164 protein-coding genes and 1 tRNA gene (1 of these 165 cut by a window edge) are annotated in these 167,756 nt (G+C 66.7%); 86 read left to right on the top strand and 79 right to left on the bottom strand.

Going from position 1 to position 167,756, the window contains the following annotated elements:
* Nucleotides 1-114: 114 nt before the first annotated feature.
* The 8 genes from AWC18_RS21080 to AWC18_RS10520 all read left to right on the top strand — a co-directional run bounded on the left by AWC18_RS21080 (nt 115) and on the right by AWC18_RS10520 (nt 7,729).
* Nucleotides 115-219: a hypothetical protein gene (locus AWC18_RS21080; protein ID WP_420093325.1), complete on the top strand. Its 105-nt coding sequence runs from the start codon at nt 115-117 to the stop codon at nt 217-219.
* Nucleotides 216-1,826, top strand: a complete 1,611-nt coding sequence (locus AWC18_RS10550; protein WP_234806488.1) for a carotenoid oxygenase family protein — start codon at nt 216-218, stop codon at nt 1,824-1,826. The genes AWC18_RS21080 and AWC18_RS10550 overlap by 4 nt, the downstream gene beginning before the upstream one ends.
* Nucleotides 1,827-1,940: 114 nt before the next feature.
* A complete protein-coding gene (locus AWC18_RS10545; RefSeq protein ID WP_234806493.1) occupies nt 1,941-2,432 on the top strand; it encodes a sigma-70 family RNA polymerase sigma factor in 492 nt (163 codons plus the stop codon).
* On the top strand, nt 2,429-3,142 hold the full coding sequence (locus tag AWC18_RS10540) for an anti-sigma factor family protein (RefSeq protein ID WP_085138664.1): 714 nt from the start codon (nt 2,429-2,431) through the stop codon (nt 3,140-3,142). The genes AWC18_RS10545 and AWC18_RS10540 overlap by 4 nt, the downstream gene beginning before the upstream one ends.
* Before the next feature lie 92 nt (nt 3,143-3,234).
* A complete protein-coding gene (locus AWC18_RS10535) occupies nt 3,235-4,983 on the top strand; it encodes a thiamine pyrophosphate-binding protein (protein WP_085138663.1) in 1,749 nt (582 codons plus the stop codon).
* Nucleotides 4,961-5,626 (top strand): DUF8713 domain-containing protein, encoded by a 666-nt coding sequence (locus tag AWC18_RS10530; protein ID WP_085138662.1) that lies wholly within the window; start codon nt 4,961-4,963, stop codon nt 5,624-5,626. Before AWC18_RS10535 ends, AWC18_RS10530 begins: the two co-directional genes overlap by 23 nt.
* Before the next feature lie 7 nt (nt 5,627-5,633).
* Nucleotides 5,634-6,656 carry a 3-oxoacyl-ACP synthase III family protein gene (locus AWC18_RS10525; protein ID WP_085138661.1) on the top strand — a complete coding sequence of 341 codons (1,023 nt, stop codon included), beginning with the start codon at nt 5,634-5,636 and terminating at the stop codon, nt 6,654-6,656.
* A complete protein-coding gene (locus AWC18_RS10520; RefSeq protein WP_085138660.1) occupies nt 6,653-7,729 on the top strand; it encodes a pyridoxal phosphate-dependent aminotransferase in 1,077 nt (358 codons plus the stop codon). Before AWC18_RS10525 ends, AWC18_RS10520 begins: the two co-directional genes overlap by 4 nt.
* Here the strand turns inward: AWC18_RS10520 and AWC18_RS10515 are convergent.
* From AWC18_RS10515 to AWC18_RS10505, 3 genes are read right to left on the bottom strand one after another with little or no spacing between them, the layout of a single operon-like run.
* The gene (locus tag AWC18_RS10515) at nt 7,689-8,705 is read right to left on the bottom strand and encodes an NAD(P)/FAD-dependent oxidoreductase (RefSeq protein ID WP_085138659.1); all 1,017 of its coding nucleotides are present in this window, start codon (nt 8,703-8,705) and stop codon (nt 7,689-7,691) included. The genes AWC18_RS10520 and AWC18_RS10515 overlap by 41 nt on opposite strands.
* A complete protein-coding gene (locus AWC18_RS10510) occupies nt 8,702-9,202 on the bottom strand; it encodes an isoprenylcysteine carboxyl methyltransferase family protein (protein ID WP_085138658.1) in 501 nt (166 codons plus the stop codon). Before AWC18_RS10510 ends, AWC18_RS10515 begins: the two co-directional genes overlap by 4 nt.
* Before the next feature lie 2 nt (nt 9,203-9,204).
* Nucleotides 9,205-10,245, bottom strand: coding sequence for a type III polyketide synthase (locus tag AWC18_RS10505; RefSeq protein ID WP_085138657.1), 1,041 nt, complete (start codon nt 10,243-10,245; stop codon nt 9,205-9,207).
* Between the two features lie 166 nt (nt 10,246-10,411).
* Here AWC18_RS10505 and AWC18_RS10500 point away from each other — a divergent pair, with 166 nt between their 5' ends.
* Nucleotides 10,412-12,748, top strand: coding sequence for an MMPL family transporter (locus AWC18_RS10500; RefSeq protein WP_085138656.1), 2,337 nt, complete (start codon nt 10,412-10,414; stop codon nt 12,746-12,748).
* 61 nt (nt 12,749-12,809) lie between these two features.
* Here AWC18_RS10500 and AWC18_RS10495 read toward each other — a convergent pair whose 3' ends face one another.
* The 3 genes from AWC18_RS10495 to AWC18_RS10485 all read right to left on the bottom strand — a co-directional run bounded on the left by AWC18_RS10495 (nt 12,810) and on the right by AWC18_RS10485 (nt 15,203).
* A complete protein-coding gene (locus AWC18_RS10495; RefSeq protein WP_165757991.1) occupies nt 12,810-13,244 on the bottom strand; it encodes a type II toxin-antitoxin system VapC family toxin in 435 nt (144 codons plus the stop codon).
* On the bottom strand, nt 13,241-13,537 hold the full coding sequence (locus AWC18_RS10490) for a FitA-like ribbon-helix-helix domain-containing protein (protein ID WP_208858346.1): 297 nt from the start codon (nt 13,535-13,537) through the stop codon (nt 13,241-13,243). Before AWC18_RS10490 ends, AWC18_RS10495 begins: the two co-directional genes overlap by 4 nt.
* Before the next feature lie 238 nt (nt 13,538-13,775).
* Nucleotides 13,776-15,203 carry a protein adenylyltransferase SelO gene (locus tag AWC18_RS10485; RefSeq protein WP_085138653.1) on the bottom strand — a complete coding sequence of 476 codons (1,428 nt, stop codon included), beginning with the start codon at nt 15,201-15,203 and terminating at the stop codon, nt 13,776-13,778.
* A gap of 587 nt (nt 15,204-15,790) precedes the next feature.
* Here AWC18_RS10485 and AWC18_RS21990 point away from each other — a divergent pair.
* Together AWC18_RS21990 and AWC18_RS21650 are read left to right on the top strand one after the other, a co-directional pair.
* Nucleotides 15,791-16,336, top strand: a complete 546-nt coding sequence (locus tag AWC18_RS21990) for a ribonuclease HI (protein WP_234806487.1) — start codon at nt 15,791-15,793, stop codon at nt 16,334-16,336.
* On the top strand, nt 16,333-17,118 hold the full coding sequence (locus AWC18_RS21650) for a chymotrypsin family serine protease (protein WP_234806486.1): 786 nt from the start codon (nt 16,333-16,335) through the stop codon (nt 17,116-17,118). The genes AWC18_RS21990 and AWC18_RS21650 overlap by 4 nt, the downstream gene beginning before the upstream one ends.
* A gap of 143 nt (nt 17,119-17,261) precedes the next feature.
* Here AWC18_RS21650 and AWC18_RS10470 read toward each other — a convergent pair whose 3' ends face one another.
* Entirely contained in the window at nt 17,262-17,672 is a 411-nt protein-coding gene (locus AWC18_RS10470; protein WP_085138652.1) for a hypothetical protein, read from the bottom strand.
* 171 nt (nt 17,673-17,843) lie between these two features.
* Between AWC18_RS10470 and AWC18_RS10465 the strand changes: the two genes are divergently transcribed.
* Nucleotides 17,844-18,206, top strand: coding sequence for a DoxX family protein (locus AWC18_RS10465; RefSeq protein ID WP_064999070.1), 363 nt, complete (start codon nt 17,844-17,846; stop codon nt 18,204-18,206).
* A gap of 14 nt (nt 18,207-18,220) precedes the next feature.
* On the opposite strand, the gene AWC18_RS10460 is transcribed toward AWC18_RS10465, so the two are convergent.
* On the bottom strand, nt 18,221-19,789 hold the full coding sequence (locus tag AWC18_RS10460) for an acyl-CoA carboxylase subunit beta (protein WP_085138651.1): 1,569 nt from the start codon (nt 19,787-19,789) through the stop codon (nt 18,221-18,223).
* Between the two features lie 82 nt (nt 19,790-19,871).
* Here AWC18_RS10460 and AWC18_RS10455 point away from each other — a divergent pair, with 82 nt between their 5' ends.
* From AWC18_RS10455 to AWC18_RS10435, 5 genes are all read left to right on the top strand, one after another.
* Nucleotides 19,872-20,723, top strand: coding sequence for a class I SAM-dependent methyltransferase (locus AWC18_RS10455; RefSeq protein ID WP_085138650.1), 852 nt, complete (start codon nt 19,872-19,874; stop codon nt 20,721-20,723).
* A gap of 99 nt (nt 20,724-20,822) precedes the next feature.
* Nucleotides 20,823-21,602, top strand: a complete 780-nt coding sequence (locus AWC18_RS10450) for an acyl-CoA thioesterase (RefSeq protein ID WP_208858350.1) — start codon at nt 20,823-20,825, stop codon at nt 21,600-21,602.
* A 58-nt stretch (nt 21,603-21,660) separates the two neighbouring features.
* Nucleotides 21,661-22,932, top strand: coding sequence for a DUF4226 domain-containing protein (locus tag AWC18_RS10445; protein ID WP_085138648.1), 1,272 nt, complete (start codon nt 21,661-21,663; stop codon nt 22,930-22,932).
* A gap of 20 nt (nt 22,933-22,952) precedes the next feature.
* Entirely contained in the window at nt 22,953-23,300 is a 348-nt protein-coding gene (locus AWC18_RS10440; protein ID WP_085138647.1) for a hypothetical protein, read from the top strand.
* Nucleotides 23,297-23,599: a hypothetical protein gene (locus tag AWC18_RS10435; RefSeq protein ID WP_085138646.1), complete on the top strand. Its 303-nt coding sequence runs from the start codon at nt 23,297-23,299 to the stop codon at nt 23,597-23,599. The genes AWC18_RS10440 and AWC18_RS10435 overlap by 4 nt, the downstream gene beginning before the upstream one ends.
* Here the strand turns inward: AWC18_RS10435 and AWC18_RS10430 are convergent.
* Complete coding sequence (locus tag AWC18_RS10430; protein ID WP_234806485.1) at nt 23,574-24,257, bottom strand: hypothetical protein; 684 nt, start codon at nt 24,255-24,257, stop codon at nt 23,574-23,576. The two genes, AWC18_RS10435 and AWC18_RS10430, sit on opposite strands and share 26 nt — an antisense overlap.
* A 276-nt stretch (nt 24,258-24,533) precedes the next feature.
* Between AWC18_RS10430 and AWC18_RS10425 the strand changes: the two genes are divergently transcribed.
* From AWC18_RS10425 to AWC18_RS10410, 4 genes are all read left to right on the top strand, one after another.
* A complete protein-coding gene (locus AWC18_RS10425; RefSeq protein ID WP_109560039.1) occupies nt 24,534-25,166 on the top strand; it encodes an ankyrin repeat domain-containing protein in 633 nt (210 codons plus the stop codon).
* 40 nt (nt 25,167-25,206) lie between these two features.
* Entirely contained in the window at nt 25,207-26,082 is an 876-nt protein-coding gene (locus tag AWC18_RS10420; protein WP_064999079.1) for an oxidoreductase, read from the top strand.
* Between the two features lie 208 nt (nt 26,083-26,290).
* Entirely contained in the window at nt 26,291-28,654 is a 2,364-nt protein-coding gene (locus AWC18_RS10415) for a lysylphosphatidylglycerol synthase transmembrane domain-containing protein (RefSeq protein ID WP_085138643.1), read from the top strand.
* Between the two features lie 5 nt (nt 28,655-28,659).
* Nucleotides 28,660-29,835 (top strand): FAD-binding domain, encoded by a 1,176-nt coding sequence (locus AWC18_RS10410; protein WP_085138642.1) that lies wholly within the window; start codon nt 28,660-28,662, stop codon nt 29,833-29,835.
* A 3-nt stretch (nt 29,836-29,838) separates the two neighbouring features.
* Here the strand turns inward: AWC18_RS10410 and AWC18_RS10405 are convergent, their stop codons facing one another.
* From AWC18_RS10405 to AWC18_RS10385, 5 genes are all read right to left on the bottom strand, one after another.
* Entirely contained in the window at nt 29,839-30,912 is a 1,074-nt protein-coding gene (locus tag AWC18_RS10405; protein WP_085138641.1) for a galactokinase, read from the bottom strand.
* Nucleotides 30,909-31,988, bottom strand: a complete 1,080-nt coding sequence (gene galT / locus AWC18_RS10400) for a galactose-1-phosphate uridylyltransferase (RefSeq protein WP_085138640.1) — start codon at nt 31,986-31,988, stop codon at nt 30,909-30,911. Before galT ends, AWC18_RS10405 begins: the two co-directional genes overlap by 4 nt.
* Entirely contained in the window at nt 31,985-32,461 is a 477-nt protein-coding gene (locus AWC18_RS10395) for a DUF309 domain-containing protein (protein WP_064999084.1), read from the bottom strand. Before AWC18_RS10395 ends, galT begins: the two co-directional genes overlap by 4 nt.
* 90 nt (nt 32,462-32,551) lie before the next feature.
* Nucleotides 32,552-33,337: a class I SAM-dependent methyltransferase gene (locus AWC18_RS10390; RefSeq protein WP_085138639.1), complete on the bottom strand. Its 786-nt coding sequence runs from the start codon at nt 33,335-33,337 to the stop codon at nt 32,552-32,554.
* A gap of 86 nt (nt 33,338-33,423) precedes the next feature.
* Nucleotides 33,424-35,022, bottom strand: a complete 1,599-nt coding sequence (locus AWC18_RS10385; protein WP_085138690.1) for an amidohydrolase — start codon at nt 35,020-35,022, stop codon at nt 33,424-33,426.
* 116 nt (nt 35,023-35,138) lie between these two features.
* Here AWC18_RS10385 and AWC18_RS10380 point away from each other — a divergent pair, with 116 nt between their 5' ends.
* A complete protein-coding gene (locus AWC18_RS10380; protein WP_064999140.1) occupies nt 35,139-35,570 on the top strand; it encodes a pyridoxamine 5'-phosphate oxidase family protein in 432 nt (143 codons plus the stop codon).
* 36 nt (nt 35,571-35,606) lie between these two features.
* Here AWC18_RS10380 and fadD4 read toward each other — a convergent pair whose 3' ends face one another.
* Entirely contained in the window at nt 35,607-37,139 is a 1,533-nt protein-coding gene (gene fadD4, locus AWC18_RS10375) for a fatty-acid--CoA ligase FadD4 (protein ID WP_064999086.1), read from the bottom strand.
* 222 nt (nt 37,140-37,361) lie between these two features.
* Here fadD4 and AWC18_RS10370 point away from each other — a divergent pair, with 222 nt between their 5' ends.
* Nucleotides 37,362-38,357 (top strand): alpha/beta hydrolase, encoded by a 996-nt coding sequence (locus AWC18_RS10370; protein ID WP_131810680.1) that lies wholly within the window; start codon nt 37,362-37,364, stop codon nt 38,355-38,357.
* A gap of 19 nt (nt 38,358-38,376) precedes the next feature.
* Nucleotides 38,377-39,282 (top strand): SDR family NAD(P)-dependent oxidoreductase, encoded by a 906-nt coding sequence (locus tag AWC18_RS10365; protein ID WP_082961213.1) that lies wholly within the window; start codon nt 38,377-38,379, stop codon nt 39,280-39,282.
* A gap of 25 nt (nt 39,283-39,307) precedes the next feature.
* On the opposite strand, the gene AWC18_RS10360 is transcribed toward AWC18_RS10365, so the two are convergent.
* The 5 genes from AWC18_RS10360 to AWC18_RS10340 are packed head-to-tail and all read right to left on the bottom strand — an operon-like array spanning nt 39,308 to nt 44,916.
* On the bottom strand, nt 39,308-40,330 hold the full coding sequence (locus AWC18_RS10360; RefSeq protein ID WP_085138638.1) for a spirocyclase AveC family protein: 1,023 nt from the start codon (nt 40,328-40,330) through the stop codon (nt 39,308-39,310).
* Nucleotides 40,327-41,334: an LLM class flavin-dependent oxidoreductase gene (locus tag AWC18_RS10355; RefSeq protein WP_085138637.1), complete on the bottom strand. Its 1,008-nt coding sequence runs from the start codon at nt 41,332-41,334 to the stop codon at nt 40,327-40,329. The genes AWC18_RS10360 and AWC18_RS10355 overlap by 4 nt, the downstream gene beginning before the upstream one ends.
* A 10-nt stretch (nt 41,335-41,344) precedes the next feature.
* Entirely contained in the window at nt 41,345-42,199 is an 855-nt protein-coding gene (locus AWC18_RS10350) for a mycofactocin-coupled SDR family oxidoreductase (RefSeq protein WP_085138636.1), read from the bottom strand.
* A 21-nt stretch (nt 42,200-42,220) separates the two neighbouring features.
* Nucleotides 42,221-43,792, bottom strand: coding sequence for a class I adenylate-forming enzyme family protein (locus AWC18_RS10345; RefSeq protein ID WP_234806484.1), 1,572 nt, complete (start codon nt 43,790-43,792; stop codon nt 42,221-42,223).
* Nucleotides 43,771-44,916: a thiolase family protein gene (locus tag AWC18_RS10340; protein ID WP_064999090.1), complete on the bottom strand. Its 1,146-nt coding sequence runs from the start codon at nt 44,914-44,916 to the stop codon at nt 43,771-43,773. Before AWC18_RS10340 ends, AWC18_RS10345 begins: the two co-directional genes overlap by 22 nt.
* A gap of 46 nt (nt 44,917-44,962) precedes the next feature.
* Between AWC18_RS10340 and AWC18_RS10335 the strand changes: the two genes are divergently transcribed.
* Nucleotides 44,963-45,376 carry a Zn-ribbon domain-containing OB-fold protein gene (locus AWC18_RS10335; RefSeq protein WP_064999091.1) on the top strand — a complete coding sequence of 138 codons (414 nt, stop codon included), beginning with the start codon at nt 44,963-44,965 and terminating at the stop codon, nt 45,374-45,376.
* A 17-nt stretch (nt 45,377-45,393) separates the two neighbouring features.
* Here AWC18_RS10335 and AWC18_RS10330 read toward each other — a convergent pair whose 3' ends face one another.
* The 5 genes from AWC18_RS10330 to AWC18_RS10310 are packed head-to-tail and all read right to left on the bottom strand — an operon-like array spanning nt 45,394 to nt 52,276.
* A complete protein-coding gene (locus AWC18_RS10330; protein ID WP_064999092.1) occupies nt 45,394-47,553 on the bottom strand; it encodes an acyl-CoA dehydrogenase family protein in 2,160 nt (719 codons plus the stop codon).
* A 17-nt stretch (nt 47,554-47,570) separates the two neighbouring features.
* Entirely contained in the window at nt 47,571-48,965 is a 1,395-nt protein-coding gene (locus tag AWC18_RS10325) for a phosphotransferase family protein (protein ID WP_085138634.1), read from the bottom strand.
* Entirely contained in the window at nt 48,962-49,783 is an 822-nt protein-coding gene (locus AWC18_RS10320; RefSeq protein ID WP_085138633.1) for an enoyl-CoA hydratase/isomerase family protein, read from the bottom strand. The genes AWC18_RS10325 and AWC18_RS10320 overlap by 4 nt, the downstream gene beginning before the upstream one ends.
* Nucleotides 49,780-51,051 carry an FAS1-like dehydratase domain-containing protein gene (locus AWC18_RS10315; RefSeq protein ID WP_085138632.1) on the bottom strand — a complete coding sequence of 424 codons (1,272 nt, stop codon included), beginning with the start codon at nt 51,049-51,051 and terminating at the stop codon, nt 49,780-49,782. Before AWC18_RS10315 ends, AWC18_RS10320 begins: the two co-directional genes overlap by 4 nt.
* Nucleotide 51,052: 1 nt before the next feature.
* Nucleotides 51,053-52,276 (bottom strand): cytochrome P450 family protein, encoded by a 1,224-nt coding sequence (locus tag AWC18_RS10310; protein ID WP_085138631.1) that lies wholly within the window; start codon nt 52,274-52,276, stop codon nt 51,053-51,055.
* 190 nt (nt 52,277-52,466) lie between these two features.
* Between AWC18_RS10310 and AWC18_RS10305 the strand changes: the two genes are divergently transcribed.
* The 8 genes from AWC18_RS10305 to AWC18_RS10270 all read left to right on the top strand — a co-directional run bounded on the left by AWC18_RS10305 (nt 52,467) and on the right by AWC18_RS10270 (nt 61,312).
* A complete protein-coding gene (locus tag AWC18_RS10305) occupies nt 52,467-53,300 on the top strand; it encodes an enoyl-CoA hydratase/isomerase family protein (RefSeq protein ID WP_085138630.1) in 834 nt (277 codons plus the stop codon).
* Nucleotides 53,301-53,304: 4 nt separating this feature from the next.
* On the top strand, nt 53,305-54,738 hold the full coding sequence (locus AWC18_RS10300) for a FadR/GntR family transcriptional regulator (RefSeq protein ID WP_085138689.1): 1,434 nt from the start codon (nt 53,305-53,307) through the stop codon (nt 54,736-54,738).
* 88 nt (nt 54,739-54,826) lie between these two features.
* On the top strand, nt 54,827-56,392 hold the full coding sequence (locus tag AWC18_RS10295; RefSeq protein ID WP_085138629.1) for an AMP-binding protein: 1,566 nt from the start codon (nt 54,827-54,829) through the stop codon (nt 56,390-56,392).
* 28 nt (nt 56,393-56,420) lie between these two features.
* The gene (locus tag AWC18_RS10290) at nt 56,421-56,849 is read left to right on the top strand and encodes a Zn-ribbon domain-containing OB-fold protein (RefSeq protein WP_085138628.1); all 429 of its coding nucleotides are present in this window, start codon (nt 56,421-56,423) and stop codon (nt 56,847-56,849) included.
* Nucleotides 56,846-58,051, top strand: coding sequence for a thiolase family protein (locus AWC18_RS10285; RefSeq protein ID WP_085138627.1), 1,206 nt, complete (start codon nt 56,846-56,848; stop codon nt 58,049-58,051). The genes AWC18_RS10290 and AWC18_RS10285 overlap by 4 nt, the downstream gene beginning before the upstream one ends.
* 49 nt (nt 58,052-58,100) lie before the next feature.
* Nucleotides 58,101-58,955, top strand: a complete 855-nt coding sequence (locus AWC18_RS10280; RefSeq protein WP_085138626.1) for an acyl-CoA thioesterase — start codon at nt 58,101-58,103, stop codon at nt 58,953-58,955.
* Between the two features lie 38 nt (nt 58,956-58,993).
* Nucleotides 58,994-60,088: a DUF7064 domain-containing protein gene (locus AWC18_RS10275; protein ID WP_085138625.1), complete on the top strand. Its 1,095-nt coding sequence runs from the start codon at nt 58,994-58,996 to the stop codon at nt 60,086-60,088.
* Nucleotides 60,089-60,103: 15 nt separating this feature from the next.
* Complete coding sequence (locus AWC18_RS10270; protein ID WP_085138624.1) at nt 60,104-61,312, top strand: CaiB/BaiF CoA transferase family protein; 1,209 nt, start codon at nt 60,104-60,106, stop codon at nt 61,310-61,312.
* A gap of 2 nt (nt 61,313-61,314) precedes the next feature.
* Here the strand turns inward: AWC18_RS10270 and AWC18_RS10265 are convergent, their stop codons facing one another.
* Nucleotides 61,315-62,112 carry a FadR/GntR family transcriptional regulator gene (locus AWC18_RS10265; RefSeq protein ID WP_085138688.1) on the bottom strand — a complete coding sequence of 266 codons (798 nt, stop codon included), beginning with the start codon at nt 62,110-62,112 and terminating at the stop codon, nt 61,315-61,317.
* 95 nt (nt 62,113-62,207) lie between these two features.
* On the opposite strand from AWC18_RS10265, the gene AWC18_RS10260 reads away from it, so the two are divergent.
* From AWC18_RS10260 to AWC18_RS10250, 3 genes are read left to right on the top strand one after another with little or no spacing between them, the layout of a single operon-like run.
* A complete protein-coding gene (locus AWC18_RS10260) occupies nt 62,208-63,680 on the top strand; it encodes an aldehyde dehydrogenase family protein (RefSeq protein ID WP_085138623.1) in 1,473 nt (490 codons plus the stop codon).
* 9 nt (nt 63,681-63,689) lie between these two features.
* Nucleotides 63,690-63,881 carry a ferredoxin gene (locus tag AWC18_RS10255; RefSeq protein ID WP_085138622.1) on the top strand — a complete coding sequence of 64 codons (192 nt, stop codon included), beginning with the start codon at nt 63,690-63,692 and terminating at the stop codon, nt 63,879-63,881.
* Between the two features lie 32 nt (nt 63,882-63,913).
* Nucleotides 63,914-64,327 (top strand): DUF2599 domain-containing protein, encoded by a 414-nt coding sequence (locus AWC18_RS10250; protein ID WP_234806483.1) that lies wholly within the window; start codon nt 63,914-63,916, stop codon nt 64,325-64,327.
* Here the strand turns inward: AWC18_RS10250 and AWC18_RS10245 are convergent.
* The 12 genes from AWC18_RS10245 to AWC18_RS10190 are packed head-to-tail and all read right to left on the bottom strand — an operon-like array spanning nt 64,317 to nt 76,476.
* Nucleotides 64,317-65,060: a DUF3298 domain-containing protein gene (locus tag AWC18_RS10245; protein WP_234784536.1), complete on the bottom strand. Its 744-nt coding sequence runs from the start codon at nt 65,058-65,060 to the stop codon at nt 64,317-64,319. The genes AWC18_RS10250 and AWC18_RS10245 overlap by 11 nt on opposite strands.
* A gap of 26 nt (nt 65,061-65,086) precedes the next feature.
* Nucleotides 65,087-66,340, bottom strand: coding sequence for an MlaD family protein (locus tag AWC18_RS10240; RefSeq protein WP_064999147.1), 1,254 nt, complete (start codon nt 66,338-66,340; stop codon nt 65,087-65,089).
* A 5-nt stretch (nt 66,341-66,345) separates the two neighbouring features.
* On the bottom strand, nt 66,346-67,575 hold the full coding sequence (locus AWC18_RS10235; RefSeq protein WP_085138620.1) for an MlaD family protein: 1,230 nt from the start codon (nt 67,573-67,575) through the stop codon (nt 66,346-66,348).
* Complete coding sequence (locus tag AWC18_RS10230) at nt 67,572-68,675, bottom strand: MCE family protein (RefSeq protein ID WP_064999108.1); 1,104 nt, start codon at nt 68,673-68,675, stop codon at nt 67,572-67,574. Before AWC18_RS10230 ends, AWC18_RS10235 begins: the two co-directional genes overlap by 4 nt.
* A complete protein-coding gene (locus AWC18_RS10225; protein ID WP_085138619.1) occupies nt 68,672-69,712 on the bottom strand; it encodes an MCE family protein in 1,041 nt (346 codons plus the stop codon). The genes AWC18_RS10230 and AWC18_RS10225 overlap by 4 nt, the downstream gene beginning before the upstream one ends.
* Nucleotides 69,713-69,716: 4 nt before the next feature.
* Nucleotides 69,717-70,757 carry an MCE family protein gene (locus tag AWC18_RS10220; protein ID WP_064999110.1) on the bottom strand — a complete coding sequence of 347 codons (1,041 nt, stop codon included), beginning with the start codon at nt 70,755-70,757 and terminating at the stop codon, nt 69,717-69,719.
* Nucleotides 70,754-72,097, bottom strand: a complete 1,344-nt coding sequence (locus AWC18_RS10215) for an MlaD family protein (RefSeq protein WP_085138618.1) — start codon at nt 72,095-72,097, stop codon at nt 70,754-70,756. Before AWC18_RS10215 ends, AWC18_RS10220 begins: the two co-directional genes overlap by 4 nt.
* Nucleotides 72,098-72,099: 2 nt before the next feature.
* Nucleotides 72,100-72,954: an ABC transporter permease gene (locus tag AWC18_RS10210; protein ID WP_064999112.1), complete on the bottom strand. Its 855-nt coding sequence runs from the start codon at nt 72,952-72,954 to the stop codon at nt 72,100-72,102.
* Nucleotides 72,954-73,838 (bottom strand): MlaE family ABC transporter permease, encoded by an 885-nt coding sequence (locus AWC18_RS10205; RefSeq protein ID WP_064999113.1) that lies wholly within the window; start codon nt 73,836-73,838, stop codon nt 72,954-72,956. The genes AWC18_RS10210 and AWC18_RS10205 overlap by 1 nt, the downstream gene beginning before the upstream one ends.
* Nucleotides 73,829-74,116 carry a hypothetical protein gene (locus tag AWC18_RS10200; RefSeq protein WP_064999114.1) on the bottom strand — a complete coding sequence of 96 codons (288 nt, stop codon included), beginning with the start codon at nt 74,114-74,116 and terminating at the stop codon, nt 73,829-73,831. The genes AWC18_RS10205 and AWC18_RS10200 overlap by 10 nt, the downstream gene beginning before the upstream one ends.
* Nucleotides 74,113-75,273 (bottom strand): amidohydrolase family protein, encoded by a 1,161-nt coding sequence (locus tag AWC18_RS10195; protein ID WP_064999115.1) that lies wholly within the window; start codon nt 75,271-75,273, stop codon nt 74,113-74,115. The genes AWC18_RS10200 and AWC18_RS10195 overlap by 4 nt, the downstream gene beginning before the upstream one ends.
* A 27-nt stretch (nt 75,274-75,300) precedes the next feature.
* Complete coding sequence (locus tag AWC18_RS10190) at nt 75,301-76,476, bottom strand: acyl-CoA dehydrogenase family protein (RefSeq protein ID WP_064999116.1); 1,176 nt, start codon at nt 76,474-76,476, stop codon at nt 75,301-75,303.
* A 106-nt stretch (nt 76,477-76,582) separates the two neighbouring features.
* Here AWC18_RS10190 and AWC18_RS10185 point away from each other — a divergent pair, with 106 nt between their 5' ends.
* On the top strand, nt 76,583-77,719 hold the full coding sequence (locus AWC18_RS10185) for an acyl-CoA dehydrogenase family protein (RefSeq protein WP_064999148.1): 1,137 nt from the start codon (nt 76,583-76,585) through the stop codon (nt 77,717-77,719).
* 57 nt (nt 77,720-77,776) lie between these two features.
* Here AWC18_RS10185 and AWC18_RS10180 read toward each other — a convergent pair.
* A tRNA-Tyr gene (locus AWC18_RS10180) sits at nt 77,777-77,859 on the bottom strand.
* Between the two features lie 81 nt (nt 77,860-77,940).
* Between AWC18_RS10180 and AWC18_RS10175 the strand changes: the two genes are divergently transcribed.
* The 4 genes from AWC18_RS10175 to AWC18_RS10160 all read left to right on the top strand — a co-directional run bounded on the left by AWC18_RS10175 (nt 77,941) and on the right by AWC18_RS10160 (nt 82,746).
* Nucleotides 77,941-78,432, top strand: coding sequence for a YajQ family cyclic di-GMP-binding protein (locus AWC18_RS10175; protein WP_064999117.1), 492 nt, complete (start codon nt 77,941-77,943; stop codon nt 78,430-78,432).
* Nucleotides 78,433-78,468: 36 nt separating this feature from the next.
* Nucleotides 78,469-79,953: a flavin-containing monooxygenase gene (locus AWC18_RS10170; protein ID WP_076048150.1), complete on the top strand. Its 1,485-nt coding sequence runs from the start codon at nt 78,469-78,471 to the stop codon at nt 79,951-79,953.
* Between the two features lie 112 nt (nt 79,954-80,065).
* A complete protein-coding gene (locus AWC18_RS10165) occupies nt 80,066-81,091 on the top strand; it encodes an NAD(P)H-dependent glycerol-3-phosphate dehydrogenase (protein WP_085138617.1) in 1,026 nt (341 codons plus the stop codon).
* A 140-nt stretch (nt 81,092-81,231) separates the two neighbouring features.
* Complete coding sequence (locus AWC18_RS10160; RefSeq protein WP_085138616.1) at nt 81,232-82,746, top strand: SulP family inorganic anion transporter; 1,515 nt, start codon at nt 81,232-81,234, stop codon at nt 82,744-82,746.
* A gap of 44 nt (nt 82,747-82,790) precedes the next feature.
* Here AWC18_RS10160 and htpX read toward each other — a convergent pair whose 3' ends face one another.
* Nucleotides 82,791-83,639 carry a zinc metalloprotease HtpX gene (htpX, locus tag AWC18_RS10155; protein ID WP_064999121.1) on the bottom strand — a complete coding sequence of 283 codons (849 nt, stop codon included), beginning with the start codon at nt 83,637-83,639 and terminating at the stop codon, nt 82,791-82,793.
* Between the two features lie 73 nt (nt 83,640-83,712).
* Nucleotides 83,713-84,729, bottom strand: coding sequence for a nonaprenyl/(2E,6E)-farnesyl/geranylgeranyl diphosphat synthase (gene grcC1, locus AWC18_RS10150; RefSeq protein WP_165757990.1), 1,017 nt, complete (start codon nt 84,727-84,729; stop codon nt 83,713-83,715).
* A gap of 12 nt (nt 84,730-84,741) precedes the next feature.
* Here grcC1 and menJ point away from each other — a divergent pair, with 12 nt between their 5' ends.
* Both menJ and AWC18_RS10140 read left to right on the top strand, forming a co-directional pair.
* Nucleotides 84,742-85,980, top strand: a complete 1,239-nt coding sequence (gene menJ / locus AWC18_RS10145; protein WP_208858349.1) for a menaquinone reductase MenJ — start codon at nt 84,742-84,744, stop codon at nt 85,978-85,980.
* A gap of 87 nt (nt 85,981-86,067) precedes the next feature.
* Nucleotides 86,068-86,754 carry a class I SAM-dependent methyltransferase gene (locus AWC18_RS10140; protein ID WP_085138614.1) on the top strand — a complete coding sequence of 229 codons (687 nt, stop codon included), beginning with the start codon at nt 86,068-86,070 and terminating at the stop codon, nt 86,752-86,754.
* 119 nt (nt 86,755-86,873) lie between these two features.
* On the opposite strand, the gene AWC18_RS10135 is transcribed toward AWC18_RS10140, so the two are convergent.
* Entirely contained in the window at nt 86,874-87,563 is a 690-nt protein-coding gene (locus AWC18_RS10135; RefSeq protein WP_085138613.1) for a demethylmenaquinone methyltransferase, read from the bottom strand.
* A gap of 37 nt (nt 87,564-87,600) precedes the next feature.
* Here AWC18_RS10135 and AWC18_RS10130 point away from each other — a divergent pair, with 37 nt between their 5' ends.
* A complete protein-coding gene (locus tag AWC18_RS10130) occupies nt 87,601-88,245 on the top strand; it encodes a DsbA family protein (RefSeq protein ID WP_085138612.1) in 645 nt (214 codons plus the stop codon).
* A gap of 6 nt (nt 88,246-88,251) precedes the next feature.
* On the opposite strand, the gene AWC18_RS10125 is transcribed toward AWC18_RS10130, so the two are convergent.
* The 4 genes from AWC18_RS10125 to AWC18_RS10110 form a co-directional block, all read right to left on the bottom strand.
* Nucleotides 88,252-88,449 carry an excalibur calcium-binding domain-containing protein gene (locus AWC18_RS10125; RefSeq protein ID WP_085138611.1) on the bottom strand — a complete coding sequence of 66 codons (198 nt, stop codon included), beginning with the start codon at nt 88,447-88,449 and terminating at the stop codon, nt 88,252-88,254.
* A gap of 131 nt (nt 88,450-88,580) precedes the next feature.
* On the bottom strand, nt 88,581-89,111 hold the full coding sequence (locus tag AWC18_RS10120) for a DUF3592 domain-containing protein (RefSeq protein WP_420093324.1): 531 nt from the start codon (nt 89,109-89,111) through the stop codon (nt 88,581-88,583).
* The gene (menD, locus tag AWC18_RS10115; protein ID WP_085138610.1) at nt 89,108-90,760 is read right to left on the bottom strand and encodes a 2-succinyl-5-enolpyruvyl-6-hydroxy-3-cyclohexene-1-carboxylic-acid synthase; all 1,653 of its coding nucleotides are present in this window, start codon (nt 90,758-90,760) and stop codon (nt 89,108-89,110) included. Before menD ends, AWC18_RS10120 begins: the two co-directional genes overlap by 4 nt.
* A 10-nt stretch (nt 90,761-90,770) precedes the next feature.
* Nucleotides 90,771-91,601, bottom strand: coding sequence for an alpha/beta fold hydrolase (locus AWC18_RS10110; protein ID WP_085138609.1), 831 nt, complete (start codon nt 91,599-91,601; stop codon nt 90,771-90,773).
* A 72-nt stretch (nt 91,602-91,673) separates the two neighbouring features.
* Here AWC18_RS10110 and AWC18_RS10105 point away from each other — a divergent pair, with 72 nt between their 5' ends.
* The gene (locus AWC18_RS10105; RefSeq protein ID WP_234806482.1) at nt 91,674-92,363 is read left to right on the top strand and encodes a sensor domain-containing protein; all 690 of its coding nucleotides are present in this window, start codon (nt 91,674-91,676) and stop codon (nt 92,361-92,363) included.
* 91 nt (nt 92,364-92,454) lie between these two features.
* Here the strand turns inward: AWC18_RS10105 and AWC18_RS10100 are convergent, their stop codons facing one another.
* Both AWC18_RS10100 and AWC18_RS10095 read right to left on the bottom strand, forming a co-directional pair.
* Nucleotides 92,455-93,411 carry an o-succinylbenzoate synthase gene (locus AWC18_RS10100; RefSeq protein ID WP_085138607.1) on the bottom strand — a complete coding sequence of 319 codons (957 nt, stop codon included), beginning with the start codon at nt 93,409-93,411 and terminating at the stop codon, nt 92,455-92,457.
* On the bottom strand, nt 93,408-94,238 hold the full coding sequence (locus AWC18_RS10095; protein ID WP_085138606.1) for an amidohydrolase family protein: 831 nt from the start codon (nt 94,236-94,238) through the stop codon (nt 93,408-93,410). The genes AWC18_RS10100 and AWC18_RS10095 overlap by 4 nt, the downstream gene beginning before the upstream one ends.
* Nucleotides 94,239-94,401: 163 nt before the next feature.
* On the opposite strand from AWC18_RS10095, the gene AWC18_RS10090 reads away from it, so the two are divergent.
* The 9 genes from AWC18_RS10090 (at nt 94,402) to menE (ending at nt 101,411) form a co-directional block, all read left to right on the top strand.
* Entirely contained in the window at nt 94,402-95,304 is a 903-nt protein-coding gene (locus tag AWC18_RS10090) for a 1,4-dihydroxy-2-naphthoyl-CoA synthase (protein ID WP_085138605.1), read from the top strand.
* Between the two features lie 50 nt (nt 95,305-95,354).
* Nucleotides 95,355-96,224, top strand: a complete 870-nt coding sequence (locus AWC18_RS10085) for an SDR family oxidoreductase (protein WP_085138604.1) — start codon at nt 95,355-95,357, stop codon at nt 96,222-96,224.
* Between the two features lie 34 nt (nt 96,225-96,258).
* Nucleotides 96,259-96,663 (top strand): VOC family protein, encoded by a 405-nt coding sequence (locus tag AWC18_RS10080; RefSeq protein WP_085138603.1) that lies wholly within the window; start codon nt 96,259-96,261, stop codon nt 96,661-96,663.
* Nucleotides 96,664-96,776: 113 nt separating this feature from the next.
* Nucleotides 96,777-98,054: an inorganic phosphate transporter gene (locus tag AWC18_RS10075; RefSeq protein WP_085138602.1), complete on the top strand. Its 1,278-nt coding sequence runs from the start codon at nt 96,777-96,779 to the stop codon at nt 98,052-98,054.
* A complete protein-coding gene (locus tag AWC18_RS10070) occupies nt 98,051-98,338 on the top strand; it encodes a hypothetical protein (RefSeq protein WP_085138601.1) in 288 nt (95 codons plus the stop codon). The genes AWC18_RS10075 and AWC18_RS10070 overlap by 4 nt, the downstream gene beginning before the upstream one ends.
* A gap of 42 nt (nt 98,339-98,380) precedes the next feature.
* Entirely contained in the window at nt 98,381-99,586 is a 1,206-nt protein-coding gene (locus AWC18_RS10065) for an inorganic phosphate transporter (protein WP_085138600.1), read from the top strand.
* A 5-nt stretch (nt 99,587-99,591) separates the two neighbouring features.
* Entirely contained in the window at nt 99,592-99,882 is a 291-nt protein-coding gene (locus tag AWC18_RS10060) for a hypothetical protein (RefSeq protein ID WP_085138685.1), read from the top strand.
* Between the two features lie 57 nt (nt 99,883-99,939).
* Complete coding sequence (locus tag AWC18_RS10055; RefSeq protein ID WP_085138684.1) at nt 99,940-100,257, top strand: DUF3349 domain-containing protein; 318 nt, start codon at nt 99,940-99,942, stop codon at nt 100,255-100,257.
* Nucleotides 100,258-100,277: 20 nt separating this feature from the next.
* Nucleotides 100,278-101,411 carry an o-succinylbenzoate--CoA ligase gene (gene menE, locus AWC18_RS10050; RefSeq protein ID WP_109560043.1) on the top strand — a complete coding sequence of 378 codons (1,134 nt, stop codon included), beginning with the start codon at nt 100,278-100,280 and terminating at the stop codon, nt 101,409-101,411.
* Nucleotides 101,412-101,440: 29 nt separating this feature from the next.
* On the opposite strand, the gene AWC18_RS10045 is transcribed toward menE, so the two are convergent.
* Nucleotides 101,441-103,078 (bottom strand): DUF7159 family protein, encoded by a 1,638-nt coding sequence (locus tag AWC18_RS10045; protein ID WP_085138599.1) that lies wholly within the window; start codon nt 103,076-103,078, stop codon nt 101,441-101,443.
* Nucleotides 103,079-103,195: 117 nt separating this feature from the next.
* Here AWC18_RS10045 and AWC18_RS10040 point away from each other — a divergent pair, with 117 nt between their 5' ends.
* On the top strand, nt 103,196-104,659 hold the full coding sequence (locus AWC18_RS10040; RefSeq protein WP_085138598.1) for a DUF7937 domain-containing protein: 1,464 nt from the start codon (nt 103,196-103,198) through the stop codon (nt 104,657-104,659).
* A 121-nt stretch (nt 104,660-104,780) separates the two neighbouring features.
* Nucleotides 104,781-105,515 (top strand): cutinase family protein, encoded by a 735-nt coding sequence (locus AWC18_RS10035; RefSeq protein ID WP_109560042.1) that lies wholly within the window; start codon nt 104,781-104,783, stop codon nt 105,513-105,515.
* 13 nt (nt 105,516-105,528) lie between these two features.
* Here the strand turns inward: AWC18_RS10035 and AWC18_RS10030 are convergent, their stop codons facing one another.
* Nucleotides 105,529-106,305: an S-methyl-5'-thioadenosine phosphorylase gene (locus AWC18_RS10030; protein WP_085138596.1), complete on the bottom strand. Its 777-nt coding sequence runs from the start codon at nt 106,303-106,305 to the stop codon at nt 105,529-105,531.
* A gap of 74 nt (nt 106,306-106,379) precedes the next feature.
* Between AWC18_RS10030 and AWC18_RS10025 the strand changes: the two genes are divergently transcribed.
* On the top strand, nt 106,380-107,249 hold the full coding sequence (locus tag AWC18_RS10025; protein ID WP_076047591.1) for a 1,4-dihydroxy-2-naphthoate polyprenyltransferase: 870 nt from the start codon (nt 106,380-106,382) through the stop codon (nt 107,247-107,249).
* Here the strand turns inward: AWC18_RS10025 and AWC18_RS10020 are convergent.
* Genes AWC18_RS10020 through AWC18_RS10010 form a run of 3 tightly spaced genes read right to left on the bottom strand, consistent with a single transcriptional unit; the run spans nt 107,235 to nt 110,209 of the window.
* Nucleotides 107,235-107,930: a nitroreductase family protein gene (locus AWC18_RS10020; protein WP_234806481.1), complete on the bottom strand. Its 696-nt coding sequence runs from the start codon at nt 107,928-107,930 to the stop codon at nt 107,235-107,237. The two genes, AWC18_RS10025 and AWC18_RS10020, sit on opposite strands and share 15 nt — an antisense overlap.
* Entirely contained in the window at nt 107,911-109,008 is a 1,098-nt protein-coding gene (locus AWC18_RS10015; RefSeq protein WP_085138681.1) for an NAD(P)H-dependent amine dehydrogenase family protein, read from the bottom strand. Before AWC18_RS10015 ends, AWC18_RS10020 begins: the two co-directional genes overlap by 20 nt.
* Nucleotides 109,009-109,015: 7 nt before the next feature.
* Nucleotides 109,016-110,209 (bottom strand): amidohydrolase family protein, encoded by a 1,194-nt coding sequence (locus tag AWC18_RS10010; protein WP_085138595.1) that lies wholly within the window; start codon nt 110,207-110,209, stop codon nt 109,016-109,018.
* An 80-nt stretch (nt 110,210-110,289) separates the two neighbouring features.
* On the opposite strand from AWC18_RS10010, the gene AWC18_RS10005 reads away from it, so the two are divergent.
* A complete protein-coding gene (locus tag AWC18_RS10005) occupies nt 110,290-111,198 on the top strand; it encodes an enoyl-CoA hydratase (protein ID WP_085138594.1) in 909 nt (302 codons plus the stop codon).
* Between the two features lie 7 nt (nt 111,199-111,205).
* Here the strand turns inward: AWC18_RS10005 and AWC18_RS10000 are convergent, their stop codons facing one another.
* Nucleotides 111,206-112,219 carry an acyl-CoA dehydrogenase family protein gene (locus AWC18_RS10000; RefSeq protein ID WP_085138593.1) on the bottom strand — a complete coding sequence of 338 codons (1,014 nt, stop codon included), beginning with the start codon at nt 112,217-112,219 and terminating at the stop codon, nt 111,206-111,208.
* A 91-nt stretch (nt 112,220-112,310) separates the two neighbouring features.
* Between AWC18_RS10000 and AWC18_RS09995 the strand changes: the two genes are divergently transcribed.
* Nucleotides 112,311-113,471, top strand: a complete 1,161-nt coding sequence (locus tag AWC18_RS09995; protein WP_085138592.1) for an acyl-CoA dehydrogenase family protein — start codon at nt 112,311-112,313, stop codon at nt 113,469-113,471.
* 8 nt (nt 113,472-113,479) lie between these two features.
* Here AWC18_RS09995 and AWC18_RS09990 read toward each other — a convergent pair whose 3' ends face one another.
* Complete coding sequence (locus AWC18_RS09990) at nt 113,480-114,253, bottom strand: TetR/AcrR family transcriptional regulator (RefSeq protein ID WP_085138591.1); 774 nt, start codon at nt 114,251-114,253, stop codon at nt 113,480-113,482.
* Between the two features lie 184 nt (nt 114,254-114,437).
* Between AWC18_RS09990 and AWC18_RS09985 the strand changes: the two genes are divergently transcribed.
* Nucleotides 114,438-115,637 carry an amidohydrolase family protein gene (locus tag AWC18_RS09985; protein ID WP_085138590.1) on the top strand — a complete coding sequence of 400 codons (1,200 nt, stop codon included), beginning with the start codon at nt 114,438-114,440 and terminating at the stop codon, nt 115,635-115,637.
* Nucleotides 115,638-115,673: 36 nt separating this feature from the next.
* Here the strand turns inward: AWC18_RS09985 and AWC18_RS09980 are convergent, their stop codons facing one another.
* From AWC18_RS09980 to AWC18_RS09965, 4 genes are read right to left on the bottom strand one after another with little or no spacing between them, the layout of a single operon-like run.
* The gene (locus AWC18_RS09980; RefSeq protein WP_208858345.1) at nt 115,674-116,504 is read right to left on the bottom strand and encodes an enoyl-CoA hydratase/isomerase family protein; all 831 of its coding nucleotides are present in this window, start codon (nt 116,502-116,504) and stop codon (nt 115,674-115,676) included.
* Entirely contained in the window at nt 116,501-117,592 is a 1,092-nt protein-coding gene (locus AWC18_RS09975; RefSeq protein ID WP_234806480.1) for a hydroxyacid dehydrogenase, read from the bottom strand. Before AWC18_RS09975 ends, AWC18_RS09980 begins: the two co-directional genes overlap by 4 nt.
* On the bottom strand, nt 117,589-118,701 hold the full coding sequence (locus AWC18_RS09970) for a TauD/TfdA family dioxygenase (RefSeq protein WP_085138589.1): 1,113 nt from the start codon (nt 118,699-118,701) through the stop codon (nt 117,589-117,591). The genes AWC18_RS09975 and AWC18_RS09970 overlap by 4 nt, the downstream gene beginning before the upstream one ends.
* 33 nt (nt 118,702-118,734) lie before the next feature.
* Entirely contained in the window at nt 118,735-119,517 is a 783-nt protein-coding gene (locus AWC18_RS09965) for an HpcH/HpaI aldolase family protein (RefSeq protein WP_085138588.1), read from the bottom strand.
* A 78-nt stretch (nt 119,518-119,595) separates the two neighbouring features.
* On the opposite strand from AWC18_RS09965, the gene AWC18_RS09960 reads away from it, so the two are divergent.
* From AWC18_RS09960 to AWC18_RS09950, 3 genes are read left to right on the top strand one after another with little or no spacing between them, the layout of a single operon-like run.
* Nucleotides 119,596-120,741 carry an acetyl-CoA acetyltransferase gene (locus AWC18_RS09960; RefSeq protein WP_085138587.1) on the top strand — a complete coding sequence of 382 codons (1,146 nt, stop codon included), beginning with the start codon at nt 119,596-119,598 and terminating at the stop codon, nt 120,739-120,741.
* Complete coding sequence (locus AWC18_RS09955) at nt 120,741-121,157, top strand: Zn-ribbon domain-containing OB-fold protein (protein WP_085138586.1); 417 nt, start codon at nt 120,741-120,743, stop codon at nt 121,155-121,157. Before AWC18_RS09960 ends, AWC18_RS09955 begins: the two co-directional genes overlap by 1 nt.
* Complete coding sequence (locus AWC18_RS09950) at nt 121,154-122,452, top strand: amidohydrolase family protein (protein WP_064997829.1); 1,299 nt, start codon at nt 121,154-121,156, stop codon at nt 122,450-122,452. Before AWC18_RS09955 ends, AWC18_RS09950 begins: the two co-directional genes overlap by 4 nt.
* A 10-nt stretch (nt 122,453-122,462) precedes the next feature.
* Here the strand turns inward: AWC18_RS09950 and AWC18_RS09945 are convergent, their stop codons facing one another.
* Entirely contained in the window at nt 122,463-124,031 is a 1,569-nt protein-coding gene (locus AWC18_RS09945) for a class I adenylate-forming enzyme family protein (RefSeq protein WP_085138585.1), read from the bottom strand.
* A gap of 55 nt (nt 124,032-124,086) precedes the next feature.
* Between AWC18_RS09945 and AWC18_RS09940 the strand changes: the two genes are divergently transcribed.
* Nucleotides 124,087-124,950 carry an SDR family oxidoreductase gene (locus tag AWC18_RS09940; protein ID WP_085138584.1) on the top strand — a complete coding sequence of 288 codons (864 nt, stop codon included), beginning with the start codon at nt 124,087-124,089 and terminating at the stop codon, nt 124,948-124,950.
* A gap of 7 nt (nt 124,951-124,957) precedes the next feature.
* On the opposite strand, the gene AWC18_RS09935 is transcribed toward AWC18_RS09940, so the two are convergent.
* Nucleotides 124,958-125,779 (bottom strand): enoyl-CoA hydratase/isomerase family protein, encoded by an 822-nt coding sequence (locus tag AWC18_RS09935; RefSeq protein WP_085138583.1) that lies wholly within the window; start codon nt 125,777-125,779, stop codon nt 124,958-124,960.
* Between the two features lie 97 nt (nt 125,780-125,876).
* Here AWC18_RS09935 and AWC18_RS09930 point away from each other — a divergent pair, with 97 nt between their 5' ends.
* From AWC18_RS09930 to AWC18_RS09905, 6 genes are read left to right on the top strand one after another with little or no spacing between them, the layout of a single operon-like run.
* Nucleotides 125,877-127,127 (top strand): hotdog family protein, encoded by a 1,251-nt coding sequence (locus AWC18_RS09930; RefSeq protein WP_085138582.1) that lies wholly within the window; start codon nt 125,877-125,879, stop codon nt 127,125-127,127.
* A gap of 2 nt (nt 127,128-127,129) precedes the next feature.
* Nucleotides 127,130-127,936, top strand: coding sequence for an enoyl-CoA hydratase/isomerase family protein (locus AWC18_RS09925; RefSeq protein WP_064997834.1), 807 nt, complete (start codon nt 127,130-127,132; stop codon nt 127,934-127,936).
* Nucleotides 127,933-129,177 carry an acyl-CoA dehydrogenase family protein gene (locus AWC18_RS09920; RefSeq protein ID WP_064997835.1) on the top strand — a complete coding sequence of 415 codons (1,245 nt, stop codon included), beginning with the start codon at nt 127,933-127,935 and terminating at the stop codon, nt 129,175-129,177. Before AWC18_RS09925 ends, AWC18_RS09920 begins: the two co-directional genes overlap by 4 nt.
* Nucleotides 129,174-129,920, top strand: coding sequence for an enoyl-CoA hydratase/isomerase family protein (locus tag AWC18_RS09915; RefSeq protein WP_064997836.1), 747 nt, complete (start codon nt 129,174-129,176; stop codon nt 129,918-129,920). The genes AWC18_RS09920 and AWC18_RS09915 overlap by 4 nt, the downstream gene beginning before the upstream one ends.
* A complete protein-coding gene (locus tag AWC18_RS09910) occupies nt 129,917-130,717 on the top strand; it encodes an enoyl-CoA hydratase/isomerase family protein (protein WP_085138581.1) in 801 nt (266 codons plus the stop codon). The genes AWC18_RS09915 and AWC18_RS09910 overlap by 4 nt, the downstream gene beginning before the upstream one ends.
* The gene (locus tag AWC18_RS09905; RefSeq protein WP_085138580.1) at nt 130,714-132,183 is read left to right on the top strand and encodes a class I adenylate-forming enzyme family protein; all 1,470 of its coding nucleotides are present in this window, start codon (nt 130,714-130,716) and stop codon (nt 132,181-132,183) included. The genes AWC18_RS09910 and AWC18_RS09905 overlap by 4 nt, the downstream gene beginning before the upstream one ends.
* Here AWC18_RS09905 and AWC18_RS09900 read toward each other — a convergent pair.
* From AWC18_RS09900 to AWC18_RS09880, 5 genes are read right to left on the bottom strand one after another with little or no spacing between them, the layout of a single operon-like run.
* Nucleotides 132,134-133,006: a hotdog family protein gene (locus AWC18_RS09900; RefSeq protein WP_085138579.1), complete on the bottom strand. Its 873-nt coding sequence runs from the start codon at nt 133,004-133,006 to the stop codon at nt 132,134-132,136. The genes AWC18_RS09905 and AWC18_RS09900 overlap by 50 nt on opposite strands.
* On the bottom strand, nt 133,003-134,547 hold the full coding sequence (locus AWC18_RS09895) for a class I adenylate-forming enzyme family protein (protein ID WP_234806479.1): 1,545 nt from the start codon (nt 134,545-134,547) through the stop codon (nt 133,003-133,005). Before AWC18_RS09895 ends, AWC18_RS09900 begins: the two co-directional genes overlap by 4 nt.
* Nucleotides 134,544-135,746 (bottom strand): acyl-CoA dehydrogenase family protein, encoded by a 1,203-nt coding sequence (locus AWC18_RS09890; protein WP_085138678.1) that lies wholly within the window; start codon nt 135,744-135,746, stop codon nt 134,544-134,546. Before AWC18_RS09890 ends, AWC18_RS09895 begins: the two co-directional genes overlap by 4 nt.
* The gene (locus tag AWC18_RS09885; protein WP_085138577.1) at nt 135,743-136,711 is read right to left on the bottom strand and encodes an acyl-CoA dehydrogenase family protein; all 969 of its coding nucleotides are present in this window, start codon (nt 136,709-136,711) and stop codon (nt 135,743-135,745) included. Before AWC18_RS09885 ends, AWC18_RS09890 begins: the two co-directional genes overlap by 4 nt.
* Before the next feature lie 6 nt (nt 136,712-136,717).
* On the bottom strand, nt 136,718-137,914 hold the full coding sequence (locus AWC18_RS09880; RefSeq protein WP_085138677.1) for an amidohydrolase family protein: 1,197 nt from the start codon (nt 137,912-137,914) through the stop codon (nt 136,718-136,720).
* Between the two features lie 103 nt (nt 137,915-138,017).
* Between AWC18_RS09880 and AWC18_RS09875 the strand changes: the two genes are divergently transcribed.
* Both AWC18_RS09875 and AWC18_RS09870 read left to right on the top strand, forming a co-directional pair.
* Nucleotides 138,018-139,127 (top strand): acyl-CoA dehydrogenase family protein, encoded by a 1,110-nt coding sequence (locus tag AWC18_RS09875; RefSeq protein WP_085138576.1) that lies wholly within the window; start codon nt 138,018-138,020, stop codon nt 139,125-139,127.
* A gap of 13 nt (nt 139,128-139,140) precedes the next feature.
* Nucleotides 139,141-140,040 carry a TIGR03619 family F420-dependent LLM class oxidoreductase gene (locus tag AWC18_RS09870; RefSeq protein WP_085138575.1) on the top strand — a complete coding sequence of 300 codons (900 nt, stop codon included), beginning with the start codon at nt 139,141-139,143 and terminating at the stop codon, nt 140,038-140,040.
* A gap of 8 nt (nt 140,041-140,048) precedes the next feature.
* Here the strand turns inward: AWC18_RS09870 and AWC18_RS09865 are convergent, their stop codons facing one another.
* Nucleotides 140,049-140,486, bottom strand: a complete 438-nt coding sequence (locus tag AWC18_RS09865) for a nuclear transport factor 2 family protein (RefSeq protein WP_085138676.1) — start codon at nt 140,484-140,486, stop codon at nt 140,049-140,051.
* A gap of 49 nt (nt 140,487-140,535) precedes the next feature.
* Here AWC18_RS09865 and AWC18_RS09860 point away from each other — a divergent pair, with 49 nt between their 5' ends.
* The 3 genes from AWC18_RS09860 (at nt 140,536) to AWC18_RS09850 (ending at nt 142,926) form a co-directional block, all read left to right on the top strand.
* Nucleotides 140,536-141,162 carry a cysteine hydrolase family protein gene (locus AWC18_RS09860; protein WP_085138574.1) on the top strand — a complete coding sequence of 209 codons (627 nt, stop codon included), beginning with the start codon at nt 140,536-140,538 and terminating at the stop codon, nt 141,160-141,162.
* Nucleotides 141,163-141,259: 97 nt separating this feature from the next.
* Entirely contained in the window at nt 141,260-142,456 is a 1,197-nt protein-coding gene (locus tag AWC18_RS09855; protein ID WP_085138573.1) for an amidohydrolase family protein, read from the top strand.
* Nucleotides 142,453-142,926: a MaoC family dehydratase gene (locus tag AWC18_RS09850; protein ID WP_085138572.1), complete on the top strand. Its 474-nt coding sequence runs from the start codon at nt 142,453-142,455 to the stop codon at nt 142,924-142,926. The genes AWC18_RS09855 and AWC18_RS09850 overlap by 4 nt, the downstream gene beginning before the upstream one ends.
* On the opposite strand, the gene AWC18_RS09845 is transcribed toward AWC18_RS09850, so the two are convergent.
* The 9 genes from AWC18_RS09845 to AWC18_RS09805 form a co-directional block, all read right to left on the bottom strand.
* Nucleotides 142,923-143,402, bottom strand: coding sequence for an Rv2253/PknI dimerization domain-containing protein (locus tag AWC18_RS09845; protein WP_064997249.1), 480 nt, complete (start codon nt 143,400-143,402; stop codon nt 142,923-142,925). The two genes, AWC18_RS09850 and AWC18_RS09845, sit on opposite strands and share 4 nt — an antisense overlap.
* Nucleotides 143,403-143,405: 3 nt before the next feature.
* Nucleotides 143,406-144,896, bottom strand: coding sequence for an MCE family protein (locus AWC18_RS09840; protein ID WP_085138571.1), 1,491 nt, complete (start codon nt 144,894-144,896; stop codon nt 143,406-143,408).
* Nucleotides 144,896-146,074 carry an MCE family protein gene (locus AWC18_RS09835; protein WP_085138570.1) on the bottom strand — a complete coding sequence of 393 codons (1,179 nt, stop codon included), beginning with the start codon at nt 146,072-146,074 and terminating at the stop codon, nt 144,896-144,898. The genes AWC18_RS09840 and AWC18_RS09835 overlap by 1 nt, the downstream gene beginning before the upstream one ends.
* Nucleotides 146,071-147,417 (bottom strand): MCE family protein, encoded by a 1,347-nt coding sequence (locus tag AWC18_RS09830; protein ID WP_085138569.1) that lies wholly within the window; start codon nt 147,415-147,417, stop codon nt 146,071-146,073. Before AWC18_RS09830 ends, AWC18_RS09835 begins: the two co-directional genes overlap by 4 nt.
* Nucleotides 147,417-148,496 (bottom strand): MCE family protein, encoded by a 1,080-nt coding sequence (locus AWC18_RS09825; RefSeq protein WP_085138568.1) that lies wholly within the window; start codon nt 148,494-148,496, stop codon nt 147,417-147,419. The genes AWC18_RS09830 and AWC18_RS09825 overlap by 1 nt, the downstream gene beginning before the upstream one ends.
* Nucleotides 148,493-149,521 carry an MCE family protein gene (locus tag AWC18_RS09820; RefSeq protein WP_085138567.1) on the bottom strand — a complete coding sequence of 343 codons (1,029 nt, stop codon included), beginning with the start codon at nt 149,519-149,521 and terminating at the stop codon, nt 148,493-148,495. Before AWC18_RS09820 ends, AWC18_RS09825 begins: the two co-directional genes overlap by 4 nt.
* Complete coding sequence (locus AWC18_RS09815; RefSeq protein WP_085138566.1) at nt 149,518-150,720, bottom strand: MCE family protein; 1,203 nt, start codon at nt 150,718-150,720, stop codon at nt 149,518-149,520. Before AWC18_RS09815 ends, AWC18_RS09820 begins: the two co-directional genes overlap by 4 nt.
* Before the next feature lie 112 nt (nt 150,721-150,832).
* Nucleotides 150,833-153,187: a CaiB/BaiF CoA transferase family protein gene (locus AWC18_RS09810; RefSeq protein WP_085138565.1), complete on the bottom strand. Its 2,355-nt coding sequence runs from the start codon at nt 153,185-153,187 to the stop codon at nt 150,833-150,835.
* Complete coding sequence (locus tag AWC18_RS09805) at nt 153,184-154,644, bottom strand: aldehyde dehydrogenase family protein (RefSeq protein WP_085138675.1); 1,461 nt, start codon at nt 154,642-154,644, stop codon at nt 153,184-153,186. Before AWC18_RS09805 ends, AWC18_RS09810 begins: the two co-directional genes overlap by 4 nt.
* 267 nt (nt 154,645-154,911) lie before the next feature.
* On the opposite strand from AWC18_RS09805, the gene AWC18_RS09800 reads away from it, so the two are divergent.
* Genes AWC18_RS09800 through AWC18_RS09765 form a run of 8 tightly spaced genes read left to right on the top strand, consistent with a single transcriptional unit; the run spans nt 154,912 to nt 161,590 of the window.
* On the top strand, nt 154,912-156,081 hold the full coding sequence (locus AWC18_RS09800; protein ID WP_085138674.1) for a cytochrome P450: 1,170 nt from the start codon (nt 154,912-154,914) through the stop codon (nt 156,079-156,081).
* Nucleotides 156,081-157,262, top strand: coding sequence for an acyl-CoA dehydrogenase family protein (locus AWC18_RS09795; protein ID WP_085138564.1), 1,182 nt, complete (start codon nt 156,081-156,083; stop codon nt 157,260-157,262). Before AWC18_RS09800 ends, AWC18_RS09795 begins: the two co-directional genes overlap by 1 nt.
* 14 nt (nt 157,263-157,276) lie before the next feature.
* A complete protein-coding gene (locus AWC18_RS09790; protein ID WP_085138563.1) occupies nt 157,277-157,825 on the top strand; it encodes a MaoC family dehydratase in 549 nt (182 codons plus the stop codon).
* 2 nt (nt 157,826-157,827) lie between these two features.
* Complete coding sequence (locus AWC18_RS09785) at nt 157,828-158,241, top strand: Zn-ribbon domain-containing OB-fold protein (protein WP_085138562.1); 414 nt, start codon at nt 157,828-157,830, stop codon at nt 158,239-158,241.
* A gap of 17 nt (nt 158,242-158,258) precedes the next feature.
* Nucleotides 158,259-159,365, top strand: coding sequence for an acyl-CoA dehydrogenase family protein (locus AWC18_RS09780; RefSeq protein ID WP_085138561.1), 1,107 nt, complete (start codon nt 158,259-158,261; stop codon nt 159,363-159,365).
* A complete protein-coding gene (locus tag AWC18_RS09775) occupies nt 159,365-159,817 on the top strand; it encodes a MaoC family dehydratase (RefSeq protein ID WP_085138559.1) in 453 nt (150 codons plus the stop codon). The genes AWC18_RS09780 and AWC18_RS09775 overlap by 1 nt, the downstream gene beginning before the upstream one ends.
* Complete coding sequence (locus AWC18_RS09770; protein ID WP_085138558.1) at nt 159,814-160,980, top strand: lipid-transfer protein; 1,167 nt, start codon at nt 159,814-159,816, stop codon at nt 160,978-160,980. Before AWC18_RS09775 ends, AWC18_RS09770 begins: the two co-directional genes overlap by 4 nt.
* Before the next feature lie 10 nt (nt 160,981-160,990).
* Nucleotides 160,991-161,590, top strand: a complete 600-nt coding sequence (locus AWC18_RS09765; RefSeq protein ID WP_085138556.1) for a TetR/AcrR family transcriptional regulator — start codon at nt 160,991-160,993, stop codon at nt 161,588-161,590.
* A gap of 86 nt (nt 161,591-161,676) precedes the next feature.
* On the opposite strand, the gene AWC18_RS09760 is transcribed toward AWC18_RS09765, so the two are convergent.
* Nucleotides 161,677-162,882, bottom strand: a complete 1,206-nt coding sequence (locus tag AWC18_RS09760; protein WP_085138555.1) for a cytochrome P450 — start codon at nt 162,880-162,882, stop codon at nt 161,677-161,679.
* Complete coding sequence (locus AWC18_RS09755; protein ID WP_085138553.1) at nt 162,879-164,099, bottom strand: CaiB/BaiF CoA transferase family protein; 1,221 nt, start codon at nt 164,097-164,099, stop codon at nt 162,879-162,881. The genes AWC18_RS09760 and AWC18_RS09755 overlap by 4 nt, the downstream gene beginning before the upstream one ends.
* Nucleotides 164,100-164,418: 319 nt before the next feature.
* On the opposite strand from AWC18_RS09755, the gene AWC18_RS09750 reads away from it, so the two are divergent.
* The 3 genes from AWC18_RS09750 to AWC18_RS09740 all read left to right on the top strand — a co-directional run bounded on the left by AWC18_RS09750 (nt 164,419) and on the right by AWC18_RS09740 (nt 167,697).
* Nucleotides 164,419-166,044, top strand: coding sequence for a class I adenylate-forming enzyme family protein (locus AWC18_RS09750; RefSeq protein ID WP_085138551.1), 1,626 nt, complete (start codon nt 164,419-164,421; stop codon nt 166,042-166,044).
* A gap of 79 nt (nt 166,045-166,123) precedes the next feature.
* A complete protein-coding gene (locus tag AWC18_RS09745) occupies nt 166,124-166,882 on the top strand; it encodes an SDR family oxidoreductase (protein ID WP_085138550.1) in 759 nt (252 codons plus the stop codon).
* An 11-nt stretch (nt 166,883-166,893) separates the two neighbouring features.
* Nucleotides 166,894-167,697: an SDR family NAD(P)-dependent oxidoreductase gene (locus AWC18_RS09740; RefSeq protein ID WP_085138548.1), complete on the top strand. Its 804-nt coding sequence runs from the start codon at nt 166,894-166,896 to the stop codon at nt 167,695-167,697.
* Between the two features lie 9 nt (nt 167,698-167,706).
* Here the strand turns inward: AWC18_RS09740 and AWC18_RS09735 are convergent, their stop codons facing one another.
* Nucleotides 167,707-167,756: the 3' portion of an SDR family oxidoreductase gene (locus AWC18_RS09735; protein ID WP_234806478.1), read on the bottom strand. 802 nt of this gene lie beyond the right edge of the window; only the last 50 of its 852 coding nucleotides appear in the window; its start codon lies beyond the right edge, outside the window; it ends in the stop codon at nt 167,707-167,709.

Below are 167,756 nucleotides of genomic sequence, written 5' to 3'. Positions count from 1 at the left end.
AGCCGACCTAAGAATCACCGCACGGGGTGGGTACTTTTATCTGGCCACCAGCGGGGACTTCCACTTGGCCATTGACAGCATCGTGCCTACTACTACGGCTGGAGTACCGAACAGATCGCGCTCGATCTGGACATCGCGGAACGCAGCGTGAAGATCCAGCTTCACTACGCGCTACGGACACTGCAACAGACGTTGCGAGATATGGGAACGGTGCTATGACGACGTCTCACCACGAGTACGGCATGTGGGATGCCGCCTACGTGCTGGGGTCACTCTCGGAATCCGACTATCGCGAGTTCGAGACGCACCTGGACGAATGCTCACTGTGCCAGGACGCCGTCGCTGAGCTGTCCGAGATGCCGGCTGCGCTCTCGCTGCTGGATCAAGCGGACTTCGGGCTGGACTTCAACGACGTGACGACCGCCGGCAACGCTGAGCTGAACACTCTCCGCCAGCTCAACGGCCAGGAGTCCGGTGGGGCGGTGGCGGTCCTGCAGCCACCGGAGACCGTGTTCCCGGTCTTTCGGCCCGGCAACTACGGCCCGGTCGCCGACGAGCTCACGGCGTTCGATCTGCCCGTGGAAGGCGCTATCCCGCCAGAGTTGAACGGCTGGTATCTGCGCAACGGCCCCAACCCCCGCGAGGCGGGCGGCCACTGGTGCACGGGCGAGGGCATGGTGCACGGGGTTCGGCTGGAGAACGGCCGGGCCGCCTGGTACCGCAACCGGTGGGTGCGCACCGAGAACTTCGACCAACCCCTGCCCCTGTTCAATGCCGACGGCACCCGAAACCTGCACTCCAGCGCGGCCAACACGCACGTCATCCGCCACGCCGGCAAGACCCTGGCCCTGATGGACACCGCACTGCCCTACGAACTCACCCCCGACCTGGACACCCTGGGCGCCTACGACTTCGCGGGCAAGCTGACCGACTCTATGGCGCCGCACCCCAAGATCTGTCCGGTCACCGGCGAGCTGCACTTCTTCGGTTACGGCGACCTCAGCTACCCGCACATCAACTACTACCGGGCCGATGCCGACGGCACCGTGAAAATTCGCCGCCCGATCGACGTCCCCGGCCTGACGCTGATGCACGACTTCGCGCTGACCGCGCAGCACGTGGTGTTCCTGGACCTGCCGCTGGTGTTCAATCCGCAGATCGCGCTCACCCGGCGCATCGAACGCGACCCGCCCTACCGGTGGGACGACTCCTACGGCGCCCGCCTCGGGGTGCTGCGCCGCGACGACCCCTTCGGCCCGGTTCGCTGGTTCGACATCAACCCGTGCTACGTCTTCCACGTCGCCAACGCATTCGACGTGTCGTCGGCTCAGGGTGACGCGATCGTGCTGCAGGTGGTTCGCTACCCGGAAATCTGGCGCAACAACAGTGATTTCGAAACTGAGGCCTCGCTGTGGCGCTGGACGATCGATCTGGACGCGGGCGTCGTGCGGGAGGTTCAACTCGACGACCGCGACATCGAGTTCCCCCGCGTCGATGACCGGCGGGTGGGCGCTTCGGCCCGCTACACCGTCGCCGTCGGCAAGGACGGTCTGATCCGCTACGACGTGGAGCGCGACAGCTGCGAGGTCCACCGGTTCGGCGTCAACGGCCTGGCCGGCGCACCCGACGAGGCGGTGTTCGCACCGGCGCCGGGTCAGACCGATGAATCGGCCGGCTGGTACATGAGCTACGTCTACAGCCCGGTCCGCGGGTGCAGCGAACTGGTGATCCTCAACGCGTCGGAGTTCAACGCCGAGCCCGTCGCCCGGGTGCGGCTGCCGCGGCGCGTTCCGCACGGCTTTCACGGAAGCTGGATCCCTGACTGAGGCGCGCACCCACCGGCGTGCCTCGCTGAACCCCATAGGCGCCCACGTCGTGTCATTAGGCAGGAGGTGGTCAGCTTGCCTCGCATCGGCATACCCGATCACGAAGCCGCGTTGATGAAAGCGCTCTACGACGAGCACGCCGCGGTGTTGTGGCGCTATGCGCTGCGCCTGACCGGTGACGCCAGTCGCGCCGAAGACGTGGTGCAGGAGACGCTGCTGCGTGCCTGGCAGCACCCGGAAGTCATCGGCGACACCGAGCGCTCACCACGAGCCTGGATGTGCACGGTGGCGCGCAACATGATCATCGACGAACGCCGCAGCGCCCACTTCCGCCATGTCGTGGCCACCCTCGACGAGTCCACCGAACCCGAGCAGCCCACCCGCGACGAGGTGGACACCGCCCTGGACCGGATGTTGATCGGCGACGCCATGGCTCATCTGTCGGCGGAACATCGGGCGGTCATCGAACGGTCCTATTACCGTGGCTGGAGCACGGGGCAGATCGCTCACGACTTGGGGATTGCCGAGGGAACGGTGAAATCACGCCTGCACTACGCGGTGCGGGCTCTGCGACTCGCCCTGCAGGAGATGGGGGTGACACGATGACGTGGCCACGTGACATCGGCGCGTTCGGCGGTCCGATCGACGGCGAGCATCCGTACGCCATGTGGGATGCCGCCTACGTGCTCGGTTCGCTCTCGGCGGCCGACCGCCGGGAATACGAGGGACACCTGGCCGGCTGCCCGCAGTGCCGCGAGGCCGTCGCCGAGATCAGCGGCGTGCCCGCTCTGCTGTCGCAACTCGACGCCACCAGTGTGGCCGCCATCAACGAGTCCGACACCCCGCCCCCGCCGGCCAATATGTTGCCGAGCCTGCTGACGCAGGTGCACCGGCGCCGCCGGCGTACCCGGCTGGTGACATGGACGGCCTCGGCCGCGGCAGCCGCCGTCCTGGGCATCGGAGTCCTGATCGGCATCAACTCGTCCACCACGCCCGCCCCGCATCACGACGGGGTGGCGATGGCCCAGGTCGGCACCACAGAGCTCGCCTCGACGGTTGCGATCCGAGATGAATCCTGGGGCAGCTACATCGATTTGAGCTGCGTCTGCCTCGCGCCGGTGACCGCGCATCACGACACCCTGGCGCTGGTGGTGGTCGGCCGCGACGGCAGACAGACCCGGCTGGCGACCTGGGTTGCCGAACCCGGGCACACCGCGAAGCCGGCCGGCAGCATCTCAACGCCGAAGGACCAAATCGCCTCGGTCCAAGTCGTTTCAGCCGATGACGGCGAAGTCTTGCTGGAGCACACCCTGTAGATCGCGCGCGGGCGTCGCCATCGCAGACGCCGCCCTGAACCAATCCTGCTGCCAAACCGTGTCAATGACATCGTCACGAGTTAGGTGGGCAGATGTCCAGGAGCGCATCCGTGGCCGATTTCATTGTCGCCCAACTGGCGGCCATGGGAATCGGACATATCTTCGGCGTCGACGGCGCAAACATCGAAGATCTCTATGACGCAGCGTATTTCCGTCCCGACATCACGGCGGTGCTGGCCAAGCACGAGTTCTCGGCCGCCACCATGGCCGACGGTTACAGCCGCAGCGGCGCCGGGTTGGGCGTGGTCGCCGCCACCTCGGGCGGGGGCGCCCTGAACCTGGTTGCCGGATTGGGCGAATCGTTGGCCAGCCGGGTTCCGGTGCTGGCTTTGGTGGGCCAGGCGCCGCGCAGCCTGGATGGTCGCGGCAGCTTCCAAGACACCAGCGGCCGCAACGGTTCGCTCGACGCGCAGGCGTTGTTCTCGGCGGTGTCGGTCTTCTGCGAGCGGGTGACCGATCCCGAACAGATCGTGGCCGCCCTGCCCCGGGCCATCGCCGCGGCACGCAGCGGCGGGCCCGCGGTGCTGTTGCTGCCCAAGGATGTTCAGCGGGGGTTCGTCACCGCCAGCCCCTACCGCAACGGTCACGACACCAGCGGTGGTTCTGGGGTGATCAGCGACCCGCATCCGATCGTCCACGCGCTGCGCAACGCCCGGGGACCGGTCACGATCATCGCCGGTGAACAGGTGGCCCGTGACGACGCCCGCGGCGACCTCGAGAATCTGCGGGCACTGCTGCGCGCCCGGGTGGTCTGCGTCCCCGACGCCAAAGACGTCTCGGGCACCTCGGGGTTGGGCGCGTCGTCGGCGCTGGGCGTGTCCGGCATCATGGGCCACCCGTCGGCCGCCGAGGCCGTGTCTGCCAGCGCGGTATGCCTGGTGGTGGGCACCCGGTTGTCGCTGACCGCCCGCGCCGGCCTCGAGGCGGCGCTGGGCTCCACCCGCACGGTATCGATCGGATCGGCGCCGCCCTACATCCCGTGCACGCACGTGCAGACCGCTGACCTGCAGACGTCCCTGCGGTCGATCTGCCGGGAACTCTCGGGATCCGTTCGCCCCCGGGGGCTGCGGGTACCCGAGACCGTGCCGCGCACCGAATTGACTCCGCCGCCCTATTCCGGCCCCGGGGTGCGTTATCGCGACGCGATGGCGGTGCTGGACCGCGCCCTGCCTGCTGGGACCGACATCGTCGTCGATGCGGGCAACACCGGCGCTGCGGCCATTCACTATCTGCCGCCGCGACGCGACGGCCGCTTCCTGGTCGCGCTGGGCATGGGTGGGATGGGCTACAGCTTCGGCGCCGGGATCGGGATGGCCTTCGGCCGCGGTCGGCGCACCGTGGTGATCGCCGGGGACGGTGCGTTCTTCATGCACGGCATGGAGATCCACACCGCCGTCCAGTACCAACTGCCGGTGCTGTTCGTGCTGTTGAACAACAACGCGCATGCCATGTGCGTCACCCGCGAGCAGCTGTTCTACGACGGCTTCTACAGCTACAACCGCTTCACCCCCAGCCAGCTCGGTGACGGCCTGGCGACCATGTTCCCCGGGCTCAGCGCGATCGATGTCGACGACGCCGGAACCTTCGACGCGGTGCTGGCGTCGGCATTGGACCGTGAGGGGCCCACCGTGATCAGCGTCGAGTGCTCCGCCGACGAGATGCCTCCCTTCGCGCCGTTCCTCGCCGCCAAGTCAACGAAAACCACTCACCCAGTACGTCGTAACGGCAAGGTTCCCACCCACCAGGAGGTTAAATTCGATGTCTCTGCCAGCCCTCGCTGATATCAGCGTCCACACCGGCGCACCCGGCCCCATCGACGGACTGGTCCGGGTCGAGACCAGTCCCCGCGAGGTTGCCACGCCGATCATCATGGAGATGATGCGCTCGGTCTACCCCCACGATGTGGTGTTCGGCGACTACTGCACCGTCAACGACTACATCGACTGCCCGCCAGAGGAATTGTTCGACTACCTCTCCGACACGCGATGCCTGGAAGAGTGGACCTACAGTCTGCGCGGCTTCACCCCCGTCGACGAATCCGGCCTCTGGCTCGCCTATGACCGACTGGGTTCGGAGACGAGGATCTACACCCGCACCGTCGCCAACCGGGAAGCCCTCACCGTCGACTACCACTGCGCCTGGGATCAGCCGGATCACCTGTGGATGATCTACCTGATCCGGATCGTCGATGCCCAGGTCGTGCTGAACAAGCCCGGGTCGGTGGTGCTGTGGACCAACTGCCACCACCCGTTCTATGACGACAACCCCTATCCGGAGACCGCGCCGCCCCAGCGGCCGGTGTGGGTCGGCGACTTCTGGGACATGTTCGGTGCCGGTCATCTCCTGGAACTGAAAAACCTCAAGGCAATTGCCGAGTACCGGCATCACAACGGCCTGCCGGTCACCCCGTTCTGGATGCGGTGAGGCGATCATGAACCCACCCACGGTCAGCCTGATCGACGTCTCCAGCTATCTGCCCGGCGAACCCATCCCCGCCGACTACTACAGCAGGTACGCCGAGTCGGACTCGTTGCGCGACAACCTGATGTTCCGCGCTCCCCGATTCCGCCATCACATCGACGACGACGAAACCGCGGTCGACATGGTCGAGCGGGCCGCGCAGGGCATCATCGAGCGCCACGGCCGCGACGTCATCGAGACCGTCGACATCTTGATCACCCACACCCAGTTGCCGGATATCCCGTTCTGCGGTTCCGGCGGGGGAATCGCCCACCGGCTGGGGATGCAGCCGTCCACCGTGCTGGATCTGCACAACGGCGGATGCGCCGCTTTCATCCTGGGAATCAACATGGCCCGCCAGCTGCTGGCGGCCGGCGCGGGACGCAGCGCGCTGATCGCGATCGCGCAGAATGCCGCCGGGCAGATCTTCGACCAGCCCGAGGTGCGCAGCAAGTCGCAGGCATCGGTTCCCGGTGACGGCGCCGCGGTCGGACTGCTCGCACTGTCGGAGCAGTCACCGATCCTCGACGTCGAGTGCCGCACCTATGGCCAGTACGCCGGCGACATGACCTACACCATCGACCCGCCACGCAAATGGTGGCAGCCCGGTCCCGGGGCGCCCTATATCGGCTTCACCGAGGACAAGATCACCAAGGTGCTCGCGCGCGGAAACCGGCAGGTTCCCGAGGTCGCGCTCGCGGTCTGCCACCGCAATGGCCTGTCCCCCTCCGATATCGGGCTGCTGGTCACCAATCAACCCAACCGGGTCTTTCTGCGCAATTGGCGCGAAGCACTCGAAGTGCCCGAAGAACGCCACGTCGACACCTTTGACGAGTGCGGCAACCTGTTCGGCGCCGGCATCCCGATCAATCTGGACCGCGCGATCACGCAGAACCGGGTACAGCCGGGTGAAGTGGTGGTGATGGCCGGCTTCGCACACGCCGGTGACTTCGCCGCCGCGGCGGCCATCCGGTGGGGCGGACGAGCCCGATGACCTCGGCGGCGCAAGAGCATTCAGCTGCCTCCTACCTGCGCAACGCAGTTCGGCCGGCCCTCGATCTCGGTGCGTTGTCGCTCAACGAGAACCCGCTGCCGCCGCTGCCGGCGGTGCGCACGGCGCTGATGGAGTGCATGGCGGCGGCCAACCGCTACCCGGAATTCCTGCCCACCGGACTACGCCGCCTGGTGGCCGAGCACGCACACGTGGGCGAGGAGAACGTGGCGGTCGGCTCGGGCGCATCCGGGCTGGCCATGCGTCTCTTTCAAGCGCTGACCACTCCTGGGCAGCGGGTCGTGTTGAGCGCACCCACTTTTGAGGGATTTCCCGCGTTCGCCCAGATGACCGGCCTGGCGGTGACCGACATCCCGCTCGACAGGTTCGGCCATCAGGACCTGGCCGCGATGGCCCGGGCCGCCGCGGATGCCCGGATGGTGGTGGTGTGCCGGCCCCACAACCCGACGGGGACCCTGGAGCCGGTCGCCGATGTCGAGCAGCTGATCGCCGACGTACCCGCCGACACCCTGGTGCTGCTCGACGAGGCCTACATCGAGTTCGTCGCCCCGGGCCAGCGCCTCGACGTCGCGGGTCTCATCGCACGCTTCCCGCATGTGATCGTGCTGCGGACCTTTTCCAAAGCCTATGGTCTGGCCGGGCTCCGCATCGGCTACGCACTGATGGCACCGGCGCTGGCCGAGCGGCTGTGGTCCATGCAGCTGCCCTTCGGCATCGGCGCCGGCTGCACAGTCGCGGTGGCGGCCTCCTACGCCGCCGAGGACCAGCTACAGCAGCGCATCGCCCACATCGTCGCCGAACGCAGCTATCTGCGGGCCCGGCTGCGGGCAACCGGGGTGTACACCACCGATTCCCACGCGAATTTTGTGTATCTGCCGGCCACGGGCCGGCCATGGAGCGAGATCTTCGCCGACAACGGCCTGCGCGTCCGCGGCTATCCCGATGGCGGCGTGCGCATCACGGTCGGGTCCCGCGGCTCCACCCAGATGGTGCTGTCTGCCGTCGAGCAGACACTCAATGCGCCAGCAGGTGCACCGCGCCGCCGAACACGCTAGGCAGCGCGCACGAAGCGGGAACCAGAGCCCGCCGGGCTGGTTGCCAGGCGCTGGTCAGCACCAGGCCGCGGGTGAGCAGCCGGTACCGGCGGGTGATCGAGTGCCAGGCGCGCTCGTAAGACATCGGGTTGCCGTCGACGATCGCCGCGACTGCGGCAGCCGCCTGCTTGACGGCCAGGCTGACGCCCTCGCCGGTCAGCGCGTCTTCGTAGCCGGCGGCATCGCCGACCAGCAGCACCCGCCCCGCGACACGACGCGAAACCACCTGCCGCATGGGCCCACAGCCGCGGACGGGGCCGCGTTGAGCGTCGGCGAGGTGGGCGGCCAGGGACGGAAACCAGTCGAGCTGCGGGCGATGCGGCGACAAGATGGCCACCCCCACCAGGCCCGGCTCTACCGGCGTCACGTAGGCCTCCCCCCACCGTGACCAGTGCACCTCGACGAACTCCGACCACACCGGAACCTGGTAGTGCCAGCGCAGCCCAAAGCGCCGCGGAGAGCCTGCCACACAGGAGATCCCGACACAACGGCGAACCACCGAGTGCAGCCCGTCGGCGCCGATCAGCCATCTGGCCCGTACGCCACCCGCCGTGACGCCCCCCGCGTCTTGGATCACGTCGTCCACCTTGGTCGCAATCCAGTCGACGTCGTTCTGTTTGGCCTGATCGGTCATAGCGGCATGCAACGTCGTGCGCCGCACGCCGCGTCCCGGGCCGTCGCGAAAGCTTGCCTGGGCCCGGCGCTGCTCGTCGAGATAGGCGATGCCGCGCAGCGGCATGCCGACGGGGTCCACGCCGAGCGACTTCAAGACGGCCAGTCCGCCCGGCATCAAACCCTCTCCGCAGGCCTTGTCGATCGGGCTGGTCCGGGGATCGGCAATGATCACCGAAAGCCCTTGCTGCCGAGCGCATAACGCGGTGGCGAGCCCCCCGGGCCCGCCACCGACGATAAGCAGGTCGGCATCGAAGCCGGTCACCGGTACCCCAGCGCGACGTTCTCCACCCGAAGCCTTTCCCGCAACACCGCCGCATTGGCCAGGCTGAACCACAACGCGGTCAGCCACGCGGTGTGAATCAGCGGCAGCGCGAACCCCTCGAACACCACCGCCACATAGTTGGGATGGTGGATCCACCGGTAGGGGCCGCCGTGCACCAGCGAGCGTTCCGGCAGCACGATCACCAGGGTGTTCCAGCGTCGGCCCAGCGTGCCGATGCACCACCAGCGCAGTCCCTGACTCAACATCGCGACCGCGACCATGGGCCAGCCCAGCAACGGGATGAAAGGCCGGTGCAACAGCCATACCTCGGCGACGCAGCTGAGCAGCAGCGCGAAGTGGATGCTAACCATGGCCGGATAATGCCGGTGCCCGAATTCGGTGCCGCCGTTGGCAAACGCCCATCGCGCGTTGCGCTTGGCCACCACCAACTCTGCGAGCCGTTCAATTCCCACCGCCAACACCAAGAGGTAGTACATGTCTACCACTCCATCAGCACGAGTTCGGCGGAAAATCCCGGTCCCATCGCGATCATCAGGCCCAGGGATCCCGGCGCCGGCGGAGCACCTTCGATGCCGTCAAGGATGTCCAGCACAGACACCGAGGACAGGTTCCCGTGGTCGCGCAGCGAGTTTCGGGTCGGCGTCAGGGCCTCCGGCGGCAGATGCAGCAGGTCCTCGATCGCATCGATCACCTTCGGACCGGCGGCATGCACGATCCAGGTCGAGATGTCGTCGCTGACCAGGCCGTGCTCGGCCAGAAACTCGCGGATGTTGTCGCCGAGGTACTTCTGCACGAGCCTGGTGATCTCCACCGACAAGACGATGCTGAAGCCCTCGCTGCCGATCTTCCAACCCAGGACGTCATCGGTGTCGGCGTAAGTCTGACTGCGGGTGGCCAACAACTTCGGTCCCGTCGCGGACCGCTCGGCACCGGTCGCGATGACCGCGGCGGCGCCATCACCGAATAGGCTGGAGGCAACCAGGTTTGCCACCGAGTGGTCTTGGCGCTGCATCGTCAAAGAGCACAGTTCGACGGCGATGAAGGCCGCCACATGGTCGGGGAAGGCGCGCAGATAGTCGTGGACCCGGGCCAGACCCGCTGCCCCGGCGACACAGCCCAACCCGAACAACGGGATGCGTTTGACGTCGGAGCGCAGCCCGATCCGGCTGACCAGTCGCCCCTCCAGCGAGGGAACCGCCAGACCGGTGACTGTCGTGGAGAACACGACATCGACATCGGCGGGGGCGATTCCGGCGCGTTCCAGCGCCGCCAGCAGCGCCCGCTCGCTCAGATCCAGAGCGATGTCGAGGTATTCATCGTTGGCCTCACTGAAGCCACTGAGCGTGGAGTAGCGAGACAACGGCAGGGCCAGTTGGCGGGTGGCGACGCCGCTGTGGCTGGCGAATCGCTGAAAGTCGGGACTGGCGAAGTCCGACAGGGCGGCCATCACCTCGGCTTGACCGTGTTGGTGCGAAGGGAATTCGACCGCTACCGCGGCCACGGAGGGTGTGTTGTTCATGTCGGGGTCACGGCACCGCCGCAGCCGTGGTTCAACGGCGGGGAGAGTCTGACCGAGATTGTGCGTTGACTAACAAATATTGAACGCGCGGGCCGCCGACTACGTATGTTGTCGAAAGGGGGGCCGCCGGTATCTCCGGCGGACCATTTCGGCGGAAGGTCACTACGTGCTGCACCGGATAGCCCTGCTGGCCCTCGCTGCTCCACGCCGCGTCCTGGCCCTGGCCGGGCTGGTGATGGTCGCGGCCGCGGTGTTCGGGATTCCCGTGGCGGACAATCTGTCTGCAGGCGGCTTCCAGGATCCGGGTTCGGAGTCGGCGCAGGCCACCGCGTTGCTGACCGAGAAGTTCGGCCAAAGTGATCAGCAACTGCTGATTCTGGTGAGCTCGCCCGAGGGCGCCAACAGTGAGCGGGCGCGGGCGGTCGGCACCGACATCGCCGAACAGCTGCGCCAGTCACCGCATGTCTTCAATGTCAGCTCGCCGTGGACCGATCCACCGTCGGCGGCCGCCCGACTGACCAGTACCGACGGTTCCGCCGGTCTGATCGTGGCCAACCTCAAGGGCGGCGAGAACGACGCACAGAAATATGCCCGCACGCTGGCCGACCAGCTGGCCCACGACCGCGACGGGGTCAGCGTTCGCGCCGGCGGTGGGGCGATGGTCTATGCGCAGATCAATCACCAGAATCAACATGACCTGCTGCTGATGGAGTCGATCGCGATCCCGCTGAGCTTCGCGGTGCTGGTCTGGGTTTTCGGCGGTCTGTTGGCGGCCGCGTTGCCGGTCGCGCTGGGCGGAATCGCGATCGTCGGCTCGATGGCGGTGCTGCGGCTGATCGCGCTGGGCACCGACGTGTCGATTTTCGCGATGAACCTCACCACCGCGTTGGGCTTGGCGCTGGCGATCGACTACACCCTGCTGATCATCAGCCGCTACCGCGACGAACTGGCCGAGGGTGTGGCCCCCGATCGCGCGCTGATCCGAACGATGACCACCGCGGGGCGCACCGTGCTGTTCTCGGCGATCACCGTCGCACTGTCGATGGCGGCCATGGCCTTGTTCCCGATGTACTTCCTCAAGTCGTTCGCCTACGCCGGGGTGGCGACGGTGGCGTTCGTGGCGATCGCGTCGATCGTGGTCACTCCCGCGGCGATCGCCCTGCTGGGGCCGCGGCTGGACGCACTGAACCTGCGTCGGCCGATCCGGCGGCTGCTGCGGCGGCCTGAGCCGGTCCCCAAGCCGATCGAGCAGGGATTCTGGTACCGGTCAACGAAGTTCGTCGCCCGCCATGCGTTGCCGATCGGCTTGGCGGTGGTCACGCTGCTGGTGGCGGTCGGGGTGCCGTTTCTCGGGGTCAGGTGGGGCTACCCCGACGACCGGGTGCTCCCCCGATCCGCGTCGGCGCATCAGGTGGGCGACGCGCTGCGCGAGCAGTTCGCCAATGACTCCGACCGCGCGGTGCCGATCGTGGTGCGCAACGCGCACGCCATCGCACCGCAGGAGCTGGATCGCTATGCCGCCGAGTTGTCCCAGGTGCCCGACGTGTCGTCGGTGTCGGCACCCACCGGCACCTTCGTCGCCGGCAAGCGGGTGGGTGATCCCTCGGCGGCCACCGGGATCAACGACGACGCCGTGCTGTTCACCGTCTCCGGCACCGCCCCACTGTTCTCCGATGCCTCCGAAGCTCAGCTCGATCGGCTACACCAGGTGCTGGGACCAAGTGGCCAGCGGCCACAGATGGGTGGGCTGGCGCAGATCAACCGCGACAGCGTCGCTGCCATCACCGACCGGCTGCCGCACGTGCTGGGGCTGATCGCCGCCATCACGTTCGGGTTGTTGTTCCTGCTGACCGGAAGCGTGGTGCTGCCGATCAAGGCGCTGATCCTCAACATCTTGTCGCTGGCGGCTGCATTCGGGGCGCTGGTCTGGATATTCCAGGACGGCAATCTCGGTGCGCTGGGCACGACGCCCACCGGGATGCTGGTCGCCAACGTGCCGGTGATGCTGTTCTGTGTCTCGTTCGGGCTGTCGATGGACTACGAGGTTTTCCTGGTGTCCCGGATCCGGGAGTACTGGCTGGCCTCGGGCCGCACCCGCGAGGACAACGACGAGAGTGTGGCGCAGGGGGTGGCGCACACCGCTCGGGTGATCACCGCCGCGGCCCTGATCATGTCGATCTCGTTCGCGGCGTTGATCGCCGCCCAGGTGTCGTTCATGCGCATGCTCGGGCTGGGTATGACGTTGGCGGTTCTGGCGGATGCCACGCTGATCCGGATGGTGTTGGTGCCGGCGTTCATGCACCTGATGGGCAGGTGGAACTGGTGGGCGCCCGGACCGCTGGCGCGTCTGGCGCAGCGTTTCGAGATCAGCGAGAACGGCGGTCCGAAGAACCGCCATACCGCTGTGCCGGGACCTCAGGCTCCGCAATCACACCCCTATCAGGGCACACACCGGGCAGCCCGGGACACACCCGAGGCCACGCTGATTCCCGCGCCGGACTGAGGGGCAGATATCCGGGGCATGGGATGCGTTTGCAGCGGATTGCGCCTGCGACAGCACCCGGTTAGATCGCAATGAAGCCCAGGTGTTCAGCGACCTGTCGCTGCGCAGCGTCCCGGGAAGCGAATCCCCGCTGTTCACCGGGTTCGAGCAGCGGTGGCACGACCAGCGCGGCGACCGCCAGGTGCCAGGCGTCCATCGCACGCAGTGCGTACCGACGAACGAGCTTGAGGGCGTCTTCTTCCACCTGCTCCTGCGGCGCACCCAGAACGATGACCGGCCCGGCAAGGTCGACGTCCAGCGCTGCCAGGAGTCCCTTTTCGTCGGCGCGGCCGGCGCGGGCCGCACGCACAAGAGCACCGGAAACCTCGATCCGGGTCCAGGTACCGGTCACGGTGGCAACGTCGGGATCTGCAAGCAGGGCGGTTGCCTGCTGATGACCGTCCTCGTCCGCCAGATAGGCCCGCGCCAAGACTGACGAGTCCAAGTAGGCGATCACGTCCGGTCGCGCTCGTCGGCGAGCAGACGGTCTAGCTGCGCCCCCAGGCCCCGGGTCGATGCGATGGCGCGCTGTCGGCGAGCCGTGCGTACCGGATCTGCGGTCACGGTTCGCAGGGCGCCGGATGCGGTCGCCGCCGCACGCAGCTTCGCCCGCCTGTCACCCGAGTCCGCCTCGGCTGCCGCGTCGAGAATCTCGGTGGCCACCGCGTTCAGGCTGCGGCCCTCGCGCGCGGCGCGGGCCACCAGTCGTCGGTGCAGTTCCTCGGGGACCCGCAGGAGGAGCTGTTTCACACCCTCGATGATAGCTATTTCCATCCGGTGATATCACTCTGGAATTCATGCCGAGCAGGCGCGGCTTGCACGCAGGCCCTCGGGGCGGCGTTAACCCGGCTCCATTCCACGTCCAATTTCGGTGCCCCCCTTCGGTTGGCGCCAAGTCTGGTACAGGTAGCCGAGTCCAGCTAGCCACGTGCAGACCCCGGATAGCCCCGCCTGCCGGCGACAGTGCCACATACAGCTCTGCTGGCCGTCAGGTCCCGCAGTAGGTGCGGTAGGTCCCGAATTCCGGCGGCGCGGGCTCGGCGTATGCGGCCCAGCCATCGCGCTCCCGGTAGGGCTCGGTGATCACGTCCAACAGCTTCTCCACCGGAGTCAGGTCGCCGCGCATCGCGGCCGCCAAGGCCTGCTCCACCAGGTGATTGCGCGCGATGTAGACCGGGTTGATGCGGTCCATCGCGTCGACGTCGGGCTGCAGCACCCGCCAGCGCCCCAGCCAGTCACCGAACGCCGCGGGCAGTGCCTCGGTGTCCCCGCGCCCCGCCGCGGACAGGCGCCGGAAGAACGAGGTGTAGTCCACCTGGTGCTCGGTCATGAGCGCCAACGCCTGGTCGATCAGTGCGGCAGCCTCCGCGTCGGCCGACAGCCCGAACTTCGCCAGCATCCCCGCCGACCACAGGCCGTGATAGCGCGGCATGAACCCTTCGAGGGTTTCCACGGCCACCGACAGCGCCTGCTCCTCGGTGGCGGCGAGCAACGGCAGGATGCTCTCGGCGAACCGGGCCAGGTTCCACTGCGCGACCAGCGGCTGGTTGCCGTAGGCGTAACGGCCGGCGTGGTCGATGGAGCTGAACACCGTCGCCGGGTCGTAGGCCTCCATGAATGCGCACGGCCCGTAGTCGATGGTCTCCCCGGAGATGGTCATGTTGTCGGTGTTCATCACGCCGTGCACGAATCCGACCAGCATCCACTGTGCGATCAGCGACGCCTGGGCTTCCACGACAGCCTGAAACAGTGCGAGGTAAGGGTTTTCGGTGTGCGCGGCATCGGGGTAGTGCCGGGCGATCGCGTAATCGGCCAGCCGGCGCAGCAGCCCCAGGTCGCCGGTGGCGCGGGCCTGCTGGGCGACCAGCTGGAAGCTGCCGACCCGCAGGTGGCTGGCGGCGACGCGGGTCAGTACCGCCCCGGGTACCGGTGTCTCCCGTTGCACCGGCGCTCCGGTGGCCACCACCGCCAGCGACCGGGTGGTGGGGATCCCCAGCGCGTGCATCGCTTCGCTGATGACGTATTCGCGCAGCATCGGACCGACCACGGCTAACCCGTCGCCGCCACGGGCGAACGGAGTCGGCCCGGAGCCCTTGAGGTGGATGTCGCGGCGGTGCTGGCCGTCGAGTTCACCGAGCAGCAGGGCGCGACCGTCACCGAGCAGTGGCACGTAATTGCCGAACTGGTGCCCGGCATAGGCCTGGGCCACCGGGGTGGCGCCGTCGGGAACATCGGTACCGGTCAGCAGTTTGAGGCCCTCGGCGCTTTTCAGCCAGGACGGATCCAACCCCAGTTCAGCGGCCAACTTCTCGTTGAGCACCAGCAACTTCGGTTCCGGGGGTATGGCGGCCTGCCAGGGCTGGGCGAGCTCGGGGAACTCGCGAGCAAAGTCGGCGGTCAGTGTCGGAGACGCCATCTGGCCAGCCTACGCAACCCCGTCATCATCGACCGGGATCATGGCGCGCCTTGGCAATCACTCCCGCCTCGCCCCCGCCTGTGCTTGAGGTCCGTACGGACTGTCAGCCCCCGCATCTACGGTGCAGCCATGCCCGAACCCCCGCTACGGCCGGTGCCGGTGCCCACCCCGCGGCCGCCACGCACCGACATCGTCTTCGCGCAGCACCAGCCCCTCACATCGGTTGCCATTGCGTTCGCCGGCAAGACCGGGCCGATCTTTCGTTTCCACCGCCTGCTCCACGACAGCCGACTGGTCCGGTCACGTCACCGCCGACTCCCTCGAAGTGGCCGTGCTGGACGTGATCAGGCAGATTCACGTCGAAAATCCGACCATGGGCAGGACACGCTTCTTAGTGAACCTGACTGCATCCAACATGCTTTGGCGCCATGCTCCGGAGATCAGCGTGCTCCTGCCGGGCGTGACGGTGGAGATGCCCAGACATGCCGATCTGCCTCTGATGCGCGCAGCCAAGGCCGCATTGGCAGCCGAAGCGCCGCCGCCTAGCCCCACCAGCCTGCCGATCAGGTCCGATTCCATCGATCTGGGTGGCTACCGATGGCTCGGTCCGCGGCGAGTTCACAGGTTATGGCTGGCTGGCGTCCACCGGCGAATACGGGATGTGCGGATTCCGCCATTCCACGAGGCAGATCGGCCGCAAGGTCGTCCTTATTGCTGAACTGCGCGCAGTGCATGCAGCGGTCAGCAAACTGCGCAGACGACATCTCACGGTGCTCAGCGACAGCTGCCAGGCCATCGCGATGCTCCAGCGCTGGACGGCCGGTTCCCCCATCCTGCCTGCCGAGTACACCACGCAACGCGCGGACGGCCGCACAGCGGGCCTGGTACTGGCCCAGCGGAGGATTCACACGCAACGCAACCGGCTCAGCTTTTCCTGGGTGAAGTCGCATCAGGGCCACCCCCTCAACGAGGGGGCCGATGCTCTCGCCCGCCTCGCCAGCCGATATGCCGCCGGTGCACAGGATTTGACCGCCGCGGAGTACCGTCGACGAGCTGCTGGACTCGCGACGGCATTCGCCGAGGAGTTCCGGCGCACGCAGCGCGCAGGGGTGGAACTACCCTTGCCACGGTGACGGAAGGGCACCGCGGGGAGACGCTGAAGACGGCGGCGTGGCGGATCGGGACCGCCGTCGTCGTCATCGCGATATTCGTCGGCCTCTACCAGGTGAATCGCACCCACCCGATGCACTCACACATGCCCGTCCCAATCGCGCACGCCATCGGGCCCGGCATCGGCATCAACGTCTCCCCCGGCGGCGATCACGCGGGTATCAGTTGCACCACCGGATTCCTGGTGCGCACCCACGACGGCCAGCCCGGCCTGCTGGTGGCCGGGCACTGCAACCCGGGAGGCGGGCCCGGTCAGGTGGTGATCCGTTACGGCGGCGCCTACGCGTATCGCACCATCGGTACGTTCACCGAGACCGTCAGCGACGGCAGTGACTGGGACGACTATGACATCGGGCTGATCACCCTCGACGACCCGGGGAAGATTCCCCTGACGTCGGTCGTCGATGGGCACCCGGTGGTCGGGGTGGCCGAACATGTCTTGGAGGGCGATGTGTTGTGTCACTACGGGATCCGCAGCGGCAAGCCGTTGTGCGGCCCGGTGGTGGCCAGCGAAACCAACAAGGTCCGGTTTGAAGCCGGCGGTACCTGCGGCGACTCCGGCGGGCCGGTGTACCGGGTGCGCGATGACGGCGCCGCCGAGGCGGTGGGCATCTATGTTGCGGTATCCGACGGCACCTATTCCGAGCCGAAGTGCGAAGACCCGCATCCCTTTTCGATTGCCCAGACCATCACACCGTGGCTGTCGGCGTGGGAGCTGACGCTGGACACCACCACCGGCCGCTGACACGGCCCCGAGGGTGCTGGTGGCAGCAGATGCCGACCTCGGGCGGGCAACCGGAACCCCGAACCGCCAGCCTCCTGCGAGCGATGCTGGCTACACTTTCACCGAGGACTGGGCGTCGGCGCAGTGATCGCCGAACGCACCTGCTAGCCGGTTGCCACCGCGGCGCGAATCTGCCGCAACAGATAGTTCGTCGCGACGATATGCATCCGGGTCCCGATCACCAGAGCGCGGTAGACACTGCCGTGAAGGCCGGGAAAAGCCGCATAGCTGTGCGCGTGCACCCGTGTGGCACCCGCCCGCTCGTCGGTGAGCTCGAACACCAACCGGTAGCGCGAGAAGCGATGCTGACCGGCTAGGACGATCCGTTGCGGTTCAACACTTTCAGCCACCGCGAAACCGGCACGGGGACGTAGGCCGAGCGGCACGAGAAGCGGATTGCGTTCGTTGGCGCGCAACATGGCATCGACATAGCGCTGCAGGGCCTTCCACACCCGGTCGCGCGGGGCGTCGACCCGCAGCGTGTGCTCGTCGATGTAGGGCAGGTCGACCGTCATGACAATCACCTCGTCTGGTTGGGGACGGCGCGGCGGAAGCCGTCGCTCACCGTTTCTGCTCATGTCATGTAGACGATTGCGCGCGGGCAAGTGTGACACCAGCGAACTGTCACATTCACCGACCACCTTCCGTCCTAGCAGAGGTACACCCACGACAGGAAGGACAAAACGATGAACATCGCACTGTGGACGGCTCAATTCGCTCTGGCCGCCATATTCGCCGCCTCCGGTGGCGCCAAACTCACCATGGCGCGCCAGCGTCTGCTGGACACCGGCCAGACCGGGGTGGCGATGTTTCCCATGCCGGTGGTGCGCTTCACCGCGGCGATGGAACTGCTGGCGGCCCTCGGACTCGTCGCGCCGGGACTCACCGGGATCGGGCAGGTGCTGACGCCGCTGGCCGCCGCAGGTCTGTGCGTGGTCATGATCGGGGCGGCGTGGGCGCACTCCCGCCTGCAGGAGCCCAAGAGCGTGGCCTTGAACGCCGTGCTGTTCGCGGTGGCGGCATTCGTGGTGGTTGGTCGGCTGCTCTGATCAACCCCGGTGCGCTAGAACGTGTCGACGAAACGCCGGGGCGGCAGGTCGCGTCCGTATTCGGCGCACGCCGCCAACGTTGCGAGAATCAGACCGCGCGTCTCGGCGGGGTCGATGACGTCGTCGATTTCGAACAGCGTTGCGGCGTTGAGCGCCTTGGCGTTCTCCTGCGCGGCGGCGGTGGCCTGCCGGACGCGTTCCTCCCGCTCGTCGGGATCGGCGATGGCGTCCAGCTCCTTGCGCAGTCCCAACCGGACCGCACCTTCGAGCCCCATCGGGCCCAGATGCGCGCTCGGCCAGGCCACGGTCAGCACCGGCTCATGCAGGCTGCCGCCCATCATGGCCTGGGCACCCAAGCCGTAGCCGCGCCGCAGGATCACCGCGATCAGCGGCACTCGCAGCGCCGCGCCCGCTACCAGCAGCCGAGAAGCCCGCCGTACCAGTGCTTCTGCCTCTGCAGCAGGGCCGACCATGTAGCCGGGGCAGTCGACCAGCGACACGATGGGCAGCCCGAAGGCATCGCAGAGCTGCAGGAAGCGCGCGGCCTTGTCGGAGGCGGCGGCGGTGATGGCTCCGGCCATCACCATGGTGTTGTTGCCGATGATCCCCACCGGGCGGCCGTCGATACGAGCCAGCGCGGTGACCATCTCGGGCGCGAACCGCTCCCGCAGGAACGTCACCGAATCAACGTCGGCGAGGGTCTCGATGATCGGCTTGAGCGGATAGGCGCGCCGCGCACGCTCAGGGATCATGGTGCGCAGCGCGTCCTGGTCTGCCGCAGAGCCGGGCGTGGTGGCGCCTTGGAAGTAGCCGAGAACGCGTTTGGTCACCGCGACGGCCTCGGCCTCGTCGGCCACTACGACGTCGACGACGCCGTTGGGTGCCTGCACCGACAGCGGCCCCACGTCATCGGGTGCGACGTCGCCCAATCCGCCGCCGGCGATCATCGCCGGGCCCGCCATGCCGATCGAGGTGTCCGCGGTCGCGATGATCAGATCCGAGACGCCCGCGATCACCGCGTTGCCGGCAAAGCAGCGGCCCTTGACCACCGCGATACGCGGCACCAGCCCGGACAGCTTGGCCCACAACGCGAATGCCGGAACGTCAAGGGACGACACAGTCGGATAGTCGGTGTCACCGGGCCGGCCGCCGCCGCCTTCGGCGAAGAAGACGGTTGGCAGGCGCATCCGTTCGATCAGCTCGAAGAGGCGGTCCTTTTTGAAGTGGCCGATCGCACCTTGGGTGCCGGCCAACACGGTGTAGTCGTAGGACAGCACCGCGCAGGCGCCGCGTTCGGGCCCGAACAGCGCTCCGTTGATCGTGGCGGTTCCCGCCAGCAGGCCGTCGCCGGGCGTGTTGGCGATGAGGTCGTCGATGTCGCGGCGGGCGCGTTGGGCCGCGATCGCGAACCGCCCGTATTCCACGAAGGTCCCGGGATCGACCAGGTCGGCGATGTTCTCGCGGGCCGTGCGGCCCCCGGCGTCGTGCCGGCGTTGCACCGTGTGCGGGCGGGCCGCGTCCTCGGTCAGCGCGCGTCGGCGCAGCAGCTCAAGGTGATCGTCACGCAGCGGAGCGTCGGGCATGTGGTTTTCCTTCACCGTTGACCTACCTGAACATCATGGGCCGCGCGCCATCCACCCGGATTTCGGCCCCTACCCTGAGGGCATGGCGAACGAGGAACAGCAGCAGGCGTGGGCGGCCCAGGGCGTCGACTGGGTGGACAACGCAGCGATCTTCGAGGCGGTGCTGGCGCCGTTCGCGGACGCGGTCATGCAGGCCGCCGACATCGGCGCAGGCGAGCGGGTGCTCGACATCGGCTGCGGCTCGGGCACGTTGCTGCAGCGCGCCGCGGCCCTGGGCGCCGTCCCGTTCGGTGTGGACATCTCCGAGCCGATGGCGCAGGCGGCGCGCCGGCGGGTTCCCGAGGCCACCGTCAGTCTGGGCGACGCCCAGACCCTGGACCTGCGCGCATTCGCCGGCGGGGCAGCGTTCGACCGGGTCATCTCCCGGTTCGGGGTGATGTTCTTCGACGATCCGGTGGCCGCGTTCAGCAACATCCGTCGCGCGGCGACCGCCGGCTCCCGGTTGGCGTTCGTGTGCTGGCGCGAGGGCGACAATCCGATGTTCACCGCGGGCGTCGATGTCCTGGCCGCCAAACTGGAGTCACCCCCGCCGCCGCTGGATCCCACGGCACCGGGTCCGCTGGCCTTCGGTGATCCCGAGCGCGTGCGCACCGTCTTGACCGACGCCGGCTGGACCGACATCGCGGTGGAAGCGTTCGACGGGATGTGCAACTTCGGGATCGGCGGCAGCGACGGCGTCGAGGAACGGCTGACGTTGATCCTGGCCAACCGCACCGGCCAGCAGGCCCGCGCCGAACTGGAGCCCAGGCTGGGTGCCGACGGCTGGGCGCAGGTGGTCGAGGAGCTGCGTGCGGAGCTGCGCCGGCAGCGGGTCAACGGTGTGGTGCAGTTCCCGGGCCGCACCTGGGTGGTCACCGCGACCAATCCGGGCTGAGCATGCGGCGGGTGTTCCCCGCGCCCGCGATAGCGTGATTGGGAACGCTCCGATCACCGCCCAAGGACCCTAGTGACAGCACACCCCTTCGACCGCGCCATGCAGCTCGAGACCGTCGACGCCGAGACCTTTCGTGGCGTGACCCACCCGGAGTGGGCCAACATGGTCGGGCCGTTCGGCGGGATCACCGCGGCGGTCTTGCTGCGCGCCGTGCAATCCCATCCCGAGCGCATCGGCGACCCGCTGGCGCTGACCGTCAACTTCGCCGCACCGATCGCCGACGGCGAGTTCGACATTTCACTGCGCGCCGTCCGAACCAACCGCAGCAACCAGCACTGGGTGCTTGAACTGCGCCAAGGCGACGAGGTCAAGACCACCGCCAGCGCGTTGTTCGGGCTGCACCGCGACACCTGGGCCGACGACGAAAGCCACCCGCCGAGTGTCCCCGCCCCCGAGGATGTCGCCCCGGGCAGATTCGTCGATGCCATCGTCTGGGCCAAGCGCTACGACATGCGCTTCACCGACGGCCCGGTCCCCACCGAAGCCGTAGCGCCCAGCGCCTCGTCGACCACCACACTGTGGGTGCGCGACGCCGAGGACCGCCCGCTCGACTTCGCGGCGTTGGCGTGCCTGTCTGACGTGTTCTTCCCTCGGGTGTTCTTACGCAGCGGCCGCTTCCTGCCGGCCGGCACCATCTCCCTGACCACCTACTTTCACGCCGATCAAGCCGAGATCGATGCGATCGGAAGCGATTTCCTGCTGGCCAGCGCGCACGCGAATCGGTTTTCGCGCGGATACTTCGATCAGAGTGCGCACCTGTGGTCGAGGGCGGGCGCGCTGCTGGCCAGCACGCATCAGCTGGTCTATTTCAAGGACTGACCCCGAGCCGGCTTCGGGTGAATACCGGGATCGCCGTCGCTGAACTAGCGTCGCCGGTATGCCCGAGGAACTCGGCGCCCACGCCGACACCGCCCGAGCACGCGAGGGTGCCCTGGCGCTGCGGCTGCAGCAGTCGGTCCTGGCCGACCGGGCTTTCCTCGCGACGGTCCACGGTGCCACCCAGGTGGCCCTGCAGGGCCGTAGGCGTCTGGACGGCATTGAGGCCGAGATCCGCGCAGCGTTGGCCCACCATCGTGCACTGGCACTGGACACTCCCGCCGGAGCCCGCCAGTTCCAGCGCTTCCTGCGCGCCAAGGCCCTCGACATTCACCAGGTGATCGCCGACACCGTCGCCGACAGTCAGGCGCGGGCACGGGCGACACAAGCTCTCGGTGGCGGTTATGCGGTCGAGGACCGGCCGAGTATTCAGGCCGTCGACCACACCATCAAACGTGCCCCGGCCACCGAAGACGAGCGGCGGCGCAATCAGGTCGAGGCCTTCCGGACAGTATTCGGCCGCGAGCCAGTGTCGGCATCGGATTGGACCACCGCCGCCGCACTCGACGCACACACCTACAACCCCACGTTCGACGGCGCGCAGTCCGAAGTTCGGGTGGTCAAGATCGATCCGGTGGCCGGGCAGGGTGTGGTGCGCTCGTCGCAGTGGATCGAGCAGCCATGGGTGCATCGCATCCTGTCACGTGATGCGGGCAACGGCCGAGGCGCAGCGAAGGACTTCGACCCCGAAGACACCAAGGTCACCACCTACATCGACTACGACAACGGCATCGTGGTGATGCGCCAGAATCCCTCCGTCGAGCTCAATCCCGACGGCTCGGTACGCCAGGTGAAAGTCGGTGTCCCCCAAGGCAGCGTGGCCCAGGCCGCGGACGGATCGGTGCGAATCAAATACGACGCCGGCAACCCGTTGGCACCGGGCGCCCTCACCGATAAGCACGGACCGCTGGGCGACCATCGCCTCAGCGTCAACGGCGATCTGGTGTTCACCCCCGGCCCAGACGGTGTCCACGTCGACGGCACGCGATCCGACTACCCCTCACTGGAGGTGTACCAGGACCTGCCCGGCGGCGCACAGACCGTGTTGATCGACCCCGCGCAGTCCGGCCGCAGCCATGCCCCGATGTTGAATCTGCCGTTCCACCATGACATCGGCGTCGGCGGCAAGGCGTTCGCGCCGTTCGATCACGGCGGTTCCTGGAATCCGCGCTTCGACGTCCGAACCCCCATCCCCGCCACCGACTTCGGTCCGACCACCGGTCCGCCGTCGGCGTCGTCGGCTCCGGGCAGGCCGGGCGGTGTCCCCGCATGAGTATCGAGAGGAGCTGGTAAATGGCTGGCGGATTACGGAGCCGTCTGCGCGACAGCAGTCCGGACCTCTGGCGGACCGCCACGTGGGCGGCACCACTGATGGTCCAGGGTGTGTTCGCAGTGGCGGTGGGCTTCGCTTGGCTCTTGAGCCGCTTTCCGATCAACAGTGATGTCGGACGTTCCCTCGTGATCGCGGTCGCCACCACTGCAGCGACTGTCGTATCGCTGCTGATCGGCGTGAAGCTGCAGCGCGCTGATTCACCGCGCCGGCGCGGCCAGGGATTGGCTCTCGGAGGAGCCGGTCTGGCAGCGGCCGCCGTCGGCTGGTCCTACGCCCTGTCCTACCTGCTGCTGCTGGGCGCCCCATGAGCGCCCCGACTGCCGAAAACCGCTACAGTCAGCGCAGTTTCCACGCCGCGCTGGCGACCATAGCGATCGTCGAGACCGCGTCGTGGCTGATGACTCCCTATTGGATCGCCCAGCTGTACCTGTTGGGAATCGCGACCCTGATCGTGGTGCCGACCGGGTTCTTCATGTGGCAGACCGGCGGCGTCAAAACCGCTCAGGTGGGCCTGGGCATGCTCATCGGCTATCTGGCGACGCCACTGACCGTGGCGCTGGTCGTCATCCCACCGCTGGTGTTCACCCTGCTACTGCATCCGGCGTGAAGTCACCGGGCCGCCGCGGACCGTCGTACTTGCCGTTGAGCAGCCGCGACACCGTGCCCGGCTTCCAGGGGCGGCCGGTCGGCGTGCGCTGCCCGGATGAGTTGAGCACCCGCGCCGTGGCCGCCTGGGTGACACCGCATCCGTCAACCAGCCAGCGCACGTAGCGCTCCAGTTGCTGCTTGCGTTCCGGCCACGGCAGCGCGGGCGGGGGAAGGGCCGGAGGCCCCGGATGCCGGCTTCCCCTGGTGGCATCGGTGGGGATGCGCCGCACCACCTGGGGACCGCGGTTCGCGGTCAGCGCCTGCTCGATCTGGCGGCTCAGGCTCTCTGCGCCTTCGGCGGCCAGCGCCGCCTGATCAAGGTCGTCGACGGCTTGGACTTCGCGGCGCAGGGCGAAGTCGATCTCGTTCATCCCGCCATCGGTGGGCGCTGAGAACAGCTCCCGCGTCAACCGCAGGTTCAGGCCGTGCCGTTGCAGCACCAGGCTCATCCGCCGCAGGTGCTGCTCGCGGATGAAGTCCGGGCCGGGAAACGGCACCCAGACATCCATCCGGCCGGCGATCGCGCGGCCCAGTGCGATCACCACCGCATTGACTTCCGTCAAGTCATCGGTGCCGCCGGCCTCGCCCTCCTCGAAGCCGAACGCGTCGATAACCATGCAGTGCTGCCGGGAGGCATCGGTGGCCAGATCCGCGCGGTGCTCAACAGTCTCGCGGTCCCCCAGGAGGAGAACACGCGTGACAACCGACGGTCTATCCGATGAGTCCGGCATTGATGCCTCCCGCTGGTGGCGCCCCGCGTTGGTGGCGCTGGAAGAACAAATTTATCGACGGGCACCGACAACCTGTGCCGCTCACACTCGCCCGGCGGCAGTTGTCAGACCGCCTCGCTACGGTTCCGCAGCATGGACGAACCCCCTTTATCGTGGCCCGGCGTGCTGGAACCTTCACTGCTTCCGGAGGAGGACATCGCGGCCGGGCACAAATTGGCCGACGCGGCCGAGGCCGGCGACTGGCCGGCGTTGTTCGATCTGCTCGATGCCGCCCCGGCGCTCAGCGCCAACCAGTGGCGGCCCGGTAGCCCCGAGTGGACCACCCCGCTGCACCTGGCCGCCCGACATGACGCCCCTGCGAATGTCATTGCGGCGCTGGTCGAACGGGGCGCGCTGCGTTCGCTGCGCGACGCTCGGGGCTGGACGGCCCGCGACGTGGCAGTCGAAAAGCAGCACCCGATGTCGTTGATCAGCCTGCTCACCCCGCCGCCGTCGCCGCTGTCGAGCGAACGGGTTCGCGCTCTGGACGCCAACCTGGAATGGGTGATCGACGGCAGCATTCGGGCCACACAGATCTTTATCGACCACCGGGATCGCGACCTGCGCCGGGTGCTGCGCTATCCCCCGGTGGCGGTGCTGCATGAGGCACCCGGCCGGTCGGTGCAGCTGGTGATTCCGGGTATGCCCAACGGAATTCGGGTCACATTGCGTGACGACTACCTGGAGGTGACAGCGGCCGGGCGGGTGCACGTGATCACGCACCGGGGTGCGGTAGCCGTCAGCGAACACGCCTGACGGCGTCGGCTGAGCGCGGCCGGCAGGTACGGTGACCGGCATGTCTTTCAGAATCACGGACACTCCCGATCAGTCCGGCCGCACCTTCGTGGTGACCGGCGCCAACGGCGGTCTGGGTGAGGTGGTCACCCGCACCCTGGCCGCCAAGGGTGCCGGCGTGGTGATGGCCTGCCGTAACACCGCCAAGGCCCAGGAGATCGCCGACACCATTGACGGTGACGTCCGGGTGGCGGAGCTGGACCTGGGCAGCCTGGCCTCGGTGCGCGAGTTCGCCGAGAAGCAGGGCAGCTTCGACGTGCTGGTCAACAACGCCGGAATCATGAACATCCCGAAGCGGCGCACCGTGGACGGGTTCGAGGCGCAGTTCGGGACCAACCATTTGGGCCACTTCGCGCTGACCGGCCTGCTGCTGGACCGGATCAGCGACCGGGTGGTGACGGTGTCGAGCATTGCGCATAAGCAGACACCGAAGTTCTGGGTCGACGACCTCAACTATGAGCACCGGCCCTATCAGCGCAACCTGGCCTACGCGCAGTCCAAGCTGGCCAACCTGATGTTCGCCCGCGAGTTGCAGCGGCGCCTGGTCGCCGCCGGCTCGCCGCTGCGGTCCTATGGCGTGCACCCCGGGGTGTCGAACACCTTCTTGTTCGACAATGACAAGACCATCGTCGGTTTGGTCGCCAAGTTCGGGGTGCCGCTGGTCGGCCAGCCGCCGGAGCGCGGCGCCGAGGCGATCCTGTTGGCCGCCACCGTGCCCGACGCCGACCCGGACGTCTACTGGGGGCCCACGAAGCTGAACCAGTCTCGCGGCCCGGTGGGACCATGCCCGTCGAACAAGCTGTCGAAGGATCTCCGGCTGTGGCTGCGGTTGTGGGAAGAGTCGGAGAAGATGACCGGGGTCACCTACCCGCTCTGATCCCCTCGGATCGCCCCCGCCGAACGGTCGTCACCGCTGGCCGAGCATCGCCCAGGCCGATCCCGGGCGGTGACGGGTGTGACGCATGGGACTCGCTCGGCCCGACGCGGCCTCCAGGTCGCCGACAAACCGCGCTGATACCGCAGCTCACCGGTTAAGTTGTGGCGAGCCGCCACGCGATGCGGCATGAGACGGACCGAAAGAGATCATGCGAGTTGAGGGGCGCGACGTCGCCGTCACCGGCAACCTGCTGCAGCCGCTGACCCGACGCACCAACGACATCCTGCGCCTGGCGCTGGCCGCACTCTTCCTCGCGACCGTCATCACCAGCTCGCTGGTCACCCGCTACGAATGGGTGGCACTGGAGCGGTCGGTATCCCAGATCATCGGGGTGCTCTCCCCCGTGCACGCCAACCTGGTCTACCTCGCCTACGGCATCGCGATCCTGGTGCTGCCGTTCGCGATTCTGATCGGTCTGGTGGTCTCCAAGCAGTGGAAGCTGCTCGGCGCCTATGCGGTGGCCGGACTGCTCGCCGTCGTGTCGCTGTCGATCCGCAGCACCGGCATGGCGGCTCCGAACTGGCATTTCGACCTCTCCGATCGGCTGGCCACCACGCTGGCGCAGTTCCTCGACGACCCGCGCTGGATCGCCATGCTCGCCGCAATGCTGACCGTCTCGGGTCCCTGGCTGCCGGCCCGCTGGCGGCGCTGGTGGTGGGCGCTGCTGCTGGCCTTCGTACCGATCCACCTGGTGGTCAGCGCGATCGTCCCGGCCCGCTCCCTGCTCGGGCTGGCCGTCGGATGGTTCGTCGGGGCCCTGGTGATCCTGATCGTCGGCACACCTGCACTGGAGGTGCCGCTGGAGGGCACCGTCCGCACCCTGGCCCGCCGGCGTCACACCGTCTCCGAGCTCGCCGTCATCCGGCCGGCCGGCCCCGGCCCCCTGGTGTTGTCCACCGTCGACGACCACCCGGTGACCATCGAGTTGTACAGCCCCAACCAGCGCAGCGGGGGTGCGCTGCGGCAGCTCTGGCGGAAATTCCGGTTGCGCACCACCGAGACCGCACCGCTGCACGCCTCGCTGCACCGCGCCGTGGAGCATCGTGCATTGATGGCGATCTCCATCGGGGAGGCCGGGCTCGCCAACACCGAGACCGTGGCGGTCGCCTCCCTCGACCGGGGTTGGACCCTGTACGCCCACACCCCGCCCCGCGGCACGCCGATCGCCGACTGCACCACCACCCCGGTGGCCAAGCCCTGGGAATCCCTGCGGCGCCTTCACGATCAGCAGATCTCGCACGGCGACCTGCGCAGCAAGGAGATGACCGTCGTCGACGGCCAAGTGCTGTTCGGCGGTTTCGGCAATGCCGAGTACGGCGCCACCGACACCCAGCTGCAGTCCGATATCGCCCAGTTGCTGGTGACGACGTCCTCGTTGTATGGCGCGCCCGCCGCGGTGGAGGCGGCACTGGAGTACTTCGGCCGCAACGCGGTGTTGACCGCCTCGCGACGGCTCACCAAGTCCGCGGTGCCCGCCCGCCTTCGCAAAGCAGTGCCCGACGTCGGCACCGTGATCGCCGCCGCCCGCGAGGAGGTCAAACGTCAGACCGGTACCGATCAGATCCAGACCAAGACCATCACCCGGTTCACCCGCAGTCAGCTGATCCAGCTGGTCCTGCTGGTTGCCCTGGTGTATGTCGCCTATCCCTTCATCAGCCAGGTGCCCACCTTCTTCTCCCAGCTGCGGCAGGCGAACTGGTGGTGGGCGTTGGTCGGGCTGATCGTCTCGTCGCTGACCTACGTCGGCGCCGCGGGCGCTCTGTGGGCGTGCGCCAGCGGGCTGGTCCGCTTTCGCAATCTGGCGATCATGCAGGTGGCCAACACCTTTGCGGCCACCACCACACCGGCCGGTGTCGGTGGCCTGGCGCTGAGCACCCGGTTCCTGCAGAAGGGCGGCCTGAGCACCCTGCGGGCGACCGCCGCGGTCGCACTACAGCAGTCGGTGCAGGTGATCGTGCACGTGATCCTGCTGGTCATCTTCACCACAGCCGCGGGTGCCTCAGCGGACCTGTCGCACTTCGTACCCAGTGCGACCATGCTGTATCTGATCGCCGGTGTGGCACTCGGGTTGGCCGGCATCGTGGTGCTGGTACCTAATCTGCGCCGGTGGTTGACCACGGCGCTGCGGCCACGCCTCAAGGAAGTCACCGCAGACCTGGTGGAGCTGGCCCGCGAACCCCAGCGGCTGGCCTTGATCGTGTTGGGCGCAGCCGGTACCACGTTGGGTGCCGCGCTGGCACTATGGGCAAGTGTGGAGGCCTTCGGCGGCGACACGTCATTTGTCACCGTCACCGTGGTGACGATGGTCGGCGGCACCCTGGCCTCCGCCGCACCGACCCCCGGCGGGGTGGGCGCCGTGGAGGCCGCCCTGATCGGTGGGCTGGCCGCGTTCGGTGTTCCCGCCGCGCTGGCCGTCCCGTCGGTGCTGCTCTACCGGGTACTGACCTGCTGGCTTCCGGTGTTCGTCGGCTGGCCGGTGATGAGATGGCTGACTAAAAACGACATGATCTGAGCGAGATGCGGATTGCGATCAGCGGTGCGGGCGTCGCAGGGACGGCGCTGGCGTACTGGCTGCAGCGCACCGGCCACACCCCGACAGTGATCGAACGCGCGCCGGCCTTTCGCTCCGGCGGTTACATGATCGACTTCTGGGGCGTCGGCTACACGGTCGCGGGGCGGATGGGCCTTGAGGAGCAGATCCTCGACAAGGGCTACCAGATCGAGTCCGTCCGATCCGTCGGGGCCGACGGCCGTGTGCTGGCCGCGTTGGACGCCAGCGTCTTTCGGCATCTGATCGGCGACGATTTCACCAGCCTGCCGCGCGGCGACCTGGCCGCCACCATTCACGCCACCATCGCCGAGCACGTCGAGATGATCTACGGCGACAGCATCACCGCGATCGACCAAGACGCCAACGGTGTGCGCCTGAGTTTCAGCCACGCCGAGCCGCGAGAATTCGACCTGGTGATCGGCGCCGACGGGCTGCATTCCAACGTGCGACGGTTGGTGTTCGGCCCGGACGCCGACTTCGAGCACTACCTCGGCTGCAAGGTGGCCGCCGCCGTCGTCGAGGGCTACCGCCCGCGGGACGACCTGGCGTACATGACGTATGCGGTACCCGAGCGCCAGGTGTCCCGGGTCGCGCTGCGCGAAGACCGCACTCTGGCATTGTTCGTGTTCCGCGACACCTCGCCCGACGTTTCCGATCCGAATGCCCAGTTGCGCAACCGGTTCGCCGATGCCGGCTGGGAGTGCCCGCAACTGTTGGCCGCTGCGCTGGACCGGGACAGGCGATCTGATGACCTGTATTTCGATGTGGTCAGTCAGGTGCGGATGAACCACTGGTCGCGGGGCCGCGTGTTGTTGATCGGCGACGCCGCCGGGTGCATCTCGCTGCTCGGGGGCGAAGGCACCGGCCTGGCGATCACCGAGGCCTACATACTGGCCGGGGAACTGCAACGCGCCGGCGGCGACCACCGCCGTGCGTTCGACGCCTACGAAGCACGACTACGCCCGTTGATCGAGTCCAAACAGTCCAACGCGACACAGCTGCTCGGATTCTTCGCCACCCGAACACGTTTCGGCCTGTGGTTCCGCAACATCGCGATCCGGGCGATGAACCTGCGGCTGCTGACGAACCTGTTCGCCGGCGCCGTGCGCGATGATTTCGACCTGCCCGACTACGGAATCTGAGGGCTATCCCGCCCCCGCCGCGGCATATACCCGGCTCACGTCCGGTTCGGGGTATCCGGCAGCGGTGACCGCGGCACGCACCGCATCGCCCACCTTCACCGTGAGCGCCGCGGGCACCAACGCGATCACACAGCCGCCGAACCCGCCTCCGGTCATCCGGGCACCGAGCGCACCGGCGGCCACCGCACTCTCGGCGATCAGGTCGATGTTCTCGGTGGTGATCTCGAAGTCGTCACGCATCGAGGTATGCGACGCGTTGAACAGCGCTCCGGCCGCGGCGAAGTCCAGCTCGGCGCACGCCGCAACGAAATCCAGCACCCGCTCGTTCTCGGTCAGCACGTGCCGAGCCCGCCGGGCATCGACCGGGTCGGTCACCGCATCCAGCGCCGCAACACTGCCGACCTCCCGCAGCGAGGAGACCCCCAAGGCGGCGGCGGCCCGCTCACACGAAGCCCGCCGGGCGGCGTACTCACCGTCGACGTGGCCGTGCCGTTGCCCGGAGTCGAGCAGCAGCAGACTCACCCCGGAGGCGTCGGGGTCGAACGCCACCGGGTGCACAGTGACATCCCGGAAGTCGATGAGCAGCGCGTGCGACACCTCACCGAACAGCGATGCCAATTGATCCAGCAGCCCCGTCGGCGCACCGACGTAGTCGTTCTCGGCGCGCTGGCCGATCCGGGCCTGCTCGATCCGATCGATGTGCAGACCGGCCGCTGAAGCCAGGGCGCCCAGGACTGCGCATTCCAGCGCCGCCGACGACGACAGGCCCGAGCCGATCGGCACGTCGCTGCGGATATCCATGGTTCCACCGGGGACCGGAAAACCCCTGTCGCGCAGCGCCCAGATCACCCCGGCCGCATACGCCCCCCAGCCGGTGATCTGCCCCGGCGTGGTGTCCAGCGGGATGCTCACCGGTTCATCGGCGCGGTCGCTGAGCACGGTGAGTGTGTCGGTCTCGGCCGGGGTGTAGATGACGCTGGTGCGTTGCGGCAACGCGATGGGCAGCGCGTAACCGCCGTTGTAGTCGGTGTGTTCGCCGATCAGGTTGACCCGGCCCGGGGCGGAGTAGGTGATCACAGCTCACGCAGCCTAGCCGCCACGGACTCCGGGGTGACGTCGGCGATGAACGCGTCCATCGCTGACTCGGAGGCCGCCAGATACTTCAATTTGGTGGCGCTGCGTCTGATCGACATCAGCTCGACGTGGAAATAGCCGTCGGCCTGCACGCCGTCGCCGCGGTACTGATGCAGCGCGGCCATATAGGGCAGCGGCGCGTCGTAGAGACGGTCGAAGCGGCCCAACAGGTTTCGATAGAGGGCGGTGAAATCCTCGAGCTCGTCGTCGGTCAGGTCGGTCAGGTTGTGCACCCACCGGTTCGGATACAGATGGACCTCCACCGGCCAGCGCGCGGCGAACGGCACGAACGCGGTGCAGTGTGCGCTCCGAGCCACGACGCGAGTACCCTCGGCGCGCTCCGCCGCCAGCAGATCGGCAAACAGATTGGTGCCGTGCGCTACTCGATGCGCACGAGCTTGAGCCAGCATGGCGGCGGTGCGCGGGGTCAGGTAGGGGTAGCCGTAGATCTGGCCGTGCGGGTGGGCCAGCGTCACCCCGATCTCCTCGCCGCGGTTTTCGAAGCAGAACACCTGCTCGACGCCCGGACGGGCCAACAGATCTGCGGTGCGGTGCCGCCATGCCTGCACCACCAGCAGCGCGTGTGCCGCCGGCAGGTCGGCGAACGAACCGGTGTGGTCGGCGGAGAAGCAGATCACCTCGCAACGGCCACTGCCCGGAGTAGCAACGAACTCCGCACCGTCCGACGGTGCGGCGAGCGCAGCGGCTCCGGCCAGACTGGGGAATCGGTTCTCGAACACCACCACGTCGTAGTCGGCCGCCGGCACCTCGCTGGTCTGTCCGCTCGGTCCCGGGCACAGCGGGCAGGCTTCGGCGGGGGGCTTATAGGTGCGGTCCTGGCGCTGGGCGGCGATGATCACCCACTGGCCGGTGGTGCGGTCGAAGCGCAGCTGCGACGGCTCGGGGTCACGCGGGGACAGCGGCCGGCGATCGGGCACCGGTACCGGGGTGCGGCCGGGCAGGGCGAAGAACAGCAGGTCGCGGCCGTCGGCAAGCGTCCAGCGGATCGGGGCGCTCACGCGACCAGCCGCGGGTGCAGCCGCTGCGGGCCGATCTCGGCGCCGGACGCCAGGTCGTCGGCCAGCCGCGCGGCGAAGTCCAGCAGGCCGGCGAGATCGATCCCGTACGGGGCGGGGGGCCGCACCGTCTCCAGATGTTCGGCGCCGCGGCGCAACAGACTGACTGCACCGGCGACGTTGCCACGCTGGACGTGGGTGACGCCGACGGCCAGCTGTGCCAAGCCCTGCCACAGTTCCCGCTCGGCGGCGGGCCGATGCTTCCAGGCGGCTTCCAGCACCTCGTGGGCGTTGAACGCCAGGCCGTCATCCAATAACAGCTGCGCGTAGGCGAGCATCTGGGCCGGCGGCAGGTCGAGGTCGTCGGGAACACCTTCGACCCCGCCCTGGCTGCCGCGGGGCAGCGGGCGGCCCAGCCGGTCACGCGGGCGGGCGTTACGGGGGCGGCCCGAATCGTCGCGGTCGCGGGTTGTCACCTGTCCATCATGCCGCGAGCCGGAATCCGGCGACGCTCCCACGGTGTGTCGCGTCGCTGGATTCCGGCTCGGCGGGTCGGCCCGGGAAACCTAGGCGGGCTTGGCGGCAATCACCTCGATCGCGGCCATGTTCTTGCGGTGGCGGCGGAACGTCGCGCGCATGTTGAGCACCCGGGCCCGCGCGTCGGCATCGCGCAGCACGTTGAACACGAAGCGCAGCGCCCCGAACAGACCCTCGTCGGCGATCAACCGGTGTGGCTCCAACAGCGCCATCGGCGCGTAGCCCACCTTCTCCACCTCGAAGCCGGCCTCGGTGAGCAGTTCGGTCCACTCCGCGGCCGTCAGCGGCCGGGCGTTGACCTTGATCGAGCGGGCCAGGGCGGTGCGGACCTCATCCTTGACGGCCTCCGGCACATCGGCGGGCTGCAGCATCATTTCGTGGATGGCATAGCGGCCGCCCGGCCGCAGCACCCGGAAGGCCTCGCGCATGATCTCGGACTTGTGGGCATTGGTCTGCATGGTCAGCATTGCCTCGCCGATGACCACGTCGACGCTGTCATCGGCCAGCCCGGTCTCCGATGCCTGGCCGGTGACCACCCGTCCCTTGTCGCCCACCACCGAGCGGACGACACCGGCAGCATGGTCGTCGGCCTCGACGCCGGTGTAGGTGCCGGGGGTGTGCGCCAGGATGTCGCGTGCGGTGCGGCCCATGCCGGGCGCCAGTTCGACGACGTCGGCGCCCGCGATGTTCGCGTCGGCGAGCATCCGGTGCGTCAGCCCGAGCCCACCCGGCCGGAGGACACGTTTGCCGAGGCGGGCGAAGAGCCAGTGTCCGGGAAGGTCAGCGGTCTTGCGGTCCGGCATCGGAAGTGTCATGCGATGGAGGTTAGCCTAACCAGCTTTGGCTTCACCAGAGGACTTTAGACCCCAAAGCTCCTTTAAATAGCCCCGGCGCTGCACGCTCAGAACACTTGGCGACCCGCCAGGAAGGTGGCGCGTACGTCAAGATCGGCGATCGCCTCTGGGGCCACGGTCCGCGGATCCGCGGAGAGCACCACCAGATCGGCGTACTTGCCCACCTCAAGTGAGCCGGTCACCTCATCGGCGAACAGCTGCCAGGCCGCGTCGAGGGTTTGCGCCCGGATCGCCTGCTCGACGGTGAGCCGTTCTTCCGGGGCCAGGATCCGCCCACTGGGTGCGCGCCGGGTGGCGGCCACGCTGATGTTGCGCAACGGTTCTTCGGGGGTGACCGGCGCGTCGTTGTGCAGTGAGATGCGCATGCCCGCTGCGATGGCGGACGCCGCCGGCATCCAGTGTGATCCGCGGTCCTCCCCGAACAGTCCGTCGACCAGAACATCACCCCAGTAGTGGAGGTGGTCGATGAACAGACTGCAGGTGACGCCCAGGGCGGTGGCCCGCCGCAACTGCTCGGGGCGGATGGCGCCGACGTGTTCGAGGCGCAGTCGGTGATCGGGGCGCGGGTGCCGACGCAGGACGTGCTCGTAGACGTCGAGGATGGTGTCGACGCCGTTGTCGCCGTGCACGTGACAGGCCATCTGCCAGCCCTGCGGGAAGTACGCCTCGACGATCTCGGTCAGTTGTTCACCGGTGTAGTTGGCGTGCCCACATGATCCGGGCTCAACGCCGATGACCCGGGTGGCGTCGGTGTCCAGGTACGGGAAGGACAGGTCGATGTTGCCGATCCACGGCGAGCCGTCCACCCAGATCTTGATCCCGACCTGGCGCAGCATGTCGTCGCCGTTTTCCGGTGATGCGTCCGTGTGCAGCGCCGCGTTGGAGATCTCATAGGTGCGCAGTCGCAGCGTCAACTCGTCATGCAATGCCTGCACCAGCGGCCGGAACTGGGGCGCGAAGGCCATCTCCGAAATCGTCGTCAGCCCGGCCCGGTTGAGCCGGGCGCATTCGGCACGCAGCATCGCCGGGGCGTCGCCGGGCAACATCGCCTCACCCAGCAGCGGAATGAGTGCGGCGGTCTCTTCCGCGGTGCCGTCCAGTTCGCCGGCGGCATCGCGACCGTATTTCGCCCCAGCTGGGTCGGGGGTGTCGCGGCTCAGGCCGGCGGCTCGGCCGGCCGCGCTGTTGAAGTACGCCTTGTGGCCCGAGTTGTGCACGATCACCAGCGGGGCGTCCGGGGAGACGCTGTCCAGCCAGGCCAACGTGGGTTCGGGCAGGCCCGGCTGCAGCAACTGGTCCCAGCCGATCGCGTAGGCCCCCTCGGCGCCCCGGGCGGCCACCTCTTTGCGGACCAGATCCACCACCGCGGCTGCGTCGGTCACGGTGACCGGGCGGATGTCGACCATCCGGCCCGACAACACGACCGACTCCATCAGCGGATGCCCGTGGGCCTCGATGAAGCCGGGCAGTACGCAGCCCTCGCCGATGTCGAACACCCGGGTGTCGGCGCCGATGAACGCGTCCATGTCCGTACGGTCGCCGACCGCGACGATGCGCCCGTCGGTGACCGCCAGTGCCTCGGCGGTCGGTTGCGCGTCGTTGACCGTGAGTACCGTGCCGGTGACGACGAGATCCGCTGCGGGCATTGGGGGCTCCTTCTCGGCAGGTACCGCCGGAGTGTAAGCCTCGGCGGCCACCCGCACGGGGATCATCTGAGGAGAACCGGCGGAATAGCCCGGTGCCGATCGCCGTTCGTGGCAGTATGCCCAAACCCTTTACCGAAACCGAACGTCAGCAGTTTCTCGCCGACAAGCACGTCGGGGTGTTGTCGGTGGCCGCCAACGACGGCCGACCGCCGGCCAGCGTCCCGATCTGGTACCACTACACCCCCGGCGGCGACATTCTGGTCAACACCGGCGCCGGCCGGCGCAAGGCCCGCCTCGTCGAAGAGGCCGGTGCGGTGACCCTGGTGGTGCAACGCGAAGAACTGCCCTATCAATACGTGATCGTGGAAGGCACCGTGGTCGATGCGGCCACCCCGGCCCCACTTCCCCAGCGTGAGGCCATCGCGATCCGCTACCTGGGCGAAGAGGGCGGCCGGGCCATTGCCGCCAATATGGACGGTGCGTCCAGCGTGCTGTTCACCATCCGGCCCGACCGCTGGCTGACCGCCGACTACTCCGGCGACCTGTAGGCGCTGGGCTTTTGACGCGTCCGACGGGTTGTCACGTCAGCCGGTCGCGGCCGCTCCGTAGCGCTGCGCCAACTCGACCTTGCGCATTTTTCCGGCCTCGGTGCGGGGCAGCACGTCCTCGAAGGAGATCGATCGCGGGCACTTGTAGTGCGCCAGCCGCTCGCGCACCCAGGCCAGCAACTCCTGCGCGAACTCGTCGACGGCATCCGCCGGATCCACACATTGCACAACGGCTTTGACCGACTGCCCCATCGCCGGGTCGGGGATACCGAAGACCGCGGCGTCGAGCACTCGCGGGTGGCTGATCAGCAGGTTCTCGGCCTCCTGCGGGTAGATGTTGACGCCGCCGGAGATGATCACGTGATGCCGGCGGTCGGTCAGATACAGATAGCCGTCTTCGTCGAGATAGCCGACGTCGCCGACGCTGACCCAGCCCCGCTCGTTACGTGAGGCGGCGGTCTTGGCAACGTCGTTGAGATAGGAGAACGGCAGGCCCCCCTCGAAGTAGATCTCGCCGTGCTCACCGGCCGGCAACTCTGTGCCGTCCTCACCGAGGATGTGGACCACCCCGCCCATCGGCCGGCCCACGGAGCCCGGATGCGACAGCCACTCCTGCGCCCGGATGTAGGAGGCTCCGGCACCTTCGGAGGATCCGTAGAACTCGTCGATGATCGGTCCCCACCAGTCGATCATCTGCCTCTTGATCTCCGGCGGGCACGGCGCCGCGGCATGCACCACCCGGCGCAGGCTGGACACGTCGTAACTGGCACGCACCGAGGCCGGGAGTTTGAGCATCCGGACGAACATCGTCGGTACGAACTGCGCGTGCGTGACGCGGTAGCGCTCGATGGCCTCCAACGCCTCTCGGGCATCGAACTTCTCCAGCATGACCACGGTCCCGCCGAGCGCCTGGACCGACATCGACCAGAACGACGGCGCGGTGTGATAAAGCGGGGCCGGGCTCAGATACACCGACTGCCCGTCGATTCCGGCAGCGGCCAGCAACGGCGCCAGCAACACCCCGGCCTGCCGCGGTGACGTGTGCGGCAGCTCTCGGCGGATTCCCTTGGGCCTGCCCGTGGTTCCCGACGAGTACTGCAGCAGATCCCCCTCCACCTCGTCCGCGATCGGGTGAACCGGCTGTCCAGCGACGCACTCCGGGTACGACTGCCAACCGTCGAGGACTCCGTCAGCCAGTATCCGCAGCGCGGGTAACCCGCCGGGTAGGTGCGAACCCAGCGCAGCGCATAGGTGCTGCGTGCCCGCGGATCCGATTATTGCTCTGGCGCCGCAGTTTTCAATGATGTAGGCCGCTTCGGGTGCGGTCAGCTGGGTGCTGACGGTCGCGTAGTACAGGCCGCAGCGACGCGCGGCCCACAGCACGGCGTGCATGTGCTGGTTGTTTTCCATCAGCACCGCGACGGTGTCGCCTTCGCGCAGGCCCGCCGCCCGGAAGTGATGAGCCAGCCGGTTCGCCCGGGCCTCGAGCTCGGCAAAGGTGAGCCGGACACCGCTCGGGTGCACGATCAACGCGGTGCGCCCGGAAACCGCCCACTCCCGAATCTGCATGATCAGTGCGTCGCCGGCAGCGGCTGCGACGACGGGCGTGCCCCGGGCTTGAACGCCATGAAACCTCCCAATAGGATACTGATCTATTTAATATAAGGGGCAAGGTAAGGCAAGGAAGACCGCGTTCCGCCGAATCCGCCGCACCCGTGTAGCTTGAGCTCGATTGTTCTCGCGCAACGGGTCGAGGCACCCGCGCGGAGCCGTCTGTTAAGGAGCACCGCTGTGACGCCTAGCCGCTCAGGTGAATTGGCCATCTCGTTCGTTGCGGGAAGAAGCCCCCGCTCCCGGGCCGTGTCCGGTGCCGCCGCTGCACTGGCGAAGCCGGCGGTCTATGTCGGCGGCCACCTGCTCGATCTGCCGTGGCCCTTCGCCCTTGCCGAACTCGTCGCCAAGCGTCTCCCCTCGTTGCCCGGGGTCACCGTCGAGCCGGTACGGGTGGGCGAAACGTACGCCGAGATCATCCAGCCGGACGGCGGTCCCCGGTCGCCCCACATCATGCTGTATCTACACGGCGGCGCGTTCTACGTCGGCGGGCCGAACACCCATCGCCGGGCGGTTTCTCACCTGGTCCGTGAGACCGGGCAAGCCGCCCTGCTGGTCGACTACCGGCAGGGTCCCCGATTTCCGGTCAGCAGTTCGGTACACGACTGCGCAACAGCATTCGAGTGGCTGCTCAACCGCGGCTACCGTTCCACCGATATCAGCATCGTCGGTGACTCCGCGGGTGGCTTCCTGTCCGTCGCCACCGCGCTCACCGCACGACAGCGCAACCTCGGCAGTCCGGCCGGGTTGGTCTGCTGGTCACCGGGTCTTGATTTCACACCGACACCGCACCGGCGCGGCCGGCACCGGGACGCGCTGATCGGCCGGCGCGCCTATAACGCGTTGTGCCGCAGCCTCGCACGAGTTGAATTGAAAGCCGGCGGCACTGACGGGATCGGGGCCACCACCAGCCTGCTGTGCGCCGACCTCGCCGGCCTGCCTCCCACCCTCATCCAGGTGGGGTCGCGGGAGTTCGTCGCAGCCGACGCCATCGACTTCGCGCACCGACTGGCCGGCAACGGTGTCCGAACCACTCTCGAGCTGTGGGAACGCCAGATCCACGTCTTCCCGGTCCTGGCCGACATCATCCCCGAAGGCATGGCAGCCCTGCGGCGCGCGTCGGCCTATCTCAACGACCTGCATGCGGCCGCTCCCGGTACCCAACCGGCCGCCTGATCAAAGGATTTCACCCGCCATGGCACCCAGTCCGTTGCGCACCGCGATGCGCTATTCGATCAACGCCCTGACCAAGCCGGTACGGGTTCCCCGAGTGGGCATCCCGTCGCTGGCCGACCGCGTCGCCGGGCGGGTCGTCTTCATCACCGGCGCGTCGAGCGGTATCGGCAGGCGGCTGGCCCAGCGGGTCGCGGGGGCGGGCGCAACCGCCGTCGTCACCGCCCGCCGAGCCGACGAACTCGACCGCCTGGTCCGCGAGATCGAGGCCACCGGCGGTACGGCCCACGCGGTGGTCGGCGACCTGTCCAGCGAGGAGGGCATCAACGAGGTCGCCCAGGCCGTGCTCGATCGGTTCGGTGCCCCCGACATCTTCGTGAGCAACGCCGGCAGATCGATCATGCGCTCAGTCGCGGAGTCCGAACATCGACTCCACGACTACGAGCGCACCATGCGCCTGAACTACCTGGCCGGTGTGGGTTTGACGCTGCGGTTTCTTCCCGGAATGCGCAGCCGCCGAAGCGGTCACGTGGTGCACAGTTCCTCGGTCGGGGTGTTGTCGAACCTGCCGACCTTCTCGGCGTACATCGGATCCAAGGCGGCGCTGGACGCCTTCTTCGGGGTGGCCGCGATCGAGAGCCTGCGCGACGGGGTGCGATTCACCAACGTGCACCTGCCGTTGGTGGACACCGAGATGATCGCTCCCACCGATTGGAGCGGCTTCGCATCGCTGACCGTCGATGAGGGGACCGACATGCTGATCGACGCCATCCGGCGCCGGCCGCGAGCGGTGAACAATCCGTTGGGCTCGATGTACCTGGCGGCACATGCGGTTGCCCCGGATACCCTGCGCCTGTTGCAGAACACCATGTTCCACGAGATCGGAGTGGGCCAGACGGGTGATCGGGCCGGATCCGAGAAGGCCTAGACAGCACCGCGGGCGCAGACGCCGGTCACGGCAGGGGCGGGCATGGCGGGTTGGGGCCCAGGCCACACATGTCGTGGTGCAGGTAACTCGGAATCGGCTCCGCCGGTTGGGTGTCGGCGTGCTGGTTGACCAAGTTGAAGCCCAGCATGAAGACCATCATGATCACGTTGAACACCGCGGTCAGCGCCAGGATGCGGACCACCGGAACCAGCCGCTTGTTGCGCACCTTCTCGATCCCGGTATCGGTGAGCATCTTGCCGTCCTGGTCCCGGAAGCAGTAGATGGCAATGGACAGTCCGCTGACGATGCCGCCGAAGACAACCCCCTCGTACAACGGGAACTGATACAGGGTGCCGGGGAAGATCGCCCACGTAGCGTCCACCCGCAGGTAGTTCCACAGGCCGACCCGATGGAAATACTGCTCCAGCACGATGTCCAGCACGGTGAACAGCACCAGCATCACCGCCAGCACGCCGGCCCTGTTCAGCCGGGGCGCCGCGGTGCGGATGCGGGCGATCAGCTTGTCGATTCCCATGATCGCCAACGGAGTCAGCACGATGTAGCTGGCCAGGAAGTAGATCAGCGGCTGCGGGTTCTCCGCACCCTTGCTGACCCACCCGGGAATGAATTCGCCCCACGTTCCCCTGTTGAAGAATCCGCTGTTGTAGGCGAACACCGGTCTCGTCGCGTTGACGCCGGGGTCCTGCCAGGCCGCCAGCAGCCATGCCACCACGAACACCCCGACCGGCGGGAGCTCGCGATCGGCGCGCATTTTGCGCACGATCCACCAGGCCAGCGCGATACCTGCCAGCACACAACCGATCTCCCAGAACCGGATCCAGAACATCGCTGAGCCCGGTATCGGATCGGGTCCGGCAGGAGTGGGGGCGAACTTGTCCGAGAAGATCCAGCGCAGGTAGACGTAGAGCTGAACCACCACGAACACCGCACCGAGCCGCGCCAGCCAGACGACAGGCGGTGACTCCTTGGCACCGGTCCAGAGCTTGTTCAGCGCCTCACCTTCGGCGGTGGCAGAACCTGCGGTCATGTCAGAACCACTCCATTCTCGGCGAATGCCTCGATCACCTGTGTTCGGTAGTGCTGTCGGCGCCGTGGACTGATGAGAAATCCTGGCGGTGAGAAGAATCCGATGTCGGGCAGCCGTCGCCGGGCCGCCAACATCTCGCGGGCCTGTGCACGATCGCCGCACACCGCTATCGCCCACAACATGTCATCGCTGACGTGTTTTCCCAGTTCGCGGGCGTTGCCAGTGGCGAACTCGGCGCGGATGGCGGCGACTTCGTCCTGCCAGCCGTGCAGCGCCACCAGCGAGTCGTATGTCCTGACCGTGAGCTCGAAGGCGATCTGGCGTTTGGCGTCGTCGATCGCGCGCTGCGGGTCGTCGTCGTCGATCGCCGTGGTGATCCAGCCCCAGCGCCTGAGCCCGGCGGGGTCACGGCCGTGCCGCGCGGCACCGATCTCGAGCTGCGGATTGACCACCTCGGCCCACCACCGATCGGTGAACAGGGGGTGTCCGAGCACTCCGTCGGCGACACTGCCGGCGGTGCGGATCATGTGGACGTTGAAGGCGCCCAGGAGAATCGGCACCTCGATGGGGCCCATGACCGGTGCCCTGATGTGGGTGTTCAACGAATAGAAGTCGCCGTCGAACACGATCTTCTGATCGTTTTCGGCCTGTAGGAAGCCCCGGATGCAGGTGACGAGCTCGGCCATCCGGCGGGCGGGATGACTCGAGTCGACACCCAACCAGTCCCGGTTCATCCGGGCGGTTCCCGATCCCAGCCCCAAGAAGATCCGGCCCGGCGCGATTCGGTTCAGGTGCCGCACCGACGAGGCGTGTACGAACGGTGACCGGGCGAACGCGTAGGCGATACCCGGCCCCGTCCTGGCCGTGGTGGTGCAACGGGCCATCTCCGCGGCCGTCACGTAGGAACTGGCGTCGGCGAATTCGCCGGCACAGAACGCGACAGCACCCGCCTCCTCGCACTTCTTCGCGAGATCAGCACCGGGCCAGGGCATTCCCCACTGCATTGTGGACTCTTTAGAACTTCAGGCTGGCGCCGGCATCCACCTTGAGCTGAACACCGGTGACGTACCGGGACTCGTCGGAGGCCAGATAGGTCACGGCGTGCGAGATGTCCTCGGGCTCGACATAGGGAATGGGCATGCCCTGCATCATCGGGAAGGTCAGCAATGCGTCATCCACTCCCGGGTGTTCCAGGTCCGGCCGGAACATCTTGTACATCCCCTCGTTGTGCAGCATGGGGGTGTTGACGTTGGTGGGATGTATCACGTTGGCCCGAATGGACAACGGCGACAGCTGGGCGGCCAGCGCCAGGGTGTACTTGTCGATGAACTGTTTGGCCAGGTTGTAGCCCGCACCTCCGGCGCCCTGCGGTCCCATGGCCGAGCCGGGTCCGGCCTTCTCCGCCAACAGCCCTGCCACCGAACCCACGGTCACGATCGACGCTCCTGCCGAAAGATAGGGCAGTGCAGCGTGAACGGTGTTGATCACCCCGACGAAGTCGACGTCGAAGGCGTTCGCAAAGGCACCGATCGGCTGGTTGAGGCCCAGCGGACAGATACCGGCGTTCGCCACGACGACATCGAGCTTGCCCAGCTCGGCGACCGCCGCGGCCAGCGCCGTCTCCAGCGCAGCCCGGTCGCGGACGTCGACGGCGGCCGCGGTCACCCGGTGTCCGGATTTCTCGACCTCCCGCGACGCCTCTTCCAGGTCTTCGGGGCGTGCCAGCGCGTACTCGTTGTGTTCGATGTCGGCGCAGATATCGAACAGAATGATGTCGGCTCCTTCCTCGGCCAACCGCACGGCGTGCCGCCGGCCCTGACCGCGCGCTCCGCCGGTCACCAGTACGACCTTGCCGTCAACTCTGCCCATCTCGGTCTTCCTTCCGCCTGGCTATTTCAGTTGATTTCGAAGAACGTGCTTTTGAACTTTTCCGCTCGCGGTGCGCGGCAGTTCAGAGACCACCACGATGCGCTCCGGAGTCTTTTGGCGCGCCAGCCCGCACTCCGCGAAATGTGCTCCGGCGTCGGCGAGGTCGAAGGTGCAGCCGTCGTTGACGACCACGAACGCGCAGACCCGCTCCCCGTAGGTCTCGTCTGGGGCGCCGATCGCAGCGGCCTCGGCGATCGCCGGATGCGCGCCGAGCACATCCTCGACCTCTTTGGATGAGATGTTCTCGCCGCCTCGGACAATGATGTCCTTTTTGCGGTCGGTGATGGTGAGATAGCCGTCGCCATCCATCCGGCCGACGTCGCCGGTGCGGAACCAGCCATCCACCAGGCTGGCCCGGGTGTGCTCGGAGTTGGTGTAGCCGGCGAATATTTCGGGCCCGCGCGTCAGGATCTCACCGGGCTGCCCGACCGGGACATCGCGCCCCTCGTCGTCGACGATCCGGACCTGCGTGCCCGGGCATATCCGGCCGTCGGTGTCGGCCCGCTTGTCGAGCGGATCTTCGGGGCGCCCCGAGCTGACCGTCGGATGCTCTGATGACCCGTAGCAGCGGAACGCGCCGATGCCGAACCGGTCGGCGCGCCGTATCAACGTGCCGGCCACCCCCGCGGCGCCCGTGGTGTATTCGCGCAGACTGGACAGGTCCAGCCCGTCCCGTTCGGCGATGTCCAGTAGCCCGCTCAGGTGAATGGGCGCGCCGCCGGAGCATCCGACCGCATGCCGGTCGATGAGCGCAGCCGCCCGCTCGGGATTCCAGGCGTCCATCGCAATGGTCGTGCTGCCCCGGCACAACATCCGAAGAATGCCAAGGGTGCCGGCGATGTGTCCGGACGGAAAGACCGACAGGGTGGTGAGATCGGGCCCCGACGAGCGCATCTGGTCCAACGATGCCACCTCACCCAACAGGCTGGCATGGGTGTGCTGGACGCCCTTGGGCTCCGCGGTGGTGCCGGAGGTGTACACCAGCAGACACCGCTGGTGGGGATCGTCACCGGCGACCGGGGTGAAACCCGGCGCGGGGGCCTCGGCAAGATCGCGGTAGGAAACGGTCCCCGGGAGCGCCTTGCCGACCACAATGCGGTGGTCCAACCCCGAGACGTCATCGAGCGCGGCCAGCGTCGCGCCGGCGTCACGGTTGCGCGTCTCGCGCGCGAGAATCAGCGCCCGCGCACCGGATTGCCGGGTGATGAAGGCGACTTCGGCGGGGCCGTAGATCGGCACGACGGGCAGCGCGACCGCCCCCGCCAGCCAGATCCCTGCATGCGCGGTGAAGCATTCCCGCCAGTTCGGCAACTGGATGGCCACCACATCGCCGGGCCTGATACCCAGTGCCACCAGCGATGCGGCTACCCGACGACTTTCCTCGTAGAGGTCACCGATCGTGCCGGTATAGGGATTGACATCACTGTGCACCTGCACTTCGGTATCCGCGTACTGCGTTGCGGTACGCACGATCTCGCCGGGTATTCCGGCCAGGGTTTCGGCGGCCCGGGTCAGCATGACAGCAGCACACATCCGGCGATGGGGCCGCCACCGGCCGAGACCACCGCCACTTCGGGCCGTTTCGCCAGGGCTGTCGGGCCGGCGCATCCTCGCAGCTGTTGGCACGCCTCATGCAGCACCCAGTAGCCGTGCATCCGCCCGGCGGACAGCTGCCCCCCATAGGTGTTCAGCGGCAGCTCGCCGTCGGGCGCGATGCGCTTGCCGCCCTCGACAAACGGGCCCGCCTCGCCGAGCCCACAGAAGCCCAGCGCTTCCAGCCAGGCCAGCGTCAGATAACTGAATCCGTCGTAGAGCTCGGCAAGGTCGACGTCGGCCGGCGTGAGCGCCGTCTTCGACCACATCTCGGCGGCGGCGTCAGTGGCGGCCATCTGCGGATAGTCGGCGCGGCTGAACCACCCGCCCGTCCCGGGCGATCCGCCGGTGGCTTCGATGGTGACCGCACCATGGGGGGCATCACGACGATGTCCGGCGACCGAGATCACCAGGGCGATGGATCCGTCGACCGGGACGTCACAGTCCAGCAGGCCGAACGGGGTAGAGACGGGCCTGGCGTTGAGGTAGTCGTCCATGGTGATCGGGTCGCGGTAGACCGCCAGGGGGTTGCGGGCCGCGTTGCGGCGCGCGTTGATCGCCACCCAGCCGAGGTGTTCTTTGGTGGTCCCATACAGTTCCATGTGCCGCCGGCAGTGCAGCGCCAGCCAATTGGCTGCCGAATAGGCATGCGCCGCAAGCAGGTAGCCGACGTCGGACAGTGCCGCGGGCACCTCGGCGCCCTCCTTGGGCGCCTGCGCGGTGCCGCCGATCATCTGCACCGTGCGATAGACCAGGACGTGGCGGCACCGCCCGGCGACGACAGCCTCCGCAGCCTGCACCACCGGGGTGAGCAGGCCCTGCGGTCCGAATGCCGGGCCGAAGTGCCCGGGATCAGCGATGCCCAACAGCGCGGCCGCTTCAGCCGCCGGGGTGTCCCCGAGAGTGACAACCCCGTCGATATCAGCGGGGGTCAGGCCCGCGTCGGCAATGGCCGCCGCGCAGGCCTGGACGGTCAGGTCGGCGGCGGGGATCCCGGTCCGGCGCCCGATGGCCGAAATGCCCGTACCGGAGATCACCGGAGCGGGTCCGGCGGCTGCGCCCATTCAAATTCCTCCGTCGCAATGTCATAAATGAGTGTACTATTGAACAATGTCGACCGTGCCCGCTTTCGCGCCTCGGATTCTGCCCAGGATCGACGATCACAACCGTGGCTTCTGGACCGGCGGAGCAAGCGGGCAGTTGCATATGGCGCGGTGCGAATCGTGTCGGCACTACGTCCACCCGCCCCGGGGAAACTGCGTGGACTGCGGAGAGCCGTTGAGCTTCAGCGCCGTCTCCGGGGAAGCCTTCCTCTACAGCTACACCGTCGCGCAGCAGCAGTTTCATCCCTCGGTGCCAACGCCTTTCGTCATTGCGCTGGTCGAGCTCGTCGAACAGCCGGGCCTGCGTTTGGTCACCAATCTCGTCGACTACGACCTGGACTCGTTGAGCTGCGGGATGGCACTGGAGGTTCGTTTCGAGCAGCACGGCGACGCATACGTGCCGGTGTTCGCCCCGGCGTGAACGCCGCGGCGCCACGCTCATCGCAGTAACGGATCGCGGGGCAGACCAAGGATGCGTTCGGCGATCTGATTGCGGGTGACCTCCGACGTTCCTCCCGCGATGGTCATCCCGCGTGAACCCAGCACCAGCAAGCCGGTCACCTTTGCCGGCGCCGTCAGCAGCGCGACATTGGCCCCGTGCAGCTCAGCCGCCAACGCGGCCCGGTTGACCACGTGCTCGGCGATCAGCAGCTTGGTCACGTTGCCCTCGGGGCCCGGTTCGGCTCCGGTCACACTGCGCACGGCCCGCCGCAGATTGAGCAGCCGCAGTGCGTGATCTTCGGCGATGAACCGCCCGGCCCGTTCGGGCGCACCGGCGATCTCGTGGCCGCAGCGCTGAGTCAGATTCACGATGATGCCGGTGGCGCCGTCGGCGCTGGCCGCCCCGCCCCCGATGCTGACGCGCTCGTTGCCCAACGTCGCACGGGCCACGGTCCAGCCCGCATTGGGCTGTCCGACGACATTCCGGTCGGGGACGAACACGTCGGTGAAGAAGACCTCGTTGAACTCCGAGCCGCCGGTGATCTGGCGCAGCGGGCGCACCTCGACGCCGTCTGCGGTCATATCGATGATCACCGTGGTGATGCCCTGGTGCTTGGGCGCGTCCGGGTCGGTGCGCACCGTCGCCAGGCCCAGCTGGCAGTGCTGCGCCCCGCTGGTCCAGACCTTCTGGCCGTTGATGATCCAGCCGCCCTCGGCGCGGACCGCCTTGGTGGCCACCGCCGCGGCGTCTGATCCGGCCCCCGGCTCGGAGAACAGCTGGCACCAGACTTCTTCCTTGCGCAGCGCCGCCGCGACGTAGCGCTCGATCTGCTCGGCGCTGCCGTGTTGGATCAGGGTCAGGATGACCCACGCGGTGATGCCGTAGTCGGGCCGCTTGATGCCGACGTCGGCCAGCTCCTGTTCGATCACCAACTGCTCCACCGCGTCCGCGGCCCGGCCCCACGGTTTGGGCCAGTGCGGCATCACATAGCCGGTTTCGATCATCCGCTCCCGCAGGGCGGCCTCGTCCAGCCCGGACCAGGAGGCGATCTCGGCGCGAACCTCGGCGCGAAGCGCCTCGGCCTCCGCAGGCAGTTCGATGGAGTTCTCCCGTACCACCCCCTTGGCGGTCAGCTCGTACGCCTGCGCCGGAGCGTCTCGGCCACCGAACAGTCCGCGCAGCACCAGAGCACGACGCAGGTGCAGATGGGCGTCATGCTCCCAGGTGAATCCGATACCACCGTGCAGCTGAATGTTCAGCTCGGCATTGTGCACGTAGGCCGAGAAGGCAAGGGTGGCCGCACATGCCGCCATCAGGGCGAGCTCGTCGTCTCCGTCGGCCGCGGCACGAGCGGCATCCCACACCGTGGCCGTCGCCGATTCGGCCGCCACCGCCATGTTGGCCGCATGGTGCTTGACGGCCTGAAAGGTTCCGATAGTGCGCCCGAACTGTTCGCGGACCTTGGCGTACTCGACTGCGTGCTCCACGCAGTCCTGGGCTCCCCCGACCGCTTCCGCCGCGAAAATAGTGCGCGCCAACGCCTTCGCCACCGTCGCGGCGCCGGGAAGGACATCGGCTTCGGCCACCTCGACGTCGGCCAAGCTGACCCTCCCCGACCGCCGCGTGGGATCGAGATTGGCGGGCACCTCGACGCACACGGTGTCGGCGCTGACCACGATGACGTCCTCACCCACCGTCAGCAGCAGGATGTCGGCCAGGCCCGCACCGACCACCACCCCGCCGTCGCCGGTGAACCGGTTGCCGTCGGCAGTCGCAGAGGAGTCGACGCCGACCGCGGCCGTCACCGAACCGTCGACCAGACCGGGGAGCCAGCGCGCCCGCTGGGCCTCGTTGCCGGCCGTTGCGATCACCGCTGAGGCCGTCACCGTTGCGACAAAGGAGCCCGGCGCGTTGACGCGGCCGAACTCTTCGACTACCGAGACCAGTTCCAGAAGTCCGCAGCCCGCGCCGCCGTACTCCTCCGGGATGTGCAGGCCCAGCCAACCCAGGCCGGCCAGTTCATCCCAGAACGGCGCCTGTGTTTCGGCGGGGGCGTCCAGCAGCGCCCGGGCGGCTTCGCGTGCCTTGCGCGCTTCCAGGAAGGCCCGGGCAACGCCGGCCAGCTCCCGGTGATCTTCGGTGATTGCGATACCCAACGTCGTGCGCTCCTTGCTTACGGGGATACGGCGGAATGCGTCAGCGGCGGCCAGGTCCGGCGCGCCAGCGCGCCCGAGGCGGTGCGGGTCAGGTAATCGTCACGTTTGATACCGCGCCACAATTGCGCGACATAGTCGTGTTCGGTGATCGCCCCGCGACCGGTGGCCTCCGCCAGCGCGGCCCGGCCCGCGGCCACCGAAGCCGGGGTATACCCCAGCAACTCGCCCAGCTCGGCCACCTCGGCCGCATCGACCTGCGCTCCGATCCGGTCGACTTCGGCGAGATACTTCACCAGCCGCGCAGCACCTTTCACGTACCTCATCGCGAGTGCGTCAGTGATGCGCTCCGCCGCCCCGGACAGCGATGCGGCCGCTGCCTCATAGACCGGTGAGAACTCCCCCGCATCGCCCTCATCGGGCAGGTCGACGTGCACCTCGGGGATTCCGACCACCTGGGCCAGCGCCTCGACCAGCATCCGCCGGTGCAGCATGCCGTAGATCAGGCTGTTCCCGGCGTCGGGCGATCCGGCCGGTGCGGACGCCCTGATGTCCACCGAGCCCGGGCTGATCGACGCCAGCCGGGTTTCGGCGAACAGCCGGTAGTACCAGACCCGGTTTTCGTCGATCCGGTGGCCGGACCATTGTTCGTACTCGGCCAATCGGTCCGGGAACACGGTGAAGGTGTCCTGCACCGCACGCAGGGACAGCCAGGCGATGTCATCCATCGGGTCACCGAAATGCGCCAGTTCCCAGTCGACGACGGCAGTGACCACACCGTCGGCGTACATGAAGTTGCCGGGGCCGGTGTCGCCCTGAACCAGCACCGTCGGCCCGTCATAGTCGGGCACGTTGCGCTCGAGCCAGTCAATGCAGAACCCCAGCAGTGGGGCCGGTTTGCCGTAGCGCTGTACCCGAGCGCGCATGGCCGCGATCTCGGCACGGACGTGCTCGGCCACCGGACCGGCGGGCCCCAGACTGTCGATCTTCAGATCACGTGCATCGATCCGATGCAGCGCAGCAAGTTTGGCGATGAAGTCCTGCGCGGTGCGCACCTGCTCGTCGGGATCCTTGATCAGCCGGAACCAGGTCTCACCGCTTACCCGCTCCATCAGCACCGCCTGCTGCACGGGGTGCGCGGCGATGACCCTGGGCACGGTGACGCCATGGCGATGCAGCTCGGCCATGATCTCGGCCTCCACCTGCAGCGGGTGGAATGCCCCGCCGGGTTCGGGGGCCTTCGGGTCGTATCGCAGGAACAACTCCTGGGTCTGCGCTCCGCTGGCGGCGTCGATGAACCAGGCCTGGCGACTCGCACCGCCGGACACCTGCCTGCTCGTAACCCGGTCGGCGCCGGTGACCTCGGCGATCCACTGCCGGATCTCTTCGCTGATCTCCGGCTTCTGACTGCTCATCGGCGTGCCTGGGCCTTCTTGGCCGCGGTGTCCAGCCACGCCTTGACCGCCGCCCGATGTTCAGCGGTGAGCGCGCTGCGCACCATGCGCTCACTCTCGGCCAGCACGGCCTGCTCCAGGGGAAGTCGTTGCGCGTCGCGGACATTGGCCTTGGTACCGGCGAAGGCCGCAGTGGGCCCGGCGGCGATCTCGGCGGCCCAGGCCAGCGCGGCTTCCGCCAACTCCTCGTCGCCGACCACGCGATTGAACAGGCCCAGAGCCAAGCCCGTCTCGGCGTCGATCGGCCGATCCGCGATCAGCAGTTCCAGCGCCCTGGACGGTCCGAGCAGCTGCGTCAGGAACCATGCGCCGCCGAAGTCTCCGGAGAAGGCCAGCTTGGACCAACCCGGCACCAGCTTGGCCGACCGCGCTGCGATCCGCAGATCCGCGGCCAGCGCGATGCTCATGCCCGCTCCGACGGCCGCGCCGGGCAGCGCGGCGATGGTGATCTTCGGGATCTCGTGCAGCAACGTCACCATCCGCGCGTTGTCGGCCAGTATTGCGCTGCGCTGCAGGATCTCTGCCTCCGGGTCGGCGGCGGTGACTTCGCGGGCCGACCCGCCGTCGCGGACATCGCCGCCGGCGCAGAAGGCGCTGCCGCTGCCGGTGATCACCACAGCACCGATGTCGTCGTCGGCGGCGAAACGCTCCAGCAGCGGGGGAATCGCCACGTACATCTCGCTGTGCAGGGCGTTGCGCCGATGCGGCCGGTTGAAGGTGATGACCCCCACCCCGTTGACGACCCGCGCCAGCACCGTCTCGGTGCCGGTGTCGATCACCGCTGGTTTCCGTGCCGAAGTTCGTTGTGCCGCTGGATCATCACCGCCGCTTTGCGGCGGATATCCTCAGCGGGCTGCGGCAATATCACCGGGCCCAGTTCGCGGCTGGGCAGCGCAACGGTGGCTTTGGCCGGCGCGGTGACCTCGCCGCGCTGGCTGGTGGCCCGGAACTCCAGGTCGACCAATGCGTTGCCGTTGTCGATGCGCTTGCCGACAACCTCCCCGGTGATGACCTGGGTGTCGCCGATGAAGTTGAACTTGCGCATCTCGTCGTACTGGCGCACCAGCCAGCCGTCGTCACCCATCCAGTCGGTGACGTAGTGGGTAAGCCAGCATTCCCGCATGACGCCGTAGTCGTAGGCCATCGGATTGCCGATGGACTGCGACCATTCGTTCTCCCAGTGCAGTCGCTGCGCCACATCGGGAATGCCTGCCGCATTCTTGATGTAGAACTTCGGCGCCCGCTGCCGGTTCTTGTAGCCCACTCGGCCGGGTCCGATACCGTAGGGCGCCAAACCGTAACCACCGGTGTGGAAACAGATCATGTCGGTCAGGGTGAATGGTCCCTTGACCATCTTCGGCAGGACATCACCCACATTGACGTCCTCGTAATACCGCGGCTCGGCACCGCGGGGGCCTTCGGCCGCATAGATCTCGTCGATCTCGGCGATCTCGGCGTCGGTGTAGGTCGCGGCCTGCAGGCCCATGTACTTGCCGCGTTCACGCGACTTCTTGCGCTCCGTGGCGATCAGGATCATCCGGGTAACCGTGACCACCTCGCCCCGCTGGTTGACCCGCACCGACCTGATGCGCCGGATGACCGAACGGCCGGCGTACTCGCTGACCTTTTCCTCGATGGACTCCAGTCCGCCGAATCCGTAGAGCGTGTCACCCGCATAGACCGGGGCATACCACTCGGTGTCTTGGCCCGAGACGAACATGTGCACGCCGGAGAACAGGCCCCGGGTGGCTTTGCGGATGTCCTCGGGAATCGGGTCGCCCAGCATCTTGCGTGACATCGCGATATGGATCATCGGCGGAGCGATCGGCGCGCCCCACCGGGTTCCGGCCGCGTACTGCGGGTCGGCGAACAGCGGGTTGTCATCGCCGTAGGCGCGGGCGAAGTTGCGGATGCCGTCGACGCTCAGTTCGCGGTAGTACTCGTCGATGCTGGTCGGGGCATCGACGCCCAGCAGCAGCTTGGCGCGCTCGATGTCCTCGTCCTTGATGGCGTAGTCGAACTCCTGGGCCTGGTCGGTCTGCGTCATATCAGTACATCCGTATCGGTAGTTTGGTCAGCCCGCGCAACGAGACCGTGGGCTTGTAATGCAGGCTTTCCCGGGGTGCCGCCAGCTCCCAATGGGGAAAGCGATCCAGCAACGTGGTCAGGGCGATGCGGCCCTCAAGCCGGGCCAGTTGGTGCCCCAGGCAGTAGTGCATGCCGAAGTTGAAAGCAAGATGGCGGTTGGGTTTCCGGGTCAGATCCAGTGCATCCGGGTTGTCGAATACCGTCTCGTCCCGGTTGGCCGAGACGATCATGCCGAGAATCTGCGACCCGCGCGGAATGGCGACACCGTGGATCTCCACGTCCTCCTTGGCCAACCGTGCGGCGCCGGAGGCCACCGGTGAGGTGAAGCGCAGCAACTCCTCGATACCGGTGCCCGCCAGCAGTTCTGGCTGCTCACGCAGCAATTGCTGCTGGTCGGGGTGCTCGATGAGCGCCAACACGCTACTGCTGATCAGGCTGGCGGTGGTGTCATGTCCGGCCAGGAGCAGCAGAAACACCATGGCGACCGTCTCTTTATGGGTGAGCCGGTCACCATCGTCGTTGGCGCGCACCAGGTCTGAGATCAATCCTTCGTCGGGACGGATGCGGCGCTCTTCGATCAGCTCCTCAAACAGCTTGACGAGCCGACGCGCCGCGGCGAACATGCCCAGTTTTCGGCCGCCGTCGCCGACCTTCTCCACCAGCTGGTGAAACTCATCGCGGTCCTTGTCGGCCACCCCGAGCATGGTGGCGATGACGGCGAGCGGCAACCGGATCGCGTACTGGTGCACCAGGTCGACATCGCGTTCGGCCTGCACCTCGTCGGCCAACCGGTCGGCGATCTTGACGATGTCGGATTCCATGGTGGACACCAGCTTTGGGGTGAACGCCTTGTGCACCAGTGCCCGCAGCCGCTTGTGGTCCGGGTCGTCCTTGAACACCATCGTCTGCGTCAGCATCCGAATGGTCGGCGGCAGGATCCAGGCGAACTTGCCCACCCAGGTGTACTTCAACACGTCGGTCGAGTACCGGTCCTCACTGTGCAGTGCCATGACGTCGTCGAACCGGGTGAGCAGGTAGCCGCCTCTGCCGTGCAGCAGCTGCGGTGCGGTCGCCCAGGAGACCGGGGCCTGCGACCGCAGGTAGGCGAAGCGCTCGTAGGGGTCATCGAGCATCGCCCGAGTGCCCAGGGCGGTCCGCTCCAGCTTGGCGGTCTTCGTCGGCATTGCCACTCCCATCGATCCCCTACCGCTGCCCGTCTCCGCTCCGCAGCGGATGGTTGAGCTCGAACGGCACCTCAGCGAAGTGGACCGCCTTGGTCTGCAGATCTTGCACCGCGACGCGGCCGTCCAGAGTCCCCATCTCTACTTCCCTGTATCCGGTGTCCCGTTGGAAATTATTAGTACACTGATTTCTATGATTTCCGCTACCCCCCAGCGCGATACGGAAGGCACCCCCCTCGAGCCCGCCGCGCTCGAGCACATCGAGTTCAGCGTCGCCGACCACATCGCCACCCTCACCCTGAACCGCCCGGACGCGATGAACGCGATTTCCGCGCAGATGGCGAGCGAATTGGCGTGGGCCTGGCGGACGGTGCGGGACACCGACGAGATTCACGTCGTCGTGCTTCAAGCGGCAGGTGATCGCGCGTTCTGCACCGGGGTGGACGTCAAGGGGGATTCCAGCTGGTTCTTCCGCGACAACATCTGGAACACCTTCGACCCGGGCATGGTGATCTCGCCCAAGATCCATCACCGCTGCTGGAAGCCGGTGGTGACGGCGGTGCACGGCATGGCGGCCGGCGGCGCCCAGTACCTGCTCAACGAGTCGGACATCATCATCTGCTCGCCGGACGCGGCGTTCTTCGATCCGCACGCCAACGCCTCGATCGTGTCCGCGCTCGAGCCGATCGGCATGCTGCACCGGGGTGTTCCGCTCGGCGAGGTGCTGCGCTGGGCGCTGATGGGGACCGAGGAACGCATCAGTGCCGAGACTGCCCTGCGGATCGGGCTGGTGTCGGAGGTCGTCGCCCGCGAACAGCTTCATACCCGGGCCCGGGAGATCGCGGCATCGATCGCCGAACGCAGCCCCCGGGCAATTCAGGGCACCATCCGCGCGATATGGGAGTCTTTAGACATGACGAGGTCAACCGCTCTGCAGAACGGAATGGCCTACACCCATATCGGAAATCCGCCGCTGGCCGAACGCCGAGCCAGCCCGCGGCGCAATGGGCCGGCCCAGTACCGGTAAGCATGTGAACCCTGAACTGATCGCCCCGCGCGTCGACTCGCGTCGTGCCAAGCTCGCCGGCCGCGCGGCCGAGCAGATCATCGCCGACGTCATCGAACTCGGCTGGCCGGTCGGTCAGGTTCTGGGTTCGGAAGCCGAGCTGCTGGCCCGCTATGGGGTGAGCCGGGCCGTCTTTCGTGAGGCGATCCGACTGGTCGAGCATCAGCACGTGGCACGTATGCGGCGTGGCACCGGCGGCGGACTGGTGATCGCCGAACCCGAGGTCGATGCCGTGATCGGCCCGGCCATCATCCATCTGTTGCGTGTCGACGCCACGCTCGACGAAGTCTTCGCCACTCGAATCCTGCTGGAGGAGTTGGCGGCCGAGATCGCCTCGCAACGCATCACCGAGTCCGATATCGACCCGATTCGCCGGACCCTGGAGCAGGAATCGGCCGGCACCTTCTCCAACTACCGGCTGTTGCACTCCCAGCTGGCGATGTTGACCGGCAATCCCGTACTCGAGCTCTTCGTCGAGGCGTTCAGTCAGCTCACGAACTTCTACTTCAACGACACCGCGGCGCTGCCGGCCGACACCGATCGAGAGACCGCGCGCGCCCACGACAGCATCGCCCGAGCAGTCCTGACCAACAACCCTGGCCAAGCCCGTGACCGGATGCGGCGCCACCTGCAGGCCGAGGCCGATTTCATCCGCGCCCAACCGGCCACCCGGCAGCGGCTCGACCCGGCGGTGGCCCTGGCCGGGACACTGGGCGACAAGCGGGGTGAGGCGCTGGCCCGGCAGTTGTTCACCGAGATCCTCAGCTCGGGCGCCGCCCCCGGCGCCTTCATCGGCTCCGAGGCGACCCTGATGAGCCAGCACCACGCCAGTCGCGCTGTGGTGCGCGAAGCGATCCGGATTCTGGAGTACCACCAGATCGCGCTCACCCGCCGCGGTCCGGGTGGGGGGCTGTTCGTCGCCGAACCCGACGATTCGGCGCTGGTCGAGATCATCACCATCTACCTGCGCCGTCGCGGTGTCCGGCTGCGCGACATCATGGATCTGCGTACCGGCCTCGAGCTGGCGGTGGTCGAGCATGCGGCCGCCGCGCTGCGCGCCGATCCGCGCCGCGCCGACGTCCTCGAGCAGTCGCTGCACCATGAATGCGATAAGGGCTTGGGTCCGGCCTTTTTCCATGGCGAGGACTTCCACTCGACGTTGGCGTCGCTGACCGACAACAACGCGCTGCGCCTGGTCCACAGCGTCACCATGAGGTTGGGGTGGCATTTCTTCGCCCAGCTCGCCGACGCCGACCCGCGCTTGGGCGCGATCTCTTCGCCGTCGAAGATCGAGCCCGCCCACCGCGGCATCGTCGACGCCCTCACCGGTGGAGACGCCGAATTGGCAGTGATGCGGATGCGCGCGCACATGACCGCGACGTCGGCGCCGGAGCCCTGACCCGACGGCGCTGCGTGGCCGGACACCGGGCCCTTCCCTTGGTGAATACTTGAGGATACTGTTCTAGCTATTTCGAGGTGGAGGGTCGATGCAGCATCCGTGGGATCAACGTCTGGGCGTGTGGTGGATCGCCGACGACCACCCGGATGCGCCGGCCATCGTCGAATCTCCCAGCGGTCGCACCCTGACTTTCGCCGAACTCGCGGGGGCCGCGCACCGCGTCTCCCATGCCCTGCGCGCACACGATCTGCCCGTCGGATCGGTGGTGGCCTACGCGCTGCCCAACGATGTGGACGCCGTCATCTGGCAATTGGCGACCAACCAGATCGGGCTGCGCTATCTGACGTTGAACACCGCCCTGTCGGCCGACGAGTTCACCTCGATACTCGACCATTCCGGCGCCGCCGTCCTGGTCACCCACAGCGATTACCTGGACCGCTTCACGGCCGTACCGAAGGACACCAGGATTCGCGTCGTCGTCGGCGAATCAGACGCCGCACCCGGCTTCGTCACCGAGTCGCAGTTCCTGGCGGGTCAGCCGGCAACGGCCCCCGCCCACCGTACGCAGGGCGACTCCATCCGATACTCCTCCGGCACCACCGGCAAGCCCAAGGGCATCGTGCGCGCACTCGACGGTCGCGACCCGGCGATCGCGGCGAATGCAATGGCTGTGTTCGGCCGTGCCTTCGACTTCCGTCCCTTCGACGGCGCACACCTGGTCTCCACCGGCATGCATCACGCCGGGTGCCAAAGTTTCTACCTGGGCGCCCTCAACGTCGGTCAGCCCCTGGCGATCCTGGGACGTTTCGACGCCGAGCAGACGCTGGCCACGATCGAGCGGCATGCGGTGACGACCGCCTACATGGTGCCCACCCAGTTCGTCCGGATGCTCAAGCTCGCTCCGCAGGTGCGCGAGAAGTTCGACGTCTCCAGCCTGCGGTCGGTGGTGCATTCCGCGGCTCCGTGCCCACTGGAGGTCAAGAAGGCGATGATGGACTGGTGGGGCCCGGTGATCTGGGAAACCTACGGCGGCACAGAGGGTGCGGCCACCATCGCAAAACCGCACCGCTGGCTGGAGAAACCGGGCACGGTAGGACGGCCGATCCGGGGGGTCAGCGTGAAGATCCTCGATGATGCGGGCAATGCCCTGCCGCCGAACACCATCGGCAACGTCTACATCGAGCGCCTGGACGGGGAGCGATTCGAGTACCGCAATGACGCCGAATTGACGGCCTCGGTGCATCGCGGAAGCGCCTTCACCATCGGCGATGTCGGCTACCTCGACGACGACGGCTATCTGTTCATCTGCGACCGCGCCAAGGACATGATCATCAGCGGGGGCGTGAACATCTACCCGGCGGAGGTCGAGGGAGTGTTGAGCGGCCACCCCCTTGTCGCCGATGCCGCCGTCATCGGAGTCCCCGACCCGGAATGGGGCGAACAGGTCAAAGCGGTCGTCGAATTGACCGAAGGCGCCGAACCCACCGACGGGCTGGCCGAGGAACTCATCGCGTACTGCCGCGCCCGCCTCGCCGGATTCAAGTGCCCCCGATCGGTGGACTTCGTCACCGCCCTGCCGCGCACCGAAGCCGGAAAGCTCGTCAAACGCCAGCTCCGCGATGCCTACTGGGCAGGCGCGGGACGCCAAGTCTGATGCGACGTCAGAAAGGACCGCGACTCCCATGAGCCACAACGTTTCCGCAGACCCCATCCCGATCGTGGGGTATCTGAGCCTCACCGATCCGCCGACGCTCATCGCGACCGTCTGCACCGCCTGTGGTGCCTACTATTTCGACCACCGCGATGCCTGCGCATCCTGCTTCGGCACCTCCTTCACCACCCAACCGGTGTCGCCCACCGGAACCCTGGAGACCTTCACCGTGGTCGAAGTGGCCGCCCCCGGAGTGGCCGTCCCCTATGTGGCCGGAGTGGTCGACTGCGACGGAATATCGGTGCGCGCCACCATCGTCAACGTCGAGCCCACAGCGGATTCTGTCCGGCTGGGCATGCCCCTGCGCCTGACCACCTTCCCTATCGGCACCGACGACGAGGGCCGGGCCGCGATCGGTTTCGGGTTCGAGCCGGCCAGTGAAAGCGAGGACCTCCGGTGAGTGATGACATCTGGATCCTGGGTATCTCGATGACCAAATTCGGCAAGCGACCGGACCGCGACGCAGTCGGACTCGGCGTCGACGCCGCCACCGCGGCGCTGGCCGATGCGGGCGTCACCGTCGCCGACATCGACGTCCTGGCCGCCGGGAACCTCTTCGGTTCCCCCGGCTACGGACAGGCGGTTCAGAAGCAGCTCGGGCAGACCGGCATCCCGGTGTTCAACGTGTCCAATGCGTGTGCCACCGGCGCGACAGCACTGCGCACCGCGATGCTGGCGATCAAGGCCGGCGAAGCCCACTTCGGATTGGCGGTGGGCGCCGAGAAGCTCGCCGGGGCCGGGATGCTCGGCGCTTCCGGCAAGGCCCGCACCGGGCCCAAAACCTGGCAACCGCAGGGCCGCCTGGATGCCGTGACCAGCCTGGAGGGGCATATCGGCACCGACCTGATGCCCGGGGTGTTCGCCCAGATCGGCATGCAGTACCTGCATCGCCACGATTACGCCGGAACCCCGCTGGAGCTGTTCGCCCGCATCAGCGAGAAGAACCATAGCCATTCCACGCTGAACCCGTTGGCCGCCCACACCAAGGCCATGTCCGCCGAGCAGATCATGAACGATGTCATGATCGCCTACCCCAACACCCGCCCGATGTGTTCAGCCAACTGCGATGGCGCCGCCGCTGCGGTGTTGGTCAGTGGAGAACGGCTGCAGTCGCTTTCGCCCGAACAGCGCCGGCGCGCGGTGAAAGTCAGCGCGTCGGTGCTCGCCACCGATCCGTGGGAGCCGGCCTGCCAGGTGCTGCCCAACGTCAACACGGTCACGCGCGACGCCGCCGCCCGGGCCTACGAGCAGGCCGGCCTGGGGCCCGGCGATCTGGACCTGGTTGAGCTGCACGACTGCTTCGCCACCGCCGAGCTGGTGCACTACGACAACCTGGGACTGTGCGAGCCCGGCGGTGCCGTCGACTTCTTCGAAAGTGGCGCGCCCTGGCGTGACGGCAGACTTCCGGTCAACGTGTCCGGAGGCCTGCAGTCCAAAGGCCACCCGATCGCGGCGACCGGCATCGCCAACGTGTGGGAAGTGTGTCAGCACCTGCGCGATGAGGCCGGTCCCCGTCAGATCGACGGCGCCCGGGTGGGTTTGGCCCACGTGATCGGCCTGGGATCGACCTGCGCCATCCACATCCTCGAGAAGGCCGGCTGACGGTGACCGGGGGCGGCGGGATGGCCAATGCCACGATCATCGAGTTGCTGTGAAGCTCAGCTCCCGCGAGGTGTTCGACGGGGAGCAGGTCACTCCCGTCACGGTGGCCGAACTGCTGACGCTGCAACCCCTGCCCCATGACCGCTTCCGGGCCGAGCCGGTCAGTGTGGCCGGGCGGCGGGCCATCTACGGCGGACAGATCGCCGCCCAGGCTCTGCGCGCCGCCGGCCTCACGGTGCCCGGCGACCGGGTGGCGCACTCCCTGCACGGCTACTTCCTGGCCGCCGGTGATGCCGGTGTCCCGGTGGAACTGCGCGTGGAGCGTGACCGTGATGGCGGCCGGTACTCCGGACGGCGGGTCACCGCGCACCAGCGCAACACCGCGATCTTCTCGATGGGGTGCTCGTTCTCGCGTCCCAAGGATCACGCCACCGAGTACCAGGCGGTCGAGATCCCCGCGGTTGCGCCCCCCACCGAACTGGCCGGCTACGACCTCAACGCCTCGCGCACCTTCGACCTGGAAGCCCGCGTGCCCGATTCGGGCGACGCGTGGTACCGGTGGCCGGCCCGCTTCTGGGTGCGCATCCGGGGGCCCCTGGAAGACGACCCGAATATCAGGGCCTGCGGGCTGGTGTTCCTGTCGGATCTGTGCACCGGACTGTCCCGGGCTCCGCAGATCGAGCGGGTCGGGCTGCTGCCGAGCCTGGACCACACGGTGTGGCTGCACCGCCGAGCTGATCCCAACGACTGGGTGCTGATCGACCTCAATCCGCTGGCCGCCTCGGGCGGGCGGGGCGTCTACACCGGACAGATCTATGACCAGCGCGGCACGTTGGTCGCCAGCCTGGTGCAGGAATCGCTGTTCGACATCGATCAGGGATCGCCCCATCAAGGGCGCGATTAACCACTAAATCAGTATCCTTTTACGTTAGGATCGGACACATGTCGACCGGGCCGTCTGCGGACACACTGGGTGCCACCACCCAGCCCGTCACCGCAGATTCGCCGTTCAGCACCGCCGACGACAACTTCCATGCCGGCTCCGACGACCCGTTCTGGACGGAGACCACCTGGTGGTCGTTCAACATCCCCGAGCGCAAGATCGGCGGATGGCTGCACGCCGAGTTCCACACCAACCGCGGTACCGCGACATGGCGCGTCTATGTGTGGGATCCCAGCGGCGCGACGCCAGAACAGTTGCGGTATTTCCGCATGCGCACCGAAGTTCCGGTCACCGACCCCAATCCCGACCTGCGCGACCTGGTCGTCCCGGGGGGCGGATTCAGCGTGCGGATGCTCCGGCCGCGGCGAGACTATCGCATCGAGTACCACGACCAGGATTCGAACTTCGCGGTGATGTTCACGTTCCACGGCGTGCACGATCCGCGCCGCTTCACCCCGGGCGAGCCGCCGTTCATGGAGCACACCCACTTCGATCAACTCGGCCACATCACCGGGGAACTCGTCCTTTCCGGAGAACGGATTCCGATCGACTGCTACTCCATCCGGGACCGGTCCTGGGCACCGCGCGGCGGTCCCCGGCCGCCCCGTCCCGCCGCCGCGGCACACAGCGACCGGGTCCTGCATCCAGGCGGAGCGCGCTGGCGCGAGATCGAGCGGGAACGTGGCCGCGCCAGAATTCAGTACATCTTCGGCCACTCCGGACCGCGCACCGGGTTCCTGGCATTCGCCCGGGTCGCCGAAGGTGATGCCGCGGGCTTCTCACCGCTCAATCACGGTTGGCTGCTGCGCGACGGTCGCTTCGAACGGCTGGACAAGTCCGTCAGCCGGATGAAGAACTATCGCGACCCGGTCACCGGCTGGAGCTCGCACATGCACGCCCATCTGGTGGATCTCACCGGCCGGGTCATGGATGCCGAGGGGTTCACCGTCAGCCACGTCTGCGAACGCGGCGGCGGCAGCACTGCCCTCATGCGCTGGGACCTCGACGGGGAGATCGGCTGGGGGGAAGACCAAGACATCTGGCAACCAAAACATTTCGCTCGCATGCTCGAAGCGCTGCAGGCGACGCACTAGACCAGGAGACAACCAGTGACCCGACCGTTCGAGGGTGTGCGCGTCATCGAGGTCGCCGCGTGGACGTTCGTGCCCGGCGCCGGCGCCATCCTGGCCGACCTCGGCGCCGACGTGATCAAGGTGGAACCGCCCACCGGCGACCCGCAACGAGGCCTGTTGAATTCGCTCAACGCCGACACCTCGCTGCCCAACCCTTTTCTCCAAGTGCCGAATCGGGGCAAGCGCAGCATCACCCTGGACCTGACCCAGCCCGCCGGAATCGCGACGCTGCGCCGCCTGACCGCCACCGCCGACGTGTTCCTGACCAGCTACCTGCCCAAGGTCCGCACCAAACTCGGCATCGAAGCCGAGGACCTGCGGGCCGGTCACGAGCGACTGATCTACGCTCGCGGGTCGGGCTGGGGCCCCAGAGGACCCCTGACGGATTCCGGCGGATTCGACGCCGCCGCAGCATGGTCGGCAGCCGGTGTCCAGGACAAGCTCACCGCACCCGGCGCCGACGCGCCGGCAGCCCAACCGGCTGCGTTCTTCGATCTGCAGGGCTCGAGTGCGATCGCCGGCGCCATCGCCATGGCCCTGTTCCGCCGGGAACGGACCGGCGAGGGCGGGGTGATCGACGTGTCCCTGCTGAACACCGGTATGTGGACGATGAGTCCCGATCTTGCCGCCAGTGCGGTCGGCATCGGCGAGCTCCCCCGTACTGACCGACGGGACGCGCCGAACCCGATCGTCAACAGCTATCGCACGTCCGATGACCGGTGGCTGAATCTGGTGTGTCTGCAGTCCGACCGGTTCTGGCCGGAGCTGTGCGAACTCATCGGGCGGCCGGAGTTGGCCGCCGATGACCGCTTCACCAATGCGGCAGCGCGTTTCGCCAATCGATCCGCCTGCATTGCCGAACTCGATCGGACGTTCGGTTCGCAGACCCTGGCGCAGTGGCAGCAGACGCTCGCCGGATTCTCCGGAGTGTGGTCGGCCGCGGTCACCTTCGATGAGGTCTGCGCGAGTCAGCAGGTCGCCGACAACGAATACCTGCCCAGCGTCACCGGCACAGACGACCGGCCTTTCCGATTGGTCGCCCCGCCCTACCAGTTCGATGAAACACCAACCGTGCCTGTCGGTCCGGCGCCCGAGCTCGGGCAGCACACCGAGGAGATCCTGCTGGAGTACGGACTGGACTGGGACGAGATCACCACGCTGCGTGAGGGCGGTGCTCTCGGCTGATGTCAGACGTACAGGTCGAGCACGGTCTCCTTGGCAAGTTCTCCCCAGAGCATGCTGCGGCCGGCCCGATCCATGTGCGTCGTCCAGAGCTCCTTGGCCTCAACACCTTTTCTGCCCTCGATCAGTGCGGTGAACTTGTTGAAGGTCCGGATGGTTCGCCTGAACTGCTTCTCGGTCTCATCGTGGTTACCTCCGGCCACCGCCATCACCCGCGCCATATGCCTGGTGACGACTTCACGCAGCACCTCGCCGACCAGGGCGATCGTCTTGTTGCCGGACCGCTCCAGGATCAGGTCGTGGAACCGGAACGTCGCCGCCGACCACTCCCCGAAGTCGGCGGCAACCGTGCCGTGATCGACCAGCGCCGTCAGGGTCGCGGCCGCGGCCTGGAGATCCTCGACGTCCTGCGCTGTCGCACGCTGGGCCAGCATCTGCGCGGCTGCGGGTTCGAAGACCTTCCTGGCCTCGTAGAGATCGGCCAGGGTGGTGCCCGACATCTGCAGGAGCAGGCCGAAATTGCGGGCAGCCACCGACGATTCCGGCGTCGACACCAAGACTCCGCCCCGAGAGCCACGCCGAACAACGATGAGCGACTCGCTCTCCAAGATGCGAAAGGCCTCTCGCAGCGTGGGGCGGGAAACGCCGAATTGTTTGACCAGTTCCACCTCGGTGGGCAGCGCGTCGCCGTTCTTGATGACGCCCCGGACGATGCTGCTGCGCAGGTGATCGGCGATGATCTCGGCGGTCTTGGGCGCCCGCACCAACTTCGACGAAGCAGCGCCCCGATTCATCGCAGTCATATCAACACTCCCTCGCCGTCCGCGGCGCCGCATCACCACCCCGAACTCGAATATCGAAATCAGCATACTCATCGCCCAGCTACCAGGAGGATTCCGTGACGACGACACGAACCGCAACTCGCCGACTGTTCATCAACGGCTCGTGGGTCGAGGGATCGGGTGACGAAGTCCTTGAGGTCGTCAACCCGGCGACCGAGGAGACCATCGCCGAGGTCCCACAGGCAACACCGGCCGATATCGACACCGCCGTCGGCGCAGCCCGCAAGGCCTTCGACGAAGGACCTTGGCCGACAATGAGTCCCGCGCAGCGCGGCCGAATTCTGGCGGCGATGGCGGACGAACTGACCCGCCGTCGGGACGAACTCGTCGAACTGAACATCACCGAGGCCGGATCCACGCGGCTGCTGGCCGAGATGCTCCAAGTGGGCGCCCCGATCGACCATTTCAACGATCTCGTGCACCGGGTGCTGCCCCGATTCGCCTTCGAAGAGCCGGTACCACCGATCTACGGCCAGGGCATCGGGCACGGTATTGCGATCCGCGAACCATACGGTGTCGCAGCACTGATCACCGCGTTCAACTTCCCGTTCCTGCTGAACCTGGCCAAGGTGGGTCCGGCTCTGGCGGCGGGTTGCACCGCGGTGCTCAAGTCGTCGCCGTACACACCTTTGGAGGCAATGGTTCTCGGGGAGATCGCCGAAGCCGCCGGGCTACCACCGGGGGTGTTGAACATCGTCACCGGTGATGCCGCCGCGGGTGAGCGGTTGACCCGCCACCCGGACGTGGACATCATCAGTTTCACCGGATCGGACGCCGTCGGCCGCAAGGTCTACACCCAGGGCGCTGACAGCATCAAGAAGGTGGTCCTCGAGCTCGGTGGCAAGTCGGCGAATATCCTGCTCGACGATGCCGACCTGGACAAGGTGCTGCAAAACGTCTTAGGCGGCTTCATCACTCACGCCGGCCAGGGTTGCGCCCTGCACACCCGGATTCTGGTGCACGAGTCCCTGCACGATGATCTGGTGGCACGCATCGTCGGCACCCTCGGATTCATCAGCGTCGGCGATCCAGCCGACCCGGCGACCATGATGGGCCCGCTGATCCGGGAGGTGCAGCGCGAGCGGGTGGAGGCGCTGATCGCCAGCGGCGTGGACCAGGGCGCACAGATCGCCTTCGGCGGCAAGCGGCCGGCGCATCTGGACCGTGGCTATTTCATTGAGCCGACACTGTTCGTCGGTGTCGACAACAGCATGCGTATCGCCCAGGAAGAGATCTTCGGTCCGGTCGCGGTGGTGATCCCCTTCGCCGATGATGACGAGGCCGTCCGGATTGCCAACGACTCCCGCTACGGTCTGGCCGGCGGGGTTTGGTCCAGTGACCCGCTGCGCGCCGACGCGGTTGCCCGCAGGCTTCGGACCGGGATGGTTGTGATCAACGGAGGCGGTGGCGGGCTCAATCCGGCGTCGCCGTTCGGCGGGTACAAGCACAGCGGCATAGGGCGCGAATTCGGCGAGTACGGGCTGGCAGAGTATCTGCAGCACAAGGCTCTTCAATGGCCGGTCGGTTAGGAGGCTCGCATGCGCGCGATCGTCGATCACGACCGGTGTGAGGGCCACGGCCGATGCTATGCCGTGGCGCCCGATCTCTTCGATCTCGACGACGAGGGCTACACAGTTGTCCACGAGATCACCGTGCCCGCCCAGTGGCACGAAGAGGCGCGCGAGGCCGCATCGGCGTGTCCCCGGGCCGCGATCCGGCTGGTGGACTGACGAATGCCATGACCGGCGGACGGGTGACCGCCATGGCGACAGGACTGCTCGCGGTGCTGTTCGCCGGCGGCGTGACGAACGCCGATCCGGCGCCCCCGCGCCCGCCGGGGTCACCTCAGTACATCGACCATGTGGAGTGGGTCTATACCGGCGACCGAGCGACCCTGCGCGTCTACCCGACCTTGTGGGGCTGGGCCGCATCCGGGGTGTTCACCAATGGTGCGCAGAGCTATGACGCGTGGGCCGAGCTCATGGAGCACGCACCGGAGGCCAACACCTTGTCGATGCAGAAGCAATTCCTGTGCTTCTGGCAGCTCTCGTCGTTCACCAATCCGGGAAAGGTCGGCACCTGGAACCTGGAACCGTGGCGGCCGGTGGTGGCCAACACGATCATGATCAATTCAGGGTGTAATCCGGGCGGACCCGATGATGTCCTCAACTGGTGATCGGCACGAACTCCGGCGCGATCAGATCGATCACCGCCGGCCAGGGAACGGTGATGACGTGCAGGCCCCGTCCGAATTGCCGGTCGGGGAAGTGTAATTCGATCCCCGCGGTGGTGGGTATCCATGCCCGGAAGTTGCGTTCCAGCGGAGCCATGTTGGGCCCGTATTCCGCCCAGCCGCCCAGCGGGGCCGGATAGGCGGTAGGCAGGATCTTCTTGGTCAGCTCTGAGAGCCGCACCAGGCCGGCCTGTTTGTCGGCGAACAGGTTCTCCCAGACGATCTGAATTCCGCTGCGCGCGTCGAACACCCGGGTCGCGACGGTCTGGAACGGCATGTTCGGCAACTCGAAGGCGTTGTACTCGCCGAGGAACAACGCCGATATCGTGACCGGCCGGAACAGCAGCCTGCCCTGGGTATGAAACGTCCATGCCGAGTTGTGGCTGGAGCTCGCCACATAGGTGGCCACCTGTCCGGCGGCCTCGTCGTCGAGGATCTGGTTGATCGGATCGGTGACCGCCGCATCCCCGCCGGCGATCTTCTCGTAGTCCACCGTCCACGTGCCCAGATCGTTGGGACTGGTTCCGGCCATTCTGGCCGGTATCACCGTGTAATCGACACCCGCTGAAACGTCGGCCAGCGCGTCCGGGGGCGATCCCCAGGCCAGCGCCACAATCATGACCAGCAGTGTCGACAGTGCACTGCGCAATGAGTGTGCCTGGCCAGATCGCGACATGAGGCGCTCCCTTCGATGCGGTAGGGCTAGGGGCCGCTCGGCGGCGGCGGTAGTGGCAGCACGGGTCCGGCGTAGGGCAGGGGAATGGTCAGCGGGCCTTGCGGAGTCGGGTCAGCGCGCTGCAGCGGGTTGACCCCCGGTGGCGGGCCCGCGGTGTCGTCCCCCGGCGGCCTCGGCGCGTTGCGTGCTCCGCGGACCAGATACTTCGGGTCGGGGTTGGGGCAGTAGGTATATAGGTACGGCTCTGGATGGTCAGCCACCGTCGGTGGGGCCTTGGGCAGGTTGAAGTCGCACGCATACCGTTGGTACAGATTGACCGCTCCCCAGACGCCACCGTCGCGGAAGGTGCTGGCGGCCGCATCCAGGGCTGACCCCTGGCGGTACTGCGGGAAGAACAGTTCCTGCAGTGCGGGAGTCCGCACGTACATCAGCTGGGAGACCGTCGTCAGGTTGCCCAGCAACTGCACCATGGTGGGCGAATTGTCCTCGATCAGGGTGTCGATTCCCTGCATGGCCGCCGGTCCGCTGTCGAGCAGTCGGCGGTACCCGCCATCCAGCTGCTGCACACCGCCTGCGACCGACGACAGGCTCGCCGAGGTCGCCGCCATCCCCGGACTGACATCGCGAACCGTGCCGAGCACGACCTTGCTGGTGTTGAGCAGACTCACCGTCTGCGGCAACACGGAGTCAAGCGTCGAGACCAGAAAGGCCCCGCCGTCGAGGATGGCCGCCAGCTTCCGGGAACCCTGCCGTCCCACACGGAGTTCATCGAGGACCGCCGCCAGTGTCGCGGGATCGAGCTGCTTCAACGTGCCGTCCATGTCGGCCAGCAGCGTTGACAGCGTGACCGGGGTATGTGTTCTGGCGGTGTCGATCTCGGCGCCATCGACCAGATAGGGGCCGTCGTTGGTGTCGGCCCGGAAGTCCAGGTACTGCTCTCCGGCCGGCGACAGGGCCGATACTCGCACGGTGGCGGCGGCCGGTACGGTCGCGCCCGGGTTGATGGCGGCCATCGCCACGACGCCGTCACCGGACATGTCGATCGACTGGACGCGGCCGATCGGGACGCCGCGCAGAGTCACGTCCTGGCCCGGCAGCAGCCCGCCGGTTTCACGCAGATGTACCCGCACCAACATGTCCGAGCGCGCCGGATCGATACGCAGGGTGCCGAACACCAGGTAGAGCACACCGGCAACCAGCATGGCGGCCAGCGCCGCCGCCGACAGGCCAAGGCGGCGCCGTCGCACATAGCGCACCGCGTCCAGGATCCACCCGAGCATGCTCGTCATGGTGTCCCCGCGGGGGCGGACGGGGCGGGGCCCGGAGCCAGCAGATTCGGCCGGGGCGGCGCGGGCGTCAGTGCGTCGGGCCGGGGGCCGATCAGGTCGGGCGGTGGCACCAGTCCGGGAGGCACTGTCGGTGCACCCCAGAACTTGTCGCGGACCTTGATCAGCGCATAGCTGATGCTGCCGACCATGTTGCGGAAGTCCTCCCGGGTTGGTCCATGACTGCCCGGGTCGCCGGGGTGATGCGGATCGGCAAAAGCGCCTACCGCCAAGTCTGCCAAGTCGATATCTACATGTGAGGACGTGGAATTGGTCAGCTTCAACATCGGCCCGAATACCCTGCTGAAGTTCTCCAAGGACGCATCCGGTGCGTTGGCTGCCGCGTCCAGGCCTGCCGAGAGCCGGTTCAGATCAGCGATCATGCTTCGCGATGGCTCGCCTCGGACCGACGGAAACTTGGCCAACTGCAGGGCGATTCGATTGACTGATCCCGTCAGATCCACAATGGGATCGGTGTTGCCCGCGATCGCACCCAGCGCTGGGGCGCTCGCCTCGATCGCATCGTCGAGGACACGCTGACGATCCGCCAAGGTCGTGGCCAACTCGCCGCTGTGCGCCAGCACTTGCTTGATGGCGGTCGATCGGTCCGAGAGGTTCTGAACCGCTCGCGTGGACTCGTCCAGGAACTGTTTGAGGTCTTCGCCCTTGCCACCGACCGCATGTCCCATGCCATTGACGACGTTGATGATATTGCGGATGGTCCCGCCGTTGCTGAGCAGGGAAGCGGTGGACAGCACCTGCTCGACGGAGGCTGCCGTGGCAGTCGCCCCCGGCGGTATCGCATCTCCGGGCCCCATCATCGGCCCGTCCGGCTCTGCTGTCGCGGGCGGCTTCAGCGAGACGAAGATGTCACCGAGCGGGGTCGCTGCACGAAGCTCGGCGGTGGTACCCACCGGAATCTGGGTGTCGGCGGATATCCGCATGCGCACCACAGCGGTGTAGTCGCGCGCCTCCATCGATTCGACTTCGCCGACATCGGCACCGGACAACCTCACCTTGGCTTTGGTGGGCAGATTAAGTGCGTCGGAGAAGGTCGCGGTGATGGGGTAGGTCCGCGCGCCCGGCGATGGTGCCGGCAGTGGTAGTCGGTCCAGCCCTGCCGAACAGGAGCTGACGGTTCCGGCCAGCACCATGGCCGCGGCCAGTGTCGATCGTGTGCCTGCCCTCATGACCCCAGACCCGCCAATCCCTCAATCATGCTGGTGATTCCGAAGTCCGGGCCGAAGTCTGAGATGGTGCCGGTGGCGCAGCCCAGCTGGCGCATTCCCAGCAGGTTGCACAGTTCCTTGGTGGCCTGGGTGTTCAGCTCCACCTGGTCCAGCAGCGGGTGCGCGCGGATTGCGGCCTTCTCGTGGTCGATCATGTTGTAGACGTTGTCGGCCAACATCGGTATGAGATCGAGGCTTTCGGATATCTCGCGCTGGTAGTCAGACATCGCCCGGGTGACGGTCTCACTGCTGGCCGTGGTGGATTTCAGAACCTCCCGGTTCTTTTCGAGCAGGTCGGCCGTCTCCGAGAGAATCTGATTGAGCTGCGCACCCGTCGACCCCCGGCCCAACCGCTGGCCGGCCAACATCGCACTCAATTGCCGGACCGCCGAGCCGAACTCACGGATGGTCGCGTCGTTGTCGGCGGCGGCCTTGGTCAGATGCTCGAGGTTGGTGACGATGGTGGTGATCGCCTCGCGGGTGGGCGCCCCGCGGTCCCGGCTCATCTTCAGCGCCTCCGAGAGCTGGCTCAGGGCCGACCGGATCTGTGCGCCGTTGCCGCTGGTCATCGACGCACTGACGCTCAGCAGATCGGCGATCGGCCCTGCCCCCGCTCCGTCGCCGCCCAACTGCACCGACAGCTTGTCGATCATGGCCAGCACTCGATCGAACTCGACGGGTGTGCGAGTGCGGGCCAGGCTGAGCGAATCATGATCGGCCAACACCGGTCCGCCGCGATACACCGGGGTGAACTCAATGTGCCGGTCGGTCAGGATCGATGTCGACAGGGTGACGGCCTGGGCGTCCGCCGGAATCTTGACGCCGCGATCGATGTGCATCGTGACGAGCACATAGTCACCCCGGGCTTCGATATCGGTGACCTTTCCCACGCGCATACCCAGAACCGAGACGGCGTTGCCCTCGTAAAGGCCGCTGGCATTGTCGAACTGGGCGGTCACGGTGATGCCACGGTCCCAGGCCGCCGGTGACCCACTGGAGCAACCGAAGGCGCCCAGCGCCATCGCGACGATGCCGAGCTTCGCCATCAGCCGGCTGGTCATTGACAGTCCTCGAAGTAGCTGGGCAGGTTGAACTGCTTGGCGCGGCCACTGATCGCGCACATGAACGAATCGATGACCGTGCCGCCGGTCGAATTGAAGTCGAACTCGTTCCCATTACCCGTCGCGTTGGTGAAGTTCCGTACCGGAACCGGCATGATCTGCAACATATTCCGAAAGAGTGCGTCGTTACGGCCGACCGATGTCATCATCCCGTTGAGGTTGGCGAACAGTTCACGGGTCTGACGCCGGTCTCCCACCAGCACCGGTTGCAGCTGCTCGATGAGCTTGGTGGTCGCGTTGATCAGCCGCACGATCGCCTCTTGCCGGGACGCCAGGTCGGCGACGACGTCGCGCCCCTGGGTCATCAACACGCCCAGGCTCTGCTGTTGCCTGCCCAGCAGTTCGGAGACCTGTTGCGTGCTGCGCAGCAGGTCTGCGATTTCGTCGCGGCGGGAGCCGATCACCGAGGACAGCTGCGTGATGTTGTCCAGCGCCTGCGGCAAGATCTGCGGGCTGCCTTGCAATTGTTGCGACAGCGTGGTCATCGACTGGGAGATCTTCTCGGCGTCGACCGCGTCGAATGTCGTTGTGGCATCCTGCAGAGCAGTCTGCAGATCGTAGGGCACTTCGGTGTTGGCCAACGGGATTCGACCGTCTTTCAGCTCGCCGGAGCCGCCCGGTTGCAGGTCCACGTAACGCGCTCCCAGCAGTGTGGTGAGCTTGATCGCCGCGCGGGTCTCGGATCCGAGGCGCAAGCCCTTGTCGATCTCCATCGCGACCGCCACATGATCGTCGTCGAGCCGCAGGCCCTTGACTGAGCCAACCCGGACACCGGCCACCGTGATCTGATCGCCGGCACTGAGGCCGGCGGCCTGAGCGAAGTCGGCGGTATAGCCGACTCGGCCCACTCCGAGCTTCCCCATGCCCAGCAGGGCGCCGCAGACCAGCGCGATCACCACCACGGTGACGATCCCGAGTCGCAGGTTGCCGTGGCTTTCGATGGGGCGCCGCAGTGCGGAGCGGATCTTGTTCACCACCGCCTCACCTGCATTTCGCACTGAATTGTTTGGCGCCACCGGGTGTCCCGTTCCGCAAGATAGCGTCTATCAGGGAGTCGATGCGCGGGAATTCGCTGACGGTGATGTCGCAGGCGTAGATGTCGAGATAGGCCCCCTCCTGACTCATCCGGGCCAGGCCTTTGAGCATGAGCGGGATGTTGAAGCCCACGTAGGCGAAGCCCTGCTTGTTGTCCATGAAGTGCTTGGCGAACCCGGGCTCGCGTTGCAGAAACTCGCGTAGGTCGGGTTGGACGTCGCCGATCACGTTGGCCAGACGTTGCCCGACCACCGAGATCTGGCTCAGCGAGGTGACGAACTCATCGCGACGAGCAGCCAGACCACTGAACATGTCTTTGGCCGAGGTGATGCTGGACTCCACGTCTCCGCCACGTCGGGCCACCGAATCCAATACGGAATTCAGATTCTTCAGCACCGGGTCCAACAGTCCGTCGGTGCCCGAATAGGCCTGCGCCAGTTGGGTGGTGTCGGCGATCAGCTTCGTGATCGCTCCGGAGTCGCCCTGCATGGACCGGATGACCGCGGTGGTGAGGTTGTCCACCTCCTCGGGATCCAGCAGGGCGAACAGTGGCTCGAACCCGTTGAGCAGGTGCGAGATGTCGAAGGAGGGCTCGGTGTGCTCTACCGGGATCACCGTCCCGGCGGGCAACACCTTCGGGTCGGCGAAATCACCGAGCGACAAGCCGACGTACCGTTGACCGACCAGGTTCTGATAGTCGATCGAGGCCCTGGTGTTGCCGTAGAGCGGTTGCGCCCGTTCGACGCGGAAGTCGACGCGGGCCAGTTCCCCCTCCAGTGCCACGCCCTCGACCCGGCCGACGCGGACGCCGGCCATCCGGACGTCGTCGCCCACCTTGAGCCCGGAGACGTCGGTGAACAGGGCGGCATAGGGTGTCGTCGGGCCGACGACTTGCCGTTGCAGGGTGACGAACACCGTCCAGGTCAGCGCAGAGCAGACCGCAAGAAAAACACCCAGTCCCAACAGCCGGCGGCGATGACGACTCATGAGCCCCCCGCTGAGGTCGAGGCGGAGGGCGCCGGGCCGGCCGGCGGCGCCGGCTCGGGAACCATCTGCACGGTGGTTCCGCGTACCACCGGACCCAGCAGCAGCTCCGAGGCCGGGTTGGTGTCCGGCCCGAGGATCTCAGTGAGTTTCGCTCGTTCTTCCGGACCGCCCACCAGCCCCTGGCCACCGGCCGCGAGCTCCGGGGCGAGGGGGTAGTTGCGTGGATCGATGGCCTGCGGGAACGCCGGCGGGTCGGCGGTCAGCGGCGCGGTATGACAACTGGGCCCCTCCAGGTCGCCGTAGCGGGGGCAGTCCTGTCGGGTGTACATCCGGTTCGGGGTGATCACCAACATGAACTTGCCGACCGCGGTGTTGCGCTCGGATCGCCAGACGTGCTCGAAGAATCTGTTCACTACGTTGTTCATCCGGGTGACCATCGGGGCGAACTGGTCGCCGGCGTCGGCCAAGACACCGAGCACCGGTGACAGCTGGGTGGTGATGACGATCATCCGGTCGGTGTGGTTTTCGAAGGCCTCGGCCATCGAACCCATGGTGGCGTTGCCCGCGGACAGAAAGTCGGCCAGCGCCAGCCGCTTCTCGGCCAAGGTACGCATCGGCACCACCATCTGATGCACGGCGCCCAGCAGGTCCGGAGCCGCTGCCTGCAGACCCGTCAACGCGTCGGTCAGCTCCTCGACGGTCGACTCGGTCCCCGGTGCCTCCATCACCTCGTTGAGCTGGCCGACGATTCGCTTGGCGCCCCCGCTCGCGGCCTCAAGTGCGTCGCCTCGACCGCTGGTGGCTTCCGCGACCGCCTGCAGGACGCCGATCGAGTCACGCGACCCGGGCCGGCCGACAGCGCCGAGGACTTCCCGCATCTTGGTGAGTACGGTCTGGAACTGGATGGTGGCCAGGCTCTGGTCCTGGGTAATCTGCGCACCGGTGCGCAGCCCGGCGCCGGGCCCGTTGTCCACCAATTGGATCGACGAGACCGCGAACACGTTGCTGGGCACCACACGGGCCGTCACCGTGGCCGGAATCTCCGGTGCGAAGTGGGGATCGATGCTCAGTTCCGCCGCGTTCGGGCGGCCGCCCAATGCCGGCGTCACCTTGGTGACGGCGCCCACCAGGGCCCCGCGGAACTTGACGTCGGAACCCTTGGGCAGGCCGTCGCCGACATCGGAGAGCAGCGCGGTGACTCGGACATGGTCGGCGAAGGCACCTTGGGATTTCGCGATCGCGATGCCGGCGAGCAGCACCACCCCGGCCAAGACCGCAACCCCCCGAAGCAGCAGTCTCCAACCGGCCAGCGGTTTGTGTGCCGATTCGATCTGCTGCATGGTCAACCCCCCAGCCTCGCTCCCGACCCGATCCCCCAAAGGCCGACGGTGAGAAGGAGGTTGACGATGATCATCACCGAGATGCTGGCCCGCATCGCTCGGCCCGCGGCGATGCCCACCCCTTGTGGTCCCCCTGCGGCGAAGTAGCCGTAATAGCACTGGATGGTCGAGGTGATCAGAACGAAGATGACCGCCTTGACCACCGAGTACACGATGTCGGTACCGGTGAGCACCAGCCCGAAGTAGTGCTCGAACGAGCCGCCGGAGAGTCCGCCGGCGAACGTCACGATGGTCTTCACGGTGGTGTAGTTGACCGCCAGGCACAGGATGTACAACGGGATGATGGCCAAGGTGGACGCCACCAGGCGGGTGGTCACCAGATACGGGATCGGGCGGATGGCAAGCGATTCCATCGCATCGATCTCTTCGGAGATACGCATCGAGCCGAGCTGGGCGGTGAATCGGCACCCGGCTTGCGCGGCGAACGCCAGTGCGGCCATGATCGGCGCCAGTTCGCGGGTGGACACCGTGGAGGACAGCAGGCCGGCCGCCGGTTCCATCCCGAGCAGGTGCAGGGCCTGGTATCCCTCGATGCCGACGATCGCTCCCGCGGTGGCGCCCAACACGATGATCACGCCCGCGGTGCCACCCCCCACCACGATGGACCCGTTCCCCCAGGTGACATCGGACAGGATGATCAAGAAGGCCTTGCGGTAGCGCGCCAGCATCACCGGTATCCCCGCCACCGCGTGGCCGAAGAAGGTCAACAGGTGACCGAGCCGCATGACAGCGGTCCCCACCGCCGTTGCGGCGCCGACCAGCGGACGGACACCCGGCGGCAGGTAGGGCGCGGCCACTACAGTGCCGCCTTGGGGAACATCAGAACGTACATCTGCGTGAACACCACATTGGTGACCATCAACAGCAGAATCGATGCCACCACCGTGGCATTCACCGAATTGGCCACCCCCGCGGGCCCGCCCTTGGTGGTCAATCCCTTGTCGCAGGCCACCACAGCCACGATCGCCCCGAAGACCACCGATTTGATCAGGGTCACCACCAGGTCGCCGACGGTCGCGAACGAGGCGAAGGTGGCGACGAAGCTTCCCGGAGCACCGTTCTGCGCAAACGTGTTGAACAGGTAGCCGGCCAGAAATCCGATGAAACTCACCAGCCCCGTCAGAGCCAGGCCGACCGTGATCGCCGCAGCCAGTCGTGGCACGACAAGCCGCCGGATCGCCGAGATACCAAGCACTTCCAGCGCGTCGACCTCTTCGCGGATGGTGCGCGATCCCAGGTCGGCGCAGATTGCCGAGCCGACAGCCGACGCCATCAGCAGGGCCGCAACCAGCGGGGCGCCCTGCCGGATCACCGCCAGCCCGCTGGCCGCCCCGGCCAGAGAGGTGGCGCCGACCTGACCGGCCAGCAGCGCGAATTGGATCTGCAGTGTCACCCCGATGGGAATGGCCACGCACATGGTCGGCAGCATCGCCGTCGATGCCATGAACGCCGCCTGCTCGACGAACTCACGGAAGGCGAATCGGCGCTCGACGATGTCGAGAACCAGATATTGCACGGCCCGAACACCCAGAGCCGCCTGGCTGCCCACGGTTTTCAGCGATGCGATGGGGTGGCGTTCGACATAGCCTTGGGTCCACGCCTGGACCTCCCCCAGCGGGGAGGGAAGCTGCGACGACACCGCCGGCCCCCTCCCCCGTTTTCGGTTGTTCTTCAACGCCATTGCGGAGTATCGGCCGAAGACGCGGTCGGTGACCCGTATCGTCGATTGAAGACGCTGTTACTGCGCTGCTCTTCGCTGTACCGCTGTCGGCTGGCCTTCAGCCGCTCGATGCGTTGCTCCACTCCCCGGATTCTGTCCTGATCGGGATGCGCTTCGCGGCGTAGCCAGTCCAATTCCGCTGTCTCGGCGGCCAACACCTCGGAGAGCCTCGCGGCTACCTCGCCGAAGGTCAACAGGTCGTAGTCATCGGTCTCAGGTCGTTGCTCACCAGAGCTCATCGTCCATCTCCAAAGTGGAGCAGCTCGCGTGCGTTGAGCTCCACAATCCGGTGGACATCGGCGTCGCTGACCTCCCGCAGTGTCTCCGCGATTCTCTTACGACTGTTGGGCCAGTTGGAGTCGGAGTGCGGATAGTCCACCTCGATGAGAATGTTCTCGATTCCGATGGCGTCCCGGGATTTCACACCGTGCTCGTCGTCGATGAAACAGCCCCAGAAGTGCCGACGGAACAGGTCCGACGGGCGGTCCGTTCGGCTGATCTTCTGATACCAGCGGTGGCGCTCCCAGGTGTAGTCCATGCGCTCCAGCAGGTAAGGAATCCAACCGATTCCACCCTCGGAGAGCATGAACTTCAGATTCGGGTGGCGTTGCAGCATGCCGGAGAAGACCAGGTCGGCTGTGCTCCACATGAGGTTGGTCGAGAAGGTGGCGATCGCCACGGCGAATGGCGCACTGTCCTCGGGCGAGGGCGCCAGCGCGGAGAATCCAGGTACGTAGCCGCCTGCGCCGAAGTGCAGGCAGACCGGCAGGTCGGCGGCTTCCAGCGCATCCCACAGCGGCTCCCAGTGCGTCGGGTGATGAAAGGACGGCAGGCCCAGGGGCACCGGGCTGTCGGGGAACGACACCGCCCGGGTGCCGATCTGCGCCAGTCGCTCCACCTCGGCGGCAGCCAATTCCGGGTCCCAGGTGGGCAGAATTCCCAAGGGGATCAACCGGTCCGGCGCCGTGGCGCACCATTCGTCGACCTGGAAGTCATTCCAGGCCCGGACACAGGCCAGCGCCAGATCCTTGTCCTTGGCGCGCTGGAAGACTCCGCCGCCGAAGCCGGGGAACGACGGAAACGACAGCGCCCCGTGAATGCCGTCGATGTCCATGTCTTTGATGCGTTCGACCGGGTCGTAGCAGCCGGGGATCATCTGGTCGTAGCGGACCGGCTCCATGCCGTACTCCGCGGGAGGTTTGCCGGCCACGGCATTGAGCCCGATCTGCGGATACAGCTGCCCCTCGTAGCGCCACACGTGATGGCCCTCGGCGGTTTCGACGATTTGGGGGCCCTGTTCGCGCTGAGACTCCGTGAGCCGGTCTTGCCAGACCAAGGGATGTTCGATGACGTGATCGTCGACCGAGATCACTTTCATCCAGTCCTGCAAGGGCATTGTGTCTCCTTCGACTCCGAAGAGCGGTCAGCGGGGCAGGCCGAGCGCCCTCTCGGCGATCAGGTTGCGCAGCACCTCGTTGGTGCCCCCGGCAATCGTGAACGCGCGGCCGTACATGAAGGCGTCCTGCCACCAGCCCTCGTCGTACACCTGAGCGTCACCCTCGATCCGCACACCGTCATGGCCCTGCAGCTGCATGCCGTATTCATGCAGCGCCAGGTTGATCTCACTGAACAGGATCTTCGAGATCGGGGCGTCGGCGGCATCGCCGGTGCCGTGCAGGGATCGACTGTCGCCCAACGCGGAGACCAGGGAGTTCACGTGGACGTCGGCGACAAAGCCGCCGATGGCTTGGCGGACATCGTCGTGCTCGATGGCCCGGCGACCGTCGCGGTGCACCTGGCCGGCCAGCGCCGCCAGTCGGTCCAGCGCGCCGAACAGCGACGCCCCCGTTCCGGCGCTGGAGCGTTCCAGCGCCAGGCTGGCCGTGGTGACCGCCCAGCCCTCGTTGACCGCGCCGATGACCTGTCCGGCGGGGATGCGCACCGCATCGAGGAACACCTCGTTGAAGTCGGCGGTGCCGGTGATCTCGCGCAGCGGGCGGACCGAGACACCGGGGGTGTGCATGTCGAGGGCGAACGCGGTGATGCCGGCGTGCTTGGGCACGTCCGGGTCGGTCCTGGCCAGCAGATACCCGAAGTCGGCGTGCTGACCGTTGGTGGTCCATACCTTCTGGCCGTCGACCACGAACTGGTCACCGTCGCGAGTGGCCCGCGTCCTCAACGCGGCGAGGTCGCTGCCGGCGTCGGGCTCGCTGAACAGCTGGCACCAAATGTGTTCTCCGGTACGGATTCGCGGGAGGAAGTAGTCCTTCTGCTCCTGGGTGCCCGAGGCGATGATCGCCGCGGCGGCGAGCAGCCCGCCGCCGACCGGCCCCGCCGCGCCGACCCGGGTCAGCTCGTCGGTGACCACCGACTCGTGCAGCGGATGGGCGTCGGGCAGGCCGCCGTATTCGACCGGCCAGTGCACGCCCAGCAAGTGTTCTTCGAACAGCATTGCGGTCCACTTGCGCAGCGCCGGTATTTCGTGGGCTTCCGGCGCGCGCACTCCGGTGCGCTTATGGCGGGGCGGGGCATGACGGGCCGCCAACTCGCGTACACGCGCCCGTAACGCGTCCAGTTCGGTGTCCTGCCCGAGCTGCAAGGGTCGCCTCCGGTTCCTCCGCCGCGATTCAGCTTAATCAGTATCCTGTATCTTCGGTGACGGATTTTCAATCCCCAACCTCGCGAGTGCGCGTTAAGGAGTGGCCGTGGATTTCGAGCTCACCGACGAACAGCGCGGCATGGTCGACACAACGCGTGCGCTGCTGGCCACCAAGTTTCCGGTGGAGACGGCCCGAAAGCTCATCGACACCGCCCACGGATTCGATCCGCAACTGTGGCGGCGCGGCACCGACTTGGGCTGGCCGGCACTCGGGGTGGCCGAGGATGACGGTGGACTCGGCCAACAGATCGTGGATCTGGCCCTGGTCGCGGCAGAACTGGGGCGCGGCCTGGCCAGCGTGCCGTTCTCACCGGTCGTGGTGACCGCCGACGCGCTGAGCCGCACCGGCCACCCAGCCAGATCGGCGCTGCTACAGGGGATCTGCGACGGAAGTGTGATCGCGGCCTGGGCCTTTGCCGAGTTCTCCCAGCCCTGGTCGGCGGCCGGTATCACCGCCCGCGCACAGCGGTCCGCCGAGGGCTACACACTCACCGGATCGAAGGTCTGTGTCCAGGACGCCGACATTGCGCAGGTGCTGCTCATCGACGCTGTCCTCGACGGCCGGCCGTCCCGGTTTCTGGTGCCGGCCGATGCCCCCGGGGTGCGGATCGAGCGCCAGACGACACTCGACGTCACCCGCAGCTACTGCGATGTGACGCTCGACCAGGTTTCGACAGAGGCGGCGGCGCTGATTGCCGACGGCGACGCGGCCCTAGGGGCGATCACCCGGTCCCTGAATCTGGCGACCGTTCTGAACTGCGCCGAGATGGTCGGGATAGGTGAGCGCCTGCTGGCCATGACCACCGACTACGTCAAGGAACGGGTCCAGTTCGGGCGCCCGGTCGGCAGCTTCCAGGCGGTCAAGCACAAGTGCGCCGATATGCGGATCTGGGCGCAGGCCAGCGCTGCCGCGACGTACTACGCGGCCATGGCCCTCGACGCCGCCCATCCCCAGGCCGACCGTGCCGCCAGCATCGCCAAGGCCTACGTCTCCGACGCGGTCAACCGGATCTCCGGCCAGGCGCTTCAGCTGCACGGCGGTATCGGGTTCACCTGGGAGCACGACCTGCACCTGTATCTGCGCCGCGCGCGGGTCGACGCCATGCTGTGCGGAGACGCCGGTCATCACCGCGAACTGCTGTGCCGATCGCTCGAGGCCGGCCTGACCCCGGTGGCGAGTTAGCCCCCCACGGGCCCGAAAAACCAATCAGGCCCCCTTCAAAAGGGGGCCTGACCAGTGTGGCAGGTGCAGGATTCGAACCTGCGTAGGCTTGCGCCGACGGATTTACAGTCCGCTCCCATTGGCCGCTCGGGCAACCTGCCGTAGTGCGCCTAGCAGACTACAACGAGGATGTACCCACAACACAAATCGGCCAGCACACCCATCAAGGAAGGACAGGTCTCGTGGCGGACTCATCGTTCGACATCGTCAGCAAGGTCGATCGGCAGGAGGTTGACAACGCCTTGAACCAGGCCGCCAAGGAACTGGCCACCCGGTTCGACTTCCGCGGCACCGACACCACCATCGCGTGGAAGGGCGAGGAGACCATCGAGCTGGTCAGCTCCACCGAGGAGCGGGTCAAGGCAGCCGTCGACGTGTTCAAGGAGAAGCTGATCCGCCGCGACATCTCCATGAAGGCCTTCGACGCCGGCGACCCGCAGCCGTCGGGCAAGACCTACAAGGTCAGCGGCAGCCTCAAGCAGGGCATCGACTCCGAGCACGCCAAGAAGATCAACAAGCTGATCCGCGACGAGGGCCCCAAGGGCGTCAAGACCCAGGTCCAGGGCGACGAGATCCGGGTGTCGTCGAAGAAACGTGACGACCTGCAGGCCGTGATCGCGCTGCTCAAGGGCGCCGACCTGGACGTGGCCCTGCAGTTCGTGAACTACCGCTGACGCAATCTCGACCGGCGAGCCCGCCCGGTGCCTACGCTGGGGATCGTGGCTACCGAAGAGGTCGTGGACGTCGTCATCATCGGAGCGGGCATCTCCGGTATCGGCGCGGCTTACCGCATCGCCGAGCGCAATCCCGGGACCAATTACGTCATCCTGGAACGGCGTGAGCGCATCGGCGGGACCTGGGACCTGTTTCGCTATCCAGGGGTGCGCTCGGACAGCAGCATCTTCACGCTGTGCCTGCCGTACGAACCATGGACCCGTCGCGAACGGGTCGCCGACGGCGACGAGATCCGCGACTACCTGACCGACGCCGCGCACAAGTACGGCATCGACGAGCACATCCGGTTCAACCACCACGTCACCGCGGCGGACTGGGATTCAGCGACCGACACCTGGACGGTGACGGCGAACGTCGACGGGACCCCGCGAATCTATCGTGGCCGGTTCGTGTTCTTCGGCTCCGGCTACTACAACTACGACGCTGGCTATACCCCGGACTTTCCCGGATCCGAGACGTTCGCCGGGGCGCTGGTGCACCCCCAGCACTGGCCCGAAGATCTGGACTACGCCGGCAAGAAGGTGGTGGTGATCGGCAGTGGCGCCACCGCCATGTCACTGGTCCCGGCGCTGGCCGAGCAGGCCGCCCAGGTGACCCTGCTGCAGCGCACTCCCACCTACGTGATCTCGGCACCCAAGACCAGCCGGTTCATCGATGTGGTCTCCAAGGTGTTGCCCCGCAAGGTGGCTCACCCGATCATCCGGTTCGTCTCGGCGTTCTTCGAAGGCTACGTGTGGTTCCTGGCCCGCAAGTTGCCTCCGTTGCTGAAATGGATGCTGCGTCGTGACGCCGTGCAGAATCTGCCCCCGGGCTACGCCGTGGACATCCATTTCAAGCCGCCGTATCAGCCGTGGGACCAGCGGCTGTGTCTGATTCCCGACGGTGATCTCTACACCCATATCAGTGCCGGGACCGTGGAGATGGTCACCGAACGCATCGACCACTTCGACGCCTCCGGGATCGCGTTGCAGTCCGGGGCACACCTGGACGCCGACATCATCGTCACCGCCACCGGGCTGCAGTTGCAGGCATTGGGCGGGGTGCAGATCAGCGTGGACGGCACCGAGATCAAACCGACCGAACGGTTCGTCTACAAGGCGCACATGCTCGAAGACCTGCCGAACCTGTTCTGGTGCGTCGGCTACACCAACGCGTCCTGGACTCTGCGTGCCGACATGACCGCGCGGGCGACCGCCAACCTGCTGTCCTACATGGCTTCTCGCGGCTACACCCATGCCTTCCCGCACCTCGGCGATGAGCCGTTGGCCGAGAAGCCGGCATGGGATATCCAGGCCGGTTATGTGTTGCGGGCGCCGCACGCGCTCCCACGCTCGGGCACCAAGCGGCCGTGGAACGTGCGGCAGAACTACTTCGTCGACGCCCTGGACTTCCGGTTCAATCGGATCGAGGAATCGATGGTGTTCGGGCGGGTCGGGGAACCGATTCCGCTGGCCGGTTAGCCTCGCCGCGGTCAGGGGCGCGGCTGCGGGTTGACGCCGCTGGGCTGCCGTCTGGCCGAACATGTCCACAAACCGCCGGTGTGGCGGTGGCGACGGCAATACGCTGGGGCTCATGCCTGCTGCTACTCGTACTCCCAATGTTGTCGTGCTCGGAGGCGGATCCTTCGGGACCACCGTGGCGTCAATCTGCTCGCGCCGCGCGCCGACCCTGCAATGGGTTCGCTCGGAAGCGACCGCCGCCGATATCAACGACAACCACCGCAACAGTCGCTACCTCGGCAACGACGTGGTGCTCAGCGAGACGCTGCGCGCCACCACCGATTTCGCCGAGGCCGCGCACTGCGCCGATGTCGTCGTGATGGCCGTACCGTCACACGGCTTCCGGGGCGTGCTCGAAGAGTTGGCCACCGAGCTGCGACCCTGGGTGCCGGTGGTGTCGCTGGTCAAAGGCTTGGAGCAGGGCACCAACATGCGGATGTCGCAGATCGTCGACGAGGTGCTGCCCGGACATCCGGCCGGCATCCTGGCCGGCCCGAACATCGCCCGCGAGGTGGCCGAGGGTTATGCGGCGGCCGCCGTGCTCGCCATGCCCGACCCGGGTCTGGCCTGCGAGCTGGCATCGCTGTTCCGCACCAAGCGATTCCGGGTCTACACCACTGACGACGTGGTCGGTGTCGAGATGGCCGGGGCGCTGAAGAACGTCTACGCGATCGCGGTCGGCATGGGCTACTCGCTGGGGATCGGGGAGAACACCCGGGCGATGGTGATGGCGCGTTCGGTGCGCGAGATGTCCAAGCTCGGTGAGGCGATGGGCGGGGCCCGCGACACCTTCGCGGGTCTGGCCGGGATGGGCGACCTGATCGTCACCTGCACCAGCCAGCGCAGCCGCAATCGCTACGTCGGAGAGCAGCTGGGGTCGGGCAAGCCGATCGACGAGATCATCGCGTCGATGAACCAGGTGGCCGAGGGCGTGCGGGCCGCCAGCGTGGTCATGAAGTTCGCCGCGCAGTACGGGCTGAGCATGCCGATCGCGCGCGAGGTCGACGGCGTGATCAACCACGGCTCCACGGTGGAGCAGGCCTATCGCGGGCTGATCGCAGAGACCCCTGGGCATGAGGTGACCGGCTCTGGGTTCTAACTGTGTAAAATCTGTACATCTGGTTCAGGGAGAGTAACCAGTGTTTACTTAATAGTCACCTCGCGTTGCATCACCAGTAATGCGTGGGGCTTAGCTTCGCTGCATCTCAGCGAGACTAACGAGAGCAGAGGTCCCCATAGATGCTGACCACGCCCCGAGCAGGCAAAGAAGCCAGCCGCATAAAAGCCTGGTCAGGATCGGTTCTGCGCTATGACGTACCCGCATCTCTGGTGGTGTTCCTGGTGGCACTGCCGCTGTCGCTGGGCATCGCCATCGCGTCGGACGCGCCGGTACTGGCCGGCATCATCGCTGCGATCGTCGGCGGTCTTCTCGTCGGAGCACTGGGCGGATCACCCCTGCAGGTGAGCGGACCCGCGGCCGGGTTGACGGTGGTCGTGGCGGATCTGGTGGCCCGATTCGGCTGGAAAGTGACGTGTGCGATCACGGTCGCCGCCGGGGTACTGCAGGTCTTGCTGGGGCTGAGCCGGGTGGCGCGGGCCGCGCTGGCGATTTCGCCGGTCGTGGTGCACGCCATGCTGGCGGGTATCGGCGTGACCATCGCCTTGCAGCAACTGCACGTCCTGCTGGGCGGGCAGTCGGCCAGCTCGGCATGGGAGAACCTGGCCGCCCTGCCCAGTGGGCTGAACGACGCCCAGGGCGCCGAGCCGATCCTGGGCATCCTGGTGATCGTCACCATCTTGGCTTGGCGCTCGGTGCCGGGACCGCTGGGCCGCATTCCGGGGCCGCTGGTGGCGATCGCCGGAGCCACGGCGCTGTCTGTGATGTTCTCCCTCGACGTGCGGCGCATCACCCTCGACGGGTCGCTGCTGGATGCCATCCATCTGCCCGAGCTGCCGCACGGCAATTGGACCGCGGTCGGTGTCGGGGTGGTGACGGTGGCGCTTATCGCCAGTGTGGAGAGCCTGCTCTCGGCGGTGTCGGTCGACCGTATGCATACCGGCCCGCGTACCGATTTCAACCGTGAACTGGTCGCACAGGGCGCCGCGAACGTGACCTCGGGGATGTTGGGTGGACTGCCGATCACCGGGGTGATCGTCCGCAGCGCCACCAACGTCACCGCCGGCGCGAAGTCGCGGGCGTCGGCATTCCTGCACGGCGTCTGGATCCTGCTGTTCGCGCTGCCGTTCGCCGGCTTGATCGATCAGATTCCGAGTGCCGCGCTGGCGGGCCTGCTCATCACGATCGGCGTCCAGCTGATCAAAGTGGACCACGTCGGAACCGCATGGCGTAGCGGCGATATCGCCGTCTATCTGGTGACAGTTGGCGGGGTGGTCTTCCTCAACCTGCTGGAAGGCGTGTTGATCGGTCTGGCGTTGGCGCTGGCGTTGACCGGCTGGCGGGTGGTCCGGGTCAGGATCAGTGCCCGCCAGGAAGGCGAGGAGTGGCTGGTAACCGTGGAGGGGGCCTGCACCTTCTTGGCATTGCCCAAGTTGACCGGTGTGCTGGCGCAGATCCCGGCCGGGGCGCCCGTCACCCTGGACATCTCGACCACCTACCTCGACCACGCCGCCGAGCAGGCCTTGGAGGACTGGAAGCAGCAGCATCTCGCCGCCGGTGGCACGGTGCGGGCCCCCGGCGACTCCGCACCGGTCCCGGCCGCCCCATGCGCCTGCGCAGCGGTCAGCCTGGATTGACGTCCGCTCGGCACTGAAACCGTCCGCGCCCCGTCAGCGGCGCCCTATCCGCGGGCCATCGCCTCCAGGCGCCGGATCCGGTCGGCCATCGGCGGGTGCGTGGCGAACAGCTGACCGACCTTCTCCCCCGCCCGGAACGGGTTGGCGATCATCAGGTGCGACTGGCTGGCCAGCTCCGGCTCGGGAGGCAGCGGGGCGAGTTCCACCCCGTTGGAGATCTTGCGCAGCGCGGAGGCCAGCGCCAACGGGTCACCGGTGAGCACCGCGCCGGATTCGTCGGCCTGGTACTCCCGCGACCGCGACACGGCCATGCGCACCACCGTGGCCGCCAGGGGCCCCACCAATGCGACCAGCAACATCGCCAGCGGGTTGCCGTCGCGGCGGTTGCCGAAGAACATCGCCATGTTGGCCAAGCCGGTGATCACAGAGGCCAGCGCGCCGGCCACACACGAGATCAGGATGTCGCGGTTGTACACGTGCGACAGCTCGTGACCCAGCACCGCGCGCAGCTCACGCTCGTTGAGCAGCCGCAGGATGCCAGTGGTGCAGCACACCGCGGCATGACGCGGGTTGCGGCCGGTGGCGAAGGCATTGGGCGCGTTGGTGTCGCTGATGTACAACCGGGGCATCGGCTGGTGAGCGGTGGTGGCCAGCTCACGCACAATCCGGTACATCTCCGGCGCCTGCACCTCGGTCACCGGCTGGGCCCGCATCGCCCGCAGCGCCAGCTTGTCGCTGTTGAAGTAGGTGTAGGCGTTCATCCCCACAGCGAACAGCACCGCCACCCACATCATCTGCGGGCCGAATGCCCGGCCCACCAAGACGATCAGTGCCGACATCACGAACAGCAGAAAGAACGTCTTCACCGTGTTGTGGTGCGGGTGCCAGGTCATCGACTTCCTCCTTGGAGACCGACCATCGTGCTCATTAAACGCCGCTGCGGCCGCACGAGTTCCGCAATTGTGGTCAGCCGTGCCGATTTACGGTGTAGTCGACCAGGCTGGCCAACGCCGCCCGTCCGACACAGTCCGGCAGCGCGGCCAGCTCCGCGCGGGCCTGCGCGGCATAGTCGATGACCGTCTGCTTGGCCTTGGCCATGCCGGCCGATGCCCGCAACAGTCCCAGCGCCTCTTCGACGACCGCGTCCTCGGTCACCGGGCCGGCCAGCAGCACACGCAGTCGCTCGGCGTCGGCACCCGTCTCCTGCAGCGCGTAGAGCACCGGCAGCGTGTGCACACCCTCGCGCAGATCCGTGCCCGGCAACTTGCCGGACTCATCGGGGTCGGAATCGATGTCGATGATGTCGTCGGAGATCTGGAAGGCGGTGCCCACGATCCCACCCAATCGGGCCAGCCGCTCGATCTGGTCGTCGTCGGCACCGGAGAACGTCGCACCGAAGCGGCCCGACGCCGAGATCAGACAGGCCGTCTTCTCGTAGACGACCTTGAGGTAGTGCTCTATCGAGTCCACGCCGTCGGCCGCCCCGCGGGTCTCGCGCATCTGTCCGGTCACCAGCTGGGCGAAGGTCTCGGCGATGATCCGCACCGCGTCCGGGCCCAGCCGCGACACCAGGCGTGAGGCGGTGGCGAACAGATAGTCACCGGCCAGGATCGCGATGTTGTTGCCCCACCGCGCATTGGCGCTGGGCGCACCGCGGCGGATCTGCGCCTCATCCATCACGTCGTCGTGGTACAGCGTGGCCAGGTGCACCAGCTCGATCACCGAGCCGGCCACCGTCACCTGCCAGGCGTCCGGCTCCGGCCCCAGCTGGGCGGACAGCACCGTGAACAGCGGGCGGAACCGCTTTCCTCCGGCGTCGAACAGGTGAGTCACGGCCTCGGTCATCAGGGCGTCTCCGCCGCGCAACTCGGTGTCCATGAGCTCTTCGATGCGGGCCACACCGGCACGCACTCGGTCGGCGAAACCCGGATCTCCCAAGCCGCCGAAATCCAACCCCGCCACCACGTTCGCCGGTGTCCTCACGGCTCCAACATACTGGTCAGTGTGAATTCGCAGGCTGATGTGGTGGTGGTCGGTGCAGGACCGGCAGGGTCGGCAGCCGCCGCCTGGGCCGCGCGGGCGGGTCGCGACGTGCTGGTGGTCGATTCGGCCGTCTTCCCGCGAGACAAGCCGTGCGGCGACGGCTTGACCCCACGAGCGGTCGAACAACTGGAATTGCTGGGCCTGGGTGAGTGGCTGGACAGTCATATCCGGCATCGGGGTCTGCGAATGTCCGGCTTCGGCGGCGACGTCGAAGTGGAATGGCCCGGGCGCTCGTTCCCCTCGACCAGCAGCGCGGTACCGCGTACCGAACTCGACGAACGCATCCGCAAGGTCGCCGAGGAATCCGGTGCCCGGATGTTGTTGGGCGTCAAAGCTGTCGGGGTGCACCATGATTCGGCGGGTCGGGTGCGCGCGGTGGTGCTGGCCGACGGCACGGAGATCAGCGCGAAGACGCTGATCGTCGCCGACGGGGCCCGCTCCACGCTGGGCCGCGTGCTGGGCCGCCAGTGGCACCAGGAGACGGTTTACGGGGTGGCCGCGCGCGGCTACCTGGCCTCGCCGCGCAGCGATGAACCCTGGCTGACGTCGCATCTGGAACTGCGCTCGCCTGAGGGCGAGGTGCTGCCGGGCTACGGCTGGATCTTCCCGCTGGGCAACGGCGAGGTGAACATCGGAGTCGGCGCGCTGGCCACGGTCAAACGGCCCGCCGACGTGGCGCTGCGGCCACTGATGTCCTACTACGCCGACCTGCGTCGCGAGGAGTGGGGCTTCGAGGGCCCGGTGCGTGCGCCGGCCAGCGCGCTGCTGCCGATGGGCGGGGCGGTCTCGGGCGTCGCCGGGCCCAACTGGATGCTGATCGGCGACGCCGCGGCCTGTGTCAACCCGCTCAACGGCGAGGGCATCGACTACGGCCTGGAGACCGGGCGACTAGCCGTCGAACTGCTGGAGAATGCGGGCACCGCCGACCTGACGCAGGTCTGGCCGGAGTTGCTGGCCGCTCACTACGCGCGCGGATTCTCGGTGGCACGGCGACTGGCGCTGCTGCTGACGTTCCCGCGGTTCCTGCCGGCCACCGGCCCGCTGGCGATGCGTTCGACGGCGCTGATGCGGGTGGCGGTGCGCGTGATGGCCAACCTGGTCACCGACGACGATGCGGATCTGGTGGCGCGGATCTGGCGCGGCGGGGGGCGGATGTCCCGGTTGGCCGACCGCCGCCGCCCGTTCTCCTAGTTCTCCTGGCGGCGGGGGCTGCGCGTAAGCACGATTAGGCATATCAAGATCGTTGACATGTATCAGCGACGTTGATATACCGGGTTAATGAGCGATTCAATGGAAATCCAGTTTGACGCTGTGTACCGGGGTGAATCCGAAGAGCTGGGGCTGGGCACCAAGCCCCCGTGGAGCATCGGCGAGCCCCAGCCTGAGTTGGCCGCCCTGATCGCCGAGGGCAAGTTCCACGGCGACGTCCTGGACGTCGGCTGCGGCGAGGCCGCCATTTCGCTGTACCTGGCCGAGCGGGGGCACAACACCGTGGGCCTCGACAGCTCACCCACCGCCATCGACCTGGCCCGCCGTGAGGCCGCCCGGCGTGGCTTGACCAACGCCTCCTTCGAGGTCGCCGACATCAGTGACTTCTCGGCTTATCCACCTGGTTCTGAGGGTCGCTTCGGCACCATCGTCGACAGCACCCTGTTCCACTCGATCCCCGTCGAGGCCCGCGAGGGCTACCAGCGCGCCGTCGTGCGCGCCGCCGCGCCCGGGGCGTCGTACTTCGTCCTGGTCTTCGACAAGGCGGCCATCCCCGAGGGCCCGCCGTTCGCGGTGACCGACGACGAACTGCGTGAGGTGGTGTCGAAGTACTGGGTCATCGACGAGATCAGGCCGGCTCGCCTCCACGCGGCGTTCCCCCACGACTTCCCCGGCTTCGGCGGTGTTCCGCTGCGCGAAGAACCAAACGGCCGCATGTCGGCCGCGGGCTGGCTGCTCTCGGCGCATCTGGGCTGAGCGGCACCACACCTCCGCTCCCACCCAGGCACCGCACCTCCGCCGAGCAGACGCGAAAGCCCCCTTTTTCACGCCAAAAAGGGGGCTTTCGCGTCTGCTCGCGGGAGTGGCGCTGGGGGCTATTGCGGCTTGCGGGCCGAGTGCAGCGCGACGATGCCCCCGGTGAGATTGCGCCAACTCACCTCCGACCAGCCCGATGCACCGATCTGCTCGGCGAGCGCGGCCTGATCCGGCCAGGCGCGGATCGATTCGGCGAGGTAGACGTAGGCCTCCGGGTTCGACGACACCGCACGCGCCACCGCCGGCAGCGCCCGCATCAGGTACTCCTTGTAGACGGTGGCGAACACCGGCACGGTCGGGGTGGAGAACTCGCACACCACCAGGCGGCCTCCGGGCCGGGTCACCCGGGCCATCTCCCGCAGGCCCGCGGAGTGATCGACGACATTGCGCAACCCGAAGCTGATCGTGACCGCGTCGAACACCTCGTCGCCGAAGGGCAGCTTGGTGGCATCCCCGGCGACTTTGGGCACGGGCCGGCCGGCACCGGCGGTCAGCATCCCCACCGAGAAGTCCGCGGCTACACACCAGGCCCCCGAGCGAGCCAACTCCACCGTCGAGACCGCAGTGCCAGCGGCCAGGTCGAGGACCTTCTCCCCCGGCTGCAGCTCGAGCGCTTTGCGGGTGGCCTTACGCCAGGACCGGTCTCGACCCAGCGACAGCACGGTGTTGGTCAGGTCGTAGCGCCGGGCGACGCCGTCGAACATCGACGCCACCGCGTGCGGGTCTTTGTCCAGGCTGGCGCGGCTCACCCGGTCGACGGTACCCGCCTCGGCTAAGGTTGCTGGAATGCGGTCTTGGCTGGGCACATTGGCAGCACTGGTGGTATTCGGCACGGCGTTGGCGGGGCCGGCAGCAGCCGACCCCGAAGCGCCCGGCACGGCGTGGAGTGCCGACCACTACGGGGTCGTGGTCGGAACGGCTTCCGCCCCGGTGCAGCTGGAGATCTTCTGCGACCCGCAGTGCTCAGAGTGCGCGAAGTTCGAGGCGGCCTCCAGCGACGAGCTGAGCCGGCACCTGAGCGCCGGCGACGTCGCGGTGACCTACCGCTGGATGACGTTTCTGGATGCCCGCCGCCACAACGACACCTCGGCACGCGTCGGCAACGCGCTGATGGCAGCGTCCGACCCGGCCACCTCGGCCGAGGCCTACCAAGCGTTCGTGACCAACCTGTACCGCAAGGGCGGCACACCCAGCGCGGAGGACGTCGCGACCACGGCGCGCGAGAGCGGCCTGCCCGCTCACGTGGTGGATCGGATCGCCTCCGGGCAACAGGTCGTCGACGCCACATCGCTGAACGCGTTCAACCGGGTACAGCTGCTGGCGGCGAACCCGGAGCACCCCGGCACTCCGACGGTCTACGACCCGACGACCAGAACCGTGGTGGACACCGACGAGGCCGGCTGGCTCGACCGGCTGGTGCAGGAGCGCTAGCCCCGTTTATTCGCAGGCGATTCCGTCCCCGTCGCGATCCAGACCTTTGCGGTAGCCGGGCTCGCCCTCGTAGATGGGCGCCGCACCGGCCTCGCGGGCCTCAGCGCAGTTCTTGTAGTACGGCTCCGCAGCAGCAACGGGAAGGGGTGTGAATCCCGCTCCCAGCGCGCAAAGGCCTGCCAACACCACAGCGCGACCGATCATTGAGCTACTCCTCACCGGTTAGGGCCGTCGTTTCGCGCTGGACGAGCAGCACGAAATCCGCAGCAGCCTAACAAGCAGCACGTCGGCGCTCGGGCAAAATTCGCAGACCGGTGGCCCAGGCGAACACCGCATTACGACTGGGCTCTGGCCCACCGTCGTTCGGCGACATTGCATCCCAGCAAAGCTGCGATCCCGATCAGCCACGCGATGACCGCGACGGATCCGGCTGGGATGACGGCCAGGACCGCGGTGCGGTGCTGGACCCGTACCAGGTCCGGATCGGACTTGTCGTATTCGACGTAAATGCGCATCCCCGTTGCCAATTCAGAGGGGTAGAGCACGCCGAGTTCGGGGCGATAGGTGATCCGCTCCGGCGTGACGAACTCGATGGTGGAGCGCCGAAACCCTGCATTGAGCACCTCTGCCTCGGCCACCCCCATGTCGCGTTCGATGGTGATGTCGTTGCGCCACGCCCCCGCCACCAGCAGCACCGACTGCAAGGTCACCAATGAGACCAGGATCACCACCGCGGTGCGCGCCCATCGCAGTATCCGCGCGGCCCAGGTGTCACGCCCCAGTGCGTCATTGCCGCGAATCAGGCTGCGCAGCAGCGGCTTCAACTTTCGATAGGCCCTGTTGGACCGGTAATCGGGCAGTCTCACAATGCGGCCTTGATCGCGGCGTGCAGTGTCCGCAACGATGAGCGATCGGCTTTGACCTCGAGCACCCGCACCCCACCCGCTGGCTCGTCGAGCGCATCGGCCAAGTCGTCGGCCTCGACCTGCTGGAATTCGACGTGATACGCCCGGCACAACGCAGCGATGTTGACGTCATGCGGGGTGCCGAAGATGCGCGAGGAGACGTCGGCGAACCGTGGATCTCCTTGCTCCAGCAGCTCGAAGATGCCACCGCCGTTGTCGTTGGAGACCACGATCGTCAGCTCCTGCGGCCGTGGCTCGGTGGGCCCGATCAGCAGACCGGAGCTGTCGTGGACGAAGGTCAGGTCCCCGATCAGCGCGATGGTGCGCGCGGCGGGGTTCTGCTGCTCGTGCGCCAGCGCGGCGCCGATCGCGGTGGACACCGTGCCGTCGATACCGGCAACCCCGCGATTGGATCGCACCGTGACGCCTCGGGCGTCCTTGGCGTTGCCCAGCCCCACCAGCGCGGCGTCGCGCACCGGATTCGAGGCGCCCAGCACCAACTGATCCCCGGGGCGCAGCGCGTCGACCACGGCCGCGGCCACATGCAGGCCGGTGGTCAGCGGATGCGCCGCCAGTTGCGCACGGACCGCGGCTCCCGCCTGGGCATTCAGCTCCGCACAGCGGCGCAGCCAGGCCGGATCCGGCGCCCCGGAGGTGACGGCACGGGTTCCGGTGGCCTGCGAGTTGCCCGACACGTCCGGCCAGCGGGGCCCGGTGGTCAGCGCGTACACCGGCACGCTCGGGTCGGCCAGCAGAGTCGACACCGGGCGATGCAGGGTTGGCCGGCCGGCCATGATCACCTGCTGTGGGCGCAACAGCGCCAGTGCCAGCGGGTGCAGGGGATTCGCCGGTATCGGGGCAGTTGGCTCGGCGACGGTGGGCAGGCCCGCAAGGTTGGGATGAGGTCCGGCGCCGTGCCCGGCGATCACCACGGTGTCCGGCGACAGGTCGATGTCCAGAGGCTGGTCGAAGTGCACCGGCGGGGTCAGTGTCCAGGGCCGGCCGTGGGGCCGGCCCTGGGGCAGCGCTCCGGTGTCGTCGGCGTCGGGCACCAGTGGCTCGCGCAGCGGAATGTCGAACTGCACCGGACCAGCATTGGCGGTCCGAGATCCGGTGGCAGCAACCAAAACCCGGCAGACCGCCGAACGCCAGGTGGCATTGAGGGCATCCATCCGCTCGGGGGCGTCCTCGGCCAGCCCCAGGCTGATGGCGGCGCGCACCTGGGTGCCGAAGTAGCCGAGCTGCTCCATGGTCTGGTTGGCACCGGTACCCAGCAGCTCGTAGGGACGGTTGGCGCTCAGCACGATCAGCGGCACGCGCGCGTAGTTGGCTTCGACCACCGCCGGCCCCAGGTTTGCCACCGCGGTGCCAGAGGTCATCGCCACACACACCGGGGCGCCGGCGCTGACTGCCAGCCCGATAGCCAGATATCCGGCGGTGCGCTCGTCGATGCGCACATGCAGGCGCAACCGGCCGCTACGGTCGGCATCGTGCAGCGCGAAGGCCAGCGGCGCGTTGCGCGATCCCGGGCACAGCACCACGTCGCGGACACCGCCCCGGATCAGCTCGTCGACGACGATGCGGGCCTGTGCCGTCGAGGGGTTGGTCATTGGTCCCAGGTTAGTCGTGCGCCGCGGGCGAAGCCGCCCAGCGGAAGGGCCTGCCGTCGACCTCGGCGAGGAACTCCAACGCCGCCTTGTTGACCTGGTCGGGCTTCTCGATGAAACCGAGGTGGCCCGCGTCCGGGATCTCCAGGTAGCGCGCGCCCGGGATCGCCTCGGCAACCTCTCGGCTCAGGTGCGCCGGGGTCACGACGTCGTCGCCGAATCCGATCACCAGCACCGGCTGGGTGATGTTGGCGTACGCCGGCAGCCGGTTGGTCAACGGCGCCACGTCGAGCTGGCAGCGCAGGCCCGGGGTGTTCTTGACCGGCCACATGGTGAACATCGCGATCCAGTCCTTGATCGCCGCGTCATCGCTGAGCGTCTTGGGCGAAAAACTCTCCAGCAGACGCACTTTGGCCTCGTATTCGGCGGGCAGTTGAACGCCTGACTCGGCGAGCTTGGCCTCAGCCCGATAAAAAAACTCGCGGGCGCGGTCGTGGCGGCCACGGGTAGCCATCAGGACGGCGGATTTCACCAACTCGGGCCGGGCCAACATCAATTCCTGAGCGATGAACGACCCCATCGATACCGCGACGATCCGGACCGGGCCGACGTTCAGCGATTCGATGAGCTGGGCGGTGTCGGCCACCATGGTTTCGGTGGTGAAACCCGAGGCGTTCTCGGTGGCACCGATGCCGCGATTATCGAAGGTGATCGGGCGGTACCTGGCGAGTTGGAATTCGCGCACCTGGTGCAGGTGCCAGCCGCGGCCGGCGCCGCCACGCCCGGCAATGAACAGAACCGGCTCCCCATCCTGATTACGGTCGTCGTAGGCGAGGTTGGTCACCAGAGTGAAGGTACGCGACCGTTCGACGCTTTATGGTGGCAGCATCGCAACTGCGCAGCTGGGGGGACGGTGATGCGAATACGCAGCGTCGGGTTGGCCTGCACTCTCGTGCTGGCCGCCGCCGTCCTGGCGGACTGTGTACGGGCGACCGGCGGCGTGGCGGTACCGGCCGACCAGGACGGCCCCCGTCCCGTGACCGCCGCGATGCTGCCGGAACTGCTGCTGAAACCCACGACCGTCAACGACATCATGGGCGCTCACGGGTTGCGGGTGAAGGACTCGCGGACTCAGATGTTCGACTCGGGTCGGCAGTTTCCCGACCCGAGTTGCCTGGCGGCATGGATGCCCGTGGAGAAGTCGGTGTATGCCGGTGCGGACTGGACTGCGACCCTCACCCAAACCCTCACCGAGCGCACCGGAGACCACTTCGTGATTCAGGCCGCCACGGTGTTCGCCACCCGCGATGCGGCCCGTCGCTTCTTCGATGCCACTGCCCGCGGGTGGAGTTCCTGCGGCGAGCGGACATTCGCAACCACCAAGAACGGTCGCCCCGACACGTCCTGGACGTTCGACAGGGTCGCCGACGTCGACTCCACCGCGTGGATGACACAACACCAGGACGACAGCGCGGGCTGGTCTTGTCAACGGGCGCTGCGCGTGACCAACAACGTCGCGATCGACGTGCTGGCCTGCAAGCTCTACGTCAGCGATGAGGCTGTCACGATCGCCCACGGGATCGACGCGCGGTTGCCCAGCGTGTGAGCGCCGGATGAATCTGGCCGAGTGTGCGATTTGAACGGCGATTCGCCGTTTCTGCCGACCAATCCGCACACTCGACGAACGCCGGAAGCCGTCAGCGATCGGCCAACAGCCGGTGACAGGTCCGGACCCGGTCGATCCACCAATTGCGCCGCTGCGGCGAGGCGGCCAGGGCGTGCAACCGGGCGGGATCCGGGGCGACCGGCCCAACCGGCAGGTATCCGTCCTCTGGCGCCGGTGTTTCGGCGATGTCGTCGACGAACAGCGATCCGGTGCCGAGCCCGCAGGCATGCTGCAGTTCCGGCAGCGCGGCGGCTGCGCGCAGACCGGTGGCGATGCCGACCGCTGAGTCGATCGCGCTGGAGACCACCACCGGAATGCCGATCTGATCTGCGATGGTCACCAGGGATGAAATACCGCCCAGCGGTGCGACTTTCAGCACCGCAATGTCGGCGGCTCCGGCCTTTGTGACAGCCAGGGGGTCGGCGGCTTTCCGGATGCTCTCATCAGCGGCCACCGGCGTATCGATGCGACGGCGCAGCTCCGCGAGTTCGGCGACCGTGGCGCAGGGTTGTTCCAAGTATTCCAGTGCGCCCAGCGCCTTGGCCGCCTCGACCGCCTGGTCGAGTGTCCAGCCGCCATTGGCATCGACGCGCACCGTGGGGATGAGCGCGCGGACGGCTTCCACGCGGGCGACGTCGTCGGCCAGGGTCTGGCCCGGTTCGGCGACTTTGACCTTGGCGGTGCGGGCCCCGGGGAATCGCGCCAGCACCTCGGGAACCCGCTCTGCCTCGACCGCCGGCACGGTCGCGTTGATCGGAATGCGGTCGCGGCGGGGTTGCGGCGGTTCGCAGTAGGCACTCTCGAGTGCAGCGGCCAGCCAGTGCGCCGCCTCGGGCGCCTCGTACTCGCCGAAGGCGCCGAACTCTCCCCAGCCTTCCGGGCCGTCGATCAACGCCACCTCACGCACCGTGATGCCGCGGAACCTGACGCGCATCGGCAGCGCCACCACATAGACGCGGTCGAGAATGTCGTCGAGGGGCGGGGTCACGCGTGCTCTCCGCTCAGCCCGAACACCCGCTCGGCATTGCCCCGCAGATAATCCGACCGCGCCTGGTCCTCTAGCCCGAGATCATCAAGGCCGTCGAGCGCATGGTCAGGCATGATCATCGGATAATTGGTGCCGAACAACACCTTTCGTTGCCCGGTTCGGGTCCTCATGAACCGGATCAACTCGTCCGGCAGCCGCTTAGTGGTATAGGCAGAGGTGTCGATGTAGACGTTCTCATGCTTGCGGGCCACCGCGACCATCTCCTCGGTCCAGGGATAGCCGACGTGTCCGCACACGATGGACAGTTCGGGAAAGTCCAGGGCCACTTGGTCGATGTAGGGAATCGGCCGCCCGGTTTCCGACGGCCGCAGCGGTCCGGTATGCCCGACCTGAGTGCAGAACGGCACGCCGATTTCCACGCACTCGGCGAACAGCGGATAGTAGCGCCGGTCGGTGGGAGGAGCGTTCCACAGCCACGGCACTACACGCAGGCCGACGAATCCGTCATCGCGGACCCGGCGCCGCAGCTCGCGGACGGCCTCCATCGGACGATCCAGGTCGACGGAGGCCAGTCCCGCGAACCGGCGCGGGTGCGCCCGAACCCACCCGGCGACGTCGTCGTTGGACACCAGGTCCATCCCGTTGGGGCCGCGCCACGCGCTGAGCAGTCCGAAAGCCACGCCTGCGGCATCCATCGCGGACACCGTGGCCTCGATCGGGATCTCCGCGTCGGGCATCGCGCCGCCGGTCCAGCGGCGCAGCGACGCCAGCATGTCGTGCTCGAGGAACCGCCGGGTCGGGTGCTGCATCCACACGTCGATGGTCATCGACTCCACCGTAGACAGCTCGATCGGCCGGTGGCGGCCACTCCGGCGACGAGGGCGATCCCACCGGGTAAGCCGCTGCTCAAGGGGCTCGACGTGATCACCGCCGCACTACGCCGACAGCGTTCCGGCAAGCTGACGGCGCCGCACCGGTACGGTCGCAGGCGTGAGCAGCAACCCCTTTGACGAGAGCATCTGGCGCACCGTCGACGGTTTCGCCGACCTGACCGACATCACCTATCACCGCCACGTCACCGATGCGACGGTGCGGGTGGCGTTCAACCGTCCCGAGGTGCGCAATGCCTTTCGGCCACACACCGTCGACGAGCTGTATCAGGCGCTGGACCATGCCCGGATGTCTCCCGACGTCGGCGTGGTGCTGCTGACCGGGAACGGGCCCTCGCCCAAGGACGGCGGCTGGGCGTTCTGTTCCGGTGGCGATCAACGCATCCGCGGGCGCAGCGGCTATCAGTACGCCTCGGGGGAAACCGCTGACACAGTCGATGCCGCCCGCGCCGGGCGGCTACACATTCTGGAGGTGCAGCGACTGATCCGGTTCATGCCCAAACCGGTGATCTGCCTGGTCAACGGCTGGGCGGCCGGCGGCGGGCACAGCCTGCATGTGGTGTGCGACCTGACGTTGGCCAGCCGCGAGCACGCCAGGTTCAAGCAGACCGACGCCGACGTGGGCAGTTTCGACGGCGGCTACGGGTCGGCGTACCTGGCCCGGCAGGTCGGGCAGAAGTTCGCCCGCGAGATCTTCTTCCTGGGCCGCACCTACACCGCCGAGCAGATGCACCAGATGGGCGCGGTCAATGAGGTCGTCGACCACGCCGACCTGGAAGCCACCGGCGTGCAGTGGGCTCGCGAGATCAACGGCAAATCGCCTCAGGCTCAACGCATGTTGAAGTTCGCCTTCAATCTGCTCGACGACGGCCTGGTGGGCCAGCAGCTGTTCGCCGGCGAGGCCACCCGACTGGCCTACATGACTGACGAGGCGGTCGAGGGCCGGGATTCCTTCCTGGAGAAGCGCGATCCGGACTGGAGCAGGTTCCCCCGCTACTTCTAGGCGGCTACGCCTCGATCCGGTGGCCGGGGCGGAGAATAGACTGGCTAACCATGAGCAAGAGTCCCCTGCGCCGCCTGACCGAAGCGGTCTCCCTGGTCGCAATGCGTCCCCCCGTCGCGCCGCAACTTCTGGCATACCGCCCGCAGGCCAAGTCCATCGACCTGCGTGGCAAGCGGGTGCTGCTCACCGGCGCGTCGTCGGGCATCGGCGAAGCCGGAGCTGAGCAGTTCGCCGCCGAAGGCGCCACCGTGGTCGCGGTGGCTCGCCGCAAGGACCTGCTTGACGAGGTGGTGGCGCGGATCACCGCGGCCGGCGGCGACGCCATCGCCATCCCCTGCGATCTGTCGGACATGGACGCCATCGACGCGCTGGCCGCCGATGTCGAAGCACGCCTGGGCGGAGTGGACATCCTGGTCAACAACGCCGGGCGCTCCATCCGCCGGCCGTTGGCCGAGTCCCTGGACCGCTGGCACGACGTCGAGCGGACCATGACGCTGAACTACTACTCGCCACTGCGCCTGATCCGCGCCATCGCGCCCGGCATGATGCAGCGCGGCGATGGACACATCATCAACGTCGCCACCTGGGGCGTGATGAGCGAGGCCTCACCGCTGTTCAGTGTGTACAACGCCTCCAAGACGGCGTTGTCGGCGGTCAGCCGGGTCATCGAAACGGAGTGGGCCGACAAGGGCGTGCACTCCACGACCCTGTACTACCCGCTGGTGGCCACCCCGATGATCGCGCCCACCAAGGCTTTCGAGAACCGGCCGGCCCTGAGCGCACACGAGGCCGGCGAGTGGATGATCACCGCCGCACGCAGCCGGCCGGTGCGCATCGCGCCGCGTATCGCGGTGACCGCGCGGGCGCTGGACGTCCTCGCCCCCGGCCTGGTCACCTCGGTGATGCAACGCGGAACGTGATATTCGCGGCTCGGTACGTGATAGACACGGACGCATGGAGATTCTGGCCAGCCGGGTCCTGCTCCGTCCGGCCGACTATCAACGCTCGCTGCGTTTCTATCGCGACGAGATCGGGCTGGCGATCGCCCGCGACTACGGCGCCGGCACGGTCTTCTACGCCGGCCAGTCGCTGATCGAGCTCGCCGGGCACGGCAACCCCGAACACGCGGGCATGGCCTTTCCGGGGGCGCTGTGGCTGCAGGTGCGCGACGTCGCCGCCACCCAGGCCGAACTGCAGAGCCGCGGGGTTGCGATCGCCCGGGAGGCGCTCCGCGAGCCGTGGGGGCTGCGTGAGATGCATATCACTGATCCCGACGGCCTGACCTTGATCTTTGTGGAAGTTCCCGCAGATCATCCGCTGCGTCGCGACACCCGCCAGGACCGTCCCCGCCAGCCCTAAGGTTAACGATGGGCAAACAGTTCGGAACGTCTGGACATACACCGGCGTTTCGCGGGCGACATCGTTAGACAAGGGCCCCATCGAGGCCTCAGAATCAGTGCCGTGATGCTCTCGTGAGCCTTGATCTGTTCCTCTTGATCATCGTGGTGATCACGGCCTTGGCCTTCGACTTCACCAACGGATTTCATGACACCGGCAACGCGATGGCGACCTCGATCGCCAGCGGTGCGCTCAAGCCCAAGACAGCGGTCACAATGTCGGCCTGCCTGAACCTGATCGGCGCCTTCTTGTCGACCGCGGTCGCCGCGACGATCGCCAAGGGCCTGGTCGACGCCCACCTGGTGACCCTCGAGATCGTCTTCGCAGGCCTGGTCGGCGGCATCGTGTGGAACCTGCTCACCTGGCTTCTCGGTATCCCGTCGAGCTCCTCCCACGCGCTGATCGGCGGCATCGTGGGAGCCATGATCGCCGCGGTCGGCGGGCACGGGGTGATCTGGCACGGCGTGGTCTCCAAGGTGCTGGTCCCGGCAGTGGTCGCCACCGTGATCGCCACGGTGATCGCGTCCGTGGGTACCTGGCTGGTCTACCGCATCACCCGCGGCGTCGACGAGAAGCGGTCCGAGAACGTGTTCCGGCGCGGTCAGATCGGCTCGGCGGCACTGGTGTCACTGGCCCACGGCACCAACGACGCGCAGAAGACCATGGGCGTGATCTTCCTCGCACTGATGTCCTACGGCGCGGTGAGCACGTCGGCCACCCTGCCGCCGCTGTGGGTGATCGTCAGCTGCGCCGTAGCCATGTCAGCGGGCACCTACGCCGGCGGCTGGCGCATCATCCGCACCCTGGGCAAGGGCCTCGTCGAAATCAAGCCTCCGCAGGGTATGGCCGCCGAGTCCTCCGCGGCCGCGGTCATCCTGCTCTCCAGCCACTTCGGTTACTCGCTGTCGACCACCCAGGTCGCCACCGGGTCCGTGCTGGGCAGCGGCGTCGGCAAGCCCGGCGCGCAGGTGCGCTGGAGTGTCGCCGGGCGGATGGCGGCCGCGTGGCTGGTGACGCTGCCGATGGCCGGCGGGGTCGGCTCGGGAGCGTACGGCCTGGTGCACGGCATCGGCGGCTACCCCGGGATCATCATCGGCGTGGTGCTGCTGATCACCGCGGTCCTGGCCATCTGGCTGCGGTCGCGCCGGGCCCGCATCGACCACAACAATGTCAACGCCGAATGGCAAGGCACCCTCACCGGCGGTCTCGAGGCCCCCGGAGTGCAACCCGAAGAAGTGGGACGCGAGGTGGAGAACGCCCTCCGAGCGGCCTTTGAGACCGGCCCTGCGCCCGTCAGGTTGACTGTCGTCTCGGTCGACGACGCCCCGGCACGCGAGGTCGTCCGGGCATGAGTCAGTGGTTCAACCTCGCCGCCACGGTCAAAATCCTGGTGTTCGGGCTGTTGGTCGGCGGGCTGTTGCCGGCGCTGTTCGCGGTGGGGGTCCGGGTCAACCTGGCTGGGAACGCGGACGTGCCCGCGGTCGGTGCCGGCACACGCCGACCACTGCTGGTCGCGTTGAGCTGGGCGATCTTCCTGGTGGTGCTGGCGGTGGCGGTCGTCGGCGTGCTGTTCATCGCCCGGGACTTCTTGGGGCACCACCTGGGCTGGTACCTGCTCGGCGCCAAGCCCGCCTGACCCGGTTCGACAAGGCAGGCGTAGGGCTGCGAAAATCCGCCGGTGACCTTGGAGCTGTTCCTGTTGATCACAGTTGTGATCACCGCCCTGGCTTTCGACTTCACCAACGGCTTCCATGACACCGGCAACGCTGTCGCCACCGGGATCGCCAGCGGTGCGCTCAAGCCGAAGACGGCGGTGACGCTCTGCGCCACCCTCAACCTTGTCGGCGCGTTCATGTCCACCCAGGTGGCGGCCACCGTGGCGAAGGATCTGGTGGTCACCAACCTGGTGACGCTGGAGATCATGTTCGCCGGTCTGGTCGGCGGGATCGTCTGGAACCTGACGACCTGGCTGTTCGGTATCCCGTCGAGCTCCTCACACGCCCTGATCGGTGGCGTGGTGGGAGCCATGCTGGCCGCAGCCGGCACCGCCGGAGTGCGGTGGCCCGGGGTGGTCTCCAAGGTGCTGGTGCCGACGGTGATCGCCGTGCTCGCCGCGACCCTGGTCGCCACCGTCGGAACCTGGCTTGTCTACCGGCTGACGCGGGGGACCCCACGGGAGCGAACCCTGCGAGATTTCCGACGGGGTCAGGTGTTCTCTGCCGCCCTGATGTCACTGGCGCACGGCACCAACGATGCCCAGAAGACCATGGGCGTGATCTTCCTCGCACTGATCTCCTACGGCGCGGCCTCCAAGGCCGACGTCACCCCGCCGTTGTGGGTGATCGTGTCGTGTGCGGTGGCGATGGCCGCCGGTACCTATTTCGGCGGGTGGCGAGTAATCCGCACCCTGGGCAAGGGACTCGTCGAAATCGAATCGCCTCAGGGCATGGCCGCCGAATCATCTTCGGCGGCCATCATTTTGTTGTCCAGCCATTTCGGCTACTCCCTGTCGACCACACAGGTGGTGACCGGCTCGGTGTTGGGGTCGGGTCTGGGAAAGCCGGGGGCCAACGTGCGCTGGGGTGTTGCCCGCCGGATGGCGACCGCCTGGCTGATCACCCTGCCGCTGGCTGGGACCATCGGCGCGGTCACCTACCACCTGATCCACCGGATCGGCGGTTACCCCGGCACCATCACCGGCGTGCTCCTGCTGGTGGGTCTGTCCGCGCTCATCTGGCTGCAATCCCGCAAAGTCCCGGTCGACCACACCAATGTCACCGCCGATTGGGGTGCACACATGACCGATGGCCTTGAAGTCATTGCACCGCAACCGACTCCCGCCAGTCCTTCTCGCGAGATCCGCACGGAGGGGGACGGTGTGTGAACACTTTGAGCACCTGGTTCGACTACGTGGCCACCGCCAAGATCCTGATCTTCGGCCTGCTGGTCGGTGCGACTCTGCCGGCAATGTTCGCCATCGGGGTGCGCCTGGGCCACGCCGCCGATGGCCCGACTGAGCACCGCCGGGAATTGCTGCTGCTGCGGCGAATGATCTTCACGCTGTTGCTCACCGTGGTTCTTGTCGGCGTGCTGTTCATCGCCCGCGATTTCATCGAGCACCGCATCGGCTGGCAGTGGGATGACTGGGACATTTGGGACGAGGTGTTTGGCTTTGAGTAACCGTAATATGGCAGCCGACATGTTCTTTCCGGTTTCGGCGCGGGAAGTTGACGCAGTATGAACAAATTTCTCACCTCGATCGTCGCCTGGTTGCGCGCCGGGTACCCCGATGGGGTGCCACAGAACGACTACGTTCCTCTGCTCGCCCTGCTGTCGCGGCGCTTGACCAACGACGAGGTCAAAGACGTCGCCCGGGAATTGATCGGCCGCGGCGAGTTCGACCGGATCGACATCGGGGTGCTGATCGCCCGACTGACCAACGAGCTGCCCGCCCCGGCAGACGTCGAACGAGTGCGAGAACGGTTGGCGGCAAAGGGCTGGCTGCTGGACGATGCCCCCACCAACGACGCCCCGAGCAACGGGGGAAACCCATAGCACGCCTACGCGCGCTGGCCATCCCCGGTGACGCCGTCGCCACGGTCCTGCCTGCCCTGCAGCGCGTCCTGGACGGCGGCGACGACGCGTTCACGCCGGTAGGCCCCGACACCGACCCATCGGCCCTGAGCGCGCTGCGGGTGGGCGATCCCATCGACGACGACATCGCACTGGTGGTGGCGACGTCGGGAACCACTGGTGTTCCCAAAGGCGCACTGCTGACCGGTATGTCACTGAAAGCCAGCGCTGCGGCCACGCATGACCGGTTGGGCGGACCGGGCAGCTGGCTGTTGGCGCTGCCCCCGCATCACATCGCCGGAATCCAGGTTCTGGTGCGCAGCCTGGTAGCGGGCACCACCCCGGTTCAGCTGGATGTCACAACGGGTTTCGATGTGACGCGGTTGCCCGCGGCGGTGGCAGCCCTCGGTTCCGGCAGGCGCTACACCTCGCTGGTCGCCACCCAACTGGCCAAGGCGCTGGCCGTGCCCTCGTCCGCGGCCGCATTGGCCGAACTGGATGCGGTGTTGTTGGGCGGAGGCCCAGCGCCACAACCGATCCTGGACGCGGCGTCGGCCGCCGGGGTGCGGGTGGTGCGCACCTACGGTATGAGCGAGACCGCCGGCGGTTGTGTCTATGACGGGGTGCCATTGGCGGGCGTGCAACTGCGCATCGGAGACGACGGAAGGATCGCGATCGGCGGCGCGACCCTGGCGCAGGGTTACCGCAATCCTGTCGATCCGGACCCGTTCGCCGAGCCGGGATGGTTTACCACCAATGACATTGGCGCCCTTGACTCCTCCGGTCGGCTGACCGTGCTCGGCCGCGCCGACGACGCGATCAGCACCGGCGGCTTGACGGTGTTTCCGGGTCCGGTGGAAGCGGTGTTGTCGACGCATCCCGCGGTGGCCGAGTGCGCGGTGTTCGGGATCGATGACGACCGGCTGGGGCAGCGTGTGGCCGCCGCGGTGGTGGTCGCCGGTGCGAGTCAACCGACGCTGGAGGAATTGCGCGCCCACGTCGCGGGATCTCTGGACATCACGGCCGCCCCACGCGAGCTGCATGTCGTTGCCGCACTCCCCCGCCGCGGGATCGGCAAGCTGGACCGGAAAGCACTGGCACAACGGTTTTCCCGCGACGGGCTTGCGCCCGACTAGACCACTGGTCTGACTACGGGATCCGCGACTCAGTCACCTGCGCCGCTGGATCCGCCGCTCGAACCGCCGCTGCTTGAGCCGCCGCCAGAATCTCCGCCGCTCGACCCGCCAGAATCACCGCCGCTCGAGCCACCACTCGACCCGCTGTCAGAACTGCCCCCGGAGTCCCCGCCGGAACCCGCGGAGCTGGAACCGCCAGAATCACCGGCGCTGCTGCCGGAACCGGAGGAGGCGCCGCCCGAGCCGCCGGCATCACCCGAGCCCGCACCGCCGGATCCTCCAGCATCGCTGCCGGATCCGCCCGAGTCAGTTCCCGCTCCAGTTCCGCCCGACCCGCTGTCGTCAGATCCTCCGGAGGTGCCGCCGGATCCGCCGGAAGAACCGCCCGAGCCGGTCTCGCCCGAACCGCCCGAGCCGGTCTCGCCCGAACCGCCGGAGCCGGTCTCGCCCGAACCACTGCCCGATCCGTCCGGATTACTGCCGGAATCACCCGCACCGCCACCGCCGGACTGTCCACCTCCGGAACCGTTGCCGCCGGAATCAGCACCACCCGTGCCGGTGCCACCAGTGCCAGTGCCACCCGAACCGGCACCGCCACCCGTGCCAGTACCACCCGAACCGGCACCGCCACCGGAATGATTGCCGCCACCAGACCCGCTGCCGCCGCTACCACCCGCTCCGGGCACCCAACCACCGCCGCCGCCACCACCAAGAGGCCCGCTGATGATCGGGATCGGAATGGGGAACGGAATCACCGCGGGCGGGGCGGGGGCAGCCGGAGGCGCCGGAACGACGGGCGCGGGGGCAACGACAGCCGGCTTTGCCGGAGCTACCACCGGATCAGGTGCCTGCAGAGCGGGCAACCGCACCGGCTTCGGGACGGGCAGCACCGGCATGAAATTGCCGGGCACCGGTTGGGCCTGCGGCGGCTGCGCCAGCACCGGAGGCTGCGACGGCGTCGATACAGCAGTCGGGCGAATGCCGATGGTCACCGCGACGGCCAATGCCGCGCATCCGGCCACCAAAATCCCACCGACCGAGCTGCCTACCAACAGTGCACGCCCCACCGGCGGCGGTGGCGCCACCGGCTCGTCGTCGTCGTAGTCGCCTCCGTACTCGCCGTAGTCCTCGTAACTGTCGTAGTCGCCCTCGGCGTATTCCACCGGCAGCAGTTCGGAATCATCGTCAGTCATCGAGTACGCGAGCTGCTGTTCGGACTCGCCCTCCACCGCCGGGGCCAGCTCGGTAGACGTGACGTCCGCAGCGCCGGCATCAGACACGGCGGGTGCAGCCATCGTCGCGTCGCCGGCCGGGGCGGGCAGCCACGCGGTCTCGCCGTCCTCGCCCGAGGCGTTGCGCGCCAACGCCACCGCCGAGCGCGCCTGGGGCTGCTCGGAGACGTTCTCAACTCCCGCCTCCTCGAGGGCACGGCGAAGCTCTGCCATCAATTCCGAGTCCGCCCAGGACAGTCGTGTGGCCGCCAGCCGGTGGCCCTCTTCGGCCAGCATGCGGTGGGTTCCGGTCACCGTCTCGGTCAGCGTTTCGACCGGATTGTGCGTCAGATCGAGCATGGACTCGTCGAGCACGGCATCGCCGTAGGCGTCTGATTCGACGAGCGCCAAACGGGCGAGCGCGCCGGTAACCGACACCCCGAGCGCGACATCCATTGCGCGTCTCCTTCCCCGGCCACCCGAATAACCAGTCTAGCCGCGCGGATCGACCAGCGAAGGGACCGATCTTCGCAGTTCAATGGCGTATGCCCCGCCCGCGGTTATGGTGAGCAGGTGATCGCCGAGTCGACCAGGGGCTGGAATATCGGCCGCGATGCGACCGCTGCGGCGCTGCTGCTCGCGGCACCGGCATTGCCGTGGAGCCTGCACTTCGGTGCCGGTGTCCCCAGCAGCAGGCCCGGACTGTTCCTTGCACTGGCTGTGGCCACGGTGCTCGCTCTGACCGCGATCGCCGCGACCTACGTCGGCCCCTGGGGGATCGTGCGCGCGCCGAATCGACCCGCCGCCACGGAAAGACTGCGGCTGCTGCTCAGCGCGCCGTATCTGGTGTTGCTAGTCGGCGTGGTGGGCGTCGACGTGCTCCAGACCGTCCGCTACGGGGGAAGCCCCCGGCCTCCCGGCGGTGTCGGGCCGGGCGCCTTGCTGGGCGCCGCGGGGGCGCTGCTCGTGGCACAGCCGGTGCTCGCCGGGCCGGTGCGCCTGTGGCGACGCACGGTCCAGACGCTGGGTTACGCGGCGATCGTCGGTGCCACGTTGAGCGTGCTGTTCAACCTGTATTGGCGTGTGTACTACGCCTTCCCGGACGCCGATTCACCCACCGGCCTCGGCCGGCAGCAAGTCGCGATCATCGCGACCGCGCTGGTGTACGGAGCGGTCGCCTGGGCCACGGTGGTGGTCGCCTCGAGGTGGGTTCTGCAGCGCGACAAGGCCGCCCAGCTCGCTGTCGTCCTGCTCGGCGGGTCCGCCCTGATCGCCGGGGTCCTGGTGTGGGTGCTGCCGGCGGGACGCTACATCGACGGCTTTCACGGAGTCGCGCAGAACACCTCCACAGCCGGGGTCGGTTTCGAGGGATACCTGGTGTGGGTGGCTGCCGCAGCGCTGCTGGCGGTGGCCACGGCGCGCAACGCGGCGGCGGCCACCTGGCTGGGTGCCACCCGCAACACGTTGTTGCTGATCACCGTCTGGAGTCTCGGGTCGGCGCTCATGCGCATCGTCGATCTCAGCGTCGCGGTCGGCCTGGATCTGCCGTATTCGCCTTATGACAGCGCAGCGATGGCCTCCTTCGACGTGGTGACCGCGGCGATCGCGATCTGGCTGCGGCTCAACCTGGGGAATCGCGCCGTGCCGGCTGCCGCTGTCTGGCCGGTGAGTGCCGTCCTCGTCGGCTTCACCATCGCCCGCGTCGTCGTGGGTGTCGGCCTGGCGCCGCGACTCCCGGAAGCCCAGCGCGCCGCCGCGTTGGCGAACCCGGTGTACGGCAACGGACTCGCGCAGCAGATCACCAGCACGTTCGACGTGGCGCTGTGCGGCCTTGCGCTGGGTGGCCTGGTGGTGGCGATCGTGGTCGGGCGCTTGACGGTGTCCGCCGATGACCGCCCCAAACCCGGCGAGCCCGGCACACCCCGCATCTTCCGGTCCGCGGGCTCGCCGCCCGCCGCGCCCGCGAACGGGCCGAAGATCTATCGGGGATCCGACGAAGCCGACGACGGCGAAGTGGACGGTTCGAACGGCAAGTGAGTGCCGGCGGGCCGCAAGCCCGGCCAAGGGTGCGCCACGGCGTTTATCGCACGCCGGCGAGGGGTAGCCGAGTTTGCGTTTCTGCGCGTGAGCGCGGGTGAACCGACGAATGAAGGACACGATGTACGTCACTGAACTGGCCGCAACGAAAGCACGTCGCCTCACCCGGTACCTGGGTACGGCGATCGTGATGGGCGGTGCCGCACTGGTGAGCCCCGCAGTCCCCTCCGTCTCGGCGCAGCCCTGCCCCGACGTGGAGGTGGTGTTCGCGCGCGGTACCGGCGAGCCGCCCGGGGTCGGTGGCATCGGTCAATCCTTCGTCGACGCGCTGCACGCCAAGGTGGGTGAGCGCTCCTTCGCGGTGTATCCGGTCAACTACGCGGCCAGCAGCAACTTCGGCGACGGGGTCGACTTCGCGCGCACCGTCGTCGACGGGATCCGTGACGCCGGCACCCATATCGAGAACACGGCCGCGAACTGCCCCGACACCCGAATCGTGCTCGGCGGCTTCTCCCAGGGTGCGGCGCTCGCCGGCTATGTCACCTCGGCCGAGGTTCCCCAGGAGGTCCCCGCCGACTACCTCGCCTACCTCCCCCAGCCGATGCCTGCGTCCGTGGCCGACCACGTCGCGGCGGTCGTCCTGTTCGGCACGCCCTCGACCGAGTTCCTAAAGCCGACCGGTGCACCACCTGTGCGGATCGGTCCGCTGTATGCGTCCAAGGCCCTGGAGTTGTGCGCCGACGGCGACACCATCTGCAACGGCGCCCCGACCGGCGGGCCGCCGTTGGCCCACGCGTCCTATGGCGTCAACGGCATGACCGAGCAGGGTGCGCAGTACGCGGTCGCCCACCTCTGAGCTTGGAGGCGAATCAGGGAAGTTCGAACGGCAACCGAATGCCTTCGTGTGGCAGGCAGTGTGTGCAGGTCCGCTCTTCGTCGATCCGCTCGATGGCTTCGTGGACCAGCCGTTTGAACGGCTCGATGTTCTTCTGGAACTCCGCGAACACGTCCACGGCCTTCACACCACTGCCGACGTCCACACCGGCGTCCAGGTCGGTGACCAGAGCCACTGCGGCATAACACATTTCCAGCTCACGAGCCAGCACTGCCTCGGGATATCCGGTCATGTTGATCAGCCGGAATCCCGCCGCGGCGAACCATTGGCTTTCGGCGCGGGTGGAGAATCGCGGGCCCTGAATCACCACCATGGTCCCGCCGTCGATGGTGTCGGGCAGCCCGGTCACCGTGCTCCGCAGCGTCGGGCAGTACGGGTCGGCGAACTCGACGTGCACACCGCCGTCGTCGAAGTAGGTGTCGGCGCGGCCCCGGGTGCGGTCCACCAGCTGGTCGGGTACCACCACCGAGCCCGGAGGCAGCTCCGTGGTTAGGCTGCCCACCGCACAGGGCGCGAGGATCCGTCGCACCCCCAACGTGCGCAACGCCCACATATTGGCCCGGTAGGGCACCGTGTGAGCCGAGTACTCGTGGGCGGCCCCGTGGCGGGGCAGAAATGCCACCTCGTGGCCGCCGACGGTACCGATGGTGATCTCCGCACTGGGCGCCCCGTAGGGGGTGTCGCAACTGACGCGGCGCGCGTCGTCGCCGAAGAACGAGTAGAAACCGCTACCGCCGATCACGCCGAGCATGTCGCGACGTTTCCTCCTCAACGCTTGTCCCCCGGCCACGGCGGGGCTGCCGTTCCTCATGGAAGGATCGTGCGGTGGCCAGCTTCGCACAGTGGATAGAGGGAGCTCGTCCCCGCACCCTGCCCAACGCGATCGCTCCGGTGATCGCCGGGACCGGCGCGGCCGCATGGCTGGGCGCCGCAGTGTGGTGGAAGGCGCTGTTGGCGCTGACCGTCGCGGTGGCGCTGATCATCGGGGTGAACTACGCCAACGACTACTCCGACGGCATTCGTGGCACCGACGACGACCGGACCGGGCCGGTGCGCCTGGTGGGCGCTCGGCTGGCTCGCCCGCGCGCCGTGCTGACGGCAGCGGTCACCGCTCTGTCGGTCGGAGCCCTGGCCGGTTTGGCTCTGGCCCTGGTCAGCGCCCCATGGCTGCTGGTGGTGGGTGCGGCCTGCATCGCCGGGGCCTGGCTGTACACCGGCGGCTCAAGGCCGTACGGCTACGCCGGCTTCGGCGAGATCGCGGTGTTCGTGTTCTTCGGGCTGGTCGCGGTGCTGGGCACCCAGTACACCCAGGCGCTGCGGGTGGACTGGGTCGGCGGCGCGCTGGCGGTCGGTATCGGCGCGCTGTCCTCGGCGGTGCTGGTGGCCAACAATCTGCGTGACATCGCGACCGACAAGCCGGCCGGCAAGATCACCCTGGCGGTACGCCTCGGCGACGCCCGCACCCGGTTGCTGTTCATGCTGTTGGTGGCGCTGGCGGGGGTGCTGACGCTGGCCCTGATGCGGGCCACACCGTGGTGCGCCGTCGGGTTCCTCGCCACGCCGCTGGCACTGCGGGCCGCGATCCCGGTGCGCTCCGGGCTGGGCGGAGCCGCGCTGATTCCGGTGCTGCGCGACACCGGCTTGACCATGCTGGTGTGGGCGATCGCGGAGGCGGCGGCCTTAGCTCTGCGGTGACGGGGCGCTCGAGACCGATGAGCCGAGTTCCGAGGGCGTCCAGGGACGATCCCAACGGTCCTGCGCCGCGACCTCGGCAAGCGGCTTGCGCCGAACTTGGTGATGGTGACCCCTCGGCCAGCCGACGGTGAGCAGCGTCGCGATCTTCCAACCGTCGGGAATGCCGACGGCTTCGCGCAACTCTGCGCTACAGGCGTCCTGCCACAGCGTGATGGCCGCCCCGAGCCCCTGGGCACGGGCAGCCAGCAGGAAGTTCTGGACGGCGGGGAAGATCGAACCGCCCTGCTGCAGCTCCGTTGTGCCGCGCTGCGGCTGCACGCAGAACAGCACCAATGCGGGCGCACCTCCCCCGATGCGCATGTGCTCGGCCATGGTGCGCAGCGTCCGTGATTTGGGATCGGCGGCGCCGTCAGTGATGTCCGGCAACCGGTAGAAGTCCTTCATCACCTCCCAGGTGCGCTGCGCAGCGGTGGTGACGAGCGCTCGGAGCTCAGGCGAATCGAGCACCACAAATCGCCAGGGCTGCCCGTTGCCACCGGAGGGCGCCCAGGAGGCCGCCCTCAGACATCTCTCCAGAACGTGGTCCGGTACTGCTTCGTCGCGGTACCGCCGCACTGCCGTGGCGGTGCTCATGACCGTCCACAGATCATCCGAGACGGGTTCAACCGGCTTGTGGTTCATGCACCCTCCGCGGCAGGACCCCCTGCCAGTCACCGCCCCGCACCGGTCCGGTGACCAATGGCAGGTCCAGAGTCGACAGCAGGCCGGGTTCGGCGCGGATCACCGCCGGGATCGCATTGAGCTCACGCATCACCGTCGCGTAGGTCAATCCGCGCATGTTGCTGCCACGCCCGTGCATCTCGATGTCAACGGTGTAGGTCGGCAGCCCGTCGACGATGACGCGGTAACCCCCGTGCGGCGACGGATGCCGCGGCCAGCCCGGCGCCGAATTCTCGCCCATCCGGGTGATGTGCTCCAGCACCACACGTTCCTCGCCGTCCACCATCCCGGCCAGCTTGAAGCGCATTCCGCCCATGGTTCCGGGCTCCACCCAGCCGGAGGCAACCTGGTACCGCTCGGTGGCCAGCCATTTGTCGATGGTCGTCACGACACCGTCGAGGGGCAGACCGACACCGTCCGCGACCAGGTGGACGATCGGCGACCACAGGGCGCTCAACCGCGCCGGATCGAACAGTGGCGCCGGGTAATCGGGCGTGTGACCGAAACCCATGAAATCGAACATGATCTCCGGCTGGTCGATCGGACCGTAATCGAGGATCTCCAGCATCGTGATGGTGTCGACACGGCTGCTGAACCCGGTCATCGTCAATGCGACGACATCGTTTGCCCAGCCGGGATCCACGCCGCTGTTGAACAGGCTCGTTCCGCCTTCACGGCACGCCTCCTCGAGGAGCTCGACTGTCTCGCGGTCGGCCGCCGGTGGATAGCACAGTGGCACAAGGGAAGTGCAGACCACGTTCTTGCCCGCACGCAGACAGCGCGCGACATCCTCGGCGGCCTCGCGATAGCGGTAGTCGCCGGAGGCGAAGAACGCGACCACGTCGGCATCGACGGCGAGGGCGGCATCGATGTCACGGGTGGCGACGACACCGGTCGTGGGCATGCCGCAGATCTCCCCGGCATCGCGACCGGCCTTGGCCTCGGAGTGCACGATCAGTCCGACCAGGTCCAGACCGGGATGCGTGATGAGCGCACGCAACGCCGCGATGCCCACCTGACCCGGCCCCCACAGGATCACCCGCGGGTTATCGGCCACCGGGCACCGCCGTCAGCAGCTCCCGCAGATTGGCTCCCACGATTCGTTCGATCACGGGTTCGTCCAGGGCGGCGATCTCCGGGGTCAGCTCCGCCGGATTAGCGAGCCCCTCCGGATGTGGATAGTCCGAGCCGAACAGCACTCGATCTGCGCCGATCAGGTCGATGAGCCCGGACATGTCCTCCTCGTGGAACGGGTTCACCCAGATGTGTCGCTTGAATACGTCAACCGGATGCTCGGCGAATTCGGCCGGCATCTTCTTGTAGACGCGGTCGAAGAGGTCGATCAGCCGCGGCACCCAGTTGCCCCCGTTCTCGACGACACCGACCCGCACCCCGGGGTGGCGGGTGAAGACACCATGGGCGACCAGCGCGGCGCAGGTGTCCAGAATCGAGCGGGCGTCCTCGTACACGATCGTCTTGAACGCATCGGGCTTGAACGGCTGATACTCCGCGCTGGCGCCTTCCCAGTCCCGGCTGTAGCGGTCATATCCGGAGTCGCAGGCATGCATGAGCACGGGAATCCCGTGCTGCGCGAGGCGGGCCCAGAACGGATCGAAGTACGGCTTCCCCATCGAGGTGGTGCGGCCCGAGGGTGTTGCCACCGGCCGCGGATTCACCAGCACCGCCCGCGCCCCGCGCTCCACGCACCAGTCGAGTTCGGCGACGGCCTTGTCTACGTCAGGCAGAGTGATCACCGGAGTCGCGAAAATGCGTCCGCGGTAGTCGAAACTCCACTCCTCGAACAACCACTCGTTGTACGCATGCACCACGGCGTGCGCCAGCTCGATGTCGTCGGTCATCCGCTCTTCGAGCATGCCGCCGGTGGTCGGAAACATCACGCAGGCGTGTACCCCCTGCTCGTCGAGCAGCGCCAGTCGCTGCTCGGCACGGCGGAACGAGTCAGGGCAGGCGATGGGTTGGGCGAGTTCCCGCAGCGACTTGCCGTCTGGATTGATCCCGCGAAAATAGTCGGCCCAGGCACCGGGCGAAGCCACCACCTCGTAGGTCGGATTGGGGATTGTGTCGGTCAACCGCCCCTTGATCATCAATTTCGTCTGGCCGCCGACCTGGATCCACTGAATGGCGTCGCAGTACTGCTGCGGCAGGTGCCGGGTGTAGGCGTCTTCCGGCTCGTAGAGATGGTTGTCGGCGTCCCAGATCTCACGGGCGGGAGGGGCCATGGCGACTCCTAACGTAAGCGTGAGAATATGTCTTCTCGTTGGCCGATAACATTATTACCATAGCGGGAAGAGGGAGAGCAGTGGGCGAGTACCAGTTCCTGAAATGGCAGGCCTACGACGACGGCAGGATCGTCCGGATATCACTGAACCGGCCGGATCAGCGCAACGCGCAGAACCGCGGCATGCTGGTGGAACTCGACGAGGCCTTCGGCGCCGCCGAGGCCGACGACAACGTCCGGGTCGTCATCTTGGCCGGCGAGGGCAAGATGTTCTCCTCCGGCCATGACATCGGGTCTAAGCAGGCGATCAGCGAGTACCTGCCCGGCCCTGATCAGCACCCGACAGCAGCCATCAACGGCGGGACGCGTGAGGGCGCCGAGAAGTGCATGCTTCAGGAGTGGCACTACTTCTTCCAGAACACCCTGCGCTGGCGAAACCTGCGCAAGATCACCATCGCTCAGGTGCACGGCGATGTGTTCTCCGCCGGTTTGATGCTGATGTGGGCATGCGATCTGATCGTCGGCAGTGAGGATGTGCGGTTCGCCGACGTGGTCGGCACCCGCCTGGGCATGTGCGGCATGGAGTACTTCGGCCACCCATGGGAGTTCGGCGCTCGCAAGGCCAAAGAGCTCATGCTGACCGGCGACGCCATTGACATCCACGAGGCGCACCGACTGGGCATGGTCAGCAAGGTGTTCACCCGCGAGGAACTTCCCGACCGGACCTTGGAGTTGGCCCGCAGGGTGGCCGCGGTGCCGACTATGGCCGCGTTGCTCATCAAGGAGTCGGTCAACCAGACCCAGGACAACATGGGTTTCTACAACTCGCTGCAGGCGTGTTTCACTCTGCACCAGCTGAATCACTCACACTGGTCGGGAATTCGCGACGACAAGCTCGCCACTGCCGGCCCCGAGCAGGGAGTGCCGGACTGGCGCAGCGCACCGCCGGTGGTCCTGGCCGTCAAGGATCGGGTACGGGCGCTGGAATGACAGCCCGTCAGCCGGCCGCACCGTAGCGCGCGTCGGCGACCCGGTCCAGTGCGGTCAGCGGGTCTCCGTAGACCATGGTCAATCCGCGAGCCCGCCGATAGTACAACTGGACATCTGCTTCCATGCCGAAGCCGTATCCCCCGTGCACGTGCAGGCTGGTCCGGGTGGCGTCCCGGGCGGATTCGGCGGCGAAGGCGAACGCCATAGCGGACAACTCCGTTTCCCGGTCGGTCTCGTCGGTGAACGCGCACGCGGCCTCGAATGCCAGCAGCCGTGCACCGTCGATGGCCGTGGCGCTGTCGGCGAGCGGGTGTGAGACCGCCTGGAAGGATCCGATCGCCACACCAAAGGCTTTGCGTTCCTTGGCGTACTGAGCGCCGACGTCAACCGCTCGTCCGCCGATACCGACCAGCTCCGCTGCGGTCAGCGCAAGCCATCGATCCAGCGCAGACGAATGCAGGGCGACTGCCTCGGCGCCCTCGGCCAAGGTCACGGCGTCCGGGGCTGCCGAAACGTCCGCCAACGGCAGAGTCCCCAGGTTGTCGACCACGGTTCGTTCGTCGATGCTCGACGCCACCAGCCGATCGCCGACGAGTGCGATCACCACGTCGGCCACCGCGCCCGCCGGCACCAGTCCCAGGTGTGGGCCAACGTATGGGCGCGGCGCGAAGGTGATCAACTTCTGGCCCGACATCGCTGCTGCCAGCAATTCGGCTCCGGGGACACCGCATGCCGCCAACAGCCAGGCAGCGACCTGCGCCTCGATGACGGGAGCCGATCCTGTTGCCCTGCCGTGCTGTTCGGCTACCAACGCGAGCTCAAGCACGGAGGCGCCCCAGCCACCGTCACGCTCGGGTACGGCCATCTCCACGACGCCTGTTTCCCGCAGCGCCAGCCAGAGGGCCGCGTCGAAGCCCACCGGCTCGGCGGCCGGTATCCGCTCCGAGGTCGACTCGCGCGCATACAGGGCGGCGAAGGAGTCAACGAGCTGGCGTTGCTCGTCGGACAGGCTCAGGTCCAAGTCAGTGCCCCGTTCCAGCGGATATGATTGCTCTCACTTTTGAGAGTAGCAGTATCGTTCAGGTGTTCCAGACAGAGATTGGTGCGAGGGCATGCATTTTCAGCTCGACTCGGAGACCGCAGAATTCAGCGCTGAAGTACAGGCACATCTTCAGGATGTGTTGACTCCCGAGTTCGAGGAGCAGCTCTACCGCAGCGGGGTCTCTCATGATGAGAGCTTCGCCAAAGGCCTGGTGGACAAGGGTTACTTCGCCCCGGCCTGGCCGGTTGAGTTGGGCGGTCAGAATCGTGGGCTCTGGGCCGAACAGGTAGTCAAAGAACAGATGATGCGCTTCGACGCGCCGGTATACCTGTCAGAGACAACCCGCATGGTCGCGACCATCATCCAAGCCGCCGGCACTCCCGCGATGCGGGAGAAGATCGTTGCCGGGGCGATGCGCGGCGATATCACCATCGCACTCGGTTTCACCGAACCCGAGTGCGGCTCGGACGTCGCAGCGGCGGCCACCCGCGCGGTGCGTGACGGCGACGACTGGATCATCAACGGGTCGAAGATGTTCACCACCAACGGCCATATCGCCGATTATGTCTTCCTCCTGGCCAGGACCAGCCCGGACAAGCCGAAGCACAAGGGGCTGACCATGTTCCTGGTGCCGCGCGACACTCCAGGTTTCGACGCGCAGGCGGTGTGGACGCTGTCCGGGGAGCGCACCAACATCACCTTCTACAGCGATGTGCGTATCGGCGACCAGTGGCGCATCGGTGAGATCGACGGGGGCTGGCAGGTGCTGCGACTCTCGCTCGAATACGAGCACGCCTCTGGCTGGGGACCGCACATCGACCGTCTGCTGCATCACGTCGAACGGTGGGCGCAGACGACTCCGCCGGACGGTGGCGCTGCCCCGATGAGTCAGACCGATGTGCGGCGCCGAATCGCCAGGGTCGCAATGGAGGCCGAGGTCGCCAAACTGCTGCAGCGACGGTGCGTTTGGCTGAGTGAGCAGGGCCGACAAGCGGTCGCCGAGGGACCCATGTCCAAGGTGTTCAGCACCGAAGCCCTGGAGCGCGCAAGTCAGGACATGGTCGAACTGGTGGGTCCTGACGCGATGCGCTCCTACCTGGACCCGACCGCTCCCGAGCGGGGCCGGTTCGATCACCTACTCAGGTTCTCGCTCGGTACCACCATCTACGCCGGGACCAGCGAAGTTCAACGATCGATCATCGCGCAACACGGCCTGGGTCTGCCGCGGTAGCCGGGACGCTACTTACGGGCCGTCCGCGCGCGCGAGGGACGCGAGGCCCGTGCCGGCGCCGGCTTCTCGTCCGCCGGTGGCGAGATCGCCTGCTTGCACCAGGACCACAGTTCGTCTTCGGTGAGTTCGGCACCCTTGGTGCCGAGTTGGAAAACACCGATCTGCGCGAGTGCGGTCAAGGTCGAGTTCAGCAGCGTGGTCAGCTGTGCGGGTGTCAGATCCTTACGCACCAAGCCGGCCCGCGAACAGGCGGTCACGATCTTGGTGAGCAGCTTCTGGTGCGGCTCCCAGATCTTCGCAAAGTCGGTGGGCCGTTCGATCTCCAGGCTGAGGTTGTAGATGGTCATGACCCGACCACCGGCCTTCTCCGAGGATTCAGCGCGGGAGAGAAATCCGCGGCAGAACGCCTCGAGTTGCTCCATCGGCCCGTCTGCGGCCGCGACTTCCTGGCGGATGCTTTCGGTGAACTGGCTGGTGACGTCTTCGTAGAGCGCGAGCAGCAGCTCTTCCTTACCCGCGAAGTGCTGGTAGAAGGCACGCAGGCTCAGGCTGGAGCGATCGATCAGGGTCTGAATGGTGAAGTCCGCTCGCCCGGATTCTTCGATGAGCTCGAGGGCGGTGGCCAGGAACCGTGAACTCCGTGCCAGTGCGCGAGCTCGAGCAGCACTGAGCCGCCGGTCGATGGTGCGCTGTTGCCAGGTGGTGCCGGGGCTCTCCAGTTCGGCTTCGACAATCTCCAGCCCGGCCTGCCCGCCGCCGGGGTTGCCCTTCTTCGCGTTCATGATGCTTCGAAGGATACGGGATCGCCCGCGAGAACTGACCGTCTACCGACGTGAGTATGTTGATTTTCACCCGTCGGCTGATCCATCGCCGCCCGGGACGGGACGCCGATGCGCTATCGTGGAAACGATCATTCTCGCTTTTCACCAATACTTGCTGTCGGGGTGTCCTGAAGGAGTTACCGCATTGAGTTCAGTCAGCTCTGCAGATATTCCGATCGTCTCGCCGGACGACCACCTCGTCGAGCCGGCCGACCTGTGGACCAGCAGGCTGCCCTCGCGCTACCGGGACACCGGACCGCGAATCGTCAGGCACCGCGGGCGTATGGATCCCAGTGTCACCTCCGACGTCGCGTTCATCGATGACGAGGACGGTCGCGACGCCGACATCTGGCACTACGAGGATTCGCTCATCCCGATTCCGTTGATCAGCGCGGCGGCCGGCTACGAGATCGACGAGCTGACCACCGCCCCGATCACCTATGAGGAGATGCGCCCGGGCTGCTACCGCGTCGCGGACCGTCTCGCCGACATGGACGTCGCCGGTATCGAGGCCTCGGCGTGTTTCCCCAACACACTCGTCCGGTTCTGCGGCCAGCGATTTCTCTACGGTAAGGACAAAGACCTGTCCCTGCTCTGTGTCCAGGCCTACAACGACTTTCAGATCGATGAGTGGGGCGCAGACTCAAACGGCAGGCTCATTCCACTCGGAATCATCCCGCTGTGGGACGCCGAGCTGGCCGCCAAAGAGGTTGAGCGGGTCGCGGCCAAAGGTATGCCCGCCGTCTGCTTCTCCGAGCTCCCCGCGCGCCTCGACCTGCCCTCGATCCACAGCGGCTACTGGGATCCGTTCTTCGCCGCCTGCGAACGCAACAACGTCGGCATCATGGTGCACATCGGGTCGAGCTCTTCACTGACCAAGTCCTCACCCGACGCCCCGCACGTGGTCACCAGTGCGCTCATGGCGGTCAATTGCACGATCGCCCTGGTGGACTGGCTGTTCTCGGCAAAGTTGACGCAGTTTCCCAAGCTCAAGCTGGCTTTCGCAGAGGCGCAAGCCGGTTGGATCCCCTATTACCTGCAGCGGGTCGATGAGGTCTGGGAAGACCGGCGGGGATGGGGTGGTGTCCATCCCCTGCTCACCGAACCGCCGAGCAGACAGGTTCCCGGCCGAGTGTGGTTCTCCACCTTCGGTGACCCCGTGGCGTTCCGCATCCTCGATCTCGTCGGCCCCGACCAGCTCATGTTCGAGACCGACTATCCGCACAACGACACCAACTGGCCGCACAGCACCGAGGTCGCGAACAAGGCGACCGAGGGCCTTGATGAGGAGACCAAGCGAAAGGTTTTGTCCACCAACGCGAAGAACTTCTTCGGGCTGGCCTAGCAGAGGGGCCGATCGGGTACGGGCCGGCGGGGCGACCTAGCGCGCCTGCCACTGCGGCGGACGCTTCTCCAGAAATGCTCGCGGCCCTTCGATCGCATCCTTGGTGAGTGCCACCTTCATCCGGTAGTTCTCGGCCAGCAGCTCAGCCTCGTTGATCGGCAGCGTCAAACCCTTGCGCACCGCCATGCGCGATCCACGTACGGCCAGAGGCGCATTCGCGTTGACGACCTCGGCAATCTCCCAGGACCGCTCCAACAGATCGGCGTCGGGCACCACTTCGGTAAAAATGCCCAGGTCGTAGGCACGTTGGGCGCTCAACCGCTCATGACGCCCCATCAACACCAGCCGCATCGCGACCGGGAGTGGCAATATCCGGGCCAGGCGCACCGCTTCTCGCCCCGACGCCACACCGATACTCACATGCGGGTCCATCAGGGTTGCGCTCTCCGCGGCGATGGTGATGTCCGCCGTGGTGACGAGATCCAAACCCGCGCCGCAGGCGATTCCGTTGACGGCGCAGATGATCGGCTTGGTCATCTGCAACCACGGCGGCGTCGCCTCCTGCGGCGCTTCCCACTGCCGCAGCGAGCTCAGGATGGGTTCACCTTGATTGTCGATTCCCGCGGCGTTCTCCATGTCGTGGTCGGCGGCCTTGTTGACGTCGGCGCCCACACACAGCGCGCGGCCCGAGCCGGTGATGATCACAGTCCAGATGTCCTGTGACGTCTCGACCTCGGCGTACACCTCGGCCAGCTCGGCGATCATTTCGTCGTTGATCGCGTTGAGCACCTCGGGCCGGTTGAGGGTCACACATGCCGTGTGCCCCCGGACCTCGAACTTGATCGTCTGATATCCCACAGTGCTCACCTTCGGTTTGAATCAGAGTCTGCCGGGTCGCAGCTGGCGTTTGGGCGGAAACCGAACACATCGTTGAACCGCTCACAGTAACGAGGCCACACATCGGGATTGAGCAACCGAGGCGGCAGCTGACCGGCGAAGATCGCCTTCCACTGCTCGGCGGTGGCGACGGCGATATCGCGGGCCGCCTCGGCGGTGATGCCGGCGGTGTGCGGGGTGGCCACCACAGTGTCCATCTGCAGCAGTGGATCGTCATGCCGGGGCGGCTCGGTGTGGAACACATCCAGACCCGCCCCTGCTATTGCGCCGCTGCGCAGCGCTTCCAGTAGTGCGCGCTCGTCGTGGACCGGCCCGCGGGCGGTGGTGATGAAGTACGCGGTGGGTTTCATCGCCGCAAACTCCGCACGCCCGATGAGGCCTGCGGTCTCAGCCGTCAGCGGGCAGGTGACCTGAACGAAGTCCGAGGACCGCACCAACTCGGCAAGGTCCACCCCGGTGACCCCGAGGGCTGCTGCCTTCGCCTCGTCCAGATAGGGATCGTATGCGAGCACGTTCATCCTGAACGGGGCGCACAGTTCTACGAGTCGGGATCCGATTGCCCCGAGGCCGATCACCCCGAGGGTTTTACCGAGCAGTTGCGTTCCGCGCAGGGTCAACCGGTTCTCCAGCGGGCCGGCGCGCAGCCTGCGGTCTGACACGGTGATCTTCTTCGCCAGGTCGAGCATGAACCCGAGTGCGTGTTCGGCGACCGCTTCTGCACCCGGCCCCGAGTTGTTACACACCGCAACCCCGGCGCGCGTGCACGCCTCCACGTCGATCACGTCATAGCCGGCTCCGGCTGAGCAGACCGCCAGCAGGTTGTCGCATCGCGAGATGAGTTCGGCCCCGGCAAGGTACTGCGATGCGCCGGGTAGTGCCGCGGTGTCGGTCCGGGTGGCCACCTGGTAGCCGTGCGCCGACTCCAGCACCGACCAGTTGAGCTCTGCCGGGGCCGACAGATCCAGCCTGATCACGTCGATGTCCGCCGGCTCCAGCACCTCACCGGCGATGGGGTCGGTCCACCGCTCGTACACCAACCGCGGGCGAGTCGTGCTCACCGGCTCGGCTTGGGCTTCACCTGGGCGGCCTTGAACATGGCAGCCAACTCGGCGTCAACATTCTTGTAGTCGTTGCGCGCGATGGCACCGTCCCGGCCCTCCACCACGTCGTAGCCGAGGCGCATGTCCTTGTTCTCCATGTGGAAGTACTCGCGGCCCAGCGGCAGGCGGCGGTCCTCACGCGGCACTTCCATCCACGCGCGCAGGAAGCAGCGGGCCCTCTTCGGGTCGGTGCTGCTGACGAAGTCAGAGCGCGAGTGGCACATCGCAAAGTTGTTGGCCACCGCGGCCTCACCGGATTCAAGCCGGAACTCGACCTGCTGCTCGATGAGAACTCGCCGGAGCAACTCGATGGCTTCGTTCTGCTCGGGTGTGAACTCACGGCCCAGTGTCTTCATCGCGGGCAGAATGCTGCTGTAGGTGAAGTTGATGCAGATCCGGCCATCGATCTGCGAGAACACCGGTACGTCGTACGGCGTGACATCGGGTTGATCATCCGGCTGCTCGCTGCGCCGATGGTGGGGGAAACCCTGGTACAGCACCCCCAGCAGGTCAGGTCGTTCCGCCAGGATTCGATTGTGCGCCGCGGGCCCGCTGGCGAACTGGCTTTCGCCACCGGACAGGGCCGGATACACGCACAACAGCGACAGAATGTCGGCGGCATCGTTGTGCATCGCCAGCTCCGCGCTGGATTTGGTGCCCCGAGCCGGTTGCACACCATCCGGCAGGACCTCTTCCTGGACACGAACCAGACGGTCGCCGAACGAGTTGTTGGACACCGGATATCCCAGGTGCCAGCAGAACGCCCAGTAGATTCGCTCGAGATCCTCGATCGAGTGCTGCTCAACCGGGAATCCGCGCACGCACGCCAACCCCTTGCCGAACATCAAGTCGCGGTACAGCCTCGCGAGGTCTTCATCGAGATCGGGATGGTGTACGTCGTCGAACGTGATGTCGTCCCGGGCCTTCCCGGCCGTCTTCGCCAGGATCGACTCCAGCGCTGCGACATTGCGTGAGGACAGGTCGAAGCAGAGGTCCTCCTTGCTGACGTCGGCGCCGGTCCAGGCCATTGAGTCGCTGACCTGAGCGGTATATATCGCGGTGGGCATCCGGGGCTCCTGTCGTCGTGCACAGCCTGCTTGTCAGCGACCCACCGACAGAGCACGAAGCGCCAGCGCGCGGGAGCTGGCCGCCTCGGTCATCATCCCGACATCGGTGCCCGCCGAAATGAATCGCAGACCCAGGCCCACATACCGTTCCAGCAGTTCAACCGACTTGATACCGGCGATTCCCAGCGCCACGCCGTGTCTACGACAAGCCGCTGCAACAGAGCGTACCGCAGAATGGAAATCCTCATTCTCATAATCCCCATGAATGCCCATCTCGGCGGTCAGGTCACTCGGCCCCAGCAGGATCATGTCGACGCCGGGGACCGCGGCGATCAGGTCACAATCGGCGACGGCTTCCACGGTTTCGATCATCACCGCCACCACCGTCTGCCTCTCCAGTTCGGCGGTGAGCTCGGATGGGCTGAGCGGATGAAATCCGCTCACCACGCTCGGACCGGAGATCGATCGCCGCCCGAACGGGGGAAACCTTGCCGCCGACACGACAGCTTCCGCCTCATCCGCCGAATTGACATGGGGAACAATGACTCCCACTGCGCCGGAATCGAGCACCCGCGCGATCACGCCGGGGTCCTGCGAGGGCACTCGGACCAGTCCTGCGATGCCCGCACCTATGGCGCCCACGCACATCAGCGCTGCGGTCTCCAACGACGTAGAGGTGTGCTCAAGGTCGACGTAGATGGCGTCATAACCGCAAGCAGCAGCGATCGCCGGCACCTCGGGTGTCCGAGAATTCAACAGGGCCAGGCACAGTACCAACCGGTCCCCGTGCAACTCCGCCCTGAGGTTCCTCTGCATCGTCCTGACGTTAGCCGAACGAGAATCGTTATTGACGCCAATCGGGAAACGTCGTTACCGGTGTGGTTACCATGTGCTATGCCGTCCAAGCGCGTAGCCATCGTGGGAGCGGGCCTCTCCGACTGCGGGCGGGTGCCCGATATGACCGCGATGGGACTGATGGCGCAATCCGCCCGCCGGGCCATCGCCGACGCCGGCCTGACCAAGGACGACATCGAGGGCTTCGGCGGCCACGGAACGCTGCTACCGCCGATCGAGGTCAGCGAGTATCTCGGGCTGCGGCCGCGCTGGGTCGATGCCACCAATGTGGGCGGATCCTCGTGGGAGGTGATGGCGCGACATGCCGTCGCCGCGATCGCCGCAGGCGAGGTCGATGTCATCCTGCTCACCTACGGCTCCACTGCCCGTTCGGACGTCAAACGGCGGACACGCGCCTCGGTTGCCGCAGTCGGCGCGGGAGGGGCTATGCAGTACGAGGCACCCTACGGCGCCACACTGATCGCCAAGTACGCCATGGCCGCCCGCCGGCACATGATCGAGTTCGGGACCACCGCGGAGCAGCTGGCTGAGGTCGCGGTCGCCGCACACGAGTGGGCGGCGAACAACGAGAACGCCTTCGACCGGGAACGCCTCACCATCGAGGATGTGGCGGCCGCGCCCATGCTGGCCGATCCCTTCACCGCCAAACACGTCTGCCTGCGTACCGATGGTGGCGGCGCGGTGGTGCTGGCCGGCGAAGCCGTGGCCCGCAACTGCGCCAAGGACCCGGTCTGGGTACTCGGTTCTGCTGATGCCACATCGCACGTCAGCATGAGCGCGTGGGACGACTTCACCACGTCCGCGGGCGCGGTGTCCGGCCCGGCCGCCTTCGCCCAGGCCGGAGTGCGTCCCTCCGACATCGACGTATGCCAGCTCTACGACTCCTTCACCGCCACGGTGCTGTTCACCGTCGAAGACCTCGGCTTCTGCGCCAAGGGCGAAGGCGGCGCATTCATCGAGTCGGGGGCGTTGCGGCCCGGGGGTGCGCTGCCGACCAACACCGACGGCGGAGGTCTGGCCGCCTGCCACCCGGGAATGCGCGGCATGTTCCTCATGGTCGAGGCAGTGCGGCAGCTTCGCGGTGAGTGCGGAGTGCGCCAGGTCCACGATGCCGAGCTCGCCTGCGTCCACGCCACCGGCGGCTTCTTCAGTCACAGCGCCACGATGATTCTGGGGAGGCAGTGATGACAAGCCCCGACCGGCCCACCATCGACGCCGACAGCGAGGCATGGTGGTCGGCGATCCAGAACGGCACGCTGCTGCTCAACGCGTGTCAGGAATGCGGGCGAAACTCGCTGCACCACAGATGTTTCTGCCCACACTGCTGGAGCGAAGACGTAGCGCCCACACCGGCATCTGGTCGCGCAACGCTCTACACCTGGACCGTGGTCCACCAGAACGCCGCCCCGTTCGACGCACTCACGCCATATGTGGTCGCGATGGTCGACCTGGCCGAGGGACCACGTCTGATGACCCACCTCGAGAACTGCGCCATCGAGAGACTGGACGCCGGCCTGGAGCTCACTCTCGATTTTCGCCGCGGCGCAGACGGTTTCGCCATCCCGATTTTCACGCCGGTACCGGAGAGGAAATTGAAGTGAACAAAGACGACATGATCCTGGTCAGTGTCGATGACCACATCGTCGAACCACCGGACATGTTTGCCAACCACCTGCCCAAGAAGTACCAGAACGACGCCCCCCGGCTGGTGCACGACGCCGACGGCAGCGACCGATGGCAGTTCCGTGATGTCACCATCCCGAATGTGGCGCTCAACGCCGTCGCCGGACGACCCAAGGAGGAATACGGCCTGGAGCCGCAGGCCCTCGATGAGATCCGGCCCGGCTGCTACAACGTCGACGAGCGCATCAAGGACATGAACGCCGGCGGCATCCTGGGATCGATGTGCTTTCCCTCCTTCCCGGGCTTCGCCGGGCGGCTGTTCGCGACGGAGGACCACGACTTCTCACTCGCACTCATTCAGGCCTATAACGACTGGCACGTCGAGGAGTGGTGCGGTGCCTACCCGGCCAGGTTCATCCCGATGACGCTGCCGGTGATCTGGGATCCCGAGGCCTGCGCCAAAGAGATTCGCCGCAACGCTGCGCGCGGCGTGCACTCGATGACCTTCACCGAGAATCCGGCCGCGATGGGTTATCCGAGTTTCCACGACCTGGAGCACTGGAAACCCATGTGGGACGCCCTGGTCGACACCGACACCGTGCTCAATGTGCACATCGGCTCGTCGGGCCGTCTGGCCATCACCGCGCCGGACGCCCCGATGGATGTGATGATCACTCTGCAGCCGATGAACATCGTGCAGGCCGCCGCGGATCTGCTGTGGTCCAAGCCGGTCAAGGCATACCCGGGACTCAAGATCGCCCTGTCCGAGGGCGGTACCGGGTGGATCCCCTACTTCCTCGATCGCGTCGACCGCACCTACGAGATGCACTCGACGTGGACAGGTCAGGACTTCGGCACCCAGAAGCCCTCAGAGTTCTTCCGCGAGCACTTCCTGACCTGCTTCATCTCCGATCCGGTCGGTGTGGAACTGCGCAGCAAGATCGGCGTCGACAACATCTGTTGGGAGGCCGACTACCCACACTCGGACTCCATGTGGCCCGACGCTCCCGAGGAACTCGACGCGGTGCTCAAGAAGTACGACGTTCCCGACGACGAGATCAACAAGATGACGTACGAGAACGCCATGCGCTGGTATCACTGGGACCCGTTCACCCACATCACCCGGGAACAGGCCACCGTCGGAAGTCTGCGCAAGGCCGCCGAGGGCCACGATGTCTCGATTCAGGCGCTGTCCAAACGGGACCACAGTGGTCAGGGCGACTGGCAGGCTCAGATCAAGGAGGCGACCGTCAACGTCAGCGGGTCCGACTGACGGCCGGCGGTCATTGCTTTGCCACCAGGCGGTCGGCCACCACTCGTGGCCGACCGACTGCGTTCTCGTGCAACCTGTTCCGCGCGACCTTGCCGTTCGCATTGACCGGCAGCGGCTGATCCCAGAACACCAGTTCCTCGGGCAGCTTGTACTTGGGCAGACCCGCCGATACCAGCGCCGCGGTCACCTCTGCCAGCGACAACTCGGCGTCGCGGTCAAGAACGAGAGCAACGGCCAGTCGTTCTCCGGTAGTGGCGTCAGGCACCGGGTACGCCGCGCATTCACCGACCCCGGTTATCTCGGCCACCGCCTGCTCCACCTCGGCGGCCGGGATCTTCATCCCGTTGCGGATCACGATGTCCTTGATCCGGCCCACGACGCGGACCCGGCCACCGTCCAGCTTCGCGACGTCGCCGGTACGGAACCACTCTCCCTCGAAGGCGGTGTCGTCGGCGACGGCATCGGTATAGCCCAGAAAGGTGTGCGGACCACGGATACAACACTCCGCCGGATCTCCGCTGGAGCCCAGTCTCACCTCGACATCCGCCAGGGGCAGTCCGTCATCGCCATGTCGTACTTCTCTGGCTTCAAGGCGCTGCCCTGAGGTACTCACCGGCGCCTCCGAAGACCCGTACGCTCGCATCACGACGATGCCGAACCCATCTTCGACGCGTTCGACGATCCGCTGGTCGAGCATGGTGCCGCCGAGATAGACCGCGCGCAGTGGCACCGAGCCGTCTCGTGAAACCGCCTCGTCGAGCAACCGGTCCAGCAAGCGGTCCGGTCCGCCGTACCAGGTCGCGCCACTGGACAACAGGAATTCGCACGTCGCAGACGGATCCCAGCGGTCCTCCAACACGACGGGCGCCGCGAGCATGGGGCCGATGAACAACGCCTGCACCACACCCGTGACCGACGCCAGCGGGCTGATCAGAAAGATCCGGTCCGAAGCCTCCAGCCCGGCCGCTGCGATGTAGTTGGCGGATGCCTTGTGCAGAGTGCTCAACGAGTGCACTACGCCCTTGGGCTCCGCGGTGGTACCCGAGGTGTACAGCACAAACGACGGCTCATCGGCGGGCCGTTGCGGCCGGATCGGCATCGGCGCGCTCACCGGGTCGCTCAAGGTCGTGATCCACCTGCACCTCGTCGCCAGGTCTTCCGCCGCCGCCGGCCAGTTCGGCGCCAGCCCCAACGACGCCCCGGTGCGATCGATGATCTGGGCGACTTGAGCAACGCCGGCACTACGCGGCACCAGCAGCACGACGGCATCACAACGCTGTACCGCGTGCACGGCGGCCACCGAGTCGACGTCGTTGCCGACGACCACGACCACCGCACTCCCCGGCCCCACACCGGACTCGGTCAAGTCCCGGCATATCCCGTCGATGCGGACATCCAGTTCGGCAAAGCTGACCTGTTCCGCACGATCAATCAACGCGACCCGCTCGGGATGCCTTGCCGCAGTGTCGCGCACCAGATCCAGTGGCTTCTGCGACCAATGCCCGGCGGCCCGGTAGCGCGCGCGCAATCCCGCTGCACGCGGCGCCGCATTGCCCAGCAGGCGGGTGGGGCACGTCATGAGGTCCTCCGATGCAAACAATAATTCTCGATCTTGCGAATGTAACCTCTCACCCATGACAATTGCATTCGACAACCAGGTAGCCATCGTCACCGGAGCCGGCGGAGGACTCGGCCGTTGCCACGCGATCGAGCTGGCGCGACGCGGCGCCCGGGTGGTGGTGAATGACCTCGGCAGTGCAGTCGACGGCAGCGGCGCCTCCGAATCAGTGGCCCAGCGCGTCGTGGACGAGATCACCGCGCAGGGCGGAACAGCCATTGCGAACGCCGATTCGGTGGCAACCAAGGACGGCGGTGAGGCCATCGTCGCGGCGGCCCTCGAGGCGTTCGGGCGCGTCGACATTCTGGTGAACAATGCCGGTATTCTGCGCGACGCGGCATTCAAGAACATGACGGCCGACCAGTTCGACGCCGTGGTCGCCGTACACCTCATTGGCGCGTTCAACGTCACCCGCGCAGCGTGGCCGATCATGCGGGAGCAGAACTACGGCCGGATCGTGCATACCACTTCGGGCACCGGCCTTTTCGGCAACTTCGGCCAAACCAACTATGGCGCCGCCAAGATGGGCCTGGTCGGCATGATGCACGTGTTGGCGATTGAGGGGGCGCGCAACGGAATCACGGTCAACGCGATCGCACCCATCGCCCGGACTCGGATGACCGAGGAAATCATGGGCGAGGCCGCCAAGGAGATGGACCCGGAGCTGGTCACCCCGGTGGTTGTCTATCTGGCGCACCGCAGCTGCGAACGCACTGCCCACATCTATTCGGTCGGAGCCGGCAAGGTGTCCAGGGTGTTCATCGGTGTGACGAGGGGAATCCAGGACCCCGCTCTGACCGCAGAACGCGTAGCCGCCGCGATCGACGAGATCGACGACACCTCGTCATTCACGATCCGGGGCGGACCGGCAGCGGGCTGACCGCTGCTCAACGCCCCCGAAAGCGGGGCGATCGACGTTCGGCGAATGACTGCAGTCCTTCCTGCAGATCCGCTGTGCGCGAGTTCAGTTCGGCCGCCCATGCCTCCTGCTCGAACCCCCGCTCCCGTGGCGACTCCGACGAAACCGACAGCAGCCGCTTGGTCAGGCCGAGCATCACCGACGGCCCGGTCGCCAACCGCACTGCCAGTGACTCCGCATTCTGGTCCACCTGTTCTGCGGGCACGACGCGGTTCACCAGGCCCAGCCGCAGGCATTCGTCGGCGCCCACGTTCTCACCCAACATGAGCAGTTCGGTGGCTTTACGCAGGCCGACGATCCTGGTCAGCAGATGCACCGCTCCGCCGTCGGGAACGATGCCGCGGTGCACAAATCCCTCGACCAGCGCCGACTGCTGCCCCATCACCACCAGGTCGCACGCCAGCACCAGACTGGCACCGCCGCCCATCGCTGTTCCGTTGAATGCCGCCACGACCGGCTTGTCGCAGTCCAGTACAGCGCTCACCAGCCGTTGCCAGCCCTGTGCCAATTGGCGCGCGATGTCCCCCGGGCGCCGGTCGGGTGGCAGCTGGCCGTCCACATCAGTGGGTTTCGACGCCAAGCCCGCACCGGTACAGAAGTGCCGCGGACCCGTTGACGTCAGCAGCACCGCCCGGACTTCAGGGTCGGCGTGCGCAGCGATCAGAGCATCGGCAAGGGCATCTCGGGCCAATGGCGACAAGGAATTTCCAACGTCGGGGCGGTCAATGACGATGCGGCCCACATTGTCGGGCCCCACGTCGTAACTGATCCCGATCCGCTCTTCCGCCATTGAAGCCCGCCCAACGTTAACGTCGCTTTCCGTTTTCGGGTATCTTAATTCTCACTTTGGTCTCGACCAAGTGCTTGCGCCATGAGGAGGTTGCGCGATGTCCGGCACCGGCCAGATCACCGATGAGGCGCTGGACCGGCTGCGGGCCACCATCGGTATCGCCGTCCCCAACCCCGCGCCACCGCACTACCGCCGTCCCAACGAGGACGCCTTTCGCCACGCCGCAGAGAGCTACGGGGACCCGAACCCCCTGTGGTCCGATCCCGAATACGCCATCAAATCGGTGTGGGGCGAACCGATCGCGCCACCCCCGCTGATCGGCGGCGACACCGTGATCGGCGAGGACGAGGTCACGGAGCTGTCCGAGGAGGACCGGGCACTGACCAAGGGCGATCCGCTGCGGGGTGTACACGCCTTCTATGCGTCGACCTCCCGCGAGTGGTGGGCCCCGTTGCGGGCCGGCCACCGGGTCATTCGGCGCAACGCGCTGGTGGCCGCGCTGGACAAGAAGAGCGAATTCGCCGAGCGTGCCGTCCACGAATGGTCTGCTCAGGTGTTCCGGGACGACGAGGGCACCATCCTCGGCGGCCAGTACCGCAACATGATCCGCACTGAACGCAGCAAGGCCCGCGGCCGCAAGAAATACCAGGACGTCGAACTCAAGACCTGGACGCCTGAGGAGATCGCCGAGATCGACGCGCGGTATTCGCGGGAGGTTCCTCGGGGATCCGAGCCACGTTGGTGGGAGGACGTCTGTGAGGGCGACACCGTCGGACCGCTGACCAAGGGGCCCCTCACCGTCACCGACATGGTCTGCTGGCACGTTGGAATGGGCACCGGTATGTACGGTGTGCGACCGCTCGGGTTGGCATGGCGCAACCGGCAACGAATTCCCCGGTTCTACACGCCCAACGAACAGGGCGTCCCCGATGCTGCGCAGCGCGTTCACTGGGACCCCATTGCGGCGCGTAATGCCGGAAACCCCACCACATTCGACTATGGCCGGATGCGCGAGACCTGGCTCATCCATCTGTGCACCGATTGGATGGGCGATGACGCCTGGCTGTGGAAGTTGGACTGCGAGTTCCGGCTGTTCAACTACGTCGGAGATCTGCACACCATCTCAGGCACGGTGGTGCGCAAGTTCCTCGCCGACGGCGATCGGCCGGCGGTGGAGCTCGAACTGGCGGCGACCAACCATCGAGGGGAGATCACCGCGCCCGGCCACGCCACCATTCTGCTGCCCAGCCGTGAGCGAGGTCCCGTCCGGCTGCCCGATCCGCCCGGCCGAGCAACCGACCTGGCCCAGCTGCTGACCGCCGTGTCAGCGCAGTTCGCCGAGCGCTGAATATGACCTACTCCAGTGTCCCGGGCCTCCTGGTCGCACACCGAGGAGCCGAACTGCGCCTCACCTTCGACCGTGCCGAGCGGCGTAACGCGGTCAACGATGTGGTCCTCGACGCCATCATCGAGCATCTCGCGGCAGCCGGCACCGACGAATCCGTACGCGTCATTCGCATCGACGCCAACGGGCCCGACTTCTGCGCGGGCTCCGACCTGATCGCCAACACCGCACGTTCCGAACGGAAACCTCGGGTCGGCACCACCCAGCGCCGACTGCCGAACAAAGCCAACCGGCTCATCCCCCTGATGCTTGAGACGCAGGTGCCGATCGTCTCAGTGGTGCAGGGCTGGGCCGCTGGGCTGGGGTTCCACATCGCTTTGGCGTCCGACTTCTGCCTGGCCGCCACCGACGCCCGATTCTGGGAGCCGTTCATGGCACGCGGCTTGAGCCCCGACAGCGGCGCGGCCTGGCTGCTGCCCCGGCTGATCGGGATGGTGCGCACCCGACGGCTGCTGATGCTCGGCCAGGAGATCTCCGGGGCTCAGGCTGCGGCGTGGGAGATAATTCACGAGGCTTACGCCGCAACCGATCTGGACCACGCCGCCGACGAGTTGGTGGGCAGGCTGGCGACCGGGCCGACGGTCGCGCTCGGCCTCACCAAGTGGCTGCTGCAGAGCGGACACGGGCTTGACCTGGACCGTCACCTGCACAATGAGGCCATGGCTCTGGAGTTGGCCACCCGCAGTGACGATTTCAAGGCAGCCCTGGCAGCGTTCCGGGAAAAGCGGGATGCGGAGTTTCACGGCCGATGACACTGCCGATCGATGCGTCGAGCACCGCCGAGGAAGCGGTGGCCACAGTCGAGCAATGGATACGGACCGAGGTGCCCGAATCCTGGCGCGCCGCCGCGGCCGACGGCCATCGGGCGCTGCGTGCGGTCCGCACTCCGGAGGACTACCGGCGGTGGTATCCCGCCTTCGCCTCGACCGGCCTGGTGGCGCCGACCTGGCTTCCCGAGCATGGCGGGCTCGGGGTGTCCAACGAGGTGGCACGTGCCATCGAAACGGTCCTGGCGCCGCTGCGGTTGACCCGGCTGAACCCGTTGGGGCTCAACAATGCTGCTGCGGCCCTGTTCAGTCACGGCACCGAAGAACAGCGCCTGCGGTTTCTGCCCCCGATCGTGCGCAACGAAGAGAAGTGGTGCCAGTTGTTCAGCGAACCCGGTGCCGGGTCCGATCTGGCGTCGTTGGCGACCCGCGCCGTCGCCGACGGTGATGAGTGGGTGATCACCGGTCAGAAGGTGTGGACCACCTGGGCCGATGAAGCGGATTTCGGAATCCTGCTGGCCCGCACCGATCCCGAACAGCCGAAGCACAGAGGTATCACCTATTTTCTGCTCAATATGCACCAGCCCGGCGTCGAAGTCCGCCCGCTGCGCCAGATCACCGGTGAACGCGAGTTCAACGAGGTGTTCTTAGACGGCGCCCGCGTTCCCGACGCGCACCGGGTGGGTGATCTCAACGACGGCTGGCGGGTCAGTGCATCGACACTGTCCGTGGAGCGGCAGATGGTTTCGGGATCGGGCTCGGGCGGTATGGGCCGGCTCGGCGGTTCCAGCACACAGCGGTTGATCACCTTGGCACAGGAGACCGGGCGCTGGTCGGATCCCGTCATCCGAGCCAAGGTCATGCGGCTGTGGGCCCAGGAGAAGGTGCGCGGCTGGACGAACGCCCGGGTACGCGCGGCCCTGAAGGCCGGGCAATCGCCCGGTGCCGCATCGTCCATCGGAAAGGTTCACCAGGCGACGCTGAACCAGCAGATCCAAGATCTGATGGTCGACCTGAGCGGTACCGCTGCACTTGCCTGGCCGGCCACCGACGACACCGACGCGCTGCCGCGGGACGTGCAGGGCTGGATGCGCAGCCTGGCCAACGGCACCGAGGGCGGGACCACCGATATCAACAAGAACATCCTCGGCGAACGGGTGCTCGGACTTCCCAGAGAACCAGATCCCTGGAAGGGCAAGCCGTGGAAGGACATTCCGCGATCATGACGGCCTACGAACGACTGATTGTGCAGAAGTCCGAAGGCATCGGGTGGCTCATCCTGAACCGCCCGGAGGCCGGAAACGCCTTTGATGCGCTGATGCTGGACGAGCTTGAGCACGCCTGGGCTGACCTCGAGTCCGACCCCGATGTTCGCGTCATCGTCAACACCGCGAACGGCAAGGCGTTCTGCACCGGCATGGACGTGGTGCAGGTGGCCCGCGACAAGGACGCCATGCGCAAGCACTCCCGGCGAACTCGAGACGCCGAGCTGAAGATCTCGTCCTGGCACTGCGATGTCTGGAAACCCGTGATCGCCGCGGTGAACGGAGTATGCGCGGGCGGCGGCCTGCATCTGGTCGCCGACGCGGACATCGTGATACTCAGCGAGCGGGCCTCGATCGTGGACCCGCATGTCTCCGTCGGACAGGCCGTCGCCTATGAGGCGATCACGCTGCTGCGCAAGTCGCCGATGGAGGCGATCACCCGAATGACGTTGAGCGGGCGTGGCGAACGTATCTCCGCCGACCGTGCCTACGAACTGGGCATCGCCTCCGAGGTCGTCCCCCATGACCAGCTGCGCACGGCAGCGGGCGCCCTGGCCGCCGCGATAGCGACCAACTCGCCGGCGGCGATGCGAGTGACCAAGCAGGCACTGTGGCGGTCACTGGAGGTCGGGCTGACCCAAGCCCGTCGCGAAGCTGCCGAGGCGATCCGGCACATGAGCGGTCATCCCACGGAGGTGTCATGACATACCAGCGACTGATCGTGGAGCGCCACGGGCCGGTCGGGTGGATCATCAACAACCGGCCCGAGCGGCTCAATGCCTACGACCACCTCATGCGCCAGGAGTTTCGGCGGGCGTGGGCCGAACTCGATGCCGATGCCGACGTCCGGGTCATCGTGCACACCGGCAATGGTCGCGCATTTCAGGTGGGCACCGACGTCGAGGAGCTGGATGAAGGGGCGGCCGAGCAGTTCGGCGAGACCATGGCCTCCCTCGACCTCGGCCTCACCGCCTGGCACTGCGGCGTCGGCAAGCCGGTCATCACTGCGGTCAACGGGGTGTGTGCGGGCGGTGGACTGCACTGGGTGGCCGACGCCGACATCGTCATCGCGTCCTCGGATGCGACGTTCGTCGATCCGCATGTGTCGATCGGTCAGGTGAGCGCGTTGGAGACCATCGCGCTGATGCGCAAGATGCCTGCCGAGGCGGTGCTGCGGATGGCATTGGTCGGCAGTCACGAGCGGCTCACCGCACAGCGCGCCTACCAGCTCGGCATGATCAGCCAGGTCGTCGACCCGCCGGAGGAGCTTCGTGCCGTGGCCCAGGAACTGGCCGAGAAGATCGCCCAGAACTCGCCCGCGGCAATGCGTGCCACCAAGCGCGCGCTGTGGGGCGCCCTGGAGCACGGGCTGACCGACGCGTGCCGGGAAGGCGCGAAGCACTTGACGTCGCTGTGGGGTCACCCCGACCAGGATGAGGGGCCGCGTGCGTTCGCCGACAAGCGTTCTCCACGATGGCTTCCGCTGGACGCGGACTCATGAGCCTGGCACAACTGCTCGATGATCTTCCGCCGGTCGCGGTGCACACGGTTGATCACGACATCAGCGGCGACCAACTTCTCGCCGGCGCCCAGCGGCTGGGCGACCTGCTGAATTCCGCAGGCCTGCAAACCGGGCAGGTGGTGGCGGCGATGTTGCCCAACGACGGCGTCACGGTCGCCGCGCTTTTCGGCACCTGGCTTGCCGGTGGGGTCTATACGCCGCTCAATCCACGGGCTGCCGACGCAGAACTTGCCGAGCAGCTGGCCACGTTGCGGCCGGTCGCCGTGGTCACGACTGCGGATCTGGCGCACCGGTTCGCCCGTTCGGGACTGCCTGTGGTCACCGGGGCAGGGCTTGCCTGGCAGCTGTCCGCCGGCAGCACTGCCCCGGATGATCCCCGGCAGTACGACGCCGACGTCGCGCTGCTGCAATTCACCTCGGGCACCACCGGGACACCGAAGCCGGTGCCGCTGCGACACACCACGGTGCTCGATCTCATCGACCGGCTGCTGCGCAAACTCCGAAACAGCTCGAACGCCGCCCAGCCCAAGGCGAAACGTGCGCCGATGCCGAATCTGGTCCCGTTGTCGCTGTCGCTGTGGGCGGGTATCTATCAGGTGCTGTTCGCGTTCCGCGCGGGTTCCGGCGTGGTGCTGATGGAGCGGTTCACAGCCGGAGAATTCGCCACCCTGGTCAAGCGCCATCAACTGCGCTCCACGGTGCTGCCCCCGGCTGCACTGACCATGGTGCTGCACGAAGCAGCGGTGACCGACTTGTCACCGCTGAGGATCGTGCGGTCCATCACCGCCCCGTTGTCCCCGGTACACGCCGCGGCATTCCGCGACAAATTCGGTGTGCTGGTGCTCAATTCCTACGGCCAGACCGAACTCGGCGGCGAGGTGGTGGGATGGTCGGCTGCCGACGCTCGTGAGTGGGGTGAGACCAAACTGGGGTCGGTTGGGCGCCCGCTGCCCGGTATCGATGTCACGATCGCCGATGACGAGGTGCTGGTGCGCACGCCGACCACGGCGGCCCGCAAGATCGACCCGGCCTTTTGGGACCGGCTGACCGAGGAAGGCTGGTTTCACACCGGCGATCTCGGCTGGTTCGACGATGACGGGTTCCTCTGGCTCGACGGCCGGGTGTCGGACATGATCAACCGCGGTGGGCTGAAGGTGTTCCCCGGAACTGTGGAAGACGTCTTGCTGGCTGCTGCCGGGGTGCGGGAGGCCGCCGTCGTCGGTGTCCCCGACGAACGCCTCGGCGAGGTGCCGTGGGCCTTCGTCGTCCGTCTGGACGACACCGTGACCGAAGAGAAGCTGTACACCTGGTGCCGGGAGCGGCTGACCCCCTACCGGGTGCCGGCGCGCATCGTGTTCGTGGACCGACTCCCGCGCAACGAGGTCGGCAAGGTGGTCAAACGCGATCTGGTTCCGCCTGCCGAAACACATGTGTCGCGACGGTGACCAACTTCCCGTCGGCACCATCGTCGAAGACGAGCGTGCGCGCCGCGACAACCGCATTCGAGCCCGCCTGTGCCGCCACCGGTTCGGCCACGAATCGGAACGGACCGACCTTGGCCCGGGCCAAGAACATCGTGTGCGACGAGACGCCGGCGAGCTGGCCGGTCGCCGAGACGTCGAGCACAGCGCTGCGCGCGGCCGTCTCGGTCATGACGAACTGCGGACCCACATGCAGCGCGGCATCCGGTGAGGCCACCTCCGACGACAGCCGCGGCAACAGCCATGTTCGGGCATCGACTCGGCTTCCCCCGAACACCTGCCACAGCGGCGGCAGATCGGGCGAATCCACCACGTCGATCGGTTCCACCGTCATCTTCTGCAGCCCCTCCGGGGGGACACCGATGGTCACGCCCTGGCCCTCGGTGACCGCAAGCACGCGAGCCGGGTTGTCAGCATCGACGATCAACGACCGGCTGTAAGCCATTCGGTGGCCCCTCTTCAGAGCTTCGGTGCGCACCTCGAACCGTCTTACGTCTACCCCGGGATCGAGCACCTGGCAGGAATGCACCACCGGATTGGGAACGGCTTCCAGATCGGACACCACACCCCCCTCAGGTGAGGCGATACCGAAGACGCACAGCAGGATCCCGCCGCCGTCATCGCGCATGTCGGAGCGCAGCGTGACGGTGTCGTCGGCGGGACCGACATTCATCGAGGCGTGGTTACGGCCGATATAGCGGTAGCTGAGCAGCCCGCCCCACCGGCGCTGCAGTTCTGCCGCATAGGCCGCCGGATCGCCGCTGAGCTCTCTGATGTCGCGAATCACGTTGTCTCCCTCATCCCGAACCTCGTCCGCAACTCGGTCTTGAGGACCTTGCCGGTCTGGTTGCGCGGAAGCGCCTCCACCAGCTCGAGACGCTCGGGTGCCTTGTGATGGCTCAGGCCACGCCCTTTGCAGTGCGTCACCAGTGACTCCAACGTCACCGCCGCCGCCTGTTCGGCGACGACGACAGCGCACACCCGTTCACCGGTCCGCGCGTCGGGCACACCGATCACGGCGACATCGGCGACCCCGGGATGGGTGGCCAGAACACCCTCGATCTCCAACGCAGAGATGTTCTCCGCATTGCGGATGATCGTGTCCTTGATCCGTCCGGTCACGATCACATTGCCCTGCGCATCGATGCGTCCCCGGTCGCCGCTGCGGAACCAGCCGTCACCGTCGAACGCGTCCGCGTCCAGCGCCGCGTCGACATAGCCGAGGAAGCATTGCGGCCCCTTCAGCCGCAACTCCCCCTCTTCTCCGACACCCACCTGGCGCTCCGAATCGTCGACCACCCGAACCGAGACCCCCGGCACCGGGCTGCCCACGGTGTGATCCAGGGTGTACGCGTCGCCGTCGAGGCGCGGTGATGTCGCCACCGGGAATTCCGTCAAACCCCAGGCGTTGGCCACCCCGGCCACCGACAACGTCTCGCGCACCTGCTGACCGAGCTCGGCTGTGATCGGAGCGCCCCCGCCGACACACCCACGTAGCCGGTCGAACAACGGCTCGCGTCCGTGCGCCCGCTGCGCGGCGATGAATGCCACGAAGAAGGGGGTGGCCGATCCCAGCAGGGTCGCCCCGTGGTCGGCCATCGCCCGCGGTGTGTCGGTCGGGTCGAAGACGTCGAACAGGACCAGCCGCATGCCGGTCAACAGCGCGGCCGCCAGCATCGCCGCACCGCCGATGTGCGAGATGGGGAATGCGATCGGATTGACGTCCTCGCTGCACGCTCCCATATCGACCACACCGGCCGAGCCTGCGATGATCGAGCGATCACAATGCCGAATGCCCTTGGGGGCCGAGGTGGTTCCCGATGAGTAGTAGACCCATCGGGGGTCTTCCTCCGACTGCGGCGGCGGGCCGAGCACAGCCGGATCTCCGACGTCCAGCCTCAGCCCCTCGCCGACGGGCATGTCGTGGTCGACGACCACGACGGAGATCCCACGTTCCCGCGCGAGTTCGGCGGCCAGCGGCCGGTGGTCATAACCCCGCCACGTCCCGGGAATGATCAGCACCTCGGTACCGAGCTGCTCTGTCACGAAACGCACCTCGCTGGAGCGCCAGATCGGGAGAAGGGGATTCTGCACCGCCCCCAGTCGGGTCAGCGCCACCATCACGACCATCGTCTCCAGCGTGGTCGGCAACTGCCAGGACACCACGGTCCCGGCGGACACGCCGTTTCGCGCCAGGGCCGCAGCGGTGCGCGCTGCGGCGGCATGCAGCTGCGCGCTGGTCAGGCTGCGACCGAAATCATCGGTCAGAACCACCCGGTCCGGATGCTGTCTGGCCGCGGTGTCGACCAGTTCCCAATACGTGGTCACCGGCTCGGCAGCATCAGGCGGCGCTTGGCGAGAATATTGCGCATGATCTCCGAGCTGCCACCGGAAATGGTGTACGCGCGTGACCACAGCCAGCATTCCCGCAGACGTTGCTTGGCGCCGTGGGCAGCCGAGTCGCTCGGTCCGTCCAGCACCGTCGCGGCCGCCAACTCCGCGCCATAGGCCGACACGCGATGGTAGGTCTCCGCGAAACTCAGCTTGGCGATCGAACCGTCGCCGACCTCGTCCGCACCAACGATCATGCGTTCCACGTGATCGTCGATGTAGGCCTTTGCCACCTCGACCTCGACGGCCAGTTCGGACAACTTCTCCCGGATGTCGCCGCACTGCAGAGCTGGAACACCGTCCACGGTACCGGCTTTGGCCAGCGTGATCAGGTCATCGATGAGCAGTTCGAGCAAGATGACGTTACCGCCGATGCCGAACCTTTCGTAGTCGAGACCGGTCATGATTATCGACCAGCCCTGCCCAGGCTCACCGACCACACTGTCCGCGGGCAGTCTGACGCCGTTGAGGAAGACCTCGTTGACCTCGATCGCGTCGCCGACCGTACGAATAGGTCGCACCTCGACGCCCGCCGCGGCAAGGGGTACCGCAAAGACCGTCAGCCCGTGATGGCGTGATGACGACGGATCGGTGCGGATGAGCGCCAAACCCATGTCCGCCCAGTGACCGTCGGTGATCCAGGTCTTCTGACCGTCGAGCACCCAGCTGCCGTCTGCCTGGCGCTGTCCCCGACAGCGCACCGCGGCGATGTCGCTGCCCGCGTCGGGTTCGCTCAGCAGCTGACACCAGACGTGCTCACTGCGCCGGATCGGTGGAAGCAGCGTCTGCTTCTGTTCCTGCGATCCGAAGTGCAGCAGTACGTGTGCGGCGAGGTTGACCTGGTCGACAGGCCGCGGCGCCCGCGCCCGCAGGATCTCCTCACTGACGATGCGATCGCGCAGCGGGTGGTAGTCGGCACGGCCACCGTACTCGACGGGCCAGTCCGCACCGACGTATCCGGCATCGAACAGCTTCGCGAACCAGCTGCGCAGCATCGCTTCCTGTTCGGCGTCGACAGGCGCTCGGTGGCCTTCGCGCGCGACCACGCCGGGGGCATGGTCAGCGATGAATTGTCGTACCGTAGAACGGAACTCCGCCAACGACTCGGCACTGGGCCGAACAGGTGCGGTGGTCACCAGCCCGCCACCTCCCTCAGCTCGGCATGACTGGAACGGGCGGTGCCGAACAACTGCGCATTGTCGAAGACCCGGCGCAGCTCGTGATGCAGGGGGTACTCCCAGGTGAAGCCGATCCCTCCGGACAGTTGCATGCATTCATCGACCGCCGCGGTCGTCTTGGCGGTCACAAAGGAATGGGCGGACGCGGTGAGCAGGGCGGCCTGCGGATCGCCCACCGCCACCGCCCGCATGGCCTTCATCACGATCGCCCGGGACTTGACCTGCAGCACCAACAGATCCACCAGACGGTGTTGCACGGCTTGAAAGCTCGCGATCGGCGCACCGAAGGCGATCCGGTCGATCAGATAGCCGACCAGCCGTTCGAGGGTGGCGGACAGTGCACCGACGGAGTCGGCACTGACGAGCAGCCGGGCCACCCTTCGCAGCTCGGCGGATCGCTCGGCCGTTCCGATGCTGTGTCGCTGCGCACCGCTGATATCCACGCGGTGGACCGGTCTGTTCACGTCGAGCAGATCCGCATCGTCGCATCGTGCCAGGCCGTCGTTGATGAGCTCGATCCCGTCGTGGGCCAACAGCACCAGGATCGCGCAGCGGTCGGCCCTGGCCACCCGGACCGTCTCGGCTGAGGTCGGCAGCGCCACTGCGGCGGCAATGGATCCGTCGAGCAGACCTGGCAGCAGCCCCTGCCGGACGGCATCTGGAGCGGTGGCGAGTGCTGCCGCGGCTACCGCGCTGCCCAGCCAGGCCGAGCGGTCCCCGGCACGACCGATCTCTTCGGCGATGACTGCCGCCTCCACCGGGCGCCACCCAGCCCCGCCAGCGGCATCATCGACCAACAGGCCGGTCCAATCCAGCCGGGCGAGCTCCTCGATCGAGTCCTTCTCGCCCCGGCCAGCCAGGAAATCCCGCGCGGAGGCACGCAGGAATTCGAGATCAACGTCGAGGTCGTCGTCGGTCGGCACCGCGCATTAGCTCCGGCGCAGCAACGCGTCGGCGTTATCCCGCATGATTCGTTGCTTGGCGGCATCGTCCAGTGGGTCAAGCAGTTTGACGAAGTCGGCCGGCTCGGCCAAGCCCTCGGCGTGTGGGTAGTCCGAACCCATCAGCAGGCATTCGTCATACCCGAGCCGCTCGACGATGGCCGGGATATCGTCCTCGGGATACGGAACGACGCCCACGTGGCGGCGGAATATCTCCGACGGACGCTCAGTGAGCTTCCCACCGATCCAGGGTCCGTTGCGCCCCATGCCCCGACTCTTGTCCATATGGACCACGAATTGCGGAACCCATTCGGCTCCGTGCTCGGCGACCAGGACGTTCAGCCCGGGAAAGCGACCGAAGAGGTTGTCGAAGATCAGCGCCGACAGGGTGTCCTCGATAGGCCGCTGACCGTAGACGTTCATCCACTGCCACGCCGACATGCGCCACGCAGACGGGTCGGGGTTGTGACCCCACGCCGGGGAGATCGCATTGAAGTACCAGAACGGCTGGATGTGGAAGACCAGCGTGCACCCCGCTTCCTGGAGGCGCGCGTAGATCGGGTCGAAGTACGGGTCCCCCGGCGAACGTCCGTATGCAGGTCCGGTCGGCAGCAGCACCATCTTGGCCCCCTGCGCGATGATCGCCTCGGTCTCAGCGATCGACGACTCCAGATCGCGCAGCGAGAGCAGTGCGGTTGCGTAGATCTTGTCGCGATGGTTGAAGCCCCAGGTCTCGTCGAACCACCGGTTGAAGGACCGGATATTGGCATAGAGGGCAGCGGTGTCGTCGACGTAGTGTTCGGCGGCCAGGGCCATGCCGGCCGGGAAGATAACGGCGCGCTCGACGTTCTGTTCGGCCATCACCCGTAGCCGCGGTTCGCGTTCCAGCCATTCGGGTTGCATGGGTTGCGGCTCATAGGTCTCGTCGGGGTTGCCCGAGCCCATCTGTTTGAGCATCTCCTTGAGCGAGCCGGGCCGGTAGGCGAGGTCGAATCCGAGTCCGGCCTCACTGTTGAAGGTGGCGATCCGGTGGCCGGCGAGGATGCTTTCGGCGCCGTCGGCTCCGCGCACTGCGGTGATGGCCCGGTCGTGAAATTCCTTGGGCAGATACCGGGTAAACGCGTCGCGTGTTTCGTAGCAATGGGTGTCGCAGTCAAAGATCCCGTAGTCGAGTTTGGAGGCCACCGACCGTCTCCCTTCGGTGAGAATCATTATTCTCTGTTTTCAGAAAGGATACTATCCTGAATCGGCCATGCCCATGTCGAGGTTGTCTACAGTGAGGGGGACCATGACCTCAGCGCAGGACGAGCTTCGGCAGTCCGTCCGCGAGTTCCTGGCCCAGACATCCCCGAGCGCGGCGGTCAGAGCCTTGATGGACAGCGACACCGGCTATGACGAGGCTGCGTGGCATCGGATGGCCGCAGAGCTGGGGTTGCACGGTATCGCGGTTCCCGAGCGGTTCGGCGGCGCCGGCGCGGGTACGGCAGAACTGGCGGTGGTGTTCGAGGAGATGGGTGCCGCGCTGTTGTGTGCGCCGTTCTTCGCCACCGTGGCACTGGCCATTCCTGCCCTCCTCACCAGCACCGATGACGACGCCATCGCGGAGTTCGTCCCGGCCCTCGCCGCCGGCACCACCACGGCCACAGTGATCTTCAATGGTCAGCTCGGCGCGTGGGATTCCTCGACGGTCGCGCTGACCGCCCACGGAGACGACCGCCGGGGTTACACCGTCCACGGCGAAGCCCCGCTGGTTCTCGACGGCCATACCGCCGACCTCGTGCTGGTCGCCGCCGTCTGCGATACCGGCACATCCCTGTTCGCCGTCGCCGGCGGCGCGAGAGGACTGTCCCGCCGGCCCCTTGCCGGACTGGACCGCACTCGCCGGATCGCCCACCTCGAATTCGACGACACACCTGCCCGGCTGATCGGGCCCCCTGGAGGTGCGGAGCCCGGCCTGTCACTGACCTCCGACATCGCCACCGTGCTGCTGGCGGCCGAGCAACTCGGTGGCGCGGCGCGTTGCCTGGACACCGCGGTCGCCTACGCCAAGGACCGGATCCAGTTCGGTCGTCCGATCGGAAGCTTCCAAGCCGTCAAACACCGGTGCGCTGACATGCTGGTGCTCGTCGAGGGCGCCCGCTCAGCTGTCGCGCATGCGGCCGCAGTGACCGATTCCGAAGAGCTCGCCATTGCCGCGTCCGTGGCGAAACTGGTTGCCTCGGAAGCATTCACCCACGTTGCCCTCGACAACATGCGGGTCCACGGCGGAGTGGGTTTCACCTGGGAGCACGACGCACATCTGTATGTGCGGCGAGCCAAGGCGAGCTCACTGATGTTCGGCGAGCCCGACCACCATGCGCTACGGCTCGGCGAACTGGTCGCCACAACACCCGCCTGACAGGAGGACACCCTTGACGATTTCCTTTTCCCTGGAGCTGCCCACTCAGCGTGTCGAGCTCTCGGATGACTTCGTCAGCGCTTCGGCCATCGCCGATATCGCCCGGGCCGCCGAAGCGGCGGGGTACGCGGCCGTGCACGTCACCGACCATCCCGCACCGGACACCAAGTGGCTCGATCACGGTGGCCACCACGCGATGGACCCATTCGTCGCCCTGTCGTTCGCAGCGGCTGTGACGGCGGAGCTTCGGCTGCTCACCAATGTCTACATCGCCGGGTACCGCAACCCGTTCCTCGGTGCCAAATCCATCCACAGCCTTCAGGTCCTGTCCGGTGGCCGACTCATCCTCGGGACGGCCGCCGGCTATCTGAAGCCTGAATTTCTCGCCCTGGGCGCGGACTTCGACCGGCGCGGTGCACTGCTTGACGAGGCACTGGACGTGCTGGACAAGGTTTTGAGCGGCGCCGACGTCGCTTATGCCGGGACGTCGTTCGCCGCCCGCGGGGTTCGGCTACGCCCTGAGACGAGCCCGCCGCCGGTGTGGATCGGCGGCAACAGCAAACCTGCGGTTCGGCGTGCGATCGACCGGGGGCAGGGATGGGCACCGTTCAACACCTTCGGATACGCCACTGCGTCGCGCACCGCAGAGATCTCGACCATCGAAGAATTGGAATCGGCGATTGCCTGGGCTCGACGCTATGCCGAGGAGGTGGGACGTACCGCACCGCTGGACATCTGCTTCTCGGCGGGCAACATGCTGGATGAGAAGCGCTCCACCGATGAACGGCACGAGGTGATCGGGCGACTGGCCGCGGCCGGCGTGACCTGGCTGACTGTCGCACCCTCCGGCGACGACCGTGACGGATACCTCGAACGCGCGCAGCTCTTCGCCAAGGAGTTCATCAGCGCCTGAACGCCTGATCAGGGCGCCATCAGACTGTTCGCGCCGAAGGCGTCCACCGAGATTCTGCGATGGGCGAACAACCAGACCCCGTTCGCGGGCACCAACACGTCGCGGTACCTGCCCCAGTGGTCCAGCCCGATGTCGGTGTGCACTGCGAAGTAGCTGCTGACCTCGGCTCTGTCGGCGTCGACCAATCCGAATCGGATGCTGGAGAGGTGATGTCGCACAAAAGTCGGCGTCTTGCGCGTCGAATCGCGCGAACTCATCGCTGCGGCCAGACCGGTCTCGATCGCCGCGGCCCCGACGAGCGGCTCGTCGGCACCGGTGAACTCCAGTACCCCATCGGGTGCAAAGCACGCAGCGAGGGCATGCAGATCGAAACGATCCGTGGCTGCGGTGTAGTCAGCCAGGGTCTGCCGCACCGATTCCCGGATCAACAGCTCCCACTGCTCCATCAACACTCCTCTAGAAATCGCCTTGGCTCAGACGATAACGTGTGTTCTCATGCCCCGACCCGACCTTCCTCACCTCGTCTCGCCGAACACCACCGCCATAGTCACCCAGGAATGCCAAGGCGGGGTGATCGGCCCCCAGGCCGGACTGCCGATGCTGGCACGCGAGGCGGAGCGTGCGGCCATCCCCAACATCGCGAAGCTGCTTCCGGCGGCCCGCGCCGCGGGCGTCGCCGTCGTCCATTGCCTGATCCAGCGCCGCCCGGACGGTCGCGGTTCGAACTCGAATGCCCGACTGTTTGCCGCCGGCAGTTCTTTTGGCGCAGATCTGACTCCCGGAAGCGCCGGGGCGTCCCTGCTGCCCGAACTCGGCCCGCACGAGTCTGATCTGGTGCTCACCCGCACCCATGGACTCAGCCCCATGACGGGTACCGACCTCGACTCGGTGCTACGGAATATGGGCATCACAACCATTGTGGGCGTGGGTGTTTCAGTGAACGTCGCGATCACCAACTTCGTGATGGACGCGGTGAACCGAAGCTATCAATTCGTGCTGCCGCGCGATGCCGTCGCTGGGTACCCCAGTGAATACGCCGATGCGGTGATCGACAACAGCCTGGCATTGCTGGCTACCGTGACCTCCACCGACGACGTCATCGCCGCCTGGTCACCGGGCTGATTCGACCGAGATGTGGATGTTGGGCAGACAGAGTGATAACGTCGTTTCCGCTGAGAGTAAATGATTGTTATCACTGGTCCGAGGAGGATTCAGCCTCATGCCTGCCCGCTCGCTTCCCTACCCGGTGTTCGACATCGACAACCACATGTACGAAACCGAGGATGCGCTGCTCAAGTACCTGCCCAGGGAGCACCGAGGCAAGGTCGGCTATGTCGAGGTGAACGGGCGACCCAAGCTCGTGGTCAAAGACCACATCAGCCACATGATCCCCAACCCGACGTTCGCACGGGTGGCCCGCCCCGGCAGTGCTGAAGACTACTTCCTGGGCAACAACCCCGAGGGCCTGAACTTTCGTGAGTTCATCGGCGAGCCAATGGATGTGATTCCCGCCTACCAGTACCCGGCTCCGCGCATCGAGTTGATGGACGAATTGGGTATCGACCAGTGCGTGATGTATCCGACCCTGGCGAGCCTCATCGAGGAGCGCACCACCGATGACGTCATCTTGACCCATGCGATCATCCACGCGCTCAACGAATGGATGTACGAGCACTGGACCTTCAACTACCAGGATCGGATCTTCGCGACCCCGGTGATCTGCCTGCCCATCGTTGAGGAAGCCATCCGAGAGTTCCACTACGGCCGCGAGCGCGGCATGAAGACGTTCCTGGTGCGGCCCGCCCCGGTGCCCAGCCGGTTCGGGGGCTCGCGTTCGATGGGCCTGCCCGAGTTCGACCCGTTCTGGGAGGAGGTCGTCAAGGCGGATATGCCGGTCACGCTGCACGCCTCCGACAGCGGATACCAGAAGCACTTGATGGAATGGGAGGGCGGCGACGAGTACCTGTCCTTCAAGACCAGTGCCCTGCGCGAGGTGGTGATGGGGTTCCGCGCCATCGAGGACACGCTGGCGGCACTGATCTGCCACGGAGCGCTGTCTCGCTTCCCCGATCTCCGGATCCTGGTGGTGGAGAACGGCAGTGGGTGGGTGCGGAATCTGCTCCGCCAGTTGGAGAAGGCCTACCGCGTGATGCCCAAGGAGTTCGACGAGCACCCGGTCGAGGTGTTCAAGCGCAACATCTACATTCACCCGTTCCTCGAAGACGACATCGAGGGCATCGTGGAGATCATGGGCGAAGACCACGTGATGTTCGGCTCCGACTACCCGCACCCGGAGGGCATCGGCGAGCCGTTGAGCTTCGTCGATCGACTGCAGCGCCTGTCCGAGACCGCCAAGGCCAAGATCATGGGCGGCAACGCGCTCAAACAACTGCGTCTGGACAAGGTTGCGGTGTGACCCAGTCCCCGCCCCGGCCGACGATCTACCAGGGCGTGGCCGACTTTGAGGCCCGTGTCGGCGAGCATCTCGGCTACAGCGACTGGCACACCATCACCCAGGAGCAGATCGACCTGTTCGCCGCCGCAACCGGTGACCACCAGTGGATACACGTCGATCCCGAGCGTGCGGCCGCCGGACCCTACGGGCGCACCATCGCCCACGGATACCTGACGCTGGCGCTGATCCCGATCTTGGTCAAGCAGATCTACCAGGTGACGGGATTGTCCATGCAGATGAATTACGGGGTGGACAAGCTCCGCTTTCCCGCACCGGTACCGGTCGACTCACGTATCCGGGGCGGTGCGGAGCTGATAGGCGTGGAGCGGGACAAGAAGGGCGCCAAGGCAACCGTGCGCGTGGCGGTCGAGGTGGAGGGGTCCGACCGTCCGGCATGTGTGGTGGACACCATCGCGTTGATGGTGGATTAGTCCAACGGGATCAGCTTCAGCGGCATCTCGATGTTGAGCACCTTGTTGACTCCGCACGCACCGCTGGGGCCGATGGTGTTGTCCCAGCCGCGCAGAAACGGCTTGTCATACTGATCGACGAAGAATTTGAATGTCTGCTGACCGTCGAATGACGTGCCATCCGGGCAGGTGATCCAGTTTTCAATCCGGCGCGTCACGTACCACATCGGCTTGGTGTAACTGACGTCCGCTGTCCAGCCCTGATCACTGGTGACCTTGCCAGAGCACTGAAGCACGGTGGTGCAACTCGTCGTGATGGTCCAGGTGCTCGTCACCGTCGCCTCGTCTTTGTACCGATCATTCGTCTTGGCCCACTGCCCGTCCGAGATCACCGTGAACCGTCCGTTGACCGCGTACTTGTTCGGGTCGGCATGCGCCGGCGGGCCCATCACCATCAGCCCCGCCAGCGCGGCCGTCGTCAGGATCATTCCGCGCATGGTTCATCCGTCTCCCAGCACAAGGTCCTGCCAACTCTGTTCTGCGGTGGAGACTTTCAGATTCGCTTGGCTGCGCGTGACACCATCGGGACCCAGGTACCGCCCGCTCTGCGGATCGTAGGTGGCCACGGCGATCCGCGGACCGTCCTCACCGGTGGCGTGCGCCGAACTCGGTCGCGCATCCGGGGGCAGTGGGGTTCCCTCGATCGGAGCGTAGAGTCGGTCGCCCTCGTCGACCCGGCTGTCGGGCGGGATGCCCTGGGCGATCAGATTGGGGTCGAACGGGTACGGGCCGAGCGCATGCTGGCGCATCGCGATGGGTTGAAAGGGTTTGTCGCTGTCACAGATCTCGACTGTGGGAGCACGCTTGCCGGGATGTGCCATGCACGGCAGATTCCGTAGTCCCCGAACCAGAATCGGGGAGTCCTGGGGCAGCTTGCAGTACAGGCCATCCGGGGTATCGATGGTGGTCGTGTCGGCCGGCGAACGCCACTGCGACGGCGGTAGGAAACCCACCGTGCACGGTGGCGGATCATTGAGTCCCACCCGGAAGTCGCCCAGCGGCAGCCCCGTCGCGTTTGCAATGTGGGACAGCGCGCCCATTCCCCCGAAGAACGGCGGCACCAGCACCAGGAGTTGTTCCAAGGACGGGTTATAGGTGACCGCGACCTGGCCGAGGCTGGTCAGGTTGGCCAACAAGACGGGCAGCGTCGGCTTGACGTCCTCCAGCAGCTGCGACACCTCGTCGAGGGTGGCCGGCCCCTGCTCGAGCAGAGTGCGCACATGCGGTTCGTCGGCGACAAGCTGGTCGGTGATGCCGGCCACGGCACGTGCCCAGACTCTCGTCGCGTCGGCCGACTGCGCTGCCCCGTCCAGCAGCGGCCCGCTGTCCTCGATGAGTGACAGTAGCTGCTCTGTCACGCCGTGGGATGCGCGTGAGATGCTCGATGCCGAATCGATCAGCGATCCGATGTCGTAACCCGCATCGGCGAGCCCCTTGGCCGACTCGTCGAGCAATGCGGTGATCTTGTCGGTGGGAAGGCTGTGCAGAAGGGCGCTGGCATTGTCGAGCATGGGACCGACGGGCTGCGGGACCGTGCTGTCGCCCACCGAGATCACGGAGCCGTTCTGCAGGTACGGCGGCCCCGATCGGCGCGGCAGCAGGTCTACGTACTGCTCGCCCACCGCCGACAGACTGTGCACCTCCGCGACCAGATCGGCAGGTATCCGCGGGGTGGTGTCCAGCGAGAGGGTGGCCTGCGCTCCGGACGGGGTCAGTGCGACGTCCACAACGACCCCGACCTGCACTCCCCGATATGTCACATTGCTGAATTGGTAAAGCCCACCGCCGGAGGGCAATTCGAGAGTGACGGTGATGCGCCCCATTCCGAGCAGGACCGGCAGACGCATATAGCCGAATGCCATGACCGCGACACCGACGACCGAGGCGATGACAAAGATGATCAATTGGATTCGCACCAGGCGGGGGAACATCAGCCACCACCGCCCGGTGGGGGTGGAGGCTGGATCTTCAAGGCTTCCTCCCAGGTGGCCGGCGGAGGCGAGATGGGGGCGCCCAAGGGATTTCGGGTGTAGTACGCGTCGTATCCGATATCACCCGGCGCCGGAACGAGTTGCGCGTTCTGGTCTTCGAAACGAGTACCGGCCAGCAGTGTCCGCTTCAGCCGCGCCGTAGTGAAATCGAGGATGACGAACAGGTTCATGTAGTCGCCGCGAACGCCACGGTCAACGATGTTCTGACTGAACGGCGCGGTGGGCAGATAGCCCAGGACACTGGCGATGTCGGGACCGACATCGGCGAGCGCCTTCAGCGTCGGTGCGAGCTTCTCCAGATCGGCGACCAGGTCTGCCTGGGATTCATTCACCAATGTCTTTGCCGTGTCACCCAGTCGGCCCACCTTTTCCAGTGCGGAGTTGAACGTGGGCCGCTGTCGTATCAGGACGTCCAGTGCTGCCGGCAGACTGTGCAGGGCCGACGAAATCACCTCACGCTGGGAGGCCAGTTGGCCGGACAGGCGATCAAGCGCCCTGATCGAATCGAGGACGTCGCCACGCTGCTGATCAAACAGGTCGACGAATTCCTCCAGGCGTACCAACAGGTCTCGGACCTGGTTCTCGCGTCCCGACAGTGCGGTGTTGACACTGCGCACAATGTCGCCGATCTGACCGAGGCCGCCCCCATTGACCAGTGCCGACAGCGACGCGAGCGTCCGCTCGGTGGAGGGATACGACGAGGTCGCCGAGAGCGGAATCGTGGAGTTGGGCTCCAGGACTCCCTCCGGCGCCGACCCCAGCGGCGGATCCAGCGCCACATGCATCGAACCGAGCAGACTCGTCTGACCGACGGTGGCCACGGCATTGGCCGGGACTCGGGTCCCCGGGCGTACCGTCACGTCGACATCGACATGCCAGTCGTTGAACCGCATTTGGCGAACACTGCCCACCACCACGTTGTCGACCATGACCGGCGAATTGGATTCCAGAGTCCCGATGTTGACGATCTGCAGGTGATAGAGCAGTGCTGAAGGCCCGGTGCCGACGGTGCCGGGCAACGGCAGGGAGTTGATCCCCCGGAATCCGCACCCGACAGTCAGCAAAGCCACGCAGCAGACCAGTGCGGTCACCCGACTGAGGATCGGAGCTACCCTCATCGGCCGGCGCCCTCGTCCGGCTGTCCGGGCAACAGCAGCTCGGGCAGACTGCTCGGACCGTGCGGCGGCGGAACGTACCCCGCCGGTGGGGGGACATCGTTGTCGGCACCGGTATAGGCCGATATCGCCGGTGGCGTCTCCGGTGGTCCCGGGGAAGGACCCGACCCACCCGGAGCCAGTTCAGGCACGGTGTAGGTGTAGTCCTGCGCCGGCGGCACCGCAGCCAAGAACGGATTGACCCCGAACGGCAGATAGTTGAAGTCCATGGCGTTCAACGCCGGTCCGAGGTACTGAGCGCACAGCTTGGCCGACTCCGTCGCGGTGACGTTCTCGACCGCGCCGATCGCCCCGCAGATGAACTTCAACGGATTGGAGAAGTTGGCGAAGGCGAAGGTGCCGACGATCCCCCCGTCGCGGGGATCGAAAAAGTTCAGCGTATTGGCGATCGCCGTGGGACTGACATGAAGGAGCTGCTCGAGATTGCGCTGGCCGTCGACGAGCACCTGGGTGACCGTGGCCAGCCGCTGGATCTGCTCGGCGGCACCGTCCCGCGTGCCGGCGACGAAACGTCGTACGTCCGCCACGATCCCGGCGATGTCGGCCAGTGCCGCATCGAGGTCGGATCTGCTGCCGTCGATGACGCTGGTCAACGTCGCGAGTCGGTCCTGGAACTGCACGATCTGGGTGTTGCTGTCGCGCAGTGCCCCGATGAACACAGCGAGATTCTTGATCGTCTCGACCAGATCACCGCTGCCTTCGGCCAGGATACGGCCCGTCCCGGCCAGCTGGCGCAGCGTCTCTCTGAACTTGTCACCGTTGCCGGCGAACGCGGCGGCAGTGCTGTCGACCAATCGCGACAGTGCCGTGCCCGAGACGCCGTCGCCGGAGCCGAGTTCGGTGGCCAGCCTGTTGAGCTGCTCCTTGACCTCATCCCACTCCACCGGAATGCCGGTGCGCTCCAGCGGAATCACCGCACCGTCGGGCAGGGTGGGCCCGCTGTCAACATAGGCCGGAGTCAGTTGCACATACCGTGCGGAGATCAGATTCGGGGCGACGATGACCGCCGATGCCTCGGCCGGCACCGGTACGTCGTGTGCGACCGTGAAGGTGAGCCGAACGCGATCACCCTCCGGTTCGATGGCTTTGATCGTGCCGACCTTCACCCCGGCGACTCGTACCTGGTCCCCCGGGTAGATGCCGGTGGCCTTGGTGAATGACGCGCTGAACGTCTTGGGTTTGAACACCGTCCCGCGGATGATCAGGCCCGCGCCGACCAGCATCACCGCGATCAGGGCGACCGCGCCCACAACGGCCAACCACCGTGGCGCACTTCGCAGTGTCATCACGGCCGCTCCGGGATTCCGTTGTACGGGAACGGGAGTTCGGCGCGCGGTCCGGCGTTGTCAGGAGGCTGACCGGCATCGACGCCCCTCCTGAATCCGAACATGTAGTCCAGGAATGCCTGGGTGAACTGTCCCGGGATCAGGTTCGGCACGTACGCGGTGTAAAACGGCCCGTTGGAGACGATCTCGCTCAGGGTGGACAGGTATTTGGTCAGGCCCGGAAGCGCCTCGGCCAGGTCGTCCCGATTCTTTTCCAGCACCGCCGTCACCGAGTTCAACTTCGCCAGCATCGGGGCCAGAGCCTGCTCGTTTTCGGCGATCAGAGCCGACAGCTCCCGAGACAGGGCGGAGGTCGCCGCCAGCAGCGCGACGATAGCCTGCCGCCGCGGCACCAGGACGGCCAACAGATCGTTGGAGTTGAGAATGAGTTGGTTGACCTGCTGGGTGTGGTCGGCGAGGGTTCCGACGACCTTCCGGGTGGAGTCCAGCAGCGCGCTCACCTGCTGATTGCGGCTGTTGATCGATCTCGACAGGCGGGTCAGGCCGTCGAAGGTGGGACCGAGCTGCGGAGCGATCTCGTTGATGGTGTCGGCAAGTGTGTCCAGTGATTGGTTCAGAGTGTCGAGGCTGGTTCCGGCGGTGTTGGCCGCCAGTTCGCCGACGGCCTCGGACAGTGCATACGGCGATGCCGTCCGTGCGGCCGGAATCACCGATCGGGGAGCAAGCGCCCCCGGGCCGGCGGACTCGAGCGTGAGGATTCGCTCACCGAGCAGGGTGCCGGTGCGGATGTGGGCGGTGGTCTCCGTACCCAGCACCACCTTGCGCTCGACGGTGAAGTCGACCATCGCCCGGCCACGCACCAAAGAGACGTCGGTGACCGATCCGACCTTGATCCCGGAAACCGTCACCTTGTTGCCGACGCTGAGCCCGCCCGCCTCCACGAACTCGGCCTGATAGCGAGTCGACGTCACCCAGAGGGTGAGCAGCTCCGGTTGCATGCCCACGGCAATGATCAGCAGGATGAGAACGGACCCAAGGATGCCGCCCCGCACCAGTTGTCCACCGCGGTATCTGATCATGGTTCCTCGGCACACCTTCCGGTTTCCTGCTTGACCCACGGGAACACCGCGGTTCGTCCCTGCAGGTCGCTCACCCGGATCTGGATGCCGCACAGGTAGTAGTTCAGGAAGCTGCCGTACGCCCCGATTCGGGCAAGCTTGCGATAGTTGTCCGGCGCCTTGATCAGGGCGGCATCGAGATCGTCGTTGCCTCCCTCGAGGTTGGGAGCCAACCGTCCCAGTTCGGCGATCGTCGCGGTCAGCGGTGGTCGGGCCTGCGTGAGCAGTTGGGCAAGTGAGGTGGTTCCGGCGCTCAGCGCGTCGATCGCGGCGCCTATCGGCTCCCGTTCCTGTGCCAGTTCACCGGCCAGCCGATCCAGCCGCCGGATGGTTGCGGCGAATTGGTCGCCGTCTCGTGACATCGACGCCATCGCGGTGTTGAGGTTGTCGATCAACTGCTCGAGCACCTGCTGGTTGTCTGCCAATGTGGTGGTGAACGCCGACGTCTTGGAGAACAGCGATTCCATCGTGGGACCTTGGCCCTGCATGATCTGCACGAGGGACGCCGTGAGTGTGTTGACGTCTGCCGGGTTGAGCCCCTGGATCACCGGTTTGAGGCCCCCCAGGAGCACGTCGAGATCGAGAGCCGGCGCCGTCCGATCGATCGGTATGTGACTGCCCGCCGCCAGGACAGCGGTGGAGCCGGGCGAATCGACCAACTCCAGGTATCGGTCGCCCACCAGGTTCAGATAGCGCACGGCCACCCGGGTGCCGACCGTCAGGACGACCGATGGCTCCGCGGTGAAGTCGACCACCACGGTCTTGTCCGGCTTGAGCGACACGGCGGTCACCGTCCCCACCCGCAGCCCCGCGGCTCGCACCGAGTCACCGGACTTCAACCCCGAGCTGTCGGCAAATGTCGCCGAGTACGTGGTCCCCCGTCCGCCGCGGTACTCACTGAACACCACGACGAGTCCGACCGTCACCAGGAACATCACCAGAGCGAACGCGCCGAACTTGACGAGTGTTCTTCCTAAGCCGCTCACCCCGGGTGCCCGATCTGCATGCTGTTGCGCGGTGGGCCGTCGGTCGGGCCGAACAGCGCCTGTTTGAGCCCATCGGCGTTGAGCACGATGCCGGGGTTGCCGTATCGGTAGGGGTTGGCGCCGGTATCGGCCACCACATAGGGCGGGCGTTTCTCGAACTGAACAGGCAGTCCCACGCACTGCGGTCCGCCGGTAGCTGCCACTTTCGGCAGATCTTGTGGGTAGCGGTAGCGTTCCACGCCCCAGGTGAAACCGGTGCTGACTTCCGCCCCGGGCAGTCGCAGCGGTGGAGCTTTGACCAACGGGATCAACCCGCTCAGCAGGCAGTACAGGGCCGGGCTGTAGCGGTTCAGCAGATCGGTGGTCGGCACCAGCAGACGCAGGGTATCGGACAGCGCTCCCCGGTTACCGCCGATCACCTCATTGCCGAGGTCGGCCAAACCGACCAGGCTGATCAGGGAACGATCCAGATTGTCCTGCTCATCGACGATCACCCCACTGAGCCGACTCGAATTCCTCAGTGTCGTCATCAGATCGGGCATCGCATCGGCGAACGTGCTCGCAACTGCCGGCGTCTCGGCCAGGTCGTGGCGAAGACTGGGCAGGCTGGGCCTCAGCCGGGTGAGCAGGTCTTCGGAGTCGGTGACGGTGCTGCCCAGCTTCTGGCCACGACCGCCCAACCCGGTGGCAAGCGCGGTGACCACGGTGTTCAACTTCTCGGGTTGCACCGCCGAGACCAGTTCGTCCAGCTGCTGGAAGACCGTGTTGACCTCCACGGTGACCCGGTCGGCGGCGATGACCTGACCGGCTCGCAAAGTTCCCACCGGGGCAGTCTGCGGGGCGCTCAGCTGCACATACTTGGATCCGAAAACCGTTGTCGCCGAAATGTCTACGGCCACGTTGGCCGGAATCATTTTCAGACTGGCCGGATCCAGCGCCAGACGAATGACCGCGGTGCCGTCACCGCGTTCCTCGACCGAGGCGACTCTGCCGACCTCGACGTCGCGCATCTTGACCTTTGCCGCCGGGTTCATCATCAGTCCGGCTCGGTCGACGATGACGGTGACCGGCACCGACCGGTCGAACAGAGCCCCGTTGAACAGTTGTGCGGCAAACCAAATGACCGACCCGACGGCGACAATCGTGGCAACCCCTACGCCGGCGCGCAATAGGCTCCCCCGACCGTTGGTCATTGCCATCGACCGCCCCTCCACGACCAGGAAAGCGAACCTTTCACCAACTGTAAATGACTGTTCTCACATCGGGTGCCGAACGTGCCAATGCCTTCGGATGTCCTCCCGGCCTGCGGCGCTATTGATCCCGAAGACGCTCACCGATCACATCGCCGGCCCGCAACGCCTCGATCTGCTCCGCGCTCAGGCCCAGCTCCGACAGCACCTCCGCATTGTGCTGGCCGAGGGTCGGCGGCGCCGAGCGGTGATGCTGGTCAGGTCCGGGGGAGATCCGGAACGGCCAGCCGGGATAGCGATGGGCGCCCGTAATCGGATGGTGCAGCTCCTGGTAGAACTCCCGGACGTCCAACTGTTCGATCTCATACATGCGGTCGGGTGTCAGCACCCGTTCGGCGGGTATCCCCCGACTGCTGAGTTCTTCGACTATCGCCGCCGGTTCACACTCCCGGGTCCACGCCGCCACCACGGCATCGAATGCATCGTGATTGGTCCGCCGCGCCTGCGCGGTGGCGAATCGCGCATCTTCGACCAGAGCGGGCTGGCCGGCAGCCTCCGCGAACGCAGCCCAGTCCTGGTCATCGCGTACCGAAAGCGCCACCCAATCATCGGCGCTCGACGTCGGATAAACACCCTGAACGTACTCACGGTGACGATTGCCCTCGCGTTGCGGCAGCTGACCGGTCAGCGAGAACTCGATGACGGGCTCGGCGGCCACCGCGGCCCCGACCTCAATCTGGGCCACCTCGATGAGTTGGCCTTCGCCGGTCCGATTTCGGTGTTCGATCGCGGCCTGCAGAGCCACCGCGGCGTGGACACCGGCGATCGGATCGGCCGGACCCTGCAGGTTGCACGGGGGACCATCCGGGTATCCGGTCGACGCCGACATCCCGGACAGCTGTTCGATGTTCAGCGCCCAGCCGACATAGTCGCGCCACGGTCCGGCCAGTCCGAAGCCAGGCATCCGAACCATGATGACGCCGGGATTCAGTGCCAGCAGGGAGTCGTAGTCCAGACCGAACTGCTCCACCACGCGCGGGGAGAAGTTCTCCACGACCACGTCGGCTTCGGCGGCCAGCCGCAGCGCGAGGTCACGACCGGCTTCCGACGAGAGGTCCAGCGTGATATCGCGCTTGTTGAGGTTCGTTCCCTGCCACAGCGGCCCGCGCTCGTACCAGTCGTCGCCGGTGCGCAGCAAGGAGCCGGAATAGCGATGCCCGTCCGGCCGCTGAATCGACTCGACCTTGACCACGTCGGCACCGAACGCACCCAGGTAGCAGGTGAGGTAGGCCCCGGCCCAGAAGGTGCTCAGGTCGAATACCTTCAGGCCGGCAAAGGGCTGCGTGACATCGGTCGCCGGGGTGAATCCCTTGGTGGTGGCTGACCAACCGGTGCGGGACGAGGACAGTGCGGGTGCCTGGCGCGGCGCGGGTACCGGTGTCTTGGACAGCCGGAACGGTGCCCCCGGGCGGGTGGAGCTGCCGCCGAAACCGGGTTGCTCGACGAAGAATCCACGTTCGGCGAACTGGGGACAGTGCAGAATCGTCGCGCCGTCGGTGACGGGCGCGGCCGGAATCCGCATCGCCTGGCTCAGCTCCACGATCTCGGCGACCGGCATGGCATCGAGCCACGGTTGCACCTTGGCGAAGAACTCTTCGCGTTCGGGTCCGCCGATCATGATGGCGATCTGATGTTCGGCGAACTCCGGCAGCCCGACCATGGCGCACACATCAAGCCAGTGCTGCCCGGTCAGGCAGTTGATGCCGACCCACCCGTCGGCAGCCTTGACGATTCCCAGCATCGGGGCGCCTTTGGCATTGCCCGGTAGGCCCATCTTCATGAGGCGTTCGGCCATCAACATCGGGTACGGCAGCGTGGCGAGCAGACATTCGAGTACGGACACGTCCACCTCGACAAGGTGGTCGACACCGGCGGCGGCAATGCGCACGGCGGTCAGCGCCGCCATCGCCGCGTAGCCGCCCGCGATGTATTCCGGGATGCGCAGGCCGGCCTGTACGGGGGGTCGGCCCGGTTCCCGGTCGTTGACCCACCCCGCGGCCGCCTGCATGGTCAGCGGCGTCGTCTCCCTGCCGCGCAGCGGACCATGCTGTCCGAATCCCGAGATCCGCACCACCACCAGTCGCGGATTCAGGCGTTGCAGAACATCGGCGTCCAGGCCCCAGCCATCAAGAGTCCCCGGTGCGAGACTCTCGACCAGCAGGTCAGCACCGGCGATCAGCTCCTGCACCGCATCGATGTTCACCGAAACCGCCGGATCCGCCGTGGTAGCGGACTTCCCGGCATTCAGATATGCGAACAGCCCGCCGTCTGATCCCCAGGCCCGCAGGGGGTCGCCGGCCGGTGGCTCGACCTTGTGGACCTCCGCACCGAGGTCGGCCAACAGTTTGGTGCAGTACGGGCCGGCGATCTGTCCGCCGATCTCGACGACCCGCAGTCCCGCCAAGGCCCCGGTCATGCAGGCACCCCGATCACTTTGGGCTCCATGTACGACCGGAGCCCGAGCACACCGCCCTCGCGCCCTATGCCGCTCTGCCCGAAGCCGCCGAACGGCGCATCCCCGGCGATCGTTCCGTTGATGGAGATCTGGCCGGTCCTGATACGGCGCGCGATCGCGACGGCCCGGTCGACATCACCAGCCCACACCGCCCCGCCGAGACCGTACTGCGAATTGTTGGCGATGGCGACGGCCTCGTCGTCATCGCGGTAGCGCAGCACGGTCAGCACCGGCCCGAAGACCTCTTCCTGGGCAATGGCACAGGAAGGCGTCGCGTCGGTGAGGATGGTCGGTTCGAAGTAGAAACCGGTAGGCAGCTCCTTGGGGCGACGCCCACCGGTGACCACGGTCGCCCCGTCGGATATCGCTCGGTTGACGAAGCCCTCGACCCGATCCAAATGCTCGGCGCTGATCAGTGGGCCCACGGTGACCGAAGCGTCGGTGGGATCGCCGACCACGGCGCCGCGCGCCAGCTCGGCCAACCGCCCGACCACGTCGTCGTGAAGCGACGCCGGAAGCAGCAACCGACTGTTGAGAATGCAGGCCTGACCCGCGTGCAGGGTGCAGCATTCGAAGAGCAGTCGTGACAGCAGTTCGTCGGTGACCTCGACATCGTCGGTGAGAATGGCGGCCGACTTGCCGCCGCATTCCAGCAGCACGCGTTTCATCGTCGGTGCGGCAGCAGCCATCACCGCGCGTCCCACCGCGGAGCTTCCGGTGAAACTGACCATGTCCACGCGTGGGTCCTGGGTCAGGGCCGCACTGGCCGCGACGCTGTCGGGGGTCACCACATTGACCACACCGGGCGGGATATCGGTCTCTTCATCGATCAGACGCGCCAGCACCAGCGCAGCCAGCGGCGTCAGTGGCGACGGCTTGAGCACAATCGTGTTGCCGGCCGCGAGCGCCGCACCGACCTTCATCGCGTTGAGCGTGTGCGGGAAATTCCACGGCGTCAGGATCGATACGACCCCGAGGGGCTCGTAACGCAGCAGTGTCTTTCCCGAAGCGCCCCAGGCGTCAAGCGGCGCCTCTGCCGGCTCCCGCGCCAACCCTGCGGCATTCCCCACCATGAAAGCGGGGCCTTCGACATGAATGATCCGTTCGTTGGCCGTGCAGCCCCATTCGGCCTGCGCCACCGCATAGATCTCTTCAGCGTGGGCCAGTAGTGCCGCGCTGAGCTGCTGGATGCAGTCGGCTCGCTCAGCGGGTGCGGCCTGCGACCACACGCCCGAGTCGAACGCGTTGCGCGCCGCTTCGACGGCCTTCCCGACGAGGTCGACGCTCGCGTTCGGTGCCGACGCCATCACCTGCTCGGTTGCCGGGTTGACGACGTCATAACGTCCGGTATCGGCATCGACCCACCGCCCGTCGATGTAGTGCCCGTAGTCGTCGACCAGCGTCTGTGGATCGGCCATCCAGCCACCCAGCCCCTCTTGCATTCAGCCGACAAATGTCGGATCTGAACCTACATTTCTCGCCGCGATGCACGCTGCCATGCACTTGGCTTGGCAGTGAATTACAGTGCTAACGAGCGTTTTTGCCAATTGACGCGTCGACATCTCAGCTGGTAAGACTGACACGTAATCCGACAGTTGAAGGATGACTGTCCGCTGTCTTTCTGTCAAGGAAGGGAACCTGCATTGGCCACGCAGCGCGTCAGTCGGCCCACCACCACGCACCCTCTGCATTCACCGGACTTCTACGCCGGCGACCCCTATCCCGCTTACCGCGAACTTCGCGCCACCACGCCGGTGGTGTGGAACGACGTCACCAACTTCTGGGCACTGTGCAAATACGAAGACATCCGTTTCGTCTCCGGGAACCCGGGCCTGTTCACCTCCACCAAGGGCATCACCATCCCCGACCCCGCACTGCCGGAGCCGGTTCAAGAGGGCAACCTGATCTTCACCGACCCGCCGCGGCACCGGCAGCTCCGCAATCTCATCAACGCCGGCTTCACCCGCCGTCAAGTCACGTTGCTGGAGCCCAAGATCCGCAACCTCGTCAAGGGCATCGTCGACGGTATCGATTCGACCCGTGAGTACGAGTTCGCCGAAGAGATCGCCGCACCGTTACCGACCCGGATGATCGCCGAAATGCTCGGGGCGCCACCGGAGGACTGGGAACAGTTCCGCACGTGGTCGGATGCGGCGGTCGGGACCGCTGACCCGGACATCGAAATGGATTCCCTGCAGGCGCTGGCTGAGCTGTACAACTACTTCACCAAGCTGATCGCGGATCGCCGCAGCGGTGAGGCCGACGGAGAAGATCTGCTGTCGATCCTCGCCGCGGCCGAGGTCGACGGTGAGCGACTGTCGGACGAGGACCTGCTCAATTTCTCGTTCCTGCTGCTGGTCGCCGGCAACGAAACCACCCGCAATCTGCTTGCTCTCGGCACCAAAGCCCTGATCGACCACCCGGACCAGTTCGCCCTGCTGCGACGGGATCCCTCGTTGCTGCCGGATGCGGTCGAAGAGATGCTCAGGTACACCAGCCCGGTCACCCATATGGCGCGCCGGGCCACCGAGGATATCGAGATCCGTGGACAGCAGATCGCGGCCGGCGAGATCGTGGTCATGCTGTACGGATCGGCGAACCGCGACGAGGAGATCTTCGGAACCGGCAGCGAGACCTTCGACATCACCCGTCGGCCGAACACACACATCGCCTTCGGCGCGGGCGAACACGCATGCCTGGGAGCGCAATTGGCCCGACTCGAAGCCAGAGTGATGTTCGAGGTGCTGCTGGGGGCCTATCCGACGATAGAACTGACCGGCGACGTGACTCGACTGCGGGCCACCATGGTTCCAGGCGTCAAGCGGATGCCGGTTCGAATGAGCGCGGGGGTCTGATGGAGTTCGACTACACCCCCGCGCAGGAAGACCTGCGTCGGGACTACCGGGCACGCCTTGAAGCGGTGATGACCCCGGAACGACGCGCCGCGATGGCCGGACGCCTCGAAGGTGGGCCCGCGGTAGCCGAGTGCCGCAGGGCTCTGGGCGAAGCGGGTCTGCTCGGAGTGGCCTGGCCTACCGAATACGGCGGGCACGGCCTGACTGCGCTGGAACAGTACATCTTCGACGAGGAAGCTCGGCGGGTCCATGCTCCGCTGCCGATGATCACGCTGAACACGGTGGGGCCGACTCTGATTCAGTTCGGAACCGAGCAGCAGAAGAAGCGGTTCCTGCCGGCGATATTGAAGGGCGAAGTCGACTTCGCGGTCGGATACTCCGAACCCGGCGCCGGCAGCGACCTGGCCTCGCTGCGGACCAGCGCGGTGCGCGACGGCGACGAGTACGTGATCAACGGCTCGAAGATGTTCACCAGCGGCGCCGAGTTCGCCGACTACATCTGGCTGGCTGCACGCACCGATCCCGAGGCGAAGAAGCACAAGGGCATCACGCTGTTCATCGTTCCGACAGACAGTCCCGGATTCTCCTGGAAACCGCTGCACACCATGCCGGGCGTCTCCACCTATTACACCTTCTACGACGACGTTCGGGTACCGGCGGATTCCATCGTGCTGGGGGAGAACGAAGGATGGAAACTCGTCACCAACCAGCTGAACCTGGAACGGGCAGCACTGGGCAACCTCGGCGCTTTGGAACCGCTGTTCCGCAAGACACTCAGCTGGGCCGAGTCGACGCCACTCGATGACGGATTCGTGATCGACCAGCCATGGGTCCGCCAAGCTCTGGCACGCGTCGAGGCGCAGGTGGCGGCGTACCGGTTGATGAACCTTCGGGTGAACACCACGATGAGCTCCGGCGCACTCGGCATGGGCGAGGCGTCCGCCACGAAGGTCTTCGGAACCGAACTGACCCAAAAGGTCGCTCGCGAGCTACTTGACATCGTCGGCCAGGCCGGCCTCCGCAAGGATTCCGCCGCGCCGTTGCAGGGGGAGCTGGAGAGCGCCTACCGCCTGGCGGTCATCAACACGTTCGGCGGCGGCGCCAACGAGATCCAGCGCGACATCATCGCCATGGCGGGCTTGAGAATGCCCCGGGCTCCCCGCGATACGCGAGCCTCCTGAAAGAAGGGATTCACGTGACAGAACTGACGAAAGACGATCTGCGGCAACGTCTTGACGCACTCGTCGGGCAGCCGATCAGCTCGGGACAACCGGTACAGGCACCGGACCCGGTCAATGCGGCCATGATTCGTCACTGGGCATACGCACTGAGCGACTTCAACCCGGCATATCTCGACGAGGAGTTTGCGAAGAACTCGCGCTACGGCGGGATCGTGTCCCCTCCGGTGATGCTGCAGTCGTGGACTATGGCCCCACCCAAACTCGAGGGTATCCACGAACGGGGAGGCGTACCGATCGAGATCGGCGAGAATCCACTGCAATGCCTGGCCGACGCCGGCTACACCGGAATCGTCGCCACCAACTCCGAATTCGAGATTGAACGCTACCCCCGCGTCGGCGACGACATCACGGCCGAAACGGTGTTCGAGAGCATCTCCGATGAGAAGAAGACGGGGATGGGCACCGGATTCTTCGTCACCTGGGTCACCACCTACCGGACGCAGAGCGGCGAGGTCCTCGGCCGCCAGCGGTTCCGGACGCTGCGCTTCAAGAAGGACGGCTGAGCATGGCCCGCAGACTTGCGCCCTCGATCAGCCCCGACACCGAGTTCTTCTGGCAAGGCCTCAAGGACCACGAGCTGCGGATACAGCGGTGCACCGACTGCAAGGCCCTTCGGGTGCCGCCGCGTCCGATGTGCGGCAAGTGCCAGTCGTTGAACTGGGACTACCTGGTATCCGCCGGCAGGGGAACGGTTTACAGCTTTGTGATGCCGCAATATCCGCCGTTGCCCTTCCTGCAGTACCCCTACGTCGTCGCCTTGATCGAATTGGACGAGGGTGTGCGTATCGTCTCGAACCTGTGTGACATCGAGCCCGGCGACATCACAGTGGGCATGCCCGTTCAGGTCTTCTACGAGACCTTCGAAGCCCTGCCAAGCGGAGACGAATTGGTACTGCACCAATTCCGACCGGCACTCTGACCCGAGGCTGGACACACATGGACTTCTCTTTTTCCGACGATCAAGAGTCGGTCGCCAAGGTGGCCCGTCAGCTCTTCGAACACCACGCCACACCGGAGCGTCTCACCGAAGTCGAATCCGGCGAGGTTCGCTTCGACCCCGCGCTCTGGAGCGAGCTCGCTGCCTCGGATCTGCTGGGCATCAGCCTGCCAGAGGCCTTTGACGGCAGCGGTGGCAGCTTTCTCGAGCTGGGAATTCTGCTGGCCGAGGTGGGTTTCAGCGTCGCGCCGGTTCCCGTCTACCCCACCCTCGTGCTGGGCGCCGACACCCTTGTGCGACACGGTGATACCGAGATTCAGCAGCAGTATCTGCCCGAGGTCGTCGCCGGCCGCACCATACTCACAGCGGCCCTGACCGAACCGGGCAATTCGGCTGCCGACAAGCCGCGCTCGACAACAGCCCGGCGAGAGGGCGAGGTCTGGCGGATCGACGGCGTCAAGGACCTGGTGCCGGCCGGTCAACTCGCCGACGCAGTCATCGTGTCGGCCATCGCCGATGACGGCCCGGGCCTGTTCCTCGTGGATTCAGACACCGCGACCCTCGAGGTCAAGCCTGCGGCGACCACGCACGGCGAGCCGTACGCCGACCTGTCCTTCGAGGGCGCGATCGGCCGCCGCCTGGGATCGGCCGACCCGGGCCTGGTGACGTCGCTGTACACCCGGGCGCTGGTCGCCATGTCAGCAATTCAGGTCGGTGTCTGCGAACGGGCGCTTGGACTGGCGGCGACCTACACCAGCCAGCGTGAGCAGTTCGGCCGGCCCATCGGCTCCTTCCAGGCGGTTCAGCAGCGGATGGCCGACGCCTTCATCGACACCGAGGCCATCCGCTGGACCACGTGGCACGCGGCCTGGCTGATCGCCGAGGGCCGCCCGGCCGACCGGGAAGCGGCGATCGCCAAGTTCTGGGCGGCCGAAGCGGGGGCGCGCGTGCTGAGCACGGCCCAGCAGGTACACGGCGGTATGGGCATCGACGTCACCTACCCGCTGTCCCGCTACTTCCTGTGGGCCAAGCACATCGAGCTCGCCCTGGGCTCCGCCTCGCAACAACTGACTCGACTCGGCCACGCGTATCTGGAAGGACACTGATGAACGCCACTGCGACCCGGCACACCACGTTGCCGTTCGATGCCATTGACGTCGGCGACGAGATCACCCCGTTGGACGTGCCCGTCACCGCCACGCTGATCGTCGCGGGTGCGATCGCCTCGCGCGACTACATGCCGGTACATCACGATCGCGAGTTCGCCACTCGCCAGGGCTCCCCGGACATCTTCTTGAACATCCTCACCACCAACGGGTTGTGCGTGAAGTTCCTCCACGATTGGGCCGGCCCCGAGGCGATGGTCAAGAAGTTGTCGATTCGTCTCGGCGTGCCCACATTTCCCAACGACACCCTGCACTTCACCGGAACGGTCACCGGCAAGTCGGTCAGCGACGGCGAAGGCCTGGTCGAGGTTTCCCTCAAGGGGACCAACCGTCTGGGCGATCACGTCTCCGGCACCGCCGTGCTCAGCCTCCTCGAGGGTGTGGGCGAGTGAGCGGAATCGGCGGCAAGGCGGCCCTGGCGGGTATCGGCCAGACCGAGTTCTCCAAGGAGTCCGGCCGTACCGAGATGCAGCTGGCCTGTGAAGCGGTCAAGGCCGCGATCGCCGATGCCGGGCTGCGCCCATCCGACATCGACGGCATGGTGACGTTCACGGTCGACGAGAACGAGGAGATCGAGGTCGCCCGTAACGTGGGCATCGAGAACCTGACGTTCTTCACCAGGGTCCCGCACGGCGGCGGTGCGGCCGCGGGCACCGTGATGCAGGCCGCGATGGCCGTCGCGACCGGGGCAGCTGAAGCAGTGGTGTGCTACCGCGCCTTCAACGAACGCTCCGGCTTCCGATTCGGCGGTGCCGGAAGGCAACCCGGCGTCACCCCCCTGTGGATGGCGCCGTACGCCCCCTTCGGGTTCATGACGCCGGCCGCCTGGGTCTCCCTGCACGCCCAGCGATACATGTCGACCTACGGCGTGACCAACGCCGACTTCGGCAAGATTTCGGTGATCGACCGCAAGCACGCGGCGAACAATCCGGATGCCTGGTTCTACGGCAAGCCGATCACCATCGAGGAACATCAGCAGTCCCGCTGGATCATCGAGCCGGTGGTTCGCCTGCTCGACTGCTGCCAGGAGAGCGACGGCGGGGTCGCGATGGTAGTGACCAGTGTGGAGCGGGCCCGCGACCTGCCGCACCCCCCGGCGGTCATCACCGCGGCTGCCCAAGGCGCCGCCTACGACGGCGAGGTGATGACGAGCTACTACCGCGACGACATCACCGGCCTGCCCGAGATGGGCGTCGTGGGCAACAAGCTGTGGGCCGACTCCGGACTCAAACCGGAGGACATCTCCACGGCCTTCCTCTATGACCACTTCACCCCGTTCGTCTTCACCCAGCTCGAGGAGCTTGGGTTCTGCGGCCGGGGTGAGGCGAAGGACTTCGTCGACGTCGACGAACTCTCCATCGGGGGACGCCTGCCCATCAACACCAACGGCGGCCTGCTCGGCGAGGCATACATCCACGGCATGAACGGCATCACCGAAGGTGTCCGCCAGGTCCGCGGGACCTCGTACAACCAGGTCACCGACGTCGAGCACGTCTTGGTGACCTCGGGCACCGGCGTCCCCACCAGCGGTCTGATCCTGGCACCGGACCACTAAACTTGCCCAGATGACGCAAGTCGCGGCCGCAGACACCAGAACCGCCATCATCTCGGCGGCCTTTGCCTGCTTCCGCACCCGAGGGCTCGCCAAGACGACCATCGTCGACATCGCGCGGGCCGCGGACATCTCCCGAAGCACCGTCTATGAGTACTTCAAGGACAAGGAGACCATAGTCGAAGCGTGCGCCGAAGCGGCGTCACAGCGTTTCTACCGCAACATGGCGACGGCGATCGACCGCCACGGCGGCAGCACCCTGGAAGGCAAGCTGGTCCGCGCGGCGGTGTTCGTCTGCCAGGCTCGTCGGGTGGTGGAACCCGAGGTGTATTTCGACCAACAAGAAGTCGGCCTGATGCTGACCAAGAACGCCGCCAACCTGCTGCAGGAATGCGCCGAGTTCATCGCGCCGTACCTGTCGGCTGCACGCCACACCGGGGAAGTGCGCAAGGACCTCGACGTCAATGCTGCCGGCGAGTGGCTCGCGCGAATGTTGTTCTCGCTGTTCAGCACGCCCTCGCCGCAGGTTGATATGCGAGATGACGAGGCGGTCGCAGAGTTCGTCCGGCCATTCATTGTCCGCGGACTCATCGACGACCGGTCACGCCGCTAGTCTGACGCGAATTCCCGTACCGCACGGGCGATCCTCACTCGGTACACGGTCGCCGGGCCACGGTGGCCCACTGCCTCACGGACGCCTCAACCCACCCGTCGCACCGGCACATTCGACCACCCACTGACGTTGGACATGGCGACCCGTCGAAGACCGGAACGGTCTACCTTGTAGGCGGGAAGCAGGTCCAGCAGGGCGGTCAGCGCAATACGGCTCTCCATTCGAGCCAGGGCGGCGCCCAGACAGCTGTGCACGCCGTAGCCGAACGACAGGTTGAATCCCATCTTGCGTTCCCGGTCGATGTCCAGCCGGTCCGGGTCGGGAAACTTCCGCTCATCGCGAGTTGCCGCGCCAGTGATCAGCACCATGGTGCTGTCGGCGGGAATGGTCTGACCGTACAGCGTGACCTCACGGGTGGTGGTCCTGACCTGATACTGCGACGGGGGTTCATAGCGCAGCAACTCCTCGATCGCTGCCGGGATCTTGCTGCGGTCGTTCTGCAACTCCTGCCACTGCTCTGGGAAATCGGCAAAGGCCACCATCGCGTTTCCCACCAACTTGGTCACGGTCTCGGCGCCCGCTCCACCCAACATCGTTGCGAACCCGGCGATGTCGACGTCGGTGAGCCGCTCCCGCGTACCGTCCTCGGTCTCGATCTCGGTCTCGATCAGGCGGCTGATCATGTCGTCTTGAGGCTGCGCCCTGCGGCTTTGGATCAGTTTGAGATAGTAGATCCACGTCTTCACCGACGCCTCGAAACCTTCAGGCGGGACGGCGATTTCGCCTACCCGCCGCTCCACCAGCAGATCCAGCCACTCGCGGATCTGCGTACGATCCACTTTGGGCACCCCCAGCATGGTGGTGATGACCTCGTTGGGAAACAGGGCCGAGAAGTCGGCGACGACGTCGAACGAATCCGCATCCACCTGCTCGATGAGCTCGTAGATCTTCTCCCGCACCATGTCCTCCAGCGACGCAATGGCGCGCGGGGTGAACGCATTGCTGACCAGCTTGCGCATTTTCGTGTGGTCGGGCGGGTCCATGGAGATGATGACCCTCGGCACCGGGATGGCGTCATCATGCGCCTTGGCCATGTCGAGCGTCACCCCCTTGGCGGACGAATACGTCTCGTGGTCTCTCGATGCGGCCGCAACGTCCTCATACCGTGACAGCGCCCAGAAGTCCCATTCGGCGTTGTAGTAGAGCGGCGCCTCATCCCGCAGCCGGCGGTAGGTGTCATACGCGCCGTTGAAGAACTCTTCGGAGAAGGGGTCGAACTCGACGGGCTTCACAGTATGGCACCGCTTTCCTTGTACTTCTCGATGGATTCCCAGGTCATTCCGGCGTCCATCAGAACCTCTTCGGTGTGCTGTCCGTGCTCGGGGGCGCCCGGCGGGACGACCGGCTGTTCGTCGAATTGAACCGGATTCGTGGGCAGGGCATAGTCGATTCCGGCCATCGTGGTGGTCTGCGCGACATATCCATTGGCGACCACCGCGGGATCCGAGTAGAGCTCGCCAGGCGTCTGCACGATGCCCCAGGCGCCGGACAGACCGGCGAGCGCGGTACGCCATTCGGCAAGTGTGCGCTCGGCAAACGCCTGGTCCAGCAGCGCGATCAGAGCACGTCGATTCTCATAGCGTGCGGCCGGGTCGGCGAAGCGGGGGTCGTTGACCAGGTCGGCAAGCCCGATGGCGCCCAGGGCCTCGGCGAAGAACTTGTCGAGTTGCAGCATCATCAGCTGCACGTAGCGTCCGTCCTTGGTGCGGTAGGTGCCGACCAGTGGATTCGGCGCGTCGGCGTGGCTGTAGTTGGGAATGGACGTGCCGCCGTGGATCTGGCCCACGGCGACGTCCGGGCTGAGGTTCCACGCCGCCAACCCGAGTAGCGACACATCGACGACGGAGCCCTCACCGGTGGTGGCCTTCTTGTACAGCGCGGCGGCCACCCCGCCCGCGATCGTCATGCCGCCGAGCAGGTCGCCGAAGGCCGGGCGGGATCGCACCAGCTCATCAGCCCCTTCGGTCAACATGGCGGCAATGCCTCCACGGGCCCAATAAGACACACCGTCATAGCCCGGCTTGTCGGAATCCGGACCCTTCGGCCCGTGTCCGGACCCCCGCACGTAGACAATGGCGGGATTGACAGCCCGAATGTCGTCGATGTCGATCCCGAGCTTCTTTCGACGCTCCGGCAGGTAGCTGGTCAGAAAGACATCACAGGTCTTGGCAAGTTCGTGGACCACCTCCCGGCCGCCCGGCGTACTCAGATCGACACCGATGGACTTCTTGCCCCGATTGGGAATCTCGATCATGTAGTTGACCGCACCCCCGCCTTCATCGACGATGCCCATGGTCACCAGCCCACGCTGCGGGTCGCCGCCCGCTCGCGGTTCAACCTTGATCACCTCGGCCCCCCATTCCGCCAGTACCGCACCGGCCGAGGGCACAAAAGTCCACGCCGCAACTTCGAGCACTCGCACTCCCTTGAGCACCTTGTCGGGAGACATCAACCCTCCATGTTCATGCGGCCGTGCCGGCGCAAAGGCGGCAGCGAAGCGCCGTAAATGGTGATTCTTGTTTTTGAGAACGATACCCGACGAAGGAACTGATCAGTCCCGAATCACCGGCCCTGCCGCCGAATGAAACCTGCCGGCGGTAGCGGGGGTCAGACCTGGTGTATCCGGCTCCGGCAGTAGGGACGGCCGCTTCGCCGAACAGATTCTCGGGCTGTCGCGCCCGCGGTCCTCCGATGGTGCTCGGCGGCATGTTCAGGGGAATGCCCGCGAGTGAGAGTATTCATTCTCTTTTTCGGTATTGTTGGCGCTCATGCCGTTCCCTTCGATCACCGCGACCGTACCCGCTTTGGTGCGCTCGGCGGCTGCCCGGTTCGGGGACAAGCCGTTCCTGATCACCGACGGTGACGTACTGAGCTACGACGACCTTCAGCGCAGGTCCGCGCGACTGGCGCTGCGCCTCTTATCGATGGGGGTCGGTAAGGGCGATCACGTCGGACTGCTGATGCCCAACAGTGTGGAGTGGGCGATCACATGGTTCGCGGTCACGCGGATCGGCGCCGTCGCCGTGCCGTTGAATACGTTCTACAAGGCCTCGGAACTGTCATGGACCATCCGCCACGCCGATTTGCGCACCATCGTCGGCTGGTCATCGTTTCGCAGTCAGAACTTCTGCGAGCTGCTGGAAGAGGCCCTGCCGGGACTGTCCCGGGTGCAGACGCCGGGCCGGATTCAGCTGCCGCCGGCTCCGCATCTGCGCACGGTGGCGATCTGGCACGACACCGACAAGGCTTGGGCGACGGGCTTTTCCGAGGATGACCACTGCGATGTCGACGCCGCACTGTTGCCGGAAGTCGAATCGTGCGTGACGCCGGCCGATGAGGCCGCGATCATCTACACCTCGGGCAGCACCGGAGAACCGAAGGCTCCCGTGCATACCCAGGGTGTGGTGGTCCGGCACTCCTACAACCTGACCTTCTCCTACGGCATAACCACCGACGACGTGCTGTTCACCTCGATGCCCTTCTTCTGGATCGGAGGGCTGATCGTTGGGCTGCATGCGGTGATTCATCACGGCACAACTCTGGTGACGCAACCGGCGTTCGATCCCGGCGAGGCCCTGGAGCTGATAGAGCGTCACCGGGCGACTATCACCCTGGGGTGGCCTCAGCAGGGCTCGAGTATGGCCGCGCATCGCGAGTTCGCACACCGCGACCTCAGTTGCGTGATTCGCACGAGCATGCCGGCGATGGTGCCCCCGGACCGACGGCCACCAGGACCGAATGCGCTGGGCATGACCGAGTTGTGCGGTAGCCACATCGGCGTGGACCCCTACATCGCACAGCCCCCCGATCGCACCGGCACAGGGGGGTGGACCCTCGACGGACTGGAGCACATCATCGTCGATCCCATAACCGGTGCGGAGCAGCCGGTCGGCGCCTCCGGCGAGATCTGGGTGCGGGGTCGGTCCCTCATGCAACGCCTCTACAAAAAGGAGCGCGATGAGGTCTTCACCCCGGACGGCTACTACCGCACCGGCGACTGCGGGGTCCGTTCCGCCGACGGGTGGATCACCTTTTCGGGCCGCCTCGGCGAACTCATCAAGACCGGCGGGGGCACCAATGTCACGCCCTCGGAAGTGGAACTGGCGCTCAGTGAGTGTGAGGGCGTACTCGAGGCTTACGTCGTCGGCGTGGAAGACGAGGACCAGGGAGTCATCGTCACCGCGGCCGTAGTGCCGCGAGAGGGGGCCGACCTCGACGCCGAGGCGCTGCGCGCAGACCTGCGTACCCGGCTGTCCACATACAAGGTGCCCAAATACATCTGGATAACCGACAAAGGCCAATTGCCCTTCACCGCCAGCGGAAAGGTGAAGAAGAGCGAACTGGCCGCCCAGATCCAGCACCGGCGGGCGGCCACGGCGGAGACGTCACCATGACAGCACCCGTCCAGCCATCGGGCCCCAGCCGCCGATCGGCGGGAATCGTCAAGGACATCACGAGTAGACAAGGGCGCAGATGAGCGATCCCCATTCCAACATCGCCGGTATCCGAATGTTGATCGTCGGAGCGACGTCAGGAATCGGGCGGGCCCTGGCCCGAGCCGCTCATCAGCGCGGCGCCACCGTCGCATTGGCCGCTCGGCGGATCGAGGTGCTCGAGGAACTCGCCCGCGAGTTGGACGGAACAGCACATGAACTCGACGTAGCCAACCCCCGGGCCATCGAGAGCGTCGTCGATCAGGTGGCCGCCCGGTTCGGCCGCATCGACGCGGTGGTCTTCACAAGTGCCGCAGTACCATTCGCCCTGATAGACGACACAGACGTCACCACCTGGATACACGCCTACGCCGTCAATGCGGTCGGTGCATCACACCTGCTGCGGTCGGCTCTGCCGCATCTCAGCGACAATGCCGTCGCACTGATCGCGTCCAGCCACGAGGTGGGCCGACCGCGAGCCGGGGTGTCTGCCTACCATGCCAGCAAGGCTGCCCTGGACGAGATCCTGCGCTCCTGGCGTGCCGAGCACCCGGAGCTTCCCGTCATCCGGGTCAGTGTGGGGCCCACTGAAGACACCGAGATACTGCGCGGAGCCGACCGCGACCTGCTGGCAGACCTCTACAGCGCCTGGGCGCAAGAAGGCCAGATTCCGGCTCGGATGTCCGCGGTGGAAGACGTCGCCAATGCGATGCTGTCGCTGATCGCGGTGGCGCGCGCGAATCCTTCGGTGGTCACCGAGATCGTGCACCTCGCGCCGCGGATCGCCAAACCGAAATAGGGAGCACGGTAATGGATCTCGGCTATGCAGAATCGACCGCGGTAGTCACCGGCGGCAGCAAGGGCATGGGCCTGGCTATCGCCGAAGGCCTGGCAGCAGAGGGCGCCAAGGTGGCCATCATGGCACGAGGGCGCGACGGATTGAACGCGGCCGCCGAACGCATCCGGGCAACCGGCGCCCCGGAAGTCCTGCCGATCAGTGTGGATATGTCCGATGCCGACTCCATAACGGCAGGATTCAGTTCGGTTCGCCAGGAGTGGGGCGCGCTCAACGTGCTGGTCCACACCATCGGCCCTGACGCCGGGGCGTTCGACGAGCTCGATGATGACGCCTGGCATGCGGCCTTCGACTTGGGAACGATGTCGGCCGTCCGGTCGATCCGTGCCGCACTGCCGTTGTTGCGCCTCGCCCCGTGGGCCCGCATCGTCACGCTGTCGGCCCACTCCATCCAGCGCCAAAGCCCCCGACTGGTGGCCTACACGGCGACCAAGGCGGCCTTGTCGAGCGTTACCAAGAACCTCTCGAAGAGCCTTGGGCCTGAGGGAATCCTGGTCAACTGCGTGTGTCCGGGCACCATCGTGACGGCGAGCTTCACCGAGAACCTGCGAGACGTGCTGAGTGCCGCCGGCTTCGACTCCTCCGATCCCCACGACGTCATGCGCTGGGTCGAGCAGACTTACGGACACCCCTGCGACCTGGGGCGTGCCGGCAGGCCCGAGGAGATCGCCTCGATGACGGTCTACCTCGCTTCACGCCGGAATGGCTATGTGACCGGAGCGACGGTCAATGTCGACGGCGGATCGGATTTCATCTGAGGACGCGCCTCAGCTCTTCTTAGCCATCTGGTCGGCTGCGGTGTCAGTCCATTCCGCAT

It is taken from the genome of Mycolicibacter nonchromogenicus (assembly GCF_002101775.1).
Classification (GTDB): Bacteria; Actinomycetota; Actinomycetes; order Mycobacteriales; family Mycobacteriaceae; genus Mycobacterium; species Mycobacterium nonchromogenicum.
Note: the sequence above shows the minus strand (reverse complement) of the source record. Positions and strands in the feature narration are given on the sequence as shown.

Excerpts from the sequence above, each read along its gene's own strand:
- AWC18_RS10550 (WP_234806488.1), top strand. The coding sequence starts at position 216 with ATGACGACGTCTCACCACGAGTACGGCATGTGGGATGCCGCCTACGTG.
- AWC18_RS10545 (WP_234806493.1), top strand. The coding sequence starts at position 1,941 with ATGAAAGCGCTCTACGACGAGCACGCCGCGGTGTTGTGGCGCTATGCG.
- AWC18_RS10540 (WP_085138664.1), top strand. The coding sequence starts at position 2,429 with ATGACGTGGCCACGTGACATCGGCGCGTTCGGCGGTCCGATCGACGGC.
- AWC18_RS10535 (WP_085138663.1), top strand. The coding sequence starts at position 3,235 with ATGTCCAGGAGCGCATCCGTGGCCGATTTCATTGTCGCCCAACTGGCG.
- AWC18_RS10530 (WP_085138662.1), top strand. The coding sequence starts at position 4,961 with ATGTCTCTGCCAGCCCTCGCTGATATCAGCGTCCACACCGGCGCACCC.
- AWC18_RS10525 (WP_085138661.1), top strand. The coding sequence starts at position 5,634 with ATGAACCCACCCACGGTCAGCCTGATCGACGTCTCCAGCTATCTGCCC.
- AWC18_RS10520 (WP_085138660.1), top strand. The coding sequence starts at position 6,653 with ATGACCTCGGCGGCGCAAGAGCATTCAGCTGCCTCCTACCTGCGCAAC.
- AWC18_RS10510 (WP_085138658.1), bottom strand. The coding sequence starts at position 9,202 with ATGTACTACCTCTTGGTGTTGGCGGTGGGAATTGAACGGCTCGCAGAG.
- AWC18_RS10505 (WP_085138657.1), bottom strand. The coding sequence starts at position 10,245 with ATGAACAACACACCCTCCGTGGCCGCGGTAGCGGTCGAATTCCCTTCG.
- AWC18_RS10485 (WP_085138653.1), bottom strand. The coding sequence starts at position 15,203 with ATGGCGTCTCCGACACTGACCGCCGACTTTGCTCGCGAGTTCCCCGAG.
- AWC18_RS10470 (WP_085138652.1), bottom strand. The coding sequence starts at position 17,672 with ATGACGGTCGACCTGCCCTACATCGACGAGCACACGCTGCGGGTCGAC.
- AWC18_RS10465 (WP_064999070.1), top strand. The coding sequence starts at position 17,844 with ATGAACATCGCACTGTGGACGGCTCAATTCGCTCTGGCCGCCATATTC.
- AWC18_RS10460 (WP_085138651.1), bottom strand. The coding sequence starts at position 19,789 with ATGCCCGACGCTCCGCTGCGTGACGATCACCTTGAGCTGCTGCGCCGA.
- AWC18_RS10455 (WP_085138650.1), top strand. The coding sequence starts at position 19,872 with ATGGCGAACGAGGAACAGCAGCAGGCGTGGGCGGCCCAGGGCGTCGAC.
- AWC18_RS10450 (WP_208858350.1), top strand. The coding sequence starts at position 20,823 with ATGCAGCTCGAGACCGTCGACGCCGAGACCTTTCGTGGCGTGACCCAC.
- AWC18_RS10445 (WP_085138648.1), top strand. The coding sequence starts at position 21,661 with ATGCCCGAGGAACTCGGCGCCCACGCCGACACCGCCCGAGCACGCGAG.
- AWC18_RS10440 (WP_085138647.1), top strand. The coding sequence starts at position 22,953 with ATGGCTGGCGGATTACGGAGCCGTCTGCGCGACAGCAGTCCGGACCTC.
- AWC18_RS10435 (WP_085138646.1), top strand. The coding sequence starts at position 23,297 with ATGAGCGCCCCGACTGCCGAAAACCGCTACAGTCAGCGCAGTTTCCAC.
- AWC18_RS10430 (WP_234806485.1), bottom strand. The coding sequence starts at position 24,257 with ATGGTTATCGACGCGTTCGGCTTCGAGGAGGGCGAGGCCGGCGGCACC.
- AWC18_RS10420 (WP_064999079.1), top strand. The coding sequence starts at position 25,207 with ATGTCTTTCAGAATCACGGACACTCCCGATCAGTCCGGCCGCACCTTC.
- AWC18_RS10415 (WP_085138643.1), top strand. The coding sequence starts at position 26,291 with ATGCGAGTTGAGGGGCGCGACGTCGCCGTCACCGGCAACCTGCTGCAG.
- AWC18_RS10410 (WP_085138642.1), top strand. The coding sequence starts at position 28,660 with ATGCGGATTGCGATCAGCGGTGCGGGCGTCGCAGGGACGGCGCTGGCG.
- AWC18_RS10390 (WP_085138639.1), bottom strand. The coding sequence starts at position 33,337 with ATGACACTTCCGATGCCGGACCGCAAGACCGCTGACCTTCCCGGACAC.
- AWC18_RS10385 (WP_085138690.1), bottom strand. The coding sequence starts at position 35,022 with ATGCCCGCAGCGGATCTCGTCGTCACCGGCACGGTACTCACGGTCAAC.
- AWC18_RS10380 (WP_064999140.1), top strand. The coding sequence starts at position 35,139 with ATGCCCAAACCCTTTACCGAAACCGAACGTCAGCAGTTTCTCGCCGAC.
- fadD4 (WP_064999086.1), bottom strand. The coding sequence starts at position 37,139 with ATGCAGATTCGGGAGTGGGCGGTTTCCGGGCGCACCGCGTTGATCGTG.
- AWC18_RS10365 (WP_082961213.1), top strand. The coding sequence starts at position 38,377 with ATGGCACCCAGTCCGTTGCGCACCGCGATGCGCTATTCGATCAACGCC.
- AWC18_RS10360 (WP_085138638.1), bottom strand. The coding sequence starts at position 40,330 with ATGACCGCAGGTTCTGCCACCGCCGAAGGTGAGGCGCTGAACAAGCTC.
- AWC18_RS10355 (WP_085138637.1), bottom strand. The coding sequence starts at position 41,334 with ATGCAGTGGGGAATGCCCTGGCCCGGTGCTGATCTCGCGAAGAAGTGC.
- AWC18_RS10350 (WP_085138636.1), bottom strand. The coding sequence starts at position 42,199 with ATGGGCAGAGTTGACGGCAAGGTCGTACTGGTGACCGGCGGAGCGCGC.
- AWC18_RS10345 (WP_234806484.1), bottom strand. The coding sequence starts at position 43,792 with ATGTGTGCTGCTGTCATGCTGACCCGGGCCGCCGAAACCCTGGCCGGA.
- AWC18_RS10340 (WP_064999090.1), bottom strand. The coding sequence starts at position 44,916 with ATGGGCGCAGCCGCCGGACCCGCTCCGGTGATCTCCGGTACGGGCATT.
- AWC18_RS10335 (WP_064999091.1), top strand. The coding sequence starts at position 44,963 with ATGTCGACCGTGCCCGCTTTCGCGCCTCGGATTCTGCCCAGGATCGAC.
- AWC18_RS10325 (WP_085138634.1), bottom strand. The coding sequence starts at position 48,965 with ATGAGCAGTCAGAAGCCGGAGATCAGCGAAGAGATCCGGCAGTGGATC.
- AWC18_RS10315 (WP_085138632.1), bottom strand. The coding sequence starts at position 51,051 with ATGACGCAGACCGACCAGGCCCAGGAGTTCGACTACGCCATCAAGGAC.
- AWC18_RS10310 (WP_085138631.1), bottom strand. The coding sequence starts at position 52,276 with ATGCCGACGAAGACCGCCAAGCTGGAGCGGACCGCCCTGGGCACTCGG.
- AWC18_RS10305 (WP_085138630.1), top strand. The coding sequence starts at position 52,467 with ATGATTTCCGCTACCCCCCAGCGCGATACGGAAGGCACCCCCCTCGAG.
- AWC18_RS10295 (WP_085138629.1), top strand. The coding sequence starts at position 54,827 with ATGCAGCATCCGTGGGATCAACGTCTGGGCGTGTGGTGGATCGCCGAC.
- AWC18_RS10290 (WP_085138628.1), top strand. The coding sequence starts at position 56,421 with ATGAGCCACAACGTTTCCGCAGACCCCATCCCGATCGTGGGGTATCTG.
- AWC18_RS10275 (WP_085138625.1), top strand. The coding sequence starts at position 58,994 with ATGTCGACCGGGCCGTCTGCGGACACACTGGGTGCCACCACCCAGCCC.
- AWC18_RS10265 (WP_085138688.1), bottom strand. The coding sequence starts at position 62,112 with ATGACTGCGATGAATCGGGGCGCTGCTTCGTCGAAGTTGGTGCGGGCG.
- AWC18_RS10255 (WP_085138622.1), top strand. The coding sequence starts at position 63,690 with ATGCGCGCGATCGTCGATCACGACCGGTGTGAGGGCCACGGCCGATGC.
- AWC18_RS10250 (WP_234806483.1), top strand. The coding sequence starts at position 63,914 with ATGGCGACAGGACTGCTCGCGGTGCTGTTCGCCGGCGGCGTGACGAAC.
- AWC18_RS10245 (WP_234784536.1), bottom strand. The coding sequence starts at position 65,060 with ATGTCGCGATCTGGCCAGGCACACTCATTGCGCAGTGCACTGTCGACA.
- AWC18_RS10240 (WP_064999147.1), bottom strand. The coding sequence starts at position 66,340 with ATGCTCGGGTGGATCCTGGACGCGGTGCGCTATGTGCGACGGCGCCGC.
- AWC18_RS10235 (WP_085138620.1), bottom strand. The coding sequence starts at position 67,575 with ATGAGGGCAGGCACACGATCGACACTGGCCGCGGCCATGGTGCTGGCC.
- AWC18_RS10230 (WP_064999108.1), bottom strand. The coding sequence starts at position 68,675 with ATGACCAGCCGGCTGATGGCGAAGCTCGGCATCGTCGCGATGGCGCTG.
- AWC18_RS10220 (WP_064999110.1), bottom strand. The coding sequence starts at position 70,757 with ATGAGTCGTCATCGCCGCCGGCTGTTGGGACTGGGTGTTTTTCTTGCG.
- AWC18_RS10215 (WP_085138618.1), bottom strand. The coding sequence starts at position 72,097 with ATGCAGCAGATCGAATCGGCACACAAACCGCTGGCCGGTTGGAGACTG.
- AWC18_RS10205 (WP_064999113.1), bottom strand. The coding sequence starts at position 73,838 with ATGGCGTTGAAGAACAACCGAAAACGGGGGAGGGGGCCGGCGGTGTCG.
- AWC18_RS10200 (WP_064999114.1), bottom strand. The coding sequence starts at position 74,116 with ATGAGCTCTGGTGAGCAACGACCTGAGACCGATGACTACGACCTGTTG.
- AWC18_RS10195 (WP_064999115.1), bottom strand. The coding sequence starts at position 75,273 with ATGCCCTTGCAGGACTGGATGAAAGTGATCTCGGTCGACGATCACGTC.
- AWC18_RS10165 (WP_085138617.1), top strand. The coding sequence starts at position 80,066 with ATGCCTGCTGCTACTCGTACTCCCAATGTTGTCGTGCTCGGAGGCGGA.
- AWC18_RS10160 (WP_085138616.1), top strand. The coding sequence starts at position 81,232 with ATGCTGACCACGCCCCGAGCAGGCAAAGAAGCCAGCCGCATAAAAGCC.
- htpX (WP_064999121.1), bottom strand. The coding sequence starts at position 83,639 with ATGACCTGGCACCCGCACCACAACACGGTGAAGACGTTCTTTCTGCTG.
- AWC18_RS10140 (WP_085138614.1), top strand. The coding sequence starts at position 86,068 with ATGAGCGATTCAATGGAAATCCAGTTTGACGCTGTGTACCGGGGTGAA.
- AWC18_RS10130 (WP_085138612.1), top strand. The coding sequence starts at position 87,601 with ATGCGGTCTTGGCTGGGCACATTGGCAGCACTGGTGGTATTCGGCACG.
- AWC18_RS10125 (WP_085138611.1), bottom strand. The coding sequence starts at position 88,449 with ATGATCGGTCGCGCTGTGGTGTTGGCAGGCCTTTGCGCGCTGGGAGCG.
- menD (WP_085138610.1), bottom strand. The coding sequence starts at position 90,760 with ATGACCAACCCCTCGACGGCACAGGCCCGCATCGTCGTCGACGAGCTG.
- AWC18_RS10105 (WP_234806482.1), top strand. The coding sequence starts at position 91,674 with ATGCGAATACGCAGCGTCGGGTTGGCCTGCACTCTCGTGCTGGCCGCC.
- AWC18_RS10095 (WP_085138606.1), bottom strand. The coding sequence starts at position 94,238 with ATGACCATCGACGTGTGGATGCAGCACCCGACCCGGCGGTTCCTCGAG.
- AWC18_RS10085 (WP_085138604.1), top strand. The coding sequence starts at position 95,355 with ATGAGCAAGAGTCCCCTGCGCCGCCTGACCGAAGCGGTCTCCCTGGTC.
- AWC18_RS10080 (WP_085138603.1), top strand. The coding sequence starts at position 96,259 with ATGGAGATTCTGGCCAGCCGGGTCCTGCTCCGTCCGGCCGACTATCAA.
- AWC18_RS10070 (WP_085138601.1), top strand. The coding sequence starts at position 98,051 with ATGAGTCAGTGGTTCAACCTCGCCGCCACGGTCAAAATCCTGGTGTTC.
- AWC18_RS10055 (WP_085138684.1), top strand. The coding sequence starts at position 99,940 with ATGAACAAATTTCTCACCTCGATCGTCGCCTGGTTGCGCGCCGGGTAC.
- AWC18_RS10045 (WP_085138599.1), bottom strand. The coding sequence starts at position 103,078 with ATGGATGTCGCGCTCGGGGTGTCGGTTACCGGCGCGCTCGCCCGTTTG.
- AWC18_RS10035 (WP_109560042.1), top strand. The coding sequence starts at position 104,781 with ATGTACGTCACTGAACTGGCCGCAACGAAAGCACGTCGCCTCACCCGG.
- AWC18_RS10030 (WP_085138596.1), bottom strand. The coding sequence starts at position 106,305 with ATGCTCGGCGTGATCGGCGGTAGCGGTTTCTACTCGTTCTTCGGCGAC.
- AWC18_RS10020 (WP_234806481.1), bottom strand. The coding sequence starts at position 107,930 with ATGAACCACAAGCCGGTTGAACCCGTCTCGGATGATCTGTGGACGGTC.
- AWC18_RS10010 (WP_085138595.1), bottom strand. The coding sequence starts at position 110,209 with ATGGCCCCTCCCGCCCGTGAGATCTGGGACGCCGACAACCATCTCTAC.
- AWC18_RS09995 (WP_085138592.1), top strand. The coding sequence starts at position 112,311 with ATGCATTTTCAGCTCGACTCGGAGACCGCAGAATTCAGCGCTGAAGTA.
- AWC18_RS09990 (WP_085138591.1), bottom strand. The coding sequence starts at position 114,253 with ATGAACGCGAAGAAGGGCAACCCCGGCGGCGGGCAGGCCGGGCTGGAG.
- AWC18_RS09970 (WP_085138589.1), bottom strand. The coding sequence starts at position 118,701 with ATGCCCACCGCGATATATACCGCTCAGGTCAGCGACTCAATGGCCTGG.
- AWC18_RS09965 (WP_085138588.1), bottom strand. The coding sequence starts at position 119,517 with ATGCAGAGGAACCTCAGGGCGGAGTTGCACGGGGACCGGTTGGTACTG.
- AWC18_RS09960 (WP_085138587.1), top strand. The coding sequence starts at position 119,596 with ATGCCGTCCAAGCGCGTAGCCATCGTGGGAGCGGGCCTCTCCGACTGC.
- AWC18_RS09955 (WP_085138586.1), top strand. The coding sequence starts at position 120,741 with ATGACAAGCCCCGACCGGCCCACCATCGACGCCGACAGCGAGGCATGG.
- AWC18_RS09945 (WP_085138585.1), bottom strand. The coding sequence starts at position 124,031 with ATGACGTGCCCCACCCGCCTGCTGGGCAATGCGGCGCCGCGTGCAGCG.
- AWC18_RS09940 (WP_085138584.1), top strand. The coding sequence starts at position 124,087 with ATGACAATTGCATTCGACAACCAGGTAGCCATCGTCACCGGAGCCGGC.
- AWC18_RS09935 (WP_085138583.1), bottom strand. The coding sequence starts at position 125,779 with ATGGCGGAAGAGCGGATCGGGATCAGTTACGACGTGGGGCCCGACAAT.
- AWC18_RS09930 (WP_085138582.1), top strand. The coding sequence starts at position 125,877 with ATGTCCGGCACCGGCCAGATCACCGATGAGGCGCTGGACCGGCTGCGG.
- AWC18_RS09925 (WP_064997834.1), top strand. The coding sequence starts at position 127,130 with ATGACCTACTCCAGTGTCCCGGGCCTCCTGGTCGCACACCGAGGAGCC.
- AWC18_RS09920 (WP_064997835.1), top strand. The coding sequence starts at position 127,933 with ATGACACTGCCGATCGATGCGTCGAGCACCGCCGAGGAAGCGGTGGCC.
- AWC18_RS09915 (WP_064997836.1), top strand. The coding sequence starts at position 129,174 with ATGACGGCCTACGAACGACTGATTGTGCAGAAGTCCGAAGGCATCGGG.
- AWC18_RS09910 (WP_085138581.1), top strand. The coding sequence starts at position 129,917 with ATGACATACCAGCGACTGATCGTGGAGCGCCACGGGCCGGTCGGGTGG.
- AWC18_RS09905 (WP_085138580.1), top strand. The coding sequence starts at position 130,714 with ATGAGCCTGGCACAACTGCTCGATGATCTTCCGCCGGTCGCGGTGCAC.
- AWC18_RS09875 (WP_085138576.1), top strand. The coding sequence starts at position 138,018 with ATGACCTCAGCGCAGGACGAGCTTCGGCAGTCCGTCCGCGAGTTCCTG.
- AWC18_RS09865 (WP_085138676.1), bottom strand. The coding sequence starts at position 140,486 with ATGGAGCAGTGGGAGCTGTTGATCCGGGAATCGGTGCGGCAGACCCTG.
- AWC18_RS09860 (WP_085138574.1), top strand. The coding sequence starts at position 140,536 with ATGCCCCGACCCGACCTTCCTCACCTCGTCTCGCCGAACACCACCGCC.
- AWC18_RS09855 (WP_085138573.1), top strand. The coding sequence starts at position 141,260 with ATGCCTGCCCGCTCGCTTCCCTACCCGGTGTTCGACATCGACAACCAC.
- AWC18_RS09845 (WP_064997249.1), bottom strand. The coding sequence starts at position 143,402 with ATGCGCGGAATGATCCTGACGACGGCCGCGCTGGCGGGGCTGATGGTG.
- AWC18_RS09840 (WP_085138571.1), bottom strand. The coding sequence starts at position 144,896 with ATGTTCCCCCGCCTGGTGCGAATCCAATTGATCATCTTTGTCATCGCC.
- AWC18_RS09835 (WP_085138570.1), bottom strand. The coding sequence starts at position 146,074 with ATGAGGGTAGCTCCGATCCTCAGTCGGGTGACCGCACTGGTCTGCTGC.
- AWC18_RS09830 (WP_085138569.1), bottom strand. The coding sequence starts at position 147,417 with ATGACACTGCGAAGTGCGCCACGGTGGTTGGCCGTTGTGGGCGCGGTC.
- AWC18_RS09825 (WP_085138568.1), bottom strand. The coding sequence starts at position 148,496 with ATGATCAGATACCGCGGTGGACAACTGGTGCGGGGCGGCATCCTTGGG.
- AWC18_RS09815 (WP_085138566.1), bottom strand. The coding sequence starts at position 150,720 with ATGGCAATGACCAACGGTCGGGGGAGCCTATTGCGCGCCGGCGTAGGG.
- AWC18_RS09810 (WP_085138565.1), bottom strand. The coding sequence starts at position 153,187 with ATGACCGGGGCCTTGGCGGGACTGCGGGTCGTCGAGATCGGCGGACAG.
- AWC18_RS09805 (WP_085138675.1), bottom strand. The coding sequence starts at position 154,644 with ATGGCCGATCCACAGACGCTGGTCGACGACTACGGGCACTACATCGAC.
- AWC18_RS09795 (WP_085138564.1), top strand. The coding sequence starts at position 156,081 with ATGGAGTTCGACTACACCCCCGCGCAGGAAGACCTGCGTCGGGACTAC.
- AWC18_RS09785 (WP_085138562.1), top strand. The coding sequence starts at position 157,828 with ATGGCCCGCAGACTTGCGCCCTCGATCAGCCCCGACACCGAGTTCTTC.
- AWC18_RS09780 (WP_085138561.1), top strand. The coding sequence starts at position 158,259 with ATGGACTTCTCTTTTTCCGACGATCAAGAGTCGGTCGCCAAGGTGGCC.
- AWC18_RS09775 (WP_085138559.1), top strand. The coding sequence starts at position 159,365 with ATGAACGCCACTGCGACCCGGCACACCACGTTGCCGTTCGATGCCATT.
- AWC18_RS09765 (WP_085138556.1), top strand. The coding sequence starts at position 160,991 with ATGACGCAAGTCGCGGCCGCAGACACCAGAACCGCCATCATCTCGGCG.
- AWC18_RS09755 (WP_085138553.1), bottom strand. The coding sequence starts at position 164,099 with ATGTCTCCCGACAAGGTGCTCAAGGGAGTGCGAGTGCTCGAAGTTGCG.
- AWC18_RS09750 (WP_085138551.1), top strand. The coding sequence starts at position 164,419 with ATGCCGTTCCCTTCGATCACCGCGACCGTACCCGCTTTGGTGCGCTCG.
- AWC18_RS09745 (WP_085138550.1), top strand. The coding sequence starts at position 166,124 with ATGAGCGATCCCCATTCCAACATCGCCGGTATCCGAATGTTGATCGTC.
- AWC18_RS09740 (WP_085138548.1), top strand. The coding sequence starts at position 166,894 with ATGGATCTCGGCTATGCAGAATCGACCGCGGTAGTCACCGGCGGCAGC.